The organism is Posidoniimonas polymericola (assembly GCF_007859935.1).
GTDB lineage: Bacteria > Planctomycetota > Planctomycetia > Pirellulales > Lacipirellulaceae > Posidoniimonas > Posidoniimonas polymericola.
In genome coordinates, this window is the sequence record NZ_SJPO01000007.1 from 113,437 (window position 1) to 344,122 (window position 230,686).

Genomic DNA, 230,686 nt, shown 5'->3' on the forward strand with positions numbered 1-230,686 from the left:
TCACCGTCACCGCCGGGCAGCCCTTGCTGGAGGGCGTCACGTTCTCGGTAGGCGCCGGCGAGTACGCGGTGCTGATGGGGCCTACCGGCAGCGGCAAGACCTCGCTGCTCGAGACCCTCTGCGGCCTCCGCCCGCGTGGTAGGGGACGCATCGAGATCGGCGGCCGCGACGTGAGCCGAGCGGCCGTCGCCGAGCGGCAGATCGGCTATGTGTCGCAGGCCGCCTCATTGTTCCCGACCATGACCGTGCGGGAGAACCTGAGTTTTCCCGGCATGATCCGCGGCGTGCGGGCGAAGCAACAGCGGGAGCAGGCCGACGAGCTTGCCGAGCGGCTTGCGGTCACGCACCTGCTCGGGCGGCGGGCGGCTGACCTCAGCGGCGGGGAGGCCCAGCGTGTCGCCCTTGGCCGGGCGCTCGCGTCCAAGCCGATCTTGCTGCTGCTCGACGAACCATTGTCGGCCCTCGACCACGCCGTTCACGCGGAGATGGTCACGCTGCTCAAGAGCGTGCAGCAAGCAACCGGCGTCACCACGCTGCATGTGACCCACAACCGCGTCGAGGCCCAGCAGGTCGCCGACCGCGTGTTCGCGATCGAAGGGCGCTGTATCGGCGAGTGCGCGGCGTCGCCCGCCAGCGGGAGCGAGGCCGCGCGGTGAGCCAGTTCAACCCACTGACGAAGCTGATCGCGGGCTGCCTGATCGCGATTGGCGTGTTGGTTGCCCTGCTTCCCAGCAACGGGCCCAACCGCTCGGGCGAGTCGCTGATGGTGTACTGCGCCGCCAGCCTGCGGCGCCCCTTGGAAGAAGTCGCCGCCCGTTTCGAGGGTGAAGAGGGGGTGTCGGTCCAACTGCAATTTGGCGGATCCAACACGCTGCTGAGCCAGATCGAGGCTTCTCGCCAGGGAGACCTGTTCCTCTCTGCGGACCGGCGCTACCTCGATGTGGGACGCGAGCGGGGCCTGATTGGGGAAATCATCTCAGTCGCCCAGATGCGGCCGGTGGTCGTGGTGCGTCGCGGCCGGGGCGATTCGGTCCGGACGCTCGACGATCTGCTCGAGCTGCGGCTCGCGAGCGGCAGCCCCGATCAGGCCGCCATCGGACGCGTTACCCGCGATCTGCTTAGGGCGGCGGGGCGGTGGGACGCGTTCGACCAGCGTGTCCGCACCGCCGGCGTTTACAAGCCGACCGTCAACGACGTAGCGGCCGACGTGGTGCTGGGGAGCGTCGACGCGGGGATCGTCTGGGACGCGCTCGCTGCGCAGATGCCCGAACTCGAGGCGATCTCGCTGCCCGAGTTGGCTGAGGGGAGATCCGAAATCGGAATCGGCGTGCTGACATCGAGCAAGGCCCCCGCGGCGGCGCTGCGATTCGCCCGCAACCTAATTGCAGACGACGGGGGGGCCGAGGTGTTCCGCTCCTACGGGTATCAAGCCGTTGCGACCGCCGAGGGACGCGGGACAACCGAGTCGGGGGCGCCCCCATGAGCACCGATCCAACACCAACTCGGACGCGGACGGTTGGCCGCTCCGACCGCTGGTTCTGGGGGACGGCGGGGGCGGTCTGCGGCCTGTACCTGGCGGTGCTAGGGGGACTGATCGCGGCCGACGCCGGCTACATCGCGGGCATTGGCCCGTTCGCGGAAGACAAGAAGGACGCCGCTAACCCGCTCTGGTCGGCGCTGGCGGACCCCGACATCCGTCATTCGCTGCACCTAACGCTGGTGAGCTGCAGCATCACCAGCATCTTGTCTCTGCTGACCGCGACGCCGATCGGCTACCTGCTCTCCAGGCGGCAGTTCCGCGGCAGGGCGCTGGTCGACACGCTGCTCGACGTACCGATCGTGCTGCCGCCGTTGGCGATCGGCGTCAGCCTGCTGATCCTGTTCCAGACGCTGCCTGCCTCGCTACGCGACGCCGTCGTGTACCAGACGCCGGCCGTGATTGTGGCGCAGTACGTCGTGGCGTCGGCGTTCGCGATCCGCTCGATGCGGGTGACGTTCGACCAAATCGATCCGCGTTTGGAACAAGTCGCCCAGACGCTCGGCGCGTCGCGGCTGCAGGCGTTCGGCTGGGTGGTGCTGCCCGAGGCCCGCAGCGGCATGCTCTCGGCTACGCTGCTGGCGTGGGCGCGTTCGCTGGGCGAGTTCGGCCCGCTGCTGGTGTTCGCCGGGGCGACCCGCGGCAAGACCGAGGTGCTCTCGACTACCGTGTTCCTGGAGCTGAGCATCGGCGACCTCCGCAGCGCGGTAGCGGTTTCGCTGCTGATGATCGTGATCTCGGTCGCGGCGCTGACGCTCGCCCGAGTGCTCGGCGGCCGGACCCGCGATTGACGCCCCGCCTACTCGGCGGCCAGCCACTCGGCCGCCTCGATGGCGAAGTAGGTGAGGATCCCGTCGGCCCCGGCCCGCTTGAACGCCAGCAGGCTCTCGAGCGCCGTCTGCTGGCGGTCGACCCAGCCGTTCTGCGCGGCGGCCGACAGCATCGCGTACTCGCCGCTCACCTGGTAGGCGTACGTCGGGACGCGGAACTGCTGCTTCACGCGGGCGACAATGTCGAGGTACGGCATGCCCGGCTTGACCATTACCATGTCGGCGCCCTCGGCCAGGTCGAGCGCCACCTCGTGCAACGCCTCGTCGGCGTTGGCGGGGTCCATCTGGTAGGTGCGTTTGTCGCCGCCGCCTAGCGCGCCCGCGCTGCCGACCGCGTCCCGGAACGGTCCGTAGAAGGCGCTGGCGTACTTGGCCGCATAGGACATGGTCAGCACCCGCTCGAACCCACTCTCGTCGAGCGCCAGGCGGATGCCGCCGATGCGGCCGTCCATCATGTCGCTGGGGGCGATGACGTCGCAGCCGGCCTCCGCCTGGACCACGGCCTGGCGGACGAGGGCGTCGAGCGTCGTGTCGTTGTCGACGTAGCCGTCTACCACCAGGCCGTCCTGCCCGTGGCTCGAATAGGGGTCGAGCGCCACATCGGCCACGACGCCCAGCGCTTCGCCGACCTCCTGCTTGACCGCACGGGTGCCGCGGCAGATCAGGTTTTCGGGGTTGAACGCCTCGCGGGCGTCCTCGGTCTTCTTGTCGGCGGGCGTGGCGGGGAAAATCGCGATCGCCGGGATACCGAGGCGGGCCGCGTTGGCGGCGGCCGCCGGCAGCAGGTCGACGCTGAGCCGCTCGACCCCGGGCATCGACGCCACCGGCTCACGCCGGTTCTGGCCCTCGCACACGAACACCGGCCAGATCAGGTCCGCGGCGGTCAGGCGGTGCTCGGCGACCAGCGCGCGTGACCACGCGTTGCGACGCAGGCGCCGCAGGCGGGTGCTGGGGAACGGGCCACGAGATTCGTAGGAGGGCAGCGACATGCGGCGTCATCGGGAATGCGGGGCGGGGATCAGCCTTCCATTATCTGCCCGCCGGCGCCAAAATCTACCGCTCCCTCGCCCCCGGGCCCTCCACACTCCGTTATGTCCGACGCTCCCAAGCCGCCGCCAAAGATCTCTGTCGGCCCGTTCGACTTCACTTCGGTGGGGGTGCGCATCTCTGGAAAGCCCGACATGGCTGCCTGGAAGGGGCCGCTGCAGTTCGCTTTGTGGTGCCAGCGGGCCGGGCCGTGGTGGATCGGCGACCTCCTGAACGCGGGCGAGGACGGTTTCGGCGAGACCTTCTCGCAGATGTGCGAGGGCGCAATCTCGCCCGAGATGATCAACCGGTACGCGTCGGTGGCGCGGCGGGTGCCAATCCAGAACCGCCTGGCGTCGCAGTCGTGGAGCGCCCACGCGGCGGTCGCGCGGCTCGAGGGGTCGCTGCAGCTGCGGTTCCTGAAGAAGGCCGATAAGGAGGGCTGGTCGAGCGAGGAGCTGCGGGTCAAGGTCCGCGACTACATGCGTCGCGACGCCGGTTAGAAGCTAGCGCGACCGCTACCCACGCGACGCGAGCAGCGCCACCAGGGCGATCGCCGCCACGACGGCCGCGGCCGCCGCCAGCCGCGCCGTCGAGACCGTCGGCTTCGCCGGCTTGGCGTTGGCCTTGAGCCGCTCGGTGAGGTTGGGCTCTATAATTGGTTCGTCGCGAGATGCTTCGGAGGCGACTGCCAGGGGCGCTACCTCGCGGCCTTCGATGATCGACTGCAGCGTGTCCCGCGCCTCGGTGGCGCCGGGGCGGTCGGCGGCCTCCTTCGCCAGCAGCCGGGCGACCAGCTTGTCCAACGCGGGCGGGCAGTTCGGGCAGCGGCAGCTCAGCGCTGGCGCCGGCGTGAACAGGTGGTGCTCGAACACCTCGACGACGGTCTCGCCGGTGAACGGGCAGTCGTTGGTGGTCATCATATGCAGCAGGCAGCCGATGGCGTACATGTCGACCGCGCCGGTCAGCTGGTCGTCGCCGCGGACCTGCTCGGGCGCCATGTAGCGGCACGTCCCCACGGTTTGCCCATCGAGCGTTAGGCGGTGGCGGTCGGCGTCGCGGGCCAAGCCGAAGTCGCCGATCTTCACCTGCCCGTCGGAGGTGAGGAACAGGTTGGCCGGCTTGAGGTCGCGGTGCACGACGCCGCGGTCGTGCGCGTGGGCGAGCGCGTCGCACGCCTGGGCGGCGACCTCACACGCCTCGCGCCAGGGCAGCGCGCCCCCCTCGGCCAGCACGTCGTCCAGCGATCCGCTGTCGACCAGCTCCATCGCGATGAACAGCTGGCCGTCGTGGACGCCGCACTCGCGGAACCTGACGATCCCCGGGTGGTCGAGTTTCTCGGCGACCGACGCCTCGCGGACGAATCGCTGCTGCATCGCCTGGTCGTTGGCGACCTGGTCGACCAGCAGCTTGAGCGCGACGGGCTCGTCGGTGTGCACTTGGCGGGCGCGGTAAGCAATGCCGGCTGCGCCCTGGCCGAGGGCCTCGAGGATTTCGTAGTCACCAACCTGATGTTGCGCCATGAGGGCCCCTGCAACCAATCGTGTCGAGGGCGACCTTGCCCTTCTGAATCGCCAGCATCTGGTAGCACGCGTCTGTGATTAGAGCGTGGTGTCGAACTTGGTGGAATCGGAAATCATCTCGAGCGAGATATCTTCCACGGTCTCTTTGGATTTCGACGCGCCGTCAGATTGCGGTCTGCCGTCGGGCAGCGGCGCGTCCTTGCCGCCGCCCGACTTGAGGATCGCCAGCAGCTCCTTGGCGACCGCCTTGGCGTCCGCCGGCCGGCCGGCCGGGGCCTTCGAGACCAGGCTGCTCACCAGCTTGTCGAGTTCAGGGGGGCAGTCGGCGGCGTGCTCGGCCAGGCGCGGCGGCGGGCTCGACAAATGGGCGTCGAACACTTCGGTATGCGACGCCCCGTTGAACATCGGCTCGCCAACAATCATCTGGTAGAGGATGGCGCCTAGTGCGTACAGGTCGACGCTGCCGGTCAGCGGGTCCTCGCAGCGGATCTGCTCGGGCGCCATGTAGCGGCAGGTGCCGATGGCGGCGGCCTCGAGGGTCAGGCGGTGGCGGCCCAGGTCGCGGGCCAGGCCGAAGTCGCCGATCTTGACGCGGCCGTCGTTCGACAGGAACACGTTGGCCGGCTTGAGGTCGCGGTGGATGACGCCGGCGGCGTGCGCGTGGGCCAGCCCCTCGCTGATCTGACCGGCGACCTTGACCGCGGTCCGCCACGGGAACTTGCCGTAGTTCTTCAGGGCCGACTTGAGCGAGCCGCACTCGACCAGCTCCATCACGATAAACAGCTCGTCGTCGTCGATGCCGCACTCGACGAACTTGACGATGTTGGGGTGGTGCAGCTTTTTGAGGACCACCGCCTCGCGGACAAACCGGTTCTGCGTCGAGGGCTTCTCTGCCTCCTCGGGGTGCAGCACCTTCATGGCGAACCGCTCGCCCGTTTCGGGGCGTCGGACCAGGTGCACCGCCCCCGCGGCGCCCTGTCCTAGGGTGTGCACCACCTCGTAGCCACCAATCGATTGCGTCGCCATTGTCGCCCCAGTGTGTCGGTCGGTCCGCCGGACCCGGCGCTCACTTTATACAGTCAGGGCAGGTCGCCGGCAAATTTGTGCGACGCGGCGACCCGCGCTCGCGGCGGTCAACTCAGGGAATGAATTGCGAACGATAGCTAGACAAACACGTCGGTGAACTCGAACCGCCCCCCGTCGAACAGGCCCTTGTCGCTGAGCTTCAGCGCCGGGATCACCAAGAGCGCCATGAACGACAGCGTCATGTACGGCGCCCGCAGCGGCGAGCCCCACGTCTTCACCATCGCGTCGAGCTTGCCGTAGGCGGCCCCCACGCTCTGGCAGTCGCCGGTCGCCATCAGGCCAGCCACCGGCAGCGGCTGCGACAAGGATTGGTCGTCCGACGAGCAGGCGGCGCTCAGCCCGCCGCCGTCGCGCATCACCAGGTTGATCGCCGCCGCCAGGTCTTCGTCGGAGACCCCGACCGCGATCACGTTGTGCGAGTCGTGCGCCACGCTCGAGGCGATCGCGCCCCGGGTCAGGCCAAAGTTCTTGACAAACGCCACCGCCGGGTCGGCCTCCGCGTAGCGGTTGACGACCACCATCTTCAGCACGTCCGACCCGACGTCGGACACCGCTGCGCCGTCGACCACCTTGGCGGGCGACTCGACGCAGCCGGTCACCAGCTGGCCGTCCTCGGCCGCGATGACGCGGACGGTTTCGCCCGCCGCCTCGAGGCGAAGATCGCCGGGCGTGATCTCCCGGGTCTCAAACTTGTTGGCGACTTCTACCGGCGGGCTCGGCAGGGTGGTCGCGCCGTGCTCGGCGACCAGCCGCCCATCGATCCAGGTCCGCAGCACGTTGACTTCGGTGAGCGACTCGACCTCGATGAAGTCCGCCGGGTCGCCGACACGCAGCTGACCGACCTCGAGGCTGTAGTGCTGCACCGGGGTGACGCACGCCGCCTGCAGGGCGTCGTACGCGTCGACCCCGCCGGCCACCGCGCGGGCGACCAGCTTGTTGATGTGCCCAACCAGCAGTTCGTCGGGGTGTTTGTCGTCGCTGCAGAGCATGGTCATGCCCGGTTGCTCGCCGATCAGCGTGTAGAGCGCGTCGAAGTTGCGGGCGGCGGAGCCCTCGCGGATCGAAATCTTGCAGCCGGCGGCCAGCTTGTCGAGCGCCTCGTCCTTGGTGAAGCACTCGTGGTCGGTGGTCATGCCGGCCGCCACGTAGCGGGCGGCCTCGTCGCCCCGGAGGCCGGGGGCGTGCCCGTCGACCGGCTTGCCGCGCTTCTTCGCGGCTTCGATCTTGGCCAGGCACTCGGGGTCGCCATTCAACACGCCGGGGAAGTTCATCATCTCGCTGAGGTAGACGATCCGCGGGTCGTCGAGGAGCCGCTCGACCTGCTCGACGGTGATGGCGGCGCCGGCGGTCTCGAAAGGGGTGGCCGGCACGCAGCTCGGGGCGCCAAAGTAGAACTTGAAGGGCGACTGCTGGGCGTTCGCCAGCATGTACTCGACCCCGGCGACGCCGAGCACGTTGCCGATCTCGTGCGGGTCGCTCACTGTGGCGACCGTGCCGTGCACCACCGCCGCCCGGGCGAACTCGGTGGGGACTAGCATCGAGCTCTCGACGTGAACGTGCGCGTCGACGAAGCCGGGCAGCAGGAACGTTGCAGGGGCGTCGGGCGCCGGATGGATGGCGGCGATCCGCCCGTCGCGCACTTCGACGCGGACCGGTCGGCAGGCCCGCTCTGCGATGTCGACAAGTTGGCCTGAGACTTCAAAATCTGCCATCGCTGCTATCACCTTTGCGGCGGTTGCGTATGTGGACTGGGGGACCGGGCAATATGGCGGAATTACGGGGCAGCGTCGACCCACTTGGGCGTCGCTGCTGGGAGTAAAACTTTTCCGGTTGCATCGACTTTTCTGCAAGTGCCGGCGATCCGCGGGACGATACCAATAGCCAAGCAGTGTTCCAGGGGGGCCTGGCGCAACGCGACGCGCACCTGCTGCGCAGTCCGACCGCCGTATGACCCCCCGAGGAATCACCATGCGTTTCCGAATCGCCTTAGCACTATTAGTACTCTCAACGAGCGTCCCCTCCGCGCGAGCCGAGCTCGTCTGGCAGGGCGCCGGCCAAGGCGCGGCGACCGAGGAATCCTCGGCCGCAACCCGCTCTACTGCACGCTTCCAGCGCCCTTCGGTCGCGCAGCGGGCGAAACGCGTCACCCCTCAAGAGCCGGCGCAGCTGCCGACCCGCGAGGCCGCTCCGCTGGCTAAGCAGAGCCAAGCTCAGGCGCCGACCGGCAGCCAGGGCGGCGCCGGGTACGTCTCGCAGGCGAGCCACACGAACCGCACCGCCGCACGTGTCCGACAGGCCCGTGTCATGCAGGCATCTGAGGAGAGCGTGATGGCTCCCCGGCCGAATGCCCCCAGCGTCATGTCCTCCGGCCCCGTCTACGAAACCCAAGAGGTCTACGACCCCACGATCGAGATGCACAGCGGCATGGCCTACGGGGCCGACTGTGGCTGTGGCGACCCGAGTTGTGGCTTCGCCGAGCCGGGCTGCGGCTTTGTTGAGCCCGGCTGCGGGTGTGTGGACGGCTGCTGCGAGATGCCGAGCTGTGGGTACCCCACGGACGACTGCTGCTGCGGCGAGGTCGGTTGCGGCGGCGCTTGCTGCGACGCCCCCTGCCTGGGCGGTTGCGCCGAGCGTGGCGCCATCCCGCTCTGCATCTACATCCCGCCGATCAAGGAGTTCACTGCGTTCGGTGGCGTGCACGGCTTCAAGGGCCCGCTCGACGAGTACCGCGACCACGGCAACTTCGGCTTCCACGAAGGCTTCAATATGGGCGGCAAGATGGCGTGGATCCCGTGGCCAGGCCTCGGCTACCAGGTCGGCTACCAGGCGGTGCACAGCCAGCTGCACGGCAGCTCGGAGAACCCGCTCTACGACGGCTCGCACACGCAGCACTTCCTGACCGCGGGCCTTTTCCGCCGCAGCAAGGTCGGCTTCCAGTACGGCGTCGTCTACGACATGCTGCGTGACGAGCGGATCGAGTCGACCAGCTTCCACCAGGTGCGTGGCCAGATCAGCGTGATCAACCCGAAGTGCCATGAGATCGGCTTCTCGTTCGCCGCGAGCAGCGACTCGGAGCAGCTCGACGGCACCATCGGCACGGTCACCACCACGCGGACCTACCAGCCGATCGACCAGTACCTCGGCTTCTGGAAGTACCACAGCTGCGGCGGAGGCGAGTTCAGCCTGTACGGCGGCGGTGGCGGTGGCTACGGCATCTTCGGCGGCGAGGTGTTCGCCCCGCTGAACGACAGCTGGTCGCTGCAGACCGGATTCACCTACCTGTCGCCCGGCGGCTCCTCGGCGACCGACGCCCAGGAAGAGGGCTGGAACCTCGGCATGAACCTGGTGTGGCACTACGGCTGCAGCGCGAAGCGGTTCTACAAGAGCCCCTGGCGACCAATGTTCAACGTCGCCGACAACGGCTCGTTCTTCGTCGACGACGTCGACTGATATCGCAGGCAGCACGGCGCCAAACAATCGATCTCAACAGCCCACCCCGCAAGGGGTGGGTTTTTTCGTACCCAGGTTTTGTCCCACCACTGCGATCAGCCGAGGACAAAAGTCGCCACCGCTCGAAACACGGCGGCGCCGATTCGTACCGCTATGTCAGGCCTATCGTGACACTGGCCGTGTCGAGTAATTGGACTTTTGTCCCCAATTCCGCGTAATCGATTCCTAGGGACAAAAGGCACCGCCGACCGTGGGCCTTCGCCCGTGTAAGTCGTTTCAGGTTGTGGAGTTGTGACATTCGCCTCCGGATCGACGGGGCGACTTCTGTCCGAGTGTGCGCACAGCGGGGGACAAAGCCCGTCGTGGTTGATGACTTGTGGTTTGTGGCTGACGCCGCCATCCAGCGCCACACCGCTAGCCATCCGTCACTGCCCGCCAACCCCTAATTAGAGGGCCCCCTCGGACCGCTCGCTACAACAATCCGCGGAGAATCACCGATTGGGTCGGCGTCACTCGGTGTGCTTCCAGCCGGCCGCCTCTTCGCCGTCGAGCCGCAGTGTGAGGCACTTCGCGCTGCCGCCCGCCTTAACGAATTCGCCCAGCGGGGTGGCGATCGCCGTGTAGCCGTGCGCGCGGAGGTTCTCGTGCAGCTTTGGGCAGCCGGCGTTGGTCACCACCGTCTTGCCGACGACCACCGCGTTGCACGCGAACGACCGGGCCTCGTCCTCGGCGACCGGGATCAGCGTGCCGATGTTCGCCTCCAGCACCTTCTGGCCGTACTCGTCAAACGCGCCGGGAAAGTAGATCGCCTGGTCCTCGGCCAACGGGCAGAAGCAGGTGTCGAGGTGGTAGTAGTACGGGTCGGCTAGCTCCAGCGGCAGCACCCGCACGCCGAGCACCTCTCCAATCTTCTGGTGCCCGCCGGCGTCGCTCCGCATGCGGTAGCCGGCGTAGAGTGTGTCGCCACAGAACAGCGCATCGCCGGCGCCCTCGAAGCTCAGCTCCGCGGGCGGGTCGAACACCTCAAAGCCATCGCCCTCGAGCCAGGCGCGGTCGAGCGGCGTCTCGCCCTGCCGCTGCGGGTGCTTGAACCGGGCCACGATCGCCTGCCGCCGGTAGACCATCGCCGCATTGGCGGTGAACACCAGGTCGGGCAGCCCTTTGACCGGCGTCATCACCTCGATCGATGCCCCGGCCAACTCGAGCGCCGCCCGCAGCGCGTCCCACTGCTCGCCGGCCAGCGTGTGGTCGGCCTGCCGCTCGGTGCTCATCCACGGGTTGATCTCGTACTCGATGCCGTAGAACAGCGGCGGGCACATGAGGATGCGGGCGCCCATAGGAACCGGCCTCTTGGGGTGTGTGTTGCCAAGTTTCACCGGCGCCAACAGATGGCGGATCGCACCGGCTTTGAGTGGTTCGCGGAGAATTGCATACTGAGTGGGCCTGCGGTGCTTGAGAGTTCAGTTACCGACCGCTAGGATCCGGCTACCCGCCTCTTCGCAGTTATTAGGACCGCCGGAGTGGCCGTGTTGGTTCGGAACCGGACTATTCCTACGTACCTGAGCGAGAGAGCCTAATGCAGCCTGTAGAATCTCGGATCGTCATGATTGTCGCAATCGTGGTTTGCCTGCTCGCGCCGGAGGCGAACTCCGCAACGGTGACCGATCTGGTTGGGGACAAGGACGGCTTTGGCGTTCCGGGGGCGCCGGCGACGCCGGCCGATGGCGTGCTGTGGCGTGACGACTTGGGGGGAATCTTCTTTACTGACTACCGGGACGCCGACGACTTGGCCGACGCGCCTTTCACGGACATTTGGCAGGCCCCGGGCAGCGTAAGCTACTCGCACAGCTACGCGTTAGGGGGCATGCAGGCGTTGCAAGCGACGCTCCAGCTGCAGATCGCAGGAATCGCTGATGTCGACGGTCCTTATCAGGTCTCGGTTAATTCGATTGTTATTGGTCAGATTGATGCGAACGCTGCGGCCAACGCGTTTCAAGAAGTCAAGCTGTACTCATTCAACATACCGGTTGCGTTGATCAACGGGAGTGACGCGATCGAAGTGAGCGCTTCTCAGGGCGACGGCAACATCTTCAATTTCTCTGAGTTGATAGTCCGAACCGTTCCTGAGCCTACTGCGTTGGCCTTATCTGCGTTGGTGCTGGGGAGCTACGGAGTCGCGACGCGGCGGCGAATTGAATTCCGACGGTCTGCCTAGGACTGTGCAGCCGCATCGGTCAATGAAATGGTGAGGCGTGCGCTCACTGCCCACTCGTTTTCCATACTTCCTCGACCAGCGACCGCAAGAACGGCTCGACGTCGGTCACCAGGCCGACCGTCTGGAAGCTGCCGCGGTCGCTCAGCTTAATGACGGTCGACGGGTTGATGTCGACGCACACCACTTTGACCCACGCCGGCAGCAGGTTGCCGACCGCGATCGAGTGCAGCGTGGTGGCGATCATTAGGCAGAACGTGACGTCGCGGACCGCTTCGCGCATCTGACGCTGGGCGTCGAGCACGTCAGTGATGACGTCGGGCAGGGGGCCGTCGTCGCGGATGCTGCCGGCCAGCAGGAACTCCACGTTGTTCTTCACGCAGTCGTGCATCACTCCCGAGGTGATCAGGCCCTGGTCGACGGCCGCGGCGATCGAGCCCACCCGGCGGATCCGGTTGATGGCCCGCAGGTGGTGCTCGTGGCCCGCCTCGGCGATGCGGGCGTCGTCGAGGTGCACGCCGAGGCTGGTGCCGAACATCGCCTGCTCGATGTCGTGGGTCGCCAGGGCGTTGCCGGCGAACAGCTTGTGCACGTAGCCGCCGCGGATCAGCTCCGACAGCAGCGGGCCGCTGCCGGTGTGCACAATCGCTGGCCCGCCGACGATCAGCGTCTTGCCGCCGCCGGCTTGGTTGTCACGCAGCAGCTCAGCGATCTGGCGTACCTGGCCAGCCTTCGGTTTCTCGGTCGACACGGCGCTGTTCATGAACGCGAACGCGTGCTCGCCGGCGTCGCCCCGGTCGGGCGGGAAGACCCGCACGCCGGCGTGGCCGACGATCACCTTGTCGCCAACATTGACTTCGGACATCGGCACGCACCGCGGGCGGTCGTCCTTGCCGACGACCACGCCGCAGTCCATCTCCTGGTCGGCGACCTCGACCCACTGGCCGCCGAGCCGGACCTCGGTCCGCTGGTTGGTTGACGAGTAGAACCCCTCGGGCAGCACGCCGGCCTGCCCGACCGGCTCGGTCTGGCAGTCGATGCTGTGCACCGGCACGGCGCCGTGGTCGGAAATAGCGGCCAGGATCGCCTGCAGGGCTTCATCGGTGGCCGCTCGGACCTCGATCAGCGCCCGGCTGGGGTCGGATCGCCCCTGGCCGATGGCGATTGACTTGATCTTGAACGTCCCGCCGCCGGTAGTGATCGTGTCGAGCACCTTGGGCAGAATCAGGCTGTCGATGATGTGGCCCGCGACCTCGACTTCTTCGACGTGGGTCGCTTCGGCGGCGTGGGGGCTGGAGTCGCCCATGGCAGAGGTCTCCTTTCCGAACAGATTGCGCAGATTGCCAGCTCGGCCGGGCCCGGGTCCGACTTCCTGAACGGGCCTCAAACCCCTATAATACAAAATCTTACGTCTTTTTGGCGCTCGCGGAGAGGGCGCCGTGACTGGCAGAACGCCGAAACGCAGCCAACCGAAGTACATGAGCGATCAAAACAAGAGCAACTGGGACGACCTGGCCAGCGAACTCGGCGCCCAGCCCCAGCCCGAAGTCGAGCAGCCCGCAGAGCAAAGCTCTGCTGCTAGCGCTCCTTCGCCGTCCTATGAAGAAGTGGAGTACGAGGAGCCGACCCGCCCCGCCGCGGGGTGGGACTCGCTTCTAGGTGACTTCGGCATCGACGCGCCCGCCCCAAAGGCCGCCGCTCCAACGCCGCCGCCAGCAGTTGCCGAGCCGCCGGCGCCCGTGGCGGCAGAAAAGCCCGCCAAGCCAGAGCCGGCCGCGCCGGAGCCGGTTCAAGAGATCCCGACGAACGCGTTCGCCGCAGGTCCCGAGCTACCGGCGCCCGAGCCACCGGCGCCCGCAGCCGAGGTAGTTGACGAAGTGACGGAAGAGCCCGTTGCCTCGCAGCCCGAGCAGGCAGAACCCGCCACGGATCAGGCGACCGAAGCCGCCGAGCAGTCGGAGCAGGCCGAGCCCGCCCCCAGCAAGTGGGACCTGGCGCCCAAGTCGCAGCTGTCGCTGCCAGACTGGTTCCCGTTTGCCGGCAAGCGATCCAAGGCCCCCGTGGCCCCGCCCGAACCGCCGGCGGAGAGCCCGGCCGAGGGTGTTGTCGAGCCGGCCGCCGCTCAGCGGCCCGCCGAAGAGCCCGCCCCGGCGGAAATCAAGGCAAAGTCGGAGCCCTCCCAATCAGAGCCCCCCATATCAGAGTCAGTGACCGACGCCCCGCTTGCTGACGAGAGGGCGGGCAATGACAACTCCGGTGAAGAGCAGCCCGCCGAGGGAGAGGAGGGTGGCGAGGAGCGTCCCCGCCGCCGCCGCCGACGCCGTGGACGCCGCCGTCGCTCGTCCGCGACGCCTGTCGACACCGCCACCACCGCCGAAGAAGAAGCCGCCGAGGCGGTCGATGAGAGCTTCGCCGCGCTCGGCGAGACCGAGGAAGCCGACGAGGCGGACGAGGTCGACAATCGGGCGGTCGACGATTCGGACGAGTCCGACGACGACCACGACGACGGCGCCACCCCCAAACACCGGAGTGTCCCGTCGTGGGGTGACGCGATTTCGGTGGTTGTCGACTCGAATATCGCCCATCGCTCCGAACGCAAGAAGTTCACCGTCCGCAGCAGCGGGGGCGGTCGCGGGCGCCGCGGCGGCCGGCGTCGCAAGAAGCCGACCAGCTAGTCGGCGGCGAGAAACGCTAGCCGAAACGCGGGCTTTCTCTGCGGCGGTCCCCACCGCGGGGGGGCCGCCGGCCAATCTCTGATACCCGCATCCGGCGGGCCGCGACGCCCGTTTGACCCGCGGATTCCGGCGTTCTGCCGCCGCGCCGCCGCCAACTTTGTCAGGAAGTTGGGAAGTCGGTGTTGCCCGCTGTGTAATTCCGATTGATACTTTAGGTGAGTGAGGTCGCGTCTGCCGGCATGGTTTCGCCGGCGCCGCCCACGCTCGCCAGCGACGATTCCCCACCTTCCGCTCTTTGCCAATTTCGCCCTCGGGCGTTTCTAAGAGTCGCGACGGGAGCCTCGTTTGCCCCCCCCGCGCCGGGCGGATCCTCTCTCCGCTCCCCTCTGCCGCACGCCCGCCGCTGTGCGCCCGCCGCGTTTCGATTGGGGTCGCACCGCGTGGCCACCCACTGGCGGGCGCGTTGACTGAGTGCGAATGGTTGGTGCGTTTCAAGCGAACGGATTGCATGAACGCGCGAACCAAGGGGCGGCTGTGCCGCTCTGTCTTCGCTGCGTTCTTATCGGAATACCTTGGGTCATTCGCTTCATAATCCAGGAGTTCGCGCGGCATGGACAACGGACGCAGCATTATCGAACTAGTCGCCCAGCGGCAGGACCGAGACCAGTTCCGACGCAAGAACTGGGTCGGGACCTTCGAGGAGTACCTGAACCTGGTCAGGGAGAACCCGCAGGTCACGCGCACCGCGTACCAGCGGCTGTACGACATGATCTTGTCGTACGGGGTCGAGACCATCGAGACCCGCCGCGAGAAGCACCTGCACTACAAGTTCTTCGACGACCCCGACGGCGACGGCCACGACGCGGTGTTCGGGCTCCGCCGGCCGCTCAAGGACCTGGTCAACGCGCTCAAGAGCGCCGCCAACGGCTACGGCATCGAACGCCGCGTGCTGCTGCTGCACGGCCCGGTCGGCAGCAGCAAGAGCACGATCGCGCGGCTGCTGAAGAAGGGGCTCGAGCGGTACAGCGCCACCGACGCCGGCGCGCTGTACACCCTCGGCTGGGTCGACGAGGACGAGCCGGACGACCCGGCCAAGATCCAGTGGTGCCCGATGAACGAGGAGCCGCTGCACCTGATCCCGACCCGCTTCCGGGCCGATGTCGAGGCCCAGCTCAACGCCGGCCGCGGCGAGGACGACTACCACGTCCGGGTCGACGGTTTCCTCGACCCGTACTGCCGGTTCATCTACCAGCAGCGGCTGAAGCACTACGACGGCGACTGGACCCGACTGGTGCAGGACATCCGCGTCAAGCGGGTGATCCTCAGCGAGAAGGACCGCGTCGGGATCGGCACCTTCCAGCCGAAGGACGAGAAGAACCAGGACGCCACCGAGCTGACCGGCGACATCAACTACCGCAAGATCGCCGAGTACGGCAGCGACTCCGACCCGCGGGCGTTCAACTTCGACGGCGAGTTCAACATCGCCAACCGCGGCATCATCGAGTTTGTCGAGGTGCTGAAGCTCGACGTGGCGTTCCTGTACGACCTCTTGGGCGCCAGCCAGGAGCACCGCATCAAGCCGAAGAAGTTTGCCCAGACCGACATCGACGAGGTGATCATCGGCCACACCAACGAGCCGGAGTACCGCCGCCTGCAGAGCAACGAGTTTATGGAGGCCCTCCGCGACCGCACGGTGAAGATCGACGTGCCGTACGTCACGACCCTCAACAACGAGATCCGCATCTACGAGAAGGACTACAACAACCAGACCGTCCGCGGCAAGCACATCGCCCCGCACACGATCGAGATGGCGGCCATGTGGGCCGTGCTGACGCGGCTCGAGGAGCCGAAGCACGCGGGCCTGACCAGGCTGCAGAAGATGAAGCTCTACAACGGCAAGACCCTGCCCGGGTTCACCGACGAGAACATCAACGAGCTCCGCGAGCAGGCGACCACCGAGGGGATGATCGGCATCTCGCCGCGGTACGTGCAGGACAAGCTGTCCAACGCGTTGGTGGCCCACCCCGAGTCGCACAGCATCAACCCGTTTATGGTGCTCAACGAGCTCGAGACCGGCCTCAAGCACCACAGCCTGATCAACAACGAGGAGACCAAGCAGGAGTACCGCGACCTCCTCGGTGTGGTAAAGGAGGAGTACACCAATATCGTCAAGAACGAGGTCCAACGCGCCATCGCCGCCGACGAGGACGCCCTCACCCGGCTGTGCGCCAACTACATCGACAGCGTCAAGGCGTACACGCAGCGCGAGAAGGTGAAGAACAAGTTTACCGGCGAGTACGAGGAGCCGGACGAGCGGTTGATGCGAGGCATCGAAGAGAAGATCGACATCCCCGACTCCCGCAAGGACGACTTCCGCCGCGAGATCATGAACTACATCGGCGCGTTGTCGATCGACGGCAAGAAGTTCGACTTCCGCAGCAACGAACGCCTGCACAAGGCGCTCGAGCTGAAGCTGTTCGAGGACCAGAAGGACTCGATCAAGCTGACCAGCCTGGTGTCGAACGTCGTGGACACGGACACCCAGCAAAAGATCGACATCGTCAAGGGCCGCCTGATCCGCGATTTCGGCTACGACGACGAGTCCGCCACGGATGTGCTGCAGTACGTGGCCAGCATTTTCGCTCGGGGCGATGCGAAGAAGGAGGATTAGTAAGCGACCGCCGCGTAGCGGCGCACCGTGGTCCCCTCCCCGGCAGGGGGAGGGGCTAGGGGAGGGGGTTGGCCCCACGAGCAAGCCCAACCCGAGCAGGCAGCCCAACCCGTGCGGGGTGGGATCGTTTGAACCAACCGAAGCCGTCCCACCCCTGGCGGGGTGGGCTGAGGGAATATGCCACTCGACATCGAACGTGACCAACGCCGCTTCAAGGAGATCGTCCGCGGTCGCCTGCGGAAGAATCTCCGCAAGTACGTCACGCAGGGCGAGATGATGGGCCGCAAGGGCAAGGACCTCGTGTCGATCCCGATCCCGTCGCTCGACGTGCCGCGGTTTAAGTTTGGCGACAACGGCGCCGGCGGCGTCGGCACGGGCGAGGGCGAGGAGGGCCAGCCGGTCGGCAAGGGGGGCCAGCCGCAGGGCGGGCCCGGCGAGGCCGGCAGCGACCCCGGCAGCGAGCACTTCATGGAGGTCGACGTCAGCCTCGACGAGCTGGCCGAGATCCTTGGCGACGAACTCGAGCTCCCCCGCATCCTGCCCAAGGGCGACGCCAGCCTGCAGGACGAGAAGTCCAAGTACGACAGCATCCGTTCGACCGGCCCCGAGTCGCTGCGTCACAAGAAGCGGACCTACCTCAAGGCGCTAAAGCGACAGATCTCGACCGGCGAGTACACTCCCGACGACCCGCGGGTGGTGCCGATCAAGTCGGACAAGCAGTATCGCAGCTGGAGCACCATCCAGCACCCCGAGGTCAATGCGGTGATCATCTACGTGATGGACGTCTCCGGCAGCATGACCGACGACCAGAAAGAGATCGTCCGCACCGAGGCGTTCTGGATCGACACCTGGCTCGGCAGCCAATACAAGGGGATCGAAAAGCGCTACATCATTCACGACGCCGTGGCCAAGGAGGTCGACGAGCACACCTTCTACCACACCCGGGAGTCCGGCGGCACACGGATCTCCAGCGCCTACAAGGTGTGCGCCGACCTGATCGAGAAGGACTTCCCGCCGGCCGACTGGAACATCTACGTGTTCCAGTTCTCCGACGGCGACAACTGGGGCGAGGACAACGAGAAGGCGTTCAGCGAGCTGGGCGACCGCATCCTGCCGCACGTGAACCTGTACGCTTACGGCCAGGTCGAGTCGCCCTACGGCAGCGGCGAGTTCCTCGGCCGCCTGAAGAGCCGCTTCGGCGAGAGCCACGAGGCGATCGTCACCAGCGAGATCGAGGACAAGGACGCGATCTACGAGTCGATCAAGACCTTCCTAGGTAAAGGGAAGTAATGAACCAAGCCAACCCAATGACAGCCCACCCCGCCAGGGGTGGGACCGACGGAGTGTGAACAGTAGGAAGCAGAGTGAACAGAGAGATGGGGCGACGTTTGCTAGCAAGCCTCTGCTCTCTCTGCTTCCTTCTGTTAAACAGAACTTGAACAGTCGTAACCGAAGAGAACGAGGTGCATCTTGCTCGTTCGTTTGAGAGCTCTAGGTAGTTCAGTCCCACCCCTGGCGGGGTGGGCTGCCAGGTAGTCGATCGCCAATGGCCAACAGCTAACCGCCCATAGCCAATACCCCTATGCCCATCTCAGAAATAGCCCCGCTGCCTGCCGAGCTCCAGGAGTGGCAGGAGAAGATCGAGAAGCTGGCCGCCGGTCACGGGCTCGACTTCTTCCCCACCATTTTTGAGATGGTGCCGGCCGACCGGCTCAACGAGATCGCCGCCAAGGGGGGCTTCCCGGTGCGGTACCCGCACTGGCGGTTTGGGATGGAGTACGAGAAGCTCGGCAAGGGCTACCACTACGGCCTGCAGAAGATCTACGAGCTGGTCATCAACAACGACCCCTGCTACGCCTACCTGATGGCGAGCAACGAGCTGGTCGATCAAAAACTCGTCATGGCCCACGTGTACGGGCACTGCGACTTCTTTAAATGCAACGCGTGGTTCGGCCACACCAACCGCAAGATGATGGACCAGATGGCCAACCACGGCGCGCGGATCCGCCGCTACATGGACGAGGTCGGCGTCGAGCCGGTCGAGGAGTTTATCGACGCCTGCCTGAGCATCGAGGACCTGATCGACATCCACTCGCCGTTCATCAAGCGGCGGGCCGACCGGCATGATCCGGGCGAACGCAAGGACGCGCCGCCGAAGCCGGCGCGGTTCCAGAGCAGCGAGTACCTCGACCCGTTTGTGAACCCCAAGGCCGAGCTCCGCCGCGACGACACCGAGGACACCCCGAAGCCGCACAAGATCCCGGAGCACCCCGAGCGGGACGTGATGCTGTTCCTCTTGGAACGCGCGCCGCTCAACGCCTGGCAGGCGGACGTGCTGTCGATCATCCGCGACGAGGCGTACTACTTCGCGCCGCAGGGTCAGACCAAGATCATGAACGAGGGCTGGGCCAGCTACTGGCACAGCAAGATGATGACCACGCAGATCGCCAGCGCGGCGGAGATCGTGCAGTTCGCCGACCACCACTCCGGCACGGTGGCCTCGAGCGGCGGCTCGCTGAACCCGTACAAGCTTGGCATCGAGCTGTTCCGCGACATCGAGGACCGCTGGAACCGCGGCGCCTACGGCAAGGAGTACGAGGAGTGCGACGACCACGCCGAGCGGCAGGACTGGGACCGACAGCTCGGCGGCGGCCGCGACAAGATCTTCGAGGTCCGCCGCGTGCACAACGACCTCACCTTCATCGACTCGTTCCTGACGCTCGACTTCGTGCGGGAGCACAAGCTGTTCAAGTTTGGCTACAACCCGGGCACCGAGTACTATGAAATCGAGACCCGCGCCTTCCCCCAGGTGAAGAGCCAGCTGCTGGTCAACCTGACCAACCTCGGCCGCCCGCACATCTCGGTGGTCGACGGAAACTACAAGAACCGCGGCGAGTTGTACCTCGAGCACGCGTACACGGGCGTCGAGCTGCAGATGAACTACGCCCAGGACACGCTGCAGAACCTCCACCGCTTGTGGACCCGGCCGGTGCACATCGCCACCGTGATCGACGAGGTCGAGACCATCGTGTCGTTCGACGGCAAGTCGGTCACGGTCGATCAGGGCGACGAGGTCGAGAGCGAGGAGGATGATTGAGTCGCAACCATCGACATGGGGAGGACAAGTTTAGAGGGAACACTAATGTTCGCTAGTACTACAGCGCTAGGTCGTGAGTCGAAAAACGGTGACTGGCTCGACGCGGTGGTTGGGCTAGAACCCAAATTTTGTGGAGAGTCGTCGTGCCTGTGCCCCTCTTTCGACGGACCACCAGACGAGATGTAGTCTTGGGCGGGCTGATGCCGGCTTGCGAGAGGCTCGCGATGCGTAATCCATGTCAATCCCCAGTTACGACCATTAGTGCCTATTAGAGTTCCGTCCCAACTACCTCGCTTGCATTGACTCCTTGAAGATTCTTATGCCCCTAGCCCAAACACTCGCCGGCAAGCTGAACGCCGCTCAGATCGACGGGACCGTCGTCTCGGCCGCTGAGAACGGCGACCGGCTGCTGGTGCGCGTCGACCAGGCGGGGGCGTTGGCGCTGTCGCTGTTCGAGCTGCGGCTAGAGACCGACAAGCTGACCGCCGCGCCGATGCCGCACGTCAAGCAGGTCGCCACACAGCTGACCGAGAAGATCACCTACCTGCTCGAACCAATCTGCCCGGTCGAGTCCGACGCCGAGGCGTGCGTCGTGCAGCTCCGCTCGACCAAGCCGCAGCAGGGCGTGGAGGGCGTGTGCTACTACGAACTTCTAGTGAAGACAGGCGGCGCCATCGGCCTCTGCCGGTACGAGAAGGCCAAGGGCGCCCTCCGCCGCGAGGTTGCCATGAACCTGACCAAGGAGGTGGTCACGCGGTTGGCGGCAGATTTCTTAGCAGCCGTGGACTGACCCGCTGGCTGGCATTCCCCCGGTCTAACCGCTACGACCGTGCTGCTCGGCGGCGTGAAGGCCCTATTCTCTAGCGGTGAGGGGCGGCAGGTGGTAACGGCCCCCCTGGGTTCCCGTTTGTGAGATTGAGTCACGACCTTCTCACACTCGATAGGGGACCCAAAATATGATGCGTCTGCTGCTTGCGTCCGCGGTGCTGTTCACGATTGCCCTCAGCGGCTGGACCCCACTGGTGCTGCCGGCTGCTGCGGCGGTCGACCACTCGCTGCAGGTGCTGATCTTGTGTGTTTGCGCCGGCGCTGTTTGGGCGGCGACCCAGTGAACCAGACCCTGCCCGGCGACGCCGCTCGCGCGCCGAGGGCGAGGTTTTAGTGGTCGGCACGGGACGCGTTTGCAGGTTCCGGGGCGTGCTGTCTTGTGTCGGCTGTCGTTGTGGCGGACAATCGCCCGCATGAGCACCGACGCGCCGCATGAGGAAAACTTCGAATCAGAGCTAGTCGAAGGAGACGGCCCCGCGGTCGACACCTTCGGGACCACAGTCCCGCGGCATCTAGCGGGCCTGGTCGACAACGTTGTGGCGATGATGTTGTCGGTGGTCTGCGCCAAGGCCTTGCCGAACTCGATGCCGCTCTTGCAAGGGGTGGTCGTCTTCGCTGTCTACCTTGTCTACTTTGCGTTTCTTGAGTTGGTGTTTAGCACGACGCCGGGCAAGTTAATGAACGGTCTAGTCAACCGTGACTTCAGCGGAGGTCGATGTTCCGCGCGGCAAACAATGATTCGAACGCTGTTCCGATTGCTGGAGGTGAACCCGCTCTTGTTTGGGTTTCTTCCTGCAGCCGCCAGCATCATCTGGTCGCGGAATCACCAGAGATTTGGTGACAAAGTGGCCGGGACTGTTGTCGTCTTTCGTTAGGACGGTCTTGCTGAAATGATGTGGTATCGCCCGAATTAGCTACCACCGTCTACCAGCACCGCCAGCATCCCGCGGCAGAACTCCGGCAGGTCGTCCGGCTTGCGGCTGCTGACGTGGTGGCCGTCGACGACGCAGGCGGCGTCCTCCCACTCGGCGCCGGCGTTCACCAGGTCGTCCTTGATGCCGGGCGAGCCGGTCACGCGGACCCCTTTGTACACGCCCGCGGAGATCGGGATCCAGCCGCCGTGGCAGATCGCGGCGATCAGCTTGCCGGCGGCGTCGAACTCGCGGACCAGCTCGAGCACCTTCGCCTCACGCCGCAGTTTGTCGGGCATGAACCCGCCGGGGACCAGCAGGCCGTCGAACTCGGCCGCCGTGACGTCGTGGTACGAAGTGTCGGACTGGCAGGGGTAGCCGTTCTTGCCGGCGTACGTGACGCCCGCCTCGGGGCCGGCCACGACGACCTGGGCGCCGGCCTCGATCATGCGGAGCTTGGGGTACCAGAGCTCCAGGTCTTCGTAGATGTCGCCGACGAAGGAGAGGATGCGTTTGTTTTCGAGGGGGCGGTCCATCGGGGTTCCATTCCTGCGGTTCGATAGGGGGCTTGAGAGGCGGTGCTATTCCGCGTGCGCGTGTTCGTGCTGCTCGTAGTGCTGCTGCAGCTTGTCGAGGCCGAAGTCGTTCTTCGTCGAGTGCCACACCAGGTGCGAGTGGTTCCCCTGGGCGTTGTCGTACTCGAAGACGAACGTCGGCCCGTGCACGCGGAAGTAATGGTTTTCATCGGGACCGAGCCCGCCCGCCCAGGCGAAGTAGATTTCGCTGTAGCCCGCCCGCTCGATCTCGGCGAGTTCCTGCGCTGCGAGTTCCGGCCGCAGGTTCTGTAGCACGCCGGTGACGACCTCCGTCAGCCCCGATTGCTGCGCGGGCGTCATCTGCGAGTAGGGCAGGCCCGCCGGCTTGCCTAGGTCGATGGGCGCGCCCGGCACGGTCGCGACGTCGCGCGGAGCCTCGCTGGCGATCGACGCCTGCCGCCGCTGCTCTTCAGAAAACAAACCCATCAGCGCTCGGAAACGGTCTTCCTCTCCGCCGAGGGCGCGGAGTCCCAGCCGGGGGCCAACGCGGACCTCGTGGGGGTTGGCGCCGAGGAACAGCGGCGCGGTCGAAACCACCAGCTGCCCGTCGGACGTGAGGTTCAGTGACAGGTGGTGACCCTCGACCCGCCAGCCCCACGGGCGGTCGGCGTCCGGCTCGCCGTAGACCGCGAACCAGTACTTCTCTGGGTTGCGGATGTTCTCGACGTCCTCGCGGTCGGCCTCGATCAGGCGCAGCACCCGCTCGAGCGACATGATGGTGGTCGCCTTCAGGTAGCCCTGGTCGCTCAGCACCGACCGCATCAGCTTGCGGGCTGCCCGGCGCTGCTCGAGCGTCATGTCACGCAGCGGCAGGCCGACGCGTTCCATGGGGACAAACTGCCAGTCGGTGCGCTGCGGGCCGTCGAACGCGAAAGTGGCCGCCTGTCGCTGCTCGTCGGGAAGCGTGCTCAGGAATTCGACTGCCGCGTCCCGCATCTCCTCATTTACCTGATGCTGAGCGGCTTCGTGCGCGCTGGTCCGATCAGGCGTCAGCGCTACCCAGCTGAGTGCTAAGAAGAGGAGGAGCAGGTTGCTGAGGAATTGGTGCATGGAGGACCTGGCGGGGGGCGGCGGCGAGTGCGAAGGCGAACGGCCGACCGATTATACCCGCCGTCGGGGGACGGCGCCTGCCTGCGACGAACCCGGCGGCTGGCTATCCCAGCAGCATCTGCAGGTCGTCCGACGTGAGGGTGCGGAGCAGCGAGCTGTCCGCCGAGATGATCGCCTCGGCGAGCTCACGTTTCCCCGCTTGCAGCCGGAGGATCTTTTCCTCGACCGTGTCGCGGGCGATCAGCCGGTAGGCAAACACCGGCTTCTCCTGCCCCAGCCGGTGGGCGCGGTCGATGGCCTGGGCCTCGACCGCGGGGTTCCACCACGGGTCGAGCAGGAAGACGTACTCGGCCGCGGTCAGGTTCAGGCCGCAGCCGCCCGCCTTTAGGCTGATCAGGAACGCCTGGCAAGCGTCATCGTTCTGGAACCGCTCGACGCGTCGCTGCCGGTCGCGGGTCTTGCCGTCGAGGTGCTCGTAGACGACGCCGGCCTTGTCGAGGCGGTCGCGGACGATGTCGAGCATCGTCGTGAATTGCGAGAAGATGAGCGCCTTGTGGCCCTCGCCCAGCACCTCATGGAGTTGCTCCAGCAGCAGGTTGAGCTTCGCCGAAGGCTTCGACCTGCGGCGTTTGTCGATCAGCCCCGGGTGGCACGCCGCCTGGCGGAGCCGCAGCAGGGCCTCGAGCACGTGCACCTTCGACTTGGCCAGGCCGGTCTTGGCGATCCGCTCCTCGAGTGACGCTCGGTAGTGGTTGCGCAGGTCGTTGTACTGCTTGCGTTGCGCCGGGGGGAGTTCGCAGTAGAGCTGCTGTTCTGACTTCTTAGGCAGCTGGGGGAGTACTTGTTCCTTGGTGCGACGCAGCAGGAAAGGGGCGATCCCCCGACGGATCGCCGCCAGGCGCGACTGCTGCTCCTCGTCGCGGCTGCTCTTGGTCAGCTCGCCGAGTGCGCCGCTCGTGCCGAGCAGGCCGGGGTTCAGGAACTCGAAGATCGACCAGAGCTCGCCCAGGTGGTTCTCGACCGGAGTGCCGGAGAGGGCCAAGCGGCAGCGGGCGTTGAGGACGCGGCTCGCCTTGGCGGTCTGCGACGCCGCGTTCTTGATGGCCTGGGCCTCGTCCAGGATGGCGTAGTCCCAGGGGGTCGCGGCCATGAGTTCGACGTCCTGCCGAAGCGTGCCGTAGGTGGTCAGCACGAGGTCGTAGTCGGTGAATTCGCCGACTCGCTCCGCGCGGTCGATTCCGGTGTAGTCCGCGACGGCCAGCTTCGGAGCGAAGCGTTCGGCCTCGAGTTTCCAGTTGTAGACCAGGCTCTTAGGCGCCACGACCAGCGACGGCCGCCGCTCGGCGTCGCGCGGCTGGCGGCGGCGACGGTCGGCCAGCAACGCCAGCACCTGAATCGTCTTGCCGAGCCCCATGTCGTCCGCTAGGCACCCGCCGAAACCGAACTTCTCGAGGAACCGCAGCCAGCCGAGCCCCTCGCGCTGGTAGTCCCGCAGCTCGCCCCGGAATGAGCGGGGCGCCGCGGCGGGCGTGACCCCCTGAAACGAGGCGAGGCGCTTGCGCCACGCGGCAAACTTGCGATCGATCTCAACCGAATGATCCGCTTCACGACCAGACAGCAACGAGTCGAGCAGGAGCGCCTGACCGGTCTGGAACCGCAGCGACTCGCCCTCCTGTCGTCCGCCGAGTTCCCCCAGCGGCGCGTACCGGTCGATCCACTGTTGGGGCAGCAGCCCGCGGGTGCCGTCGCCGAGCAGGATGTACCGCTCGCCGGAACGGATCGCCCGCAGCAGCTCGGGCAGGGTGGCGGTGGCGCCGCCGAAGTCGACCTCGCCCTCCAGGTCGAACCAGTCCACGCCCGACTTCACGCTTACCGAGACTCCGCCGCCGCGGCGGACGAGCGTCCCCTCGGCCTCTACCGACCAGCCCTCATCGACGAGCGTTTCAACAACCGTGGTCAGCTGGCGCGGCGACATCTGCAGATGCCCGGGGGGCGTCTGATCGAAGTAGTCGGCCTGCCTGGGGGCCAGCCCCAGCTCTAGCAGACGGTTGAAAAGTTCCGACTCGCGTTGGCCGTCCCGGGCAATCATGCGTCCGCCGTCCGGCGTCGGCCAGGCGTTGACTTCGCTGTCGGCCGAGGCCAAATTATCCTCGTACACGTACGACACGCTCGCGTACAATTTGGGATCTCGGCCGTACGACTGTCGGTCGCTTGGAGGGTGCACCACCAGCCGGCCCCGCGGCTCGCCAGTCTGGCGAGTCAGGCAGAGCGAATCGTCGCCAGTCAGCTCCGGCGGTTCGCCCGCGCGCCACAACTCTTGCAGCAGCGAGTCGCGTTCCGACTTCGGGACCACCAATTCGTCGTTGGCCCGGAGGGCTTCTAGCCACCGGTCGTCGGGGGGGCTCCGGAATGGAGCCAGCAGGTTGTCCATCAGCAGCAGGCCGGCAGAGAAACAGTAGACCGCGTCGCGCAGCGGGCGCGACTGGTCGCCGCGGACCAGCTCGCCGGTCAGGCGCCACCTGCGACCCCGGTCAAACGGCTTCGTCCGCAGGCGAAACCGCCAGGGGTCCCCGGCGTCCCACGCGATGGTCTGCGCGTCCTCCCAGTCCTGGGTTCCGGAAAGGAGCCAGGCAAACCGCCCCGTGGCGGCTAGCGCCGGCAGCACGGCGCCAAAGAGCGGGGCGGCGAGCGCCACACGGGTCGGCAATTGCGCGTTGGGAGACCGAGCCCCGTAGTTGTACTGAGAGTAGGTCAGCGCGGTCGTTACGCGGCTGCCCAGCAGCAGTCCCAAGACGTCACGGTCGTGCGGGGCGTCTAAGCCGCCGACGTTGCCGGAGTCGATCTGCAGGGGCTTGACCTTCCCCCAGCCGCCGTCGTTCAGGCGTTGGCTCTGCAGCAGCGTGATCTCCGGCGTATGGTCCTGCCGCGACACGTCCAACAGGTAAAAGACCCGGCGTTCGACGTCGGCCGTGGCGCCCAGCAGCGGGGCCTCCCGATGGGGTTCGGCTTGATTCAGCGCCTGCTGCCAACCGAAGGCGGGCGAGGGCGCCTTCCCGATGAGTGACAAGCCGCCCTGGCGGGTCGGCCTCCGGCGGTCGTCCGTTGGCCTCACCCGCTCCACTGTCCTCAGCGCCGCCCACAAGTGCTTGCAGTGGTGCCCGTCGTCAAAGTGGGGGCAGGAGCACTCCAGGTAAAGTTCGTTGGAGTCGAGGTCTTCGAGGAAGACATCGTAGATCGCTCCTCCGGACCCCTCGACTTCGAACTGGTAGCAATCGTCGCTCTGTTCGACGAGATTGACTTGGCCTGCAGCGGCGTAGGCGTCGCCGCGTTGGCGGACCGCGCTAGAGAAGAGCGGCTTGACTTCCTGCAGCACTGACATCCATTCCTCGTTGGGTGGCGCATCCCAGAACAGGCGGGAGCGGAACCATTGAACCAGTCGGCGATGACGATGGCGTCTTGGTCAAGTGGTGATGCTACGGGTTGGGCTTCACCTGTTCAATCGAGCCAGGGCATTTTCCGTGGCAATCGTCCCCTGGAGGTGGCTTTATGTGATTGGCGGAAGGAGGAAGGAGCTCCATTCCGATATCGGTCCGCAAAGGGCCGGGCGGATCCCTGTATGCGTTTCGTTTTCTCGCCGCTTCGCTGTGGAAATGGTCCGCGTGGTAGGTTCAAATTTAAGGGGGAGAAGGGGTGACCCTGTTAGGCGGGGTGTTCAGACAACACGGGCCGCTCGGCGGGCGGCTGCGCGGTAGGGGATTCGGTACGCCACACTGCGGTCGTCTTCTACTCCTGGTAGGCGGGGTGGGACAAAACCCCTCAGACGGTTTCCGGGCCGCACGCAGCCAACGTTGCTAGACAAGCATAAAGTGAATCACTGGGAGAACCGGGGCCCAAGTTTTGTCCCCCCCGATCGTTTTTTCGGACCAAACGATGGACTGACCGGGGTTGGTGAGGGGGGGGCGCTTACGCGGTTTTGCGGCCGGGTGACGCGGCGGAGAATGCCAACCGCTGCTTGGTGGGCGCTCCGCGACACGGCGGCTCACTGGTATACTGCCGGCCTGCGAACCCCTACCCACAAGCGATCGAAGCGATGCACCACGACCAAGCTGCCCCCGAGGAATCGTTAGCACCCGCCGGCGGCGGATGGCACTGCAGCCACCTGTACTACTCGTTTGATCGCCCTGCATTGGCCGTGCTCGACGGGGCAGGGCGGCGGGCCGTGGCGGACGCGGTGACCGCGGCGCTCGACCCGTCTGCGGGGCACGCTCCGCTGCGGATGCAGACCTCGATCGTCAGCGGTCACAAGGCCGACTTCGGCGTGATGCTGATGGACCCGGACCCGCTGAAAATCGATGCGGTGCATCAGGTTTTGATGTCTGGACCTGCGGGTCCGGTTTTAACGCTCGGGTACTCGTTTGTCTCGGTGACAGAGATCAGCGAGTACGTGCCGAGCGTCGAGGACTACGGCAAGCGGGTGGCCGCCGAGGGCGACGAGCCCGGCTCGCCGGCCTACGAGGCCAAGGTAAAGGCGTACGCCGGTCGGCTGGAAGGCATGAACAGGCAACGACTTACGCCCGAACTACCCCCCTACCAGTCCTGCTGCTTCTACCCGATGAATAAGAAGCGTAAGGTCGGCGAGAACTGGTTCACCCTGCCCAAGAAAGAGCGGAATCGGCTGATGGGCGAGCACGCCCGCAGCGGGATGGCCTTCGCAGGGAAGGTGAGCCAGCTGATTACGGTGGGAATTGGTTTGGATGATTGGGAGTGGGGGGTTACACTGTGGGGGAGCAACCCAGAGTACCTGAAAGACATCGTTTACCAGATGCGTTTCGATGAGGCGAGCGCCCGCTACGCGGAGTTCGGCCCCTTTCTTGTTGGGTACGTTTGCACTCCTAAGCAACTTATTGAGCACTGTCGGGTAGTCGTCTAATGCGCGTTTAATCGGCGAGATTGTGGACGCGGGGCCCTAGCGGCCTGCGTGCCTGCCGAGCTGACGACCCAGCCTGACTCTTCTCTATCCCCTCTATCCCGCCCGTAGCTCCCCGGGTTGAGGTTGCTGGTTCCCGTTTGCGGATGTTTCGCCCGATTGAGCGCGCGTTGGCCAAAGCGTCGTGTGTCGTCGGATCGATTAGAGAGATAAGCACCGCGATTCAGGAACCGAGCCAGATGAAAGCATTAACCGTAGCCGCCCTGCTTGCGACGCAGATGCTAGCGTCCGCGTCGGCGGTCGAGTACCGCACCTTTGACGGCAGCTACAACAACCTTTCGTCCGCCGCCACTTCCCAGTGGGGCGCGGCTGGTTCTGAACTGCTGCGGATGGCCCCGGCCGACTACCGCGGCGACGCGGCGTTCGGCTCGGCGGTCGACAGCCGCGGCCGGCTTTCGGGCCGTGAGATCAGCAACCTGCTGGTTTCGCAGACCACGACCGTCGGCAACATCCGCGGCATGACCAGCGGCGTCTGGCAGTGGGGGCAGTTCCTCGACCACGACATCGACTTCACGCCCGGCGGCGGGGCCGAGGTGACGGTGATGATGTCGCCCGCCGACCCGTACGGGATGACGATGATCCCGTTCAGCCGCTCCGACCATGTCCACGACGCCGCGCTCGACCGGCAGCAGATCAACCACATCACCAGCTACATCGACGCCTCGAATGTCTATGGCTCGGACGCCACGCGCGCCTCGGCGCTCCGGGAGTACTCCGGCGGCCGCTTGAAGAGCAGCGGTGGTGGTTTGCTGCTGCCCACCAACGACATGGCCGGTCTGGGCGCCCTAGACAACGACAACCAGGGACCGGAGACAACTCTGTTTGTCGCCGGCGACATCCGCGCCAACGAGCAGCTCGGCCTGACCTCGATGCACACGCTGTTCATGCGTGAGCACAACCGGCTGGCGGACACGCTGTCCGCGACCCACGCGGGAGACGCCACGTGGGACGACGAGCGGATCTACCAGACCGCCCGACGGATTGTTGGCGCCGAGATCCAGGCGATCACCTACAACGAGTTCCTGCCTGCCCTGCTGGGGTCGTACGCCCCGGCGGCCGCGGACTACGCGTACGACGCCGGCGTCAACGCGACGATCGCCAACGAGTTCTCGACCTCCTTTTTCCGCGTCGGCCACAGTATGCTGCCGAACGAGATCAAGCTGTCGAGCGATTACGGTGCGTCGGCCGGCTCGATCAGCCTTGCCGAGGCCTTCTTTACGCCCAGCAGGATCATAAACAGCCCCGACATGGTCGAGGACGTCATGATGGGCCTGATGATGCAGCAGTCGCAGGAGATCGACACCCAGATGGTGGACAGCGTGCGGAACTTCCTGTTCGCCCCGACCGGCCAGATGGGGCTCGACCTGGCGGCGCTGAATATCCAACGCGGCCGCGACCACGGCCTGCCAGACTACAACACGCTCCGCCAAGCCTACGGGCTATCGGCGGTGACCTCGTTTGCGGACATCACCTCGGACTCCAACCTGCAGTCGATCCTGGCCCAGGTCTACGGCGGGGTCGACAACATCGACCCGTGGGTCGGCGCGCTGTCGGAGGACCACCTCAGCGGCGCCAGCCTCGGCCCGCTGATGACGGTCGCGCTGATTGAGCAGTTTAGCCGTCTGCGGGACGGCGACCGGTTCTTCTTCGCCGGCGACGCGTTCCTGCAGTCGAACGAGGTTGCCGCGATGGTCGACTTCTCCAACCTGTCCATGATGGACCTGCTCGACTGGAACATGGCGATGAGCGGCATGCCCGCCAACTTCTTCATGATCCCGGAGCCGGCGTCGCTGTGGTTGGCGCTGGCTGCCCTCGCCCTGCCGGCCAGGCGCCGGGTTTTCTGATAGCCCTGCTAGCCTTAGAATCACGGACTTCGATATCCGTGACCCGCAGGCGAAACAAGGTCATCTATGCCAGGCGTCCATGAGGTCGTCCACCCGCTGATCGGTCGGCACCTGACGGTGTTGCGAAACGAAACGACCCGGCCGGCGGAATTCCGCGGCTCGGTTCGCCGCCTCGCGACGCTGCTCGCCTACGAGGCGACCAAGGACCTCGGCTCCCTGCCGACCAAGGTCAAGACGCCGGTCGCCATGGCCGAAGGCTGCGAGCTGACCGACCGCATCGGGCTGGTACCCATCCTGCGGGCGGGGCTCGGCATGGTCGACCCGGTGCTGGACCTGATCCCGTCGGCCGAGGTGTGGCACCTCGGGCTCTACCGCGACGAGGAGACCGCCCAGCCGGTCCGCTACTACGACAAGCTCCCGCCGGGCAAGCCGGTTGACACCGCGCTGGTGCTCGACCCGATGCTCGCGACCGGCGGCTCGGCCGTGGCCGCGCTGCAGACGCTTTACGAGTGGGGCGTCGGCCGGGCGAAGGTGCTGTCGCTGATCGCCTCGCAGGAGGGCGTCGACACCGTGGCCGCGGCCTTCCCGCAGGCGCAGGTGTACGTCTGCAAGGTCGACCCGGAGCTCAACGACCAGAAGTTCATTGTGCCGGGGCTTGGCGACGCCGGCGACCGCTCGTTCAACACGATCATCCACTAACCACGGGGGCGGAATGGAGCGGTACGTAAGCCTGCTGGGCCTGCTGGTGATGATCCTGCTGGCCTGGCTGATGAGTGCCCACAAGTCACGCGTGAATTGGCGCGTGGTCGTGATGGGACTCGCCCTGCAGTTTGCCTTCGCTTTGTTGATCCTCAAGGCCCCGGGCGGTCAGTACGTCTTCCAGCAGCTGGGCGAGTTCTTCAACCGCTTGCTGTCGTTTGTCGACGAGGGGTCGATGCTGATGTTTGGGGTCAACCCGAGCGAGGCCGACGAGGGGATGCCGCCCCGGGTCGTGCTGCTGCGTACGTTCGCCTTCGGCGTCCTCCCGACGATTATCTTCTTCTCATCGCTGATGTCGGTCCTGTACCACATCGGCTTGATGCAGCTGGTCGTCGGCGGACTGGCGTGGGTGATGCGTCGGACGCTGGGCACTTCCGGCGCCGAGACCCTCTCGGCGGCGGCGAACATTTTTGTCGGCCAGACCGAGGCGCCCCTCGTTATCCGACCCTACGTCGGGACCATGACGCTCTCCGAGCTCATGGTCGTGATGGTCGGCGGGTTCGCGACCATCGCCGGCGGCGTGTTCGCCATCTACGTCAAGTTTGGCATCGACGCGGGCCACCTGCTTACTGCTTCGGTAATCTCCGCCCCGGCGGCCCTGCTGATCGCCAAGGTGATGCAGCCCGAGGTCGAAGAGCCCGAGACCGCCGGGGTCGCCCCGGCGCGGATGGAGGCCGCCAGCGGCAACGTGCTCGAGGCCGCGGCCGAGGGGGCCTCCGCGGGCATGCGGCTGGCCCTCAACGTCGCGGCGATGCTGATCGCCTTCGTGGCGTTGGTCGCCATGCTCAACGCGTTGGTCGGTTGGGTAGGCGGGCTGGCGGGTTTCGAGGGCGAGGCTGCCTGGAGCATGCAGAAGGCGTTCGGCTACGCGTTCGCTCCGCTGGCGTGGCTGATGGGCATCGAGTCCAAAGACTGCCTGCCGGCGGGCGTGATGCTGGGCGAGAAGATGGTGCTGAACGAGTTCTACGCCTACCTTTCCCTCAGCGATGCTATCGGTGCTGAAAAAATAAGTGAGCGGACTGCCACGATCCTCACCTACGCCCTGTGCGGTTTCGCTAATTTCAGCTCGATTGGCATCCAGCTGGGGGGCATCGGCGGCATCGCGCCGGAGCGGAGGGGCGACTTGGCGAAGCTCGCCCTGCGCGCCATGCTGGGGGGCACCCTCGCCGCGTTCATGACGGCGTGCATCGCCGCGGCCTTGATTTGATCATCCTCTTTGTCCGGTTCACGGGCCCCTCAACCTGCTTTCAAGATCCTTATGAAGACCCTCCTCACCCGTGAAGAACTGAACCAGGGCGTCGCGCGGATGGCCGGTCAGATTCACGACCGCTACGCCGACCGGCAGTTGACCATCATTAGCGTGCTGACCGGCAGCATGGTGCTGGTCGCCGACCTGATCCGAGAGATCGACCTGCCGATGCGGCTCGGTGTGATTGAGGCCAGCAGCTACCGCGGGGCCACCACCACCCGCGGCGAGCTGACCATCAACGCCAAGCCGATGCTCGACATCACCGGCCGCGACGTGCTGCTGGTCGACGACATCTTCGACACCGGCCACACGCTGGTCAAAGTGATCGAGAAGATGCAGGAGTTCAACCCGGCCAGCGTCCGCTCGGCGGTGCTGCTCCGCAAGCACGGCCGCCAGGAGGTGCAGGCCGTGCCCGACTTCGTCGCGTTCGACATCCCCGACGAGTTTGTCGTCGGCTACGGCCTCGACTACGAAGACCTGTACCGCAACCTGCCGTACCTTGCCGCCCTCGAAGAGCACGACCTCGACCACCACAAGAAGCTGGTCGAGGTCCACAAGAGCTAGCGCTGCGGCCGCGCTCGGCGTAGCTGCTCCTCCTCGACCGTGTCCGCGCCTGCCGCCATCGGTTTCTCGCAGGTGTTGCGCGTGGCCGCCGGCTTAGCGTGCACTGATCCGCAGATTGCGCGGTTTTTGGGCCGCAAGAGATTATTTTGCTTTTCTTCATTGTCCGGCGTCACAGACCCTGCGTCGGAGACGTTACCGGATAGAGCGGGCATGAATGCCTGCCTCGGTCGTAGCCAGGCGAAGAACTACCGGCGAGACGACGATGCCGAGGACCGTGTTGACTGGATCAACGCTAGAACCAGAGGCGTTCGTGCTGCTGATTGCACGGCACGAGCGGCGCATCCGTGGCTTTATCGCCACGCTGCTCCCCTTCGACCGCGACGCGGTCGACGATCTGATTCAGACCACCTACCTCGTGGCGTGGCGGAAGCTTGCCGAGTTCCGCTACGAGAGGGAAACCCCCGACGAAGAGGCGGTCCGCTGGATCATCGCCATCGCCCGGTTCGAGACCTTCAGCCACATGCGCGCCAACAAGAAGCACCGCTACGCCGAGCTCGACGAGCAGCTGCTCGGTCAGATCGCCGATGTGCAGTCGGAAGACTGGGGCCGGTTTGACGCCCGCTGGCGGGCTTTTGGGTCGTGCGTGCAGAAGCTCGAGGGCTCGCAGCGAGAGGTCATCCGGCTCCGGTATGGGCTGGGGTTGTCGCTCGACGAGATCGGTCAGCGCTACGGCAAGCTACCCAACACCATCGCGGCGCGGCTCTCGCGGATCCGCAGGGCTTTAGAAAAGTGCATAGGAACCTCGTTGCAGAACGAGGGCTACTGTCGATGAGCGGGGCCAACCCAGACAACCCGAACGGAGGCAGTCCGAACGGTCGGACCATCGGCGACGCCGACCGGCTAGAGCAGCTGCTCGAACAGCTGGTCGTCGCGACGCTCGAGCCGCAGCAGCGGGCGGAGCTCGCCGTCCTGATCCGCAACGACCCCGAGGCCGCCCGGCAGTTTGCCCAGGCGATCCACCTCCGGGAGTGCCTGAGCGACTACGGCGCCAGTGAGAGCGCCGGTGAGAGTGCGGGGGGGGAGTCAGGGGCTGCCGCTCACCAAGCGGCGTTGACGCCAGCGACCGCCACGCTCGCTGCCCGGGCCGGTGTGGGGCGGTGCGAATCTGAGCTCCGCGACAACGACGCTGACGCGGGATTTCCGACCCGCCGCTGGGGCGGTTGGTTCCCGCTCGCCCTGGCGACCTGCCTGGCGCTAGCGGTGGGCCTTGCGGCCGGGCGGATGACGCTCGGCCCGCCAGTCGCGGAGCGTGACGACGCGGCGGCTCCAACCACGACCACCACGGTTGTGCGTCCCAATTTTGAAGTCGGCGGCGCGGGCTACGACCGGCTCGGCCGGGTGGCGGCCTTGTCGCCCGACGCGTCTTCGGACGGTTTGCTGCGGCCGCTGCAGGTCGGCGATCTGCTGCGGCGGGGCGAGGTGGTCCAGCTCACCCGAGGGGTGATGCAGGTCAGCTTTGCCGCCGGCCCGGAAGTCATCGTGCAGGGCCCGGCCGAGTTTTCCGTCGTCGACGACCTGGCGATCTACGTCCACCGCGGTCGGGTCACGGCCAAGTCGCCCGGCCGGTTCACGCTGCAGACCTCGCTGGTCGCCGCGCAGGCCGAACGCGCCGAGGTCGGCGTGGTCGCCGACGCCGAGCACGCAGTCGAGCTGTACGCGTTCGACGGCAGCGTCGCGGTCAACTCCAACCCACACCGCCAGGTCGAGCAGGAGACCCTGCGGGTGCTCAAGGCCGACCAGGGCGTCGGCGTGACCCGCAAGGGGAACTCCACGCGCCTGACCGCGGTCAACACCGAGGTCCCCACCGACATGGTGCGCGACTGGGCCGAGGTCACCACCCAGCTGCACCCCTACGAGCAACTCGTGCTGGCCGACCGGCCGCTCGCCTACTGGCCGCTCTACCGCGTGCGGCGGAACCGCCGCGTGCTCGACCTCACCCAGCACGGCTACGACGGCCAGGCCATCGGCAACTGGCCCGCCGAACTCAACGACGCCTCGTCCACACAGGTCCGCGGCGCCTACTTCGACGGCGAGTCGTACATCGAGCCCGACTCGAAGCCGCCGGTCGATCTGGAGTCCGGCTTCACCATCGAGGGCTGGGCCAAGGTGCTCGGCGGGCCGGAGTTCCAGTCGGTGTTCACGTCGCGGTGGGTGTTCGGCTCCAACACGCCGAGCCAGCAGTGCTTCGGCTTCACGCTCTACGCCGGCGACGACGACAAGTGGCAGTTCTGGAGCGGCTCCGGCGAGTACGGCGCGATGTGGCAGATGCTCAGCGGGAACAAAACGCTCGAACGTCACCGCTGGACGCACGTCGCGGCCAGCTTCCGGCCAGAGAAGACTAAAGAGGGCGAGTGGGTCGAGGGGACCGTGCAGCTGTACGTCAACGGGCAGCCCGCCGCCAGCGGAACGCACCGGATGTCGCTGCTGGACTTCGAGTGGCCCGCCCGGATCGGCGCCGCGGAGTTCGTGCCCAAGTCGCTGACCTCGTGGCTGTTCCGCGGCGAGCTGCGGGACGTTGCGCTCTACGACTACCCGTTGTCCGACGAGAGGATCCGCACGCACCAGACGCAGGGCGAGCACGCCACCTAAGGCGATCCTTTAATTGTCACGCACCCACAGCAGCCCGAGAGGGGACGCATGGAACGCAATACAACTACCCACCGCGGCCGCCAGCCCCAGCACGGGTTCACCCTCGTGGAGTTGCTGGTAGTGATCGCCATCATCGGCGTGCTGATTGCGCTCTTGCTGCCGGCGGTGCAGGCCGCCCGCGAGGCCGCCCGCCGCACCCAGTGCACCAACCAGCTCCGCCAGCTCGCCCTGGCGTTCCACAACCACCACGACACGCACAAGCACATGCCGACCGGCGGGTGGAATTTCGCCTGGCTGGGCAACCCCGACTACGGGTACGGCAAGCACCAGCCGGGCAACTGGCTGTACAACATTCTGCCTTATATAGAAGAAGCGAACCTGCACGATATAGGAGCCGGCGCCACCGGAGCCGCGCGCGACCAAGCGAGCGTGCAGCGCGTTCAGACCCCGTTCGAGGGCATGACATGCCCCAGTCGCCGGAGGGCCAACGTGTTCGCGAATGGAGCGAGCACTACCTTTGCGGAGTGTGTCAATCCGGTCCAACTCTGTAGCAAGACGGACTACGCCGCCAACGCGGGTGACATGTACAACCCGGAGCCGTACGCGTCGTCCGAGCCGGGAGAGGCTCTACCTAATGTCAGCAACGTCGACTACGACTCGTTGAAAGCCTTCAGCTGGAAGCCTGTTTGGAAGGCTGGAGACCCCACAAATCCCGACAATCTGGTCTACGTGCGTGACGCAACCGGCATTGTCTACACACGTTCGCAAGTCGCATTTCGTAGGATTACCGACGGCACGTCAAACGTCTACATGGTTGGCGAAAAATACCTATCTACCCTCCACTACGAAACCGGGATGGGTGAGGGCGACAACGAGCCAGGCTTTACCGGAGGAAACGACGATACACTCCGCACAACGGTAAAGACGGTCAAGGGGATTGGGGGCGGCGATGTCAAGCTCGCACGCGACAGCGAATCTAATGTCAAGAAGATTGACAGCACCAAGTTTGGCTCCGCCCACACCGGCGGGTTCAACATGGCGTTCTGTGACGGGTCGGTCCGGCTCGTGAACTTTGAGGTCGACCCCGATGTGCACCGCCTGCGGGGCAACCGGGCCGACGGGGTCGTGCTGGCGGACGAGTGAGCCGGGCGTCGGGCTCCTGCAAGCGGGCGTTGAGCGGCAGGCGGAAAGAGAAAGTGGGCACGCGACTGTATTCCATTTCTTCTATCACCTTTGGAGTCTAGTTCTCATGAGACAAGCCTGCGCACTGATCGCGTGCTTGTGTTTCGCCGCCGTTTCGACGGTTGCGAACGCAGGGTATTTTAAGACGATCACCATCGACAGCGACTACAGCGACTGGGACGACGTCCCCGTGGTCGACGACGACAGCGGCGACAACTCCGGCGGCCCCGACATCGGCGTCACCAAGATCGCCAACGACGGCAACTACCTGTACATCTACAACACGTTCCCCAACAACCTGTCGCTCGGCACCTTCCTGACAATCGACGTCGACCACGACACTGCCACCGGCTTCGACGTGTTCGGCCTGGGGCTGATTGGATCGGAGGCCGGCTGGCAGAACGACTTCCCGTTCACCCAGGCGACCGGCGTGTTCAATGACGGGCAGGGCATGTCCGGCGAGTTCTTTGGCAGTGGAGCGGCCCTGCTCGACAGCTTCGCCAACGCCGGGGCGCGGGAGCTCGCGATCAGCCTCGACATCCTCCGCAACGAGACCGGCACCGGCGTCTTCACGGACGACGTGGTTGATCTGTTGCTGTGGACCGACCTCGGCATCGGCGCCGACGGCATCCCCAGCGGCTTTCCCAACGACTCCGGCCTGAACGGCGACGTCTCGGCCGCGATCAGCTACCAGCTCGCCGTGCCCGAGCCCGTTTCCGCTTCGCTGGTGCTTGCCGCCAGCGTGCTCGGGGCGTTCGTGCGGCGCCGCTAACCAACGCGCCCCGGCGGCGGCCGGCCGCCGCCGCCGGGGCGTTCCTTATCTTCCCCAATCCACAATCCCAACCGTAGGCCGCAGCCCCCTGCGTCGACGTTTGCCCCGCGGAGAGCAAGACATGCTTCAACGGATCCACTACTTGATTGCCATCGCAGCCTCGGTTGCGGCGTCCCCCGCCTTGGCTTTCGTCGTCGCGCCGACCCACTACACCACCACGGTCCAGGTGCAGGGGGAAGCCGAGGGCACAGAGTTCGACGACTGGGCCGGCGTGCCGATCGCGTACGCCGATGCGGAGGACAACGGCGGCGAGTTTGAGGGGCGTCCTTTCATGGACTTTGCCAACCTGCAGGTCGCCAACGACGGCGAGTTCCTCTACCTGCACATGTCCTACCACAACACGTCGTCCGTCAACACGTTCATCGGCCTCGACCTGGACGCCGACCTGGCGACTGGTTTCGACCTGTTCGGACTAGGCCTGATCGGCTCGGATATCGGCTACCAGAACGACTTCCCGTTCCAGCAGGCCACGGGAGTCTACAACGTGGGGGTCGCACTGACCGGCGGGCCGCTGAGCAACGGCGGCGCGCTGATCTACACCTTCTGGGATCAGGACGGCATGGACAAGGAATGGGCCATCCCACTCGACCTGGGCCTTGGCTTCCCAGCCGGGGACCCGGCGTTCACGGGCGACACCATCGATATCCTGTTCTACACCGAAGAGGGCGCCGGCGACATCAACGACGAGGTGGTACGCTACACGCTGGCCGCCGCGCCGGTCGTGCAGGGCGACTTCAACGACGACGGCCTAGTAGACGCGGCGGATTACACCATCTGGCGGGACTCCAAGAACGACATTGGTCAGGACCTGCCGGCCGACGGCAACGGCGACATGGTGGTCGACACGCTAGACTACGACCTGTGGGCAGCCAACTACGGCGGGGGCGCCGCTCCTGTCAATTCGCTGAGCTCGGCACCCGAGCCGCTCTCGGCGACCCTCGCGTTGACCGCCTTGGCCGGCGCATTGGTGAGGCGGCGGCGGACTTCAGACCTCAGTAACTTTGACGAAGCGACTCAGAGGGACACCCTGTGTGGATGACGATGCGCGAACTGGCGGTTAGATTGGGCGGGACGATTGTGGCCCTAGCGTCCCTGGCGGTGCAGCACGGCGCGGCCCTGGAGATTGTCGTGCCGGCGTACTTCTACCCGTCGTCCGGCAGCGACTGGAGTGACATGAACGCCGCCGCGGCGCAGGTGCCGCTGACGGCGATCATGAACCCCGGCAGCGGACCCAGCAATGCGCAGAACGGCGATTACACGTCGGCGGTCGGCTCGCTCCGAGCGTCCGGTGGCCGGGTGATCGGCTACGTTTCGTCGTCTTACGCCAACCGACCGCTGCAGGATGTGCTAGACGACATCGACAAGTACGCCAATTGGTATGATATTGACGGGATCTTCGTGGACGAGATGACCAACAACGCCGTCCCCGCCAACCTCGACTTCTACCAGTCGGTCTACGACCACGTTAAGTCGATCGACCCTGCCTGGGAGGTCATGGGCAACCCGGGCACCGCTACTGTGGAGGATTACCTGACACGCCCGGCCGCCGACAAACTGATGGTGTTTGAGAGCTTCGGCTCGAGCTACTTGAGCCACACGCCATCGGCGTGGAACGCCGCTTACGACCCATCACGGTTCGTGAACCTGCTGCACCAGCTCGATCCCAACAACACGGCCGTGATGGAGCAGTACGTGGACGTGGCCGTCTCGCGGAATGTGGGGGGCGTCTACTTCACCGATGACGTGCTGGGCAACCCGTGGGACCGGCTCCCGGGATTCTGGAACGACATGGTTAGCAAGGTCGCGGCGGTCAACAGCTACGTGCGCGGGCCGATCCAGACGCTCAGCAACCCAGTAGCGGTTGGCGGCGTCACGATCGACGCCGGCCGCGGCGAATGGACCGCCCTAACCGCGTACGACGCTGACGCGGACCAGGCGCCGCTCCCCGGCCCGGAGCTCGACCTGCAGGCGATCACCCTCGCCAATGATGGCGATAGCCTGTACCTGCGAATGGAGATCGACGAGACGCAGAACGGCGCCGCGCCGGCGCTCGGGACCAAGCACAACGTGTACCTCGACACCGACCAGGACCGTGAGAGCGGGTTTATCGGCTCCGGCGGCTTCTTGTCGGTTGGGGCCGACTATCTGATCCAGGGAACGCGGCTCTACGCTTTCAACGGCGCCACGCAGGAGTCGTTCGCCTGGTCGTTTATCCAGGACCTGAGCAACAACCAGTCCCCGACCGCGGACCTCGAGTTGTCGCTGCCGCTGGCGGCGCTAGGCGGGCCGGGATCATTCGACTGGATCGCCAACGCCGCGAACTCGGGCGTGGAAGACTACCTGCCGAACACCGCCGCTAGCGGCGCCTTCGGCGACTTCTACCGCTACGAGGTGGGCGCCGTGCAGGTAGTCGTTGGCGACTACGACGCGAACGGCGTCGTGGACGCGGCCGACTACGAGTACTGGCGGTCGCACCTCGGCGAAACCGGCGGAGCCGCCGACGGCAATGGCGACGGCGTTGTCGACGCCGCTGACTATACTGTGTGGCGCGACGCGGTCGCCGCCCAAGCAGCCGGGGCGTCCGCCCTGGCAGTCCCTTCCCCCAGCTCGCTGCTGCTGATGGCGGTGGCCTGCACGCTGATTGTCACGCCACTTCGGCGTGCTCACTAGCCCACAGGAATCGTTTGCCCGCAATGTCTGGACCTTCCCACAACCAGCCTTCTCCTGACCGCCGCGCCTTCCTCAAGGGGACCGCGGCCGCCGCGTCGATGGCGCCGCTGCTCGCGCGCGCCGACGCCATCATCCCCAAGACGCACACCGGCGTGGACGAGACCCTCCGCATCGGCCTGATCGGCTGCGGCGGGCGGGGCTCGGGCGCCGCGATCGACGCCCTGCACGCCGACCCCAACACCAAGCTCGTCGCGATGGGCGACGCGTTCCCGGACCGCGTCGAGAACGCGTTGTCCGCGATCTCGTTCGACGAGGAGGTTGGCGACCGGGTCGACGTTGGCCCCGACCAGATCTTCACCGGGTTTGACGCGTACAAGGGGGTTATCGACAGCGGCGTCGACGTGGTGCTGCTGACCACGCCGCCGCACTTCCGTCCCCAACACTTCGAGTACGCGGTGGCGCAGGGCAAGCACTGCTTTGTCGAGAAGCCAGTGGCGACCGACGTGCCCGGCCTCAAGCAGGTGATCGAGGCCTCGAAGCAGGCCAAGGAGAAGAACCTGGCTGTGGTGTCGGGCCTGTGCTGGCGGTACGACCCCGGCGTACGGGCGACGATGGAGCAGATCCAGAACGGCGCCATCGGCGACATCGTCGCCGTCGAGTCGTCCTACAACGGCGGCACCCTGTGGCACCGTGGCGACAAGCCGGAGTGGAGCCGCATGGAGTACCAGATGCGCAACTGGCTGTACTACACTTGGCTCAGCGGCGACATCATCGGCGAGCAGGCGATCCACAGCCTCGACAAGACCGCCTGGCTGCTCGGCGACGCCAGCCCGGTCAAGGCGATGGGCATGGGCGGCCGCCAGCAACGCGTGCAGTCGAAGTACGGCAACGTGTACGACCACTTCAGCGTGTTCTACGAGTACCCCACCGGACAGAGCGTCTACTTCACTTGCCGCCAGCAGGACGGCTGCACGATGCACGTCGACGAGCTGGTGCACGGCACCAAGGGCAAGGCCCGGGTGCTCGCGCACGAGATCACCGGCGAGAACCAGTGGAAGTACGACGGCCCCAAGCCGAGCATGTACCGGGTAGAGCACGAGGAGCTGTTCCGCTCGCTGCGTGAGGGCAAGCCGATCGACAACAGCGATTACATGATCAACAGCACAATGATCGGGATCATGGGGCGCATGGCCGCCTACACCGGCAAGACCCTGAGCTGGGAGCAGGCCGTGTCGAGCACCCAGCGACTCGGGCCCGCCGAGTACGCCTGGTCGGATGTGCCGGAGCCCGCCCCCGCTGTGCCGGGGGTCACCGAATTTGTCTAGGACGCTCATCAACGCCGTCGGAATCGGGGTGCTGCTGGCGGGGGCCAACGCGGCCGCAGCCGAGCACGAGGACTACACCCAAGAGATCCCGGGGACCAAGGTCGCGTTCCCGATGGTGGCGATCGCAGGGGGCGAGTACGAGATCGGCAGCCCCGACGGCGAGCCCGGACGCCGACCCGACGAGGGGCCACGCCAGGTGGTGCGTATCGAGCCGTTCTGGATCGAGGCCCACGAAGTCACGTGGGCCGAGTACCGGCAGTTCATGGACCTCTGCAACGTGTTCGAGCGGTTTGACGACCTCGGGATCCGCCAAGTCACCGACCAGAACCGCGTCGACGCGGTGACCGCTCCGTCGAAGCTCTACGAGCCGAGTTTCACGTTCACCTCGGGCGAGGACCCCGAGCTTCCAGCGGTGTCGATGAAGCAGTTTGCCGCGAAGCAGTACACCAAGTGGCTCAGCCTGCTCACGGGCGAGTTCTACCGCCTGCCCACCGAGGCCGAATGGGAGTACGCCTGCCGGGCCGGGGCCGCCGGCGCCTACAGCTACGGCGACGACCCTAGTCAGCTCGACGACTACGCCTGGCACACCGACAACTCCGACGACGAGACCCACCTCGTTGCTCAGAAGAAGCCCAACGCTTGGGGCTTGTACGACATGCACGGCAACGCCAGCGAGTGGGTGCTCGACGCCTATCAGGAGGACGGTTACGCCAAGCTGCCTGGGACCCCGTTAGGGTTTGTGCCGGCGACCAAGACCTACCCCCGTGTGCTGCGGGGCGGCTCGGCGATGCTGGCAGCGGCCGACGCGCGTTGCGCCGCCCGCCGTGCGACCAATGACCCAGAGCTCTCGGAGTACGACCCCAACGCCCCCAACAGTCCGTGGTGGTACGCCAGCGACGAGTCGCAGGACATCGGGTTCCGCGTCGTGCGGCCGGTCAACCCGCCGCCGCGCGAGCAGTGGACCAGCTTCTGGGACGCCGACGTGCCGCGGATCCAGAAGATCGCCGACTTTCGCATCGACAAGGAAGGCCGAGGCGAACGCGGCCTGGTCGACAAGTCGCTGCCGGCGGCGATTGGGCAGCTGGGGCCCGTCGTTTCTGATCCACAAGAATAGCCCGGCGTCGGTGGGAGATCTCGTAGACCCCGTTTAGCGCACGGGTCTGTTCGTCTAGCGCAAGCCCCCGATGAGTCTGCGTTAACGCGAGGTTTACTGCTGCATACGCGAGAATTGACTCGCTTGACTGCGCAGCGCCGGACAGGCAGACTAAGGTTTCTGCCCCACCCGCACGCACCGCGAAGGGGGGGCCGACCCCGCCTCGTCCCTGCCTCGTTCGGGACCTCAAACAAGAGCACGCATGAACGATCGCGAGCCATCGCAGCAGTACCCGTTGGGCGTCTTCGCGAGTGTCGACGCCGGCCTGGGCGTCCGGTTGGACGTCGCCCAGGACCTGGGCGCCCCGACGCTGCACCTGCACGCCCCGCACCGCGGCAACCGCGGCCCCGACGTCGCGGCAGAGTTCCGTACGAAGCTCGAGCGGCGTGGCCTTCGCGTGACGGTGGTCTTTGCCGGCTTCGACGGCGAGAGCTACGCCGACATCCCCACGGTCGAGAAGACAGTCGGCCTGGCCCCGCCGGACACCCGCGCCGAACGCCTGGCCGAGCTGAAGGAGATCATCGACTTCACCGCCCAGCTCGGCGTCGAAGCCACGGGACTGCACCTTGGTTTCGTGCCGCACGACCCCGCCGACCCAGAGTTCTCGGCGATCGTCGACGCGACGCGCGATGCCTGCGACTACGCCCGCCAGCGCGGCGTCAACATCCACCTCGAGACCGGCCAGGAGCCGGCCGGCGTGCTGGCCACGTTCCTCGAGACCGTCCAGCGCGACAACCTGTACGTCAACTTCGACCCGGCCAACATGATCTTGTACGGCTGCGGCGAGCCGATCTTCGCCCTCAAAGAAATCGTCCGCTACGTCCGCAGCGTCCACTGCAAGGACGCCAAGTGGTCGGACTCTCCGGGCGAGACCTGGGGCCAAGAGACCCCGCTCGGCGAGGGGGACGTCGACTTCCCCGCGTTCCTGCGGACGCTGCAGGAGGGCGGCTACCGCGGGCCGCTGACCATCGAGCGCGAGATCCCTCAGGAGCCGGAGCGGCAGCGGGCCGAGATTGCGGCCGCCATCGCCTTCCTCAATCAGCTGCTGTCGGGATCGACGGGCAACGGCGGGGGATCGCTGTAATGCGCATCGGCGTCGCTGGCATTGGGTTCATGGGCATGGTCCATTACCTCTCGTACCAGGGGATCGAGGGCGCAGAGGTCGCGGCCATCTGCGACCCCAATCCGCGGCGGCGGGCGGGCGACTGGACCGGCATCAAGGGCAACTTCGGCCCGGCCGGCGAGCAGATGGACCTCACCGGCGTGGCGGCGTTCGAGTCGCTCGACGACCTGATCACTTGCCCCGAGGTCGACCTGGTCGACCTGTGCCTGCCACCCTCGCTGCACGCCGATGCGGCCGTGGCGGCGCTCGAGGGGGGGAAGCACGTGTTCTGCGAAAAGCCGATGGCGATGACCGCCGCGGAGTGCGACCGCATGCTGGCCGCCGCCGAGGCCAACGACCGCCGGTTGCTGATCGGCCACGTGCTGCCGTTCTTCCCGGAGTACGCCTGGGCGCTCGAGGCGATCGAGTCCGGCCGCCACGGGCGGGTAGTCGGCGGCAGCTTCCGCCGCGTGATCTCCGACCCGGCCTGGCTGCAGCACTACTGGGACGCCGCAAAGGTGGGCGGCCCGATGCTCGACCTGCACATTCACGACGCCCACTTCATCCGCAAGGCCTTCGGCATGCCAACGGGAGTCACCGCCCGCGGGTCGCTCCGCGAAGGGCTTGCCGAGCACTGGCACAGCCTGCTGGAGTTCGCGCAGCCCGGCCTGACGACTCACGTTGAGGGGGGAGTGTTGAATCAAGCCGGACGGCCCTTCCTGCACGGCTTCGAGATCCAACTCGAGCGCGCCACGCTGATGTTCGAGTTCGCGGTCACGACCACCGCCGACGGCGACCAGGCCGGGTACACCTGCCCGCCCACGATTCTCGAAGAGTCGGGCGTGGCGACGCGCATCGAGCTCGGCGACGGCGACCCAATGCACGCCTTCCGCCGCGAGCTGCAGCGCGTGGTCGAGGCTGTCGGCCAGGGCGCCGACGCCGGTCCGCTGGCGTGCGAGCTGGCGCGCGACGCCATCGTTATTTGCGACCTGCAGTCCGCCAGCCTGCGGGCGTCGCTCCAACAATAGTCACAACGTTCTTCCTGGAAACTTCCTGCGCTCAGACTCACATGACCTCGCATTCTTCTGATTCGATCGAACGCATCCCCTGCCGTGTCTTCCGCCAAGCCGTCGACGCCAGCCGCTCGGTGGCCCAGCAGATCGCCGCCATGATCCGCGGCCGCGCCGCCGAGGGCCGCTACTGCGTGCTCGGCCTGGCGACCGGCAGCAGCCCGACCGGCGTCTACGACGAGCTCGTGCGGATGCACCGCGAAGAAGGACTCAGCTTCCAGAACGTCGTGACCTTCAACCTGGACGAGTACTACCCGATGCAGCCCGCGGAGCTGCAGAGCTACGTCCGGTTCATGAACGAGCACCTGTTCGACCACGTCGACATCAAGCCCGAGAACGTGCACGTGCCCGACGGCACGCTCGCCGAGGGGGACGTCGCCGACTACTGCCGACGCTACGAGGCCCAGATCGCCGAGGCCGGCGGCATCGACCTGCAGCTGCTCGGCATCGGCCGCACGGGCCACGTCGGCTTCAACGAGCCGGGCTCGGGCAAGAACAGCCGCACCCGCATGATCACCCTCGACCGCGTCACCCGCCGCGACGCCGCCAGCGACTTCTTCGGCGAGGACAACGTGCCGCGCCGCGCGATCACGATGGGCGTCGGCACCATTCTGGACGCCCGCCAGGTGGTGCTGATGGCGTGGGGCGAGGGCAAGGCCTCGATCGTCGCCCGCGCGGTGGAAGGCGAGATCTCGACCATCGTCGCGGCGAGCTTCCTGCAGGAGCACCCGAACGCCCAGTTCGTTCTCGACCAGGCCGCGGCCGAGCAGCTGACGCGGTCGCAGGAGCCGTGGTCGGTCGGCCCGGTCGAGTGGAGCGACAAGATGATCCGCAAGGCGGTGATCTGGCTCGCCCAGAAGCTCCAGAAGCCGCTGCTGAAGCTCACCGCCGAGGACTACAACGAGGAGGGCCTGCAGGACCTGCTCGCCACGTGCGGCTCGGCCTACGACCTCAACCTCCGCGTGTTCCGCACGCTGCAGGCGACCATCACCGGCTGGCCGGGCGGCAAGCCGGAGGGACGCAAGCAGCCGGGCGACCGGACCCGCCCCGGCGACCACATCTTCCCGAAACGCGTGCTGATCTTCTCGCCGCACCCCGACGACGACGTCATCAGCATGGGCGGCACGCTGATCCGGCTGGTCGACCAGGGCCACGAGGTGCACGTCGCGTACCAGACGTCGGGCAACATCGCCGTCTTCGACGACGACGCCGAGCGGTTCACCGATTTTGTGGGGGAGTTCAACCGCCACTTCGGCATCGACGTCGACCGCACGGCCGAGCTCGAGAGCCACATCGACCGCTTCCTCAAGCACAAGCAGCCGGGCCAGGTCGACAGCGAGGAGGTCCAGTTCATCAAGGGCGTCATCCGGCGCACCGAGGCCCGCGCCGCCGTGCGGTGCTGTGGCGTCTCGGACGAGACGCTGCACTTCATGGACATGCCGTTCTACGAGACCGGCCGCGTCCGCAAGAAGCCGCTCGGCGAGGAGGACGTGCGGATCACGGTCGACCTGCTGCGGCAGGTGCAGCCGCACCAGATCTACGTCGCCGGCGACCTGTCCGACCCGCACGGCACGCACCGGGTGTGCCTGTCGGCCGTGCTCAAGGCCTGCGGCGAGGTCGCCCACGACGAGTGGTACGCCGACAGCCAGATCTGGCTGTACCGCGGCGCCTGGCAGGAGTGGGGCCCCGACCAGATCGAGATGGCCGTCCCCATCAGCCCCGAGGAGCTGCTCCGCAAGCGGGTGGCGATCTTCAAGCACGAGTCGCAGAAGGACAAGGCGCTGTTCCCGGGCTCCGACCCCCGCGAATTCTGGCAACGCGCCGAGGAGCGCAACCGCACCACCGCCAAGCTCTACGACCAACTCGGCCTGGCCGAGTACGAGGCCATCGAGGGCTTCGTCGAGTGGAAGGGCGACATGAGCCTGATCTAGAGCCGGCGGCCGGCGCGCACAACCGATCATGTGGAACCTCCTTGGTGTGGTTGAGCAGTAGCCGGTGAGATACGCCTCACCGGTGGCCCACCGAAAACCTTTACGCTTGGGTCTTGTCCGAATCGTTAAGTCCGAAACATCGACCGGAGGAGACAAAACCCCCGGCCGAGCACTCCCGCTGAATCGCGTTTAAGGCTGCAGTAGCAGCGTTTACCGCATTTGCACGGCGCTCCGCCCGCGTGGTTTTGTCCCAGCCGCGCCGCGTTTTGTCCGATTCACCTGCCTGGTAACCTCCGGCGGAGGCCGGAGCGCAGCCCCGCTCAAAAGGCTTGCCGTCACGAGCGCAGCGACGACCCGATACTGCCGGCTTCCGCCGTCAGCTGCTGGGCTCGAGAGCTGGTTCCGCGCTAAGGGACGCTCGACTACGTTCCTCTATTGGACCGCGCGAGCAGGCGATTCTCTACAACGAAATGCAAGAAGGCCCCCGATTTTAGCACGGTGGTCCCCCAGCGTATCGGGCTTCGACGCGAGCGACGACGAAGGGTGGCATGCCCTATAGAGGACGTGCCACCCTGCGATCTCACGGGTAGCACCGACAGTCGGCCGGAAACCGGGCCGCAATCGTGTTCGCAACCAACGGCCGATTGTCGGTGTCGCTCGCGACAAGAGGTCTTAAAGGGATTCGAATGCAGGGAAGCCACAGAAAACTTGTTCAGCAGCCAGCGCCAACCAGAGTCCCCTTCTCTATCAGTCGCACGCGGAGGCGACCGGGTCAACCTCCTGTGCTGCGCACACCGACAATCGGCCGAATGGGCCCGGGATTGTGGTCAAGCGTGATGCGGCCGACTGTCGGTGCTACCCGACTTAGCGCCCCGCAGCTCGCCAGATCTCCAGCAGCCCGCCGCCCGACGCCGGCTCGGCGTCTTCAACCGGCGCGTGCGCTGCTTCGGTCGCACCGTCCTCGTACGAAGCCGGCAGCAACTCCCCGTCGGTCGGCAGCGCCCCGATCGGCGCCTCGGGCGGCGTCGTCGGGGCCGAGGTAACGCAGCTCTGGCACTTCTGCCAGGCCGCCAGCGCCGTGCGGCGGACCCGCGTGGAGCGCTCGCAGGGGTTGCCGTCGTCGTCCGTGCCGCTGGCGCTGATGAACAGCGCCTTGGTGGTGGCCGGCGTGCAGCAGCAGCCCGACAGCAGGGCACGGGCCGCCTCGAGGCGGACGCACTCGTCGCGGTCGGCGCGGAGCGAGGCGATCAGCGCGGCCTCGGCCTCGGGGTAGTAGCGGCAGTCGAGTCCGGCCAGGTACGCCACGGCCTCGCGGCGGAGCTTGGCTTGGCTCTGTTCGGCCTTGATCGCGGCCGCGGCGGCGACCCCGGGCGGCGGCGGTGGCGGCGGCTTGGGCGTGGCGCCGGGCGCCATGCCGGCCGGCTTGGTCGCGTGCAGCTCGATCGCGCCGGCGAAGTGGTTGTCGTTCGGGACCGGGATCAGGCCGCCCGTCAGCTTGCTGACCGGGCGGATAGCGTTGGTCAGGAACTTGCCCGCCGCCGAGGTTTGGCACCGCAGCTTCACCCGCCGGCACGCCCAGGAGGCATTGGCCCAGAAGCCGGTCGGCGCCGCGACCGGCTCGACCGGCGGCGGCACGATCGGCCCTGCCATCGCTGAGGGCGCCAGCACCGCTAGGCAGAGCGCCGCAATCGAGACACTGGCTGCCACGCGCGTCGCCACGCTTCCCGCCCGAGCCCTGAGAGGGCCTACTTTACGGCGATCGTTCATTGGTCGACCACAGTCCGGGGGGTGAGGATGACGATTAGAGCAACTGAAGCGGTCCTGCATGAGTCTTACTTCGGCAGCCGACGGCCGCAAATCACGTCAAATCCAGCACCCAGCCCCAGCTGCCGCATGATCCCGCCCCGACGACGCCAGCACTGCTGTCGCGGCCTCGTGGTGGGCGCCGCGCTCTGGCTGACGCTGCTGGCGGCGCCGTCGGTTGCGCAAGAGGAAGTGCTGCGGCTGCCCTTGCCGCTGCCCGAACCGCCGACCTTCGAGGCGGTTCCTGTGCCGGTCGAGCCTGTTCCAACGCCCGCGGGGGTGGTCGAGCCGCTGGCGCCGGCGGCGGTCGGGCCGGTGGTGGAGTTCACCTTCTGCGAGTTCTGCGGCGACTCGTGCGGCGGGGGCGGCTGCTGCGGCGACTGCCGCGGCGCCTCGCGGTGGGGCCGGTTCGTCCGTGGCGTGTACCGTGGCATCTGCTGCCCCGACCCGTGCTACGACCCCTGCTGGCGCCCGCTCGCCGACGCCGCGTTCTTCACCGCCGCGGTGAGGCCGGTCAACCAGCAGCGGTTCCGCTGGGACCACGGGGAGGACATGCTGCACCCCGACCGGGCCGAGTACTTCTGGGCCCGAGCCAACGGCGCCGGCCCCGGGCCGTCCGCCGGCGCGGCGCCGTCGGGGTTCGGCGGGCTCGACTACGACGAGCTGCGGCACTACTCGGAGGTCGCCCACGGCTCGTTCGGCGCGTCGTTCGAATACAGCTACCGCTCGCTCGACGTCGACGGCCAGCACTTCGCCGGCTTCGGCGACATGACCATCGGCGCCAAGTCGATCCTGTTCGACACCGAGCTGGTGCAGGTCGCCTTCAAGATGGACACGCACGTGCCGCAGGGGTCGTCGCTCAAGGGGCTGGGGACCGGCCACGTGTCGCTCGAGCCCGGGCTGGTGTTCGGGCTCAACCTGTCGCAGAACTCGTTCCTGCAGGGCGAGCTGACCGAGTGGATCCCGCTCGGCGGGACCAGCGGGTACGAGGGGGCCATCTTCCGCTACAACTTGGGCTACAACCGCGTCATCGCCCGCCCGCACCCCTGCGTGCCGATCATCAGCGTCACGGAGCTGAGCGGCTGGCGGTTCCAGGACGGCGCCTTCACCGCGTTTGACGGCACGACCCGCCCCACCAGCCACGCGACCTTCCTGAACGTGTCGAGCGGGCTGCGGGTGTTCTTCTGCGACAAGGCCGACTTCGGCTTGACCTACGCTGTGGCGGGCTCGAGCCAGTCGTGGACCGAGACGCTGATCCGCACCGAGCTCCGCTTTCGGTACTAGCCCGTGGCGCCGGCAGGCGGCTTTTTCCAGTCCCAGCCGTCGAGCACATCGCCGGTTTGAAGGCCGTCGTTGGCGTCGGCGGGTTCGACCGCCTGCCGCCCCAAGAGTTCGGCCGCCAGTCGGGCGGCGAGAGTGGGGTCGATCGCCGGCCGGGCGGCGGGCGGGGCCTCGGCGGTGGGCGCAAGCTTCTGCTGCTGGGCGGCAATCTTTTGGCGGTTGGCGGCGGCCGCCGCGTCCGCCTTCTGCTGCTTGGCGGCCAGCTCGGCCTGGGCGGTCTGGTGGGCGGTCTCGAGCGTGGCCAGGCTGTGGTGCGACGCGGCGGCGACCTTCTTCAGTTCGCGGCGGAGCTCGGGGTCAAGCGGTCGCTCGACAGCCAACTGCAGCTCGGCGTGCAGTTGACGCAGCGCGTCGACAATCGGCGCGACCGTTCCGTCGGGGATGACTGGGTTCATAGCGGGCTCACTCTTGGGGCTTCGTTGCGACTCAGGCGGAGCACGCGGTGTGGGGCAGCGGGGGGCAGGCCAGGGCGTCGCAGCTCGGGCAGAACGCGGCCCGCCAGAGCCGGTCCCACGGCCCGTCCCAGCGGAGGCCCAGTTCGCGGGGCAGCTGGAACGCGCTGGAGCAGGCCGGGCAGACGTCTTTGGAGGTGGGGGCGGCCTTTGCGGGGCCGACCGCCACCAGCACGCCGCCGGCGACCTCCTCGGTGCGGTACGGCGGGGTCCAGAGGGCGAGCAGCTCGTCGTGCAGCAGCCGGTGGTTGGGGCCGAGCAGAGGGTCGTTGAGCGTGACGCTGTGGTCGTCGATGGCGGTGAGCACCGAGAAGTGTCCTTCGTCGTGCGCCGCCAGCAGGTGGTTAACGATCACCCGCCAGCCCGCCTCGTGCAGAGCGGTGAGGGCGTCGAGCGGGCGGTCGCCTACCTGCAGGCAGACCGCCGGGCGGCCGTTGGCGATGGCGTCGGCCGCCAGCAGGTGGGTCGGGACCCGCATGCCGTGGTTGCCCGGCCGCGCGACGCTGCGCCAGACGTCGGACAACCGGGGGCGGCCGCCGAGAGAACCATACACCATCATCAGGGCCGCGGCTCCGCAGGTCCGCTCGCAGCCGTCGATGCGCTGCTGGGGGCAGTAGGGGATCAGGGCGGTGCTCATGCTTGCGGGTCCCGGGGCGGGGCGTGGGTCCACGGACTGGGGTTGGTGAGGGTCTCGGCCGCCATGCGTAGCGACTGGTACAACGACTGTTCTCGCTTCGCCGCGGCGGGCGCCGCGGCTACCATCTGTACGCAATTAGCGACCAGCTTGGCCCACACGCCCGCCGGGGGCGGCACCTCGGGGCAGTCGGGCAACGACACGCTGCCGCCGGACCAGAAGGCGGCTCCCGCCAGAGCGCCGGCCGGTTTGGTGTAGCCGGCGGCGTCGGCCGCCTGCTGGGCGCCACGGCGGGTGGGCTCGTCGTGCTGCAGCACCCACTTGACCGCGGCGTCGACGGCGATGGTCTCCGGGCACTCGAGGTCGGGGCCGGCCTCGGCGGCGCGGTCCCGCAGCTTGTTCCAGACGCACAACGCGCCCCACCAGACGGCCCGCCGCGGCCCCATCCAGACGGCCGCGAACCGCACGGCGGCCTCGAGCCGCCGCTCGTCAATCAGGCGGGCGAAGTACGCGTCGGCCGTTTCGGGGTTGAGCCGCGCCGGCCACGGTCCGACCGTGGCGTACGCCGCGCAGATCGCGTCGGCCGGCTCGCCGGTCGAAGGCTCGACGCTCGGGGGTGGGGAGGGGGCGGGGTTCGCCATCGTTGTGCCTAACCAATCAGGACCGTCGGGGCGCCGACGACAATCGATCCGCCGTGCGACGTCGAGTCGCCCATCCGAGCGGCGGGCGCGCCGCCCAGCAGCACGGTGGTGCTGCCCATCGCCACCGCGTCGGGCGGGCCGACGCAGACCGCCGAGTCGCCGACTACCGAGGCCGGCATCGACGCCACCAGCACGGTCGGCGCGCCGGGGCCGACGATCGGCCCACCGACGTGCGGTATCGGCGGCACGCCCGGCGTGACCATCGGGCAGACGTGCATGTCGGTGAGCCTGGCGGCTGGCATCCCCATGTTGTCCTCTTGCGCGTGTTGCTTGCTGGATCGGGTGGCGGTTGCCAAGGAATGACTCGAAAACAATTTCCGCAGTATCTCTGAAATCCCCCTCACCTAACCTCTCCCCCCTTGGGGTCGAGCGATTGAATGAGGAAATCGTTTTCGAGTCATTCCTAGTTGATCATCGTCACGGAGCCCTTCACCGTGGTCTGGCCGGTCCCCTGCACCGAGACCATCGTCCCCTTGGCCTCGAACGAGTTGTCCGCGCTGTGCGAGATGTTCATCCCCGCGGTGGTCTGGCCCGACTCGTCCACCGCGACGCTGTTCGAGCCGCAGCTCATCTTCACGCCGCTGGTGGTCAGCTCCAGGCACGGTCCGCCGTCGCCGCCGACCGACAGCTTGATGCCGTCGGGCGTCATGACGATCTGCGAGCCCGAACCGGCGGGCCCGACCGACAGTGTCAGCGTGCCCTGGTCGCCGGTGCTGATGTCGACCTGGCCGGTGTCGGAGTCGCGGCGGACCTGCACGCTGGCCGGCCCGCACACGATGGTCGCCTGGCCGGTCGAGTTGATCGCCACGACGCCGTTGTCCTCGCCGTCGGCGCCGTGGGCGTCGAGGTGGATCAGCGACGGGTCGGTGTCCGAGTCGTCGGACGCACGGGCGCGGAACGTGATGTGCCGAGCCCCGGTCGACAGCAGGCCGTCGTAGCACTGGTAGACGTCGGCGTCGTCGCTGCCGAAGGTAATGTCGTCGGCCGACGGGGAGTCGTCCTCGTCGCTGGAGTCGGAGTCGGCCGCGGCGTCGGCGTCCTGGTCGTCGTCGCCGCCGGAGTCGTCCTGGTCGTCCTCCTCATCCTCGTCTTCGGCGTCGTCAACCGAGTTGTCTTCGGAGTCGGACTGCGACTGCTGGGCCGACGCGTCTGCCGTGCCCGCCGCGGCGAGGGTTGAGCCGGCGTCCGTGGCGTTCTGGGCGAGCGACAAGATCAGCGACGCGTAGTCCGACCCCAACGCGCCGGCGTGGTCCGAGAGGCTAGAGGCCTCGTCCTGCTTCTCGGCTCCGGCGTCGGTCTCGCCGTTGGCCTTCTCGAGCTCAATCAGCAGGTTCAGCAGCGCCCCACTGATGCCGCGTGGGCCGAGCGTGCGGACCAGGTTCTCCCAGATTACCGGGTTATTGGTCTGCGACGCGAAGCCGAGCGAAGTCAACGCGACCGAAGCCGTGACGATGCCGCTCACCAGAGCACTGCGTGGGTTGGCGTTGTCAAACGTCTTCTTGCTGCGGCGGTCGATCTCGCTGCCGTGACGGATGTTGGTCGCCGGGCCGTAGTGCAGGGCCCGGCCCTCGCCGAACAGGCCCGACCACTGCCCGGTCGGCATAAGCAGGTTCTGGAGGGCGTTGATCTTACCTTCGGGCAGCCAGCCGAGCGGGTCGATGCAGATGTCGAGCTTGCCGCCGAACACTACCTCGTTGGATGTCCCGCACGGCAGACCGCCGACGATACTGGCGGCGTTGCCGAGCGTTACGCTGATGTCCGACTCGAAGTTCTTCGCCAACCCGAGGTTGCGGTATTTCTTGGTGATTGGCGTCTTGATGCCGGTCGGGTTCGCTTCGGGAATCGGGCCGCCGCCCGCACCGGAGCCGAACAGCCGCGAGATGCCGCCAAACACCCGCACCGACGGCCCGGCGACAAACTCGTGGTGGCTTTCTTCGGTGACCGAGATCGTGTGCTTCTCGGAGTGCAGGTTGAGGTGCTCTTGCCCCAGCTTGTCGTAGAACACGATCGAGCTGGAGTCCTTGGCCGGGTTCCCGTTGACGCTGCAGGACTTGATTCCGCCGAGCACGGAGTTTGTCGGCAGCTTCATCGGCGGCATGTTCTCGCTGTTGTACAGGCTGCCCACGATCACCGGCCGGTCCGGGTCGCCGTGCTCGAACGCGACCAGCACCTCGTGGTTGTGGCGGGGCCAGAAGAACGCGCCCCAGTTGTTGCCGGCCCAGATCTGCGCAACGCGGACCCAGCAAGACCGGTCCGCCGGCTGGGCGGTTTCTGGCTTGTCCAGCTGCTCGCCGCCGTCGGCGGGCGGGTCGTCCGCGCCTGCGGGGGCCTGCTCTGCGGCCGCGTCGTCCTCGGCCGGCGCGTCGGGTCGGCGGTCCCACGGGAAGCGGACCTTCACGCGTCCGTAGCAGTCGATCAGCTGTTCCCGGCGGTCGTCCTTGGCGGCGTTGGCGGCGATGTCGGCCACCACCCGGGCGGTCTGCACGCCGTGGATCACCGGCCGCGGCGTGACCCGCGGCGCCCGGTACGCCAGCGACGACGGCTGGCAGGCGAACGTGTTCTGGTAGCTGAGCGTGTCGTCCGTCTGCGACGACGACACGCCCACCCCCAGCTTGACCGTGTGCATGACCGAGAGGATCAGGTAGTCGCCGTCGGCGCTAAAGTGGCCGTTGAGTGTGAACACGCCGCCCGCGTAGAACTGCAGCACGTCGCTGGTGCCGGAGATCTGGACCGCCTGATTCGCGATCAGCTGCGCCTGCAGGGTCGCCTCGGCGGCGGCGTCGTCAGCGATGTTCTTGAGGGGCGTCTCGGCGAGCTTCTCGGGGTCGACCTCCAGGGCCTCTTTGGCCAGGGCGTCGTAGCGGTGGGCGTAGCCGCCCGGGAAGTCGTACAGCTCGAAGGTCGCGTCGAGCGGGTTGAACTTGTGCGTCTGGTCGCCGACGGCGGTGGTGGCCGGCAGCTTGCCGTCGCCGTCGTACGACTCGTCGGCGTGCTGATAGTGCCGGTCGCCGAGCTTCACCGCGGTCGGCGTGAGCCGCTGGGTCTTGACCCACGACTTGACCGTGGAGTCGCCCTCGTTGATGTCCTTGTAGTCGACCGGGTCGAGGCCGTCGATCTTGGCGAGCTGTGTCGAGTCGTCGCACAGCACGAGGGTGTGGGCGTCGCCCTGGTGCTCGAAGTAGTAGTTGAGCCCGTACTCCTCGATCAGCCGGCTGAGGAAGGTGAAGTCAGTCTCGCGGTACTGCACGCAGTAGTTGCGGGGCTGGCGGTTGTCGGCCTGCGTGTACGACTTCTTGACCGTGAAGCCCTCGAGCAGCGTGTCGAGGATCTCGTCGACCTTCTGGGCCTGGAAGACGCGGCAGTTGGTCCGCATCGCCAGCGCGTAGGTCGACGGCTCGAGCACGGCCGAGTAGAAGCAGTAGTTGTCGTCGCGGGAGGTCTGGGAGAAGCTGGTGATCACCCCGTTCCAGCTCCTGGACGGCATGTTCGGCACCTCGGCGGTCACGGTCACCGACTGGCCGAGGAGGTCCTCGAACGCGACCTTCGAGTCCTTCAGCGACAGCAGCTCCAATTCGAATCGGAACGGGCGGGACAGGGTCTCGGCGCCGGAGAAGCGGGTCAGGATGACCGTCACCTTCTCGTGAGGGTCGTCGTCGAGCGGCGTCTTGATCCGCAGGGCGCGGGACTTCTGGTCCAGGCAGTCGTCGCCCTCCGCCTCGGCGGCGGACTCGGTCGCGGCCCCACCGCCGCCGCCGCGGAGCGGCTCGTCTTGCGTCGGTTCGGAGCTGGCAGAGTGGGCGTCGGGCATCGACTTCGCTACGGGATCGCTGCAGGTTGACTACAGAGTTGCTACACGGCAGAGCAGGCCGCGCAGCGGGGCGCGCCGGCGCGGCTTCTCGATCTCCTTCGGCCCGAGGCCCGTCTTCAGACAGGCAAATCGACCTGGCGGGTAGGGAAAACCCTCGCGGCCAGGCAGGCCGTGCGCCCTGCGCCGGCGGCGCCGGTCGTGCGTGTTTTTGGGGCCTGGGGAAGGCGTCGCTTTTTTGCCACATGCCCCTGGCAGGGTGCTACGTTTACGCGAAAGACTGCCGGCGCCGCCGGTGGTCGCGCTCCCCACGCACCTTCCCGGCGGTACCCTCGGCATGAAGCCCGACGAAGCGCAGCAGCCGCCCGAAGCGTCCCCACCGCGGGCAAGGTTTGGCCCGTCGGGACGCCCAGCGGGACGCCGTCGCAGGCTGCTGTTTGCCTGGAGTTCTGCGACCGCGGCGCTGCTGCTGGTGCTGGTGTTCGCCACGACGCTGCTCAGTCCGCCGGCGCCGGTCAGCCTGATGACGGTCGGCGCCCACTACGCCGAGAACCTCGCCACGCCGCACAACGCACGCGGGTGGAACGGCCTCGAGACGCTCTGCCGACTCGGCGCTCAGAGCGAGTCGTTCCGGCTCGCCGGCCAGAGCCTGCTGCACGCCGACGCGACGCCGCTTCCCGCCGACCGCTGTTTCGAATGGCCGGCCGCGGTCAAGAAGCTTACCGGCGACACCGCCGTGCTGGTGGTCTCGGCGCACGGCGGCGGCGACGACCAGGGCCCGTTCCTGCTCCGCTCCGAGGCGACCGCCGCCGACGAACCGACGACCCGGCTGCGGGTCGCGGACCTGCTGGCGGCCCTCCGCAAGTCGCCCGCCGAGCAGCACAAGCTGGTGGTGTTCGACGCCACCAGCCAGTTCGGCATGGCCCGCCTGGGGCTGCTGCAGAACCGCTTCGCGGCAGAGCTCGCCAAGCTGGACCCCGAGATCCAATCGATCCCGAACCTGGTGTTCGTCTGCGCGAGCAGCGACGGCGAGCGGTCGTGGCCGGCGGCGGGCGGCGGGGCGACCCTGTTCCTGCAAACCTTCATCGAGGGCCTGCGCGGCGCCGCGCCCGACCCCGACGCCAACGGCCGCCTCAGCGGCGGCGAGCTGGTCTCCTTTGTTCGGACAGGCGTCGCCGACCGCGTGGCGACGCGCAACCGCCGCGAGCAGAACGTGCTGGTGCTGCCAGCCGGCGCGGAGGGGGCGAGCCGCCTGGACGCGATGGACCTCGCCCTGGTCAACAAGCACTACCAGCCGCCGGGTCCCGCCAAGGCCGTGAGCGATGTCGCCCAATTCAGCGCCCCTTGGGACCGCCTGCGCGTGCTCGGGCAACAGCTCGAGGAGCCGGCGACCACGGCGCCGATCTCCTGGCGTCGGTACCGGCGCCTGCTGATCCGCCACGAGCAGCTGCTGGCCGCCGGGGCGCCCAAGCTGGCCGCCGACATCGCCCAGCTGATTGACGCCGCCGGGGGCGACCTGCAGGCGATCGCCAGTGACCTCCGTCAGCAGTTCGACCCCGTGCAGCTCCCCGCTGCCGCCTCTGCGGGGCCAATCAAAGCCGAACCAATCGTCGAGAAGCTGCTGGCCGCCGGCCCCGCCGCCGCCCGCGCCGCCTGGGGCAAGCAGCAGGAGGCCGTGCCGGCCGACCAGCTGCCGGGGCTGCGTCGTCGGGTGTACGACCTGTTGCTGGACCGCTTCGCCGAGTCGCCGAGCGCACGCCTCGCCGAGACCGCGGCTTACCTCAAGGCGATCGACGCGCCGGACGCGCCGCGCCCGGCCGAGGCGCACCTGGTCGTGATGCTGGAACAGGGGCTGCCGACGGGCCGCGAAGCGTCGCGTTGGGATCAGCCGCTGCGGCAGGCGGTCGCCACCCGCCGGCACGCCGAGCGGACGCTGCGGGGCATGGGCCTGGCCAAGAGCCGCGTGGCGCCGATGCTCGACAGCTGGCTGCGAACGCCCTTCGAACAGGCCGACCAGCGCCGCCGCGACGGAGAGGACCTGCTGTTCAGCGGCGACGAGTACCTGCCGCGGGCGCTCACCGCGCTCGCCGAGGCCGACGCAGCCTACCTGAGCCTCCGCCGCGACGCGGACGCCCTGGCCCACGCCATCATCGTCCGCGACCGCTCGTTCGACCTGCTCCCCTTCTACAGCGACGCCATCGGCATGCTGCTGCAGGCCTCCGAGGACGACCGAGACGACTTCCAACGGCTCGCCAAGCCGCTCGAGTCTGCCTGGACCTGCGCCCACGCGCTTTCTGAGCTGATCGAAAGCGAGCGTCCGCTGCGGCACGATCAGGCCGGGCTGCCGAAGGACCTTGCCAAGCACAGCGGCGAGCTCGAGAAGCGGCTCGCCACCCTGCGCTCCGCCATGCGGGCGTGGCAGGCCGACCTTGTAGAGCGTTCCGGCCCTTCGTTCTGGAACAACCGCGACGCGGCGTTGCTGGCGCCGGAACTCGACGACAGCCAACGCGTGCGGCTGCTGAGTGTGACGCCGCCCGCGTTCGGCGACGCCATGCGGACGGACCGGGCCGCGATGGACGCGCTGGCCGGGCTGCCCGAGTGGCGGAGGACCGAGTCGGTCCGCCGCGCGCTGCTCGCGGTCGCCGCGATCGGCAGCGAGAGGTACGAAGAGGGCGCCCATCAGCACAACCGATTTGACGAGGTCGCCAAGCAGCTCCAGGACGAGCACGCCGACCTCGGCGGCGTCCTAGCGGGCATCGAGACCGACCTCGCCAAGGTGTACAAGACTTGCCAGCTACGGCTGGTCCACGCGAGCGAGCTGGTGCGCAACGGCCTGCAGAACGACGCCGGCTTCGACCAACTAAGGCAGGCCGCGGAGATCGAGCGCGGGCTCGCGCCGGGCGTCGACGCCAAGCCGGGGCTCGGTCCGATCGAGCAGCTGCAGAAGGTGCGTCGGTTCCGGCTGCTGCTCGCCAACGCCCGCCGTGCGGTGACGGACGGCTGGAACGCCGACCCAGACGCCTCGGCGCCGTACTCGCAGCGGGTCGCGGCCGCGTACCTCGCCCGCGCGGACCGGCTGATCCCCGGCCTGAGCGACACCCAGGAACTCTGGCAGCAGTCCAAGGCCGCGGTGTCGATAGGCATTCAGAGCCCCCAGCGGATTGATCTGGTTTCGGCGCTCGGCCCGGCCACGGCCTACGAGGTGTGCGGCGACCTGAGCGGCATCGCCGCGGTCGACGTGACCGGCGGCGCCGTGGTGGTCAGCAAGGCTCCCGCCGCCGGCAAGCGGCAGGCCTACCCGGTGAACGGTCGGGCCGGCCTGGCCGCGCCGCGGTTGATCGTTGAGGCCCCGAGTCTGCTCGCCGCGGTCGACCCGGTTGCCCCCGCCGCCGAGACCCACCCCATCCAGATCCACGCCTGGCTGCGTGGCCACACCGCCACGATCGAAACGCCGGTGGTGGTGCACCGCCGGCCCGACGCGGCCGACTTCCGCCCGCCGCCGCCAAAGCAGGCGGCGCTCTCGCTGGTCGCGTCCGACGCGGTCCGTGGCAGGCTGCGGCACGGCGGAGCCGTGGCGTTTGTGCTCGACGCGTCGGGCAGCATGGCCCCGACCGGCGACCCCGCCGCGTCGAAGTACGTGCAGGCGGTCGAGGCCCTCCGCGCGATGCTCGCCGAAACCCCGGCCGGCGTCCGGGTGAGCGTGTGGGTGTTCGGCCAGGCAGTCGGCCCGCAGAAGACGGTCGACAACGCCGAATCAACCATCACCCAAGTGCTGTCGCCCGTCGAGTGGGACCCTACCAACCGGGACCTGCTCGATCGCATCGCCGCTGGGCTCGCCTACCCGCGGGTCCAACCGTGGAACGAGTCGCCGCTGGGCCGCGCGCTGCTCACCGCGGCCGGCGACTTCCGCGGGGTCAGCGGCCCGCGGGCGGTCATCGCCATCACCGACGGCTACGACAACCGCCTCGAGTCGGACGCGGCCGCCAACCCCAAGAAGCTCCCGCTGGGAGGGCTGGTCAAGCAGCAACTGGCGGGCACGGACATCGCCCTGCAGGTGATCGGCTTCCGCGTCGCACCGCAGGAGCAGGCCGACGCCCGCAAACAGTTCAAGTTCTTGGCTTCACTCTCCCCGCCGGGACGGTGGTGGGAGGCCAGCCAGCGATCCGAGCTCGACGCCGCCCTGCGGGCCGCGCTCGGCGGCGGTCGGGCAGACGCGGTGGCGAAGGTTTCGCCGCTGGGCGCCGCGGACGACCTGCTTGCCGAAGTCGAGATCCAAACGCCGAGTGACTCGCCCGCCACCACGCCGCTGTCCGCGGGCGCCTACCGGCTCGACCTCGTTGCCGCGGCGCCCGGCTCGCCCGAGTCGCGGGTTTCGGTGCGGGGCGGCGACCTGTTGGTGCTGCGGCTCACGTCCGCGGCCAAGGGGCTGACGCTCACGCCCGACACGCAGGCGGGGCTGCCGCGCCACACGATGGGCGTTCAGGAGAACGACGCCTGGCGGGTCCGGCTGCTGCAGCGGCGGCGGCTGCCGAGCCACGCGACCGCCCAGCTGATCGCGCTGGAACGCAAGCGGTCTCCCTCCGCGCCCCCCGAGCAGACCCTGCGGGTAACCCACCCCGAGCACCTGTGGATCGCCTGCGGCGACGACGCCGACGGCGCCATCGACTGGACGCCCGTCTACGGCTACCCCGTGTCGTGCTGGGAGGTGACCTGCGCGCCGGAGTCGTCGGCGTCTACCGGCCCGCTGCAGCTATGGTGGACCGTGCCGGGCCAGGAGCTGAGCTCGTTGTCGCTCCGCCGGAAAGAAGATTTTCAGCAGCCGGCCGACTTGGCAGGCCGCGCTTGGGACCTGCAAGGCCTGGCGGTCAAGATCGAGCGGGCCGCGGTCGAGTCGTGCGTGCTGCCGGACGAACAAGGCCGCCCGACGCGGCAAGACTCGCTGGTAATCGAGGTTGCCTGCCAACGCCCGTGCCTGATCAGCGTCGCCGGCGTCGACGCGGCAGGGCGTCAGCAACGCGTCTTCCACGACGCCGAGCGGTCGGTGGCGCGGTTCTGGCCCGTGTCGGCCGAGCAAACCGCCGAGACGCTGCAGGGCGTCACGATCGTGACCCTGGATGACCTCAAGCGGTTCGCCCAAGACCAGCAGCAGTCATTGACGTTCGAGCGGCTGCCTGCCGCTTCCCCGAGCGAGCCGCGGCCCCTCCCCGCGGCCGGCTGGCTCGGCGCCTCGGCGAACTAACCGGCCCGGCCCGCCCGCGTCTCCCCGAATGTAAACGCCATGACCCGCACGCCGACCGACCCTGTCCCCCGCAACCGCCGCCCGTTGTGGATCGGCGCGACCGCCGCCGCTGCGTTGCTCGGCGTCCTGGCGGCCGTGGCGAGTTGGATTGACCCGCCCCCCGAGGCGACCTTCGTCGCGGGCTGGGCCAGCCACCTCCGGACCCCGCTGGTGCCGGACATCATTGCCGGCGAGAACGACCGCGACGCGCTGGCCGCCGCCGGCTTCTTCCGCCGCCACACGTTCCACTCCGACCGCAACCTGTCGGCCGATCTGTTCCGCACCGAGCTGCAACGCGACGCCAACCACCACGGGGCCCGCGTGGTCTACGTCTCTGGCTACGCGGTGCGCGACGACCACGGCCGGGTCGCGCTGATGACCAACGAGTTCCGACCCTACACGGGCGTCGGGGCGTTGCCGCTCGAATCGTTGCTGAAGCAGACCGAAGCAGGCGACCACCCGACCCTGCTGGTGCTCGACCTGACCTGGACCGCCGTCGACGGGGCGGCGGCGCTGTTGCCGTCGGGCGTTGCGAGCGACGTCTACCGGCTGCTCGACCAGCACCGCCACCTCGGCCGCCTGACGCTGGTGAGCTGCTCGCCGCACGAGACCGCCGCCGAGATCTTCGGGACCGGACGTTCCGCGTTCGGCTACTTCTTCGAGGCCGCCCTCGCCGGACACGCCGACGGCGCCAACCGTTCTGGCGTTACCGACGGGCGGGTCTCGGCCTGTGAGGTGGGCGCCTACGTCTGCGACCGCGTGGCGGCCTGGTCGCGGCAGTGGCCCGACCAGCAGCAAACGCCCCGCTTCTTTGGCGGCGGCGACGCCGATTTCTTGCTGACAGTCAGTGGCCGTGTCGACGACGCCCTGCCGCTGCCCCAGGCGGTCGAGGAGTACCCGGCGGCGCTCAGCGCAGGCTGGGCCACCCGCGACGAGCTTGCCGACGCCGGCGCACGCCGCCTGACGCCGCGTCTGCTGGGACGGCTGGAAGACAACCTGCTCGACGCCGGCCGCCGCTGGCGTCGCGGCGCGGGGGCCGACACGATTGCCGCCAAACTTGCGGTCGCCAACCAGCCGCTGCTGGAGGGCATACGCGAAGCGCTGGCCCAAACTTCCTTGGCGCCCGGCGTTTCGCTGGCCGAGGTTGACATGGCCTCCGACGATCCGACGCTCATTGCTTGGCGAACGCTGCTGGCCGCCGCCAAGCAGGACCCGCCGCCGCCCAAACTGGACCCGCTGCTGGCGCCGTTCCGCAACGCGACCGCCGACGCTGCAACCGACACGCTGGCGGCTGCCGGCTTCGCGGCGCTGCTTGAGTGCCCCGCCGAGTTCTGCCGGCTGGCGCCGGTCGTGGCGGGAGAGATCGCCGCCCGCGGCCCCGCCGATCAGCCGCTCGAGGTCGTCGACCTGTGCCGACTGGTCGAGATCGCGGCCGCCAACCCAAACGCCGACCCCTTGACGCTGTCCGGTCTGCTAGAAGCCACGGTGCTGCGCGAGCGTGCCTGGTCGCGGGCCGAGTCCGTCGCCGCCGTGAAGCCGCTGCTGATGCAGGCAGACCAGCACAACCAGTCGGCCTGGGCAGTGATTACCTCGCCCGGCTTCGCCGCCGAAAACGACGCCGCGGCGCTCAACCGCCGGGCACGCGCGCTCTTCCACCAGGCGGCGCTGCGCCAGCGTCAGCTGTCCGCCGCGATTGCGGTCAGCGACCGACTGGCGGCCGAACTCCCGGCGACCCTCCCCCTGGTGCGGTCGAGCAAGTCGCTCGAGAACGCCTGGAACGAGTCGGTCGGCGGGGCGACCCGGCTGGCCGACCTGCTGCAACAGATCGCCGCGACCGACAAACGGGTCGCCGATGCCGAGTGGGACCAGCTCGCGACGCTGGTCACCCAACTGACACAACTCGAACGCACCCTGCTCGCCGCCGTGAGCGTCGAGTCCGTGCAGCAACTCGTCGCCGACCTCGGCGGCGGCGACGCCGAGCGGGCGCCCCACGCCGAACGCCTGCTCGACCTTCCCCTGCTGCGGGCGCCGCAGCGTGAGGCGGTGAGCCTGGCCCTGAGCAAGGCGGTCGCCGCCGACGCCGACCAGCTCCGGGAGCTTATCGCCGCGCCGAACGCCGTGTCGCGTGTGCCGCAGGCCGATCTCCCCGCGCTCGCGATCGAGTCGGTCGCCAGCCGGATCGTTAGGCGGAGCCGCGCCCTGGACGAGGCGCAACGCACCTCGTGCCTGCTTGGGCTGATGGGCATGCCCTCGGACAACCTCAGCAAGGTGATCGCCTCGTTCAACCCGCACGCCGATTCGGACGACGGCGCCGTGCTGCTCGACGCGGTCCGCCAGGCGATGGCCGCTACCGAAGGGCAGATCGATGACGACCTGCCGCTGGCGATCCGCGAGCGGGCCAGCCGCGTGCTGCCGGCCAGCCTGTTCCTCGCCCGTCTCGACGGCCGCAACGCCGGCCCGGCGCTCCGCGCGGGCCTGCAGGTCCGCGCCGCGTGGCGCGAGGCCAACGCCGAGCGTTTGAGGCTGTCCGGTGACGACCTCGGCGGGACCGAGTTCGCCACCGCCGCCGCCAAGCGGTGGGCGCCGCTGTACGATCAAGCGCCCCCGGTGCTCGCCGTCCGGCCTGCGGAGGCCGGTTCGCTCGGCGCCGCGCCGACGCTCGCCGCGCTCTGCGAACGCTCACCGTCCGATCGCTTGGAGCTTCAGATCGATCACCCCGATCACACGCCGCTGAGCGTGCAGGTGCTCCAGCCCACGGGCTGCCTGCGGGTGGACGTTCAGCAACGGGCCTCCGACGGCGGATCACGGGTCACGCTGCGGGCGACAATCAAACCCGACGCCAGCTTCGCGGACATTGCCGCCACGCGCGGCGTGCTGCTGCGGCTGGTGTGCGGCGACCGCTGCCACCACTGCCGGGTCGCCGGGCCACGGCTGGCCGACGCCAGCCCGTTCGAGTTGTACGCCGAGGCCGCCGGCGTCCGCACGCGGGTGACCGACCGATGGCGGCTGCCGCCGAGCAGCCAACCGAGCGAGACCCGGCTGATCGTCAAGAACCGCACCGGCGACCAGTTCGCGTTCACCGCCCAGGTCGACGCCGGCGCCCGCTACGCGGCGACGGCTACGGTGGCCCCGTTTAGTGAGGCGCCGCTGTCGCTCGCCCTTCCCGTGCCAGCGCCAGGCGCCGCCCCCAAGCCGGCCACGCCGCAGGAGTGCGGGGCAATCACGGTGTCGATCACCGACGCCACGACCAACAAGCAGCTCTTCCATCAAAAGACCCTGCTCGCCGTCCGGGACCCGCGTGAGTACCTCGAGGTGCTCGACGCCCGGCTCGCAACCGACGCCCGTGGCGCCCCGATCGCCACGCTGCGTGTCGAGCGGCTGGCCGGCGCGCCCGAGCCGATCGATATCGATTGGCAGCTGGCCAACCCGTCGATCAGCTCTGCAATCGTCGCCGGCGGCCGGTTGTCGGCAACGCTGACGGCCAACCAGCCGACCGCAACGCTCACCGCCTCGCTGCTGCCCGACTGGAGCGCGGCGCCCGAGGTGCTCGCGCAGCTGGCAATCAACGGCGTCCGGCGGGCGTCGCTCCGCCGCGCGCCGCGTCCGATCGGCGACCAAACGCAGCGTCTGAACCTGGTCGAGCAGCCCATCACTCTGCTGAGCGGCCCGGACATGGTCGCGTCGGGCGATGCGCTGAATTTCACCGTCGACGCCGCCCCGGTCCCGGCCGGGGCGTCGCTGCAGGTTGATATCGTTCAGCCCAGCCCGGGCGGAGACGTTTCGGGCAATGATGGACTGGTCGAGCGGAGCCGCAGCTACCCGACCGCGCGAAGAGAACAGGTGACCATCGGGGCGGCGGCGAAGAGCGGCGCACTGCTGCTGCACCCGACGATCATCCCGGTCGACGACGCGCTCGACACCACCGGTCTCATCGGCCGCCGGCTGCTGCGTGCCCGCGTGTTCGACAGCGAGGGCGCCGTGATCGCCTCGGCGGTGCAGCCGGTCGTGATCGACGGCGACGCGGCGAGTTCGATTGCCGTGAAGCCCGCCGAGGCAGGCGTCGCCGGGAAGCCGCTGGCGTTCGCGGTCGCCGCGGTCGACGACCTTTCTGGGATTCAGCAGGTGGTGCTGTACGCCGGCGCCCCAATCGACGACGCGCCGCCCAAGGGCGCCGCGCTGGTTCCGGCGGTCGAGGACCCCGCCCACCCGGGCCAGTGGGTCGCTACCGTGCCGATGCCCGCCGGCGTGCCGGTGACGCTGATCACCGCCCAGGTGACCAACGGGGTGGGGCTGACCACGAGCCGCACCATCCAGACGCCGCTGCAGGACGCCACGCTGGCCGGCCTGGGGCAGGTGGCCGGCGCGGTAACCGAGGGCGTCCGACCCCAGCCGGGGCTGCCGGTCGAGCTCCGCGACCCCGAGCAGAAGCCGATCGCGTCTGCCAAGACCGACGCCCAGGGCAAGTTCCTGTTCACCAAGGTGAAGCCGGGCAAGTACCTGGTGTGGAGCGTCAAGGAGCAGTCGCAGCGCACCGGCGCCGCCGGGGTCGAGGTGCAGCCCGGGGCGACCGCGACCGCTGAGCTGAAGCTCTCGCTGTAGCCGCGGCGCTCGATCCGCGGGTCTTTTTCCGTTCGCACGCCTCTATGATCGGCCCGACTGCGGTAAACAACGCCCTCCTGCGGTCGCGGATCGGTAGACAAGCGTGCGGTTTCTGGCCAAAATATAAACAAAGCTGAGGTCTCGTGGGCGCTCGCGGGCGATCGCTGCTCGCCGGGCCTGCTTGCTCTTTTTTGGGCCCCATGCCGTCTGGATCGCGGCGTTTTCCTGGGCCATCCGGAACCGGCGGAACCAGAGAATATGGATCAGACCAGGCGTGTTGGGTGGGGCGTGTTGTGCTGCTGTGCATTACTAGTCGGCCGCGCCGACGCGCAGCTCACGTACTCGCTGTCTTGGGGCTGGAGCGGCGACGCGCGGCAGAACGCCGCCAACGCGGCGCTCAGCGGCGCGCTGGCCCGCTACAACGCCTATGGCGACTTCACCGGCGGCAACGGCAGCCATGTCCAGGCCGCCTACAACGCCGGCGTCCCCACCGCCCAGGCGGGCTACGGCGGGTGGGGCGGCATCATCGAGTACGGCGGCACCTGGCCGAACGAACGCGTCACTATGCACGAGCTTGACCACTGGCTCGGCACCGGCACCTTCTCGGCCTCCAACGGCCGCTCGTGGGACGGCCCGCGCGCGGTGCGGATCCTCGAGCAGTTCGAGGGCGTCGGCGCCCGGGTCGGGACCGACGGCACGCACTTCTGGCCGTACGGGCTGAACTACGACACCGAGTGGAGCGAGCTCAACGCCCAACGCAACGTCGCACTGGTCTACGCGCTGCGGGCCGACTGGGGCATCGGCTCGGCCGCCAACCCGACCGCCTGGAACGCGACCAACGTCACGCTGACCGGCTCGGACGCGCCGGGGACCTCGGGCTTCCACCACGCCGACAAGTGGAGCGACAACACGTTTGCGCACCCCAACGCCGACTACGCCACCGGCGGCTTCGACCTCCGCACCCCCAACGGCACGCCGAGCTGGACCTTCGCCGGCAAGTCGCTAACCATCAACCGAGGCGGGCGGCTGCTGTACAACGGCTGGGGCGCCACCGGCCGCGTCACGATCAACGACCTGACGGTCGCCAACGCCACGGTTAGGCACGACCAGTTCAGCCAGGACATCTTCCGCCTGGCGGGCAACACCACGCTGGTCGGCGCCGCGACCTTCGAGGCAGCGCGGGGGCCTATGGTCATCGAGGCCTCGCTCCGCGGCGACGGCTCGCTCACCAAAACCGGCGCCAACGACCTCACCCTCGCCGCCGCCAACGAGTACGCCGGCGCGACGAACATCCAGAGCGGCACGCTCCGGCTCTCACGCGGCAGCCTGCTGGCGGAGTACACCTTTGACAACGTCCGGGGCGTCGGGGTGCCGAATAGCGGCTCGGCCGGCAACCCGCTGAACGGCCTGCTCGCGGGCGGGGCGACCATTGTCGACGCCGGCGGCGGGCGCGAGGGGCGGGCCGTGAGCCTGTCGGGCGGCGCCTCGGTGGACGTCCAGAGCGCGATCACCGACCTCGCCCCCGACGGCAACTGGGCCGTGTCGGCGTGGGTCAACACGACCACCGCCGGCGGCGCGATCCTCAGCAAGACCGACGGCGGCTGGGACCGCGGCAACACGGCTTTCTACCTCGGTGACGGGGCCGGCGCCGGCAGCGGCGGCCAGCCCGCCGGTGTCCGCTGGGCGGGCGGCTTCCTCCAGACCGCCCCGGGCTCCACCACGGTAACCGACGGGCAGTGGCATCAGGTCACCTACGTCAACAGCGGTGGCGAGTACACCATCTACGTCGACGGTCAGGCGCAGACGACCTCGACCGCCGACTCCGCCTTCGGCAACGCCGACGTCGGCTCGCTAGTGCAGCTCGGCCGCGCCAACAACCCGGGCGACGGCGCCCTCAACTTCAACGGCCTGATGGACTCGGTGCAGATCTTCAGCCAGTCGCTCTCGGCCCAGCAGGTCGCCGCGTTGCACGGCGGCGAACAGCTCGGCTCGCTGCCGAGCACTACGGTGGTCAACATCTCCGCGGCCGCCACGCTCGACCTCAACGGCACGACCCAGGAGATCGCCGGGCTGAACGGCGTCGGCACGTCGGCGATCACGCTCGGCAGCCGCGGCCGGCTGATCATCAACAACGCCGAAACCTCCGAGCACTGGGGCACGATCTCGGGCAACGGCGGGCTGGCCAAGTCGGGCGCGGGCGATCTGCTGCTGGCGGGCGTCGGCACGCATACCGGCGGGATCACGGTCGCCGAGGGGCGTCTGATTGTCGAAGGCGACACCGGCTTCGGCACGACCGCGATTGAGGCCGGCGCCAGCCTCGCCGGTTCCGGGAACGTCCGCGGGACGCTCGACCTGCAGAGCGGCGCGGAGCTCGAGGTCGCCCTCGCCGGCCCGTCGCACGACCCGCTCAACGTCGACGGCGCCGCGGCGCTCGACGGGCTGCTGTCGGTGTCGCTTGACGCGGGCTACCTGCCGGCGCTGGGCGAGAGCATTACCGTGCTGACCGCCGTCGGGCTGACCAACAACCTGACGCTCGGCGGCCCCGACGGCGCGCTGTTCAGCCTCGCCGAGAGCACACCGAACGCCCTGGTGCTGACCGCCGTCAGCAACCTCGCCGGCGATTACAACAACGACGGCGCCGTCGACGCCGCCGACTACGTGGTGTGGCGTGACAACGTCGGCCAGCCGGCCGGCACGCTCTTCAACGACCCCTCCGCCGCAGCGGTTGGCTCTGCCCAGTACGCCGCTTGGCAGGGCAACTACGGCGCGACAATGACGGTCGTCGGCGCGGCCGCCGTGCCGGAGCCCGCGGCGTTCGCCCTCCTCGCGAGTGTGCTGGCAACTCTTGGCCGGGTGCGTCCCATCAGCCGGCGGAATCTGGGCGGTTGAACCTCGTGAGCCGGCGTCGCGACGGAGACTAGAATTTGATGTCGAGGTGCTCGGCCGCGCCGTCGGCGATGACCGCGTCGATCCGCGCGGAGATGACCGTCAGCGCGCCGGATGAGAAGCCGACCTTGCGATCTACCTCAGACAACTGCCAATTCATTCTGCCGCCGTTGGCGGGGCCAAACACGCCCAACCACTTGGCCAGCAGGCGATCCGCGCCCGCACGCTGGCAGGTGGGCCCCCACACCCGCGCCGACGATGGGTTGGTTTCCGCGGTTGTTCGGCCCGTTCTCCACTGCGTTGTCGAAAAGAGCCATCCCGCGCGGTCCAATGAGGGGTTGGTTGTGCGTGTGCGCCTCGCCTACCAACCGCCGCTGCCGGCGGGAGCCGGCAGTTTGAGGGTCGCCATCGGGGTGAGTTTTGTCCCTAGCGATGCGATTGGCTGGGTGCGGGACAAAACACCTTGGGGGCCAAGTCGGGCGACCGCGTAAGGCGTGGGCAGGTAATTGGTTACGGCAAGAGGGCCGTTGTTGAGGTGTGGGTTTTGTCCCCTGCGATTGAATATCGGGACAAAACGCGTGCGGTGGGGCGGCGTCAAATCGACCTCGGAGAAGTCTCCCATAGGCTGCTTACGAGACGCCGCTACAAAAGCAGCAGCAGGCCGACCACCGAGCACGCGACCGCCAGACCGGCGTAACCCAGCTGGGCGAAGCGGGTTTGTTGAGCGTCGCGCTCGAGGGCCTCGGGCGTCCAGCTGGCGGGCGTGGCGGGTTCGACCAGCCGCTGCAGCACGCCGGCGCCGAACGCTTGGCTGCCGGCCAGCTGGTCGCCGGTGGCGGTGAGGTAGCAGCCCTCGAGTGGCCAGGGGGCGCCGTCGGCGCCCGCCACGGCGCCAGAGACTATCGTCGCGAGCCGTCCGCCCCGCGCGGCGAGGCACGACTCCAATTCGAACAACGCGGCGTTGTCGCGGAGGACTTCTGCGTTGTTGTCTGCTTCGACCTGCATGAGCCGCTGGCAGAGGGCCGAGGCCATCGGGCCGGTCAGCTCGCGGAGCTGCTCGACTTGGGTGGCGGCGTCCGTCGCGGCGGCGGCCGGGATCGCCACGCCGAGGCGGCGGCCCTTGCGGTCGGCGTTGAGCAGGTGCAGCAGCCGCCCGCAGCCGGGAGCGTGCTGCAGGTCGGTCACGACGGCGAGCACCGGGCAGCGGACGCCGGCCGCCTCGCCGATGACGTCGAGGTCCTGCTCCATCGCGGTGCGGGCGTCGGCCGCCGCGGCATCGGACGCGCCGGCGTCGGCGGGCGTGAGCACGGCAATGCCGTCGAGCGCCCGCAGGCCGTCGCGTTCGCGTCGGAGGAGCGACACAACATAGTCGAGCTGGGCGGCGCAGGCGGCCGCTTCGTCGGCCGAGAACAGCGGCTCAGTCGGCCATGCATCGGCGGGATAGAGATCGGTTTGTTCGGCGAGTGAGAGGAATTCCGAGTCGTCGACCAGCAGCTGCTCCGCTGCGGCGGCGGGTCGGTTAGTCGTGCCGGCGTGGGCGAGCGCCTCGACGCGGAGGGCGGCCGGGATTCTATCTTCGGCCGGCGTGGTGTGGGCAAAGGCCGCGGTCGCGTGGCGGTTTTGCATCCGCTGGTGGGCCAGCCGCTCGGCCGCGCGGCTCAGCAGCGACGGGCCGTGGCACAGCACGTAGATCGCCTGGTCGTCGGCCAGGATGCGGAGCTCGGCGTCGGCCTGCGAGGGGACCGGCCCGAGGGTGGGGGTGAGGGCGAAGGCGGAAAGCAGTTCGGCCTCGCGGCCGGCGGGCTCGCCGATCAAGAGCAGGGTAGGGCGGTCGGCCAGGTCGAGGCCGTGGCGGCGCATCGCTGCGAGGGCGCGTTGCCAGCAGCGGTCGATCTCGGGGAATGGCGACTCGGCGCCGGGCCGGGTGGCGGCCCGGTAGGCGGCGACCGCCGACCAGGCGATGGCGTAGGCAAGCAGGAACAGCAGCGGCAGCCAGAATTCGCGGAGCAGCTGAGACGGAGCGCGGACGACCTTGTCGAGCTCGAGGTAGTTGTTCAGCCGCCACAGCCCGGCGAGCACCGAACCGAGCAGGGCGAAGTGCAGGGTCCAGGTGGTCCGGCCACCGGCGACCGCGCCGCGGGCGAAGCCGACAAACGGGGCGACGGCGATCTTGCCGAGGGCGGGGGCCGCTTTGCGGATCTTCGCGAACATGGAGGCTTCCGGGCGGAACGGGCGGCAGCGGGTAGGGCGTTGGGGGATGCGGGCTAGGCGAGCAGCCGCTGCATCACGGCATACGTGGCGAGCGGGGCGAGGGCGATGGTCACCACCGCGGCGATCGCCAGCATCCGGCGGAGGCGGGCCTCGCCCCGCAGCGGAGCCCCCGCGCGGCGGCGGCGCGAGCCGGCCGCCTGGGGCGTGCGTTGGCGTGCGTGGCGGGTGACCCGCGTGCGGGTCTGGTCGAACCAGCTGTTGAGGGCGGCGGGGTCGGTGCGCATCTCGCCGCGGAAACCGAGGGCGGCGCACAAGTAGTAGGCCCCGAGGGCGTCGTCGTCGGTCTGGGCGGCGGCGAGCTTCGCCTGCCGCCAGAAGTCCCAGGCGCGGTCGTTGCCGCCGTACAGGGTGGACTCGAGCTTGCGCTCGCTCCAGCGGTCGGCCCAGTCGGAGTGGCAGATGAACAGCTCGTCGAGCCAGCAGACCAGGGCGTAGCGGGCTCCGCGGAAGGCCGGGTCGGCTCCACCGTCGGGGACCTCGAGGGCCAGGTTGGTCAGCACCGCCTGCTCCTTGGCCAGGCAGAGCTCGGCCCCGCGGCCGACAGCGGTGTGCAGCCGTAGCGCGTAGTCGATCGCGCTGTGGAGAGGCTCGTGCAGGCGCTGGTGGGTGGCGGGTCGCATGCGGGCGGCGGGCCGGTTGTAGGGGATGTGCGGGGTGTGCGGGCGGGGGAGCGACGGGACGCGCCCCGCGACCGCTTATTGCGCTGACAAAGAGTAGGCCACCGGGGGGACCACAGCAGTCGGAGACAAAGATTCGCGAAATTGGCCTCCCGACGATCGTGACGCCTACGGGTGACCTAGGTTCCTTTGACGCGACGGTTATCCTCCTACCATCGTGGCTTCATCGGAATCAGTTTTCATGCCCAGCGCCACCTGCGAAGCCCTGCTGCTGCCACTCCCCGGCGACTCGCCGACGGGCGACGAGGCGCATTTTGCGATGACGCTCTCGCCGCTGCTCAGGGAGCTGCGCCGCGAGGAACAGGCGGACCACTTCGACGACGCCACCCGGCCCAAGCAGCTCAAACGCGCCGAGTGGGCCAAGGTCGTTGAGCAGTGCGAGTCTGCTCTTACCGAACACGCCAAGGACCTCCGCACCGCCTGCCACCTGGTTGAGGCCCGCACCCGAGTCGATGGGCTGCGGGGGCTGAGCGAGGGGCTCGAGCTGGTAGCGCGGATGGTCGAAGAGTGCTGGGACCGGGTAAGCCCCGCTGTGGGGGACGACCCGATCGAGAACCGTGCGACGCCGCTGGCCAACCTGCTGGACGACGCGGTCCGCGGGCTGTGCTTCCCGAACCAAATCATCACGCTGCCGTTGATCGGCGCCGGTGAGAACGCCTGCAGCTTTGTCGACTGGACGAAGATGCGGGGCGACTCCGAACAGGGCGAGGCCTTGAGCCTCCGCCGCGCGAAGATCACCCCCGAGGTCTTCAAGCAGAACCACGACCACGCGGCGGCGGCGCTGCACTGGCTCGAGCGGCTGCGGAAGTCGCTCGACGAGCGGCTCGGCGAGGACGCCCCGGGGCTGCTGAAGCTGCGGAACGCGATCTCGGACCTGCACGGGCTGCTGGCGGACGAGCTGTCGCGTCTCGGCTTCGCGACTGAGCCGAACAGGGAGCCGGACGGCGGCCACTCGCCGGAAGAACTCAAACCGACCACCCTCGGACCCGCCGCCCGCGATCAGCTCTACACCCTGCTGGACAACACGGCCGAGCAGCTGCGGGCGATGGAGCCCCACAGCCCGATCCCCTACCTGATTAAACGCGCGGTTCGACTCGGTCGGCTGCCGTTCCCGAGTTTGATGCAGCACGTGATCCGCGAGCAGACGACGCTCGCGGAGCTGAACCGCGAGTTTGGAATTGCCGAAGCGGACGGAGTCGAAGCATCGGCCTGAGTCCGTTTCGTGCCTACCACCTAATTACCAGAGACCCTACCAAAGGAAGCAGATCGATGAGCGAAAGCCTCCAACACAAGCTAGACCGGGTGCGTCCGCCGCGTGTGCAGATCACCTACGACGTCGAGACCAACGGCGCCATGGAGCAGAAAGAGCTGCCCTTCGTGGTGGGCGTCATGTCGGAACTCGCCGGCGATCAGGAAGAGCCGCCGAAGCCGCTCAAGGAGCGGAAGTTCGTGCCGATTGACCGCGACAACTTCAACGAGGTGCTGGCCAAGGTCGGCCCGCGTCTGGCCCTGAAGGTCCCCAACCGTCTGAGCGACGAAGAGGGCACCAACCTGTCGGCCGAGCTCCGCTTCGAGGAGATCTCCGACTTCGAGCCGCAGAACGTCGCCAAGCAGGTGCCGGCGCTCAAGAGCATGCTGGACGCCCGCCACAAGCTGCGTCAGATCCTCAGCACGATGGAAGGCAACGACTCGTACGCCGACCTGCTGCAGGAGGTGCTCTCGGACGCCGAGGCCGCCAAGTCGCTGAAGGACGAACTGGGCTCGGAAGAGTCCAAGTAGGCCCGCAGCCCGCCCCCCAAACCAACACGCACACCGACCCCCTTGGGAGAACCAAATAATGGCGACCGCCGACGCAACCGTTGACGCGGCTGATGTGGAAGAACTCAGCCTGCTCGAAAAACTGCTCCAGAACTCGCGCGCCCTCGACGACACCGAGCTGGAGCACCAGCGGGACTACCTGCAGGAGTTCCTGAACCACGTGGTCGACGCCGACCAGGTGACCAGCCAGGACGCCGCCGCCGAGATCAATCATTGGATCGCCAAGATCGATGAGAAGATCTCGGAGCAGCTCAACGAGATCATGCACGACGATAAGTTCCAGAAGCTCGAGGGGAGCTGGCGCGGGCTGCACTACCTGGTGCACCAGTCCGAGACCGGCACGACCCTCAAGATCCGCGTGCTGAACGCGACCAAGCGGGAGCTGCTCAAGGACCTCGAGACCGCGGTCGAGTTCGACCAGAGCGCCCTGTTCAAGAAGGTCTACGAGGAAGAGTACGGCCAGCTCGGCGGCGCCCCCTACGGCATGCTGGTTGGCGACTACGAGTTCAGCCGGCACCCAGAGGACGTGAACCTCCTGAGCCTGATCTCGAATGTGGCTGCCGGAGCGCACGCCCCGTTCGTCACGGCCGCCTCGCCGGCGCTGCTGAACCTGACCAGCTTTACCGAGCTGCCCAACCCGCGTGACCTGGCCAAGATCTTCGAGTCGGCGGCCCACACCTCGTGGCGTTCGTTCCGCGACTCGGAGGACTCCCGCTACGTGGCGTTGTGCATGCCCCGCGTGCTCGGCCGCCTGCCCTACGGCAAGGACTTCAAGAGCGTCGAGGAGTTCGACTTCGAGGAGTTCGTCGACGGCCGCGACCACAGCAAGTACCTGTGGATGAACGCCGCCTGGGCGTACGCCACCCGCGTGACCGACGCGTTCAGCAAGTACGGCTGGTACGCCAAGGTCCGCGGCGTCGAGGGCGGCGGCAAGGTCGAGGGCCTGCCGGTGCACACCTTCAACACCGACGACGGCGACGTCGCGATGAAGTGCCCGACCGAGATCGCGATCTCGGACCGCCGCGAGTTCGAGCTCTCGACGCTCGGCTTCCTGCCGCTGCTGCACTCCAAGAACACCGATTTTGCCGTGTTCATGGGCGCCCAGTCGGCCCAGAAGCAGAAGACCTACTTCGACGACTCGGCCACGGCCAACGCGGACCTGTCGACGAAGATCAACTTCTTGCTGTGCGTCTCGCGCTTCGCCCACTACCTGAAGGTGATGGCCCGCGACAAGGTCGGCTCGATGCTCGAGGCCAACGAGTGCGAGAAGTGGCTGAACGACTGGATCGCCAACTACGTGTGCGACCCGTCCATGGCCGGCGACGTCACCAAGGCCAAGTGCCCGCTCTCGGACGCCACGGTTGAGGTCCGCGAGATCCCCGGCAAGCCCGGCTGGTACGAGGCGATCGCCTGGCTGCGGCCCCACTTCCAGCTCGAGACGCTCAGCGCCAGCATGCGGCTGGTTGCCGAGGTTCCTAAGAAGGGCTAATTCAGCTCCCGCGTTGCGTCCCGCCCCCGGCTCTTCCGGGGGCGGGGCACGGGAGCGTCAACAGGAGCGGAGGTGAACTATGGCGGAAAACAATACCGGCATGCCGGACCAACTCAAGTCCGGCATCGAGAGCCTTAGCGGAATCGATGTCAGCGACGTCCGCGTTCATCGCAATAGCGGCCGTCCGGCTCAGGTAGGCGCTGTTGCGTTCACCCAAGGCACGGACATCTTTGTCGGCCCTGGAGACGACAACTGTCGGCGCCTCGCGCACGAGCTGTGGCACGTTGTGCAGCAGCGTCAGGGCCGGATCAAGCCAACCGCTCACGTGAACGGCATTTTGGTCAACGACGATCCAGGCCTCGAGAGGGAAGCCGACATCATGGGCGCCAAGGCGCTCGCGACGTAGATACGAATCCAAACCTAAACAAAAAAAGATAGACTGGAGAAGCTACGGTGGAAAACAAGAACGACAACGGATCGATCGACTACTTCCTGAAGATCGATGGCATCGAGGGCGAGTCGAAAGACTCGAAGCACGCCAAAGAAATTCAGATCCTTGGCTTTAACTGGGGCGAGACCCAGCCGGTGAGCATCCCGTTCACCTCGGGCGGCGGTTCGGGCAAGGTCTGCATGCAGGACCTCACCTTCACCATGTACGCCTGCAAGGCGTCGCCGAAGCTGTTCCTGTCGTGCGCCAAGGGCGAGCACATCAAGGACGCCACGCTCGTCGCCCGCAAGGCCGGCGGCGATCAGGAAGAGTTCTACCAGATCAAGCTGGAAGAGGTGCTGGTGTCGTCCTACAACACCGGCGGCGGGTCTGGCAACGCGCTGCCGATGGACACCGTGACCCTCGCCTTCAACAAGATCAACTACCAGTACCGCCCGCAGAAGGACAAGGGCGCCCTCGACACGCCGGTCAAGGCGGGCTGGAACCTGGAAGAGAACAAGACCATTTAGTTTGGTCTGAGCTACGCCGGGCCGCGGCCGCCGCTAGGGCGCGCCGCGGCCCGTTTTTTGTACTGCCGGATCGGCGCGCATGAGCACTCCCTACCCAACGCTGGCGCCCTCGCTGCTCGACCGCCTGGTCGACGCCTGCTGCGGCGTTGCCGAACCACGCCCCGGTGGCGTCGGCAGCCTGGCCGACGACATCGAGGACCTGCTGAACACGTGCAGCGTCGCGGCTGGCCCTAAGCTGGCCGGCTGCCCCGAAGCGTCCGAGTCACTGCTGACCTACGGTGCGCCGCCGCCGACCTCGTTGTCGCTGGCCACCAACGCCGAACGCCTGGCAACTGCGCGTCAGCTCGAGCAAACCATCGCCCGCTTTGAGCCCCGCCTGGAGAATGTCCGCGTGCGGGCCGAGGCGCCCAACGCCGTCAGCAACGAGGGCCGGTTCGAGATCCGCGGCGCGTTGCGGGCCGAGCCTGGCCGGGCCTTCACCATGATGATCCGAGTCCGCAGCACCAGCGGCCGGACCCACGTCACGACGGAGCGGGCATGAGCGACGCGCTGTACCCCTACTACGAAGAGCAGCTGCACTACATCCGCCGCGAGGCGGAGGAGTTCGCCAAGCAGTACCCGGCCGCGGCCGGCCAGCTGCTGCTCGAGCGCAACCAGAGCCGCGACCCGCACGTCGAGCGGTTGATCGAGGCCTTCGCCCTGCTTAGTGCGAGGGTCGAGAAGAAGCTCGACGACGAGTTCCCCGAGATCACCGACGGCCTGCTGTCGACGCTCTACCCCCAGTACCTGGCCCCGATCCCGTCGATGGCGATCGCCCAGTTCGAGGCCGACCCGGCCAGCCCGCAGCCGACCGGCGTGAAGCTGGCCCGTGGCGCGGGGGTGCGGACGCAGCCGGTGGACGGATCGCCGTGCCGGTACCGGACCTGCTACCCGGTCACGCTGTGGCCGATTGACGTGGTCGACGCGGCGATCGAGTTCCCGCCGTTCGACCGCTCGCTAACGCCCCCCGCGAACACCGCGGCGGTGCTGCGGATCAGCCTGCAGACCCACGCCGATCTGATGTTTGGCGAGCTGTCGCTGGATACTTTGCGGTTCCGGCTCGAGGGCGACGACGCCCTCATGGCGAGTCTGTACGAGGCCATGCTGAACAAGGCCTCGCGCGTCGAGGTGCGGACCTGCGAGGCGGACGGACGACGGCTGCTGATGTCGGCGTCGGCGGAGCAGACGCTGCACCCGGTTGGTTTCGGCGACGACGAGTCGCTGCTGCCGACGCCGCCGCAATCGGGCAAGGCCTACCAGCTGCTCACCGAGTTGTTCGCCTTCCCGGAAAAGTTTGGGTTCATTGACATCGCCGGCCTGGCCGGGGCGCTTCCCAACGCGGGGCGGCGGATCGACCTGGTGATCTTCCTTGAGGAAGCCGACGAACGCCTAGCCCGAGAGGTCAACGCCGGCGTGTTCCGCCTCGGCTGCACGCCGATCGTGAACCTGTTCGAAAAGGTCTGCGAGCCGATCCGGCTGACGCACACCAAGCACGAGTACCCCATCCTCCCGGACGTGCACCAACGGGAGATAATCGAGGTCTACAGCGTCGACCGCGTGACCGGCGTCGCGCCCGGCGTGCAGACGCGGTTCGCACCCCTGTACGGCTTGAACCATGAGAACTCCTGGTCGGGCGAAGAAGAAGCGCGGGCGTTCTGGCACACCCGCCGCAGGCCGAGCCAGCGGCCCGACGACCACGGGACCGACCTGGCGTTGCGGCTGGTCGACCTCGATTTCAAGCCCACGATGCCCGCCGAGCAGACCGTGACCGTGCACGCAACGTGCACCAATCGGGGCCTGCCGAGGAGGATTTCCGCCAGCCCGTCGGCGCTCGAACTGCAGATGGAGACCGCCACGCCCGTGCGTTCGGCCCGCTGCCTGCGGAAGCCGACCGCACCGATCAACCCGCCGCTTGGCGCCGCGGCGTACTGGCGGTTGGTGTCGCATCTGTCGCTGAACCACCTGTCGCTGACCGACGGCCGTCTGGCTCTGCCCGCCTTCCAAGAGATCCTGCGGCTGTACGACTTCGTCGACGGCGCCACCAACCGCACCCGGGCGATCGCCAACAGCGAGATGATCGACGGCGTACTATCGCTGTCCGCTGGGCGGACCGTGTGCCGGATCGGCGACGCCGCCAACGGCGGTGTCTGCCGCGGCATCGGGGTCGAGCTAGAGCTGGACGAACAGAACTTCCGTGGCGTGGGCGCGTTCCTGTTTGGTTCCGTGCTGGAGCGGTTCTTTGCCGAGTACGCCACGATCAACTCATTCACGCGTCTGACCCTCACCACAAAGCAACGCGGCGTCGTGAAGGCCTGGTCGCCTCGCTCGGGCGGGATTGAGCTGCTATGAGTATGGCCGCCGACAAGCCGAACACGGGGCAGCCGAAGTGCTCGGTCGAGCAGCAGCTCTTTGCCGACCCCTGCGCGTTCGACTTCTTCCAGGCGGTGTCGCTGCTAGAGAAACGTCAGTCGGCCGAACGGACTCCGGGCACGCCCGCCGCTAAGTTCGCTACGCCGGCCTCAACCGCGTTCCCGGCGAGCGCTATCGAGGCACTGGAGCACGGCGAGAGCCCGGCCGAGCCGCCGCGGATGACGGTGAATTTCATGGGGCTGACAGGCCCCAGTGGCGTGCTGCCGCGGCACTACACCGAGCTGCTGGTGCAGATCGAGAGCCGGCTCCGCGATGCCACCAAGCGGACGCTGGGCGCCTGGTACGACCTGTTCAGCAACCGTTTCGTGGCCCAGTTCTTCCGCGGGTGGGCCAAGTGCCGGATCGACCGTGGCGTGGCCGATGGCCGCGCCGAGCTGGTCAAGCCCGACGCGTTCACGGGATCGCTCTACAGCCTGATCGGCCTCGGCCAGGCGCGGCTCCGCGACCGGCTGAGCGTCGCCGACGCCAACGGGACGGTCCGCGACCGCGTCCGCGATCCCGCCCTGGTGCGGCACGCCGGGCTGCTGTCCGGCCGACGCCGTCCGGCCCGGGAAGTTGCCGCGATGCTTTCGGACTACTTCCAGGCGCCAATCACGATCTTGCAGTTCCAGGGGCAGTGGCTCGAGCTGGCCGCGTGCGACCGCTCGCGGATCGGCGTGAACGGCGCCGCGAACCGGCTGGGGGTCGACTGTGTGCTGGGGCAGCGGGTCTGGGACCGCCAGAGCCGCGTCCGGGTGCGGGTGGGACCGCTCTGCGGTGAGCGGTTCAAGGAGTTCTTGCCCGCGGTCAACGACGCCGACGCCCGCCCGCGGTTTGTGTCGTTGTGTCAGATGGTGCGGCTGGCGATCGGTTCGGAACTCGACTTCGACGTGCAGCTAGTGCTCCGCGAGCAAGACGCGCCCCGCCTAGAGGCCCGCACAGAGCAGCCCGCAGCGCGGCTCGGCTGGAACAGCTGGCTCTCGGCCGGCCCGTTGGGACGCGACGGCGACGACCCTGTGTTCGAGCCCATCGAGTCATAACGCGTCGACGCCGCCCAGTAGCGGCGCCCGGCGACCCTAGAGGGCCGCCAGCTCGGCCGGCTCATTTGCTTCCACGCCGGTCGGGGCGCCGGCGGTCTCGTCCTCAACCGCGAACAGCGACATCCTGAGCGTCGCCGCCTTGCCGTCGACATCGATAACCACCGAGCCACTGTCGGCAAACTCGTCGACCAGCAGCTGCTCGCTCAGCCGGGCGGCGACCGTCATCGAACGCTCGACGTGCCGCCACTCCTCCGGCGCCGCGTCGGCCGACAGCGTGTAGAACTGCAGGCCCTTGCGGACCGGCAGCGCCCGCGGCGTGTGCACGACGCGCCGCGGCTCAAGGCCCGCCTGCCCCATCAGGAACAGCGAGTCCGCACGGTTCGCGCAGCCGAACTTGATGTTGCGACCCGTCGATAGCAACCGCTCGACCTCGTCCGCGGGGAGCGAGCTCTGAACGCCGACAAACAGCGACCGCCCCGAGTGCAGCCAGGCCGGGTCGAGGTCGGCCCGCAGCAGCATCTCCTTGCGGGTGAACAGCCGCTCTTGGTAAGCGGGCTGGGTGACCCGCTCGAGCAGCCCCTCGATCGCCGCCCGCACGGCGAGGAAGCAGCCGGCCAGGTCGTCGTGGTCGTACGCCGGCAGTGGCGTTAGCTGGCCCCTTGGTCCGAAGATCGACAACCGACCCACCACCCGGGCGAGCTCGCGGTACAGCGTCAGTGGGGCGACGCCCTGTGAAGTAGCGTCGATGCGGAGCACGGCGGTCGCGGCGTTGAGCTCGCGGAGCTGCTCGAGCATGAGCCGCTCGCCGGGGCCCGCGCTGTCGAAGCCGATCTGCCGGGCGGCGGCCTGCGAACCAATCACCTCGGCCTTCTTCTCAATCCGGTCGAGCAGCCGTCCCAGCACACCCTGGTGCAGCGGGGGCCAGGCGTCGCAGGAAAGCAGCGGCGGGATGAACTCGTGGTCGACTACTGGGCTGCCGGTCGACGATTCCGACCGCCGGACGCCGCCGATCGGCAGCACCACGAAGCCAGCGAGGTCGTCGCCGGTCACCAGCAGCCTGGCGTTGGGCCGCAGCACCTGGATCGGCTGCGGCTGGTCGCCGGAGTTCTCGTCGAGTGTCTGCCGGGTGTCGATCACGCGGCGGGCGACCAGGTCGGCGCCGTTGGCGGTGGTGTTGGGGCGGGTGTCGTTCTCTAGCGGCAGGGCGAGGTAGATGGTGACCCGCTCGTGCTTCCGCAGGGCTGCCTGGAGGTCGAGCACCGGCAGGCTGGCGTCCTCGGGGAAGGACAGCAGCTCGCCGTCCGGCATCCGCGCCCTCAGGCGGCGGACCACCAGCCGGTGGTTGGCCAGGGCGTCGGCGTCGATCTCGACGGCGCGGAGGCCCCAGTTGTAGTGCGAGTCCCACTGCGACCCCAGCTGCCGCAGCTGGGCGTTGCGTCGGTCGGCCGCCTGGAAGTGGTGCGGCGTGAGAAACATCCCCTCGTGCCAATGGACGGAGTGCTCGCACATGCTCATCTTGGGGACGCTCTGCGACGGGGAATCGGGAGGACAACCGCTACTCAGAAGCAGTTCATCGTTCCTGATCGCATGGGTCCGCCAAGCAAAGTTGAGATTGCCGGGGGCGCGGGTGGCGCCGGTTGCGCGGAGTCGTCTGGTTTGCAGGGAACGCGGGCGGGCCGGCGGCGCTAGGCGACCAGGCGCAGGACGATCGCGTCCTTCGCGCCGTTCTTCACCTCGTACATCAGCTCGTCGGCGCCGTGGATGAGCTCGTCGACCGACAGCGGCGGGGTCTCGTAGACGGCCACGCCGATGCTGAAGGTTACCGGCCAATTGTTCTCCTTCATCACACCGTCGAGGTGAGCCTGCATCCGCTCGATCACGAGCTGGGCCTGCTCCTCGCTGGTCTCGGGAAGCAGGACGGCGAACTCGTCGCCACCCATGCGGGCCGGCACGTCCATCTTGCGGACAGTGGCGCGGATGCCGGCGGCGATCGCCTTCAGAAGCCGGTCGCCTTCGAGGTGGCCGAGCGTGTCGTTGACGGTCTTGAAGTTGTCGCAGTCGATGAACGCCGCGGAAACGGTCGTCTCACGACGCACGGCGCGGGCGATCTCGTCCTCGGCCCGCTCGCGGAACGCCATCGGGTTGATCAGACCTGTCAGGCCGTCGGTGCGGGCGAGGGTGCGTTCGTTCTCATGGGCCGCCCTCAGGCGGACCAGCATGCCGAGGAACACGGCGAAGAAGCAGCCGTGCACCGACGCCAGCCAGATCTCAGCGGCCGTGACGCCGCCGCCCTCTAACGACAGGATGTCGTCGACCAGCCAGGCCGTGCAGCAGGTCGCGGCAAGCAGGGTGCCCACCATCAGGCTGCTCACCCAGGTGACCACCAGCACGGGCGGCAGGTAGCACACGATCATCGGGATCTCGTCGCCGGTGGCAAAGTCGAGCACCGCGACCAGCGAGGCGAACGCGAGCGACAGGGCAATCGAGCGGGCCGGACGTTCACGGCAGCGGTCCAACCAGTTCTCGATTGCGATGGCGGTGGAGTTCAGGTCGGTCATGGCGGCGTCTCGGACGTAGGCGTCGGGGCGAGATTGACAGGCTAAGGTTCGCAAAAACCTAGCTCTCTCGCCGCCGCTACGCTTCGGGGAGACGCACATTGATCCCAAAATAGCCAACCCCCAGCAGGCGGACCGCTGGCGTTCGCCGCAGATGTGGGCAGAATCGTCACAACCGGAATAGCCGGTGCGGTCGTGTCCTCATCGCTCGATTGCGGCGGAGCGACCGCGATCCACGACCCCGCGGACCCGCTAGCTACGCAGCACGCGGTCCATCCGCTCCGAGATGTCGGCCAGGCGCTCTTCGCCCCCGCCGGCGACCTCAGCGGTCGCCCAGCCTGAATAGCCGATCTCGCGGAGCGCCTCGCGGACGGCTGGCCAGTTGACGTCGCCGTCGCCGATCTTGCAGAACCCGTTGCTGGCGCCCCAGTCCTTCACGTCAAGCTTGACGATGCGGTGGGCGAGCGTGCGGATCCAGTCTTCGCTTGGGCCAAACTTGCGGACGTTGCCGATATCGAAATACGAGCCAACCCACGGGCTGTCGATCTCGTCGAGGTAGTCGCGGAGCTGCTCGGGCGTTTCGCAGAAGCCATTCCAGACGTTCTCGATCAGCATCCGCACGCCGAGGCGGCTCGCCAACGGCAGCGTCTTGCGGATCTCGGTGATCGAGCGTTGCCAGACGTGGTCGTGGGTCTCTTCGGGGCCGCTCACCTTGCCGGGGACCAGCAGCACCGAGTCGCCGCCGTAGGCCTTGGCGTCGCGGAGCGCCTGCTCGAGGATCGCCCGGCCGCGGTCGCGGACCGCTGCGTCGGGCGATGAGAGCCGCGTGCCCCAGTGTTCCATGTCGACCAGCCCGTGCACAGGCATGCCGGTCGCTTCGGTGGCGGCGCGGGCCTCTGCGGTGGTGGGGCCGCCGGGGCTGACAAGCTCCATGCCGTGGTAGCCGAGCCGCTTGCAGAGCTCAAACTTATCGAGCACTGAACCGTCGGTATTGATCATGCCCCATTTCACCGCCTTGTAGATTGGCGGCGTGGCCAGGTCGGCGGACGACTTGCTGATGTCGGCCAGGACGCGTGCTGAGGTCGAGAGTGTCGCGGACGCTGCCGCGGCAGTCGCCAGGAAAGCTCTGCGGTGCATGGGACGCCATTGTGGGAGTTGGGGGCGAGTTGGTCGCAATCTCGAGTTTACCGGCCGTTGCGCCGGAGTGGCAAGCTTGGCGGATCGTCGAATGCTTGTGGCGGCTTTGGCGGATGGCCTCCTATTCGGTAACGGGAGTTAGCCGCGGGACTTGACGCAGAAAATGCCAAGTTTGCGAATAAACAGCGAATTGCCGGCGGGGCTGCCTGCGGCAGCACGAAAGGAGCTCGCACTGGCGGCCGGCTACTCGGGGTAGATGACGCCCCAATCTTGTTTCATGTCGACCACGTTCCAGCCCCTGTCCGGCGCGGCGTCGAGTGCTCGGTCGAGCTGGCCGACGTGCGAGTCGCGGTCGTACGCCCACTCCCGATCGGCGTCGGTGTGGTGGACGATCATGCCGAACCGCGGCCCCTCGCCTGCGGTGGTCCACTCGAGCATCTGGAAGTCGCCGTCGGAGTTGCCGGCGGCGAAGATCGGGCGGCGGCCGATGTGGCCCTGGATGCCGACCGGCTTGCCGGCCTTGTCGTCGATGAGGTCGATCTCGGCAAGCTTTAGGATGACAGGCGTGCCGTCGCGGACCTCGTACTTCATCTTCAGGCTGCTGCCGACGACCTGCTCCGGGGGGATGCCGTAGGTCGCCTCGGCCCAGGGACGGATGAACTCGATGCCGCCCCCGGAGACGATAAAGGTCTTGAAGCCGTTGGCTCGCAGGTAGTCGAGCAGCTCCAGCATCGGCTGGAAGACCATCTCGGTGTAACGCTTGCCGGTCTGCGGGTGGGTGGCCTCGGCCATCCACGCCGAGACCTCGGCGGTGAACTCCTCGGTGGTCATGCCGGCGTGGGTCGCCGCCACTAGCTGCATCAGGCCCTTCTCGCCCGACGCGGCGACCGCCTTGAGGTCGCCCTTGAGCACCGACGCGAACGCCTCCTCGGTCTGCCACTCGGGGTGATCGCCGGCCGTCGCGCGGACGCGGTCGATAGCGAAAAAGAGCTGGAAGTAGGCGGGCTGCTCTGACCACAGGCAGCCGTCGTTGTCGAAGGTAGCGATCCGCTCGGCCGGCGGAACGTAGTCGGGGGAGCCCTCGGTGGTGACCCGCTCGACGAAGTTGACGATCGCCTGTTTCGCGGGACTATCGTTCCAGCTGGGGAGCGACTCGGCCGCCGACGAGGCAGCTGCGCAGGCGATCCACAGGGAGGCGGTGGTTAGTGAGATCTTGCTCATGGAGGTTGGCTTGCAGGGCTTAGGCGTGGGAACGCGAGGACCAGGGTGGGCTGGGGTTCTGATTGGCCAAGGCGGCTAGCCGTACTTAAGGCGCGCCGCTGGGTTTTGTCCGCTGGATTTTGTCCGAAACCTCGAGCGGAGGGGACAAAACCCCCACGACATTTCTCGCTCAGGTTCGTTTTCGACTTGTTTCACTGGGTACTTCGCGGCTGAGGGCGGCGGAGCCCGGGAGTTTTGTCCTCAGGTTAGAACCCCAAACACCCACCACGCCGCCTCCGTTAGGCGGCTTGCGGCCGGCGCCGACCGCGCAGGAGCGAGCCCCGACGGAGCTGTGGAAAACGCCGTCTCGGCGTGGTGTTGTTTCATTGGACGAGTCTTATTTGACCACACCGGGCGGCTGATTTCTACAAAGAAGCGGGCCGACAGCCGTCCCTGTTCCAACCGACTGCTCTCGATGAACTTCGTTCCCGGAGGCGTCCTTAGGCTCCCCTACGGCTACTAAACAGAAGGCAACAACGAGAACGAAGCCTCGACGCGAGTGCTTCGGACGACATCCTGGTTCATCGGTGGAACCAAAAAAAAGCCGCCGGCCCGATACGGGCCGGCGGCTGGTTGGGGCCGGTAAGTTATTTCCCGCCGACGTTCATCATCTTGATCTTCTCTTCCAGCGTCGAGAGGCTCCAGTCTCCCGGCGCCTGGCTCGGCGGGAACTCCTTGAGCGTCATCAGGAACTTGCTGGCGACCACCTGCATCGGACCGAGGACGTAGGCGCGGTCGATCATCCAGTCGTGGTAGGTGTTGGAGTTGTGCTGCGACTTCTCGAACGGGTCGCGGCGCAGGTTGAAGAGCAGCGGCATCCGCAGCTTGATAAACGGCTCACGCCAGATCTGAAGCTGGTGAGCGCGGTTCTCGAGGTAGACGGCCTTCCAGTCGCCCACCCGAATCGCGCAGATCTCTCCGGAGTCGGCCGGGTAGATGAACTCCTTGCGTGGCGACGCCTGCTGATCCTCGATGATGGTCTTGAACGTGCCGGCCTTCTGCAGGTAGTCCAGCATGTTGTAGCCGTCGATGTAGTTCTTGTACTTGCGGCCGTTGAGCTCGACTCCTGACTTCAGCTTTTCCTTGATATCGGGGGCTCCAGCGGCGGCGGCAAAGGTGGGCAGCCAGTCCTCGTGCGAGACGATGCCGTTGACCGTCGTGCCGGCCGGGAACTTGCCAGGCCAGCGGACGAACGCGGGCACGCGGTAGGCGCCTTCCCAGTTGGAGTTCTTCTCGTTGCGGAACGGCGTGGTGCCGGCGTCGGGCCAGGTGTTGTAGTGCGGACCGTTGTCCGTCGAGTACATCACGATGGTGTTGTCGGCGATGCCGAGTTCATCGATAAGAGCCAGCAGCTCGCCCACCTGCATGTCGTGCTCGACCATGCCGTCGGAGTACTCATCCGAATTGGGGCCGGCCAGGTTCTTGTGCTCCTTCTTCACGTGCGTGCGGAAGTGCATGCGGGTGGCGTTCCACCAGCAAAAGAACGGGGCGTCGTCGTCGTTCTTGCGCTTGATGAAGTCCTTGGCGGCGGCCAGCGTCTCTTCGTCGATCGTCTCCATCCGCTTCTTGGTAAGCGGGCCGGTGTCCTCGATCGTCTGGGTGCCGTCGCCGTTGGCCGTGCACTTGAGAACCCCACGCGGGCCGAATTGCTCGCGGAAGGTCTTGCCATTCGCCAGCACCATATCGCCCGGGTAGTCACGGTGCTCGGGCTCTTCCTCGGCATTCAGGTGGTAGAGGTTGCCGAGGAATTCATCGAAACCGTGCATGGTCGGCAGGTGCTCGTCGCGGTCGCCCTGGTGGTTCTTTCCGAACTGCCCGGTCGCGTACCCCTGGCTCTTGAGCACCGTAGCCATGGTGACGTCGGTTTTCTGCCAGCCTTCCGGCGCCGCCGGCATGCCGACCTTGGTCATCCCGGAGCGGATGGGGACGCTGCCCCCTATGAACGCCGCGCGGCCCGCCGTGCAGCTCTGCTGCGCATAGTAGTCGGTAAAGGCGATGCCCTCTGCCGCGACGCGGTCGATGTTCGGCGTCCTGTAGCCCATCATGCCGCGGTTGTTGTGGCTGATGTTCCAGGTGCCGATGTCGTCGCCCCAGATGACCAGGATGTTCGGTTTGTCGGCCGCCAGCGCGGCGGACGCGGCTAGGCACACTGCGAGTGTGCCTAGCAAGGTGGCAATTCGATTCATTGTGTTGCTCTCGGGAGGTGTGAACCGGGTGAATGAGGGAACGCTAGGTCGCGGTCGGACGCAATTGTGACCGGTTGGCGCGCCTAAGTAAACAATTCGCCCGACGCAATCTCGGGACAGGGGAGACCGGATCGTGGCCGCCAACTGCGGCGGTCGCAGGTTAAGACGAGCGCGTTCGGGTCCGAAGATTCCATGAAGGCGGCCGCGGGATGGGCGGCGAGAAAGCGAAGTTGGGCGGTGGCCTATTCCTAACAGAGCCCGATAAGCGGGCGGGTACCAGGCCACTGTAGAGGTTAGCTCACTTCTGCCAAGAATGCGCAAGCGTGCACGCTAAACCCCGCGGGCTGCAACGGTTGTGCCGGCAGAATCGCCTCCGGCACGGCGGCCGCCCGTTCGGTGACGATGAGTACAGAGGACCCCGCCTCCAGGAAACCGTTCAATGCGACGACCAATCGCCCTGCTGCTCAACATGGTGTTGCTCGCCTCAGCGGCGTCGGCCCAGTCGCCTGCTCCGCTGACCGGCGACTGGCTCGGCAACCGCGCCTGGCTGGCCGAGCACGGCGTGACGTTCAACCTGGACGTCGCGAATTTCTACATGGGCGTCGCGTCGGGGGGGCTCGAGCGGCACTTCCCCTACGGCGGCCATGGCGACTACGTGACGAACGTTGACTTCGGCAAGCTGTGCGGCCGGGAGGGGCTGTTCCTCAAGATCCGCGCCGAGCACCGTTTTGGTGAGAACATCAACCGCAGCACCGGCGCCTTTTTGCCAGCCGCCGTGCTGGCCGACCTGCCGGTGGCAGACAGCGAGCAGCTGCTGCTGACCAACGTGCTGTTCACGCAGGCGTTGTCGGAGCGGTTCGCGGTGTTCTTCGGCAAGCTCGACACCCTCGACGGCGACGCCAACGCGTTTGCCCATGGGCGTGGCAAGACCCAGTTCTCTAACGTTGGCTTTGTCGCCAACCCGATTGCGTTGCGGACTGTTCCCTACTCGACACTCGGCTGTGGGTTCGCCGTGCTGGGCGAGGGGGGTGAGCCGGTCTTCTCCTACATGGTGCTCAACCCAACCGACACCGCCGATACCGATGGCTTCGACGAGCTGTTCGCCGAGGGGGTCGCGATGGCGGCCGAACTGCGGCTGCCGACCAATTTCGCCGGCATGCCCGGCCACCAGTTGTTCGCCGCGACGTGGAACAGTCGCGATTATGTCTCGCTGGGTCAGGACCCCCGCGTAGTGTTCCCCAACGTGCCGATCAATGAAGTTACCGGATCCTGGTCGGCCTACTGGAACTTCGACCAGTACCTCGTGCACAGCGGCTGCGACCCGACGGTCGGCTGGGGCGTGTTCGGACGGGCGGGCGTCGCCGACGATCGCGCGAACCCGCTGGCGTGGTTCCTGAGCTTCGGCGTCGGCGGCCACAACATGATGGCCGGGCACGAGGCCGATACGTTCGGGGCCGGCTGGTTCATCTCGGGGACCAGCAACGAGGTCGGCCCGTTGCTGCAGGCCACGCTCGGCCCGCTCGGCGACGGGCAGGGCGTCGAGCTGTTCTACAACTGGCAGGCAACGCCGTGGCTCAATGTAACGCCGGACCTGCAGGTCATCGTCCCCGCTCGGGAGCAGGTCGACACGGCGCTCGCGCTCGGTGTGCGTGCGGTGGTCACGCTCTAGCCGTTTTCTTCGCTAGCACGCCTGGCGAGCAGCCCCTGGTCGCTGCGCGCCCGGTTTGGTCGCCAAGCCCACGTATCTTGGGGCCGGCGTGGCCCGGTACGTGAGTTGCTTTCCCGGGTAGCGTTGACACGCGTCGCCAGGACTTCGGTGCGGCGCATCCTCCCGACCGAAAGCGTAACTATGAGCACCCACAGCGCCACCACGACGCCGGAAAAACTCGATGAACTATACGAACTGATCGATGGCATGGAGACCGCCCTGATGACCACCCGCCGCCCCGACGGCACGATGGTCACGCGGCCGATGGCGACTCAGGACCGCGGGCCGCTAGCCGATTTGTGGTTCGTCACCAGTATTGACACGCACAAGGTTGAAGAGATCGAGGCCGACCCGCACGTCTGCCTCGGCTACTACAACGACAGCACCAAGGAGTGGGTGTCGGTCAGCGGTAAGGCGACCATCTCACAGGACCGCGACAAGATCCGCGAGCTCCACAAGCCCGATTGGGAGATGTGGTTCCCCAACGAGGGCGGCAACCGCGACGGCGGGCCGGACGACCCGCGGCTGGCGCTGATCTTCGTCGAAGCACTCTCGGTCCACTACATGAAGGCCAAGCACTCCAAGCCGGTCGCGTTGTTCGAGATCGCCAAGGGCATGATGACCGGCAGTCGCCCCGACCTGGGACGCGAAGAAGAGCTGAGTCGCGCCGAGTTGTAGCGGCGGCAGGTCGCTACTCCGGGAATCCCTTGTCAACCGCGTCGGCCTGGTAGATCGGCATGTAGCGGTAGTAAACCTCGAGTGTCATCGTGGCGAGCGAGGTCATGTACAGCCGGCCGCCGGAGTCGTTGTGCTGGCCGTCGACATACCAGCTGCCCTTGGCGTGACCGGTCGTGGCCTGCTGGCTGATCAGCTGCTCACGGAGATCGGTGTTCCACTTCCGCCAGACGGCGCCCTTGCCGCCGGTGTATTGGAAAAGCACCTGCGAGGCGTAGTAATTGTAGTAGTAGTTGTTTTCCGACGGTCCGACGGCGGCGATCTTCAGCGCACCCTCGCGGAGCGATTCGTTCTCGCGATTCCATCCGAGGTACATCCGGCACAGCAGCCCGATCGAGGATCGCGTGGGCGAGGTCGCGTTGTCCGAAGCCAGGTAGGTGTACTCCGTGCCGTTCGCCCGCGCCACCGTGTTAAGGAACTGGCTCGCCCCCGCCACGGTGACCGGTGGGACCTGCAGGTGAGCCAGGTAGGCGCTCTTTAGGGCCATCACCTGCCAGCCGACCACCGAGGTGTCGCCCAGGGGGTCGCGGGGCCGGTACCGCCAGCCGCCGTCGGCGCCCTGCGATGCGATGATGTGATCGACCGCGGCCTGCGCGAGCGAGCCCAGCACCGAGTCGCCGGTCATGCCGTACGCCTCGGAGAGCGCGATGGCCGAGATGCCGTGCGAGTAAGCGCCGGCTCCGCCCGGGTCGCGCCACGACGCGCCCTGGTCTTCGTTCTTCGCCAGCCGGGCCATCGCTTCGAGGCCGCGGTTCACCACCCGCTTGTACTTGCCGTCCTTGTGCGTCTGACCAGCGCCGAGGAACGGCAGCAGCGCCAGCCCGGTGCCCGCCCGCAACGATTCGGCGGCGCCGCGGTTTGATGGGTTGGGGCAGCGGCCCTGGCACGGCCCGGCGGTGTGCACCAGTGTCCAGCTGCCGTCGGGGTTCTGGTGCTCGGCGATCCAGCGGAGGGCGTTCTCGATAGCCTCTTCACTCTCGGCGCTGCCGCCCGCCTTGGCGATGGCCGCGAGCGACATCTTGCCGCGGCCGGTTGTGCCGACGCCAGAAAAGCCAAGGGCGTCATTCGGGATTGACGGCGCGGCCGGCGTTAGGCCGACGTCCGACAGCTCGGTGAAGGTCGGCGCCGCAGTCAGGTCTTCGAAGGTCGACAGGCTTACCTCCTCGGCCAGCTCTTCGATCTCCGGTTGCAGCTCGAACTCGACCGGCTCGCTCTCGAGCTCCGCCTGATCGAGGTTGATCTCTTCGAAGTCGTCGAGGTTCTCGTCCTCGGTGCTCGGTTCTGACAGCAGCAGGTTCTTGCTTAGCTCCGGCAGCGATGGGAGCGACCACAGGGCAAGCAGGATCACCACGACCATGTGCAGCGCCAGGCTGGTCAGCCAGCTCGGGCTGCCGTGTACGATCTCGGCCCACGCTTCGCCAACGGCCGAGCGCTCGCGCGGGTCTTGCTCCGCTTGTGCGGCGGCGGCCGGCGGCGCTACGATCGGCGGGGTTGGCTGGTTGGTGGGTGCTGACATGCAGGTGCCGCGCGGCTTGGGCCTGCCAAGCGGGCCGAGCGGAGTTGCTGTTCCAAGAGAGAGGAGGTCGGCGAAGCGGCGACGAATCCGCAGCCGACGCGCGACTTCTCCATTTAGCTTAGCCGACGGCCCTGTAATCCGCCAGAAATCGAGAGCAGCGGCAATCTGGGTGGCCTAGGAGCGAATACGCTTGTACGCTTCTGCGCGTTTGCTTTGCCCGACGGTAGCAGCGGCCCTATAATTCCTTCGACCCAAACCCAAACCCTACTGCCCGAATGACCGCACCCACGTTCGACGCAGGCCGATCGTGCCCCGCTAGGTTGCCCTCGGTGGCCGCCAGTCTGGTCCTCTGCCTAGCTGCGGTAGGCGTAATCGCGTTCGGCGCACGCCCGGTATCGGCGGCTGACGATCCGGTTGGGGCGTTGGTTCGGGTGCGGCTTCCCATCACCGGCGCCGATGACCAGACAATGCAGGGGGTGCTGAAGCGAGCGGCCGACAAGGTGGTGCGGCAGGCCGCGGACGAAGGGGCTGGTCGCCCGACGCTCATCCTCCAGTTCGACAACAGAGCCGCCGGCGAGTCGGAATTCGAACGCTGCTTGTCGCTCGCCCGGTTCTTGCTCCGCGACATGACCGGCGTTAAGACGGTCGCGTATGTCCCGCAGACGGTCACGGGGCACGCGGTGCTGGTGGCGCTGGCGTGCGAGGAGATCGCCATGGCGCCGGAGGCCGAACTCGGCGACGCGGCCGCCGGCGAGGACCCCGCCCGGCCAATCGAGCCCGGCATGGCGGCCGTCTACCAAGAGGTCGCCGCCGCCCGCCGCAACGTGCCGGCGGCGGTCGCCCAGGGGATGATCGATCGTCGGCTCGAGGTGCTGCAGGTCGAGGACGAGACCGGCGTCGACTTTATCCTGAGCAGCCAACTCGACGAGCTGAAGGAACAACGGCAGATTGTCGAGACTCAAATCCTCTCTGCCGCGGGGGCCCCGCTGCTGCTCTCCGGACGCGAAGCCCGCGAGCTCGGCTTTGCCAAGTACCTGGTCAACAGCGGCTCGCTGGCGCGGGTGCTCGGACTGCCGGAGCGGGCGGCGCAGGAGGATCAAACCACGCTAGCGGATTGGAAGCCGGCCATCATCGAGCTCGACGGTGAGCTGACCGAACGGCGGCTCAGTCAGATCAAGAAGCTGCTGGGCAGCGAGCTTGAGCAGGGCGGCGCGAATTGGATCTGCCTGCGGATTAACTCCGGCGGCGGCCGCATGGACCGCTGCGTCGAGTTGGCCGCGACCCTCGCCGAACTCAACAAGGACGACGTCCGCACGGTCGCCTACGTGCCGGTCGAGGCGTCGGGCGGCGCGGCGTTGGTGGCGCTCGCCTGCGACCAGCTGGTGATGCACCCCAGCGCAACCCTGGGCGGTGGCCTCACGATCGCCAAGCCAGAAGGCGGAGCCGACAACCGAAAGCCGCCGCCGCCCGGCGCGCCGCAACCCGGGCCGCCTCGCTTCGGTGGCCCGCCTAGAGGACCCGGTCCGGCCGAGGAGGCCCAACCAAACCAGCTGTCGCCCGACCAACTCGCCGCCGCGCTGGCCGGCGTCCGTGGGCCGCTGGCCGAGAACACGAACCATGGCTGGTCGCTGTTGGCGGCGATGATTGATCCGGGGGAGACCCTGCACGTCTACACCAGCCGCGAGACCGGCCGCCAGGCCTTGTTCAACGACGCCGAGCTCGCCGAGCAGCCCAACAGTGACCAGTGGCGGCAGGGCGAGCAGCTGTCGGGCCCCGACGCGGTGCTGACGCTCGACGCCGTCGAGGCCGAGAAGCTCGGCGTCGCGTTTGCGGTGGTCGAGGACTACGACGGGCTGAAGCAGCTGTACGGCTTCGACGCCGACCCGCCGGTCGCCAAGCCCAACTGGGCGCTCGAACTGGTCGAGGCGCTCGCCAACCCGTGGCTCGCCGGCCTGCTGCTAGTGATCGGCTTCGGCGGGGTCTACCTCGAACTCAACGCGCCCGGGCTGGGCGTCGGCGGATTTGTGGCGAGCGTCGCGTTCCTGCTGTTCTTCTGGAGCCATTTCCTGTCGGGCACGGCGGAGTGGCTCGAGGTGCTGCTGTTCGTTGTTGGGCTATTCTTCATCCTGATGGAGGCCTTCGTGCTGCCGGGTTTCGGCATCTTTGGTCTGGGCGGGATGGCGATGGTGCTGGCCTCGCTGGTGCTGGTAAGCCAGACGTTTATTATTCCCAAGACGCAGGGCCAGCTGGTCGAGCTCCGCGAGTCGGTCACGCTGGTAGTGATGTCGATGCTCGGATGCCTGGTCGCGGCTTTCGCGTTCCGCCGGTACCTGCCGCACGCGCCGGGCGTGAACCGCATGATGCTGGCGCCGGCAGACGAGGTCGAGCTGGCCGAGCTGGAGCACCGTGAGTCGTTCGCCGACTACGCGCACTTGGTGGGGCAAGCCGGGGTCGCCGCCACCAACCTAATCCCGAGCGGCAAGGCCGAGTTCGGCGGCGAGCTGCTCGACGTGATCGCCGACGGTCAGGTGATCGACCGCGGCGAGGCGATTGTTGTCACCAAAGCAAAGGGGAGCCGCGTGCTGGTCCAGAAGAAGCGTTAGGCCTGCGGCGCCGGTCGGCGCGGCTCGACTCTACTCAAGAACAGCCAACCCCGCTACGCTTAGCACCATGCCGCTCGCCGATTTCAACCTGCTCACGCCGCTCGGCCTCGCGATGATGCTGGCGATGATTGGCTGTTTGTTGATCGTTGCGGAGGTGCTGATTCCCTCGGGTGGGATCATCGGCTTCTTCGCGACCTGCAGCCTGATTGCCAGCATCTACTACGCCTACCAGGCGGCCGGCGTGACCGGCGGGCTGGGGTTTGGTTTGGGGCTGGTTGTCGTGGTGCCGCTGCTGCTGATCAGCGCGTTCAAGGTGCTGCCCCACACGCCGATGGGGCGCGCGATGCTCGGCTCGGCGCCGCGTGAAGAGGACGTGTTGGTCGACGACCCCCGGCACGCGCTGGTCGGCCGCGTCGGCGTGGCGCGGTCGAAGATGCTCCCCAGCGGCGCCGTCGAGATCGACGGCCAGATGATCGACGCCGTCAGCCAGGGCAGGGCGATCGACCCGGGCCAGTACGTTAAGGTGGTCGAGGTCCGCGGCAACCGGGTGATGGTCCGCCCCGCCGGCGAGGGCGACCGGCCCGCCAACCCCAATGCGGACGACCTGCTCGCCCGCCCGATCGAGGAGCTGGGGATCGACTCGCTCGAGGACCCGCTGGCCTAGGTGTTTCGGGTTTGCTCCCGCCCCTGGCAACCTTGAACTCGCGACCGCGAAGTCCTACAACGTAGCTGGATACCCACCCACACGGACCTCCCGAAATGCTCCTCCCGCTCGCTCAAGGCGAAACTTTCTGGCTCGTCATCACCGTTGGGGTGATGCTGTTCTTGCTGCTGGTCTTCGCCATACTGGCGCGGTTCTTCCGCTTGTGGATCCAGTCGGTCACGACCGGCGCCGGCATTGGTCTGTTCGACCTGTTCTGGATGTGGATTCGCAAGGTCAACCCGGCGGTGATCGTGCGGAGCAAGATCATGGCCGTGCAGGCCGGCATCACCGACGCCGAGGGGGTCACCTCCGGCGCCCTGCAGGCCCACTACATGGCGGGCGGCAACGTGCCGCTGGTCATCCGCTCGATGATCGCCGCCCGCAAGGCAAAGATCATCGACCTCGACTTCAAACGCGCCACGGCGATCGACCTGGCTGGCCGCAACATCCTTGAGGCCGTCCAGACGAGCGTCTACCCTCGCGTGATCGACTGCCCCGCGAAGGACAGCAAACGCGCGTCGCTCGACGCGATTGCCAAGAACGGCATCCAGCTGAAGGTGAAGGCCCGCGTGACCGTGCGGGCGAACCTCGACCAGCTGATCGGCGGCGCCACCGAGGAGACCATCATCGCCCGCGTCGGCGAGGGCATCGTCAGCGCAATCGGCTCGGCCGACACCCACAAGGACGTGCTGGAGAACCCCGACCGGATCAGCCGCGCGGTGCTCGCCAAGAAACTCGACTCGCAGACCGCGTTTGAGATTGTCTCAATCGATATCGCCGACATCGACGTCGGCGACAACATCGGCGCCCGGCTGCAGGCCGACCAGGCCGAGGCCGACACCCGCGTCGCCCGGGCCCAGGCCGAGGGCCGCCGCGCCATCGCCGTGGCGAAGGAGCAGGAGAACTTCTCGACGATCGAAGAGAGCCGCGCCAAGCTGGTCGAAGCCGAAGCCCTGGTGCCCCGCGCTATGGCCGAGGCGTTCCAGACCGGCAAGCTCGGCATCCTCGACTACTACAAGCTGCAGAACGTCCAGGCCGATACCGACATGCGCGAAGCAATTGCCAAGGCTGGCAAGCGTTAGTGTTGGTTCGTGGGCTGCTCCCCGGGCGGACGACCGGGGCTCGTGTGTGGCCAACATCCGATCCCATCCTCGACACGACCAATGCCGCACCTACTGCCGATCGCCGACGGATTGCCGCTCGCCGCCTGGGGTGACGTGATCGGCTATTTGGTCGTGATCGTGTTTGTGGTGCTCCGGTACCTGCTGAGTGAAATGGGGGGGGAGAAGAAGCCGAAGCCGGCACGCCCCCGGCCGGCGCCGCAGCCCCGCCCAGTGGGGCCGCCGCAGGACGACTTGCGGTCGGAGGTCGACGAGTTCCTGCGCCGTGCCAAAGGACTGCCACCCCGCGAGCAGGAGCCCGCCCCGCAGCGGTCCCTGGAACCGGCGGCCGAGCCGATCATCATCGAGCCAAACCGTCCCCGCCAGGGGCAGCGTTCGCGCGCCGCTGGCCGGCAAGCCATGCCGGCGGCGGGCCGCTCCGAGCCCGACCCGCACCTCGGCGGCTCGGTGCAGGAGCACGTGTCGCAGCATGTCGGGCATTTGGCCGAATCGCAACTGGCCGAGAACGCCGCCCGCCTGGGCGAGGACCTCGGCCAGACCGACGAGCGACTAGAAGCCCGGCTGAAGGCCAAGTTCGAGCACAGGTTGGGCAGGCTCAAACAGCAGGAAGAGGCGCCACTCCCGGAGGTTGACCCACTGGGAAACGTCCTCGACGCTCGGCAGCTTGCCGCCCTGCTGGCCAGCCCCGAGGGGGTCCGCAACGCCGTGGTGCTCAACGAGATCCTGAAACGGCCGATCGACCGCTGGTAGCGAATCGGGCTGACAGTGCTGCCCCGATTCGCTGGGGCGGCGATTGAGCATCACGCCGACTGTCGTCTCAGGCCGACCAGCGGGTGGCCGGTTTCTGCGTTCGCAGGACTGGCGGCAGCGGTTCGTCCGCTGCGCTATAATTGCTGGGAAACCATTGCTTAATCTTCGTCGTAGGAATCCCAGAAACCCGTATTTATTAAGCGCGGATAGTGAGGTGCTACCCCGACCCGACGAGCACCGTAACGACGGGGTTCTGTCGCCAGCAGTTTTACCCACGCGACCAGCGACTAGACAGGCCATTGGGCGCTGATTGCTGGCCGTTTTCTCCATTTCCTGCCGTCCTGACCGATATGCCCCTCTACGAATACCTATGCCGCGACTGTGAAAAAGCCGCGGAGCTGCTGATCCGTGGCGACGAGAAGCCGGTTTGCCCTGCTTGCGGCGGTCAGCAATTGATGAAGCTGCTGAGTGTTCCCGCCGCCCCGTCGACTAGCGGTGGCGGCGTGGAGCCCCGCAATCCGGGCCCCGCGGGGGGCTCCTGCGGTTCGGGTTGCGCCTGTTTTCCGGGGGGCTGATCGCCGGGCTGGCAGACTTGGCTGGCGCTGCCGTTACAACCGGCGCCGAAGCCCTTATGCCGCCTTGGTTTACGCAGAACGCTTAAATTGACACCCCGGAAACGGGCTGACTATACTGAGGTTTCCTCGCGGGACACTGGTCACCGCTAGGGCCGCGTTGGGACCGACGCGGCAGGTAACGCATGGCGGCGCACGGCACGGAACCCGGGGCGCCCAGCCCCAGGCCGCAGGGACAGAGAATCACCCGGCAGCGGCCCCAGGAACACCGGAAGCAACGATGAACTTCATTGGCAAGATCTTCGTCGTGTTCATCTTGATCATGAGCATCATTTTCATGACGCTCGCGGCCGTGGTGTACGCAACGCACCGCGACTGGGAAAAGAAGGCGAACACGGCCACGAAGCAGCTGCAGGACGCCCGCGCCGAGGCCTCCCGCCAAGAGAACGAGTACAACCGCCTGAAGAGCGAGCTCGAGGCCCAGAAGGAGGCCTCGCTGCAGCAGGTCCGCAAGCTCGAGAGCGAGCGGGACGTGCTGGCCGGCCGCACCACGAACCTGCAACGCGAGGTCGACGACCTCCGCGGCCAGTGGACCGAGGCGACCGCTGCCGTGGCGAGCACGCAGAAGAGCAACAACCTGACCACGCAAGAGAACCAGCAGCTGCGGGACGACATCCGCGTCGCCCTGAACCGGACCGACACCGCGATCAATCGCGCGCTGGCGGCCACCGACGACCTGCACCAGACGCAGCAGAAGCTGGAGAACGCCGCCGAGCAGCGTGACAGCCTGCTGAACCAGGTGTCCGACATGACCGGCGTGATGGAGGCCGAGGGCCTCGACCCGAGCGCCACACTCGACCAGGTCACCCCGCGGATCGACGGCGTCGTGACCGGCGTCGCCCGCCGCGGCTCGACCGTGCTGATCCAGGTCTCGATCGGCGAGGACGACGGCCTCCGCAAGGGCCACACCGTGGAGATCTTCCGCGGCACCCGCTACCTGGGCCGCGCCGAGATCCTGTCGACCGAACCCGACCGGGCCATCGGCCGCATTGACCCCCGTTTCCAAGAAGGCCGAATCCAGGAGAGTGACCGTGTCGCAACTCGACTCAACCTCGGCTAATTCGCCGCGGGGCGTTCTGGTCCAGAAGCCCAAGACGAACATCTACACGGTGATGCTGATCATCGCCTTCCTGTCGATGCTGTTCGGCTGCCTGTTTATGTACCTCGAGCTGGCCCGCTTCAGCGGCTAGCATGAGCCGGCAGGCTCGCCGCCGAGCCTCGCCACGGAGGCTCGCGCGACGGAGTCGCGATGCGTCACGGCCCACCGCGGCTATCGATCGGCGGTGGGCAGATACCGCGATGCGTGCGGGCATTGGCGCTAGGGAGAGCAAGCTGAACTACTTTGCCCACGCGTTGCCGCTCCTCCGCGACCCAGACCGCACCGAGTACGCGCTGGCCGGTATCGCCGTGCCCGACTGGCTGGGCGTCGCCGCGAAGCGGACCAAGTGCCGCACCCGCCACGCCGAGCCCTACCTGCAGCACGCCGACACCCGGCTGTCCGAGTTCGCCTGGGGCGTCGCCCGGCACCACGCCGACGACCAGTGGTTCCACGAGTCGGCCGCCTTCGCGCAGCTCTCGCTCGACTTCGCCCGCCGGCTCCGCGAGGCCTTCGCCGACGCCGACGGCATGCGGCCCTGGTTCCTGGGGCACATCCTGGTCGAGCTGCTGCTCGACGCGTCGCTCATCGCCCGCGAGCCGTCGCTGCTGGACGAGTACTACGAGCAGGTCGCCACGGTCGACGCAGCGTTCGTCGAGCAGACGGTCGAGCAGATGACCGGCCGCCCCGCGGGTGACCTCGCCTGGTTCATCGGCAAGTACGTCGAGATCCGGTTCCTGGCCGACTACGCCGACGACCACCGCCTGCTGCACCGGTTGAACCAGGTGATGAAACGGGTCACCCTGCCGGAGATCCCGCTCGAGTTTCTTGAACTTCTGCCCGGCATGCGGGACGCGGTCGACGCCGCTACCGACGCGCTGACCTTGAGACCTGCGTAAAGTGGGAGGCCGATCGCAGTGGCCCAGTGCCGTACGGCTTGCTTCGCCGGGCGTGATCCGCGATAGTGACATCTGTACAGCACAGCCCGGTCGCCTGGCCAGGTTGTCGTCCACGAATCCGAAGAACGGAGTCCTTCGCATGTCGCTCTTCCCCGACCTCGACGACGACAACGACGACACCACGCTCGAGGACCACCCGCTCGAGTCGGCTTCGCTGATGCGGCTAGAGCTGCACGTCCGTGACCGCGAGACGCTCGACGCCCTGGCAGAGGTGCCCGAGGGCCGCCGCCGCAGCGAGTTCGCGCTGGACGCGCTGCGGATCGGCGTCCTGGCGCTGCGGCACGCCAACAGCCGGATTGACGTCGACCTCGTGAAGAACGCCAGCGCCGAGCTGCTCGAGGGGCTGCAGAAGACGCTCTCCGAGCACGGCGACAAGACGCAGGAACGCACCGCCGTGGTGCTGAAGGAGTACTTCGACCCCTCCAGCGGCCGGCTGCCCGAGCGGCTGCAGCGGCTGGTGAGCGAGGACGGCGAGCTGGCCCGCTTTTTCGAGGTGCAGCTGCACGGCGAGGGCTCGCCGTTCGCCAAGCGGGTCGAGGCGATGGTCGGCCCACTGCTCAAGCAACTCGACCCGCAGCAGTCCGAGGGGCTGCTCGCGACGCTCCGCAGGACGGTCGATGCCGAGCTGACCAAGCAGCAAGAGCTGATGCGGCGGGAGTTCTCCCTCGACAACCACGACGGCGCCCTGTTCAAGCTGGTCCGTGAGCTGACCGGCCGCCACGGCGACCTCAGCAAGGACCTGCAGGGCAAGATCGACGAGGTGGTCAAGGAGTTCGACCTCAACCAGGAAGACTCCGCCCTCAACCGCCTGGTTGGCAACGTCGAGCGGGCGCAGCGGACCATTACCAGCGAGTTCTCGCTGGACAACGAGCAGTCGTCGCTGACCCGATTGAAGCGTGAGCTGCTCACGATCCTCGAGGCCCACGTCAAGACCAACGCCGACTTCCAGGAGGAGGTCAAGGTCACGCTCGCTCGCCTGGCCCAGAAACGCGACTCCGACGCCCGCTCGCCGGAGCACGGCAACCTGTTCGAAGAAGCGGTCGCCGAGTTCGTGATGGACTTCGGCCAGCGGAGCGGCAACCTGGCCGACCGCACCGGCGCCACCACGGGGGCGGTCCGCAACTGCAAGGTCGGCGATGTCGTAATCGAGTTGGGCCCCGAGTCGCAGGGCGCCGGCAGCCGGATTGTCGTCGAGGCGAAGGGCGACAAGCGGTACTCGGTCGCCTCGGCCCGCGAGGAGCTCGAGACCGCCCGCCGCAACCGCTCTGCCGACTTCGGCGTGTTTGTGTTCTCGCCGGCGTCTGCCCAGGCGCTGACGCGGCCGCTGATCCGCTTCCGCAACGACGTGCTGGTCGCGTGGGACCCGGAGGATCCGACCACTGACGCCTACCTGGCCGCGGCGCTCGAGATCGCCAAGGCGTGCGCCGTCGAGTTCCACCGCGGCGCCGACACCCAAGAGGCCGACTGGCCCACCATCGACAAGGCGATCAACAGCATCGAGAAGAGCGCCCAGAACCTGGACAAGATCCGCAAGCCGGCCGAGACCATCAAGTCGTCCAGCGAGACGATCCTCGACCGCGTGCGGATCGAGCAGGCGAGCTTCGAGCGGCAGCTGACGCAGCTGCGGGAGAAGCTCGCGGCGCTGCGGACCTCGGGTGAGGGGTAGTCTCGGGCTTCTAACTGAGGTTGGCCGTTGGCCAACGACACGCGGCAAGAACTTGGCCGAAGGCCATGATCAACGTAGCCTGGGGCATCGCCCTAGGCTGACTAGATCCCCAACTGCGCCAGTGCGTCGGCGATCCGCCCAATCATCGCCGAGATCTGCGGGTGCTCGACCTCGAACTCGGTGACCATGCCGTTGAGTCCCTCGCGGCCGGCGGCGGCGTCCTCGTCGGTGGTCGGCTGGTCGGGGTCGGTGACCCGCTGGATGTCGGCGGCCACCCGGGCGAACGCCTCGCGGGTCGACGCGTTGATGCTGTCGTCCTGGGCGAGTTCGGCTTGCAGCTTGTTGAGCGTGGCGACGAGTTCGTCGTGGGTCATGTAGTTGGGCCTGTGGTCAGTTGTCGGCGGGCTGCAGTCTATTGTACCGTCGGTTCTGAGAACCATGAAATACAAGGGGGCGACCTCTCACGGAGCGGCCCGTCTGCTGAGGCGGCGGCCCGTCGTATCCCCGGCTCTCCGAGGGAGGTTTTGCCGTATCGGAGAGACGGAGTTACGCTAGCCAGCCGCGACCGGCGGCGACCAGCTGATCTCCTCGAACGCCTGCTCGACGGTTCCCGCGTCGACCGAATCGGCTCCGGCGCCCGCGCCCGCCAGCAGGGCAAAGTCGGCCAGCCGGACCACGTGGCGGGGCACGCCTGTGGTGAGCTCGAACAGCCGCAGGATCGCCTCGTCGTCGAAGATGGGCGTCAGTCGGCCGGCCTCGAAGAGGGCGTTCTGCAGGTAGCCGGTCGTGTCGTCCAGGGTCCAGGGGTAGAGGTCGATCCGCAGGTCGATGGCGTGCAGCACGGCGTCGTCCAGGTAGGAGAGCCGGGCCGGGTCGGTCGCCAGGATCACGGTCCAGCGAGAGTCGGGGGCCGGGTCGATCCGCAGCAGCCGCACGAGCTGCCGCATCAGGTCGGCGCCGAGCTGCTCGACGTCGTCCACCATCAGCACGGCGTCGCGGCCCTGCCACTTGAGGTGCTGGGCCCGGTCGGACAGCCGTCGCCACAGCCGGCCCTCGTCGTCGGTCGGGTCGGGCTCGGCCTGGATGCCCTCGGCCACCTGCCACAGCAGCTCCCGCCGCGACAGCCCGAACGCGTCGACGACGCACGCCGCCGCGCCCGACTGCTGCAGCCGACGCTGCATCACCGCCAGGGCCACCGACTTGCCAGCGCCACGCTCGCCTAGCAGCACGCCGACGCGGCGACGCTCGGCGATCAGGTACTCGATCCGGGCGGTCGATTCACGCAGTGCTTCGGACGGGTAGGCCCGCTCGGCGTCGATCGTAGTGCGGAACGGAGAGTAGTCGAGGCGCCAGTGCTGGAGGTACATACTCTTCTCTGTTGACGAACAATGATTGATGATTGCGCGGCAATTGGGCCTCTGATGCGACGCCCCTGAGCACGGAAACCGGCCTCCCGCTCGTCGGGCTAGGTGCATCGTTCACGCAGGGCGCAAAAAAAGGCCGGCGCCTGCGCGCGGTCGCGGCTGTTCGTCATAATCGGCGCCAACGGCGTTGCGACTCAACGTCAAACTCCCCCTCTCTCGACCCCGGCTGCTAGCGTGAGCGACCGATTCTTTTGCGAAGAGCCTGTTACCGGCGATTCCGCCTTGCTGAGTGGGGCCGAGGCCCACCACCTGCTGCACGTCATGCGGGCCAAGGCAGGTGACGCTATCACTCTGTTCGACGGCTCTGGCGCGGAATTCGACGCCGAAGTCGCTACGGCTAGCCGCTCGTCGGTTGAGGCGCGTGTGCTAGCGCGTCGCGAGGTCGACCGGGAGCGGCCCCGGCCGCTCGTGCTGGCGGTGGCCCTGCCGAAGGGGGATCGCCAGAAGGTGCTGGTCGAGAAGCTCACGGAGCTGGGCGTCTCGCGGCTGATCCCGCTGGTCACCGAGCGGACGGTCGCCAAGCTGTCGGGCGGGGCGCTCGACAAGCTTCGTCGGGGCGTGATCGAGGCCTCCAAGCAGTGCGGTCGCAATGTGCTGATGACGATCGACGAGCCAATGTCTTTCGCCGACGCGATCGGCGCCGCCCCCGAAAACGCCAACCGGCTGGTCGCGCACCCCGGCGAAGCAGAAGCTGACGCCGGCCCCGACGCCGCGGAGTTGTGGCGTCTGGTGGGGCCCGAAGGGGGCTTCACCGACGCCGAGGTAGCGGCCGCCGAAGCCGCGGGCTGGTCGCGTGCGTCGCTCGGGCGGGCGATCCTGCGGACCGAAACGGCGGCCATCGCGCTGGCTGCCCGCGAGCCGTAAATGCTGCGTCCCGGCAATATTAGGTGGAGTTGTGTTCCGCTCTAAACAACACCGTTTCCGGCCGGGTTGGCGGGCGGATCGTGCGGCGGGAGGTTGTCGTACCAGGTGAACTTCAGGAGCCCAACGCAGACGGCGGCCATCGCGCCGCAGGCTAGCGCCCGCGGATAGGCGTGCCCGACTAGGTACATTGGCGCGAGGTACGCCGATCCAATCGCGCCAATGCCGAGCAAGACGTTGAGCGTCGCCAGCAGGACGCTCTCGGAACGGGGCGGGGCGGCGCCCGACGCAGCGCACTCGCGGCGGATCGGGCCCCAGAACCCGAAGGGGCGGATGTTCTCAAAGAACTGGATTAGCACGGCGCGGTCGGTGGGCGAGGTCGCCAGGGTGCCCCCGATGGTCCCCACCAGCGAGACCAGGCTCACCACCGCGAACGACGCGTACAGCGGCGCCAGCGCGTCGAAGAACGGGGTCGCCAGCGAGGCGGCCAGCCCGGCGAGCGTGCCGATGGCGTAGCCGTAGCCGTTGAGCCGCCACCAGTACCACCGCAGGACGTTGGGAACCATGAACGCAGCGCCGAGCGCGCCCATGATCCAGTCGTACACGGCTCGGATAGAGTCCGCGTACAGTCCTACGATCGAACCCAGCACGACCAGCCCCACCGTCGAGGCGTAACTGAGCCGCATCAGCCATCGTTCGTCGGCGTGGGGATCGATCAGCGGTTGGTAGAGGTCCTTGACCACGTAAGACGCGCCGCTGTTCACCGTCGAACTGAAGGTCGACATGAACGCCGCCAGCAGCCCCGCGATAACCACGCCCCGCACCCCAACCGGCAGGTGCTCCTGCAGCACCAGCGGCATCACCTGCTCCGGGTCTTGGATGTTCTGGAAGCCGACCATCGCCAGCACGGCGATGCCCATCGCCATCCCCCACCGCAGCACCAGGAAGCAGCTCCAGGCGGCGCCGACCTTCGACGCGTCACGCGAGTCGCGGGCGGCGAGGAAGCGTTGGAAGTCGTAGAGCTGGGCCGGGCCACCCAGGTTGAGCAGCACGCCCTTAACGAGCCACGCGACCAGCATCAGGCCGAACAGCTCGTAGACCTCGTAACCGGTGCCCTGCACGCGGCTCATCTGTTCCGCGTCGAGGCGCCAGGGCGGAGTCAGCGACGCCCAGTCGCCCGGCATCGACTGCGCGACCTGCTCGGCCGAGACGTGTGTGAATGCGATCGCCATGATCACGATGCTCGCTAGTCCGAGAATGATGGTCTGCAGAACATCGGTCACCACGACGCTGTAGAGTCCGCCTAGCAGCACGTAGGTGGTGGTGATCGCAAAGATGCCGACGGCACAGTAGGCCGGGGGAAGGTCGACGTAGATGCTGGCGAATTTGCCGATGCCCTGGAACGCGTAGCCTACAAAGCCAACCGTAGTCACCACGGCAATCAGCGCGTAGGCGGTGCGGGCGTAGAGCCCCTCCCGGCCCGGCCCGAAGCGAGTGACCATCCACTCGGCGCCTGTCATTACGCCCGATCGGCGGATCCACTTGCCCATGTACGCCATGAAGAAGGCGCCCATCAGGAAGCCCCACATCCAGTGGTTCCACATCGACTTGACGCCGAACAGCGTGATCAGGGCCACGATCCACATCGTGCCGGTGATGTCGAAGTTCGACACCGACCCCGACATGGCCAGCGCCAGCCAATGGATCTGCTTGCCGCCTAGGAAGTAGTGCTCCAGGCTCTTGGACGCCTTGCGCTGGTACCAGAAGCCGAGTCCGATCATCGCGAGGAAGTAGAGTACGACTACGGTCGTGTCGATCGCGTTCATGCAGGTCTCGGAGAAGAGGACGCCACGGCAGGCTGGAGGGGTCGAAAGCGGGTCGAGGATCGCTAGTCGGCCGGCAGCGTCCGCACGCCGCTGGCGTCGCTGACGAGGTCAACGCTGCGGCCGTGGAAGCCGACGTTGTAGAGCCGCCCGTTGAAACCACGCGGCTGCTGCGGCGCAAGCAGCTGCAGGTCTCGTCCAAGTTCCGGGGTGTAGCCGAACAACGACTCGATCACCCACTCGGCGAAGGCGCCGCCGCCGACGCACTCCCGCAGGCACCACCCGCGGGCCGCGATGCGCAGGGGGGCGTCGGGCTGGTTGCGGTCGGGCCCGTAGAACTCGTGGGCCTGGCCGTAGACGCCCTCGTTGAGCACGGTGGAGGTGCTTCGTATGAACGAGACCGCCTCATCCCAGGCGCCCAGCCGGCACATCGTGTTGGCGGTCAGCGCCGGCCAGGCGTCGAAGGCGCCCATGGGGCCGTGGTCAGGTCGGTCAGAGATCTGGGCGGCCTCGTCACGCTGCGACATAGCGCGCATCCAGTGATGGGCTAGCAATTCCCGCTCGACAAAATCGACCATCTCGCGTTTGGTTTGCGGGGGCAGGTCGTCGGTCATGAATCGGCCGACGCAGACAAAGTCGTAGCAGTGCCGGAGTTCAACCCGCTCGCCATCGCGGTGCAGAGCGTGCCAGACGCCGTCGCCCGGTTTGTAGAGGTCGTTGACCGCGGCCGCCACCTCGTCGGCCCAGCCACGCAGCTGGCTGGCTCGCTCGTGCTGGCCCGACTGTTCTCGGTAGTCGGCGACCACGCGCATCATCCACACGTTCGCCGCGTTGAACGAGGGGACGCGGTGGATGTACCGCGGAGCGCACTCCAGCAGGTTCTCGTTCTCGCCGTAGTCCGCTAGGGCGACGCTCGGGTCCCGCCGCAGCTTGCGCCATCCGATGGCAAGCTTCTCGAGGTGATCGATCACTGTGCGGTCGGCGACCTGCTCGTGCAGAAACTCTTCGTCGCCGGTGACGGCAAGGTAGCTGTTGGCTAGGCGGAACATGGTCATATCGTTCGCCGCGTACCAGCCGGGGCCCTGCTTGCCGGTGTCCATGTTGTAGACAAAGCCGCCGTGCGGGTCGGCTTCCAGGAACAGTTTGAGCTGCTCCTTCATCGCCGCCGGCTCGAGCAGGGCGAAGAGCTTCGACCACATCGAGGTGTCCCAGTAGAACACAAAGCCCCGCTCACGCTCGCCGCTGGTGATGAACACGCGGTCGCTCATCGCCAGGTTGGTGCGGTGCAGCACCAGCAGGGTCAGCACGCTGCGGTAGTAGATCTGACGGATTGCCGGGTCGTCGGTCACGAGCAGTGGGGCGTGCCCCGAGAAGTGAGTGTTGCCCGGCGTGAACGCCTGCAGCCATCGCTCGGCCCAGCGCCGCTGTACCGCGTCCCAAAAGCCCGCGAAGTCGTTGGCCCACTCACTGGCTCGCGTCGAGTCGGCAGCGGAATCTAGTGGTGAGTGAGCCATGACCAGCTCTAGGGTGCGGGCCTCGCCCGCCGCCAGCTCTACCCGCCACGCGGCGGCGGTGGTGGCGTCCGTGACTGTGAGCCGGTCGGGAGCTCGTGCGAAGCGGTGTTCGACCCGCATCCGCGGCTCCGAAGACTGGTAAACGATCGGTTGGCCTGCTCCCACGGCCGCCCCGGGCGCGGTGATCTCGACGCTCAGCTCTGTCGTCCTTTGACCGGGATTCGCCAGTCTAACGCGGTACAGGATGCCGGGCGCCTCGAATACGAGGCGGACCGTCGTTTCGATCTCGACGCCGTCTATCACTGCCCGGCGGACGGCCTGGTGAGGAAACCAGCGGCACGACTGGGCCGGCCGGGCCTTGCCGTTTATCCTCAGCTCGACCCGCGGCAGCGTGTCGTACTCGAGCCGGTGGCTCACCAGCTTTGCAGCGAACAGCCGGCCGCCCGGGTTGTAGTTCACCCCCAGCAAGGTTGGCTCGCAGGCGGCCATCTCGTGGAAGTTGTGCAGCGACGGCATGTGCACGACCTCGGCTGGGTCGAGCCACTCGGAGCCGAGTTCATCAAGCGAGGGGATCACGTCCTCGGGGGCCGGCCCAGCCAAGCAGGAGGGCGCCACCCACAGGGCGAACATGACCGCTGGCAGCAGGGGGGTGATTCTCATGGTCAGGCGCCGCGGGGCGTTGGCTAGGGGGTCTCGGGGGCGTCCCTGTCGGTTGTCGCTGATTTCAAACGTAGCTTCAGGAATCGCGGGTAGTAGTACGACTCATTGGAGAAGACCTGCAAGTCGTTTTTGGTGTTGGTGCAGTAGGTCATGGCCAGGCCATCGGTCTGCTGTTCTGGGTGGGCCTTGGCGGAGTAGACAAACGTCCCCTCGGCCCAATGCGTTTCTACCGGTGTGTGCACGACTCTAGGCGCGGACCAAGAGGAAGTCAGGGCGTCGGCGGTGCGTACGGCAATCTTCCCAAGCGGAAACCCAAGCGTCTGGACCTGCAAGAACTGTTTGAGCCTCGCAGCGTAGTGTACCGAGTATTCTTCCTGGGCTTCGGTGAAGAGGGTCGTGAGTCCGTCGTCGGAGGGCGCCGGCACAGACTGCCACTCGTGGGCGGTGGTGTTCCAGAAGCTGGGTGCGGTCAGGTCGCCCTCAAGCACGTCCTCTCGGTCCCACCGCAGCACGATGCCGCTGTGCTTAGGAGACCGATTCGTTCCGAAGGCGTAAACAAAGTGAGTGTCCTGCAGCACGCTGGCGGCCAGGTTGACGTCGCCGGTGCTGGCGAGCGGAGGCAAATCAAGGTCGCGCCATCGCCACGCCGTTGGAGGGGCCGTAGGGTTCTCGACAAGGCGGGCTTCCCATCCCTCGATGACGAACTTGGGCCACGCCTCTTGTGGGGCGGCGCGCATGAAGAACAGCAGCAGACGCCCGTCGACCATCGCGCCGTGGCCGGGCCACACCCACTTGCCTTCGGCCGCCGAGAAAAAGTCCCGCGGGGCTTCCTCTGCGGTTTGAAAGTACGGCTGAAACGTGGCCGTGGTGGGGTCGTATCCGGTCTGGATGGCGACCGAGTTGCGCAGGAAGGTCGAGCCTGCGCGTCGCGGGCTGTCGGCCGCCGCGATGAACGTGTCGCCGAACAGCCAGAGCACGCGTCCCTCGCCCAGGTCGATCGAGGCTGCCCCGTCGGCTCCCCGCCAGCGCGGGTCCCGGTGAAAGAGGGCTTCGGCTTCGGGCCAACGGACACAATCGAATGCTGTTGTCGCTGCTGGCGGGGTGGCATTGGCGATCGGCGCCCCGAAGCGCAGGGCAGCAACCAGGATTACGAAGAAGCGAACCTGACGGAGCCTATTCATTTACGGCTCCTGTCCGAGGCTGCACCACGCTGTCGATATAATCACCTACCAGCTCCGCCCATGCTTCACCGTGGGCCTTGAGGCCGCGCGGGCTGAAGTGGATGCCGCGTCCGCCGAGATCGCGGTGGTCACCCTGCAGTTGATCGGTGTCGGGGCCTTCGTGGGCGATGCCTTCCCGCCAGAGACGTTCCTGGGCCTTCCTGATGTGGTCAAAGGCGGGGTGCTCGGCGTTGTGATACGAGGCTTGGGCGACCATCCAAGGGACTTCCCAGCCAGCCTGCAGTCGGCTGCAGCAGATCGTCTCTCGGAGCCGAGAAAAGTAGACTTCGCCAGGAGTCAGGTAGTCGCTTTCACCCTGATGCCAAAGCAACGCACGAAATCCCGCCGGGCCCAAAGCTCGCATTCGAGAGACCGTTCCGTCCAGCAGATCCCCGTGGGGTCGCCACTGGGCGACCGACGTGCCGCCGAACCCGGTGCTAGCGATGCCGACCGGCAGACCGGTGCGGGCCGAGAGGGCGTCGCCGAAGGCCGGCCAACAGCTACCTCCCTGGGTGCGATCCGCGACGCCCGGGAGTGGATCGTTGGCGAGTGACCAGGCTGTTCCATCAAACGCCGCGACCAGGCCGCTCTGCTGGGTGGTGCGGTGCTCGCCGCTGTTGGTGGAATTCGACTGGCCGGCGACCACGAACACCTCGCCAACGCCAAACCGCGCCACGCTCGTAGTTGACGACTTGCCTTCGGGTCCGGAGGTGCGGAGATCCAGACGATACCAACCCCCGCTAGGTAGGTGGCGGACTTCATTGAACCGTCCCTGCGAATCGAACGTGAGTGGGCTCCAGTCAGGCAGGGGGGCCGCAGAGCCCGCGCCGCCTGCGACTCGGAACTCGCAACCAGTCGTCCCCGCAGACACTTGGCCGCTGACGAGCACCGGGCCGCTGTTGGGGGAAGTGCGTTGAAACACCTGGAATTCCTGGGGCGAAGCAATCCTCGCCCGCCCCTCGTGCGCCCGTTGGGCGGCGACGTAGAGTTCCGCTATCGCCTCGCGTTCCTTGTCGGTGACGCGGTCGATGTGCAAGCCGACGCCGCGTGATTCGCCCGCCTCAAGTTTCACCTCCACCACCTGGTGCGTCCCTTGCCACGGGCCCCAGACGCGGTCCGCGCCGACAATCTCGAGCACGGCATCGGAACGGTAGCAGCGCACTTCGTCCCACGCTGCCTCGGTAGCCTGGCGGCTCCAATCGCCGTTGGGCCCCTGCAGCGCGTCGAACTGCTCGGCGAGCACAATGAAGAAGACTAGCGGTGCTTCTGAGCGGTTGCACAACGCCAGCTCAATCCCATCGTCTGCGAAGTGGTACTCGACGCCCGCGCGGTCCGACCGGCAGGTGATTCGATTGCGTGCAGGCAGAACGGTGGACATCGCCAATGGGCCGTTCTGGTAAAAGTAGGCGCCATTCGACACCGAAACCGCTGCGTCAAGAAACTCCAAGCCGTCAATCGCTAGGCTGGTAAGACATCCATCCGAGGCGACCTGTGCCGTGTACCGATCGGCGTTCACCGACGCGGGCGTGGCATGCGGAGTGACTACGGTGTCGGCAGCAAGTCGGATACTGCACAGGCAGCCCACGACGAGCGGTAGGTGCAGAAGCAGACCTCTTGCAACCATGGACTTGGCGCCCGAGCAGGCAGTCGATGAGAAGGGAGAGAGAAGAGTCGTTGCGATCGTTCGTCACTCGCGGCGTGGCTGATAGCACCGCCGCAAAGTTGTTGCAACAAATATGACGCTAACATATTTTTCTTGACACAACAACTTGTTTTCCGTTATTGTTTTCTTCGTTGGCGAACTCGCCAGCGAGCGGCGCGTCCTCCCGCGCACCTTTTCCCAACGTCTTCTCCTCCACGACAAGGCCCCCAACCCAAATGGGGGCTGACGGCCTATCATGAGCTACCGTCGCCCGGTCGTACGCGGTTTCACACTGGTTGAATTGCTAGTGGTGATCGCAATTATCGGCGTCTTGATTGCGCTGCTGCTCCCAGCAGTTCAAGCCGCGCGTGAGAGCGCCCGCCGATCTCAGTGTCTAAACCACCTCAAGCAGATCGGACTCGGGTACGCCAATCACCACGACACGCACAGCTTCTTCCCGTCCGGCGGTTGGGCCGCGCAGTGGGTAGGCGACGCCGACCGCGGGTTTGGCAAGAAGCAGCCGGGGGGCTGGGTCTACCACATCCTGCCATTCGTCGAAGAGCAGCAGGTGTGGGATCTCCCTAGCGACGGCGATCCCAGCGGCCTCTACCAGCCGGTGCAGCTCGCCGGCGCGAAGCAGATGCAAGAAACCGCCATTAGCATCTTCAACTGCCCGAGCCGCCGGCGGGCCACGGCGTACCCCTACGTGATCGGCTCAGGCTTTTTCGCGGTCCGTAACTCCGACGAACCCGAGGCTGTCGCCCGCACCGACTACGCGGCCAACAGCGGTGACGGCGAGATGGGCGAGTGGTTCTACGACGAGGGCACCGACCAGTATCAGACGTTCTCGTTCCCCAATAACTACGCTCGGGTGGACCGCGGGATCTACGCGTTCCCTCCTCAGAAAGGCCAGTCCGGAGTCTCGTTTTTGGGGAGCGAAGTCAAGATCAGCCAAGTTATCGACGGTACGAGCAAGACTGTGGTGGCCTCGGAGAAGTTTCTGACCCCGCTCTACTACGAGACCGGCGAGGGCGGAGCCGACAACCACAGCATGTACCAGGGCTACGATCGGGACATCTATCGTTGGGCATTCAAAGACCCTCAGGGCGCGGGGGACATAGGTCCTCTGCAGGACAACACGACGGCCGACCTGTGGTTCAATTTTGGCGCCGCCCACCCCGCTGTGTTCAACGCGGCGTTTGCCGACGGGTCGGTCCGCTCGATCGCCTACAGCGTGGACGTCTTGATGTTCAGCCGGGCGTGCAGCCGGTTTGACGGCGAGGTCATGGACCTCCAATGAGCTGGAACGCCCCACGCACTTGCCATCGCTTGCACCCCCTGTTAATGCTCGCTTCGTGCTGCTCGCTCGGCTGCGGCAGTGGGAGTCCGGCCATCCCGATCCCGAAGGTAAACCCTGGCGGCGCCGCGGCAGCGGCCATGGAGATGTACGACGCCGACGCCGACGGCGCGCTCTCCACCGAGGAGATCGCGGCGTGCCCCGGGCTCGAAGCGGCGGCCGCCCTCTACGACTCAGACGGGGATGGCGTCATCACTGCCGCCGAGATCAAGACCCGGCTCGGAAAATGGCGGGACGCAAAGATCGCGATCGTCTCGCTGTCGTGCAAGGTGACCCTCGACGGCCGGCCCCTGTCCGACGCCACGGTGACGCTCACGCCAGAGGGCTACCTGGGCGACCAGATCAATACCGCGAGCGGCGTCACGGGACGGCGTGGCTCCGCAGTAGTCTCGATCCCTGCGGAGGTCATGCCCGCGGGATCCGAGGGGTTCCGCGGAGTGAACTACGGCACCTACCGGGTGGCGATCGAGCACCCGAGCGTGTCGATCCCGGAGAGGTACCAGCGAACCTCCGTGCTGGGTCTCGAGGTTGCGCCGGACTGCGGCGCGCCCTACGCGAGCTTTGAGTTGCGGTCGGAGTCGAAAGGCTGAGGAACGTCAGCAGTAAAGCAGAGATTGCGGGTGTGAGGCTCATCGTTGAATCTTTTCTACTCACCTGGAGACGCCTACATGCAAACCAACATTAACATGCCGGATGACAGCTGCGAGCGGCTCGGTCGACGGCTCGCCCGGTACGCGCTGATTGCAGGGGGCGTGGGCGCGGCGTCCGCTACCGACGCCTCGGCCGGAATAGTCGGGAACAGCGTTGTTACGCCGTTCGGCCTCAACGAGTCCGTGCAGATTGACCTCAACGGCGATGGCGAGATCGACTTCGAGATCGATCACGACCGCGCGCAGCTCAACGGCGCCGACATCGACTTCCTGCAGATCGACAAGAACGACCAGGTCGGCCTGGCGTTGCCGGGCGTCGACTTCCCAGACGCGGGACCGGTCGGCATCAACGACGACCACGGCTACCTGACCGATATCTCCGGCAACTACCCAACAGCGCTCTCCGCGGGCGACACCATCGGGCTTGGGTCGAGCGGGCTGTTCGAGTTCCAGGAGTCTTCCAGCTACGTGGGCGGCGGAACGACAATCCGCGCCAACCGTCTGATCGACGAGGACGCCGGGCAGCTCGATGCCGATGCGGGCACGCTCACCACCCTGCCGGGCGGCGCAGCCGGGTGGACCGGTCTCAATGGCGACGTTGGCTACGTCGGGCTGGCAATCGACTTCAACGGGGGTTCTGACGCCCTTAGCTACGGCTGGGTGGGTGTGCGGATCACCAACGAGGCCGACGCCACGGGCGAGGTCGTTGGGTTCGCCTACAACGACGTCCCCGGCGAGCCGATACTGGCTGGCCAGGTCCCCGAGCCTAGCTCGCTGCTGATCGCAGGGGCGGCGGCTCTGGCATTGTTCGGGCGCCGCACGCTCGGCAGGACCCGCGGCCGGCGAGTCTAGTTTCGAATCTGCAGTTGGCGGTTGCGGGGTCGGCACGGCCCCGCGACCGCCAGCCGCTGCGCTTGAGTAAACGGCACCAACACCGACCCCATCAGGCAGGGCAACTATGGCGCTCTCTTCACGCAACACCGACGCGGGAAACAATCCGCTCGGCCGCAGGCTCGCGACCTACCTTTCAACCGTCGGGGCGGTGGGCCTTGCCGCCGGTCAGCGGGCAGACGGCGTGGTCATCGCCGACCTCACCGATCGGCCCTTCGGAATCAACGAGTCCGTTGACATCGATTTCGACGGTGACGGCAATGTCGAGTTCCAGTTGGATCACGACCGCGTCGAGCTAAACGGCGTTACGCTCGACTACCTGCAACTCGACAAGAACGACGTCAACGGCGCGCTGAGCGCCAATCCAGTCGCGTCCGAGCTGTCCCCCATCGACGCGTTCGCCACCTTCCCGGGAACCCCGCCCGACTACAGCGGGGACGACCTCTGGAACGCCGCCGACTACACCGTCTGGCGAGACAACCAGGGCCAGACCGGCGTGCCGGGTGACGGCAACCTCGATGGGCAGATCAACCAGGCCGACTATGACGTTTTCGTCAACAGCTACGGCAAGGCGCCCGCCGGCGGCAGCAAGGACCACGGCTACGTCAGCGACCAGCTGCTCTGCGGCCCGTTTGGCGGTGGGGGGTGCTACCCTTCGGCGCTCGAGGCGGGCTCCAGCATCGGCCCGGAGCTGGGCTACGAGTTCCAGGAGTCGGACAACGCATTTGGCAATGGCACCGTGCTGCGTACGAACCGACTCATTGATGAAGACATGGGGCAGATCGACGCGTCGTTCGGTTCCAACCCAGAGACGATCTTCGACACGCCACAGTTCGCCGGGCTCGGCGGAGCCGAACGCTTCCTGGGCGTGCGGATCGACCTGAGCGACGCGATTTACCCGGACAACCCGTTTCCCTCCATCAACGGACCCGACGACGTCGACGACCCAGCGAACTACGTCTACGGCTGGATCGGCGTGCAGATCACCAACGAAGCCGACGCGACTGGGCTCGTTACCGGGTTTGCCTACGAGTCCGAGCCCGGGGTTGCGATCCAGGCAGGCGATGTCGGGGGCGGATTAGCCGTCGCGGCGCCGGAGCCGACTTCCATGCTGTTGGCCGCTCTCTGCCTGGTTGGCGTGGTTGGCATTCTGCTACGCAGAACCCGCCGAGCCATGCAGCCGTAGGCGGATTGCCGACCGATCCGCAGAAGACCTTGGGTAGCCGCCCTGCTTATGTGTGCAAACTCGACAAGCATGAACAGCCAGCCAACTCGTCGCGAGCGTGACGTGCGGCACCTCTTTGCGCTCGGATACCGCGATCCAGAGCAGGAGCGGAAGCAGGCGGTCGAGCAGCGCGAACGCCGGCGGACGGCTATGGCGGAGATTGAGCGGCGCGCCGCATCGGGCGAGATTACTCAGGCGAAGGAGGCCGCCGCCGCGCTCTTGCTGCAATCGCCGGACGACCTCGAGCTCAACTTGAGGGTAGCGAAGCTCTTTTACGCTCTAGGGGAGATGCGCCTTGCCTTGCCTTGCCTGGACACGCTAATGCACAGCGGGGTCGAGACTCCAAACGTGGTCCACCTGCGTGGCGCAGTCCTGCTTGGAATGCGGCAGCTGCCGATGGCTGCCGAGCAGCTGGAATACGCGAGGCATCTCGAGCCGTCGCGCCCCGAGCTGCACGCTCAGCTTGGCTGGGCGTACCTGCGGGTGGGGGCCGCCCAGCAGGCCGAGGAAGCCTTCAGACGCGAACTCGCCACAAATCCCCGCAGCTACTCCGCGCTGCACGGGATGGCAGCCGCGCTGTGCCGGCGGTCGGCATTCGAGCAGTCCGCGGAGCACGCCCTCGACGCGATCGAGCAGAGGCCGGGCGATTGGCGCACTCACTACCGTTTGGGGGTTGCGCTGGTCCAACTCGGTCGAACCGACGACGCAGCCGGGGCGTTTCAAGCCGCAGTGAGGTTGGACCAGCGTTGCCTGGCGCCCCTGCGATGGCTAGCGGAATGCCTCGCAGAAGGCTCCCGCGGGCGGCAGGCCTGCCAGGACGAAACGCGGCGGCGCCTGGCGACTCGGCGGGCTCAGAGGATCCCCGGCGGCGGCGATCAGCGGGCCGACGGCCCGGCACGCTCGGCTCGACCCCATCAGCAGTGAGCGATACGATCATCAACAGAACCGAAAACCCCGATCGAGTGCGCGGGATCGCTGCAAGCGGGCGTCGCCGCGTGGTGTTGGAGAGGCGTAACAACCGCAGTCGTGACGACCGCCTGCGCGGCGGCGAAGAAGGTCAGAAGGTAGTGGACAAGCGAAAGCCATTGCACCGCGTCGTGTTCGACGAAATCGCCGACGCGATCTCCCGCGGCGACTACGCGCCCGGTGACCGGCTGCCAACCGAGGCGGGTTTGTCGAAGCAGTTTGCGGCGTCGCGGACCACGGTGGCCCGGGCCCTGAGGGACCTGGGGCATTCGGGGATGGTGGTCCGCAAGCAGGGGTCGGGCACGTTTGTCGCCGGCGGCGATGACGGCGCAACGACCATCCGAGCCTCGTCGATCGCGTACTGCCCATTGTTTGTCGGCTCGCTCTCGGAACTGCCCTACGTGGAAGGTGAGATTCACCACCACCTGGCCGATCTGGCCGCGGCGGACAACGTTCAGCTGGTGTTGCAGTGTCTCACGAGTCGGCTGCCCGATCGACGGGAGGCGATGCTGCGGACCGCCGAAGAGCTCGCTTCGCGGCCGGTCCGAGGGGTGCTGTACTACGCCGCGGAAATGCCGGTGGACGAGGCGGCCGTGAACCAGGAGGTGGTGGATCTGCTGCGGGCCGCCGGCAAGGCGGTGGTGCTGGTCGACCGAGATATCGTCGCCTACCCAGACCGCAGCGACCTCATCCGGGTTGGTTTCGACAACCGACGCGCGGCGGCTATCGCGACTCGGCACCTGATCGAACGCGGCTGCCGCCGGATCGCGTTTGTTGGCATCCCTGAACGCTCGACCGCTGTGCACGAGCGGTTGCTGGGCTACCGCGAGGGTCTTGGCTCTAACGGCCTCTCGATCGACGAGGACCTGGCGTTCTTCCCAGACCAGGTGGACGCGGGTTTTTGCCGCGGGTTGATCAATTCGCACAAGGTAGACGGCGTCTTGTGCAAGAGCGATCGGATGGCGGCCTCTGTGGCGCGGGGCCTCAGCGAGGCGGGCGTCCTCGTGGGCGACTCAGTGTTGCTGGCCGGTTTCGATGACGACCCGGTCGCCGCTCTGCTGCCGGTGCCGCTGACAACGACTCGGTTACCCGCGGATCAGCTCGCGGCGGCCGCGTACGACGCGCTGCTGAAGCTGCTCGCCGGTGGCGACGCGTTCCCAAAGCAGGTGCTGATCGACACCCAGCTGGTTGTCCGCGAGTCGACCGCTGGTTCGTCCGATGGATTCAATAGGACTGGGCGGAGCCAATGAACAGCGCGGAATCTGATCCCGCCCTGACGATCATCGGCGTCGACGGCGGCGGCACCCAGACCCGGGTGGCCGTCTGCGGGAGCGCCGGCGCGTTCTACGGAGTCGGCTCCGCAGGCCCGGGCAACTACCACAACGTTGGGGCTGCCGTGGTGCGCGACAACATCGCCCACGCCCTGGGCGAGGCCTGGCGCAACGCCGGCGTGGCGCCCAGGCGGGCCGACTCCGCGTTCCTTGGTCTGGGGAGCGTTGTGACCGACCAAGATCGGGCGTGCATCCACCGGATCGCGAACGAACTGCGCATGGCGCCCGCCGACAAGATTCAAGTCGACCACGACCTCCGTGCCGCCGCCGCTGGTGCGTTCTCTGGCGGGGAGGGCATCGTCCTCGTGGCCGGAACTGGTTCGGCGGCGTTCGGCGTAAGCCGAGCCGGAGAGACGTGGCGATCGGGGGGATGGGGCCCGACCATTGATGACGCGGGGAGCGCGTACTGGCTTGGATTGCAGGCGGTCAGACACGCGGTGATGGCTGACGACGGCAGGGGCCGCCGGACGTCTCTCGCGGAGGCCGTCAAGAAGCATTTCGACGTTGCCGATCTGAACGAACTCATGTTTCTGCTGGACGCCCACTCGACCGGCCGCCGGATGATAGCGGCGCTGGCCCAGCGGGTGGTTCGTCACGCCGCCGACGGGGACGCCGTCGCCCGCGACCTGATCGCGTCGGCCGCCCGCGATTTGGCTCTGTGTGTGAGGGCGGTGCGGTCGAACCTCGACTTTAGCGAAAAAAACCTCCGAATCGCTGTGGTGGGTGGCCTGGTCAAAGCAGGGCCAGTATTCATGGAGCCGCTTCGCGAGGCGCTGCTTGCGCAATCGCCGGGGACTCAGATCGTCGAGCCCGATATGCCGCCGGTCGATGGCGCGCTGCTGCTGGCCGCCGGGATGGTTCATCCAGCGGCCGGCGCCAAGGCGCGCGGTTGGTTCCGCGCGGACGCGGGGCACTCCGGACCAGCGGCGCCGCCGTCGGCGCCGACCCTGAATCAGCCCCAAGCCGCAACCGAATAGGGCCGCATGTCCGAGGCAACCGAGCGACGCTTTCGTCACACCGAACAGCGGCTGATGCGCAGCGAGGCAACCGGGGCGCCAAGCAATGGGTACCACCTCTACCCGACGCACCCCGTCCCCGAGGGGTCGATATCCGTCGGCCACCGCCGCATCGCGGAGTTGTTGCAGGGCCAGACCGTGGCGACGTTTGACGGCTATGTCGGCGTGTTGTGGGACGAGTTCCGTGCGCGACTGGACGCCGAGCTGGCGGCGATGGGCATCCAGGCCGAGTGGCACGACGCCAGCGATTGGCTGCGGGGGACAGACGAGATCGACCAACTCGTCGAACCGTTTCTGGGGGGCGACGATCCGCTGTTTGGGACGCGTTTCAGTGGGACGCTCGCCAACTTCTTCGCTGAACTCCCTGGCGAGCCCACCGTAAACGCGGGGGCCGCCTGCTTGGCGATTGCGTACGGCTGTGGCGCGGCGCTAGCCGAGTGGTCGGGGCCGTTGTTCTACCTCGACCTCCCCAAGAACGAGTTGCAGTTTCGATCCCGCGCCGGGGTGGTGCGAAACCTGGGCGCTACTTCGGCGGCGCCGCCGAAGCCTCAGTACAAACGGTTCTACTTCGTCGACTGGCCGGCGCTCAACCGGCACAAACGCGATCTGGCGCCCCGTCTGACCTGGCTCGTCGATGAGCAGGATCCCGATGCGCCAGCTGTCATCGCGGCTGAGACCTTCCGCGACGCGCTCCGGGAACAGGCGACCTCGGTCTTCCGTGTGCGGCCGTGGTTCGAGCCGGGGCCGTGGGGAGGGCAGTGGCTCCGAGAGCTGGCGCCCGAGTTGCCCGGCGAGCCCCCCAACTACGCGTGGTCGTTCGAACTGATCGTGCCGGAGAACGGTCTAGTAATCTGCGACGGGGCGAGTCGGCTGGAGTTTTCGTTCGACTGGCTGATGCACGCCCATCACCGAGAAGTGCTCGGCCGCTGCGCAGACAGGTTTGGGTTCGAGTTCCCGATCCGGTTCGATTACCTCGACACGATGGACGGCGGCAATCTGTCGGTGCAGTGCCACCCCCGCCCCGACTACATCCGCAAGCAGTTCGGGGAACTCTTCACGCAGGACGAGTGCTACTACCTGATGGACTGCAGGCCGGGGGCGAAGGTCTTCCTGGGCTTCCAACCCGACATCGACCCCGACGCCTTCCGAAAGGAGCTTGAGCACAGCCGGGAGACCGGCGCCGAGGTCGACGTCGAACGGCACGTCCGTCCTCACCCGGCGGAGAAGCACGGCTTGTACCTGATCCCGAGCGGGACGGTGCACTGTTCGGGAGCCGACTGTGTAGTGCTCGAAATCAGCGCGACGCCCTACATCTTTACCTTCAAAATGTACGACTGGCTGCGACTCGACCTCGAGGGCAAGCCACGCCCACTCAATATCGAGCGAGCGTACGCGAACCTGGACTTCGGACGCCGCGGCCAGCGTGCCGACACGGAGCTGATCAGTCAGCACGCTGAAATAGATCGCGGCGATGGCTGGCGGATAGTGCACTTGCCCACCCACGCAGAGCATTTCTACGATGTGCACCGGGTCGAGTTTTCTGAGGCGGTCGAAGTGGGCGCGGACGGTTCGCCCCACGTGCTCATGCTGGTCGAGGGGGAGGCTGTCGAGGTCGAGGCGGGCGGGCGGAGCGTGCGGTACGCCTACGGCGAGACGTTTGTCGTTCCGGCTGCCGCGGGATCTTACCGCCTGGTCAACGTCGGCGATGGCGAAGCGCGGGTGATCAAGGCGTTTGTTAAGCACGGGGCGTGATTGCCCTGCCACAAGGGCGACCCACGCGAGCACGGTAATGCATGTGAACTTCGATCTAGCACGCTCGGGGTTCTCGATCGAGTCGTGCGACGCCTCGGATCGCGCCATTAGAATGCTGCTCCCTCCGCTCGGACGCGGGGCAACCTGCCTGGCCGCGGTGGAGGGCGAGCACGGGCTGGTAGTTGGCGCCGCCGGCCTGACCGCCGAATTCCGCGGTCAGGACCCTGTCGGTCCCGGGGTAGCGATCCACGTGATCTCTCCTTGTCGACGCCGCGGCGTCGGATCGGCCTTGCTTGTCGCCCTTGAGGGGCTTGCCCAATCGCGTGGCGGCCGAGCACTCTACGCTTCGCAGCGTGTAGACGCGGACAGTGGCGACGCAGAGGACTGGCGGCGGTTAGGCTTTTCTCCCTGTGCGAGGGTCGAGACGCACTCGCTTCCGCTGCAGCAATTTGAGCCGCGGCTCGGGCCGTTGCTGGAACGTATGGTGAGCCGCGGCCGCGTTCCCGAAGACGCCAGAATCGTTCCGCTACACGTAGCGGATGCCGACCAGGTCGTGGGGCTTCACGTCCGCTGCCTGGGTGGGGAGAGCGAGGTCCTTGCGGCGCGGGTCCGCGGCGAGGCGCCGGACGCGTTCCACCCCAGGTACTCTCGGGTGCTGCTGCTTGGCGGGCGGGTGGTGGGTTGCATCCTCGCCCATCGGGTCTCGAGGGACGTTGCGGCCGTGGACGCTAATTGCGTGGCGGAAGAGGTGCGGGGGGGGTGGGCGAATATCTGGCTGAAGCTCGAAGCCACCCGCGGCGCCCAGTCGCTTGGCGTCAAGAGGTTCGAGTTCACGACTTTCGATCAGTACGCCGACACCCGCAGTTTTACGGCCCGCATGGGCGGGGTCACCACACGCACGATGCTCCTGATGCGAAAGATGATCCAAGGCTAAGTCGCTCGCAACAGGCGCCGCGTTCTAAACGGTTGGCATCCACTTCTCAAGACGCTCGCCTCGCTCCGAGTGGAACTGGTAGACCTGCCACGACATCGACGAAGACGGTTGAACGGACACGCGGCATTTGGGTTTGCCGCCCCGTTTGGGGCGACTTCACCCGCAGGGGGCGCCGCCGTGGCTGTCTCGCGTCGAGCCGCGGCTAGGAAGAGGCGTGTGATTTAGAGGGGCGGCCGCGGGACTTTGAGCTCGAGTGCGCCTCGCCGTGAGACCTCAACCTCCAGCGGGCTGGTTTCCGACGCGAGGTACTCTGGCGGAACGAGCGGCCTGCCGTCGGGGCCACGGCCAATTTTCAGGTAGACCCGCTGCTTGCCGACGATTAGCCCGTCCTGGTACTTGTGGGTCGTGGCGGCGGAAAATGCGCCTTTGGAATCCACAATCGCGGTCCCTACCCTGGGGAACTGCACGCCGTCTGGCGATTCGACTTGCGGGACGAACTTCAGCTCGTAGTTGCTCGCGGGGATTACGCTGCCGTCCTCGTAGCGGACACTTCCCGTCACGGGCACGAGATCGAACGGGCCCCCGCCGCACCCTAGCGTAGACCCCAGTAGGGACAAGAGGGTGAAAAGCATGGGCCTAAGCGCGGCCGGTCTAGCGGGGGGCATTGGCTCGTTAACCGATGGGGGCGCGCTCGAACTAGAAGTTGGAGACCGGCAGAGAGTCGCGGCCCACGTTCATCCGCTGCCAGATCAGGAACTTGTCTTCGCTGGTCTGGTCGACGCGGACGCTGCCCCCCAGGGGGAAATCGCCCGCCTCGACGAAGTCGGAGACGAAGTGCACGCTGGCGTCCGCCATCGCCGCGACCGCCCCACCGGGGTGGCTGCTCCGGACCACGGACTGGCCGCTCGCATCGACCCCGAGGTCGGCGCCCATGCACTGGGCGAGCATGCCGTCGATGCCGACCTGGCTCTCGATTTTCTTCACCTCGTAGACGTCGTCGTTGAATCCGCCGCAGTCGTTCGGTGGGAACGCCATGTGCCGGCAGTGGAAGCTGGAGCCGCACATGCCCATCGCCCAGACGCCGCGTCGGTCGTTTTCTGATATGCCCGCCCGCATCTCGGCGATCAGGATAGTCTTTGATGCGCCGTCGGTGATCTTGCTGAGGCTCAGGGCCTGGTTGGTTTGGCCGTCGCTGAAGCCGCTGATGCCGATCTGGTACTGCATGTCCGCCTTGCCGGGGCTGGGCGACTTGATGTCTCGCCAGTACTGGCTGGGCCAGTACTGCATGCCGTTGAGGCCGTAGTTGGTGCGGGCCCAGTTGCCGTTGCTCCCCTCAAAGTGCGAACGGTTTTCTGGGTCGCTGGGGCACAGCATGATAGGGATATCCGTTCCCCGGGCGACAAAGTTGCGATCGCCGTTGGGGTCGTCGCTGACGCGGCTGGTCGCGCTGATGTCGAACAAGTCGAAGAGCTGCTGCTCCTCGATGTAGGGGAGGATCCGGATCGCCCAGTTGTGGAAGAGCGACTTGTCCTTCAGCGGGTTCCAGTTTTTGTCGTTGGGAAAATCCGCCGCCGCCGGGAACCGCCCGATCGTGTCGTGGTAGTTGTGCAGCGCCAACGCCAGGTTCTTGACGTTGCTTACGCAGGCCGATCGCCGGGCCGCCTCGCGCGCCGACTGGACCGCCGGCAGCAGCAGAGAAACAAGCACCCCGATGATGGCGATCACCACCAAGAGTTCGACGAGCGTGAAGGCAAGACGTGGTTGTTGGCGTTTGAGTCGCATGATTCCGTTCAGTCCCTGATCGTGTGCATGGAGGCCCGACGGGGTCAGGCGGACGGGTGGCGGAGGCGCATCGCCAGCGACCCAGCCAGCAAGAGGCACAGGGCGAGTGATCCTGGCTCCGGCGCGGCCTCGGCCGACGATGACGGCCCGCCGGCCGCAAAGTTAGCGACCCACGTGGCGTACTGAGCCTGCCCGATCGCAACGCTGTTCGGGTCGTTAGGGAGAGTCCCCGCCGAGGCGCCGACGTTATCGCGCCAAATGGTGTAGTCGGCCGCGTCAACGACCCCGTCGTCGTTGTAGTCGCCGGCCAGCCCGGCAAACTCAGGAGCCAGCAGCCGCACGTTGTCGATTGAGATATCAACCGCGTCGTCCGAGTTGGTGCCCAGCGCCAGCCGGAAGAAGCCCCCGGGCTGAAGTCCACCCGCCGCGGGAAGACTGACCCCACTCGCAATAAAGGACGACAGCGGGAACTCCAGCGTCACGGTCTGTCCGGCAAGATCGGTCGGGTCGCCCGCGTTCTGGGTCGCCTGGTAGAAGGCGCCCGTGAAGTCGGAGAGGTTCAGCGTGATCGATTCGTAGGTCGGCGAGGCGGGGAAGGGGTCGTCGCCAAACGTGACGTCCAGCGCTAAGATCTCGGCCTTGTTCACCTCCGTAATCAGCTGATCGACCAGCGGCTGCAGGGCCGGGTCGCCGGTCTCGACGCTGGCGTCGATCGCAAACTGGCTTCCCCACGCGAAGCCGGCCTGGGGCGAGCCGACGCCCAGCGCGTTGGCGCCGTCGGTCGCGCCGCTGCTGGTAATCGTGCGGGTGTGTTGGTACGGCGCGTTGCTGAAGCCGTCCTGCCAGCCCTCGAATCTCTCGTCGACGCCGGGCGTGGAGGGGTTGTCGGGGGTCTCCCAAGAGAACAGTGTGGTCTCGACGTACTGCGGGACCTCGGTGAAGCGGAAATTGTCCAAGTAGTAGGTGACACCCACATTGGTGTCGGCGTTGAAATGGTTGCTATTGGTTGTGACCCCCAGCTGGTAGTACGAAGAGTCCGGCGTCAGCGACAGTTGCGAGGCCGGCATGGTGAGGTGGTAGCTGCCCGCGACCCCAGGAGACGCGTTGACGATGTTGTTGACTTCCTCAAACCCAACCGCCGCGTCGCTGTTGGAGAAGACGCTGAAGAGGAAGTAGGTGCCGACATCGCTGACTTGTGTCCAGCTGGACTCAGTGAACGTGATGTCGAAGTCGAGCGTGTACAGCGAAGGGTCCGCCGAGACCTGATTGAAGATGTCGTACACCGGGCCCGTGCTAAGGCTCACCCGCGCGCCGCGGCCGAAGTCGTAGCTCGTCTCGACGCCCATCGCCATGGCGCCCTCGGTGGCGCCGGTGGTCGTCTGAAAGTGGTTGATGTAAGGGCCGGCGGAGGTGGGGCCCACCCAACCATCCAGTCCCGACTCAAACGAGAACAGCAGCTGTGCACTGGCGCTGCCGGCGACGCCAAAGGCGGCGGTCAGCGCTAGGAGGCCAAGCATGCGACGGGAGCAAGCAACGGGCGCCATGATTGTCATTGAAGAGACTCCGCCTCGTATGGTGTAAGAAAACGCCACTTGATTCGATTCAATCGGCGGCCGCCGGTGCAGGCTGATTGCCAGCCCACGCCACGTCTGCATGGATGTCGAAAGGCCGCCGGTTGCCGATTAGATAAGGACAAGGAAAGCAACTGCGTCCGGTAGAGCCCAACCAGCTCGGTTAACCGTGGCGCAGCAGCTTTTACTCAGCTCTGTTTGCGATGGTAAAGTACTTGAGCACGGGAGTCAAGTATTTTCGGAGCCGACAAATATCAGCGGGCGGGAGGCGCTGAGGAATCCCTGAGAATCAGGTCGGCGTCGATGCGAGCCTGCTCTGAGGGCCCTCCATCGCTTCGGCCTTCCAGGCGGTCAAGCACCAGCGACGCGGCTTTGACGCCGATCTCGTCGGGGCGTTGGCGCACGGTTGTGAGCGGGGGAACCAGGTGGGACGAGAAGTCCAAGTCGGCAAACCCGACGACCGAAAGGTCCTGCGGGATGCTGAGTCCCAGGGTCACTGCGGCGTCGTAGACATGCATGGCCTCGTGGTCGCTCACGGCGAACACCGCCGTCGGGCGGAACGGGTCGGTCAGCAGCTTCGTCGCGACCTCCAGTCCGTCCGTTCCGGTGCGATTGAGCCGCCAGCTCTTCACCTCGGCGTCGGAGGCAACCTGCACGGCGCGCTCGAACTCCTGCCGCCGCTCCCAGGCCCAGGTCTGAGATTTCGTCTCTCGGCTAGATATACAGGCGATCCTGCGGTGTCCAAGGTCGAGCAGGTGCTTGGCCACCATCTTTGCGGCCTGGGTTTCGTTGGTGGTGACGGTGTCGCCGAAGGGCGGGTCGCTGCGGTAGTCGATCACGACTACCGGCAGGTTCCGCTCCGCGAGGTCAACCAGATGGTCCTGGTAGGCGACGCCGAACGCCGGCCACATGATCAGCGCGTCGACGCGGCGGTCGAGCAGGCGGTTGATCTGCCGGGCGCCTTCTTTCTCGTCGACTTCAAAATGGGGCATCCGACCAAGGTCGCCCTGCCAAACCGTGATGGGGAGGTAGTCGGCCTCGGCCAGGCGGCGGTGGATCCCTGAGAGGACATTGACCCAGAACGAATCGTACGGCGGGATCATCACCCCGATCGTCTTGGTGCGACCTGTCTGGATGCCCGAGACAAGGAGGTTGCGGCGCCAACCGAGTGCCTTGGCGGCGTCGATGACGCGCTGGCAGGTATCGGCGCCAAACCTCGCCTGATCCCCGCGGAGGATCTTCGAGGCCGCGCTTACCGAGACGTTCGCCGCTTCGGCGACATCTTTCAATCGTGGGACGCCTTTCTGGTTCATAGCTTCAGGTTACACGAGGTCGATCGCGGATGCAGCAGGAAAGCGAGGAGCCCGAAATGGCTAGGTCAACTACTTGAGCACGCGGCGGTCCGCGGCTACGATAGTCGGGAGGCGGCCAACTCTCGATGGAATTGTCAGCGAGTCGGGCAGGCCTACCACTACTGAGCCCCGGACGCGTTGAGGACCCCGACTATGACCCCTGCCGATACCGCCGATCGCCAAGCCGCCGAACGGACGGGAGGGGCAGCCGCTCAGAGCGGCGCCGATCAGCGATCGTTCCCCTGGCAAGATCGTCCCGCGGCGGTCCAGGATGCCGTGTGGCGAGACTCGCGGAACCCGATTATCGCCCGGCGTCCGATGCCTGGAATCCAGGGGATCTACAACAGCGCGGTGGCGCCGTTCGGCGACGCCTACGTGGGGGTTTTCCGCACGGAGGACTACAACCGCTTTCCCCACCTGCGAGTGGGTTGGAGCCGAGACGCAATCGAGTGGAAATTTGAATCCGACCCGATCCTGTTCGCCAACCAGGACCACGACCCGGCCGACTACGCGTACGATCCGCGTGTGGTTCAGATCGACGGGGTTTACTACATCACCTGGTGCGGCGGGCACAATGGGCCGACCATCAGCATCGCCCGCACCGAGGATTTCCGGACTTTCGAGCGGATGGACAACGCATTCCTGCCGTTCAACCGCAACGGGGTATTGTTCCCTCGCAAGTTGGGCGGCAAGTACCTGATGCTGAGCCGGCCGAGCGACGACGGCCACACCCCGTTCGGTGACATCTACCTCAGCGAGAGCCCCGACATGGTCCACTGGGGCAAGCACCGCCTGGTGATGCGTCGGGGCGGCGGCGAGCACGGCCAGTGGTGGCAGCGGACCAAGATCGGCGCCGGCCCGATCCCGATCGAGACCGCCGACGGCTGGCTGATGATCTACCACGGCGTGATCGACACCTGCAATGGGTTCGTCTACAGCATGGGGGCGGCAGTCCTGTGCAAGGACGATCCGGCCCGCGTGCTGTACCGCACGAACCGCCACTTGTTGACTCCCGACGAAGACTACGAGGTATTCGGCCACGTCCCGAACGTGGTGTTCCCCTGTGCGGCGCTGCACGATGAAGCGACCGGCCGGCTTGCGATCTACTACGGTGCGGCCGATACTTGCACGTGCGTCGTCTACAGCACCGTGGATCGCATTGTTGAGTTCACGAAGGCGAACTCGACCGTCTTCTGAAGGGCCGCTGGCTGCTGATGGGCTGTAGGCGGACCCGCTCGGCGTACGACCTCTTATCCCTGCAATCGCCCGCCTGCTGACGGCCGGCGTTCCTACGGCGCTGGTCTGATGGATAGATACCACACTGTCGACCTCGTCATCTTGGCGGTCTACCTCGCGGTCACGATCGGCATCGGCGTTTGGTGCGCCCGCTTCGCCTCCCGCAGCATGGGTGCGTATTTCCTCGGCGGGAACCGCATCCCGTGGTACATGCTCGGGCTGTCGAACGCGTCGGGCATGTTCGATATCAGCGGCACGATGTGGATGGTCTACCTGCTCTTCGTCTACGGGCTGAAGAGCGCGTGGATACCGTGGCTGTGGCCGGTGTTTAATCAGGTCTTCATGATGGTGTACCTGTCGGTTTGGCTGCGGCGTTCGGGGGTGATGACCGGCGCCGAGTGGATCCGCTTCCGCTTTGGCGACGGTCGGGGGTCGCAGCTGGCGCACCTGATTGTCGTCTTGTTTGCGCTGATCAACGTGGTCGGGTTTCTCGCCTACGGGTTCATTGGCATCGGCAAGTTTGCCGCGACCTTCGTCCCCTACCAGCTCGCCGCCGACCCGACGACCAATGTGAACCTCTACGGCCTGCTCATCACCGGCGTCACGACGCTCTACGTCGTGAAGGGCGGGATGATGAGCGTGGTGTTCACCGAGGTGCTGCAGTTCTTCGTGATGACCGTCGCGTGTGTGTGGGTCGGGCTGCTCGCGATGACGATGGTGTCGCCGGAGATGCTCTCCGACCGCGTCCCCGCCGGCTGGGGCCGGTTGTGGTTCGGCTGGCGGTTGGACCTCGACTGGGCCGGCGTCATGGACGCCGCGAACTCCAAGATCGAGTCCGACGGCTGGCAGATATTCTCCGCTTTTGTGATGATGATGCTGGCCAAGGGGTGGCTGCAGAGCATGGCCGGGCCAGCCCCCAACTACGACATGCAGCGGGTGCTCTCTTCCCGATCGCCCCGGGAGGCGGCCCTGATGAGCGGACTGGTGAGTCTGGTGCTGCTGATCCCCCGCTACATGCTGATCACCGGTTTGACCGTGCTCGCGCTCGCGTTCTTCTCCGACCAGCTGAACGCCATGGGCGAGCAGGTGGACTTCGAGCTGATCCTGCCGATCGCCATGCGAGAGTTCGTGCCGGTGGGGCTGTTCGGTCTGCTGATCGCGGCGCTGCTGGCCGCCTTCATGTCGACCTACGCGGCGACTGTCAACGCGGCGCCCGCCTACGTCGTGAACGACATTTACAAGCGGTACTTCAACGCGGACGCTTCCGAGAAGACCTACGTGCGGATGAGCTACGCGGTTTCCGTAGCGGTGGTGGTGGTGGGCACGGCGTTGGGGTTCGCGGTCGACTCGCTCAACTCGGTCGTGCAGTGGATCGTGGCGGCGCTCTACGGCGGCTACACCGCCGCCAACGTGCTGAAGTGGCACTGGTGGCGTTTCAACGGCTACGGCTACTTCTACGGAATGCTGGCCGGGATTGTTGCGGCTGGGGTCGTGCCGGCGAGCCTCCCGGCGGTCTCTCCGATCTACACATTCCCGATCATCTTCGCGGCCTCGCTGGTGGGGTGTGTCGCCGGCAGCCTGCTGACGCCCGCCGACGAGCCAGCCGTCATCGATGCGTTTTATCTGCGGGTCCGGCCGTGGGGGGCGTGGGGGCCGGTGCGGGAGCGTCTGGCCGCGAGCGGCGTCGAGGTTGAGCCCAACCGCCACTTCCGCCGCGACATGAGCAACGTCGCGGTGGGGATCGTCTGGCAGACTAGTCTCACGGTGGTGGGGATCTACCTCGTCCTGCGAGACTATTCTGCGCTCGCGGTGGCGCTGCTGGTTGTCGCGGCCTGCACTCTCTACTTAAAGTTCTACTGGTACGACAAACTCGAGGAGTACCCGCCCGAGCCCGCGTCTGTCGGGGCGGCGACGCCGAGCTAGCTAGGAGTCGAGGGGAATGCGCATTAAGGTCCAGCGAGAATTGTTGCTGGCGCTCTCGGCTTGCTTGCTCGCCCTAGGCGATTCGAGGGCGGTCGCGTTCGAGCACTTTGTCACCCGCCAGCAGCACCGGCTCTACGACGGCGACTCGCCGTACCGGTTTGTATCCTGGAACGTCCCCAACCTGCATTGCGTTGAAGACTCTCTCAACTTCCTGGGCGGCTCGCCCTGGCGGTGGCCCGATGAGTTCGAGGTCCGCGACGCGCTGCGGTCGGTCTCGCAGATGGGTGGCCGGGCGGCTCGAAGCTACGTGATCAGCGTCCGCCGTGACCAGGGCGACATGGGCGATCACGTGCACGTGCTGGGCCCCGGCAGGTTCAACGAGCAGGCGTTCCAGGCGCTCGACCTGGTCATCAAAGTGGCCGAGGAGGAGGGTGTCCGGCTCATCATCCCACTTGTCGACAACTGGCACTGGTGGGGGGGCGTTAAGCAGTACGAGGCGTTCCGCGGTCGTCCCGAGGGCGCCTTCTGGAGCGACCCGCAGCTGGTTGAGGACTTCAAGCAGACCGTGCGGCATGTCGTCCAGCGACGCAACACGTTGACCGGCGAACGGTACAGCGACTCCCAGGCGATCCTTGCCTGGGAAACCGGCAACGAACTAGACGCGACCGCCGAGTGGACGCGTAAAGTCGCGGCCTACATCAAGCAGCTCGACCCCAACCACCTGGTCATCGACGGGTGCTCGCTGCACGGCCCGCCGCTGCAGTCGATCGACGACCCCGGCATCGACATCGTCACGACCCACCACTACCCCAACGTCGGCAACAACAACGCCGCCAGTGTGGTGGAGGCGGCGCATCAGGTCGCCGGCCGCAAGGCGTACTTGGTAGGCGAGTTCGGTTTTCTGCCGGTCGACGAAGCGCGGCGGGTCCTCGACGCTGTGATCGAGAGTGAAGCGGTCGGGGCGCTCTACTGGAGCCTGAGGTTCCACCGCCGCGAGGGCGGCTTCTACTGGCACGACGAACCATCGGGGCAGGGCGTCTTCAAGGCGTTCCACTGGCCCGGCTTCACTTCCGGCGACGGCTACCGCGAGCGTGAAGTGTTCCAGATGGTGCGCGGCGCCGCCTACCGGATCCGGGGGGAGCAGCCGCCCACGCTGCCAGTCCCAGTTCCCCCCAAGCTACTCCCCTGCCCGCGGCCGCTCACGCTATCCTGGCAGGGGTCGGCTGGGGCGAGCGGCTACGACGTCTACCGCGGTCTGTCGGCTGCGGGCCCCTGGGAGCGGATCGCTGAGCGGGTGAGCGACGCACGCTACCCCTACCAACCGCTGCTTGCAGACGAGGAAGCGGAAGTCGGGACGCAGGCCTATTACCGGGTAGTCGCCCGCAACGCGGCTGGCGACTCCACCCCGTCAAACGTGCTGGGGCCGATCGAGGTCGCGTCGCGGCTGCTGGTGGACGAGTTCAGCGAGCCCCGACCCGAGCGTGCTCTGCAGGGTGCCCACGAACAGACGAGCGCCAGGGCACGGCAGGCCCTGGAGGATTTCCACCGGCTCTTGCTGCAACCTGGCGCCAGCGTCACCTACCACGTCGCCGGCAATATCGCGAACGTAATGGTGTGGGCGTTCTCTAGTGCCCCCAATGACGAATTGACGGTCGAACTGTCGGCCGACGGCGTGCATTTCACCGCGGCAGAGGTCGCGTTGAAACAGGCAGACCGTGGAGCTAGTGATTACGCCTACCTTGTTCCCCAGCTGGTCGAAGCGGCAGTCTCCGCGCCGGGGTGGAAGTATGTGAGGGTTTCTGTCGCAGCGGGGGGCTCGGAAACCGAGCTGTCGCGTGTCGAAGTGCGCTATCTGCCCGAATAGGGGCCGGGGACGCCATCGATTCTACGCCCTGCTGGGGGCTGCAAGCGGGGTCCTCTTGAACGCCCTCCTTACCAAGCGGGGCATTGGCTGCGAGAATCGGTGGAAATGACTCTTGGCGCCTAACGATTGGTCGGAATCGGTCAAAGCCTCGGCCCATCAAGTAAACCTCCTGAGGGAAGATTGCACGGTATTAGCAGAGTTTCATCAGTTCCCTGGCCGAACAAGGACCGGGAGTAAGTCGGACCTGCTAACTCCTGCAGGCGTAGCGCCCGATTGATTCTGTAACCTTAATGATTCGTAACCGCTGGCGCGGCAATCGGTTCTCACATGTCAAACTCTGCCTACGTCCTCGCCTACGAGCCCCGCAGCGGCAAGTCGCTCGTGGTCCTTGGCATGATGGAGATCCTTTCCCGGCGTGTCGAGCGACTCGCCTACTTCCGGCCTCTCGTCAGTGGCGACCCCGCGGACAACGCCCACATCCAGCTGGTGCGGGACCGCTACCGTATCAAGGCCACCCCCGAGCAGATGGTCGGGATGCGGCTGGACCGCGCCCAGCAGCTCATTGCCGACGGGCAGAAGGATATCCTGTTTGGCGAACTGCTGAACCGCTACCACGCCCTAGCCCGCGACGCAGAATTTATCCTCTGCGAGGGGACCGACTACTCGGGGCTCGGCGCTTCGTTTGAGTTCGAGTTCAACGCCGGCCTGGCCATCCATTTGCGGTGCCCGATCGTCCTGGTCGGCTCGGCGGCGGGCCGGTCCGTGGCGGAAACCATGCGGACTCTGCGGACCGCCCGCGCTTCGCTCGAGCAGCTCGGCGACACAGTCGCAGCGACCTTCGTGAACCGCGCCTCGGCGGCGCAGGCAGAAGAGATCCGGGCGGAGCTCGACCTCCATCCGGAAACCGACGGGCCCTCCTGGGTGCTGCCCGAGACGCCCGCCCTTGCGCGGCCCACGGTCGCCCAGGTTGCCGCAGCCGTTGGCGCCGAGTGGCTGCACGACCCGGGCGACGCGGCCCAACGCGATATCGCGACTTACCGCGTCGCCGCGATGCAGCTTCCCAACGCGCTGTCGCGGACGGCGGAGGGATCACTCATCATCACCCCCGGCGACCGGGCGGACATCCTGGTCGGAGCGATCGCCTCGGTCATCAGCGAGGGCTTCGCGACGCCCGCGGCGGTGCTCCTGACCGGCGGGCTGGAGCCGCCGCCAGCGGTTATGCGGCTGCTCGACGGAATGCGGCGGTGGCTGCCGCCGATCCTCCTGGTCGAGGGGGACACCTTCACCGCCGCGATGGGGGTCGAGGGAACGCAGGCGGTGCTGACCGCGGACAACACCCCGAAGATTGCCGCGGCGCTGGGAGCGTTTGAGAGCAGCGTCGATATCGAGGCCCTGCTGAAGCGCGTCGCGGTCGCGCGATCGGAACGCGTCACGCCGCTGATGTTCGAGAACGACCTCATCGAGAAGGCGCGTCGCGACCGCAAGACGATCGTGCTCCCCGAGGGGTCCGACGACCGCGTGCTCCGCGCCGCGGCCGTGCTGGCTCGCCGCGAGGTCGCCTCGCTGGTCTTGCTCGGCAAGCCAGAAGAGATCGCAACCCGCGCCGCGACGCTGGGCGTCGACCTGCTGACGACCAAGATCATCGATCCCGTCTCGTCTCCGGACCGCCAGCACTACGCCGAGGTGTTCTACGAAGCGAGGAAGCACAAGGGGGTCACGCTGCAGGATGCGCTCGACCAGGTCGAAGACGTCAACTGTTTTGGGACAATCATGGTCCACCTCGGCGACGCCGACGGCATGGTTTCCGGCGCCGCCCACACCACCGCCCAGACGATTCGGCCAGCGCTGCAGATCATTCGCACCGCCAAGGGGGTGTCGGTGGTGTCGAGCGTGTTCCTGATGTGCCTGCCCGACCGGGTGCTGGTCTACGGTGACTGCGCGGTGAACCCCGACCCGACGCCCGCCGAGCTCGCCGACATCGCTATCGGATCCGCCGCAACCGCGGCCCAGTTTGGGGTGCCGCCGCGGGTGGCGATGCTCTCCTACTCCACCGGCGACTCCGGCAGCGGTGCCGCGGTCGAGAAGGTCCGGGAGGCGACGCGGATCGCCCGCGAGCGGGCGCCCAACCTGTCGATCGAGGGTCCCATGCAGTACGACGCCGCGATCGACCCGAGCGTAGCGGCCTCGAAGCTGCCCGGCAGCAGCGTCGCCGGCAAAGCCACGGTCTTTATCTTCCCGGACCTCGATTCGGGCAACAACACCTACAAGGCCGTGCAGCGGTCGGCCAGCGCTGTCGCCATCGGCCCGGTGCTGCAGGGACTCCGCAAACCGGTGAACGATCTGAGCCGCGGGTGCACGGTAGCCGACATCGTGAACACCGTTGCGATCACCGCGATTCAGGCCCAGGCGGGGGCGGGGGCGGCAGAATGAGGGTCCTCGTCATCAACTGCGGAAGCTCATCCATCAAGCACCGCAGTTACGACATGCCAGCCGAGCAGCAGGTTGGCGGCGGCGCGGTGGAGGGTATCGGTACAGCCGACGGGCCCGCGAGCCACGACGCCGGGATCGAGGCGGTCTGCTCGCAATCGGACACCGCGCCAGACATCATCGCCCACCGTGTGGTCCACGGCGGCGACCGGTTCAGCGGGGCCGCCCTCGTTACCCCCGACGCGCTGGCGGCGATCGCCGAACTAGAGCCGCTCGCACCGCTGCACAACCCCGCCAACCTGCTCGGCGTCCGCATCACGACCCAGCGGTTCCCCAACGTCCCGCAGGTCGTGGTTTTCGACACCGCCTTCCACCAGACCATCCCCCAGTACGCTTCGCAGTACGCGATCCCCCGCGACCTGGCGGAGCGGTACGGGATCAAGAAGTACGGCTTCCATGGGACTTCGCACCGCTGGGCATCCGAGAGGGCGGCCGCGATGCTCTCCAGGCCGGTAGGCGAGCTCAAGGCCGTGGTGCTCCACCTCGGCGCCGGGGCAAGCGCGTGCGCGGTAAACGGCGGCAAGTCGGTCGACACCTCGATGGGCTTCACGCCGCTGGCGGGTCTCATCATGGCGACCCGCGCCGGCGACATCGACCCCGGGGTGCTCACCTTCCTCGCCCGCGAGGGCGGGCTGACTCCCGACCAGATCGATGCTTTGCTCAATCGCGAGAGCGGGCTCAAGGGACTCGCCGGCGACCCCGACCTGAGGAATGTGATCGCGCGGGCCGAAGACGGTGACGCCGTCGCCCAACTGGCGTTGGACGCCTACGTCTACCGCATTGCGCGCACGGTAGGCGGCTACCTGGTCGCGCTCGACGGCCTCGACGCCCTGGTTTTCACCGGCGGCGTCGGCGAACGCAGCGCGGTGGTGCGAGCGGCGGTCTGCGAGCGGTTGGCGATCTTGGGCGTCACGCTGGACGCGCAAAAGAACGCGGTTGGCCTAACCGAGAACGACAGCCGCATCGAAGCCGTCGGCAGCCGGGTCGCGGTCTGCATCGTGGCGGCGAACGAAGAGCTGCAGATCGCCCGCGAGGCGGCCGCCTGCATCGGCGGGTAGATTGTCACGCGTGATGCCAACGACTCCTGGCGCAGTCTGACTCCCTCAGGCCGACCGACGATTGGTCGTCCGCGCGAGCCCGGCCGCGACGCAGGCCAATACAAGCGTTGCCGCGGTCGACGGTTCCGGCGTCGATGTGGCGGCGCCGATCGGCGAGTCGTATGTGGCGGCCCAGATGTCATAGTCGGCGGTGTTGATCACATTGTCGCCGTTGGCGTCGGCCCGCAGGTCCTCGGTCGAGTCGAGCGTGTCCCGCCAGATCGTGTAGTCGGCGGCGTCGACCAGGCCGTCAGAATTAAAATCGCCGTTGGCTGTCAGCGGGGTCGACCGGATATACGCGAAGCTCCCCCCGGCGCCGCTCCCTTGCCCCCACTCGGTGAACTGGAGGTCGAAGTAGATGTCGTCGGAAACCAGGTGAACGACAAAGTCGACGCCAACCGAGTTGGGCGGCCCACCGATGGACGAGCTAAGCCCAACCGTATTCAGCCAGGTATCGAACGAGAGCGAGCCAAGGTCCGTGGTGGTGCCGACCGCCCACTGCGTGCCCGCAGGACTGTCATCGCCCTGGAAAATCTCGGACACGGCGTTGTACAGGCCGCGGGTATTGGTCCGCGTGATCCAGATGTCGTCGGTCAGGCGATCCTGGTTTTCGGGGAGCGACGAGTCGGCGAAAGGAGCCTTGGAAAAAGTGGTCGACGGGCCGTTCCAGACGACCGCCTTAGCGGATCCGCAGGCCAGGTTGGCCGCTAGCGTCGCGATGATCGCAAGCGTCTTGAGTTTCTTCATTGGTTGTTATCCGTCGCTCTTCGCAAGCTCAAACTCGAACAACGCCACCCCCTGCCGAGGCACGATTGTCGAGAGTTCAGCCCGCTTGCCTTCTGTGTTCCTAAGCTCGGTTCCGGGCAGGGCCTCTAGTCGCGACGCGGCCTGCAGCCGCCGATACTGCTCGCTGTTTGGGGCTCCAGGCGACCCCATCGCTTGCCACGCCGCGTAGCTGTTGGCGTGATCCTCATCGACTCGCCAGGCGTTGGCGACGCGCTGCACGCTGTCGGATGGCAGGCTCACGGTGACGCTCGCGTCGGCGCCGGGAAGGTCGTCGTCGTGGTAGTGCCACACGAGCACCCACAGCCGTTCCCCTTGAACGCTTGCGAGGCAACCCACATCGGGCCGGTCCCGCACACCTTTCTCGATTATCTCATCAAGCGGCGTCTGGTGCGAGCTTTCGCTGGCGACCCGTTCGCCCCCCATCCGCGAAAACAGGCGAAACACGTTCAGCACTGGCAACGCCACGCCGTTCGAGGCGAGTTGCCGGAAGCCCGCGAAGTACGGCTGGTCCTCGAACTCGAACGCCCAGGTGAGGGCGCCTTCGAGCCGCACGCCGCGCTTGTCCGCCAGCTGGTGCAGCCTGGCGAAGCTTGCTGCCGTGTAGCTCGAGTAGACCGTGCCGTTGCGGTAGCTGAACTGTCGCCCCTGGCACGCCGCACACCCCTCCGGATCGCACTCGCCAATTATAATCGGAGTTTCGCGGAGTTCAGGGAATGAGGCGACAATCTTGAAACCGCGGTCAACGGTCGCCAGCTGCTGGGCGATCCCCATGCGGATGTGGTCGTCCTCCCACCGGGGCGCCCCTTTGGCGTGGAATGCGATGAAATCGAGCGGGGTCCCCTCCCCGCCGGTGGCGGCATTCTTCCCCCGCAGGCAGTGTTCGAGGAACGCCCGGGTAAACTCGCCGCCGTCGCCGGCCGAGTGCGGACCGCCGACCCGGGCCTCCGGCAGCGCCCTCCGCACGCCGGCGATGGTGTGGTCGTGAAGCCGGAGGAACTCCTCCCGCGTCCCACCCCAGTAACCGCCGGGGTGCATGTTGGCCTCGTTCCAGGTCTCCCAATACCAGGAGGCCGCCTCCTGGGCGCCGTACCTCTCGGCGCAGTGCTTCGCCATCTCGTAGACAAGGTTTTCCCACTCGGCGAAGTCCTTGGGCGGCTGGCGCCAGCCGGTCATGATATCGCTGTAGGGGAGACCCGGCCGCCACTCGTGGCGGTACGGGGTCGGCTGGCGTGACAGGACCTCCGGCATGAAACCAACCTCGACGTAAGGCTTCACTCCGCCCGCGATCAGCGTGTCAAAGATCCGATCGACGACTTCCCAGTCGTAGACCGGCCGGCCATCGTTGTCGTAGGTGTAGGCGTTCGAGCTGCCCCACTTCAGGGCGGGCGTCTTGTCGCCGCTGGTGAGCAGGTTGTGCGGGCGGAAGAAGACCGAACCTGGCCGCAAGGCGCCCAGCTCGCCGGTAAGCTTCTCGCCGTCCTTCATGTAGACGTAGTTGGGCTCGTCGGCGCCGAAGAACCGCCAAATCGGCCGCAGCGGCCCGATGGTCTCCGCGGGGTCGATCGAAACCTGCACGTCGAACGGTTCGGCCGCCGACAGCGGGGCGAGCGGCGTCAGCAGCAACGCCGCAGCTAGCGTCATACTCAGGTTATTCATGATGCTCTCCGTCAATGAATTGGGGATGCCGCGAACGCCGCCGGTACAAGCAGAGCAGCGCCGGGCGAGAGCACGCCATACGGGTTGACCATGATGGTGTCGGCGATGGTCAGCAACGGGTTATTGTAGTCGACCTGCCCGGTGTTGCGGTCGTCGACAACGATCCGCCCCTCAGACAAGGCGATGGGGTCGCCGTCCGACGAGACGCCTCCGAGCTCCGCAACGAAGATCTTGTCCCCGATCCCGAGGACCGGCGTGGCGCCGAGCGCCAAGCCGACGAGCAGGCCGCAAGAGAGCAGGGGTGTTCTCATCGTGTGCAATCTATTTGGAGCAGGACGCGGCGCGGGCTACGGCTGAGGTCAGGGCTCGGGAGGATTCGGACCGCTGGACGATGCCGCGGGCTGCGGGGGACGCCGCCGCGGTCGGCGAGGAGTGGTGTCATTGGCGACTAGCTGGACGTTGGTCGCTTGCGGCCAGTTGTCGTCCGACCAGGCGAACTCGGCGAGCCCCAGCTTCGAGCGTCCCCGGTCGTCGCGGTCGTAGTAGTGGAATCCGAAACGCCGCTGCTCGCCGTCCTGAACCATCGCGACATGGCCCGGCCCGATCCGCCGGCCGAGCGTCTCGAGCACCAGCGTCCCGCCACCCTCCAGCAGCGGCGTGCCGTCGCGGTCGAGGTAGGGGCCGGTCACCGCTTCGCTGCGGCCTACCAGGATGCGGTAGGTGCTCTCCACGCCGCGGCAGCAAAGGCCGTGGTTCACAAACAGAAAATAAACACCGTCACGCTTAATTAGTGTCGGCGCTTCGATCATTTCTGCCCAAGCGAGGCGTGTCTTGTCTGCCCCCTTGAGTGACAGCCCGGTCGCCGGGTCGAGTTCCACCAGGTACAGGCCCTGCCAGTACGATCCAAACGCCATCCAGTGGCGTCCGTCGTCGTCGACGAGGACCGACGGGTCGATGGCGTTGTAGGGCGCGTCGGGGTTAGAAGTCACCACCGCGCCGCGGTCGACCCAGCTATAGTCTTTGGATTCCGGATCGAGCGAGCGTGTCGCCACGAGGCCGATGCCGGAGTTCTGCTTGCCAAACTGCGAAGCAGAGTAGTACAGCCGGTATTCGTCGCCGACCCGCACGATGTCGGGCGCCCAGTAGTGGCCCCGGAAGCCCGGGACCAACTCGGGGATCCACGCCGGGCGGCTCTCCTGGGCAAAAACGCCCGGCCCGGAGGTCCAGTTCTCAAGATCGGGCGAGGTGAGCGACTGCACCCCCCAGCCGGTCGAGAACAGCCGCCAGTGACCACCCTCGCGGACAATCGACGAAGGGTCGTGCACGCGTACGTGCCCCGAGAGCACCGCTTCGTCGGCTGCCGCTGCGGCGCAGCACGCGAGCACGCAACACCCGGGGGCCCAATGCATTACTGGGCTCCCTTGGTCGTCGTCCTCAAAATCGTAAAGGAGTGTGGTGGCAGGTCGATTGTCGAGTCGGCGCCCGAGAGGCGCTGCCGCGACGCTTGGGGCGAAACCTGTTGGGGCGCGTCGATTGAGTTTTCGTCTTCCGGATCGCCCGAGAGCCGGATCACCTGGGCCTCGCGGGGGCCGCCGGCGAGGCCGTTGAGCTGCAGCCGCACCGTGGTTGGTTCATCGGTGGGATTCACGAGTTTGACAATCGCCTTGCCGCCATCATCGGCAGTCGAAGCCCCAGCGAACACGCGGTCAATCTGTGGCCTCGGGATTTCGACGTCGTGCACGACCTCCCCGTCGAGTGAGCAGATTACCCGTTCGCCCTGCACCACGACCTTGACGTCGTACCAGCGGCCGGTCTCGATCGTGCCCTCGGCGTCAACGACCTGCCGCGGGGTGGTCGAGTGGGCCGCTTGCTGATCGATCAGCCCGTGCCGCTTGTTGTTCCAGCCGCCGATATTCCACTCGATCCGCGAGCCGCCGTCCCCGTAACGGAGGAAGATGGCGAAACCTTCGCGCCCCGAAACCTTGCGTGCCTGGCAGGTGAAGGTCGCGTCGCCGCTGACCGGTTCGCCCACCAGGACCCGTGTCGCGCTGTCGAGCGAGGTCTGCCTAACCACGCCCTCATCGGTCTCCCAGTCGCCCAGGTGCACGGTTTGATTCTCGGCGTCCACGCTCAGCTTGCGGAACTCGACGCACGAGCGGTGCGAGCCGAGGCCGAACCGACCACCGACCGGCGGCGCCGGGCGTGGGTCGGTGATCTTGACCGGCGCGGTGATATCGCCGCGGTGCTTGCTGAACAGCTGCTGCACGTAGTAGCTGGGCGTCGCGTAGCTCTTCAGATTGTCGAACCAGATCAGGTTCGGCCGCCACTGCCAGCCGTCCTCGTGGGCCATCAGCGGCGCGTACGCGCTCATGGTCACGACGTCCGAGTTCCGCTCGATCCCGGTCAAGAAGGCGGCCTCGGCGATCGCGCACCGCAGGTTGTTGCGGTTGCGGGGCGAAACAATCTGCACCGACTGCGCGGCGTACTCGCCCATAAACGCCTGCGGGCCGTTGCGGTCGTAGTTGTCGTACCGGTGGGCCTCCCGGAGGAACCAATCCGGGCAGGCGTAGCAGTGCTCGTCAACAATCGGGACCTGCTGCTTGCGGAGCAGCGGCCAGGCGTAGTCGAACAGGTCGCCCGAGGGGAACGGGCCCGAGGTCGAAATCAACTCGATCTCTGGATGCCGCTCCTGCAGCACCCGCGCAAACTCTTCGTACCGCTCGAAGTACTCGGGCCCCCACTGCTCGTTGCCGACGCCCAGCAGCTTCATGCCGAACGGCTCGGGGTGTCCCATCGCCGCCCGCTTAGCGCCCCAGGTGGTCTCGGCCGACCCGTTGGCGAACTCGATCAGGTCGAGCGCGTCCTGGATGTACGGGGCTAGCTCGTTGAGTGGGACGAGCTCCGAGGTGTTGAACTGGCACGCCATGCCGCAGTTCAGGATCGGAAGCGGCTCGGAGCCAAGGTCCTCGGCCAGCTGGAAGTACTCGAAGAAGCCGAGGTTGAACGACTGGTAGTAGTCCGGCGCAGGGCGGTGGGCGAATTCGGTGTTCCAGCGGTTGACAATCAGCCGCCGCTCTTCACGCGGGCCGATGGTAGTCTTCCACTGGTAGCGGTACTTGAGCTCACTGCCCTCGACGATGCAGCCCCCCGGGAACCGGAAGAACGCCGGCTTGAGGTCGGCCAGCAGCTGCACCAGATCGCGACGCAGGCCGCCGGGGCGGCCCTTCCAGGTGTCCGCTGGGCAGAGCGAGATCAGGTCGAGATCGGCCAGCTTGCCCGCGACCAGTCGCAATTCGAGTCGGGCCTTGTTGGCGGTCGTGTCGGCACGCAGCGTCGCCTCGTGGCGGCGCCAGGCAGAACCCTCGACGGTAAAGGTCTCGCCGGCCAGCTCTTGGCCCTGCTCGTCAACGACACGCACCCGCAGTCTGGCGGCGCTGCCGGCGGTCGAGCGGCCCTGGAACGAGAGCCGGTAGTCGCCGCCACCGCGGATGCCCATCCCGCGGAAGCCCTCGTTGAAGACCCCGCCGTCCGACGCGCCGTCGCCGCCCTCTAAGCGGAGGTAGCGGGGGTTGGCCGAAGACATGGCCGCCTCGCTGGCAAGCTCGATCTCGACGCCCTGGCCGAGCCTGCTCCAGCCGAGCAGCGGTTTGGGCGCTTCGAGCGAGCCGTTCTTGACCAGCTCGGCACACAGGCCGCCATCGGCGCCGAAGTTGATGTCCTCGAAGAACGCGCCGATCAACCGCGGGCTGACCTTGTGCCCCGGGGTCGACAGGTCAACCTCGACCTCCACCGGCTCGACGGCGTCACCAACGCCCGCCAACAGGCAGATGATCGCCAGGCTGCAGGCCGATGACCGCACAGCTAGGGAAGCGGCTCGGTAGTTCATCGTGTCGCAGCCCTACCGGCCGCCTCCGCAAGTTGCAAATCGGGCGACGGGCCTACTGATCGGTGGTGACGACTTCACCGCCGCGGGCCGAGGTCATCGCGTTCCAGGCAATGATATCGATGCCGTCGGTGATGAGGGTAACCGACCCGTCGCATCGCGAAGCAACCACACCGCCAGGGTGCCGACTGCGGGCCGCGATGTGCTGCTGCTTGGTGCCACCTGGGTTGTCTACCGTTGCAGACGCGGGAACCCCCGTCACGCCGCCGCGCCCGCCGCCTTGCGGGAAGCTAGCAGGAGCGCTCGGCTTGCCCGACAGCGGATTGACTGGCAGATTGGCGTCTTGCCAAACGCCACTCACGCCGCCGAACCACTCTCCCTGCCGCGCTAGGGCGTCCGGGTTTTGCGAATTTGGAGCATTCACCCCGGTAAACGTCTGTCCGCCAAGCGCGGATTGTGCGTCTGAGTAGGGGCCGCCCCACGCATTGCCGTTCTCGGGGAGGACAACGACCTCGGCCATCATCATGGTGTTGGAAGTGCCGTCGAGGATCTTGCTGATCTTGCCGACCTTCTCAGGAATGAACGGGCCGCCGCCGGCGGTGACAACGGGGAACCCAGCATTCTTGTATGCCGTGCAGGCGTCGCAGCCCGCGTTAGTTGTGAGAATATCGTGTTGGCCATAGACGGTGTTGCCAGCATTGACCACGTAGTTGGATCGAACCCGGGCCCACGTCTGGCTGTTCCACTCGTTGCGCTGCAGGCCGATATCCGACGGGCACGCAAACATGCTGATGAACGCGGTCCGCACAGGGTAATTGCTGGCGTGGCTCAGCGAGGCGTCTGGGTTGCCGACGTCGGCAAGCTGCGATTGCTCGATGTAGGGCATCACGGGGATGTACCAGCCGTGGTCGTCGTACCAGCCGGTTGCGGTGGGAGGGCCAAGCCCCGCAGCGTAGAGAGATTGCAGCTTAGCTCCACTCCAGGCCTTGGCCATCGGGGGCAGGCCCCCTCGGGCTGACTCGTAGTTGAGCATCGCCAGTGACAACTGCCGCAGCTGGTTCATGCACTGCGACCGCCGGGCCGCTTCGCGGGCCGCCTGCACCGCCGGCAGCAGCAGCGCGATCAAGACGCCAATGATCGCGATTACGACCAGCAGCTCGACGAGGGTGAAACCCGTTTTCTTGTGATTGACTCGCATCCACATGCTCCTTCGCGAGTGGGCAGAACTAGCAGGCGTGGGCTCGAGAGTCGAGTCGCCCGGGTGTCTTCCCTGTGCTATCTAGTAGGGGGCTAAAGGTCGAAGTCCTGTTGTCCGCCGCCGGCGGGGATCTCCGTTTCGATTCCCGCCGCCTTGCCCGGCGGCACAATGCTTCTCTTCTCTTGGTACTCTTGTCCGGTGCGCTCGCTGACGCGGGCCGGACCGACGGGACGCTCGATGTTGAACACGACCTTGTTGGGCCCGACCGGCACCTCGGTAACTTGGTACTTACCCCCGTTGATGGGAGCCGACACGGCGTCGGCGAGGGCTTTTCCCTCGGGGATGAACCCGATGGTGGCCTCCGCGTCGGCAGGGATCGGCTTGCCGCCGATCGTCACGGTACCCGAGAGGCTCGTGGTGGCTCCTTGGCCGCAGCCCATCGCCAGCACGACAAGCAGTAGAGCGACGCCGCGGTCTGCCCCAATTCCGCGGCGCCGCCTAACTGCTGGATGTTTCCGAAAGCTAGGAATCATCATCTCTCTCTTTGACAGTGCGATTAACGAATCAGCCAAGACGGCGCCGGCGGGCGGCAACCAGGCAACCGAACGCGGCGACCGACAGCAACGCGGTCGGCTCGGGGACCGCACCAGCCGCACCGCCCACGTTGAGCGTGGCGCCGTAGTTGGCGGCCCAAGTGTCGTAGTCGGCCTGAGTGTAGGTCCCGGGGTTGTCCCGCCAAACGGTGTAGTCGGCCGCGTCGACCGTGCCGTCCATGTTGAAGTCACCCGGCAGGTCGTCGACGAACGCGCCGATCGTCACGGTGGCCAGCGTCAGGGCGCCGCCCGCAGGCGCGTAGCGGAATTCAATGTCGCCCATCGCCCCAAGCAACGCGGGGTTCACCGGCACGCCCAGCGAAACGCTGTTGTAGGGCGCGATGGTGGTGTCACCCGAAAGGAACTGCTCCACAAGGCGGCTGGCCGACAGGGCGACGGTTGCCTCGTCCCACGACTCACCCGTTCCCGGGCCGATCGAGTCGAGGCCCTGGTCGCTCAGCGAGTCCCAGCCGGTCGTGCCGTTGAAGTCGGCGGTCAGCAGCGAGCCGTTGGCGCTGTCGACCCGGTAGTAGTCGATCGAGATGTCCGCGGTGCTGGTGTTCTTCAGGCGCGCCTCTCCGGTGACCGGGTCGATCTGCAGCTCGAGCGGGGTCGAGATGTCGGTCTCGAACAGCACATCGGTGGTTACAAGCACGTTGTCCATGATGCCGTCGACGTGGTCGACAAAGCCGCCGTTGTACCAGCCGCGTCCGAATGTCCAGTTAAGGGCCGACGACATGAAGTCGTTTGCGGAGCCCTCGCCCTGGTAGGTGTGGAAGCCAACCTGCTCGCCATCCACGAACAGGCCGAGTGTGGTCCCGTCGCTCACGGCGGCGACGTTGTACCAAGTGTCTGTCTGGACACCGCCCGCAGGGGCGCCGTCGACAATCGCCCGCTCGCCACCGGAGGTAACTAGGTTCACCCGGAACCGGTCGTCGATGCCATTCTTGACCAGGTAGAAGTCCGACTCGGGGGACCCCACCGACGAGCCATCACGGCCAATCATCGTCCGCCAGCCGGCAATATCGCGCAGCAGAATATCTGTCGAGATTGTCCAGGTAGGCGAGGTCCAGTCGTGCAGGGCGCCCTCGGTGGCGTAGCCGTCCGAGGTGGTGTTCGGGTCGCCGGCGCCAACCTCCAGATTCATCGCCAGGCCGCTGCCCGACGGGGTCTGGCTGGTCCAGCTCGGGCCGAACTGCTCGTTGAAGCCCCGCATCAAAATTGCGTTGACGGTGTCGGTCGAACCGCCCGAGCCGTCGGCTTCGCCGAGCGGAGTAAATTCGGCGCCGTCGGTTCCGTCTTCAAAGTTCCACAGGGCGACGTTCTGGCCGTGGACACTCGGCGCGAGGCCGAGCAGCAGGGCGACCGCAGCCGCCCATCGCAGCTTGGCCGCGGTGCTGGAGCTGGGGGAGTGCTTCGTCATTTATTCGTCTCCACGAGAAGAGTTGGTGCAAGCTTCGTTAAGCAGGAGTAGTTTATCGCTGGAAAGACTCTCGCCATCGGGCGGCTAGCGACGCCGACAGGCGGCGAGCGGCAGGCTCAGCAGGATGAGGACCGCCGCGGCCGGCTCAGGAACAACAGCCAGTGGGATCAGGTCGCCGGCGCCGAGGGCGACGTCACTGAACCGGACGTTGTCCATGATGCCGTCGACATGGTCGACAAAGCCGCCGTTGTACCAGCCTCGGCCGAAGGTCCAGTTGAGGGCCGAGTTCGGGATCGCGTTGTCCGCAACGGTTTGAGCAGTGATGTCGAGGGTCGAAACTACCTGGTAGCCCTCGCCCTCGTTGATCAGGAGGGAGAGGGTTTGCCCGTCGCTCGTAGCCGCGACGCCGTACCATGTATCGGGCTGCACGCCGCCGGCCGGTTGGCCATCGAGGATCCAACGCTGCCCACCCACGGTGTCGTAGTTCAGGCGGAACTGGTTGTCGATGCCGTTCTTCACCAGGTAGAAGTCCGATTCCGGCTCGCTCTGGGTGGAGCCGTCGCGACCCACCATGGTCCGCCAGCCGTTGACATCCCGGAGCATGACTTGAGTCTCAATGGTCCACTGCTCGGGCGACCAGCCGTGCAGGGCGCCTTCGGTAACGTAGCCGTCCGAGGTGGTGTTTGGCGCCACGCCGATCACGAGGTCCATCGCCAGGCCAGTCAGGTCCGAAGTGGCGGACGTGAAATTGGGTCCGAACTCTTCGTTGTAGCCACGCATCAGGATGCCGTTGGCCGTGTCGACCGAACCGCCGCTGCCGTTCGCGTCACCGACCGGGGTGAACTCCTGGCCGGCAGTGCCGTCCTCAAAGTCCCAGTAGGCGACCGTGGCCGCGTTGGCGACGCTGCACACTGCAAGCGTGGCGGTTAAGGCAAACATCAAACGTTGCGGGGCGTTCACGAGGCTTACTCCAGGAAATGGTGTTGTATCGAATGAATGCAGAATCAATTGATCAAACCGCTGTGCCGACTAGCTGCGGCGACGGCACGCCGTCAGCCCGAAGGCCGACAGGCCCACCAGCAGCGCGGTCGACGGCTCGGGCACGGCGCCGAGGGCCGCGAAAGCCGCCGCGCCGTTGGCGGCGATGAAGTCGTTCTTGAACAGGCGGAAGTCGCTGAAGTCGTTGTCGAGGTCACCGTCGATGTCGCCGAAGGGGAAGGTCTCGACCGCGGTGGTCCCCGCCAGAGTCTGGAGGTGGTTGGCCATCAGCGTGGCGTAGTCGTCGGCGTCGATGTCGCCGTCGACATCGAGGTCGCTGCGGCTGAAGCCGGCCCCGCCGTTGCCGGTGAAGGTCACGGGCAGTTCGAAGGTCGCCTCAGAAATCCCGTCGAACGTGGTCACGCTGACGGTGAGGTCTTCGAAGGGCGACTTGGTCCACAGGGCGCCCAGGCTGACGTCGGCGCCAACGCCGAATCCGTCGTCCGGGCCGCCGCCGCCGATCGGGTCGGTCTCGCTAATCTCGGTCGAGTTGATCGTGGCGCCGAGCTGCCAGACGTCGTCGGCGTCGATCGAGCCGCCGCTGTCGGCGTCCCCGTTGTCTGCGACGCTGGCCCAGTTGGCGGTGTCAATCGCGCCGGCGGCCGACGAGATCGAGTACGCGACTATGTTCTGGATCGCCAGCTCGTTCGTGAAGGTTCCGACGCCCGTGTCGCGGTCCACAACGAACTGCAGGGGCTCACCACAGCCGGCGATACAGCCGCTCTGGAAGCGGGTCTCGACGTCGGTGGCGGAAAGGGCGTTGTCGTGGACGGTGAATTCGAAGATCGAGCCCTCGAAGAACGGGTCCGGGTAGAGCGCCCGGCCGAGGTAGGCAAGGTCGGTGCTGACGTTCGCCAGCGAGGCGTCGGGCACATCGGAAAGCGGGGCGGTGCCGATCTGGATGCCGTCGACGTAGTAGGCGAGGTCGGTCGCATCGACCGTCATCACGACGTGGTGCAGCTGGCCGTCGTTTAGGTCGCGGGCGCCGTCGGTGACGCCAACTTCGCCGTCGAACGTGCCGAACGAGATGGCTCCGCGGCTGCCCTGGTCGCCGGGGCCGCGGGTCGGCTGCAGCATCAGGTAGTCGTAGCCGAGGTTGGCGGACTCTCCGTTCAGGCCTTCGCTCGTGCGGCCGAAGCCGGCCAGGAAGGTGAATTGATTGGTGTTGCCGTTTTGGACAAACCAAGACTCGAGGCTGATGGCGGAGTAGGTGTTCACCGCGATGTCGGGACCCGGCAACGCGCCGTAACCGGAGACGCCGTCGAGCACCAGACGGCTGTCGGCGACGTTGACTGTGGCGCCGTCAAGCGCCGAGCCGTTGGCCGTGCCAACGCTATCGACGATGGTCAAACCATCGCCGCTATTGAAAAGGTACTGATGGGTGATGACCGCCTGCGATTCCGAGGCGACGCCGGCAAACGCCAGCAAAGTGGACAGGGCAGGTCCGACCAGAGATGTGCGACAGCGCGCGAAAGCAAACATTCGTAGCTCCCTGAGGCGAATTCTTCGGGTGGCCCGTCAGGCGAGTTGACAACCCGACAGGCGGTTAGAGAAGAGAGGTGCAAAAGCTCATAAGGATTTAGAAAAGCAGCAACTGCAGTTTATGCACGCTTGGGTAGTCACGCAAGCCTTTGAAGCCCGTTTTGCAGTATTCGTCCCCGCTTGCGGACGAATGCACTACGGGTGTTTGTCCAACTGCCGCGTTACGCCGCCCGGCCTGCGGCATTGCGTCCATTGAGTGCGTCGCAATGCACTGTAGGGCTCTTTTGCGGTTTAATGCGGGAATCGAGGCAGCCCGGCCCCGATCTCTACAAGCGGTGTTTAATGCCGCTGCAAATCGAATGAGGCAAGACGAGGCGCCGATCGATCACGCTCGTTGGTGGTGGACCTGTTGAGGTCTTTAGGTGCGCAAGGATCCGCGTAGCAGCCCTGTGTATCAGTTTGAGTAGGACGACCAGGAATGGCCAGGGAAATTTAGAATTAGCGCAAGTCCGCACTCCTGCGATCGCCCGGGAGCTAGATCAGGCGCGTTTACGTTATACTTAAGGTGGCTTTTCTCTTGCTGCCGCAGCAGTCGCAGCGTCTGCTCTCATTCCCGGAGTTTTGCGTCAATGCAACGCTTATTGTGCTGCCTGCTCGTGGTTTTTGGGGGCGTGGCGTCTTGTGTGGCTGTCCCCGTTGAGGCACGCGCAACACAGTTCTTTGAGCTTCGCAACGTGCGGCTCCTGAATGGACCGTTTTTGCATTCGGTCAGGCTCAACCGCAATCACCTATTGAGCTACGACCCGGACCGTCTGCTCGCCCCGTTCCTGGCGGAAGCGGGTTTGGACCCCAAGGCAGACCGCTATCCGAGTTGGGAGTCGACTGGGTTGGGGGGGCAGACCGCCGGCCATTACCTTAGCGCCCTGGCGAACACCGCGTCATCGCTGGACGACGCCGAATGTCGACAGCGACTCGAGTACATGGTTAGTGAGCTGGGCAGGTGCCAACAGGCCAACGGCGACGGCTACGTCGGTGGGGTGCCGGACAGCGACCGCCTGTGGGAGCAAATCCACGCGGGCAAGATCGCCGCCGAGGGGTTCAGCCTCAATGGTTCGTGGGTTCCGATCTACAACCTGCACAAGACCTTTGCCGGCCTGCGCGACGCGTACTTGGTGGGCGAAGTGGACCAGGCGAAGCAGGTGCTGCTGGACTTGGCGGACTGGTTCGACCGTGAGTTCAGCGACCTGACCGACGCCCAGATCCAAGACCTCTTGCGGTGTGAGCACGGCGGCATCAACGAGGTCCTAGCAGACGTTGCGGCGATCTCGGGCGAGGATCGTTACCTGCGGCTCGCGGAACGCTTCAGCCACCGTTTCATCTTCGACCCGCTGGCCAACGGCGAAGACCGTCTCGATGGGTTGCACGCCAATACGCAGGTGCCGAAGGTGATCGGGTTTCAGCGGATCGCCGCGATCGGCGGCGGCGAGCAGTACCACCGAGCCGCCCAGACCTTTTGGGACGCGGTCGTGAGCGACCGGTCGATTGCGATCGGGGGCAACAGTGTGGCGGAGCACTTCCCGTCCGCGCGGCAGGCGTCCGACTTTGTGACGCGCCGCGAGGGCCCCGAGACCTGCAACACCTACAACATGCTGCGGCTCACCGAGCAGCTATTCCAGCAGTCGCCGGAGGGGCGGTACGCCGATTTCTACGAGCGGGCGTTGTACAACCACATCCTGTCGTCGCAGCATCCCGAGCACGGCGGCTACGTTTACTTCACTCCGGCGCGGCCGGGGCACTACCGGGTCTACTCCAAGCCGGGAGAGTGCTTCTGGTGCTGCGTCGGCAGCGGCATGGAGAACCACAGCCGCCACGGTACATTCGTCTACGCCCACAGCGATCTGGAGCTGTTCGTCAACCTGTTTGTCGCTTCGAGGGTTGAGTGGGCCGAGAAAGAGGTGGTGCTAACGCAGCGGACCGATTTCCCACAGGCTGATCGCACCGAGTTGGAGCTATCGCTCGAACGGCCGACGCCCTTTGCTCTGAAGATCCGGAAGCCTGGCTGGGTAGAGCAGGGGGGCTTCGAGGTCCTGGTGAACGGCGAGTCCGCCGAGATCGCTGGCGATGGCGCGTCGTATGTGACGCTGGATCGTGAGTGGCGGGACGGGGATATTGTGAGCGTGGCGTTGCCGATGACGGTCACGGTAGAGCCGTTGCCCTACCTGCCCGAGTACGTCGCCTTCCGAGAGGGGCCGATTGTGCTGGCGGCCGAGCTGAGCCGCGACGAGCTCGACGGCCTCATAGCCGGGGATGGGCGGATGGATCACATCGCCAGCGGCGAGCTGATGCCCGCCGATCAGGTCCCCGTTGTGGTGGCCGAGGAGGGCGAACTCGCGGCGCTTGTCGAGCCGGTCCCCGACGCGCCGAACGCCTTCACCCTGGCCGCCGCGGTCCGACCCAACAGCTTCGACCGACTGCAGCTTGTGCCGTTCTTTCAGGTCCACGACGCCAGGTACATGCTCTACTGGCAGCGGACGACGCCGGCCAAGTACCAGAGCCTCTTAAACGCCCGACGCGAGGCGGAGCGTCTGGAAGCGGCTCTCGACCAGGCCACGCTCGATCGCGTCACCCCCGGGCAGCAGCAGCCTGAGGTGGAGCACCAGTTCCGTGGCGAAGCGAACTCGACAGGCGTCTGGCGAGACCGCAGCTTCCGCCACGCAGACGGCTGGTTCAGTTACGTGCTCGAGACCCACGGCCAAACCGACGCCCGTTTGCGGGTCGCCTATTTTGGCTCCGACCGCCGGGATTTCGAAATCCTCGTCAACGACCAGGTGATTGCCTCGGTTGCGCTCGACGCGCCTAGCCCCGACGAGTTCGTCGACGTGGACTACCCGATCCCCGCCCGGCTGCTCGAAGGCGCCACCGAGATCACCGTAAAGTTCCAGGCCAAACCGGGGTCGATGGCGGGCGGGATCTACGACGTGCGTTTGATGAAGGCGGTTGATTAGGATGGAGGCTGCAGAACGCTATCGTCTGTGGCTCTGCACCGCGCGGCCAGTGGTTCACGCGGCGCCAGCGCCCGGTCGCAACGGCTATGACGAACACGCAGGCGAGCCCTCTCAGGACGCTCGTGCCGGAGGGGCCGCTGACGGCTTGGCAGCAAAGGGATTATTGAGCGTTGGCTGCGGTTTTAGCGGTTCCGCACTGGCAAGAATGGGCGTAATAATCGCGTTTACCGCAGAAGCAGGCTACGCTTCTGGTGTCACTTTGCAAGCACTCGCCCTCTAGTTTCAATCTGATGTCACTACCACCCCAAGTCGCCCTGCTGATCGAGACCGCACGCGGTTACGGGCGTGACGTCGCGACCGGGATCGCCCGCTACGCGGCGCTGCATGGTCCTTGGAGTTTTCATCTGACGCCAGGCGACTTCACGCAGGCCGCGCCGCTGTGGGAGTACTGGCGGGGCCACGGCATCTTCGCGAGACTTGCCAGCGGCGAGATCTCCAAGCAGCTGCTAGACGCCGACCTCCCGACGGTCGCGCTCGACATGGAGGACAGCCAGCTCGAGAAGAGCAATCCGCTCTCGAAGTTCAGCAACCTGAGCGTCGACAGCCGCCAGGCGGCGACCCTCGCCGCGGAGCACCTGATCGAGCGGGACTTCGAACATTTTGCGTTCGTCGGGGCGTCGGGCGTGGTCTGGTCAGACCGCCGCGAGGCGGCCTTTGTCAAGCGGATCCGCGGCGAGGGCTACGAGACCCACGTGTACGACCCGCAGCACGTCGCGGCGATCGGCAGGTGGGAGCGGGAGATGCCGCGGCTGGCGGAGTGGATCGGATCGCTACCGAAGCCAATCGGCATCATGGCCTGCAACGACGAGCACGGCCTGCACGTCCTGGACGCCTGCCGTCGGTCGGGCGCGTCGGTGCCAGAAGAAGTCGCCGTGGTGGGAGTCGACAACGACAGCCTGCTATGCGGACTCTGCAGCCCGAGCCTCTCGAGTGTGGTGCTCAATGGCGTCGAGGGCGGCTACCAGGCGGCGGCCCACCTGGACAAGATGATGAAGAAGGGGCGGAACCAGCCGCGCCGGATCAACGTCAGCGCGCTGCGGGTCGAGACTCGCCAGTCGACCGACTTGGTGAGTGTCGGCAACAAGCATGTCGCGCTCGCGATGGCGCACATCCAGCGGTCACGAGGGTCGCGGATCAATGCCGATCTGGTTGCCGAGCATTGCGGTATGAGTCGACGCGAGCTCGACAAGCTGTTCCGTGACAGCACCGGCAAGTCGATCGCGGTCGAGATCCAGAACATGCGGCTCGACCACGCCCGGCGGCTCCTCGAAGAGACCGACCACCCCGTGCCGGTTATCGCGGACGTCGCCGGATACAGCTCCGCAAGCTACATGGTGCAGGTCTTCCGGCGGGAGCTGCAGACGACCCCCAACCGCTACCGCTCGAAGGTACGGTCGTTGAGCATGGCGTCGATCAAAGAGCACTAACGAAGCGCTGCTCATAACTGGATTGCCCGCCGCGTCCTGCGGCCTCGTCTTGCGCCAATCTTAACGGCCGCGGCCTTTTGACCGTGACGAACTGCGGGCGCGTCGAGGGTCGCTACCCTCGCTGCAGTTGTGCGGGTTTGGCTCGTTCTTCTACCTCCGGTGTGCTAGACCGCACGGTCGTGCGGCGGCCCCGCCGGGGATTCTGAGTGCTCGGCGCCCCCCAGCATGGGGCGACCCGCGGGGGCTTCTCAGCAGAAACCGTTTTCGGCGTTCGCGGTACGCAATTCGCCCATGCGTGGGAGTTCATGCAACCTCGGATGTCCCGCGGCCCTCTCCGGACGAGATCTATCGATGAGCGGTGGTAAATTTATCACGGTCGACGGCAACGAAGCCGCAGTGCGGATTGCCCACAAGCTTAGCGAAGTGATCGCGATCTACCCGATTACGCCCGCGTCCCCGATGGGGGAGCTGTCCGACGCGTGGAGCGAGCAGGGGCAGCAGAACCTGTTTGGCGTCGTGCCCCAAGTCATCGAGATGCAGAGCGAGGCCGGCGCTGCCGGAGCCGTGCACGGTGCCCTCCAGGCCGGGGCCCTGACCACGACCTTCACCGCGTCGCAGGGGCTGCTGCTGATGCTGCCCAACATGTACAAGATCGCCGGCGAGCTGACCCCGGCGGTGATCCACGTCACCGCACGCGCCGTGGCGACGCACGCCCTCTCGATCTTCGGCGACCACAGCGACGTGATGGCGGCCCGCATGACAGGGTGGGCCATGTTGGCGTCGGCGAGCGTCCAGGAGGCGCACGACCTCTCGCTCATTGCTCACCTGGCCACGCTCCGGACTCGCGTGCCATTCCTGCACTTCTTCGACGGCTTCCGCACCTCGCACGAGGTCAACAAGATCGAGCAGATCCCCGACGAGGTGGTCGCCGCGCTCGTCGACCAGGACCTGATCCACGAACACCGCCGGCGCTGCATGGACCCGGACCGGCCGGTGCTCCGCGGCACCGCCCAGAACCCCGACGTCTTCTTCCAGGCCCGCGAGGCCGTGAATCCGTTCTACGACGCCACGCCGGGCGTCGTGCAGGAGGTGATGGACCAGTTCGCCCAGGCTACCGGCCGCGGCTACCGGCTGTTCGACTACGTCGGCGCGGCGGACGCGGACCGCGTGGTCGTGATCATGGGGTCTGGCGCGGGCGCCGTTGAGGAGACAATCAATGAGCTCAACAAGCGGGGCGAGCGCGTCGGACTCCTGAAGGTCCGGCTGTTTCGGCCGTTCTGCGCCGAGGCTCTGCTGTCGGCACTGCCGCCCACTACCGTGAAGTTGGCCGTGCTCGACCGGACCAAGGAGCCCGGTTCTGCCGCCGAGCCGCTGTTCCAGGACGTGCTAACCGCTGTCGCGGAGCATTGGACGGAGGTCCATAACGGCAAGCCGACACCCAAGATCGCTGGCGGGCGGTACGGCTTGGGTTCCAAAGAATTCACACCCGCGATGGTGGCGGCCATTTTCGCAGGGATGGCCGATGAATCACTGAAACGCCGCTTCACGGTCGGCATCCACGACGACGTAGGCGGGACCAGCGTGCGTTGGGACAGCGAGTTCTGCACCGAAGCGGACGACGTGACCCGCGCCGTCTTTTACGGCCTGGGGAGCGACGGCACCGTTGGCGCGAGCAAGAACTCGGCGAAGATCATCGGCGAGAATACAGACCTCTACGCCCAGGGCTACTTCGTCTACGACTCTAAGAAGGCCGGCTCGGTCACGGTCTCGCACCTGCGGTTCAGCCCCCGCCCGATCCAGTCGACCTATCTGATCGAGCGGGCCAACTTCGTGGCGTGCCACCAATTCGACTTTCTGCAGAAGATGAACGTGCTGCAGTCGGCTCAACCGGGCGCCGTGTTCCTGCTGAACGCGCCCTACTCCGCCGAAGAGGTCTGGGACCACCTGCCCCCGGAGACGCAGCACGAGATTTTCGCCAAAGAGATCCGGCTGTTCGTCGTAGACGCCTACCGGGTCGCCAGCGAGGCCGGCATGGGCAACCGCATCAACACCGTGATGCAGACCTGCTTCTTCGCCATCTCCGGCGTGCTGCCGCGCGAGCAGGCCATTGAGGAGATCAAGCACGCTATCCGCAAGACCTACGGCAAGCGTGGCGCCACGGTCCTCGAGCAGAACTTCCAGGCGGTCGACTCCGCGATCGCCGCGCTGCACGAGGTCGCGACCCCCGTCCACGCGCAAGAGGACGCAGGCCCTGCCTGGGAGCCGGCCGGCGGCGCCGACGGCTTTGTCGAACGCGTCACTAGGGCGCTAATCGCCGGGCGGGGCGACCTGCTGCCCGTAAGCGCCATGCCTGTCGACGGCACATTCCCGACCGCGACCGCCAAGCTGGAGAAACGCAGCATTGCGCACGAGATCCCGATCTGGGACCCCGAGATCTGCATCCAGTGCGGCCTGTGCACGCTCGTCTGCCCGCACGCGGCGATTCGGATGAAGCCGTTCAGTGGCGACTCGGTCGCCGACGCCCCCAACGGGTTCGTGAGCTGCGGCTGGAAAGGGAAGGACTTGCCGGGCAGCCTGATGTCGATCCAGGTAGCGCCGGACGACTGCACCGGCTGCGGCGTGTGCGTGGACGTCTGCCCCGCGAAGAGCAAGCAGGTCGCCAAGCACAAGGCGATCAACATGGAGCCGAAGGAGGCCTGCCTGCAACGCGAGCGACTGAACTGGGACTACTTTGTTGAGATACCCGAGTTCGACCGGTCGAAGCTGACGCACGAGTCGGTGAAGGGGTCGCAGGTGCTGCTGCCGCTGTTCGAGTTCTCCGGCGCCTGCGCCGGCTGCGGCGAGACCCCGTACCTCAAGCTGATGAGCCAGCTGTTCGGCGACCGGCTCTTGATCGGCAACGCCACGGGGTGCTCGTCGATCTACGGCGGCAACCTGCCGACGACGCCGTGGTCGACCGACGCCGCGGGGCGGGGCCCGGCCTGGAACAACTCGCTGTTCGAGGACAACGCCGAGTTCGGCCTCGGCCTCCGGCTGGCGGTGGACGCCAAGCAGGAGTGCTCGGCGACCCTGGTCAGGCGGCTGGCGGGCGAAATCGGCGAGACCCTCGCCACTGAGTTGCTGCAGTCGCCGCAAGAAAACGAAGAGCAGATCGCCGCCCAACGCGAACGCGTGGCGGCGTTGCAGCGGAAGCTGTCGGGCCTCGATTCGCCCGACGCCCGGACGCTGGCCGCGGTGGCCGAGGTGCTGGTGCGGCGCAGCGTGTGGTGCGTCGGCGGGGATGGCTGGGCGTACGACATTGGGTTCGGCGGCCTCGATCACGTGCTCACCTCAGGACGCGACGTCAACATCCTGGTGCTCGATACGGGCGTCTACTCGAACACCGGCGGCCAGGCCTCCAAGAGCACGCCGCGCGCGGCGGTCGCCAAGTTCGCCACCGGCGGCAAGCCGACCCGCCGCAAGGACCTCGGCATGCTGGCGGTCTCCTACGGCAGCGTCTACGTGGCGCAGGTCGCGATGGGTGCCAACCCGGCCCAGACTATCCGGGCGTTTGCCGCAGCGGAGAGCTTCCGCGGGCCATCGCTGATCTTGGCGTACAGCCACTGCATCGCCCACGGCATCAACATGACGACCGCGACCTCCCAGCAGAAGGACGTCGTGGCGACCGGCTTCTGGCCGCTGTACCGCTACGACCCCCGCGAGGCCCACCTCGAGAGCCGGCCGCTGCGGCTCGACAGCCGCAAGCCAAGCAAGCCGTTCAAGGAGCTGGCGATGCAGCAGGCGCGGTTCGCGATGCTCGCCCGGTCGAACCCCGAGGCCGCCGAGCGGCTGTTCGCCCAGGCCCAGGAAGACATCAACGACCAGTGGCACTACTACGAGCAGATGGCCGGCGTCGAACGCGAGATCGCTCCCGCCGGCGTGAGCGAGTAGTGATTCCGTGCAACCCGCAGCAACCTCGGCGTAGCGAGTCAACCATGTCTATCGACCTGACGACCAAGTACCTGGGCCTTGAGCTCAAGAACCCGCTCGTGGCGTCGGCCAGCCCGCTGACCGGTTCGGTCGAGAGCCTGCTGCGTCTGCAAGAGGCGGGCGTCAGCGCGGTGGTGCTGCCGTCGCTCTTCGAGGAGCAGATCGAGCACAACCAGAACCAGGTCCACCAGCTCTACAACTACCAGGCAGACTCGTTCGCCGAGGCGCTGAGTTACTTTCCCGAGCTAGGCCTCGACGATTCCGACCCGGCCAAGCACATCGGCAGGGTCGCCGAGGCCAAGCAGCAGCTTGAGATCCCGGTCATCGCGAGCCTCAACGGCCACACCGACGGCGGCTGGGCGCGCTACTCGAAGTGGATGGAGGACAACGGCGCCGACGCGCTCGAACTCAATATCTACTTTGTCCCGACCGACTGCGAGATGTCCGGCGAGGACGTCGCCCGCAGGTACGAGGACCTCGTGGGTTCGGTCCGGAACGCGGTGAGCATCCCGCTGGCAGTGAAGATCGGCTCGCAGTTCACCAGCATCCCTAGCATGGTCCGCCGGCTGATGCTGGCCGGCGCCGACGGCGTGGTGCTGTTCAACCGGTTCCTCGAGCCGGACCTCGACCTCACCACGCTCAAGTACCAGCCCGACCTGGTGCTCAGCGCCGAGCACGAAATGAGGCTGCCGCTGCGGTGGATCGCGATCCTCCGCGATCAGCTGACACTCTCACTGGCGGCGACCAGTGGGGTCCACCACGCCCACGACTTGGCGAAGCTAATCCTGGCCGGCGCCGACGTGGCGATGGTCGCCACCACGCTGCTCAGGCGGGGCGTGGGGTACGCCACTGTGATGCTCGACGAGCTCCGCACGCTGTTCGAGGAGTACGAATTCGAGTCGGTCTCGCAGGTGAAGGGGAGCATGAGCATGGCCAACTGCCCCGACCCTAGCACGCTTGGCCGGGCCAACTACATGCAGGCCCTGATCGACTACACCGCGGACTTCAACCGGGCGTAGCACGGCGGCCTTCGACCACCGCTACTCGGCCGTTGGCCAGTCGCCGGTCGTCAGGTACTCGTGGATCGAGGCGGCCGCCGTGCGGCCGGCGCCCATCGCCAGGATGACGGTCGCGGCGCCGCTGACGATGTCGCCCCCGGCGAACACGCCGCGCTTGGACGTCCGCAGGTTGTCGTCGTCGGCCTGGATGTAACCCCACTTGTTGGTGTTGATCTCCGGCGTGCTCGACTGGACCAGCGGGTTGGCCCCCGTGCCGACCGCCACGATCGCGACGCTCGCCGGCACGACCTTCTCGGAGCCGGCAATCGGGATCGGGCGGGCGCGGCCCGACCCGTCGGGCTCGCCCAGCTCCATCTGCTGGACCTCGACGCCGGTCAGCAGCCCCTGGTCGTTGCCGAGGAACTGCAGCGGGTTGTGCATCGTCAGGAAAGTCACTCCCTCGTCCCGCGCGTGGTGCTGCTCCTCCTTGCGGGCGGGCATCTCGGCCTCGCCGCGGCGGTAGATGATCGAGGCGCTCTTGGCTCCCAGCCTCAGCGCGCTGCGGACGGCGTCCATCGCGGTGTTGCCGCCGCCGATCACGACCACGTCCGCGTCCCGGCAGGTGTAGACCGGCGAGTCGTAGTGCTCGGGGTCGTACGCTTTCATCAGGTTAACTCGGGTCAGGAACTCGTTGGCGGAGTAGACGCCGCCGAGGTGCTCGCCGGGCAGGTTGAGGAACTTCGGCAGGCCGGCCCCGGTGGCGATGAACACCGCGTCGTAGCCCTCGTCGTTCATCAGCTGGTCGATCGTGACCGACTTGCCGACCACGACGTTGGTCTCGAAATTGACGCCCATCTTCCGCATGTTCTCGATCTCGTTCCGCACGATCTCCTTCGGCAGGCGGAACTCGGGGATGCCGTAGACGAGCACGCCGCCGAGCTCGTGCAGGGCCTCCATCACGGTGACCTCGTGCCCCTTGAGCGTGAGGTCACCGGCGCAGCTCAACCCGGCGGGGCCGCTGCCGACGACCGCCACTTTCTTGCCGGTGGGGCTGGCGGGTTCCGGGAGGCCGATCTCACCGGTCGCGCGCTCGTAGTCGGCGACGAAACGCTCGATGTGCCCGATCGCGAGCGGCGCGAACCGCTTGCCGAGGATGCAGGCGCCCTCGCACTGGTTCTCTTGCGGGCAGACCCGCCCGGTCACCGCGGGCAGCACGTTGTCTTCGCGGAGCTTGGCCGCCGCCCGCAGGTAGTCGCCATCGCGGACCAGGTCGACCACCTCACGCACCTGGACGCCGACCGGGCAGCCGTGGCTGCACTTGGGGTCGGCGCAGGTCAGGCACCGCTGGGCCTCTTTCTCGGCAACGGCCGCGTCGAGGCCGAGGTTAACCTCGGCAAAGTTGCGGGCCCGCTCGAGCGCCGGCTGCTCGGGCATCGCCTGCCGGGGGATCTTGGTCCGCTGTTTGGGGGGTAGTTTATCGGCCATGGGGTCGCGCTGTTGCTGGGGTCCGGCGACGGTTCAGAGAGGCCGGCGGAGGGGTTCTTGATCGCTCTGAGGTGCGGTAAGCGGCCCGGTGACCGGCGGGGCATGCCGGCACGCAACGCCTACGGGTGGTGCTGTGGTCCTACCTTGGGGTGCGCCATCTCGAGTTGGCACAGGCCCGCCCGCTCCTGGTCGCGGTACATGCGGTTGCGTTGGACGAGGGTCTCGAAGTCGACCAGGTGGGCGTCGAACTCCGGGCCGTCGACGCAGGCGAACTTGGTCTCGCCGCCGACCAGCACCCGGCAGCCGCCGCACATGCCTGTCCCGTCGACCATGATGGGGTTGAGGCTCACCACGGTCGGGATGCCGGCCGGTCGCGTGACCTCGGCCACGGCCTTCATCATCGGCACCGGGCCGATCGCCAGCACGTGGTTGATTTCCCGTTTGTCGTCGAGCAGCTGCTGGAGCTTGGTCGTGACGAAGCCCTGTTCGCCGCCGCTGCCGTCGTCGGTCATGACGAAGAGCTCGTCGCTGGTGGCGCGTACTTCTTCTTCGAGGATCACGAGCTGGCGGTTGCGTGCGCCGAGGATGCTGATGACGTGGTTGCCGGCCTGCTTCATCGCGACCGCCGTGGGGTAGGCGATGGCGGTTCCCACCCCGCCGCCGATAACGACCGAGGTTCCGAAATCCTCGACCTCAGACGCCGCGCCAAGCGGGCCCACCACGTCGAGCAACGCGTCGCCCTCGTCGAGCTGGTTGATCATCTTGGTCGTCTTGCCGACGCCCTGCACGACAATCGTGACCGAACCGGTCTCGGGGTCGGAGTCGGCGATCGTCAGCGGGATGCGTTCCCCCTGATCGTGCACGCGGACAATGACGAACTGGCCCGGCTGTCGCATCTTCGCGACCCGCGGAGCTTCGAGCCGCAGAAGCTTTACATCCGGCGCCAGAAATCTCGCTTCGAGGATTCTGTACATCGATGGTTTGAATTGTTTACGCGGCCACTGGCAATTGGCGATGGCAGCGCGGCTAACGGCAGAAAAGTTCCCTAAATTGTAATCGTCTGCGGGCCGGCTGCGGAGGAGCCGAACACGGCGTTTTCCGAAAACCGCTGCCTCGTTGATCGTTCCTCGCGGGGCGATTCAATACGCCCTCGGTCCGGTTGACCAGCTTACGCAGGGCGCCCAACGAGTCTTGTTGGGTTTCGCGGCGCAGGCTATCCTTGGGGTAGGGATTGGCGCTGTCATTCCCGATAAAAATTGATGCTTGATTCAGGCGTTCTGAACCGCTGTTTTTAAGTTGTCCTACCCTAGCGATACGATGATCATGTCCGCTCAAGTTACGGCAGATTCCCTGAAGAACCTGAAAGTATTCTCTGCCGTTCCCAAAGACGAGCTGCAGCAGGTTGCAGAGCTCTGTGAAGAAGTTCAGATCCCTGCTGGCTCTGTTCTCTTCCGCCAGAATGAAGAGGCGTCTGACGTCTACGTGATTGTGGACGGCGAAGTCTCCTTGGTGGTTTGCGACGCCATCTCTGCCTGCCGGCAGATCGGCGTCGCCCGTGCCGGCGAGTTGGTCGGCTGGTCGAGTGTGCTCGAGCGGCGCCTCCTGACCGACATGGCCTGCGCGAACACAGCAGTCACCGCACTGAAGATCGACGGCAGCGCACTGCTCGACTACTGCCAATCGCACACCAAGTTCGGTTTCGAACTGATGCGGATGACGGCGCTCACGATCGCCGAACGCCTGAGTGGCACCCGCAACCAGCTGATGGAAGTTCACGGGACGCACCTGCCCGAGGTGCGGCTTGAGTCCGACTGACGTTGTTTCCCCGCCGCTCTGCGGTGGGGTAGCCGGCAGGCGATGAACTCGCCAGAGGGGCCCGGAGTTCCTCGGCTGCTCTCGGCGGGACGAGTCATTCTTGGTCGCCGCCGACCGTGCTGCTCGACGCTGCTTTCCGCCCCGGCCACCGCCGGGGCGGACCGGTGTCGAATGATTCTCTGCCGCGCCTCTCTCTCAGTTCGGCTGCCGCCTGCGCAGGATTTATTTCTGCGGCCGGTTCGCTCTGCTGGCCGCGACGCCCAGAGCGGATTGAGTTCCCTCTCAGCCGGAGCTCTTGCAGCGGTTTCCTGCGAGAAACTGTCACAGCCGATGCGGGCGTGGCTACGAAAGAAACGCCTCGGAGCCCGGCCTCCATTCTTGTGGCAGACCGGGCTCGCTTAGTGCTGGTTCGTATCACCTCTTGGGTCGGATCGCGAAGACAACTTTCCCGGCAGATTCCTGTAGAGAAGAGCTGTACAGCGCGTTCGAATAGGAGGACGCGGCGGCCTGCTCTGCCGATGCTTGCGACGCAGGAGACGGCGGGCTTGCGTTGGGCGCAGTTCCAAGGGCGACTATTGTCCCGAGTAGCGCACCAACGGGACAAAAGTCAGCGGAAATGATTAGAGAGTCGATGTGGTAACTGCTGGAATGAAAAGACTTTGCGGCGATCGAGGGGCGACATCAGAGGGTACTTTTGTCCCTATGATTGCGTTTCCGGAATTCAGGGACAAAAGTCACCGCTCAGGGCGGCGAGACCTTCCGACTCGGAGCATCACTGCCGTGAGTGTCACTGCGCGGCGCCGCTCAAGATCTTCACCGGGCCGATCAGTCCGGAAGGCTCGAGCGGCGAGTCGGCGTCGAAGCGGGTGATGTTGGTCTTGGTGTAGGTTTGGGGGGCGTCGGGCTGGGCGTCGCCAATCAGGCGGTTGGGCCACAGATTGACGACCTCCACCACCAGCTCGTTGGCGCCGCTGCGGAGTGCGTCGCGGGTGCTAACGCGGAACGGCGGCGTCCAAGCGACGCCCAGCTCCTGACCGTTGAGCGTGACGCGGGCGGAGCACTCGACCCGCCCCAGGTCGATCCAGTGCGGACGCCTGGCGTCGACCGCGGGGCACTCGAAGGTCTGCCGGTAGACGGCCGCCCCGCTGTAGTAGCGGATGCCGGGATCGTCCGCGCGGGACCAGTCGGACAACTGGTCGAAGGCGGCCTCTGTAGGGCCGCCCCACCGTGGGTCGAACCGGACCTGCCAGGGGCCCGCCAGGGTGGCCTCGGTGGTGGTCGGTTGGGGGCGTGTCTTTTTTGGAGAGGTAATGGCGGTGTCGCGGGGGAACACAACGAATGCGGAACCGTACGGGGCGAGCTCCACCACCGCTCGGGTGCGGCCTTCGACCTGCTCGGCCGCGAGCGCACGGATGTCGCCAGTCACCGGATCCCAGATCTCGGGCCGGTCGGAGGTCGCCCTAAAGCGGCACCTCGGCGCGCAAGGCTCCGGCGAGCGGTTCGTGACGAAGTAGACATCGGCGTTGTCGGTTCGACGATGGATGTAGTCGAGCTCGCCGGCCTGTTTGGGGGAGTCTACCGCGAAGTCGGCGGCGATCGCCAGCCCGGCGAGGGCATCGCGGGCGGGGCGGTCGGCGATGTGACCAGCGTCCCACAAGGCGTTGGCCAACTCGGTGAAGGGCTCGTCGTCGCCGAGCCCGTAGGGGTGCGACGGCCGCGGGCCAACCACGGTGGCGCCCTGCCGAGCGAGCTCGGCGACCGCCTGCAGCGTGGCGAGTGCGTAGTGGCCGCTCGGCGGCAAAGCCAGCACCTCGTAGCGGGCGCCGCCGTCCAGCACGACGCGGCCGTTCTCCACGCGGGCGTGGCTGCGGAGGACCTCGGCGTTGACGACGTCGTAGTCGTAGTCGGGCAGGACGTGGGCCGGGTCTTCTGCCTTCAGGCGGACAAAGCTCGGGATGTTCTCGCCGTAGAAGTAGAGCACGTCGGCGGCGGGCTGACCCTGCTGGAGCATGAACTGGCAGCGATTGAGGTAGCCCAGAAAGCCGTCGGCCTGGCGCCACCAGGTGACATTCGGGTTGAGGTGCGTGCCGGCGAAGTAGGCGATGCCCGGCAGGCCTTCCTCTTGGGGAGAGCAGGGAAACGTGTGCCACATCACCATGTTGAGACCCTCGCACGCGACGCGGTCGAAATCCGGCTTGAGGTCGGCGGGGGTTTTCTGCCACTGCGGGCCAATGGTGGTGAAGGCCTCGGCCATCACCAGCCGCCGCCCGTAGATGTGGGCGGCCGACGCGGGTTGCTTGACGAACAGCCGCTCGTAGTCGTGCACGCGGTGCGTCTGGGAACTAGCCCAGAACTCGCCCATGGGGATGTCGCTCTTGCCGAGGTTGAGCAGGGCGTCGACCGGGGCGGCGTGCGGCCCGCCCGATTCCGGGTGGATCCCGACGCCGCGGTGGTGGGCGTAGTCGGCGAACGCCTGGTAGTTGTTGGCGGCGATGAGGTCGGCGAGGGTGCGGCGAAAGTCGTTGAGGAAGCGGTTGGAGGTCTGCCGGTCGTCGACAACGTAGCCGGCGATTGTCGGCAGGTAGGGCGTCAGGTCGTAGCCGCGGCGGGCGGCGAACGACCGCGGCAGGGCGGCGGTCCAGTTGACCGGGCCGAGCTCCCAGCTGTCGGTGTGGAGGAACCGGAGCGAGCGGCCCACCAGTGGGCCGGCCGCCTCGAGGATCGGGGAGAGGACGTCGTCGCAGTAGTGGTGGAACGCTTCGGCGTCGAGGTAGTCGATCGCCAACCCCTTCCAGCCGTCGCTAGAGGTCGAGACCCTCGCGCCGGACGGGGTGTAGCCGAAGCGGAGCACCAGCCACTTCCCCGGGGGCGCCCGCCAGGTTAGCCGGTCGCCGTCCAGTCGATCGGTGATATCGAGGATAGCGTCGTGGGAGATCGTCGCCTCGTTGGCGTCCCCGTGTCCGAACTCGAGCAGGTGCGAGGCGTCGACCGCGGTGAAGTGCCCCGGGTAGCGGTGGTAGGCCTTCTGCTCGAAGTTGTCGATCTTGGCGAGCGGCGAGTTGTCCTCGGGCAGCGGGACCGCCAGCAGTCGGACGTCGCGGTAGAAGCCAAGGCGGCTCTGCGGCTGCTTGATATCGGTGCGGATGAATTGGCCGCCGTCGATCGTGGACTCGGTCCACACGATCGACTTGGCGGACTGTTCGGGAGTGACGGTCGGGCCGCCAAGGTTCCAGCCGCTTTGGATATTGAAACCGAGTTCCAGGCCGAGCCGGTCTGCCTCATGCAACGCATGAACAAACAATTCGACCCACTCTGGCGAGGCAAAGTCGGGGCCGTGCTTCGGCTTAATGTTCTGGCCGCTGCTCGCGTGAGCCGCGTCGACAACGTTGGCGCCGCCCATGCCTTTCGCACGCATTGCTTCGAGGTCGCGGGTGATTGCCTGCTTCGTAACGTTGCCATTGATCCACCACCACCAGCAGCGGGTCCGGGACATCATCGGCGGCTTCGACCAGCCATCCTCCAGCGGCACGACAGGCTCGAGCGACGCCTGAAGCTCGGGTCGGAATGGCTCGGCGCCGGTGGATTCCGACACAGATAAAGGGGCCATCAGCGTGGCCAGGGTCGCTGCCAAACAGACGAACCACGGAGCGAGAGTGAGTCGAATGCTGGGGAAAGTCATTAATCCTAGATCGCCTGAATTGGCGGAAAAGAGCCTTGAGAGACGTTGTCGGGAGCGCCGCCCAAGGGATGCCCTGTACGCCCCGACCCGTTCTATTGTAGCAGCAAGCCGATCGGGGTGGCATTGCGGGCGGGCGACGGCAGCGGGGACGCTACGCGTCTGGGGCGGGCCACACGTCGTGCGGCGCCCGTGCGGCCTGCAAGCGTTGAACCATCTTAGGTATTGCCGCAACGACTTCGGACTCGGGGGTGAGGTGGCTCCAGGACAGTCGGACCGCGCCATCCAGTTCGGCGCCGGTGACGCCCATCGACGCGAGCACGTGGCTGGCGGTCGCGCAAATAGTTGTGCAGGCCGCCCCGTCGGAAACCGCGGCGACGCCGGCCAAGGCTTCAAGGGCCTGATCCGAATCAAGCCCCGGCAGCGACATATTGAGGGCGTTGGGCAACGCAAATTCGGCGTCGCCGTGCAACGCGGCGCCGAGGTCCGTGAAAGCCCGCACGAAGTGCTTCTTCAGGCGGACGCAGTGCTGATGGCGCGAATTGCGCTCGTCGGCCGCGAGCTCGGCCGCGAGCCCAAAGCCGGCGATCAGCGCCACCGGCAAAGAGCCAGAGCGGAGGCCGAACTCCTGGCCGCCGCCGTGGATGATGGGCTCGAGCGGCGGCAGGATGCCGGCCCGCCGCCGGGCGATCAAACAACCAACGCCTTGGGGACCGTGGATCTTGTGGGCGCTAACGCTGATCAGGTCGATTCGGTCGTGAGTGAGCGGGACCAAGTCTTTGCCGTACCCCTGCGCGGCGTCGACGTGCAGGAACGCGGCGCTGTCGCCCAATGCGGCGGCGATGGCGTCGACCGGCTGGGCGATGCCGGTCTCGTTGTTGACCTGCATGACCGACACCAGCAGCGTGTCGGGCCGCACGGCGGCGAGCACGGCGTCGGCCGCTACCCGGCCGGAAGGCTCGGCCGGCACAAGGGTCACCTCGAAGCCGCGTTCTTGGAGTACTGCGAGCGGTTCGAGCACCGCTTTGTGCTCGATCTCGGTCGACACGAGGTGGCGGCGGCCGGTCCGCTCGCCGTGGGCAGCGAGCCCGAGGAGGGCGAGGTTGTTGCTCTCGGTGGCGCCGCTGGTCAAAACGACCTCGTGCCGTCGGGCGTGCACCACGCGGGCGATCTGGTCGCGCGCTGCATTGACCGCGTCCTTCCCGCGTTGGCCGAACTCGTGCGTGCTTCCTGCGTTCCCGAAACTAGGGTCGAGGTGGCGGAGGATCACCTCCCGCACCCGCGGGTCGAGCGGCGTTGTGGCGTGGCTGTCGAGGTACAGGCTCATGCGGTGGCGCCCGTACTTACGGCGGACGGCTGGTCAACCGTCGCCAGCAGAAGGGTCGCCCGTCCGAGGGCAGCCACCGTGTAGACAACCGGGTACATCCGCTCGTGGTACCACAGCTTGGCGAAGTAGAATCCGATCGGCGTCGGGGGGAACTCGGTTCCGCCGGAAGTCCGCTCGATCAGCCACTGCGCACCGGAGCGGACGGCGGCGAGGTGGGCGTCGGTCGGATTGGTGGATGCGGCGTAGGCGGCCAGGGCCTCGACGGCGAGAGCGGTTTCCTCAATGCTGGAGGGCACGCCTCCAACCCCGCCCCAGCCACTGTCGGCGTTCTGAGCGGCGACCAGCCAATCGGCAGCTCGCGCGGCGCTGGCGGCCCCGAGCGGCTCGTCCGCCGCGAGGAGGTCGGCAAGAGCGAGGAGGACGCGGCTCGTGCCGTAGGTAAGATTAGTTTCGTCGACCGCAGTTGCGTGCTGGTTGCCAAACCAGAGCGGCGGCCAGGAGCCGTCGTCCTGCTGCTGGCGGGCGAGGTAGGCGAGGGCGCGGTGCTGGGCCCGGCGGAGTGGCTGTCGGAGTTCGGCCGGCAGTCGATCACGCCACACGCGCCAGGCCCTAAGGGCGTGGGCGGTGATGTCGCAGCTGCTGCGGTCGAAGGGGAGGGCGCCCCAGCCGCGGCAGAAAGTCGGCAGGCCGCCGTCGCTGTTTTGGAGGCTGAGCAGCCACCGCACGCCGGCCGCTGCGGGGCCAACGTCGGCGACTCCCAGCGTGTCGAGGGCGAGCAGCGCGCCGGGCGTGTCGTCGGCGTCGGGAACGCCGCCGGGCAGATCGGTCCAGGCCCATCCGCCGGGGTCGGCCTGCGTGTACGGGTGGACCAAGCGGTGCTGCTGGGCGAGGAGCCAGTCGCGGATTGGCGCCGCGTCATCCTCCGGCAGCGGTTGGTCGCCCGAGGCGACGGCTTTGAAAGAGAGGGCGTTGGTAGCGAGCGTCGTGACCCAGGTGGCGAGATTGGTGTCGATCGGCCAGCTGCCATCCGGTCTCGCGGAGCGGATGAGGAAGGCGATGGCCTCGCCGACGACGGGGTGCGTGGCCTCGCCCGCGCCGAGCAGGCCGAGCGTGACGAAACTCGTGAGCGGCGTCGCTTCGAGGAAGCCGCCGTCAGCGGGCTGTATCGAACGGAGCACCGACAAAGCCCGGCGGCGGGCAGCCGACCGGATCGCAAGCATCAACGGGTTCCGCGTCGGGCGGTTGGTGTGCCTGACCAGACCAATGGCGATCAGCGCCGGCAACGCGTAGCTCACCACGCGGAGCCGCAATCGGGCGTACCAGGAGGGAGGGCAGACGGACATCTCGAACGGCAGCTGCGGCACGAGCCGCCACGACTCGCGGGACCTGCCCAGCGGGTCCTCGCCCAGCCTGCCGTGCAGGGCGAGGGTCGTCAGGATGGGGACCGAGAACGTGTGGTCCTTGCCGTACCGGCGGCGAACAGCGGCGGCGAGCTCGCTGGGCTCGATGCTGCCGGCGGCCTGTGTAAGCCAGGCGATCGCCGCCTGCTCGGCCGACCCGCAGGCCGGTTCGTTGGTCACGGCCGCCCAGCAGAGGGCGGTGGTGCTGATGTTGCTGAAGCTGAGCGTGGTGTCGCCCCAGCCGCCGTCGGCGTTCTGGTTGTCGACCAGCCACCGCAGCCCGGCGTCCACAAGACGGCGGACTTCCGCCGCCCGGCGTTCGTCCGCGGTCGCGGCGTCGATGAGGTAACGGCGCAACGCGCACACCGCCGTGGCTGTAGACAGAGCGCTGCTGGAGAGTTCGCCCTCCCAGTGCCCCTGCTCGCCGCGGAGCGAGAGCAGGGTCTCGCGTGCGGCGGCTAGAGCGTCGCGGCAATGCTGCAGATCGTCGGTGTCGGTGTTGAGCGTCACAGGCTCAGGTGTCCCAAGGCCAACAGGCCGTAGTAGGTGTACTCGCAGTCGAGGTCGTCGTCTTCCCAGTGGCCATGAAACCCCCCGCGTGCGGTCCACAGCGTGTCGATGAAGTCGAGGCTCGCTTCCTTCAGCGGGCCGAGGTCGCTGTGCATGCCGGCCAGGGCGTGCAACGCGGTCGCGGTCGACAACAGATCAGGATACAACGCCCCGCGGGCGGCGTAAAAACCTCCGTCGGGGTGAAGCTGTCGCAGCAGCCACAGCTCAAGCTCTGGGTCCGACGCAACCCCGCCCAGCCGTCGGTTGATCACCGCCGCCGCGGCCGACGACGGCGTTAGGCCGACCTGCGTGCCGGGCTCGTTCGAGTACCCTCCGTCTGATGTCCGCAGGGCGGCCACGCACCTGACCACGCGTTCTGGCTCGGGGGGGAGTCGGCCCAGGTCTTCATAGGCGCCCAGCGCCATGAAGCAGCCGTAGATGTCCCCCTGCTGGGATTCGAGGTCGATGTGGTACCCGCCGTCCGGCGTGCGCCCTTGCTCGATGCGGCCCAGCAGCGAGTCGACCAGCGGTCCGTCGACGCCGCCCGGGCGGATAGCGGACCAGCACCGGGCCAGGCACGCGACATGGACGCTGTCGAGACCCTCGCCATCGCCGAAGCCGCGGAGGTACTCCTCAACCGGCTCGGTGGGAAGGTCTACGCTCAGCGCGGCGAGGCCCTGCAGCCCAAACGCCGTGTAGTACAGGTCGCTCTTCCCCTCACGGTCGTTGAAGCCGCCGTCGTCGTTCTGTTGGCCGCGGAGGTAGCCCTCGACCAGTGCCGCCGCGTCACCGAGCAGGCAGGGCGCCAGCCTCGCGACCTGCAGCATTTCGAGCCTCAAACTCACTGCACCAGTCCTTCACTTCCACGGTAAAGATCTTGCTGACAACCCGGCGCAGCAGGCCCTTGAGGCTAGCGTTGTGCAGCTCGCCCAGGCACTGGATGGCCTCCTCCTTGTACGACTCCTGGAGCACCCGACAGCGTGAGCCGACCTCGTACTCGTCGATCAGCTGGTGGAGCTTGACGATTTCGTCGGTCGAGCACTCACGCCGCCACGCCTTCTCGACCAGCGCCCGCTCGTCCGGCTTCGCCTTGGTGCGGTCGTGGAGCACGGCGAGCGGCAGCGTCGGACGCATCGCTTGCAGGTCGTTGGGCTGGGAGTCGTCGGTCAGGTCGTCGATGTCGTCGCGGATCTGGTAGGCGATGCCAAGGGCCTGGCTGTAGCGGGCGATCACCGCCATGGCTTCCGGGCCCTCGCCCGCCAGCGAGGCGCCCAGCCGCAGCGCGACCTCGAACGCCGGCGAGGTTTTCTGCCGGAAGATGTCGAGCACCTCGAGTGAGCTCAGCGGCCGCGGGTTGCGGGTCCAGTTGAGCTCGGCGCCCTGCCCAAGGCACAGCGACCGGTGCCCGGCCGCGGCGTCGCGAGTCATGGTGAGGAGCCGTTGGGCGTCGATGTCCTGGTCGCAGTCGGCGATCAGCCGGTACCCGTCGCCGATCAGGAGGTCACCCAGGTTGAGGGCGACCGGCACGCCGTAGTCGATGTGGAGCGTCGCCTCGCCGTAGCGGTAGTCGTCGTCGTCCTCGATATCGTCGTGCGCGAGCGACGCCTTGTGGAAGCACTCGACCGCTACCGCCGCCCGCTTCACCGACAGCGGAACTTCGGCCTCGGGGTCTTCCTGGGCCGCCTTCCAGACGCAGGCGGTCAGGAACGGCCGCCAACGCTTGCCTTCCTTCGCCAGCCAGCCGCGGGCCTGCTGCTCGGTTTCGCTGGCGGCGGGGCCCATTATCTCGGCGAGCGAGTCGGCTTCGAACCAGGTCTGCACCTCGGCACGCAGCGCGTCGAGGTTCAGGCGGTGCGTGCGGTCGGCGCTGCTGAGGTGGATTACTTCCCAGATCCAGTCGACGTCGACCGTGACGTCCTTGCAGTCGTCCTGCAGGAGTGGTACTGCGATGCCGGGGATGGCGGCGGCCTCCATGTACGGGAACGCCTTCTCGAGCACCGACAGGCAGCTCACGCCGACGATGGCGTCGATCTGGCCGGTCTCGATGATGGACATCACCAGGGCCGAGCCCTCTGCGACCAGCACCGCGTAGCCGAGCTTCTCGGCTTCCTCCTGCAGGTCCTGGATCGTGCAGAGACCGCACTGCTTGCAGAGCAGACCGAATTCGTCGAACGGGGCGGGGCACAGGTCTTCAATCCGCAGGCACTTGGGGAGCAGCAGCAGCCGGCGGTTGTAGGGAACGGTCGCCAGCTGGTCCCGCCACACCTCGCTGTTGAGCAGGATACCCGCGTAGTCGACATACTTGGCGTCGAGGCCGTGCTGTTCCGCGAAACGCTCCGACACAGAACGGAGGTTTGTCATGCTCAGCGGTGGCGTCAACCCTTCGCTGCGTACGAACTCGCGAAGCTGATTGCGGAGGACTTCCCGCTCCTGACGGGTCTGCGGGATGCTGTCCTGTGGCTGCCGCTCGCGTTGCACGGGAACGGCTCGCGGCAGGGTGACAACGGGCAACTGCATAGAAGTCTCGAGATGGAATTCGTTCTAGGAGTTGGGGCGGAGCGGTGTGCGGCGGACGACGCCGGCGAGCCCCTTCGGCGAGCCAAGGTCGGCGAGCGGCGTCCCCTCGGGGGCACGCTAGGTGTAGGCTCCGAAACCAAAGTACCAGTACTTCTTAGCGAATCGGTAGAGCCACTGCTTCTCTGGCACGGTGTGCTCTGGGTTGTGCTGGCTGACGCGGGGTTCCAGCAGGTCGAGCTCGGCTAAAGCCGTGCCGCGCTGGGTGGTGTCGCCGGCGCTGTGCCGGTTGACCAGGTCGCGCACCAGGTCGGGGCGTTCCAGGACCACGCACCCGCGGGTCGCCTCGGCGGAGGTCCGGCGGAAGTCGTCCAGGAACTCCGACTTCGTCATGATATCGTATACATCCGGCCCGTCGTGAATGGTTTCCTTCGCAAATTGTATAATTGGGCACGGTTCGATCGCGCCCGAAGGACCGATGTGGTGGCTGATGCCGGTCGCCATCGGGCAGAGCGCCTCGCCGCGGTCGTCCCAGTAAGGCTCGACTATGCCGATCGCGGCTTTGGTCCGCATTTCGACGATGAACTTCCGGAGGTTCAGCAGCTGTTCGGGCGTGAGGGCCAGCTCGGGCGTGGGGCTCGGTCCGACCACCCTGTACGCATGGAACCAGACGTAGTGGACGCCGAGCTCGATCAGCCGGTTGAGCCACTCCTTGCTGACCAGATCGTAGTTGGTCTGGCAGATGCTGCTCGCAACGCCGACGATCAGCCGGTTGCGGACACAGTTTTTAACACCCTCCATGGTCTTGTTCAGCACGTCGCGTCCGCCACGGCGCTCGTCGCTAACGACCTCCGAGCCCTCGATCGAGATCAGCGGCGTGGCGTTGCCGAGTTTGCGGAGCTTCTTGGCGACCTCGTCGGTGATCAGCTGCCCGTTGGTGAAGATCTGGAAGTAGCAGTCGGGGTGGCGCTCGAGCAGCTTCAGCAATCCCGGGTGCATGAACGGCTCGCCGCCGAGCAGCCCGAAGTAGCTGTTGCCCCGCTTCTTGGCGTCGGTGACCAGCTTATCGAGGTCTTCGAGCGAGATCATCTGCCGCGGCGATGCGACATCTACCCAGCAGCCCTGGCACCGCAGCTGGCAGCTGTTGATGATCGAGATGAACAAGAACGGCGGGAAGTGCTCTCCCTGCTTGAGCCGCTTCTTGAACTTCTGAACCGACCGCATCCCCTTGTAGCCAAAGTTGTAGGCAAACTTCCACAACGCCCGCTTGTCGGTCGTGAGGAGCATTCGTGCAGCGATTCTAGCAACCATCGTCGGCGTGTTCTGGGGGCGGGGGTGAGGGCGGTGAGGACTAGTTCGCCGGGTTGTTGGCCGCGTTTTTAGCTAGGGCTTCTTTGGCGCGCTGGGCCGCCTGCCTGGCCTTCAGTTGGATCTCGTCGGCGCTGGGCAGGCTGGAGAGCACCTCGGCGGGGATCTCGAGGTCGCCCATGCCGTCCTTGAGTTTCTTCAGGCAACGCTGCCGTTCCTTCAGCGCCCGGTCGTCGTCGCGTTCTTTTGAGAACCGCGACTTGGCCTTCTCGCTGCGGTCCCGGAGCATCGCGTAGATGTCGCCTCCCAGCAGCGACGAGATGTCGACCTTCATCGCCTCGCGGCGGAGGTCGTCGTCGCTGATCGCGTCGCCGTTGATTGGGCCGGCCTTGTACTTCGGAAACAAGATCGCCACTTCCGGGCAGACCCGCGAGCAGGCGGGGCAGTCGGTTTTGCAGTTGGTTTGGTTCTGGACCTGGATCTTTCCCTCGCCCGAGACGCCGTACACGTCAAACAAGCAGAAGCTCAGACACTGCATGCAGTTGGTGCAGCGGTCGAAGTCGATCACCGGGAACCACGGCTTCCACCCGTCGGCGGCGCCGGCGCCCGTATCGTCGCACAGGCCCTCGACGATCTCGACAACCGCCCCGGGCGCGAGGCCCGTGATGTCGCGGAGGTGCAGCCGAACCTCCGCGTCGTGGCTGTCGATCGTGGGGGGCGTTCCTCCGAAGCGGCCGAGCACGACTAGTTCGCGGTGGCCCTGATCCTCGAGCCGTCCGCCGGGCCGGACGGCGCCTACAGAGTAGCCGCGGTCGAGCAATGCCCGCATCGTTGCGTAACGTTCCTGCGGTTCCACGGGCTGGCTGCCATTCCCCTCGTAGAGGATCACCCGCTGCACACTTTGACTGGTTGAGACCATGCTAGGCGCCGTCCCCCGTAGGCGGTTTCTCGGACGAGCCCTCGGCATCGATCTGCGGGACTGGGGCGCCCTCGATCAGGCAGGCCGCGGCCTGGTCCGCCGAGAGCGTCCGCATGTTCACTACTTCGGCCTGCCCTTCGGGCAGCGGGTGGCCGGCGGCGGAGAAGAGCCACTTGACCGCCCGCGGGTAGCAGGCCGCAATGCGGAGACCAGGCTGCTTGGCGAAACGCTCTAGCGCAGGGTCCTGCTTGGCGGACATCTCACACAGGTCGGCGACCGAGTCGAACGCGACATCCGAGCACGCCAGACGCTCGAGCACGCCGTCCTTGACGTCCGCGGGCACGACCTTGGCGTACGCGCACCTGCAGTAGAGGATTGGTTGGGGGGGACTCATCGTGACTCACTCTCAGCTGAGGCGCGCCGTGTGGTGGGGCTGCTAGGCGTAACGGTGCGTGGGCGTTGGCGGCGACGGTCGGAAGGCTTCGCAGTGAAGGATATCGAACGCGGCGTTCGCGGTGCGCGCCGCCGCGGCGATCTGCTCCCGGGTAATCGCCTCGAGTGCGGCGGGGTCGCCTTCAGCTCGCAGGTTGACGAGCAGCTCTCCTTCCTCGAGCGGCGCAGCAAGGTCGTGAGAACGTTCTGCCTGTCCGCCGTTGAGCACCAGGTTGGCGACCGCCAGGTCATTCCCCTGGTTGGGCGCTAGGGTGGCCTTCAGGTGGGCGACCTCGATGCCGTCGGCGGCGAGCCGGGCGCCGATCGCCGCGATCAGGCTAGAAAGCAGTTGGTTGCCGTCGAACGAATCGCCCCGCAGCGTGGCCGATAGGTTCAGCCAGCCGAGCAACGCTTCGCCTTCTGCGTAGGTTTCATAGTCGACCTTCATTGCGTCGCGGGCACGGGGGGCGTCCGCGGCGATTGCCGCCATCCATTGATCGATTCCGTCGCCCGAGCGTGCCGAAGCACGTACGACCTCGGCGGCGGGGTAGGCGGCCTGGAGGGCTGCGTGCAACTCTTCGAGCTGGCTCGCCTCGAGGAGGTCAACCTTGTTGATGACAATGACGTCTGCCTCTTCGAGCTGCTTGTTGTAGATGTAGTTGACCTTGGGCGAGAACGTCTTGCCGGGACGCAGGCCAAGGAGTCGGCTGGCGCGGATGGGGTCGACCAGCACGCTGAGCGGCGCCACCGAGTAGTCGTCGCCATAGAGTTGTTTGAGTGGGTAGCTCACGGTCGCCTGCAGGTCGGTGCAGCTGCCGACCGGTTCGGCCAGGAACGCGTCGGGCCTTGCTTCCGTGGCTAGCTTCTGGGCCGCCTCGACGAGTGACTGGAAGCGGCAGCAGAAGCATCCGCCACTGATCTCCTCGGTCGGCAGGCCGCCGGAGCCAAACATCGTCGTGTCGACCAGGCCGACGCTCTGGTCGTTTGAGATAAGGCCGACACGGAGCCCCTGGGCGATGAGCCGCTGAGCAACCTCAAGGATGGCGGTTGTCTTGCCCGCTCCGAGGAAGCCGCCAACCATGATATACCGAGCTCTTAGCATGACTTGTCTGGTTGGTTCTGCTGCTCGGCGAGCATCCGGGTGATGGTCGCGTCAAGTATCTCAACGTAGCCGGCGGCGTCCACCCCGTCGACAGGCGGTTCGCCCTCGTACTCGTAGAGCCACCCGCCGTCGTAGGGGTCCTTGTCGACCAGTTGTGGCGCGGCCGCCAGGTTCGGGTTGCCCCTCAGGAAGACTCCCTTTGAAACACAGTAGATGTCCGACAACGCTTTGAAACCCTCGATCCAGCCGATTGGATCTCCCGCCTCGACGGCGTCACTCGGGGAGACGCTAAAGTCGTGCTCTACAAAGTCCCCCAGCATCCGCATCGCGAATTTCGTAAGTCCAACGCGGAACCGCCCACCTTCCTGTCTGGCGAGCCAATAGTGTGACGGCGAGTACAGGTGCGACGTTGGCAGCCGAGTCGAGAAGCGGGTCTGTCGGTAGTAGAGGGTCTCCGCAGGGTCGAAGGGCATCTGGTTGGCGACCGAGGAACGAGTAAGAAACTGAACACCATGCGTTCGATTAGGGGCCGTCAAAACGCTCAGCTTTCCAAGCCTTCAGCCCCTTCTGGCAGGTCGCAACTATGCAACTGCCCTGCTTTTCCGCGGTCGCGACCACGAAATAACGGACATTCAGAGCCAGAATCGCATGATACCAGAAAGCAGCGGTAGAATTCAAAAGCCCGGCCCTGCTGTTCACGGGCTTCTGGGCCTGGGAGACTGCACGCGGTCCGACGCACCAGACGGTCCTCGCTGGTCGAGAAGCCGGCCAGGCCTGCCGACTCCTGCCTTCTGGTTGTGAAAACCGTTTCCAGCAGGACACTTAGGGCGACGCATGGGGGGTAGCGACGGCTGCGGCTGCCTCGGCGGACCGCACCAGTCGCCCTGCGTGCAGAGGCGCCCCTTGTTAATAGTCGAGGTCACCGCAGGCCGCCTAGAGTCAATCGACGCCTGCCTGGGAAAGTTGCAGCCCAGGGCGCCCCGCGGCAGATCCACGCCGGCGCCCCCGATCTTACTAGCTAGGCCATGCGACTGATGGAGCCCGCCGGCGCGTGAGTGCCCCCGTCACCAAGCCCGCGGCGAGCAGGATCACCGCACCCGGCTCAGGCGCAGCCGCCGCTCCCGCGCTGGCCAGCGACGGGAGTGTGATAGTCACGAACTGGTCGCCCGGGATGTCGGCGAGCGAGCCGAGGGGCGGGCCGCCGGCGTTGATGAGCACCTGGTCGAGGTTGGCGTCCTGGAGCCCGGCGCCGGAAAACTGATTCGACATGTAGTCGAATGAGCCGTTGCCAATAAACGCCATCAGCTTGATCTGCCCAGCGGGATTGCCGAGCTCGCTCAGCGGGATGCTGAACTCCAGACCGGTGGTGACGTCCGCCGGGTTGTCGGCCCCATCGGTCGCCCAAGGGAGGCTGCCGCTGCCCGCAACGCCTTGGGTGTTGCTGTTGTCGAACGCCATGCGGAGGTCGGCCGTGTTGAGGTAACCACGATGGTTGCTGCCGTTGTTGACTTCGTCGGCCGCCGCGTCGAGGGCGAACTCAAGCTCCTCGGCGACGCAGCCGTCGCCCTCGTTGTTGGTGCAGCCGCCGTCGCCCATGGCGTAGTTCTTGTCGATCAAATCGCCCTGATTGAGACCCGGGAACGATTCGGCAGACAGCAGCTTCTCAGAGATCTGCTCGGAGCCGTTCTGCGGCGCGTACGCGGTGCCGGAGAGGCCGGTGCTCTTGCCGTAGTTGTTCGCCCAATTGTCGTAGTCGATCTGATCCACAACGCCGTCGTTATTGCCGTCGGCCGCGGAGTCCCCCTCGTCGTTGAGCGAGTCGCGCCACACCGTGTAGTCGGCCGCGTCGATCTGGCCGTTCTGGTTGTAGTCGAACGGAGTGCGGAGCGGGTTCGGCAGCCCACGGTGCGCGAGCTGGTAGCCCAGGCCCTGGACCGCGCCGGCGGACCCCTGGGTGAGGTCCGCCATGTGCGCGTTGACCGCCCAGAACGTGAGCTGCGGCTCGTCGGGGTCGACTGCGCCGCCGCCTGAATCGCGGGCGTTGACGTTCTCAAACCCGTTGCTGAAGACCAGGTAGCGGTCGGCGGTGAAGCCGGCGTCGAAGGTCAGCCCGTCTAGCCGCTGCAGGGCGCCGTCGCCGGGATCGACGCTCGGGTCGGTCTGGCCGCAGCAGAAGGCGTCCATCCCGGTCGGGAGCGAGGCGCCGTTAATCGTGTTCACGCCGCCCGCGGTCGAGTCGATGAAGACGTTGAGCTTATTGTAGTTGGGCTCCAGATTGCCGGCGATCAGCACATACAGTCGGTCGCCCGAGACGGTCGCGAAGACCTGGTCGATCTCCGAACCGCCGCCGCCGTTCACCGGGTCTCCGTTTTGGGCGTCTCCGTAGCCGGTCTTGGTGTTCTGTACCGAGAGCGCGGGGCCGTAGAAGGCCTCGTCGCCGATGAGCGAGCCGTCCATGCTCGGCTGGGCCGAGGCCAGCGACGCGGCGGACAGCAGGATGGCTAGCGAGAAGAGTCGGTTCATCGAAGAGTTCTCCATGAAGTGGATGCTAAATGATTTTCAAGCCGAAGCGGCCGGTTGTCTTAGGACGCGGAACGGCGCCGGTGCTTGCAAGCAAGACGGCCGTGATTGGCAGGACCGACGGCTCCGGCGTGGCCGTGATCGCGTTCCAACGCTCGGGGCGCTCAGAGCCGAAGTTGGAAACCCAGACCTGCAGGTCTTGTTCGTCGACGTCGCCGTCGAAGTCGCCATCGGCCAACCGATCGCCGCGAGAAACGCTAGACCGCCAAACCGTGTAGTCCGCCGCGTCGACAGCCCCGTCGAGGTTGTAGTCGCCCGGGACCGCGCCCAGCAGTTGGGTGACGAACACGCGCGAGTCGGCGGGGCCGGTGGCGCCGTCGACGTTCAAGTCGAAGTCCCAGACGCCCGAACCAAAGTTGGCGATCAGGGCGAGTAGGTCGTCGGTGTCGGCGTCGCCGTCCTGGTCGAGGTCAGCGCGTCGCAGCAGCATGGCGTCGTACTCGGCGAGCACCGCGGCCGACGCGTCGCCGGCCGCTAACGCGGCGCCAAGCGGAATGAGGTCACGGGCGTCGATGAGGCCATCGCCGGTGGCGTCGAGCGTCGCCCGGAATACCGCGTTCTGCGACCGCAATACGGGTTCGAAGCCGCCAAATCCCACGAGGTCGGACACCGTGTACAGGCCGTCGGCGTTGGCGTCGCCAATACCAAGGCCGATTTGAGTCTCTGGGGCATACCCGCTGAGCCGTTGCAGGTTGTGCGTGCCGGTTGGTTCGATCGTCAGAACGGTGATCACGTGATTGCCGTTGGTCACGCCCGACACTCCAAAGGCGAAGCGGTCGTGGTCGAAGTCGCCCGCGAGGCCCTCGCCCGCAGCGGCCCGGTCCAGGTACGCCTGGTCGTCCAAAGCGGCGGGGAAGTCGACGAACACGTGCACGCGTTCGGCGGTCCCGTCTACCGACTCGACGATGATGTCACGGTTGTTGGGGTTCGACGGGTCGACCGCGTAGGGATCGAACGACTCGACCCGCGACTCGGGAGCCAGCCGGTCGACGTAAACGACCTGGCGGAAGTCGGTGAATACCGCGGGGCCGCCGTCGCCGCCGGTCGCCGCGTCGCGGTGTCGGTAGACGCGGCCTTCAAGGTAGTGCCGCCCTTCGGCGAGCTGTGTGGCGTCAATGGTCTGAACGAAGAGGCCGTTGCCCGTTCCGATATTGGCGCCGCCCTGCCAGACGTAGCCGGGGGAGTGGGTCTCGGTGAAGTCCTCGAAGCCGTAGGCGACGCTCCCCGCCGCAACGTGATCGACCGCGCCCGAGCTATTTGCGTCAAGCCCGCCATCAATCTTGAACTGGGCCCGGTCGCCATCGGCATGGGCGTCGCGGATCCCGCCCGGCAGCGTAGCGGCGGTGGTCTCGACGCGGAGCTGAAAGGCGTCGTCGCGGATGACGGTAATATCCGTTAGCCGCGAGACGCCGTTGTAGTAATCGTCAGAGGGGCCGCCGGGACCCCCCTGGCCTAAAATGGGCGCCGAGCCCGGCAGACGCTCCGCCAACGCCTGCCCGTTGGTGTTGGCGAGCCGCATCTCGCCCTGCGGCGCGGCGACCCCGTAAATCAGGTATCCGTGGTCGTGCCGCGCACCGTCGGAGCCCCTGTTGCGGGGCGCACGCACGTCGACCGTGCCGTCGGACTTGACGATCAAGACCTCCGGCAGCTCGCCCAGTTGATCGATCGAGGGATCGGCGGCGTTGCCCGTCAGCTCGACCAGTGGCGTCCCGGGGGTGAAAGCGGTCTGCACGGTGCGGGCGTCGTAGCCGATGTCGCCGCGGTTGTTGAGCACCACCAATGCCGACTTCTCACGTTCGTAGATGAGCAGCTCTTTCTCGTCCGCCACGGGGGTGCGGTCGAGGTAGTTCCCGCGGCCGTGGGTGTTGCGGAGGTTGACTAGCGTCGTGACCGCGTCGCCGTAGACGCCGCCGAGCGCGTCTGGGCGCCCGTCCTGCGGGAACGGACGGTCCTCGCCGAACTCCTTCGCGTTGAGGTAAACCAGCGCCTGACCGGGACGCATCAGCAGGTACGCATGGGCGAGGTCGTTCAACTCGGCCGGGCCGTCGTCGTGGCTCTGGGCAAAGGCCACGCCCTGGGTGCCGTTGTTGGCCAGGCCGTCGTCGACGATGTCGACGCTGCGGTTCTTGATGTTCCGCCAGTCGTTGAGTAGACCATTTTCCTGCAGGTTGTCCCGCAGTGCGAAGAAAAGATTGAAGTCCAATGCGTCGCGGTTGCCGCCGAGCTGCGTGGGGTTGTTGTCGGCGATGTCCTTGCGGATAAAGCTGGCGACGAACTGGTCGGTGTCGCCCCCGGTCTCGATGAACGAGTAGACGTGGTCCGGCGAGCCGTCCAGCAGCGGCTCCTGTTTCGCCAGGTAGGCGCCCTGGTCCAGGTAGTTGAGCACCCACCTCGGGAAGTGCCGGGCGGCGTCAAACCTAAAGCCATCGACGCCGACTTCTTGGATCATCCAGCGGAGGTTGCGGACGAGCAGGCCGGTCGCGTTCTCGGCGTAGGCGTCGCCGCTGAGCGGCGTCTCGGTGTTGAAGTCGTACAGCGTGACGTTGGCCCCCAGCGCAGGGTCCCACACGGTCGTGCCGCCCAGGCCGTGGTCGGGGTAGAAGCGGGCGTTGTTCGGATCGGGGGTATTGGTTGGACCGCGGCTGAAGATGCCGCTCTGGCCCGGGGGGATGTTTAGCGCGTCGCCGGCGTTCACGGGGTTGCGGATGAACTGCAGGTTTTTTTCCTGGGCGATATCGATCAATCCGGCGAGCCGCTCGTACTCTTGACCGCTCCAGCCCAGCGGGTGGTAGTCACCGTCTGGGTCGCCGACGCCGTTGGGGTCGTCGGTCGGGGCGAGCGTGCTGAGGAATCCTGGGTAGCCGCCCGACTCATTCCAGTAGACGTCGTCGGCGGGATCGGATGTCCCTTGACTGTCGAACGTCCGGGAGTCGCTGAAGCCGTTGTGGTTGGCGATGAAGTCGGTGTTAACGCGGAGGCCCGCCGTGTGGGCCTGCCGCACGAGTTGCTTGAGCCCGTTCTCGGTGCCGTAGAGGGTTTCGTTGCGGGGACTGCCGAGGTCGAAGCGGTCGAAGACGTCGTAGCCCACCGACAGGTTGCCCGAGTCGGCCCTGGCCGGTGGCGGCAGCCAGAGCCTGCCGTAACCCGCGACAAAGACATCCGCCATGCGGTCATCGATCGTGTCCCAGCGAGCCTCGAATACCTGCAGGATCGCCGGCTGGGAGGCGTCTTCCGCGAGGGCCGGCAGCGCGCAGAACACCGCCGCCAGACAGCCAACGAGGGGCGCCCAAGAACGGGGATTGCAGAATGTTGGGACCCGATAGTGCATTCGCAGGGGTAAATTCGTGGTGAAGTATCAGCAGCGTCGGCAGCGCGGCGCGCTCAACCACCGGGCTGGGCGGTCGTGAGGTCGAGATCAATCTGGTTGTGGCCCGGCTCGATTGTGTAGGCGAGCCCCGAGGTCTTGCGGTCGCGGTAGTGGTTGGGGGTGAGCTGCTTGCCGGGGGGCGGCGGGCCGCCGGCGTCGTTCGCGGCCAGCTCGCGCTGCTCACGGGCAACGACAGTCACTTGGTACTCGCCCGGGGCAAGCCCCGCCTCTCTGCCGGTGCGGAGCTCGTACTGGCCGGTGGGCTCGATCCGGGCGTACGCGGTCGGGCCATCGGCGACCGGGAAGAACGAGATCGTGCCGCTCTTCAGCGGCTCGCCGTCTAGCGACACGCTGCCAGAAACCGTGGCGTCGTAAGAGCCGCAGCCAACCTGCGTAAGCGCGGCGAGAGCGCAGAGGCACAGGGCAAAGAGTTGGTTGATGCGGCTCATGTTGCGTCCTCCTCTGACACGGTTTCCTCAGGCAAAGTTTCGTCACGGTCGGGCTGGTCTCCCGGAGTATCGGCCGCGGAAGAAGGCGGGTCGGAGCCATCGTCGGCTGACACGGCGTCTGGCGCGGCGTCCAGTTCGAGTGGCAGCAGCTGCCGGCCGCTGCTCACGGTTACACGCAGCGGTGTCGACTCGCGGTCCGCGTAGATCGGTGCGCTCCAGCGGTCGCCCGGGCGGGGCGGGCCGCTCTCGCTGTCTTCGTTGGGCCGCGCGTCCCGCAGCACCACGACCGTCACGACGTACTCGCCCGGCGGGATCGTCGAGGCGTCCGGGTTGTCGCGGTTCCCCTGGCCGACCTTCACGACGTAGCTGCCGTCGCGGTGTATCCGACCGCTTGCCGTCGCGCCGCCGCCCACCGGGTACAACGTCACTACGCCCGACGACGCCAGTTCGCCGCCGACCAGCACCGTGCCCGAGACCGACGCCTCGGGCGATCCATTGCACCCCGACGCCAGCAGCAGGCAGGCGAGGCCAAACACAGAGATTGCTGTACGCACTGCCATGACACTCGGGGAGCTAGGGGAGTGAAACCGCTTCTTCGCCGTTGCGGGTGGCCAGTCCGCGGTAGACACGGGTCTCGATGCTGTCGGTGACAAAGTGAACCGAGCCGTCGGCCATGGCGAAGTTGGCTCCCCCGGGGTGCAGGCTCTTGAACCCGCGGTACCGGTACCACTCGGTGTCGAAGATTGATGAGGTCTCGCCGGGCTGAGTCGGCGAGACGTCAAAGTCAAGCACGTTCAGGGGGATGCCGCAGGTCGCCCAGTCGCCGTCCGAGAAGTACGCCGCGGAGTGGTTGTCCTGCGCGGGCACGGCCTCGCCGACAATGAACGTCTTGCTAGCGCCGTCGGTCACTTTCGCCAACCGCACCGGGCGGAAGTAGCTCACCCGCCAGATAAGCCCGTTGCAGTCGACCGTGTTGTGGCAGTCGTACGAGCCGATGTCGGTCGGCTCCGGTGGGTTGCTGATCGATCCGAAGTCAGATTCGGAGCCCAGCGTCCCCTCGTTATAGCTGCCCGAGACGTCCAAGATCGAGTCGCCGATACAGCCCTTGTAGTTAGTCGTCGCGACCGGTACACCCTTGAAGTACCACTGCACGAGCGACGGGCGCGGGGTGATCCCGTCCGAAGGGCAGGTGATCAACGGCAGTTGCTGTTGGATCTGCTCACGGATGCGGGGGTTGAACATCCCGCGGCCAAACAGCGTGCTCGGGCTGTAGTTGCCGGTGTAGCCTTCGCTCATCGCGTCGTTGAGCGGCTGCTGCTCGATGTAGGGCAGCACGGCCGGTATCCAGCCTCGGCCGCTGTAGCCCGGTCCTCCGTTGCTGGTGCTGAGCGACCCACCGGGCGGACCAACCGGCCGGCGGTAGAGGTCGCGCTCGTCCTCGGGACGGCTCGAGATGCTGGTCGGCAGGCGCCCGAACGTGTCGTGGTAGTTGAGGCACGCTAGCGTCAGGTTCTTGAGGTTGTTTGTGCAGCTCATGCGCCGTGCCGATTCTCGCGCCGACTGCACGGCCGGCAGCAGCAGAGCGATCAGCACGCCGATGATGGCGATGACGACCAGTAGTTCAACCAGCGTGAACCCCCTGGGATCGTTGCGAGATCTCATCCTGTTTCCTCTCGACGCGTGAAGAGTTTGGCGTGACCGCGTGATCGATCTACGTGTGGCGCCGGCCCGACGCGGCCCCAGCAGGGGGCGCGCCGAGCGTCTGGCGTCCAATCTTCGGTTAGCTGCGCCGGCAACGCGCCAGCGGGAGAGCAAACGCCATGACAGCGAGAGTCAGGGCGCACGGCTCGGGCACGACGCGGACCGAGAAGTACTGGTCGCCGGCGAACTGATTGAAGTCGATGCCGGACAGCGACCCGGTGAAGGTTCCGCCGCCATCGCCGCCCAGGTTGCCGGTTCCCCCCGCCAGGCCACCGAGGACCTGGTTGGAGTGGTAGTTGTTGTCGCCGTTCCCGTACGCGGCGTGAATCAGGATCTCGCTCCCCGGGGCGGGGTTGCCGAGGTCGGCCAGCGCGATCGAAAACTCTAGACCAGTCGTCACCGCGGCGGCGGCTACCGGGTCCGCGGCGGCCGTGCCTCCCAGCACTCCAGCCGCGTTGCTGTTGTTGAAGGCAAACTGCAAGTCCTGGGTCAGGGCGCTGCCAACGGCGTTCAGGGAGATGTCACCTGGGGTGACGACGCCCGATTGAACCGGCGTGCCCGCCCCGACCGCCGCCGCCGCCCCATTTCCGTTGACCGTTGCGGAGGTCCCGCCTGCCCGGTCGATGAAATCGACCTCGAATGCGCCGCCGCCCCAGCGGCCGAACAGGTGGTAGTCGGCCTCGAAGCCCGCGTCAAAGGTCAGTCCGCCAAAGTTCTGCGAGACATTCCCAGAGTCGTAGGCCGGCGTGCCGGAGAGCGTGTTCTCGCCGCCCGCCTTCGAGTCGATGAAAACACTCACCTTATTGAAGTTGGGCTCGATATTGCCGGTCAGCGTCACGTACAGACGACCGCCCTGAACCGTGGCGTAGCCCGCGTCGAGCTCGCCGCCCCCGGAGTTGCCACCGGCCGAATCGCCGAAGTTTGTTTCAACGGACTGGACCGCGAGCGGTCCGCCGTAGCCCCCGTCGACCGTTCCGTCGACGGTGATCGCCGCCGAGGCCGGCGATGCAAGTAACGCGCCGGCGGCGAGTAACCTAAGCTTCTTCATGAGCACATCTCCCTTTCAAGTCGTAAACCTGGGTGTGAAGCAACAGACGTGTTCGCGCCCGAAGGGACGCCCCCTGCCTTCTCTTCGTTCGACTCTCGTGGACCGTCGGCGGTGACGCCGGGTGGTCAGCCAGTTCGTGATGAGGTGTTTATTGGTGCGCCAGCAGCGCGGCAAAAGTAGCCGCCATTCTCGGTCCGTCTGTGGGCGAACGCAGGCGGGCCATTGCACGTGACGAGGCGTGGTCCGGCAGGTCGCGTCGACCGGTGGCAGCGTGGAAGACCGTTGCGATCCGCAGCTCGTCGACCTCGTGCAGCTTCGACTGATCGAAGTTTCCGAAGCAGACGCGATCGAACGCAAAGTTGCCCAGCAGCATCCCCGCCGGTTGGCAGACCGACTCGTCGACAAGCGATTGTGGGTTGCGGTACACGGTCGCTGTGTCGCTGTTGTCTTGTCCAAAGTCGATCCGGACCACGATCAGGTTGACGCGGTCCGACTCGGCGCCGAGCTTCAGATAGTTGTCGCGGCCGTAGCCGTTATAGTTGGAGGTGACCCCGTAGCCCGAGCCCTCGGCCCCGTTGCCGATGCAGAGCACGCGGTTGGGGTTGCCGTCGCCGCGGTGCAGCTCAACGCCGTAGAACCCGTCGTCGACCGCCGAGACCCGCTGCAGAAAGCTCAGGTAGAGCGTCTTGCCCGCCGAGCCGACGAGTCGCTGCCCGTCTTGGATCTCCACAAGGCCGGCCGTGTCGAACACGCCGCCGACCGAAGCGGCGAGGGTCCGCCTCACCCGGTTCTGCTGGTCGACCTGGGCCGCCTTGTTGCCGTGCGGGACCAGGGCAGGGTAGTTCAAGCTGCCGCGGCCGACGCGGTTGGTAGGGTCGTCGCCCGGCGCGTCGGCGGTCTCGAGGTCGAACCACGGACCGGCCCAGCCGAAGCCACCGTTCTGCTGCGCAAGCTGGCCGGGCCCGTAGTCGAAGCCCTCGTAGGCGTAGAGCCCGTTCCGCGGGCCCGGTGTCGAGTCGAGCGACCGCACAAACCGGTCCTCGTCCGCTTCGAACACCGCAACCGCGGGGTCGTGCCCCGCCACCCGCACGGCCTGGTGGGCGGTCAGCGTCACCTCCTGCGCGGGCTCTCCCCGATCGTCGATCATCTTCGCCACTACGCTGCCACCGAACACGTGCAGCTCGCCGCCGCCGCTGCGTCCCACCACGACGCCGAAGTCGGCGCCGCCGTGGTCGAATTGCATGCGCCTTGTAGCGAGTGCAAACGGCGCGGAGTCCGCCGGTGCGTGGACCGTTAGCCTCCCGCCCCGCAGCACCGATGGAGAATCGCCCCGGACCAGCAGGTCGCCTGGGCCCTCCAGCAGCAGTTTGGCTCCGCCGGTTGTAGTAATCTCCGCGACGCCAGTGAGCAGTTCGACTCGGTCTCCGTCGGCCAGCTTGGCGCCGTATCCAAGTGCGTTGTCTCGCCAGCGGCAGTTCTGAGTGGCGGTGATCGTGGCGATAGGCTGCTGTGTTTGAGGCGTAATCAGCGCGACCGGCTCGTTTCGCGTCCAGCCGCCGGGCAGCCGCCAGCCCGACAGCAATGCCACCCCGACAAGCGAAGCCGCCAGAGCCGCCCACGCGGCGCGGCTAAGCGACCGGGGGCCAACGCCTGTCGCGGCGCGTGTCCCGGCCGCCACAATCGCGTGCTCCTCCGCGGGGGTGAGCGACTGATTCTGTGCATTGCGGACACGCAGTTCCGCCTCGACGGTCATCCAATCGAGATAGGCGTGCCTGGCGGAGCGGTCTGTCAGCATCAACTCTTTAAGACGCTCCAGCTCCCGCTCGTCCAGCCGCTGGTCACAGCACCCGTCGAGGAGCCCACGCAGCTCTGCAGAGGGGAACGACGCTTCCGGGGGATGGGTGCTCATGCCGCGCCCCCGGTGGTCAGCCGCCGGTCGATGCAGTCGTGCAGCGACCGGCGTATCCTGGCGAGCGCCTTGTAGACGGTGTTTTCCGGGCGGTTCAGCTTGGCGGCAACGTCGCGGTAGCGGGTTTGGGTGTCGCTGTAGCAGGCGGCGATTAGGTCGCGGTCCGAAGAGCGGAGCTTCTGCAGGCACCCGTCAAGGGCGGCACGACGGTCTTCCATAAGAGAGGACCGCTCAATCGCCTCGGCCGCTAGTAAGTTGACCAGTTCCAAAGACAAGAACCGCCTGTCGCGTATCTGCTTCCGCCGGAACGTCAGCACCTGATGGTGGGCAACAACGGCCGCCCACTTGACGAAGTTGGTGCTGAGGTCAAACCGCTCGTACTCCTTCCAGATCACGACACAGGTCTCTTGAAAAACTTCTTCGGCGTCCGCGGCGTTGCCAAGCAGACTGATCAGGTAGGCGTAGAGCCAGCGGTCGTGTGTGGCGAAAATCCTCGCAAATCTAGCGCGGCGTTCCTCTTCGCTCTGCGGTGAGGTTGCCTGCTCTCCGATGTCGTGTGCGTCGACGCGGTCGCGAGGTGCTTCCACTGGTCCGCCCGGTAATCTGGATGAGGTTTTAGATAAGGTGTTCGATTCGCGTGCCTCTACGGCCCTGCCGAAAAGGGGGGCTCGCGGGAGAAGACGCTCACCTATGGTTAGGCGTCCGTTCCACCAGATTGGTATCGAAAAATTTTAGGATCGCCAAGGATGCAGAGGGCCGCAACGCGGCCGACGCAATCTGATCGGGGGTGGGGTTCCTCGTAAGTGGCTGCATGGATTAGTGTTTATGACTTGCCGAGGTCCGTGGCCGTGTCCGCTGATCGGCCCATGGATTCCCCTGCTGGCAGCCGAAGAACGATCCGCCGAGGCGCGCAGGAGTCCGGGGCACGGACCGCGAACGTGTCGCCTCAAAGTGGTGGCGCCGCTTCCCTCTAGTTCCCCAGCAGCCACGTTGCCAGCAGCGTGACGACGACGACCCCAGCGAGGTTGAGCACAAACCCCTCTCTCGCCATCTCACGCATGCTGAGCTTGCCGGCGCCAAACACGATGGCATTGGGGGGCGTCGCGACCGGCATCATGAACGCGAAGCTGGCGCTGATCGCGGCGGGAGCCATTAGGAGGCGGGGTTCGATTCCCGCGGCAGTAGCGGCCGCCGCTAGGATGGGCATCAGCAGGGCGGTAGTGGCGGTGTTGCTAGTGACCTCGGTCAGGAACGTCACGGTGAAGCAGACCGCGCCGATCAGGAGGATAGTGGGGAGCTCAGCGAGCCCCGACACGACGCCGCCAAGAGCGTCGCTGACCCCCGACTCGCTGAAACTTTTTGCGATCGCAATCCCTCCGCCGTACAGAATCAAGATTCCCCACGGAATCTTGGCCGCCGTGGGCCAGTCGAGCAGTCTCGCCCCCTTACCGTTCGGCGCTATAAACAGGGCGATCACCGCCAGCAGTGCAATGCTCGCATCGTTGGCCGAGGGCAGCCCCGCGAGACTGCTCCAACCCCCGAACGGTTCCTTCCTTGTCACCCACAACAACGCCGCGACAGAGAAGATGACAAGGGTCCGCACCTCTTCGGCTCGCCATCTCCCCGCCTGCGGCAACGCTATCTGGTCGTCGCGTGCAACGCTGCGGGTGAGCCAGAAGGCCGCGAGGGGCAGCATTACCGCCATGATAGGCAGCGCCCACCCCATCCACTGCAGGAACGTCGGCTCAACCCCAGTGGTCTGCGCGTAGACCTCCATGAAAAGCAGGTTGGGCGGGGTGCCGATCGGCGTGCCGATGCCGCCGATGCTTGCGGCGTACGTAATGCCGAGGAGCAGCGCCCGGGCAAGATTCCGGTCCTTTGATTGCTGCAGCACCGCCATCGCAATCGGCAGCATCATAAGGGCCGTGGCCGTGTTGGAGATCCACATGCTCAAGAACGCGGCGGCCGCCATGAATCCAAACACGAGCTGGCGGCCGCCCCCGCCGAACAAGTTTACCATCCCGATAGCAATCCTGCGGTGAGCGCCGCTCTTCTCCATCGCCGCGGACAGCATGAAGCCGCCGAGCATCAGTAGCACCAGTGGGCTGCCGTAGGCCTCGCCGACATCCTTGGCGGAGAGCACCCCGACCAGGGGGAAAATCGCTAGCGGCAACAGCGAGGTGACCGGGATCGGGATCGGCTCTGCTACCCACCAAACCGCGCACAGCGTAGTCACGCCCGCCGTCCAGCCTGCGGGGGCTGACCCAAAGCTGCTCGCAACCCACGCGCCAACTGCGATGGCCATCAGGGGACCGCCGATCAGCACCCAATTCACACGCGGACCGCCGCTAGCAGATGGCGGCTCTTGTGGGTGGGAACCACCACTCGGGCGTGCGCTATCCAATGGCTTAGGCTTCAATCGGGGCGAAAAGAAATTCAAATCGCCGAAGAACGATTCAGCTGGGATCGTCGCCCGCTGACACCTGCCCTGTTCAATGCAGGCAGGCCGCGAGGAATCCGGCGCCCCCATTCTAGCGTGTCGGAGCCGGTTCGTGTGGCGCCCAATACGATTCATAGCCAGTGGGCCCTGGCTCGCGGCGCCGCACGCGGGCGAACATCAGTCTGCAGGGCCTGCGTAGCGGTCCGCTAGAGAGGATCGACCAGCGATTGTGCCCCAGAATCCTGGGCGCTTACCGTGCTAATTAGCGTACAGAAGGTCGGTCCGCAGGACGGGTCGCTTGGGTTTCGGGCCTGCTGTGAGCGGCTATTGCTCGCGTCGTTGCGTCGCGAGAGCCAAACGGATCGTATCCGACGCTTTGCCAGCAAGGAGCTTGTATGCCGGTGGCGTCCAGTGAAAACTGTCGCCACGGGCGAGGGTGAGCTTGTTGGCGAGCAGCCCGTAATAGTCGACGACTTCGACGTTCATTTCCTGCATCACCTCGGCCGCCATGCGGTTGTGTTCGACAATCACCGGGTTGATCTCGGGGTGAAGTTGGCTCGGCATTCCCTCGACGGTCACCGGCGTGCTGCTGGCCCAGATGAGATGCGCCTCAGGGAGCTTGTCTCTCAGCACCTGGACGTAGGCCTGCGTGAGTGGTTTGAACCGCCTCTTGGGGATTCGTCCCTCCTGGTAGCCGTGCAGGCCGACATTGAAGAGCACCACATCGTAGGGTCCGCCGAATTCGATCACTTCGGTTAGCGTCTCGTTAAGCTTAGGCGATTGGTAGTGAGGATTCACCCAACTGTCCACGTACGCCTTGCCAGCAAGACTTCCGACCGCGTAGCTGCGGTATCCGTTAAGGATCGAGTCGCCGATCAGCAGCACCCGCGGGCGTGTCGGGTCTTCGACTTCTGATTGGTCAAGGCCCCAGGATTTTCCGTCGGGATGCAGCGCGGGGTCCGACTCCCCGGTGTTCGTGTCTGCCGGCGCCGCGCCCGCGATCACCGGACCAGTAGAGAACAGAGCGGTGAGAAACAACGCCGTCGGAGTTCGAGAGCGGGTCATAGCCGTTACCGATCTAGTAGGAGCGTTTTATTCGTTGTGGTTCAAGTTCAACTTGACGACGCGGGCTAATCGACTTCTTCATTGGTAGCATTAAGAAATTCCGCGTCGGGAACAGGGACTCGCTAGCAGTAGGGTAGTGTTGGAACGCGTGCGAGAGTGGGTTCCACGGTCACTCCTGCCGTTAACTGACGGATCGATTGATGAAGAGCAAGGCGATCGCGTTTTCGACTCTAGACTTGCGGGCTGATGGCGGTCGGTAGTGGCTGTCAGTGCTTTGTTGCTGCCTCTGCAGTTCCGCCGTGCGGTGCGATTCGTCAGCCCGGAGCCTCGTGTGTTTGCACGCGTAGACTTGAAAAGTGCAGCGGCCTCGCGGCGGGCTATCGAGGATCTCCGCCGCTGTCAGGAGTTTGCACTGCTGAGACTTCTAGCACGATCGGATTAGGCCAGCGGTGGTCGTTGTAGAGTCGTTGCGCGCGCACAATTGAGACCGAGAGGCCCTCGGGAGTCTGCTCGAAGCGGGACTGGGCGTCGACGTCGGGCATGTACTCAACGACTTGATCTGACTGCCCGAGAACGCGGACCGTGGTCTCAGCGGTCGCCTGCACGGACCGTAGCAAGAACTCCCGGCGTTCTCCCCGCGGCCAGTCACTCTGTTTGGTGAGAAACGCGAAGACGGTGCCGCCGTCTTTCGACTTGGTGAACCAAACGTCGCCCTCGCGGGTGGTCGCCCAGGGCCTCGTGTTGTAGATCGCCTGGTTGTTGACCGCCATCCACAACGCAATCTCACGAAGCCGGGACTCCTGTTCGATCGGGAGTTGGCCGTCGGGCTTCGGCCCCAGGTTGAGCAGTAGGGCTCCCCCCTTCGCTCGCGTTTCGATCAGCATCTCGATGACCCGCGTGCCCGACTTGTAGTCTTCGTGCGTCGGCTTGTACTGCCACTGCGTGCCCATGGTGAAGCAGGACTCCCACGGGCCTTCCGGGGCGTCGCCGGGGATAAACTGTTCGGGCGTCGGGATGGCCCCGCGTGTAATCAGGCAATCCGGCTGCAGCTGCCAGGCGACGCGTTTCACGGGCTCTGCGCCTTCGCCGTCGATGAAGAGCACGTCGATTGGCCCGTAGTTTGTGAACAGTTCGCGGGTCTGATCCTCAAGGAGTTTTACAAAGGGGGGATGTGTGTCTGGATCGAAGGGCAGGTTCTTTCGGCGAGCCTCGAATCCATTCTCGTGCATCCAGTGGAAGTCTTCTGGTGAATAGTAGATGCCGACGCCCAGCCCCTGACGACGGATGGCGTCAACGTAGTCGCGCACCAGGTCGCGGTGGCACGGGGTGTTCATGATGTTGTAGGGTGTGGTTTTTGTGTCCCACATGCAGAAGCCATTGTGGTGCTTCGTCGTAAACACCACATACTTTGCACCCGCCAGCTTGGCGAGTTCCGCCAGCTCGTCTGGCGCCCAACGGCGGGCTGTGAACGACTTCGGCAACTCATTGTAGTACCAGTCGGTGTACTCCGCCGATGCGCCGACGAGGCTGTGGCTAATAACGCTCCCGACTTGGCTGTCCACGCTCCAGTGCACGAAGAGCCCGAACCCGGCGTCTTGCAGCCACTCCAGTCGTTCTGGCTGGTTATCTCTATTGCTCTCGGGTTGGGCGACCGCAGCGCACGCCGCTGCATAAATGCAAACGCCTAATACGGCTTCTGGGCACATCGTGATCCTCATTACTGCGGGAAAGGCCTCCGAGCAATCTAAACATCGAAGGCCGGTTGGCAGGGGCTGGTTGGCAGGCGGGTGCCCCACTGCAAGTTTGGTGATGCGTAAACGCCCGACGATTCAATGCAAACGGCGGGTTCACGACGCTCCGCTGGCACTGGACCGGTAATACTGCGATCCCTGGCCGCGATCTCGAGACGAGATTCTTCTACTGACTCAAGCGGGCGGCTTGGTTAGGTGGGATTGGATCGATTTCGAGTCGCGCTCCCGAGAAGACGGTGTGGTCATGAAGCGTCTTTCCGAGGTCGGTGGACACCAGCGTCAGGAACCTTGCCTCCGCGGGGATCGGGGCGTCGAAGCGAACGTAGTGACCGTCGTAGCGAAGCCCCGGCATGCCCGCCCGGCCGCTGCTGGCATCGACGCTGAACACCTCACCGCGTTTTACGACCGGAACCTCCACTCCATTGAGGTAGGCAGACAGCACCGTGTGCTCGGTGCTCACCACGACAACAAGGTTCGCAAGCGCGTCCTTCCTGCTGTTGTACGCCGGAGCTTCGCGATCGTTTATGCCCGCCCGATCGCTGACAAATCGCATCGCCCGGCCTCTCAGCGAACCGGCCCTGCGGACTTCATCGAGGTCGAACGTCAGCAACTCGTTCGAAGAGATTCCGATGCCTTCTTCGATCTTCTCTGTAGCGCCCTCGACAGTCAGCTCATAGACGCGGACGATTGGCTGATCCTCGCCTGTCGTGCGGATCGGCACCGACAGCAATGATCGGTAGGTGTCGTTCCCTGGCAGCCCGAGCACCGCGGCGCCCCCGCCGCCGACGCTCACGAAGTTGAACCACACACCGTCTTCTGCTAACCGTACGTCGACATCCAGCCCGCCATCGATCACCGCAGCGACCCCCAGGTCGGTCGTCTCCGCCGCGGCCTGATACTGATCGGTGACCATAGCCTCCGCGAGCGAGGTTGTCGTGCCATCGTCGAACAGGTTGCCCAGGTAGAGCTTGTCGCCGGTGTAACGTCCGGGACGCTGGCCCGGGATGTCTCGTGGGAACTGCTCCTCGGTCGCCAGCGAAATCCGGTCGACAAGCCCAAAATCTCCTAGGAGAGCGGCCTCGCCATCCTCCAACTCGACCGGTTCTCCTTCCAGCCCGCGGTACTGGACAACGGCCGAGCCGAAGGTTGCTCCAGAGAAGACGTGCACCGCTGCGGCGCGGCCTTCCGCCGATCCCGCATCCGAGATGCCCACGTAGCCAGGTCCAACCTGCAGGCGTCCCGAGTTGATCTCGAGATGGAGCGGGGAGGCGCCGGATGGCACGACTACCGAACACGTGCCCGCGAAGAGTTTGCCACCGTGTTCCGACCGCACCTCGTAGACGGCAGGTCCCTGGAGCATGAGCGACACGCCACTCTTGTAGGCCAGCCTCAGCCAGCCTTCGCTGATGCGGATCTGGTCGCCCCCCCGGAGGCCCCGTGTTGGCGGGGTTTCGGGCGCCTCAGAGGTTTGCCAGACAAGGTTGTGGGTGGCGTCGATCTTCGCGACCACATCGTTCTCGACTTCCCACTTCCAGGGGAGAGGGAAGAATCGTGGACCGTTCTGCTGGTAGCCAAGCGTCGCGGCAATAAGTCCAACGCTACCCCCAAGGCCAATCCCTAGGGCGAGCATGGCGGCGGCGGAGCGTGGGATAAAACGGCGGAGGGAGCTAGTCCTGCTGCGGCGTCGCGGCAGCGGCAAGACCTCCGCGTCGGGGAGCTCGGACTGGACTTCCTTGCAGAAACTGGCCGCCTGCTTCCTGGCCACCAGATCGGCGCCCAGCAAGGACAGCTCGCAATAGAGTCGCTGGGCGTCCTGATTGGACTTCAGCGCGTCCTCGAGTTCCGTGACCTCGACGTCCGTCAACGGGGCGTCAAAGCTGCGGTGGATTAGCGCACGCAAGCTGGCGGGAACCGAAGGGTAGTGGCTGGGGCCATTCACGCTAGGACTCGGCGGAAAGGGACTTCTGCATGCATCGCAATAGGTTCTCGCGGATGCGTCGCAAAGAATTACAGACACTCGACTGCGAGCGTCCCAGAAGCTCAGCGATCTGCAACGAACCTAGTCCGTGCGCGTAGCGGCACTCTACTAGGTTGTTATCGCCGTCGGGCAGTTTATTCAGGCAGTTTGTGAGTGCGTTGCTGCGGTCTAGGCTGGAATCGCTTGTTAGTTCGCAGATCGTGTGCCCGAGTTGCTCCATCAACTCCTGATCGAAGTAGACGCGACTCCGGCGACGGTACCGCTTGAAGTTCAAGGTCTCGTGGCGAGCGATCGTCGCGGTCCAACGGAAAAAATTGGTTTGAGTGGCCGCGGCAGTCTCGCAGCCGTCGCCGACATCAGTGTCGAAATCGCCAAATTTCAGCCAAGCGGTAACCGCGGTTTGCTGAAGGATATCCTGCGCGTCGGCGGAGTTGCGAACGAGCCCGAGCACGTACCCGAACAAGCGGAGCTGGTTCGCACCGAAGAGCTCGGCAAAGAGTTCTTCTTTCGCAGACATCGATCCATCCTCTCGCGAAGAGTATTTCGGATTCTGATTGGCGACCTCCCGTGTTCCGCCTGGAAGCACGCTGGCGTCGTAGGGTTAAGGTCCGCCCGCCCCGGCTTTTCACCGGAAATTCTTTTCACACCGGCTGAATGCGTTAAGCCGCATTGAGGCGAGCAGGCGGTTGCGGGCGGAAACGCCGGGGCCGACTGCTGATTTGAACGTTGCCGCGACCGCCGCCCTGCCGCAAGTTATTTATCGCGTGCGAGTTGGAGCCGACACAGGAAAAAAATGTCGCGATGACAGTGAAAATAGCGCACGGTCGGACCTAAGTACCCAGACGAATGTCTGTAAACTCCTCTTGGTACTAGCTTTTCGCTGTTTTTCTTTTCGCCACCTCGCGTCGTGAGAGGACGCCTGGGCCCGGGTGCCTACGCTCGAGTATTTGATTTGGCTCAGGGGCCGCAAGCTCATCACTCGACTGCACTGCTTCTCACATTACATCTTGGAGGGTTTTGATGAAGGCTGCCTTCTTTGCACCGGCGTTCCTAGCCGTGCTGCTCATTGCCGCCACTAGCGCCGAAGCGGTGCTGATTGGTCATTGGAAATTAGACGAGACGTCGGGCACCACAGCGGTTGACAGCGTCAATGGGAACAATGGCGCGTACGTAGCGACCGACGATATTGCGCCCGGCTGGCAGCCGGGATTAATCGGCGGTGCGACCGGCCTAAACGACGAGGACAACAGCCTCCAGGAATACTTTACGATTGCTTCGATTCCCCAGATGGTGGGCAGTTCGGAGCTGAGTATCTCGATCTGGTTCAACCAGAATGATGGCCCCAACCAGAACGACGGCAACAACGGCCTGATCCGGACAAGAAATCTCAGGCTGGATCAAACAGGCGCCAGCAATCGCACCGCGGGAATGAACACCGAGAGCGGCCACATCGATGCGCGGATCAGCAGCGGTAACGGCCAGGTCGACGGCGGGAGCTTCACGAGTGACCCCGGATGGCATCATGCGCTGATGACCTGGGACGGGACCGACGACTCAGGAGGCGCGGGCACGGGCCTGACCAAGCTCTACTTCGATGGTGAGCTAGTCAACTCGGTCAGCCACACTGGCGTGGACGGGATGATAACGGAGAGCGGTGAGTGGTGGCTTGGCGGTGTGGATTGCTGCGGAACGACACGAGGTTGGACTGGAGCTCTCGACGACTTGGCAATGTGGGACGAAGTCGTCTCGCCAGAGCTGGCACGCGACCTCTACTTCGACGGGCTGGTCGGGCTGGACGCGGCCACTGTGTACGAAGAGTTTTCTGTCGTAAAGACCTCCGGTGACGTTACCGGCGACGGGCTAGTTAACGGCGCAGACTTTGCTGTGATCGACGCGAACTTTGGGCAGTCCAAAGTCTTCCGTATCGAGGGCGACCTCGTAAACAACAACTTCGTCGACTTAGCCGACTACATGCAGTGGAAGCTCGCCCCTAAAGACGCCGAGGCGCTGGGGTTCAGCACTCAGGCTCCCGAGCCTGGCGCCGCGATGCTTCTGCTCGCAGCCGGCCTATTGGTGGCCGGTCGCGTGCGGCATGAATGAATCATTCGAAGGCCGCGCCTCCTCTGTAACGACTCATCGAAACAAGGCTCATCGAAACAAGGTTCGTCGAAATGATTTACTCCAAGTATTCCCGGAATAATGCTGGCGTCGCCGCGGTGGCGCTCGCTATCGGGCTGTTGTCCGCACCGTCGGCCTGGGCGTTCAACCCGCCCGTCGCCCACTATACTTTTGACCAGGGCGTGGACGACTACAGCGTGGTCACCGCCATCGACAGCGCCAACGCGAACGACGGGGTTTGGCAGAACGTTGGCTTCGATGGCTTGGCGTACACGGGCGGCGTCATCGGCGGGGCAGTCAGCCTGCGCGGCGCAACGGATGACTACTTCTTGATTCCTTCGATTCCTCAAATCGACGGCATCGAGCCGACGCCATTCACCGCGCCGCAGCTTGGGGTCGGCATTACGGTGTCGGCCTGGATGTACGTCGATGACGACGCCCCGTCGGGCTACAAGGGCATCTTCAAAAGCCGCGACGTCACGAGCGAGAATATCAGCGGCGTCGCGACCGGCCGCGACTGGGGTCTCGCGTGGGAGGGCGGCGACCATATCGACACCCGTGTTCACAGCTCCGGCGTTGATTCAAACGATGGAAGCATCACGCGGAACCAGTGGCACCATGTCGCGCTGGTTTGGGGCAACGTCGACGCCGAGGCGCCCGCCATCCCGCCGGCGAGCGTGATTTACGTGGACGGCGTCAAGCAAGCCAATGTGGTCGAGAACACCGAGGTCTTCAACCTTGTCACCAGCGGTGCTTGGCTGATCGGTGAGGACAGCTGCTGCGGCGGGCGGGAATTCCCCGGGCTGCTAGACGACCTCGCCATGTTCGGCGAAGCGCTCTCCGACGCCGACATCGCCACACTCTACAGCAACGGCCTAAGCGGCATCGACGCCGCAGGCAACGCGACCGGGATTATTCTTCCGGGCGATGTCAATCAAGACGAAAGCGTGACGATCGCCGACTTTAATATCATCCGGGACAACATGGGGTTGGCGGCTACTGCCCGTAGTCAGGGCGACTTGAACGGCAACAAACGAGTTGACCTGAACGACTTCCGTGTCTGGCTCGACGCGGCGCCGGCGGCCGCGGCGGCCGAGGCGTTGGCGACCTTCTCTCTCCCGATTCCGGAGCCTTCTTCGTTGCTGCTGGTGCTAGCCACGGGGCCGCTTTCTGCGTCCCGTCGGAGAGCAAGGTAACCGTCGCCGCGTGATTCACTTATCCGCGCTCTTCCCGAAAGAATCTTCTTCCTAGGTGATACACGAAATGAATGTCAGAACATCACTTCCGATGCTGTTAGCGGCGGGGATGCTGTGTGCCGCTACCGGGCACTCGCAGGATCTGGTGCTCCGAGTCAACCGCGCGACTGGCGCGCTGCAACTAACGGGCGCCAGCAGCACCGTGGTTAGCCTTGCGGGTTACACGGTCGATTCGAAGTATGGGACGCTTGACTTAGGGAATCCCTTCCCCGGCATCCGCGGCGTCGACGCCGACTGGAAGCTCGCCGGCGTCCCAGATGCTAGTGCGATCTCTGAGTACAACTTCAACCCCAGCCCCGGGGCGTTCAATGCGGTTGATAGCGGCGTCACCTACGACCTGGGCAACCTCTACGACCCTGCCGGTGCGTTTCTCAACGAGGGCTTTGCCTTCGACGTCGAGGTGGACGACCTCGTACTGACTTACGCCGACCTCAACTTCACTTCGCCTTCGATTGGCGTAGTCGAGTATTTTGGCGACGGTGACACCAACAATATCGGCATCACGGTCAACCTGGCTACTGGCACGGCTTTTATTGAAAACGAGTCGCCGTTTGATCAAGTGCTTGTAGGCTACAACATCGTCGCGGGCTCCGCGGGCATCCTGAACACAAACGCCGGCTCCTTCAACGGCCTGCGGGACGAGGCGGGGGGGAGCGCATTCCAGCCCCCGAGTACGCTGACCGGGGACGCGCTCAGCGAGCTCGATCCTACTGTCGACCAGAACGCCGCGGGGATCTCCATTACCGCCGGGCAGTCCTACGACCTCGGAATGATCGGGGACTCCGGCGGCAATCTGCAGGACTTGGCGGCAAACCTAAGCTTTTCGTTCCTGTTCGCCGGCGCAGGTGAGCAGGAACGCTCGGGGTTCGTGAAATACCTCGGCGTGCTGGCTAGCGGCCCGGGCGACTTCAACGCCGATGGCGTGGTTGACGCCGCGGACTACACCCTTTGGCGGGACAACGACGGCGCCGCCGACGAGTCCGCGATCAACGGCAACGGCGATGGCGGCGGGATCACCAACGCCGACTACGATCTCTGGAAGAGCAACTATGGGACTGATTACGGGGCCGGAACGGTTGGGACCACGAGCACGACGCCTGAGCCAGCGGCGGCCGGACTCATGGCGTTCGCGGTGAGTGCGGTTGCTGGCTGTATGCGGAGTCGGGCGTTTGGAGTGAAGTAGGAGTGTGGGGGCCGCTAGCGGTGGGCAGTCGCAGCGGCCGTCCTCCGCCGCACGCCGACAGCTCTTGAGCGTGCGGTGGCCGGTCGAGACAAGCGTTCACAGACATTGAAGCCGTTCTTTGGGAGATAAGTCCATGTCGAAGCGAGTCGTAGCCCACGCGCGTAGCGGCGCTCGAGGCCTGGCGGGGTTCACACTGGTTGAGCTGCTAGTAGTCATCGCGATTATCGGTGTGCTAATCGCATTGCTTCTTCCCGCCGTGCAGGCGGCGCGTGAGGCGGCGAGAAGGTCGCAGTGTTCGAATAACCTCAAACAGATCGGACTGGGGATCTTGAACTACGAGACCACCTTTACAAGGCTCCCCCCAGGGTCTGAGGTCAAGGTCCCCGAATACTGCTCTGGCTCCCAGTGCCGTGGGATCCCGATGTCGATCTTGATCATGCCCTACATGGAAGACGGCATCCTGCCAGACATCTTGCAGGAGCGGATCAACGCCCGCGGTGGGAACGGCGGCGCCTGGGGTCTGATCGCTTCGGACACCGGCAACACGGTTGGCAACACCCGTATCCCGACTTACGTCTGCCCAAGCACAGAGGCCTGGGCGGGGATCCTCCCGAGGCTCGACTACGCGCCCGTGATCGGCGGACCGGGGGACACGAGCATCGGCTACCACCCCCGCGACCCCAACAAACAGCCAATCGCCAATGCCTCGAGCACCGGGCGCGGATTCGTGTGGTCGAACGGTCCGTTCAATATGGGCGTCGTTGTTCCGCTCAAAAAGGTGCTCGACGGCACCACCAAAACGTTCGCCGTAGGGGAGTGCATCAGCGCGACCCGCTACGGAGCCGGTCCTGGCTACGGAAGCAACGAAGGGGGACCGGGGGCTTGGTGGTATGGTGGGTCCTGTGCGTTGGACTTCTCGAAAGACTACTCGGGGCACCACTACCGTCACCTGCGTAGCACGCTGCATCCGATAAACTCGCACATAACCAACCCGCAAACCGAAGCGATTCAACAGAATGACGCTTGCTTCAGCAGTGACCACCCAGGCGGGGCGCAGTTTGTGTTCATCGACGGACACGTAGGGTTCTTGCAAGAGGCCATCGACAAGGACACCTACAACGTGCTCGCGACGCACGCGGGCGGCGAGTTAATCGATCCACAGGAGATGTAGACTCTGATCATCCAGAGTGGGCCCTGAATGCTATCGCAGGAAAGCAAAGCAACGCTGTGAACGAAACGAAGAATTTAATTGCCGCAAAGATGCCCAAAGCGTGGCCAGAGGGCTCAGGCGGACGGCGGCTGCGTTGGATGGGCCCGGCAGCCATCGTGCTGACGCTGCTTGGCTGTGGCCAAGGTCCCGGCACCGCACCCGTGTCTGGCGTCGTCCAGTTCGACGGCGTTCCTGTGACGCAGGGCACGGTCTCCTTCTACCCGGTTGCTGGGGGGCGGCCCGCCACTGGGAAACTCGGGCCTGGTGGTGCGTTCGAACTCTCTACATTTGGCAACGGCGATGGCGCCCTGCTCGGCGGGCACAAGGTGACCATCAGCGCAATGGAGCTGATCAACGCGCCGCCTCCACCTAAATCGTTGTCGGAAGAAATCTCACAGTCTGCCCCGCCGCCGAAAGCCGGCCCCAAGGCCCGATGGATCGTGCCAGAAAAGTACTCGGCGCAGGCCACATCAGGGCTCACCGCGACGGTGGTTGGCGGCACGAATCTGATTGAATTCGACCTACCCTAGGTCGGACGCGCCCGAGCGGAGGGGGTCCTCGGCGATTGTCGCGATCCGCCCCAAGCTGCGCCGTCACCCCGGCAGAAGTATATCGACCACTCAACTCGCGAAGGTAGAGATGTCCATGTTGTCAACTGTTGAACTCAATCGCCATTGCGGTATGCGGCTGCTGTGGGGCGTCCTGGCTGCGTTGCTGATCGCCGGCTCGAAGGCGCCCGTGGTGTACGCGGCGTCGTCCATCGAATCTCCCAATGGACGCGTCAGCCTTGAGGTCGGGCTGCAGCAGCACGCGGACGATTCTGTGGTTGAGTACAGTATGTCCTTCCGCGGCGAAACCGTTGTGGGCAAGTCGTCGATTGCTTTTCGGCTAAACGACGGAACGGTCGTCGGACGCAGCCTGGAACAAGCATCGGCGCCGAAGCATGCATCTCACGACAGCAGCTGGCGACCAATCTACGGAGAACGCAGCACCGTACGGGATCACTATAACCAAGTCACGCTCGATCTTCGGGACAGCGGTACCGGCTACCAAATGCAGCTTGTTTTTCGTTGCTACGACGCGGGCGTCGCATTCAAGACTTCGCTCCGGGCTCCGGGCGAACAGGCCCCGATTGAACTTGCCGAAGAGTGGAGCGAGTTCCGGATCTCGGAGGAGGCCACGGTGTGGTGCACTCCGCGGGCGCAGAGCCGCCACGAGGCGATTGCACTCGGCAGTATCGAAGGTGAAGTCGAGCGTCCCCTAACTATCGAGGTGGGCGGCAGTCTGTACGCGGCGATCACCGAAGCGAGGTTGGTGGACTACGCCGCGATGATGCTGAAACGCCCCGCTTCGGGCGGGCCGGGGCTCGTGACGGCGCTGGCCGGCGGCGTTGTGGCGGACGGCGATCTGGAAACGCCGTGGCGGGTCGTTATGGTGGGCGAGAGCCCCGGTCGACTGCTCGAGAGCAACGACATCGTTCTGAACCTAAGCGAGCCATGCCAGATCAAGGACCCAGCGTGGATCCGTCCGGGGAAGGTAATCCGCGAGATCACGCTCACCACCAAGGGGGGGCTCGCATGCGTGGACTTCGCCGTGAAGCACAACCTCCAGTACATCGAATTCGACGCCGGCTGGTACGGGCACGAGTACAGCGACGATTCCGACGCAACCACGGTTACCGTCGACCCGAACCGTTCTACCGGGCCGCTCGATCTGCACCGCGTGATCAAGTACGGTGCGGACCGCAATATCGGTGTGATCGTCTACGTGAATCGCCGGGCGCTCGAGACGCAGCTTGACGAGCTCCTCCCCTTGTACAAGCAGTGGGGGCTCGCCGGCGTCAAGTACGGGTTTGTCAACACCGGTTCTCAAGAATGGACGCGATGGTTGCACGAGGCGGTGCGTAAGGCGGCCGACCACGAGCTAATGGTGGACATCCACGACCTGTACCGGCCTACTGGCTACTCTCGGACTTACCCGAACTTGATGACTCAGGAGGGCGTGCGTGGGGACGAGGCAGCGCCTGAAAGCGAGCAGGCGATCATGTCGCTATTCACTCGAAACCTAGCGGGCGCTGCGGACCACACCATCTGCTACTTCGCGCCCCGCGTGAAAGAGCGCTGGACGCACGGCCACCAGCTCGCCAAAGCGGTGTGCACCTACTCCCCATGGCAGTTCATGTTCTGGTACGACACGCCGCTTTCGCCTAGCCCTCCCGGTAAGCACAATCACTCAATCGAGGAGACCCCCGAACTGGAGTTCTTCGCCAAGACTCCCACCGTCTGGGACGAGACCCGAGTGATCACTGCGGAAGTCGGCGAGTACGCGGTTCTGGCGCGTCGCAACGGAGCCGACTGGTTCGTCGGGGCGTTGAACAACGGGCAGGAACGAGTGCTTGATGTGCCGCTCGACTTCCTCAACCCCGGAGAGGTTTTTAGCGCACGGATCTATTCGGACGACCCGGACGCTAAGACGTCAACCAACGTGCGGATCGACAGCCGGAATGTGGCGGCCGCGGACCGGTTGCGCATGCGTCTGCAGCCCAACGGTGGTCAGGCTGTATGGATAACGCCGGACAAGCTGGCGCAGCGTGGGGCCAGGGAAGATCGCTAGCCCATTCTGGTGCTGTCGCAATAGTTGAAGGCGCCCAGCATGATCCCTTCTCTTTCGACTGCGCGTAGTAGAACACGTGCTTCGAGAGGCTTGTCGGTTCGGTGTGGCGCGAGCGTTTAAGCAACTTGGCTTTCCTGTGCGAAGATTTCCCGAGTTGCGTTCTCGAGGATTCATCGCCTACCACAATAAGCGCCGTACGCGTCAAAAACTTAATGGTGTCGGGCCCCTCGCGTCCGCTCTTCGGCGCCTCAATAGCCTACGGTAGGCTTGCCCAGCTTCGGCATCGCCGCCGCGGCGATTTGCGTCAGCCTTGCGCTTCGCTTCGTGTTGTTTGTTCGCGAAATGACCGGGGGGTTTGATTCATCTCGGCCTTGAACAGCCGTGAGAAGTGGCTCGCGTCGTAGAAGCCGGTGCGGACTGCAATCGACTCTAAGGTTAGTGACGTCTCTCGGAGCATCAGGCACGCGGCGTTGATGCGTACATGAGTGACGTACTTCGCGGGGGTCTGGCGGAACAGCTGTTTGAACACACGCTTAAACTGACTGACCGACAAGTGCGAGAGTTCAGCAAGGTTTTCCAGAGTGATCTTTTCTTCATAGTGATTCGTGATGTGCGTGATCGCCTCGTTGAGCCGTTCGTAGGGTGCAAGCATGGCTCCCGCTTTCGCGAGGTCGTACATCATGCCCGCGACTCCCACGGTTCTGCCGCGTGAGTCCAGCAGCGGGATCTTTGTCTCAACGTACCAGCGCAACACCCCCGAGGCGTTGGGAACCGCACAAACGTGGTCGGTGAGCGGATTGCCGCTTTCGATTATGGCGGCGTCCGCGCTCCGGTACCTGTCTGCGACTTGGGGAAGGAACAAGTCGTGATCGGTTCTTCCAATCACGAGCCGCTCGTCGCACAGGCCGAGCGCCTCGAGCAGTGCTGCGTTGATGTGGACGAAACGTCCCTGCAGGTCCTTGGCGAAAAAGTAGGTCGCGGGCAAATGGTCGAGAAGTTCAAGCAATTGCAGAGGACTTCCGACGCTTTCGAAGAAGCTGTGGCGGGTGGCGTCAGCGGTTGCGTGCTCTGCCGGCATGAGCTGATTATACCAGAAGTCAGCTCCATTTTACCTTGCCAAAACACCACCGCCGGCAGGATACTCGACCCATCGGCGGTGACTTTTCGAGTCGCGATAGCGAACGGGTCGAGCTTCGGAGCGACTAGTTTTCCACTGAACGCTGTGGACGCGTTGATTGTTGTAGCGGCTGAGAATTCACTAAACAGTCGGACTCCAGCCGGCCACCGGTTGATCTTGAATGTTGGGGCGATGGTCCCCCTGTATCTGGTTGATCGTGCGGACGGCTGATACTACGTCCGACGGCGTTGCGAGGTACTCGAAGCAGAGTTGGCAAACCACCGCTCCGTATGGCGGTAGTCGATGTGTGCGGCCCTGCTCCTTCTCAAATGAATGCGGGTTGGGGTAGTTGGTTCCCGGTTCAAGCCCTACGACGTAGCCATCCGATGCTGCTCGGGGGTTCTTCCAGAATGTGAAACACGGCATCGAGCCCGCGTCGTAGCCGAGGCTCACACCGCTTTGGGCAGCCTCGTCCTGCAAGACAACTCTGGATTGCGAATGCTGATCGGTTAACAGACGTAGGTAATAGGCTTGTTCCGTCAGCATCGAGCCAGCTGGCCCAATCTGATCCCAGGTTTCCATTGTTTGGCCTGAAAATGCATCTCGAGGCGCCGCCGTATCGAGGGGCGCCACTATGCGAGTGCCGCTTTGCAGTAGCGGTAGTCCTATGTTGAGATGGTAGAGGAGTTGGGCGTTAGTGGAACTTTCCGAGAGGTTCTCGATCGAATCGCAGAGCGTAAATCCTTTTTGACCGCGTCGAGTCGTGAGTTTGGTTGTAAGGCGGAGTTTGGCGAAATGAAACCTAGTCTCTTCCACGATCCCGGTTACGGTGATCGATTCCGCTGTTGGGTCGGCTTCGATTTCGAGGTGGCGCGCCGGCAGATTGGCGATGCGACCATGCAGCGGGTAACGCAGCACTCCCTCTTCGGAGAACTCCGGCGCCCCGTTGGTTTGCAGGCCGCACCGCACCAGGAGCTCGTCAAACCCGTCCAGCCACGCGAGGCCGCTCGGCTCGGCAAGGTTAACGTAGTTCGGATGGACCGGACCTCGCACTGGAGATTGCCAGCCGATACGCGTCCCGTCATAGGTCATGTCCCAAATCCCCATCCCGCGGGTAGGGAGGATTTTGATCGCGAGATTGCCGTTCTTTACGGTAAGCAGATCGACGCCGTCCGACAGCCCTCCCGACAGCCGTTCAAACTGGAAGGAGAAGTCGGGAAGCTCCGGAACTTCAACTTCGGCATAGCCTGATTGACGCTGTGATTGGTAGAGGTCCCACTTGCGGTTTGACATCGTCGTCCTGATTGTAATGAAGGCAAGAAACGCGGTCTCAATGCGAACAGGGCGTTCGCGTCAGGTGGCCCGTCCCGAATCTATCCACTTTTCGAGTCCATCTCTTTCCCAAGATCTGCCAGCACGAAGCGCACAGGTCGCCTACCAACTTAGCTCTTCATGACTCAATTCGCATCCTCCGAAAGTGTACATGCGGCTCTTGATCGGGCGCTCGACGCCGGTGAAGGGCTGCTGCGTCTTACTCCGACCTGGGTGCCACGGAGCTTCCTGCATCCGGGCAGGCGGATTCGGCTGCACCCGGATGACTACTACTCCTACGGCGGAGAGCGTGGTGGCATCGACGAACGTTGGTTCGCCAGCACCACCGACGCAGCAAACGAAGGACGCGTCTGGCACGAGGGACAAAGTCTTGTGCTGTTTGAGGGGGAACGATTCCTGCTGAAGGACGCGGTCCAAGAGGCGGGCGCCCGGGTGATCGGGCAGCCGATGTGGGAGCGGCACCAACGCTGGCCCGTGTACTCGAAATTCTTTGACAACATGGGTCCCATACCGCACCACATGCATCAGCGGTTTGAAGACGCCAAGCTGGTTGGCCAGGAAGGAAAGCCAGAGAGCTACTACTTCCCCCCCCAGTACAACAACTGTGACAACAACTTCCCGTACACCTTCATGGGGCTGGAGCCGGGCACAACCAAGGACCAACTCCGCCGTTGCTTGGAAAACTGGGCCAAAGGCGACAACGGCATCCTTGATTTGTCGAAAGCATATCGCCTCAAACGTGGCTCGGGCTGGCTCATTCCGCCGGGCGTCCTGCACGCTCCAGGTTCACTGTGCACCTACGAACCGCAGTGGGGTAGCGACGTCTTCGGGATGTATCAGAGTCTCGTAGAAGGGAGAGTCGTGCCGTGGTCGTTGCTGGTTAAAGACATGCCAGCCGACAAGCACAGCGACCTCGATTTCATAATTGGACAGTTGGACTGGGAAAGAAACGTAGACCCCGAATTCAAAGACAACAATTACCTGGAGCCCATCACCGCGGAATCGGGGGAAGGCTGGCGTGACGATTGGATTGTCTATGGCGAGGTCGACGGTGCTCAGTTGTTTAGCGCTAGGCGTCTCACGCTGCAGCCCGGCGCCAGATGCGTGCTCAAGGATCCCGGGGCGAGTGGATGGATAACCGTGCAGGGGAAGGGCCGTATTGGTCGCCTCCCACTACAGACTCCCACCATGATTTGCTTCGGAGCAGACACGGAAGACGAGGTCTTTATTACCCATGAGGCGGCGACCCGGGGTGTCGAAGTCGAGAACACTGGCAGCGAGCCGCTAGAGAGTCTCCGTTACTTCGGTCCCGACACGTTTGCAGAGGTGCCTAAGGTCGGCGGGCGCAGGAAATAGGGTCGTCAAACTCGACCGCGAGCGGATCCATTTGAATAACCACCGTCAGGAACTCATGAGCAATTGCGCGCCAAAACTGCACAACGCAATGTGGCCCGGCGTGGTCGGCAAGGGCGACGACGCCGGGCAGGAACCAGCGATACGGCTGGGACGTATGCTTGACCTAACGTGCGCCGCCGAGGCTGGCGGGCAGAAGTTCGACGGCGTTGACCTCTTCCTCTACTCTCCCCACATCGACCCAAGTTCGGGAGACTACGAACTTCGATTGCTCGCCGAGTCGATCCAGCGGCGCGGCCTCGAGATCGGCTCGCTAGTGGCGCCGGTCTGGCCCGGCACGATGGGCGATTCCGCCATGGGCGACGCGGAGGCTCGTGCGAAGTTCCTCTCTGCTGTTGAGTCCGCGTGCCGCGTTGCCCGTTTGTTTGACGACTGCGGCGCGCGGAAATCGGGCGTCATCCGCATCGACTCGGCCGAGTTCGGAGTCAACAAGTGGAAGAGCGATCCCCTGAGCGGCACCAAGCTGATTGCCGAGACTTTTCGTGAGGCCGCGAGAATCGCAGCGGACGCGGGCCAACGCCTGGCGGCGGAGGGGGAGATCTGCTGGGCGGGCATGCACAGCTGGCGAGACATGCTCGACCTCCTCGAGGAAGTCGACATGCCACAAACGCTCGGGTTCCAGGCGGACCTCGCCCACACCTACCTCTACCTATTGGGGTACAACGCTCCTGAGCACGCCATGCTCGGGGCCGACTACTGCGAAGAAGAGTTTTATTTGGCCTACCAACTGATGGTGGACAGACTCCGCCCTTGGACGATCGATCTGCACATCGCTCAAAACGACGGTGAGGTGTTCGGAGCGGGGTCCCATGACAGAACAGGCAAGCACTGCCTGCCGTCCGACCCCAACGGCAAGCTCGACATTGTGCGTTGTGCTTCGTACTGGCTTGAAGGGGCCGCATCGCGCGGCGTGCAGCACATCTGCTGGGATGGCTGCATGTTTCCCAACAGCGTCCTGGATTCTCCAGACACTTGGAATTCGGTGCTGGAAGTGATGATCAAAGTGCGAGACTTACATGGCTGGAACTAGTCGAATGAAAGAGCCGTTGCGGATTGGCCTGATCGGCTGTGGGTTTATGGGCCGGGCCCACTCGAACGCCTACAATCGGGTGTCGAACTTCTTCGACACCGCGTTGGCGCCGAAGCTCAAGGCGGTTTGCTCGCGAGACCCCGGTCGCACGCAGAAGTTCGCGGACACCTGGGGCTACGATTCTACCGAGACGGACTGGCGGAGCCTTGTCGATCGTGACGACATCGACGCCATCGACATCTGCGTCCCCAATAGTCTGCACGGCGAGATCACCAGGGCCGCCGCGGCCGCCGGCAAAATGGTGCTCTGCGAAAAGCCGCTGGCAATGACCGTTGCCGAAGGCGAGTTGATGTGCCGCGCGGTTGAGGAGGCAGGCGTGGCCAACATGGTCTGGTACAACTACCGCCGTGTCCCCGCCGTGACGCTTGCCAAACAGCTCATCGAGGAGGGCAAGCTCGGACGCGTTTTTCACTACCGCGCCAACTTCCTGCAGGACTGGACAATCGCCGAAGACCTGCCGCAGGGCGGCCAAGCGTTGTGGCGCCTGGACGTCGCGGAAGCCGGCTCTGGCGTCACCGGAGACCTCCTTGCTCATTGCGTCGACACGGCCCTCTGGCTCAACGGCGCCATCCAGGACGTTTCGGCTATGAGCGAGACTTTCGTGAAGCAGCGTGTGCACCAACTCACGGGCGAGGTCACTCCTGTTGGCATTGACGACGCCTGCGCCTTCCTGTGTCGCTTCGACAACGGATCGCTCGGCGTCTTCGAGTCCACACGCTACGCGCGTGGACACAAGGCACAGTACACGCTCGAAGTGAATGGCGAGCACGCATCACTCCGGTGGGACCTCCACGACCTCCACCGACTCGAGTACTTCAGCCACGCGGACGAGGGGCGACTGCGTGGCTGGCGGTCAATTCACGTCACCGACCACGACGGCAGCCAGCCTTACATGGACAAGTGGTGGGTGCCGGGCTTGCAGATTGGTTACGAACACACCTTTGTTCACCAGCTGGCCGACTTCCTAGAGGGGCTCTCGACCGGTGTTTCCACCGTGCCCACGTTCCGGGACGCACTGGCGACTCAGAAGGTATGCGACGCTGTGCTACGCAGCGCCCGGGATCGAGCGTGGGCGTTCGTCGGAGAATGACGAAACCCCGGCACGGATCACTGTGAGAGAAAGCGTTGTTTCAAAACGATTGGAATGAAGTAGTGAATGCCAATTCTCGTAGTTACTTCGTGGCGACATTCGTCGCCGCGCTTCTCGCGTCGTCACCCAGCGGCGCCGGGGCTGCCGAGGAGGGGTTTGAGCCCATCTTCGATGGATCAACCCTCAAGAGCTGGGACGGCAACCCCAAGCTGTGGCGGGTCGCGGACGGCGTGATCGTCGGTGAAACCAGCGACGAGAGTCCGTTGGAAAGCAATGAGTTCCTTATCTGGAGCGGTGAGGCTGATGACTTCGTTCTCCGCCTGGAGTTCCGCATCGCCGATCGTGGCGTTGGCAACTCTGGCGTGCAGTACCGGTCCAAGCGGTTAGAAGACGCGGGGCGTTGGGTGGTCGGAGGTTATCAGGCCGACATCGAAAGAACCAACAAGTACATGGGCATCCTCTACGAAGAGCAGGGCCGTGGCATACTCGCGCTGCGTGGCGAAGAAGTGCTCTTGGGCGGCTCCGCTAATGGCGTTCAACGACAGGTTGTCGGTTCAGTGGGGAATGCAGAAGAGATCGTCAATGACGTCCGAGCCGGCGAGTGGCAAGAGCTAGAGATTGTCGCCCAGGGCAATCGGCTTGAGCACAAGATAAATGGACGCACAACGGTGTTGGTTGTGGATAAAGACGAATCGAACGCCGCCAACTCTGGTATTCTCGCGCTGCAGCTGCACCGTGGCGATGAGATGATGATTGAGTTTAAGAATATCCGCCTCAAGAAAATTGCCGAGGGGAAGGAAGCGTCGGAATGACAGAAAGCACCCACACGGCCCTCGCAAGCGAGGGAGAAATGACCACGACGCCCAGCCGCCGAGGCTTCTTGAAGACCGCCGCCAGAGCGGCCGCTGTCATCGGCGCCCCATTGATAGTGCCGGCATCTGCGCTCGGGCGGAACGGACAGACCCCACCAAGCGAGCGTATCACAGTCGGTGGCCTTGGCATCGGCCCTCGCGGGCGAACCGACCTGGCGTGCTTCCTTTCCGAACGGGACGCGCAGTTTATCGCCGTGTGCGACGCACAGAAAAGCCGCCGTGAGATTGTCAAGCGTACGGTCGATGGACACTACCAGAACACCGACTGTGAGTCCCTGCGTCACCCTGACGAACTGCTTCACCGCGATGACATCGACGCCGTGCTAATCGCCACCGGCGACCGTTGGCACACGATGGCTTCAATATTGGCTGCGCGCGCGGGCAAAGATATCTACTGCGAGAAGCCCTGCTCGATGACGATCGAGGAAAGCTTGGCGCTGGCCGACACTATTCAACGTTATGGCAGGATCTATCAAGCGGGGACGCAACGACGGACCATCCCGAACTTCAAATTCGCGGTAGATTTGGTGCACACCGGCAAACTCGGTCGGCTGCACACGATGCACGCCCACACACTCAGCCCTGCGGCAACTCGCGAATGGTTGCCGGAGGCGCCGCTACCTGGGAAGGAAGAGGTCGACTGGGACCTGTGGCTTGGACCGGCGCCCTGGCGTCCGTACAACCCAACGTACGTGGCGGGCGGCTGGCGGGATCACTACGACCTCCACAGCGGCGGATTCCTGGAGTGGGGAGCCCACACAGTGGATTTGTGCCAGTGGGCTAACCAATCCGAAGACACCGCCCCCGTCTACTACGAGCCGTGGGGCACCAGCGTCACTGCAACCTACGCGAACGGCGTGAAGCTCCAAATGCGTGACCGCGACACGGGGTGGCTCGGTCTCGGCACGTGCCCCGTTCGCTTCGAGGGAGACGAGGGCTGGATCGAAACAGGCGACAGCGGAAAGTTCGCAGTCTACCCCGAGTCGCTGCGGTCGGAGCTGGCGGTGCCCGAGATGGCCGGCACCGACCCGAGGCATCACGTAAGGCAGTTCCTCGATAGCGTCCGCACGCGGCAAGCTTGTTCCGCGAATGAGAAGGTGGCCTCCCAGTCCCACATCGCGTCGCACGCGGCGACGATTGCGTGGCGGATCGGTGAGGATCTCAGGTTCGACCCCGTTAAGAATGAATTCTCGGGACACGAGATCGCGAATCGATACCTCTCCCGTGCAGTCCGCGAGCCGTGGCGTATCTAGGCACTATTGGCAAATTGAATCGAAAGTTAACTAACGCCGTCGGTAGACCGGCGATAAAGAGAGGCCCACCATGGTTCGAAGATTGGTCCCCGCAGCGGTTCTGGCTTGGTTGCTGACTGGCTCCGCGGCCCTGCTGATGGCCGCCGATCGGCCAACACCCGAAGAGCTTGTCAGGATCTTACAGTCTGATGACGCGTCCCCCCACGACAGGGCGCTTGCCTGCGAGCAGCTAGGCGTATCGGGGTCTGACGAGGCGGTTCCAACGCTTGCCGCGCTGCTAGACGACCCAGGGTTCTCGCATTATGCGCGGTACGCACTTCAAATCATGCCGGGTTCCGCCTCGGGTGAGGCTCTGCGCTCGGCGCTAAACCGGCTGGATGGCGACCTGCTCGTGGGCGTTATCAACTCGGTTGGCGCCAGACACGACCAACGTGCTGTCGAAAGGCTCGAAGAGCTGGCGGCAGCAGGCGACCCCGACGCAGCGGTCGCGGCAGCCTCCGCTTTGGCGAGCATTGACGCCAGCCGCTTCGAAATGTTTCTTGCGAGCACCACTCCGGCCTCTCGCGGCCACTTGGACGACGCGGTTCTCGCGTGTGCAGAGCGGCTCGCAGAGCAGGGCCAAACGAGTTTAGCGGCAGCGATGCTAAGAACCCTCGAGGAGAGCAATCCGACGGATGCAGTACGAGCTGCCGCCATTCTCGGCATTGTGCGGCACAGTCAGTCGAGCGACCGGGCTAACCTGGTGAAGAACCTGCTTGCAAGCGATGACGATTGGGAATTCACCGTCGGACTTCAGGCCGCTGTACAGGGCGAAGCTCCGGGCGGCGCAACACTGCTGGCAGCCGCAATCAGACCGGAGAGCCCAAGTCGCCACGTGCGGATTATCCGCGCTCTCCGTGTCCTTGGTGACCACGCCACGGTCGGGGTCGCTCGCGAGGCCGCCGGGAGCGACCTACTAGCAGTGCGTGCCGAGGGAATTAAAGCCGTCGGCGCCCTCGGCGACGCATCGGACGCCCCACTGCTGATGCGTCTTGCCCTGGCAGAAGATGATGCGAGCGAAGCGGCTCGGCATTCACTGGTCGAGATTAAAGATCATGGGTTGGACGAGGCGCTCGTAGCGATGCTAAAAGAGTCCGATGCCAACTCCCGCGCCCTGGCAGCAGAGCTGATCGGTCGCAGACGCGTCACCGCTGGCGCGGGAGCCCTGATCGACGCTGCACGCCTTGCGGACGAGCCCGCCGTTCGTGTCGCGGCGCTGGAAGCGGCTGGACGCCTAGCGGTGGGAGAGACGTTGCCAGCGCTGCTGGATCTAGCCGCGAATTCACGCTCAGTAGCAGAACGCACGCTTGCCGAGCAGGCGAGTTTGGCCGCCGCATCCCGCCTCACTGACCGTGAACAGGCAGCGGGTCTAATTGCCGATCGCCTCCTCAAGGCGCCTTACGATCAGGCAAGTGTCTTGCTCAACGTGCTGGCGACTATCGGCGGAACGCGCTCGCTCGAGATCGTGGCGGCAACGGCGCAGAAGCCAGATCGTGATCTGCAAGACCAGGCGACTCGAGTGTTGGGAGCATGGCGAACGCCCGACGCAGCGCCGGTTCTTCAGGGACTTGCCAGCTCCAACCATCCGTTCTCGGTCCGGGCGTTGCGGGGTTACCTGCGTATCGCGCGGCAGTTGGAAGCTTCGGAGAGCGAACGGTTGAGGATGTGCCGTGAGGCCTTGGGGATAGCAAGTCGCGACGAGGAGAAGCTGCTTGCATTGCGAATACTGGAGCGGATCCCTTCCGTCGAAGGGCTGGAGATCGCGTCCGGCGAGTTGACTGGTGACCGTCTGGGCAAGCAGGCTAGCGAATCGGTCGTCCAGATAGCCGAGGCAGTAGCGCCTTCTCATTCTGCCGCCGCGGCTACCGCTGCAAAGCTCGTTCTCAAAACAGGCGGGAGCGACGACGTGATATCCCGCGCTAAGAGGCTCACAACAGAGTAGTCTCCGAGGTCGCGGCTGAAATTCTATTCTATTCGTTGACGCTCGATTGTTTTTAGGATTTTGAGAAATGCTGAGCCGTTCACTAGTTGCGATCGCCGCTTGCCTCGCTTGTTCAGGCCAGGCACGCGGCGTTGATTCATCCGAACGGCCAGCACGCCCCAATTGGGATATCAAGCTACTTGCCGTCGATGCCAACGAGGGGATCGACCTTGCCGATATCAATAAGGACGGACTGCTGGATGTCGTGGCGGGGCGCAACTGGTACGCCGCGCCCTCCTTTGCCCCGCGTCCGCTGCGCGCAATCGACGACTGGAATGGCTACGCGCAGTCCAATGGCGACTTCGCGTACGACGTCGACCGGGATGGTTGGACGGATGTTATCGCAGGTGGTTTCACAATCCCCGAGGTCAATTGGTATCGGAATCCGGGGCCGGAGGGACTGCAACGTGGGATGCTCTGGGAGAGGAAACGGCTGATTGAGTCGCAAGGGACCAGCAACGAGGGCCAGCTTCTATGCGACCTTGATGGAGACCATGTGCCCGAGTGGATCTCAAACTCGTGGCTTCCCGAAGCTCCGATGTATGTGTGGAGGTTACCAAAGGACGCAGAAGGCGCCGCCGGTGCTGGTGACTTCGCGATGCAGCGAGTTCTCATCGGCAAGAAAGGAAATGGGCACGGCTTGGGAGTAGGCGACATCAACGGCGATGGGCTGCTAGACATCCTCTGCGGGACCGGGTGGTACGAGTGTCCAGGAGAGGCCGAGCGGTACCGGCAGGAGTGGACGTTCCACCGCGATTGGGCGCCCACCGACTTCAGCTTGCCAGTGATTGTTCGCGACTTAGACCGCGATGGCCGCAGTGACATAATCTGGGGCACTGCCCATGGATTTGGCGTGCAGTGGTGGCGGCAGCTCACTCCGGGGACCGACGGAAAGACGGTCTGGCAGACGAATCTCATTGACGACAGCTTCTCGCAATCGCACGCCCTTGCCCTTGCCGACCTCGATGGTGATGGAAGCGACGACCTCATCACCGGGAAACGGGTGCTCGCCCACAACGGCAGTGACCCTGGCTCCTCGATGACGCCTACGATCCAGTACTATTCGTGGGATCACGCTGAAGGAACTTTTCGTAAGTCGTTCATCAATGTCGGCATCGTGGGCGTCGGCTTACAGATTAGAACAGCCGACCTCGACAGCGACGGCAGAATCGATATCGCCGTCGCTGGCAAAGGCGGCACGTTTCTCCTGTTCAACCGTGAGTAGTTGGCGAGTTCGCCGGATATCGCCGCGTCGACTGTTGCATCCGCCACGGATTCGAGCCGGTCGGCTCCGCAGGCGGAGCGTTGACCGATGTCGACACATTGTCACAAGCCTGCTCGCAGCGCTCGACGTCGCCACCGGCAAGGTCATCGGCCAATGCCTGCGGCGTCATCGCAGCGATGATTTTGCGAAGTTCCTCTGCCACTTCGACAAGACGATTGAGAAAGGGCCGGGCGAAGAAATTCACTTGATCATGGACAACTTCGCGACCCACAAAACGGCTGCGGTCAAGCGGTGGATCACGGGTCATCCTGAGTATCACGTCCATTTCACCCCCGACGCCTCCGGTTGGCTGAAATAGGTCGAGCGATTCTTCGCCGAGATCACCGCCAAACGCATCCGACGCGGAGTCTTCCGCAGCGTGATCTCACTCGAAGAGGCGATCCAACACTAGCTCGAAGAGCACAACCCAATCCCCTAGTCATTCATCTGGACCGCCGACGTCAACAGCATTTTACAAAGAGTCGACGTGGTTTGTAGGCGAATCGGCGGCTTGGAACGCAAGCACGCATTCGTTGCTACTTGCCTTGCGAACCGATATGCTCAGGCTCGATGTTCAAGTAGGTCGAATGAAAGCCGTCGTAGAAGTCGAAGAATGGCTTGAGTTTAGCGCCGCCGTTCTGGAAGTGGAGCTTGGATCGATCACCCGAGAGTGATTCCCCTAGGTTGTCGACGTTGAGTGTGACCGATCTCCATGTGTTTCTCGCGCCGGATTCTTCCGCGGCCAGAAGCACGGGGCCGAAGAACAGGCTCGCGATATTGGGCTGATCCATGAGTGGCAGGAGGTGGAAGCTCATTGGGAGGTTTAGCTCAATCGCGTCGCCGTCGGTCCATTGCCGCTGTAGTTTGACATAGGTTCCAGGTGTGACCTCAATGTCTTGCTCTTCGTTATTGATTCGAACGGCAAAGCGGTCGTTCGCCCAGGCGGGCACACGGACGTAGATAGCAAAATCGCCACCGCCCTGGACTGTCAGCGTCGACCTGTCGGCAAACGGGAAGTTAGTGGACTGCGTGACTCCGACGCCGCGGGTCTGCCAGTCGAGCATGGACGAGACAAATAGGTTCACATACAGGGCGTCGTTCTGGGCGTTGGTGAAGTAGATGGAGTCTTGGAGCTTGGTCCCGCTTTCGATTGCGGTGCCATTGCAGCAGGTGAACCCGTTCATCCTAGCGTTGCCGAACGACTTCCTGGCGCCGGGGTTCAGCGGGACGTGATAGGTGTTGCCTGGGTTGTCATCGTCCACCGACGCGAGGATGTGGTTGTAGATTGCCCGCTCGTAGTAGTCCATGTAGCGAGCATTCTGATCAAACATGAAGAGCTGCCGGGCAAGCTTTAGCAGGTTGTAGGTCGCGCACGTTTCGTTCTGCCCGCCGTCGGATAGACCGTTGCGGAAGAGGGTGTCTGGCGCGGTCGTGAAGCACTCGGCGTTGTTGGGATTGCGGGCGCCGGCGACGCCGCCGATCGAGTACATGTAGCTCCGCTCACAGATGTCCCAGAAGTTGATGGCCACATCGTAGTAGGGGAATTCGCGGGCGGCGCGGTACGTTTCGAGGGCCCCAAGAATCTGGGGGATGTGCTGGTTGGCGTGGCGTCCCCGGATGGTGTCGACGTTCTTCGCCAGCCCGTGTTGGTGCTCGGCGTCACCAAAGAAGAACCGCGTGTTGTCGAAGAGCTTCGCTGTGTCGAGAAAGCGCTCATCCTCGGTGACGCGATACAGACGGGCCATGACTTCGTTCATGCCGCCGTACTCGCCAGCAATGTAGCTGTTCCACATACGGATCCGCGTTTTCTGGGGTAGCCTTTTCAGGCGTTGGTGCACCCATAGTCCCATCTGGCTGGCGACTTCGAGCGACTTTTCGTTGCCGCCGACCTCGTAGCAGTCGAGCAGGCCGGCCAGGATCTTGTGGAGGGTGTAGTAGGGCGCCCAAACCTGGTGGTTCCCGCCGCCGTACGTGGCGCCCTGCTCAAGCATGATGAATTGGTCGGGTGGGTAGCCGCTAATGAAGCCTTCGCCCCAGTTCCAGTAGTCGTTGCGGATACCGTTCTTGCTGAGGTCCGAGTCGAAGCCGCTCTTGCCCAGGCTTGGCGGCACCGTGGCGGGGTCGGCGTTGGACGGCCCGCCGTTGGATGCGGGCTCGCCAGACATTCCCGAGAGTTGATGGAGCACGCCGATTGTGTAATTCATCTTCTTCGCGAACTCGGCGTGGAGTTCGAGGTCGTAGGACGTGCTTGCGTACGCCTGCGCAAGTGCGGTGAGATAGTGGCCGGTAGCGTGCCCCCGCAGCCGAGTGGTCTGACTGTCCCACACGCCGAGCGGCCTGACGCCCGCTGGCTGCGTTTGTCCGAAGGCGTCGCGGAAGACGAACAGGAAGCGATCGGGATCTGTTTTCGCCAATCCGGACAGGAACGCGTCACGACGCCGCATGAAGAGGGTGGGCTCGCCATTCTTGTCTGGCGTCAGCACGACCTGCCCCAACGGGAAGGGACGCAGTGTGTGTGCTGGCCCGGTTGGATTGCGAGGCGCCTCGACGACGCGCACGGTTGCTTCTGGTGTAAACTCGGTCCCCGGAACCTTGCCTATCACTTTGTAACTGCCGGGGCTGGCGACCTCGCTGTTGTCCTGCGGAGCAGGCCAGATCACGCGGACGCTCGGCCCTGCGCTGCCGTTGTGGTAAACGCCGGCAATGTCGCGAGGTAGTCGAGGAAGCGTGCCGACGAGAGTCGTAACCTCGATGTTGTCCACTCCAGACAACCCTGTATGCAAGAGCCTTGGGCGGTCTTTTCGGTAGCCACGGTGACTATTCGGTCCACCTTCCTCGGCGCCCGTGAGCTCGTCGTCCGAAAGGGCATTGTGGTGGATTACGGCAACCTGTCGATCGGTCAGGGCGCTGCGGTACAGGCGGACATCGTACAGCTTCCCCCCGAGTCGCGGACCGTCTTCCACCAGCGAATTGCCTAGGTATAAATGGGCGGCGTCGGATTCCTTATTACCCAGCAACGACGCTAACGGAGTGTCGAAGTTATTCTGGCTGCCGACCCGCGCCCCGTCTGAGTAGAGGCTGATTGTTTTGCTGGCGGAGTCAACGACGACTGCGAGGTGCGCCCACTTGCGTGGTCGCACACGAAAGCTGGCAGGGCCACGCCGCGTCTTGCCTCCGCCCGAGGAAATGCGGACGCTGCACCCACCCTCGCGTTCGGCCCCCATTGGAACTAAACCTACCTGGTGCGCGGCGTCATTCCCGAGGTCGAAGAACCACTGCTCGGGAGTCTCTTCGCGGATCTTAACCCATCCGCAGATGCTGAAGCTTGTTGCGTCGCCGAACGTGGCTGCCGGGATGCGAATGAAGGCCCCTTCTGGTCCGCCAGGGAGTGAAAGCACCGTGCCGAAGGTGTCGTCGTCGACAAACTCGTGGCCGCCGCCTTCGGCGGTTGCCATCACGCCGTTGCGGGACCAGTCCTGCAGGCTACCATCCAGAACATAGCGGGCAACCAGAGCGGTTTCCCCGATCCCATCCAAGAATTGATCGCCGTCTTGGGCTTGTGTCTCATTCTGGGGCATTGCGGTTGCGACTGTAAACGCGAGTGAGCAGACGGCGGCGCGGCTGAGAATTGACATGATGGCGAGTGTTCGGTGCTTTAACGCGGTGAGAAATTGGCAAGATCAATCTTTGAGTTTTCGCAGCGAGAGTTATTGACAGAAGCGTTACCCGCACGAGGCGGGGGTTCATGGAGCCCAATTATCAACACGAGCGGGACGATTCGCTAGCGAGCAATAGGCATTCTACGCCTGGTCGAAAGGCACATTTGCTATTCAGCCGATGTGCAGATGACCTTGGCGACAACGTAGCCGGCTGCTTGGCCGGCAACCTTTCCTTTAACGGTAAACGAACCCGGTTGAGCGTAGGCCGTTAAAGGAACGCTTCGCCAATTGACAGCAGCTTGAATGGTTTCGCCGTCTTCGAACGCTAGTGAGACGGCCGCCGGTAGGTCCGGAGCCGTGCCGACCGTGGTGGTGGCTTGGACGCTTGGCAGTTCGACCGCTGGTAGTGCGGAGACCTCCCACTCCGAGACTGACACCGAGTGGTAGTACTCACCTTCCTTTTGCCCTTCGAAGGTCGCCCGCAGCGCGTCCGTGGTCAGGGGAGCGAAGCTGAAAGTGAGCCACCGGTCCGGCGCGGTTGGATAGTCCAGCCCTTTCAATTCCTGCCAGCTTCCGTTGCGTTCCCGGTACTCCAGCTTCCAGGAGGCGGGTGGGCGAATCCAATTAGGGTCCTGATGGAACTGGATTCCGACGCCGGAGATCCTGACGGGAGAGGGCCATTCGTACTGCACCCAATCCGATGAGTTGGACGACTCATTGCCGCGGTAGTTCCCCCACTGATCTGGCGGGAGCCGCACAACGGGCGGCCGGCCATCGTTGATCGCTCCAAGGCTCATTGGTGGTTGCTCTGTGTAAGAGGCAGAAACCGTCGCGTTTCGCGCGAGGTTACTCGTTAGCCGCATGGCCGGCGGGTCCGCAAAAGTCTGCGCTACTGGCTCAATTCGATCGCCGTCCCATTGTACTTCGTCGATGGCGACCGACCGTCGAAAGTGCCCGCCGGTGTCCGCGTCGCGGGTGTGGTAGGTGATCCACCAGCGACCACGGTGCTCAATGATAGATGGGTGCACGGTGGTGGCCGACGTGCCGCTGAGGATGATCCCTTGGTAGTCCCACGGGCCCGTAGGTTTAGACGCCGTCGCATAGGCAATGGCCGCTTGATAATTCGACGGAGTCCACTTGCTGCCGCCACGCTTCCAGTCGTAGGCGAGGTAGTAAGTTCCGCTGCGTTTGAAGACCCAGGGCGCTTCGAAAAATGCTTGCAGCCCCCGCATCGTGGTGATCTTCCCCTTCTTAGCGGTCATTGTCGCGTCAAGTTCCACGACCCGCGCAACCCCCCATGATCCCCAGTACAGGAAGACCTTCCCGTCTTCATCGGTAAGCACGTGGGGGTCGATGATTTCCGGGCCCCTTCGCGCATCGCCAAACACGTCGCGCCACGCTACAAGGGGCGTGCCGATCGGATCTTTCCACGGCCCAACCGGACCGTCCGCAACCGCCACGCCGATCGCCATCCGATTGGGCACGTCGGCGACCTTCGTTTCTACCGGCACGTACCAGTAGTACTTACCGTCCGGACCACGGGTGGCGTGCCCGGCGTAGGCGTTGTTGCCTGTGGCCCAACTGAACACTGCTTTGGGGTCGAGGTTGCTCTTGTAGAGTTCCCAGTCGCCAGTTGTGGGGTCGTCGGTGACGAACACACCGTAGTCGTGCATGACAAACCCGCCGACTTCTGGGGGCGGCTCATCATGGCCGGCGTAGATGTAGAGTTTCCCATCAACGGAGAGTGGCGCTGCGTCGGCCGAGAAGTAGCTGCCGTCCCCCAGGATGGGGTTGCCGTCGCTGTGGAAGGAAGTCCTCGGCTGCGGATTGGCGGCCTGCAGCGGGCCGCAATTCAGCAGGACTAGCAGTATTGGCAGTCGCTTCATGTGTCGCACCTTGCCAGTAAGGGGAAATGCGCCGCAAGAACGGTGGCGCCAAAAGGCTCTCACGTTCCGGCGAGGCGCCTGCTCGTATGTTTCCACACGCCGCGTTTTTCATTCCGCAGGCCGCTCGATTCTTTTCCTTGGGAATTGGCGGCGGTTGCAACAGCGAGTCTCTATGCGAACATCGGTTGTCAGCCCGCCGCCGCAGCCAGCTAGAACTTAAGTGGTGAAGTGAACCCGCCAATCTCAGCCGCTTTTCAACCGAAAGTGACCGTGGCAACGCAAACTACTCGAATCGCGTTTCTTGTCTCAATTCGAAGCTCTCAGTTGAATCGACAATGCCGCTGGTGGAGGTAGGTAGACCTCTCGCTACTTCGACCCCCTAGTTTCCGAGTGGTCTTCGCCGAAACGGTTTCTTGGAACCCAGCGGGTATTGTAGATCGCCTGCCAGTCGTTCTCTGGGTCCTGGTCCGGGGCGTCGCTGCCTGGGAACGGCGACACGTTGCGGTCGGGGAGTGAGTTGGGGTTCTCTTCCTTAATCCAGCCGTGATTGAAGAGCAGCAGGGTCCGTTGCTTGCCATCCGCGATTGCTGGCAGGTGAGAGGCGTCAAACTCGAGGGTAACGCCGTCACCAGAGTTGAGGATGGCGATCTGATCATCAACTGCGGTCAGCAGCGGGCTCACTTGACCGTAGCGAGTGCACCATCCCTCCAGTGACGTGAACCAGTGCGGCCGATTGCTTATGCGTGTGAGGTCCGGGACCTGAGGCCGATCGAGTGAGGGTTGCGGCAACGCCGCGAAGCCGTGCCAGTGTAGTTCGGCGTTCTTGACGGGTATAGCGCGGGCCGCGGCCGAGTCGGAGGAGACCGAATCAGCCAGCGCGATCTGGTCCCACCTGACCTCGAAGGACGTTGATAGTCGGAATCGCGTCGCGTTGGCAGGCAGCTTGCCCCGCAAATCACACACGATGCTCTTCGTGTTCCCCGTGGGGAATCCGATTGCGGAGTCGACAATATGGTACTCGCCCCCGTCGGCCGCGGCCTCCAGGATCGGCCAGAGGGGCGCCAGGTCGCTGCGCTGCGACGCGGCGATATTGGTGGACGAGTCTCCGAAGCGGAACCAGCCCGTCAGCACCAGACTTAGGTCTCGGTCCGTCGGGAGATCGCCAAAACTGAACTCAATTGCGTGGGGACGCGTGTACCCAACCGCCGGGTACTGCAGGAGTGAACCCGGGCTCGAGTAGACGCCATCAATCTTGGCGAGGATCGCGGTGCAGTCGACGCCGGTCGAGTCGACGGCACTCTGCACCGGCGTCAGAATCCGCACCAAGGCGAACCGCTCGCCTGTCGACGGGCTGGTCGTGGCTCTGTCGTAAGAAACCACCTTGCTCCCTGTTGGGTGATCGACGGCTAACAAATGCGCTGCGTCCAAGTAGACCGCTTCGCGCAGTTCGGAGGTGATCCGCAGCTTTACTCTCTGTTGGCTGTCGGCGAACTGTTGGATGGCGCCCAGCACATAGAGCTCGTCTGGATCCGGTGGCATCGGGACGCCCCTGGCGACCGACACATTCAGTGGGGCGGCGCCGAGCAGGTCCGTGACGAATTGCCAGGAGTTGTCCACCCAGGCGTACAAGAAGGGACAGCTGCTGGTGCGGACGAACTCAATAATTGTAATCCGGAGCGGCTCACCCGAGAGCGGCTTGCCAATCTCGTTGCGGGCAACGCCGTTGGGCCACAGCGTCTGAATAGCGTCGGCTTTGTCGATCGAATCAACTCCGATCTCGATTGGCAGCTCAGCTTGCGTCCAGCGGGAGGCGACGAATCGTTCCCGCTTGACCTGCACACGGACCCCGATTGAACTCGGGTGACCGGCGTAAGAACGTATCACCAGCTTGAGCTGCCGATTGGCAGTCGGGGTGGCGTTTTTGAGAACCGACGCGTCGCCGTCGCCGAACAGGGCTACGAGGTCGGTTTTGCCGTCGTTAGCGAAGTCGAGTGCCTGCAAACCTCGGTCACGGCAGACTTTCGGCAACGGGATGCGGGACGGCTGCGCGTCAAAGCGGCCTCCCAGGTTGCGCCACACGCAGACGGTGGGTTCACCTTCGACATTGCCGGCCGACGCCAGGTCCAGGCGCCCGTCGTTGTCGGCGTCGATGATCGCCGCCGCGTTGATGTTGGTTTGCAAGATCTCCAGCGTTTGAACGACCTCACCGCTAGCGTCGGCGATCACCACCTTATTCGGCGCGAAGAAGACGAGCTCGGGCAGGCCGTCGTTGTCGAGGTCGTCGGCGACTAGGACGTGCGCGTCCGGCCAGGTGGGGGCGGTTTCCGGTTCAGCGGCGAAGCCGCCCCCGTACGCGTTGCGGTATAGCCGGGGGCGATCACCGCCCACGACAATCAGGTCGGCTCCCAGGTTCACGCCGTCAAGGTCGACCGCTATGAAATCGTCGCACGGACCTACGTCCTTCAGCCCGAACTCCGATGTGGCGTTGACAAAAGTCTTGTCGCCGTTGTTCCGCCACACAGTGAGGCCTTCGGGGCCCCCGACACACAGGTCGATGTCGCCGTCGTGGTCGAGATCGGTCCATTTCGCCACGGTTCCCGTCGCATCCTTCAGCTTTGATTCGGTTGTCAGGTCGGTAAAGCCTAGGTCGGGCGTGTACCTGAAGAGACGTCCGCCGGCAGGCGTCACCAGCGCGATTTCGCTGAAGTCACCGACTTCGGGCTGAAGCTTGTTCCGAACTGGTGAGTCGACGATAGCGTTACCCACTGTCAGCGTTGCTGAATCCGGCTGCTCATCGAAGAGACGGTCGGTGTGCGCCAGTTCTTGGTAGCCCGAGTCGGCGCCCCACTCAAACGCAACGAGCTCTGACTCCGCGGTAAGTCCCGCGTACTGATAGACGCCGTCATCGCTCATCGACACCACGGCGAGCGCCAGTAACTCGGGAACGCCGGCTGGAGCAGATGCCTCCCATTTGAGGTCCACCGGCGCGCCACGTACCGCAGACGATTCAAGCTGAAGCATCGGCTCTGGCTTCGTGTATCGGCAGACCTCGAGGGCGAGGGCGTCCGCGGCGCCCTTCAGCTTTCGGATACGTTGGTAGTCACGCATGTAGCGGCGGAAATCGTCTGTCTTGCCCGCCTTTCGCGAGAACGCGGCAAGTTGGTACTGGGCGCCGCCGTGAATTGGGTCCAGGTCGGCAGTCTTCTCCAACTCGCCTACGGCCTCGTCCGTTTTGCCAGTTGCTGCGAGCGACAATGCGTACTGAAAGTGGAGCGTCGGCTCCTTGGGCGCGAGCTTCACTGCCTCGCGGAAATACTCAACCGCCTGTTCCGGCTGCGAGAGGCGATTGGCCGCGAGCCCACGGAGGTACACGATTCCGGCCGGGGGATTCGCTTCGCCCGCAGGCAGGGCAGTCAGTTGCTGATCTGCATCGGCGGGTTTGCCGCCAAGCAGGTAGGCCCTGGCGAGGTTTCGAAGAGCGGGCCCAGAGTCCGGGCGGAGCCGGACGGCCCGTTCGAGCGTTTCGATCGCGGCTCCGAATTCTGTGTTCTCGAGCTGGGCCATCGCGGTGTTGGCCAGCAATTCGAACGACGCCTCCTCGCGATCCACAGTAATTGCAGTGTTGACCGCCTCGACGCGTGCCTGTTGAGACTTTCCGTCTGGCCAGAAAACCGTCAGGCTTTCTACCTTAGTGTGGTAGCCAAGCCCGAAGAACGCCGACGACTCCGATTGCGCCAGGTAGCTGCGGGTTGGCATGAGGGTGCGTCTTTGCGTGACGCCGCCGGCAACGAGCTCAATTTTCGCTCCGATGCCATGAGGGTTGCCCGCCTGGCCGTGTAAGTTGACCCGCAACCAGTTTCCGCCGAGTCTCTGGTCGTTCCGCAGCACCAGGGGCGGGCCTTCCACCTGCGTGATGACCAAGTCCAAGTCGCCGTCGGCGTCGAAGTCGGCCGATGCCGTCGCCCGCCCCACAATTGGGATCGCGAGATCGCCAATTTCTTCGGGCGCGATCGGCGTAAGGACCGGCCCCGTTCTCGCGCCGGTGTTCCAAAGCAGTTGCGACTGCTGCTTGTAAGTCTGATCGGGCTGAACCTCGCTGATGGTTTCTTCAAGGTGCCCGTTAGCGTGCAGCATGTCGACCCTACCGTCGAGGTCGAAGTCCTCAAACTGCAGCCCGAAGGTAAGGCTGTTAAGGGTTGGCCAGCCGATGCCGGCTCCCACAGTCTCGTCGACGAAAAAGCAATCGGAGCCATCTTTCGCCGTGGTGAAGAGCTCGGTCATTTCGCCGGCGAAATTCGACACCGCAACGGAGAGTCGATTGTCGTTGTAGAGCCAGGCCGCATCGACGCCCATTCCGCTGGTCGAGACCCCCGCGGCGTTGAGGGCGAAGCCGCGTGCCTCGCCTACCTCCTGGAACTTTCCGTGCTGGTTGTGAAAGAGGAAATGGCGAACGGTGTCGTTCGCTACGAAAATGTCGAGCCAGCCATCGTTGTCAAAGTCGACGAAGGTGACCGCCAACGCCTTGCCAAGAGGGGTGCCAGATTCGGCGTTCGAGACGTGTATTCTTGCCTCTGCTGAAACGTCGGTGAATCTCCCGGCGTCATTCCGGTAGAGGAAACTGTGAGTGCCGTCGAAGTTTCCCGGGTGGGCGTAGGAGAGCCCTGTCCCTGGCACCCGCACCGTAGCGGCCTGATCACGCGTCCTGTCCCAAGCCACGTAGCTGCAGACGAACAGATCGAGGTCGCCGTCGTTGTCGTAGTCGAAGAACCCGGCACTGGTGGTCCACACATCGGCGTCCCCCAGGCCGCTGGCGGCGCCGCCAACCTCGGCGAAGACGCCGCCGTTGTTGCGATACAAATGGTCTGGTCCAACCGCGGTTACGTAGAGGTCGTCGTCGCCGTCGCCGTCGTAGTCGCCGATGGCGACTCCCTGGCCGTAGAAGTCTGCCACTAGGTTGGCAGCGTCGGTCACGTCGGTGAAGGCGCCATTGTTGTTCTGGTATAACTGCATGGCGCCGCTACCCGGTTGAGACTCAGTCGTTTCGTCCCACGGCCACGCTTTGCCGCTAATCAGTAGCAGATCTGGGTCGCCGTCGTTGTCGTAGTCGATCCAGCCACACCCGGAGCCACCGGACTCTGGCAGCATCTTCTCCCCGGTGGCGCCCCCCCTGTGAATAAAATCGACGCCACTCGACACCGAGACGTTGGTGAATGGAATGCTGGGGGTTGCGTCCGGAGCCGCGGACGGTTCCTCTTCCCGGTCGGGCGGATCGTTCTCAAACGGCCCGTTCTCTACTTGGGAGGCCTGCGGGCGGGAGCGAATGGTTGTTGCTAGCACCACTGCGGCCACAGCCGCGGCCCCTACTACAATGGCTAGCCATTTTGTCGACTTTGAGTTTGGCCTGCTCATTGTGCACCGCTCCCGCTCGTCAGTTGTTGGCGCGTTCCTTCAACTAGGCGTTGCTGCACGTCCTGCAGATCTTGCGACCAGGGACTTGCCTGCTCAATTCGACCGCAAACGCTGATGACGTGCTCGTCAGCAAAACGCCGACCAACGACCTGCATGCCTACTGGGAGGCCGCCCGCTGATAGCCCAGCAGGGATCGACGCAGCCGGATGGCCCGTGAAGTTGAAGGGGTGGGTCAGGCACCACCCAATCAATCGCTCCACGGGTCTTCCCGCGACCGTCGCGGGACCGAGAGTGGCCCCGTCATTGCCGTTCGGCTCCGGCAACGCGCCCACCGTTGGGGTAAGCAGGACATCGTAGTTGGTGAAGACCGATCGAAGCGACTGCCAGACAAGCGTCCGCTGCCTATCGTCGCGAGAGGCCTGCAATGCGGTTTCGGAACGCGCGGATGCGACCATAGCGTGGATCTGTTCCGGGATATCATCTGGACGCTCCCTGAGCAGATCTACCCCAGATGCCTCCATCGCGTCAAACATCCCAAGGTAGAGTCGGCCTACCTGTCGAACCCAAAGATCGGCCAGCTCTGCTTGGTCGAGCGGAAGTCGGAAGTCGACGGCTTCCACATTCAAGCCTGATTGAGAGAGTTTCCACACAGTTCGTGCGACGCAGTCGCGGACCTCCGGCTCGACGGCAAACACGCCCATGTCAGGGCTGAAAGCGATCTTAAGCTTGGACGGATCGGACTGCACCGCGCTCGGCAGGTCCATGCCATCGATCGGCAAGCTGAACGGGTCCCCGGGGTGGGGTCCCGACATCACCTGGGCCATAAGTGCGGCGTCTCTTACGGTGGCGGCGAGCGGACCCGCGTGGACAAACGGCGAGGTAGTCCCAAACGCGTTTGGGCCGCCGGTATTGGGAACCCGGCCGTAGGTCGCCTTGAAGCCGACGACCCCGCACCACGCGGCTGGGATCCGAATTGAGCCTCCTGCGTCCGATCCCTGCGCAAGCGGGACCATGCCCGCGGCGACGGCGGCGGCGCTGCCGCCAGACGATCCCCCCGCATTCCGGGCGAGATCAAATGGCGTCGACGTCGGACCGTACAGCAGGTTATCGGTAATCCCTTTGTGACCAAACTCAGGCGTGTTCGTCTTGCCGACGATGATCGCGCCCGCGTCTTCTAGTCGCTGTATGTGGGCGGAGGTTTCACTGGCGACGAACGCCGCCATCGCCCGGCACCCGAATGTGTTGCCGACGCCCGCTTTAAAATCGAACAAGTCTTTGGCGAGCAATGGGATTCCATGAAGCGGCCCGCGCCAATGGTTGGTATGCGCATGGCGGTCGAGTTCAACCGCGTTTTCGAGCGCTTGTTCGAACAGCGGCAGCACCACGGCGTTGACCACCGGGTCAAGAAGCTCGATTCGAGCGATCGCCTCTCGAGTTGCTTCGAGGGCAGACACACTGCGGGAACGCAATCGTCGAGCTAGCTCAGTAGCATCCATGAGAAACAGTCTACTCCGTCGTTAGGCGGTGGTTCCCGCCTCGATCTGCGGTTAAGCCGATGATGATGCTGGCAGTTAATGTAATCAAGGGCGGCAGACATCGGGGGAGATAACGGCGCAGCGCGGCGTCTCAGAACACCCCGATCAACGGCTCCGGGAAATAATTGACGTTGTGCACAAGATTAGTTATTCTGTCCAGCGTCAATTGGAAGAATTGGTCAGATATCCGGCCAGTGTGTCCTTCGCCGAATACCCGTTTGGAATAGAGCAGCGTTACGCCGCGGGCCCGCCAGCCATGGCCTTTCACGGTCAATTCGGCTGTTGTGGGGGGCTATTCATCGGCGTAGTCTCTGAGTCGTGAGCTGCTGGGAGCATACATGTTCAGAGGCGAGAGACTTGCGAACCGGCGGGCCGCTGGGAGGTCCGGCTGGTTTGAACCATTGGAACCACGAGTGTTGCTGGCTGGGGACCCGGTGGCCGAGTGGCGGTTTGACTCCACCGCCGGCACGGTCCTCGTCGACTCTGCCGGGACCGCCGACGGCGTTGTGACTGGCTCGTCTGTCTACAATCCAACTGCAAGCGGTCTCGTAAACGTGATGCCGGTGTGGACCGCCTCCAATCCGACCCAATGGGGCGGCGGTACGCAGAATGGCGCCTTGCGTCTGTTCAGCGACACTGACGGGGCCATCGTTGACGCCAGCGACGCCCCGCCCTTCACCTCAGTCAGCTTTTGGTTCAAGGCGGATACGACCAACCCTACTCGTTACAACTCTACTAACGCGAACGGTGGCAGCACGAGCGGCACGCCGGTCGCCATGCCGCTCTTCGAATCGGGCTCCAGCACCAGCGGCGTCAGCATCTACCTCTATAACGACCGGCTCTACGTCGGCGCGTGGAACTCCAGCATCCCTGGCTGGTCCAGCGGTTCGTGGCTTTATACCGCACAGCACGCGGTCGTGGCCGGGCGTTGGCACCACGTTGTGCTATCAATCGACCCCAGTAGTTCGCCGCAGGCAGGAGGCATGGTGGGATACCTGGACGCCGCCGCGTTCGGCGCAGCCAGCGGCGCCACGGTTGCGGGCAACGCTTCTCTAGCGTTTGGCCGAGCCGACGGGTCCACGCGGTTCTTGCTGGGAACGGGCGGAAGCTCGGTGCCTGGCAACAGTTCCCCCAGCAGCGGCAACCATCGCGGGTTTGCTGGGTACTTGGACGAAGCCCGCCTTTACGACGAGCCGCTCTCCGCGGCAGAAGTACTAGAGATTTACGAAGCTACCGGCCCCGCCGAGGCAGAGGAAGCGTGGTTGATCCGCGACTCGGGCCGGGCCGCTGTGATCGGCCGCTTTCGATTTTCCGGCCAGCTCGCCAGCGAGCACTTTGTCTTCAAATGGGGCCCGGACCTGCCCAGTGCGATGCAGCCGGTCACGACTTACATCCAGCAGAACCTCAACCGTCTGGAGATGGCCTGGGACATCATCGTCGACCAGGCCGGTATGGCGGCGCCGTCGGCTCGCGATGGCGTTAACTACAAGATAAACGCGTACATTCTAGACACCGGGTTGTGGTGGGTGGACGCCAACGGCGGGACGTTCTCCGGCGCGTACGCGGGTCCGGACCCGACCGGGTTTTCCGCGCTGTATGTCTCGCCTTGGGCCCTGGCCCAGCACCAGAGCCCGAGGAGCATCTACGTAGAACCCTGGGGCCAGGTGGCCAACACGACCACCACGCCGCACGAGTTTACCCACGTGCTTCAGAGCGAGTCTGGCGGATTTGGGGCGAGCGACTACTCCGGACCTTTCTACGAGGCCCACGCCAATTTCGGCGCGTCGCTGGTAGACGCCTACGACACAGGCAACTATCGGGCAGAAATCACCGCTCGGAGCTCAATCAACGGCCGTTACGGCGAACGGCGGCACCGCTACTCCATGGCGACCGATTTCCGTTACCAGGCTCACCCATTCCTTAACTACCTGACCGAGCTCACTGGCTTCGGCGACTCGTTCGTGACGTCCGGCCTGTGGTCAGACCCCGACGCCCAGGGGGCCGGTAAAGACCCGTGGCAGGTGCTACGGAACAACTTTGCTTCCGACGAAGAGTTTGCGAGGATTTACGCCGAGTATGTCGCCAGCAGCGTCACCTACAAGACCTTGTACGGCGGGGCCTTGTTGTCGGGGCTGCCGGCGATTCCAACTCACGACACCGAGCAGCGACTGTTCCGCACCTACCTCGAGCCCGTGGCCTCGAGCCCAGGGTGGTTCCAAGTCCCCGAGCAGGACGCCCCAGAGCAGTACGGTTCCAACATCATCAGGCTCAGCCCGGTTGACCGGGTAGCCGGCCAGGCGCACGTGGTAGAAGTTGATTTAGACGGGTACGTTCTGCCCGGTCAGTCGAGCGGGGTGTACGCCACGCTGGTGGCGATTAGGGGAACGGGGTCATCGGTTGAGGAACGCTACAGCAATTCCTGGCAGGGCGGCAAGATGGTCTTCACGCTGCAGCCCGACGAGACCGACCTGTACCTCGCTGTGACGGCGATCCCGTCGGTTCACAAGAACTACATCTGGTCACACCCGTTCCACCCGGCCGGGAACATTGGTTACGGGCTTGATCGGTTCCCCTACCGCGTTTCATTCGACGGCGTGGCGCCCGCTCGGTCGGAGGATGCCGGGGAACGCCCGGCGCCGAGCGGCAACGCGGTTCGGCATATCAACCCGGACGGTTCAGTCGGGGGGTGGAAGACCGTAGCGGTTGCTTCGACGGTGTATCTGGGACCGAACGTCTGGGTAACCGGCGGCCTGCTCCGCGAGAACGCCCGAATCGAGGACTATGCGACCATCACCGGCGGGTTGATTGCAGGCGACGCGCTCGTCTACGGCCACGCCACGGTGACCTCGGGCAGCGTACGCGAGAACGCGAGCATAGGCGATTACGCGACGATCTCCGGAGGCGCGGTTTCTGGAGACGCGCAAGTCACGGGCGACGCGCTGGTCCTGGGCGGGCAGATTCGCGGCCAGGCGTTGGTGACCGACTACGCCACCATCCTCGGCGGCAACACCGTGGTTGCCGGCCAGACGGTTGTGAAAGGGTATGGCGTCGTCGACAACGCCGACATGCAGGGTAACGCCCTGGTCATGTCATCGGGGTTGGCGGCGGGCACAGGGTTGGTGACCGACCGAGGGGTCCAGTTCAATGGGGAGCCTTCAGCCCAGGAGGCGCCCCTTGTGAACACACAGTACAACAACCTGTTTGCACGCTACACATTCGACACGCAGGACGACAACGTCGTTTGGGACGCCTTCAACACCACCTACGGCTGGATGAGCAGCACGCCAGCAAGCTGGTCGGCGCCGTCGGGAGTAAGCGGTTTGTCGGGCGTACTCGGATTCGGCGGCGACGATCAGTATGTCGAGCTGTCGACGGAGCTGGTTTCGCTCAACGATCAGACGATCCAACTCTGGGCGCGTTGGGACGGCTCGGGCGATGTCGATCAGAAGCTGTTCGAATTCGCACGGAACGCAGGCAATTACCTGTACCTCCAGCCGACTTCGGCCCAGGGGGGCGTAAAGCTTGAGATCGCGGTGGACGGCGTGGTAAGGACGCTATACGCCGTCGAGCCGCTGACGCCCGGCGAGTGGCAGCACGTCGCGGTTACTTTCGAGGACGACAAGGCAACCCTGTGGGTAAACGGTGCGGCGGTGGCTGCCAAGACCTCGGTCACCATGGACCCGCACCAGGTCCGCGCAACCTCGGCCTTGCTCGGTCGGGGGTTGGCAGCGGGGAGTGGCTTCAGGGGCGAAGTCGACAATGTCTTGGTCTATTCCGATGCGAGGACCGGCGCTGAGCTTCTCACCGATGTCCGACAGGTCTTAGGGGGCTCCTACACGCCTGGCGTTGCGGCGGAAATCGACCACGACCCGGGCGACTACAACCGAGACGGTCGCGTTGACGCGGCTGACTACTCCCAGTGGCGCGATCAGGGGGGCGCCGTGGTCGATCACCGCGGCGCTGGGGCCGACGGCGACTACAGCGGAGTCGTCGACGCGGGCGACTACGCCGTGTGGCGGTCGCACTTCGGCGTGACGACACCGGAGGGGCAAGGTGTGATGCCGGAAACGGACAACGAGTTGCTGGTCGCTCACTACAAGTTTGATGGAGACGCTTCGGACAGCGTCCAGCAGAACGACGCGGCGACCTCAGGTGGACCCGGCTACACTAGTGGGGTGGATGGCCTGGCTATCGACCTTGACGGCGTAAACGACGTTGTGACGCTGCCGTCGGACATCGCCGACCACGACGATATCACGGTGGCCACGTGGGTCTACTGGGACGGGGGCGGCGTCTGGCAACGCATCTTCGACTTCGGGAATGGTACGAACGAGTACATGTTCCTGACGCCGGCAGCCGGCGGCGGGACATCGATGAGGTTCGCGATCACGGTCGGGAGCAATGGGGCCGAGCAGGTGTTGGAGGCGCCCGCCATCGCGCCCGGAGTTTGGACGCACGTTGCGGTCACGCTGGAGGGCGATCTTGGCATGCTCTATGTCAACGGCGCCGTCGCCGACGCCGACACTGTTACCCTGAACCCCAGTAGCTTCGCACCAGCCTTCAACTACATCGGAGAGAGTCAGTGGCCGGACCCCTTGTTTAACGGACGCATTGATGACTTTCGAATCTACAACTACGCCCTGTCAGGCGGTGAAGTTGGGGCCTTGGCCGCGGCTGCCCCCGCAGCCGCCCAGACCGCTGACGGCCAGCAGAATTCACTGCTTGCCCTATTAGCCGGACCGACGATCGATTTGGCCTACGAGGTAGTGGATGCGGCATTCGAGTCTCCGGTCCCACCGGTTGACCCACCCGGAGGCGAGTACTTGGCGTCGCTTACTATTGAGATCCAGCGGCGGCGGCAGCTACTGATCCTGGCAGGCCGCCCCGCGTCCCAACACGATGCGTACTTTGAAGAATCACTTGAGCCGGACGAAGGCTCGACTCTAGAGAATCCTGTTTTGGGCAGCGTCTTTCAACGCTGATCAGATTCAACAAGCCCGCGTAGGGAAAGACAGATGAAAACGGCAAGATTTCAGATCGCTCTTGGCGTGGCAGTTGCGCTGCTTGTGGTGATGCCTTCCCCTGCGGCGAAGGCCCAGGTGCAGTCCGTTTCAGACGCGCCCAACCTGGCCTTGGTCGCCGAGCCGAGCGCCTCGTACACGTCGGGCGACACCAAGGTCACAGCCCTGAACGACGGCGCCCTGCCCGGCAGGTCCGCCGATCTGCGTCACGGCAGCTACGGAAACTGGAACCGCACCGGCACCCAGTGGGTTCAGTACGAATGGCCCAAGGCGATCTCCACCGACAAGATCGCGGTCTACTGGTGGGCCGACGGGCAAGGAGTTCACCCGCCAAAGGCGAGCCGCCTGCTCTACTGGGACGGCGGCGAGTTTGCCCCCGTGCCCGGCGCCCAGCGCGTTGGCGTTGAGAAAGACCGTTTCAATAGGGTGGGCTTTGACCCGATTGAGACCACCAAGCTCCGCCTCGAGATCGACTCGGACGACGCCGGCAACTCGACGGGCGTGCTGGAGTGGCGTGTGCTGGACAGCGGCGACTCGCCACAATTCCCGCCGATGGTTCAGGGGGACGTCGACCGCATCGTGATGCTGGGCGGCAAGACCTACCTGTCCGCCAAAGTAAAGACCCTAGGTCATGACGTTCCGAAGGTGCACTGGACAAAGGTGTCCGGCCCAGGTGAAGTGGATTTTGCCGATCCGGACGCGGCCGAAACCACCGCGACCTTCTCGGAGGTTGGGGAGTATGTGCTGAAGCTGGTCGCGGGCGAGGGAGAGCTGACGGATTCGGCCGAGGTGAACGTCGGGGTTGAGAACCCGCCGCCTTCTACTCCGTTGGGAGTGGTCTATACCAAGCGTTACAAGATCGACAGCCCTCTTTGGAATGCGCGTGCGAAGGCGATCATCTGCGACTGGATCCCGCATTGCGTTGAGCGAATCGACCGCCCGGATCTCCCCGAAGGCGGCATCAACAACTTTGAGGAGGCAGCCAAGAAGCTCGCCGGCCAGCCGGCAGAGCGGCACCAGGGGTACGTTTTCGCCAACGCCTGGGTGCACCAGACGGTGGAGTCGATCTGCATCGCGTTGATGGTCGATCCGCAAGGCGACGAAGAGCTCGCCGCCACGCAGGAAGAGCTTAAGGCGACGCTCGAGGACTGGATCCCCAAGATCCTCGCGGCCCAGGAGCCCGATGGTTACCTGCAGACCGCTTTCACTCTCAACGACCAGATGAACCGCTGGACACCCGAGAACCGCACGGGGCACGAGGGGTACACCGCCGGCTACTTCATTGAATCGGCTATCAACCACTACACGCTGACCAACGGCACAGACCGCAGACTCTACGACGCCGCCAAGAAGTTGGCCGACTGCTGGGTCGCAAACGTCGGTCCCGAGGAAGGAAAGCAGCCGTGGTACGACGAACACCAGCAGATGGAACAGGGCCTCGTGCGTTTTGGCCGCTTTGTGAATGACATGGAGGGTGATGGCGCCGGCGACGACTACATCGCGCTCGCCAAGTTCCTGCTCGACTGCCGTGGCGGCGGCGAGCACGGCGCTGAGTACGACCAGAGCCACGTTCCCGTGCAGCAGCAGTACGAGGCGGTCGGCCACGCCGTCCGCGCTGTCTATTCCTACTCCGGCATGGCGGACGTCGCCACCGAGACCGGCGACCTCGAGTACCGCTCGGCCGTGATGTCGCTCTGGGACAACATCGTCAACAAGAAGTACTACGTCACCGGCGGCCTCGGCAGCGGCGAGACCTCCGAGGGCTTCGGTCCCAACTACTCGCTCCGCAACAACTCGTACTGCGAGTCCTGCTCCAGCTGTGGGCAGATCTTCTTCCAGTACAAGATGAACCTTTCTTACCACGACGCCAAGTACGTCGACCTCTACGAGGAAACCTTCTACAACGCTCTGCTCGGCTCGCTCGACCTGGCGGCCGAGAACTTCTACTACACCAACGCGCTCTCCTCCGGCTCGCCACGCTACCCCTGGCACGCCTGCCCGTGCTGCGTCGGCAACATCCCCCGCACCCTGCTGATGCTCCCGACTTGGACCTACGTCAAGGACGACGAGGGCGTCTACGTGAACCTGTTCATCGGCAGCACGATCCTGGTGGAAAACGTCGGCGGCATGGACGTCGAAATGGTCCAGGAGACCGACTACCCCTGGAGCGGCGACGTCAAAATCACCGTGAACCCCGCGGAGGAGCGGGAGTTCGCGGTCCGCGTGCGTTCGCCCCAGCGGAGCGTCAGCACGCTGTACTCCAGCACCCCCGAGGCCGACGGCATCGCGTCGGTTGCCGTGAACGGCGAGCCGGTCGACGCCGAGGTCGAAGGGGGCTACCTGGTGATCCGCCGCGAGTGGAAGAAGGGTGACACGATCGCCCTCGAGTTGCCAATGACCCCGCAGCGGGTCAAGTGCGTCGACCTGGTCGAGGCCAACCGCGGCCGCGTCGCGCTCCGCTACGGACCGCTGGTCTACAACATCGAGGCCGTCGACGGCAACGACCTCGACGGCGTCCTCCCGCCCGAGGCCGAGCTCACCACCGAGTGGCGCCCTGACCTGTTGGGCGGCGTGCTCGTGATCAAGGGCGAGTTCGCCGACGGCTCGCCGCTCGTGGCGATTCCCAACTACGCCCGTAACAACCGCTACCCGGAGGGGGTCCGCGGCCGCCGCGGGCCGAGCTCGATCGTCTGGATCCGCGACCGTTAGCCGGCCGTGGCGGGCGTTGCTAGCTCATGAGGCAACCTCCTGGGGTCTGGCTGTCAGTCCGGGTTCAGTCCGAATTATCGAGCGGAGGGGACAAAACCCCCGCGGGTCTCCTCTCCGGTAGTTGGCTTAACGTTTGTATCGCAGGGGATTCTGGGCCCCGGCGGGAATCGGCCCGTCGGGTTTTGTCCGCCGTTTTGTCCGCCGCCGTCGGGCGTCGTTCGCAGGCTTTGCTGCGGGAGGGGGCTCCGAACCCGATCTTGCTCGCAAGGGCAGAATCGGCCTCGGAGAGGCCTGCCACAGGTCGCCAGTAGGGGCGCCAGGAAGGTATTCTCTGCCACGCAATCGGGCGGACAATACCCAAGCCCTAACGGCCCCATCCGCCAACCGACCGCGCAGCAGCCCTCGCCGGATGGCGCTCTCGTGAGCGCCGCCGTGCAGAGAAAACGCAGGTCGGTACTACGCTCTATTGGATCACAGCCACTGGCCCATTGCCACAAGAATCCGGGCCACGACAGCCCGCCGAGCAGGGCGGTCTCTTAAGAGCAAACATACTTGCGACCCTAAAACCGCTCGAGCGAGTACGGCGCCGGGTCGATGTGCGGCGTCGTGCCGGTTGCCAGTTCGCTGACCAGCTTGCCGGTGCCGGTCATGGTCGACATGCCAATCATGCCGTGGCCGGCGGCGACGATCACGTTCCGCAGCTTGGGCGCCGGACCGATGCAGGGGATCTCGTCGTAGGTCATGGGGCGCCAGCCGAACCACTCTTCCTGGACGGGGCCGATGGGCGCTTCGACGAAGTGCTCGGCGGCGGCCCGCTTGAAGAGCTCGATCCGCCGCTGGTTGATGCTGCGGTCGTAGCCGACGAACTCCATCGTCGAGCCGATCCGCAGGCCCGACGCCCACGGGGTCACGGCCACGTGCGACTCCTCGAGGATCATCGGCGTCACCGGCCCGTTGTCTTGGCGGGGCATCGTGATCGAGTAGCCCTTGCCCGGCTGGATCGGGAGCTTGCAGCCGAGCTGCGCGGCGAAGTGCGGCGCCTCGGCGCCGATGGTCAGCACGAAGGTCTTGGCCTGCATCGCGCCTGCCGAGGTGTCGAGGCTCGTCGCTTCGCCCTGGGCGCCGTGGAACCGCTCGACCCGGACGCCCTCGACTAGCTCGACGCCCAGGTCGGTCAGCAGTCCGCGCATCGCAGAGATCAGCCGGTCGGGCCGCAGGTGGGCGTCGGTTGGGCAGTGCCAGCCGCCGGCCAGCTCGGGCTTGAGGGCCGGTTCGAGCTCGGTGAGCCGCTCGCCTTCGTAGGCGTCGAAGCGGACGCCGAATTCCCGCTTCGCGATCTCGACGCTGTGGCCGTACTCGTCGAACTCCTTGACCGACTTGAACACGAACAGCAGGCCGCGGTCGTCCCACTCGACGTCGATCGGCTCGCTGGCGAGCAGCTCGCGATAGAGCGTCATCGACGAGGCGAGCAGCGCGTTGCGGGCGACGGCCGCCTGCATCATCGGCCCGGTGCGGCAGCGGCCGGCGAACTTGGCGAGCCAGGACCAGAGGCCGGGGTCGAGCCGCGGCTTGATGTACAGCGCCGCGTCCGGGTTGAACGCTGAGCCGATTGTCTTGGCGACCGCCCCGGGCGCCGTGAGCGGCATCGCGTGGCTGGGGCAGATGTAGCCGCAGTTGCCGTGCGAGCAGGCGGCGCCGATCTGGTCGGCCTCAACAACGCGGACCTTCAGCCCCTGCTTGGCCAGGTAGTAGGCGGAGCCGCAGCCGATGGCTCCGCCGCCAACAACGATCGCGTCGAGCGTGTCAGGCATGATCGTTTGGCCCGGCGGGGAGGATGCCGTGCCGGAAGGGGTCTTCGGGATGGAACAGCAGACGCGTGTCGCCGTTGACGTACGCCGTGCCGGTGATGGTGGGGATCACCCCGCCATCGACGCTCCGGTACTGCCCGCGGAACACGCCCCCGACGATCGATTCTTGCCGCCACGTGTCGCCCTCCGCCAGGGCGCCGTCGGCCGCCAGGCAGGCGAGCTTGGCGCTGGTGCCGGTGCCGCACGGCGAGCGGTCGTACTGCTCGCCCGGGCAGAGCACAA

At 65.7% G+C, this 230,686-nt stretch carries 165 protein-coding genes (2 of these 165 running past the window's edge); 88 read left to right on the top strand and 77 right to left on the bottom strand.

The window, feature by feature from the left end; translation table 11 throughout:
* The 3 genes in view from Pla123a_RS15090 to Pla123a_RS15100 are tightly spaced (each overlapping or abutting the next) and all read left to right on the top strand, a layout consistent with a single transcriptional unit that may run on beyond the window.
* Positions 1 to 656, top strand: the 3' portion of a protein-coding gene (locus Pla123a_RS15090) for an ABC transporter ATP-binding protein (protein ID WP_146588404.1). 19 nt of this gene lie to the left of the window's left edge; 656 of the gene's 675 nt are visible here — the last part of the coding sequence; its start codon lies beyond the left edge, outside the window; its stop codon occupies positions 654 to 656.
* Entirely contained in the window at positions 653 to 1,483 is an 831-nt protein-coding gene (gene modA / locus Pla123a_RS15095; RefSeq protein WP_146588406.1) for a molybdate ABC transporter substrate-binding protein, read from the top strand. The genes Pla123a_RS15090 and modA overlap by 4 nt, the downstream gene beginning before the upstream one ends.
* Complete coding sequence (locus Pla123a_RS15100; RefSeq protein WP_146588409.1) at positions 1,480 to 2,328, top strand: ABC transporter permease; 849 nt, start codon at positions 1,480 to 1,482, stop codon at positions 2,326 to 2,328. The genes modA and Pla123a_RS15100 overlap by 4 nt, the downstream gene beginning before the upstream one ends.
* 8 nt (positions 2,329 to 2,336) lie before the next feature.
* Here Pla123a_RS15100 and hemB read toward each other — a convergent pair whose 3' ends face one another.
* Complete coding sequence (gene hemB, locus Pla123a_RS15105; RefSeq protein WP_146588411.1) at positions 2,337 to 3,356, bottom strand: porphobilinogen synthase; 1,020 nt, start codon at positions 3,354 to 3,356, stop codon at positions 2,337 to 2,339.
* Positions 3,357 to 3,458: 102 nt separating this feature from the next.
* On the opposite strand from hemB, the gene Pla123a_RS15110 reads away from it, so the two are divergent.
* Positions 3,459 to 3,896: a hypothetical protein gene (locus tag Pla123a_RS15110; protein ID WP_146588413.1), complete on the top strand. Its 438-nt coding sequence runs from the start codon at positions 3,459 to 3,461 to the stop codon at positions 3,894 to 3,896.
* 15 nt (positions 3,897 to 3,911) lie between these two features.
* Here Pla123a_RS15110 and Pla123a_RS15115 read toward each other — a convergent pair whose 3' ends face one another.
* The 3 genes from Pla123a_RS15115 to ade all read right to left on the bottom strand — a co-directional run bounded on the left by Pla123a_RS15115 (position 3,912) and on the right by ade (position 7,714).
* Positions 3,912 to 4,916, bottom strand: coding sequence for a serine/threonine-protein kinase (locus Pla123a_RS15115; RefSeq protein ID WP_146588415.1), 1,005 nt, complete (start codon positions 4,914 to 4,916; stop codon positions 3,912 to 3,914).
* A 78-nt stretch (positions 4,917 to 4,994) separates the two neighbouring features.
* Complete coding sequence (locus tag Pla123a_RS15120) at positions 4,995 to 5,942, bottom strand: serine/threonine protein kinase (RefSeq protein WP_146588417.1); 948 nt, start codon at positions 5,940 to 5,942, stop codon at positions 4,995 to 4,997.
* A 137-nt stretch (positions 5,943 to 6,079) separates the two neighbouring features.
* A complete protein-coding gene (gene ade / locus Pla123a_RS15125) occupies positions 6,080 to 7,714 on the bottom strand; it encodes an adenine deaminase (RefSeq protein WP_146588419.1) in 1,635 nt (544 codons plus the stop codon).
* A gap of 256 nt (positions 7,715 to 7,970) precedes the next feature.
* Between ade and Pla123a_RS15130 the strand changes: the two genes are divergently transcribed.
* On the top strand, positions 7,971 to 9,452 hold the full coding sequence (locus tag Pla123a_RS15130) for a DUF6666 family protein (RefSeq protein WP_146588420.1): 1,482 nt from the start codon (positions 7,971 to 7,973) through the stop codon (positions 9,450 to 9,452).
* 509 nt (positions 9,453 to 9,961) lie between these two features.
* On the opposite strand, the gene Pla123a_RS15135 is transcribed toward Pla123a_RS15130, so the two are convergent.
* Positions 9,962 to 10,789 carry a dimethylarginine dimethylaminohydrolase family protein gene (locus tag Pla123a_RS15135; protein WP_146588422.1) on the bottom strand — a complete coding sequence of 276 codons (828 nt, stop codon included), beginning with the start codon at positions 10,787 to 10,789 and terminating at the stop codon, positions 9,962 to 9,964.
* Between the two features lie 281 nt (positions 10,790 to 11,070).
* On the opposite strand from Pla123a_RS15135, the gene Pla123a_RS15140 reads away from it, so the two are divergent.
* Positions 11,071 to 11,667 carry a hypothetical protein gene (locus tag Pla123a_RS15140; protein ID WP_197527993.1) on the top strand — a complete coding sequence of 199 codons (597 nt, stop codon included), beginning with the start codon at positions 11,071 to 11,073 and terminating at the stop codon, positions 11,665 to 11,667.
* Between the two features lie 43 nt (positions 11,668 to 11,710).
* Here the strand turns inward: Pla123a_RS15140 and Pla123a_RS15145 are convergent, their stop codons facing one another.
* Complete coding sequence (locus Pla123a_RS15145) at positions 11,711 to 12,970, bottom strand: ornithine cyclodeaminase (RefSeq protein WP_146588426.1); 1,260 nt, start codon at positions 12,968 to 12,970, stop codon at positions 11,711 to 11,713.
* Positions 12,971 to 13,142: 172 nt separating this feature from the next.
* Here Pla123a_RS15145 and Pla123a_RS15150 point away from each other — a divergent pair, with 172 nt between their 5' ends.
* The 7 genes from Pla123a_RS15150 to Pla123a_RS15175 all read left to right on the top strand — a co-directional run bounded on the left by Pla123a_RS15150 (position 13,143) and on the right by Pla123a_RS15175 (position 21,810).
* On the top strand, positions 13,143 to 14,339 hold the full coding sequence (locus Pla123a_RS15150) for a hypothetical protein (protein ID WP_146588428.1): 1,197 nt from the start codon (positions 13,143 to 13,145) through the stop codon (positions 14,337 to 14,339).
* A 610-nt stretch (positions 14,340 to 14,949) separates the two neighbouring features.
* Entirely contained in the window at positions 14,950 to 17,010 is a 2,061-nt protein-coding gene (locus Pla123a_RS15155) for a PrkA family serine protein kinase (RefSeq protein WP_146588430.1), read from the top strand.
* Positions 17,011 to 17,187: 177 nt separating this feature from the next.
* Entirely contained in the window at positions 17,188 to 18,300 is a 1,113-nt protein-coding gene (locus Pla123a_RS15160; protein ID WP_146588432.1) for a DUF444 family protein, read from the top strand.
* A 292-nt stretch (positions 18,301 to 18,592) separates the two neighbouring features.
* Positions 18,593 to 20,107: a SpoVR family protein gene (locus Pla123a_RS15165; protein ID WP_146588434.1), complete on the top strand. Its 1,515-nt coding sequence runs from the start codon at positions 18,593 to 18,595 to the stop codon at positions 20,105 to 20,107.
* A gap of 319 nt (positions 20,108 to 20,426) precedes the next feature.
* The gene (locus Pla123a_RS15170; RefSeq protein ID WP_146588436.1) at positions 20,427 to 20,897 is read left to right on the top strand and encodes a hypothetical protein; all 471 of its coding nucleotides are present in this window, start codon (positions 20,427 to 20,429) and stop codon (positions 20,895 to 20,897) included.
* 169 nt (positions 20,898 to 21,066) lie between these two features.
* Positions 21,067 to 21,219 (top strand): hypothetical protein, encoded by a 153-nt coding sequence (locus Pla123a_RS24675; RefSeq protein WP_197527994.1) that lies wholly within the window; start codon positions 21,067 to 21,069, stop codon positions 21,217 to 21,219.
* A gap of 129 nt (positions 21,220 to 21,348) precedes the next feature.
* On the top strand, positions 21,349 to 21,810 hold the full coding sequence (locus Pla123a_RS15175; protein ID WP_146588438.1) for an RDD family protein: 462 nt from the start codon (positions 21,349 to 21,351) through the stop codon (positions 21,808 to 21,810).
* 35 nt (positions 21,811 to 21,845) lie between these two features.
* Here the strand turns inward: Pla123a_RS15175 and Pla123a_RS15180 are convergent, their stop codons facing one another.
* From Pla123a_RS15180 to Pla123a_RS15190, 3 genes are all read right to left on the bottom strand, one after another.
* The gene (locus tag Pla123a_RS15180) at positions 21,846 to 22,382 is read right to left on the bottom strand and encodes a type 1 glutamine amidotransferase domain-containing protein (protein WP_146588440.1); all 537 of its coding nucleotides are present in this window, start codon (positions 22,380 to 22,382) and stop codon (positions 21,846 to 21,848) included.
* Between the two features lie 45 nt (positions 22,383 to 22,427).
* A complete protein-coding gene (locus Pla123a_RS15185) occupies positions 22,428 to 23,492 on the bottom strand; it encodes a DUF3500 domain-containing protein (RefSeq protein ID WP_146588442.1) in 1,065 nt (354 codons plus the stop codon).
* 103 nt (positions 23,493 to 23,595) lie between these two features.
* Complete coding sequence (locus Pla123a_RS15190; RefSeq protein WP_146588444.1) at positions 23,596 to 26,871, bottom strand: DEAD/DEAH box helicase; 3,276 nt, start codon at positions 26,869 to 26,871, stop codon at positions 23,596 to 23,598.
* Positions 26,872 to 27,582: 711 nt separating this feature from the next.
* Here Pla123a_RS15190 and hemQ point away from each other — a divergent pair.
* From hemQ to nagB, 16 genes are all read left to right on the top strand, one after another.
* A complete protein-coding gene (gene hemQ / locus Pla123a_RS15195; RefSeq protein WP_146588445.1) occupies positions 27,583 to 28,422 on the top strand; it encodes a hydrogen peroxide-dependent heme synthase in 840 nt (279 codons plus the stop codon).
* A gap of 236 nt (positions 28,423 to 28,658) precedes the next feature.
* Positions 28,659 to 30,323, top strand: a complete 1,665-nt coding sequence (locus tag Pla123a_RS15200; protein ID WP_197527995.1) for a peroxidase family protein — start codon at positions 28,659 to 28,661, stop codon at positions 30,321 to 30,323.
* Between the two features lie 66 nt (positions 30,324 to 30,389).
* Positions 30,390 to 31,022 (top strand): uracil phosphoribosyltransferase, encoded by a 633-nt coding sequence (gene upp / locus Pla123a_RS15205; RefSeq protein ID WP_146588449.1) that lies wholly within the window; start codon positions 30,390 to 30,392, stop codon positions 31,020 to 31,022.
* A gap of 13 nt (positions 31,023 to 31,035) precedes the next feature.
* On the top strand, positions 31,036 to 32,289 hold the full coding sequence (locus Pla123a_RS15210) for a NupC/NupG family nucleoside CNT transporter (RefSeq protein ID WP_146588451.1): 1,254 nt from the start codon (positions 31,036 to 31,038) through the stop codon (positions 32,287 to 32,289).
* A 51-nt stretch (positions 32,290 to 32,340) separates the two neighbouring features.
* Positions 32,341 to 32,895, top strand: coding sequence for a hypoxanthine phosphoribosyltransferase (hpt, locus tag Pla123a_RS15215; RefSeq protein WP_146588453.1), 555 nt, complete (start codon positions 32,341 to 32,343; stop codon positions 32,893 to 32,895).
* A 262-nt stretch (positions 32,896 to 33,157) separates the two neighbouring features.
* A complete protein-coding gene (locus Pla123a_RS15220; RefSeq protein WP_197527997.1) occupies positions 33,158 to 33,727 on the top strand; it encodes a sigma-70 family RNA polymerase sigma factor in 570 nt (189 codons plus the stop codon).
* Positions 33,724 to 35,544: a LamG domain-containing protein gene (locus tag Pla123a_RS15225; protein WP_146588456.1), complete on the top strand. Its 1,821-nt coding sequence runs from the start codon at positions 33,724 to 33,726 to the stop codon at positions 35,542 to 35,544. Before Pla123a_RS15220 ends, Pla123a_RS15225 begins: the two co-directional genes overlap by 4 nt.
* A gap of 48 nt (positions 35,545 to 35,592) precedes the next feature.
* Positions 35,593 to 36,687: a DUF1559 domain-containing protein gene (locus Pla123a_RS15230; protein ID WP_146588458.1), complete on the top strand. Its 1,095-nt coding sequence runs from the start codon at positions 35,593 to 35,595 to the stop codon at positions 36,685 to 36,687.
* A gap of 106 nt (positions 36,688 to 36,793) precedes the next feature.
* The gene (locus tag Pla123a_RS15235) at positions 36,794 to 37,498 is read left to right on the top strand and encodes a hypothetical protein (RefSeq protein WP_146588460.1); all 705 of its coding nucleotides are present in this window, start codon (positions 36,794 to 36,796) and stop codon (positions 37,496 to 37,498) included.
* A 121-nt stretch (positions 37,499 to 37,619) separates the two neighbouring features.
* On the top strand, positions 37,620 to 38,597 hold the full coding sequence (locus tag Pla123a_RS15240) for a hypothetical protein (RefSeq protein ID WP_146588462.1): 978 nt from the start codon (positions 37,620 to 37,622) through the stop codon (positions 38,595 to 38,597).
* Entirely contained in the window at positions 38,594 to 40,228 is a 1,635-nt protein-coding gene (locus tag Pla123a_RS15245) for a spherulation-specific family 4 protein (protein WP_146588464.1), read from the top strand. Before Pla123a_RS15240 ends, Pla123a_RS15245 begins: the two co-directional genes overlap by 4 nt.
* 23 nt (positions 40,229 to 40,251) lie before the next feature.
* Positions 40,252 to 41,553: a Gfo/Idh/MocA family protein gene (locus Pla123a_RS15250; RefSeq protein ID WP_146588466.1), complete on the top strand. Its 1,302-nt coding sequence runs from the start codon at positions 40,252 to 40,254 to the stop codon at positions 41,551 to 41,553.
* Positions 41,546 to 42,667 (top strand): formylglycine-generating enzyme family protein, encoded by a 1,122-nt coding sequence (locus Pla123a_RS15255; RefSeq protein WP_197527998.1) that lies wholly within the window; start codon positions 41,546 to 41,548, stop codon positions 42,665 to 42,667. Before Pla123a_RS15250 ends, Pla123a_RS15255 begins: the two co-directional genes overlap by 8 nt.
* A 241-nt stretch (positions 42,668 to 42,908) precedes the next feature.
* Positions 42,909 to 43,790, top strand: a complete 882-nt coding sequence (locus Pla123a_RS15260) for a sugar phosphate isomerase/epimerase family protein (protein WP_146588470.1) — start codon at positions 42,909 to 42,911, stop codon at positions 43,788 to 43,790.
* A complete protein-coding gene (locus tag Pla123a_RS15265) occupies positions 43,790 to 44,836 on the top strand; it encodes a Gfo/Idh/MocA family protein (RefSeq protein WP_146588472.1) in 1,047 nt (348 codons plus the stop codon). Before Pla123a_RS15260 ends, Pla123a_RS15265 begins: the two co-directional genes overlap by 1 nt.
* 14 nt (positions 44,837 to 44,850) lie before the next feature.
* Positions 44,851 to 46,809 (top strand): glucosamine-6-phosphate deaminase, encoded by a 1,959-nt coding sequence (gene nagB, locus Pla123a_RS15270; protein WP_391542600.1) that lies wholly within the window; start codon positions 44,851 to 44,853, stop codon positions 46,807 to 46,809.
* Positions 46,810 to 47,673: 864 nt separating this feature from the next.
* On the opposite strand, the gene Pla123a_RS15275 is transcribed toward nagB, so the two are convergent.
* On the bottom strand, positions 47,674 to 48,516 hold the full coding sequence (locus Pla123a_RS15275; protein WP_146588475.1) for a hypothetical protein: 843 nt from the start codon (positions 48,514 to 48,516) through the stop codon (positions 47,674 to 47,676).
* A 186-nt stretch (positions 48,517 to 48,702) separates the two neighbouring features.
* Between Pla123a_RS15275 and Pla123a_RS15280 the strand changes: the two genes are divergently transcribed.
* Entirely contained in the window at positions 48,703 to 49,896 is a 1,194-nt protein-coding gene (locus tag Pla123a_RS15280) for a hypothetical protein (RefSeq protein WP_146588478.1), read from the top strand.
* On the opposite strand, the gene Pla123a_RS15285 is transcribed toward Pla123a_RS15280, so the two are convergent.
* From Pla123a_RS15285 to Pla123a_RS15305, 5 genes are all read right to left on the bottom strand, one after another.
* Positions 49,893 to 50,348 carry a hypothetical protein gene (locus tag Pla123a_RS15285; RefSeq protein WP_146588480.1) on the bottom strand — a complete coding sequence of 152 codons (456 nt, stop codon included), beginning with the start codon at positions 50,346 to 50,348 and terminating at the stop codon, positions 49,893 to 49,895. The genes Pla123a_RS15280 and Pla123a_RS15285 overlap by 4 nt on opposite strands.
* 31 nt (positions 50,349 to 50,379) lie before the next feature.
* Complete coding sequence (locus tag Pla123a_RS15290) at positions 50,380 to 51,042, bottom strand: papain-like cysteine protease family protein (RefSeq protein WP_146588482.1); 663 nt, start codon at positions 51,040 to 51,042, stop codon at positions 50,380 to 50,382.
* Positions 51,039 to 51,680 carry a DUF6931 family protein gene (locus Pla123a_RS15295; RefSeq protein ID WP_146588484.1) on the bottom strand — a complete coding sequence of 214 codons (642 nt, stop codon included), beginning with the start codon at positions 51,678 to 51,680 and terminating at the stop codon, positions 51,039 to 51,041. Before Pla123a_RS15295 ends, Pla123a_RS15290 begins: the two co-directional genes overlap by 4 nt.
* Positions 51,681 to 51,688: 8 nt before the next feature.
* Positions 51,689 to 51,982 carry a PAAR domain-containing protein gene (locus Pla123a_RS15300; RefSeq protein ID WP_231956489.1) on the bottom strand — a complete coding sequence of 98 codons (294 nt, stop codon included), beginning with the start codon at positions 51,980 to 51,982 and terminating at the stop codon, positions 51,689 to 51,691.
* 161 nt (positions 51,983 to 52,143) lie between these two features.
* A complete protein-coding gene (locus Pla123a_RS15305; protein ID WP_146588488.1) occupies positions 52,144 to 55,548 on the bottom strand; it encodes a type VI secretion system Vgr family protein in 3,405 nt (1,134 codons plus the stop codon).
* 334 nt (positions 55,549 to 55,882) lie between these two features.
* On the opposite strand from Pla123a_RS15305, the gene Pla123a_RS24685 reads away from it, so the two are divergent.
* The 3 genes from Pla123a_RS24685 (at position 55,883) to Pla123a_RS15320 (ending at position 68,311) form a co-directional block, all read left to right on the top strand.
* Positions 55,883 to 60,784, top strand: a complete 4,902-nt coding sequence (locus tag Pla123a_RS24685; protein WP_197527999.1) for a vWA domain-containing protein — start codon at positions 55,883 to 55,885, stop codon at positions 60,782 to 60,784.
* Positions 60,785 to 60,823: 39 nt separating this feature from the next.
* Complete coding sequence (locus Pla123a_RS15315) at positions 60,824 to 65,422, top strand: carboxypeptidase-like regulatory domain-containing protein (RefSeq protein ID WP_146588490.1); 4,599 nt, start codon at positions 60,824 to 60,826, stop codon at positions 65,420 to 65,422.
* Positions 65,423 to 65,680: 258 nt separating this feature from the next.
* Positions 65,681 to 68,311 (top strand): LamG domain-containing protein, encoded by a 2,631-nt coding sequence (locus Pla123a_RS15320; RefSeq protein ID WP_146588492.1) that lies wholly within the window; start codon positions 65,681 to 65,683, stop codon positions 68,309 to 68,311.
* Between the two features lie 28 nt (positions 68,312 to 68,339).
* On the opposite strand, the gene Pla123a_RS25180 is transcribed toward Pla123a_RS15320, so the two are convergent.
* The 3 genes from Pla123a_RS25180 to Pla123a_RS15330 form a co-directional block, all read right to left on the bottom strand.
* Positions 68,340 to 68,468 (bottom strand): hypothetical protein, encoded by a 129-nt coding sequence (locus Pla123a_RS25180; protein WP_261342756.1) that lies wholly within the window; start codon positions 68,466 to 68,468, stop codon positions 68,340 to 68,342.
* A gap of 482 nt (positions 68,469 to 68,950) precedes the next feature.
* The gene (locus Pla123a_RS15325; protein ID WP_146588494.1) at positions 68,951 to 70,519 is read right to left on the bottom strand and encodes a type VI secretion protein IcmF/TssM N-terminal domain-containing protein; all 1,569 of its coding nucleotides are present in this window, start codon (positions 70,517 to 70,519) and stop codon (positions 68,951 to 68,953) included.
* A 53-nt stretch (positions 70,520 to 70,572) separates the two neighbouring features.
* A complete protein-coding gene (locus tag Pla123a_RS15330; RefSeq protein WP_146588496.1) occupies positions 70,573 to 71,199 on the bottom strand; it encodes a DotU family type IV/VI secretion system protein in 627 nt (208 codons plus the stop codon).
* 238 nt (positions 71,200 to 71,437) lie between these two features.
* Here Pla123a_RS15330 and tssA point away from each other — a divergent pair, with 238 nt between their 5' ends.
* From tssA to tssG, 8 genes are all read left to right on the top strand, one after another.
* The gene (gene tssA, locus Pla123a_RS15335; RefSeq protein WP_146588498.1) at positions 71,438 to 72,469 is read left to right on the top strand and encodes a type VI secretion system protein TssA; all 1,032 of its coding nucleotides are present in this window, start codon (positions 71,438 to 71,440) and stop codon (positions 72,467 to 72,469) included.
* Positions 72,470 to 72,525: 56 nt separating this feature from the next.
* Positions 72,526 to 73,035 carry a type VI secretion system contractile sheath small subunit gene (tssB, locus tag Pla123a_RS15340; protein ID WP_146588500.1) on the top strand — a complete coding sequence of 170 codons (510 nt, stop codon included), beginning with the start codon at positions 72,526 to 72,528 and terminating at the stop codon, positions 73,033 to 73,035.
* A 58-nt stretch (positions 73,036 to 73,093) separates the two neighbouring features.
* Complete coding sequence (tssC, locus tag Pla123a_RS15345) at positions 73,094 to 74,563, top strand: type VI secretion system contractile sheath large subunit (RefSeq protein ID WP_146588502.1); 1,470 nt, start codon at positions 73,094 to 73,096, stop codon at positions 74,561 to 74,563.
* Positions 74,564 to 74,642: 79 nt separating this feature from the next.
* On the top strand, positions 74,643 to 74,969 hold the full coding sequence (locus tag Pla123a_RS15350) for an eCIS core domain-containing protein (protein ID WP_146588504.1): 327 nt from the start codon (positions 74,643 to 74,645) through the stop codon (positions 74,967 to 74,969).
* A 47-nt stretch (positions 74,970 to 75,016) separates the two neighbouring features.
* The gene (locus Pla123a_RS15355; protein WP_197528000.1) at positions 75,017 to 75,520 is read left to right on the top strand and encodes an Hcp family type VI secretion system effector; all 504 of its coding nucleotides are present in this window, start codon (positions 75,017 to 75,019) and stop codon (positions 75,518 to 75,520) included.
* 79 nt (positions 75,521 to 75,599) lie between these two features.
* Positions 75,600 to 76,061 carry a type VI secretion system baseplate subunit TssE gene (tssE, locus tag Pla123a_RS15360; protein ID WP_146588506.1) on the top strand — a complete coding sequence of 154 codons (462 nt, stop codon included), beginning with the start codon at positions 75,600 to 75,602 and terminating at the stop codon, positions 76,059 to 76,061.
* Positions 76,058 to 77,908, top strand: a complete 1,851-nt coding sequence (tssF, locus tag Pla123a_RS15365) for a type VI secretion system baseplate subunit TssF (protein ID WP_146588507.1) — start codon at positions 76,058 to 76,060, stop codon at positions 77,906 to 77,908. Before tssE ends, tssF begins: the two co-directional genes overlap by 4 nt.
* Positions 77,905 to 79,008 carry a type VI secretion system baseplate subunit TssG gene (gene tssG / locus Pla123a_RS15370; RefSeq protein ID WP_146588509.1) on the top strand — a complete coding sequence of 368 codons (1,104 nt, stop codon included), beginning with the start codon at positions 77,905 to 77,907 and terminating at the stop codon, positions 79,006 to 79,008. Before tssF ends, tssG begins: the two co-directional genes overlap by 4 nt.
* A gap of 36 nt (positions 79,009 to 79,044) precedes the next feature.
* Here the strand turns inward: tssG and tssK are convergent, their stop codons facing one another.
* The 5 genes from tssK to Pla123a_RS15395 all read right to left on the bottom strand — a co-directional run bounded on the left by tssK (position 79,045) and on the right by Pla123a_RS15395 (position 86,146).
* The gene (gene tssK, locus Pla123a_RS15375; protein WP_231956491.1) at positions 79,045 to 80,517 is read right to left on the bottom strand and encodes a type VI secretion system baseplate subunit TssK; all 1,473 of its coding nucleotides are present in this window, start codon (positions 80,515 to 80,517) and stop codon (positions 79,045 to 79,047) included.
* Between the two features lie 176 nt (positions 80,518 to 80,693).
* Positions 80,694 to 81,566: a GGDEF domain-containing protein gene (locus Pla123a_RS15380; protein WP_197528001.1), complete on the bottom strand. Its 873-nt coding sequence runs from the start codon at positions 81,564 to 81,566 to the stop codon at positions 80,694 to 80,696.
* A 249-nt stretch (positions 81,567 to 81,815) separates the two neighbouring features.
* A complete protein-coding gene (locus Pla123a_RS15385; protein WP_146588515.1) occupies positions 81,816 to 82,700 on the bottom strand; it encodes a sugar phosphate isomerase/epimerase family protein in 885 nt (294 codons plus the stop codon).
* Positions 82,701 to 82,943: 243 nt separating this feature from the next.
* Positions 82,944 to 83,921, bottom strand: coding sequence for an HAD family hydrolase (locus tag Pla123a_RS15390; RefSeq protein ID WP_146588517.1), 978 nt, complete (start codon positions 83,919 to 83,921; stop codon positions 82,944 to 82,946).
* Positions 83,922 to 84,547: 626 nt separating this feature from the next.
* Complete coding sequence (locus Pla123a_RS15395) at positions 84,548 to 86,146, bottom strand: arylsulfatase (protein ID WP_146588519.1); 1,599 nt, start codon at positions 86,144 to 86,146, stop codon at positions 84,548 to 84,550.
* 439 nt (positions 86,147 to 86,585) lie between these two features.
* On the opposite strand from Pla123a_RS15395, the gene Pla123a_RS15400 reads away from it, so the two are divergent.
* Positions 86,586 to 87,815 carry a carbohydrate porin gene (locus tag Pla123a_RS15400; RefSeq protein WP_146588521.1) on the top strand — a complete coding sequence of 410 codons (1,230 nt, stop codon included), beginning with the start codon at positions 86,586 to 86,588 and terminating at the stop codon, positions 87,813 to 87,815.
* Positions 87,816 to 87,995: 180 nt separating this feature from the next.
* Positions 87,996 to 88,532 (top strand): pyridoxamine 5'-phosphate oxidase family protein, encoded by a 537-nt coding sequence (locus Pla123a_RS15405; RefSeq protein ID WP_146588523.1) that lies wholly within the window; start codon positions 87,996 to 87,998, stop codon positions 88,530 to 88,532.
* 13 nt (positions 88,533 to 88,545) lie between these two features.
* Here Pla123a_RS15405 and Pla123a_RS15410 read toward each other — a convergent pair whose 3' ends face one another.
* Positions 88,546 to 90,105 carry a terpene cyclase/mutase family protein gene (locus Pla123a_RS15410; RefSeq protein ID WP_146588525.1) on the bottom strand — a complete coding sequence of 520 codons (1,560 nt, stop codon included), beginning with the start codon at positions 90,103 to 90,105 and terminating at the stop codon, positions 88,546 to 88,548.
* Positions 90,106 to 90,434: 329 nt separating this feature from the next.
* Between Pla123a_RS15410 and Pla123a_RS15415 the strand changes: the two genes are divergently transcribed.
* From Pla123a_RS15415 to Pla123a_RS15450, 9 genes are all read left to right on the top strand, one after another.
* Entirely contained in the window at positions 90,435 to 92,708 is a 2,274-nt protein-coding gene (locus Pla123a_RS15415) for an NfeD family protein (protein WP_146588526.1), read from the top strand.
* Between the two features lie 67 nt (positions 92,709 to 92,775).
* Complete coding sequence (locus Pla123a_RS15420; RefSeq protein WP_146588528.1) at positions 92,776 to 93,372, top strand: NfeD family protein; 597 nt, start codon at positions 92,776 to 92,778, stop codon at positions 93,370 to 93,372.
* Between the two features lie 95 nt (positions 93,373 to 93,467).
* Positions 93,468 to 94,493 (top strand): flotillin-like protein FloA, encoded by a 1,026-nt coding sequence (floA, locus tag Pla123a_RS15425; RefSeq protein WP_146588531.1) that lies wholly within the window; start codon positions 93,468 to 93,470, stop codon positions 94,491 to 94,493.
* 81 nt (positions 94,494 to 94,574) lie between these two features.
* Positions 94,575 to 95,282, top strand: coding sequence for a hypothetical protein (locus Pla123a_RS15430; protein ID WP_146588533.1), 708 nt, complete (start codon positions 94,575 to 94,577; stop codon positions 95,280 to 95,282).
* Positions 95,283 to 95,632: 350 nt separating this feature from the next.
* Positions 95,633 to 95,857 (top strand): FmdB family zinc ribbon protein, encoded by a 225-nt coding sequence (locus Pla123a_RS25315; RefSeq protein WP_146588535.1) that lies wholly within the window; start codon positions 95,633 to 95,635, stop codon positions 95,855 to 95,857.
* A 277-nt stretch (positions 95,858 to 96,134) separates the two neighbouring features.
* Entirely contained in the window at positions 96,135 to 96,974 is an 840-nt protein-coding gene (locus Pla123a_RS15440; protein ID WP_146588537.1) for a hypothetical protein, read from the top strand.
* Complete coding sequence (locus tag Pla123a_RS24690; RefSeq protein ID WP_197528002.1) at positions 96,946 to 97,104, top strand: hypothetical protein; 159 nt, start codon at positions 96,946 to 96,948, stop codon at positions 97,102 to 97,104. The genes Pla123a_RS15440 and Pla123a_RS24690 overlap by 29 nt, the downstream gene beginning before the upstream one ends.
* Before the next feature lie 109 nt (positions 97,105 to 97,213).
* Positions 97,214 to 97,909, top strand: a complete 696-nt coding sequence (locus Pla123a_RS15445) for a hypothetical protein (protein ID WP_146588539.1) — start codon at positions 97,214 to 97,216, stop codon at positions 97,907 to 97,909.
* Positions 97,910 to 98,048: 139 nt separating this feature from the next.
* On the top strand, positions 98,049 to 99,635 hold the full coding sequence (locus Pla123a_RS15450; RefSeq protein ID WP_146588541.1) for a hypothetical protein: 1,587 nt from the start codon (positions 98,049 to 98,051) through the stop codon (positions 99,633 to 99,635).
* A gap of 101 nt (positions 99,636 to 99,736) precedes the next feature.
* Here the strand turns inward: Pla123a_RS15450 and Pla123a_RS15455 are convergent, their stop codons facing one another.
* A complete protein-coding gene (locus Pla123a_RS15455) occupies positions 99,737 to 100,009 on the bottom strand; it encodes a DUF4404 family protein (RefSeq protein WP_197528003.1) in 273 nt (90 codons plus the stop codon).
* A 177-nt stretch (positions 100,010 to 100,186) separates the two neighbouring features.
* The gene (locus tag Pla123a_RS15460; protein WP_197528004.1) at positions 100,187 to 101,002 is read right to left on the bottom strand and encodes an ExeA family protein; all 816 of its coding nucleotides are present in this window, start codon (positions 101,000 to 101,002) and stop codon (positions 100,187 to 100,189) included.
* Between the two features lie 231 nt (positions 101,003 to 101,233).
* Between Pla123a_RS15460 and Pla123a_RS15465 the strand changes: the two genes are divergently transcribed.
* Positions 101,234 to 101,923, top strand: coding sequence for an RsmE family RNA methyltransferase (locus Pla123a_RS15465; RefSeq protein WP_197528005.1), 690 nt, complete (start codon positions 101,234 to 101,236; stop codon positions 101,921 to 101,923).
* 41 nt (positions 101,924 to 101,964) lie between these two features.
* Here the strand turns inward: Pla123a_RS15465 and Pla123a_RS15470 are convergent, their stop codons facing one another.
* From Pla123a_RS15470 to Pla123a_RS15485, 4 genes are all read right to left on the bottom strand, one after another.
* Positions 101,965 to 103,746, bottom strand: a complete 1,782-nt coding sequence (locus Pla123a_RS15470; RefSeq protein WP_146588549.1) for a sodium:solute symporter family transporter — start codon at positions 103,744 to 103,746, stop codon at positions 101,965 to 101,967.
* 62 nt (positions 103,747 to 103,808) lie between these two features.
* Positions 103,809 to 105,917 (bottom strand): hypothetical protein, encoded by a 2,109-nt coding sequence (locus tag Pla123a_RS15475; protein WP_146588551.1) that lies wholly within the window; start codon positions 105,915 to 105,917, stop codon positions 103,809 to 103,811.
* Positions 105,918 to 105,940: 23 nt separating this feature from the next.
* Positions 105,941 to 107,098, bottom strand: coding sequence for a DUF4185 domain-containing protein (locus tag Pla123a_RS15480; protein WP_146588552.1), 1,158 nt, complete (start codon positions 107,096 to 107,098; stop codon positions 105,941 to 105,943).
* Positions 107,091 to 108,515: a sialate O-acetylesterase gene (locus tag Pla123a_RS15485; protein ID WP_197528006.1), complete on the bottom strand. Its 1,425-nt coding sequence runs from the start codon at positions 108,513 to 108,515 to the stop codon at positions 107,091 to 107,093. The genes Pla123a_RS15480 and Pla123a_RS15485 overlap by 8 nt, the downstream gene beginning before the upstream one ends.
* Before the next feature lie 520 nt (positions 108,516 to 109,035).
* Between Pla123a_RS15485 and Pla123a_RS15490 the strand changes: the two genes are divergently transcribed.
* The 9 genes from Pla123a_RS15490 to Pla123a_RS15530 all read left to right on the top strand — a co-directional run bounded on the left by Pla123a_RS15490 (position 109,036) and on the right by Pla123a_RS15530 (position 118,901).
* Positions 109,036 to 110,079, top strand: a complete 1,044-nt coding sequence (locus tag Pla123a_RS15490; RefSeq protein WP_146588740.1) for a DUF1559 domain-containing protein — start codon at positions 109,036 to 109,038, stop codon at positions 110,077 to 110,079.
* Between the two features lie 44 nt (positions 110,080 to 110,123).
* Positions 110,124 to 110,726 carry a hypothetical protein gene (locus tag Pla123a_RS15495; RefSeq protein WP_146588556.1) on the top strand — a complete coding sequence of 201 codons (603 nt, stop codon included), beginning with the start codon at positions 110,124 to 110,126 and terminating at the stop codon, positions 110,724 to 110,726.
* Between the two features lie 78 nt (positions 110,727 to 110,804).
* Positions 110,805 to 111,638, top strand: coding sequence for a PEP-CTERM sorting domain-containing protein (locus Pla123a_RS15500; protein ID WP_146588558.1), 834 nt, complete (start codon positions 110,805 to 110,807; stop codon positions 111,636 to 111,638).
* 106 nt (positions 111,639 to 111,744) lie between these two features.
* Entirely contained in the window at positions 111,745 to 112,863 is a 1,119-nt protein-coding gene (locus Pla123a_RS15505; RefSeq protein WP_146588560.1) for a PEP-CTERM sorting domain-containing protein, read from the top strand.
* Positions 112,864 to 112,932: 69 nt separating this feature from the next.
* On the top strand, positions 112,933 to 113,826 hold the full coding sequence (locus tag Pla123a_RS15510) for a tetratricopeptide repeat protein (RefSeq protein WP_197528007.1): 894 nt from the start codon (positions 112,933 to 112,935) through the stop codon (positions 113,824 to 113,826).
* Positions 113,827 to 113,969: 143 nt separating this feature from the next.
* Complete coding sequence (locus tag Pla123a_RS15515) at positions 113,970 to 115,118, top strand: GntR family transcriptional regulator (RefSeq protein ID WP_197528008.1); 1,149 nt, start codon at positions 113,970 to 113,972, stop codon at positions 115,116 to 115,118.
* On the top strand, positions 115,115 to 116,176 hold the full coding sequence (locus Pla123a_RS15520) for an N-acetylglucosamine kinase (protein ID WP_146588565.1): 1,062 nt from the start codon (positions 115,115 to 115,117) through the stop codon (positions 116,174 to 116,176). Before Pla123a_RS15515 ends, Pla123a_RS15520 begins: the two co-directional genes overlap by 4 nt.
* Positions 116,177 to 116,182: 6 nt before the next feature.
* Positions 116,183 to 117,967, top strand: a complete 1,785-nt coding sequence (locus Pla123a_RS15525; RefSeq protein ID WP_197528009.1) for a class I mannose-6-phosphate isomerase — start codon at positions 116,183 to 116,185, stop codon at positions 117,965 to 117,967.
* Positions 117,968 to 118,004: 37 nt separating this feature from the next.
* A complete protein-coding gene (locus Pla123a_RS15530) occupies positions 118,005 to 118,901 on the top strand; it encodes a GNAT family N-acetyltransferase (RefSeq protein ID WP_146588567.1) in 897 nt (298 codons plus the stop codon).
* A gap of 221 nt (positions 118,902 to 119,122) precedes the next feature.
* On the opposite strand, the gene Pla123a_RS15535 is transcribed toward Pla123a_RS15530, so the two are convergent.
* From Pla123a_RS15535 to Pla123a_RS15550, 4 genes are all read right to left on the bottom strand, one after another.
* Positions 119,123 to 119,461 (bottom strand): hypothetical protein, encoded by a 339-nt coding sequence (locus Pla123a_RS15535; protein ID WP_146588569.1) that lies wholly within the window; start codon positions 119,459 to 119,461, stop codon positions 119,123 to 119,125.
* Positions 119,462 to 119,597: 136 nt separating this feature from the next.
* Positions 119,598 to 120,683 (bottom strand): DUF1559 domain-containing protein, encoded by a 1,086-nt coding sequence (locus tag Pla123a_RS15540; RefSeq protein WP_146588571.1) that lies wholly within the window; start codon positions 120,681 to 120,683, stop codon positions 119,598 to 119,600.
* Between the two features lie 44 nt (positions 120,684 to 120,727).
* Positions 120,728 to 122,200: a hypothetical protein gene (locus tag Pla123a_RS15545; RefSeq protein WP_146588573.1), complete on the bottom strand. Its 1,473-nt coding sequence runs from the start codon at positions 122,198 to 122,200 to the stop codon at positions 120,728 to 120,730.
* A 308-nt stretch (positions 122,201 to 122,508) separates the two neighbouring features.
* On the bottom strand, positions 122,509 to 123,567 hold the full coding sequence (locus tag Pla123a_RS15550; RefSeq protein WP_146588575.1) for a LacI family DNA-binding transcriptional regulator: 1,059 nt from the start codon (positions 123,565 to 123,567) through the stop codon (positions 122,509 to 122,511).
* 192 nt (positions 123,568 to 123,759) lie between these two features.
* Between Pla123a_RS15550 and Pla123a_RS15555 the strand changes: the two genes are divergently transcribed.
* The 5 genes from Pla123a_RS15555 (at position 123,760) to Pla123a_RS15575 (ending at position 132,174) form a co-directional block, all read left to right on the top strand.
* Complete coding sequence (locus Pla123a_RS15555) at positions 123,760 to 124,803, top strand: glycoside hydrolase family 130 protein (protein ID WP_146588577.1); 1,044 nt, start codon at positions 123,760 to 123,762, stop codon at positions 124,801 to 124,803.
* A 108-nt stretch (positions 124,804 to 124,911) separates the two neighbouring features.
* Positions 124,912 to 126,765: a sodium:solute symporter family protein gene (locus Pla123a_RS15560; RefSeq protein ID WP_146588579.1), complete on the top strand. Its 1,854-nt coding sequence runs from the start codon at positions 124,912 to 124,914 to the stop codon at positions 126,763 to 126,765.
* A 16-nt stretch (positions 126,766 to 126,781) separates the two neighbouring features.
* On the top strand, positions 126,782 to 128,629 hold the full coding sequence (locus Pla123a_RS15565) for a cellulase family glycosylhydrolase (protein ID WP_146588581.1): 1,848 nt from the start codon (positions 126,782 to 126,784) through the stop codon (positions 128,627 to 128,629).
* 327 nt (positions 128,630 to 128,956) lie between these two features.
* A complete protein-coding gene (gene pta, locus Pla123a_RS15570; protein WP_146588583.1) occupies positions 128,957 to 131,059 on the top strand; it encodes a phosphate acetyltransferase in 2,103 nt (700 codons plus the stop codon).
* The gene (locus tag Pla123a_RS15575) at positions 131,056 to 132,174 is read left to right on the top strand and encodes an acetate/propionate family kinase (RefSeq protein WP_146588585.1); all 1,119 of its coding nucleotides are present in this window, start codon (positions 131,056 to 131,058) and stop codon (positions 132,172 to 132,174) included. Before pta ends, Pla123a_RS15575 begins: the two co-directional genes overlap by 4 nt.
* A gap of 45 nt (positions 132,175 to 132,219) precedes the next feature.
* Here the strand turns inward: Pla123a_RS15575 and Pla123a_RS15580 are convergent, their stop codons facing one another.
* The 10 genes from Pla123a_RS15580 to Pla123a_RS15625 all read right to left on the bottom strand — a co-directional run bounded on the left by Pla123a_RS15580 (position 132,220) and on the right by Pla123a_RS15625 (position 144,272).
* Positions 132,220 to 132,960 (bottom strand): hypothetical protein, encoded by a 741-nt coding sequence (locus tag Pla123a_RS15580; protein WP_146588587.1) that lies wholly within the window; start codon positions 132,958 to 132,960, stop codon positions 132,220 to 132,222.
* Positions 132,961 to 132,966: 6 nt separating this feature from the next.
* Complete coding sequence (locus tag Pla123a_RS15585) at positions 132,967 to 134,655, bottom strand: GH39 family glycosyl hydrolase (RefSeq protein ID WP_146588589.1); 1,689 nt, start codon at positions 134,653 to 134,655, stop codon at positions 132,967 to 132,969.
* Positions 134,656 to 134,666: 11 nt separating this feature from the next.
* The gene (locus Pla123a_RS15590; RefSeq protein ID WP_146588591.1) at positions 134,667 to 134,966 is read right to left on the bottom strand and encodes a hypothetical protein; all 300 of its coding nucleotides are present in this window, start codon (positions 134,964 to 134,966) and stop codon (positions 134,667 to 134,669) included.
* A 48-nt stretch (positions 134,967 to 135,014) separates the two neighbouring features.
* Complete coding sequence (locus tag Pla123a_RS15595; RefSeq protein ID WP_146588593.1) at positions 135,015 to 136,064, bottom strand: arabinan endo-1,5-alpha-L-arabinosidase; 1,050 nt, start codon at positions 136,062 to 136,064, stop codon at positions 135,015 to 135,017.
* Entirely contained in the window at positions 136,064 to 138,541 is a 2,478-nt protein-coding gene (locus Pla123a_RS15600; RefSeq protein WP_146588595.1) for an alpha-L-arabinofuranosidase C-terminal domain-containing protein, read from the bottom strand. The genes Pla123a_RS15595 and Pla123a_RS15600 overlap by 1 nt, the downstream gene beginning before the upstream one ends.
* 52 nt (positions 138,542 to 138,593) lie before the next feature.
* Positions 138,594 to 139,736, bottom strand: a complete 1,143-nt coding sequence (locus Pla123a_RS15605) for a DUF1559 domain-containing protein (RefSeq protein ID WP_197528010.1) — start codon at positions 139,734 to 139,736, stop codon at positions 138,594 to 138,596.
* Between the two features lie 92 nt (positions 139,737 to 139,828).
* Complete coding sequence (locus Pla123a_RS15610) at positions 139,829 to 140,269, bottom strand: hypothetical protein (RefSeq protein WP_146588598.1); 441 nt, start codon at positions 140,267 to 140,269, stop codon at positions 139,829 to 139,831.
* A 31-nt stretch (positions 140,270 to 140,300) separates the two neighbouring features.
* Positions 140,301 to 141,752 carry a LamG domain-containing protein gene (locus Pla123a_RS15615; RefSeq protein ID WP_146588600.1) on the bottom strand — a complete coding sequence of 484 codons (1,452 nt, stop codon included), beginning with the start codon at positions 141,750 to 141,752 and terminating at the stop codon, positions 140,301 to 140,303.
* Between the two features lie 84 nt (positions 141,753 to 141,836).
* Positions 141,837 to 142,691 carry a LamG domain-containing protein gene (locus tag Pla123a_RS15620; protein WP_146588602.1) on the bottom strand — a complete coding sequence of 285 codons (855 nt, stop codon included), beginning with the start codon at positions 142,689 to 142,691 and terminating at the stop codon, positions 141,837 to 141,839.
* 90 nt (positions 142,692 to 142,781) lie between these two features.
* On the bottom strand, positions 142,782 to 144,272 hold the full coding sequence (locus Pla123a_RS15625) for a LamG-like jellyroll fold domain-containing protein (RefSeq protein WP_146588745.1): 1,491 nt from the start codon (positions 144,270 to 144,272) through the stop codon (positions 142,782 to 142,784).
* A 629-nt stretch (positions 144,273 to 144,901) separates the two neighbouring features.
* Between Pla123a_RS15625 and Pla123a_RS15630 the strand changes: the two genes are divergently transcribed.
* The 4 genes from Pla123a_RS15630 to Pla123a_RS15645 all read left to right on the top strand — a co-directional run bounded on the left by Pla123a_RS15630 (position 144,902) and on the right by Pla123a_RS15645 (position 153,752).
* Positions 144,902 to 147,277 carry a glycoside hydrolase family 127 protein gene (locus Pla123a_RS15630; RefSeq protein ID WP_146588603.1) on the top strand — a complete coding sequence of 792 codons (2,376 nt, stop codon included), beginning with the start codon at positions 144,902 to 144,904 and terminating at the stop codon, positions 147,275 to 147,277.
* 290 nt (positions 147,278 to 147,567) lie between these two features.
* Positions 147,568 to 148,764, top strand: coding sequence for an AraC family transcriptional regulator (locus tag Pla123a_RS15635; protein ID WP_146588606.1), 1,197 nt, complete (start codon positions 147,568 to 147,570; stop codon positions 148,762 to 148,764).
* A gap of 351 nt (positions 148,765 to 149,115) precedes the next feature.
* Positions 149,116 to 152,694 carry a pyruvate:ferredoxin (flavodoxin) oxidoreductase gene (gene nifJ / locus Pla123a_RS15640; RefSeq protein WP_146588608.1) on the top strand — a complete coding sequence of 1,193 codons (3,579 nt, stop codon included), beginning with the start codon at positions 149,116 to 149,118 and terminating at the stop codon, positions 152,692 to 152,694.
* A gap of 44 nt (positions 152,695 to 152,738) precedes the next feature.
* Positions 152,739 to 153,752, top strand: a complete 1,014-nt coding sequence (locus tag Pla123a_RS15645; RefSeq protein ID WP_146588609.1) for a dihydroorotate dehydrogenase-like protein — start codon at positions 152,739 to 152,741, stop codon at positions 153,750 to 153,752.
* A 21-nt stretch (positions 153,753 to 153,773) separates the two neighbouring features.
* On the opposite strand, the gene gltA is transcribed toward Pla123a_RS15645, so the two are convergent.
* Positions 153,774 to 155,216, bottom strand: coding sequence for an NADPH-dependent glutamate synthase (gene gltA, locus Pla123a_RS15650; RefSeq protein WP_146588611.1), 1,443 nt, complete (start codon positions 155,214 to 155,216; stop codon positions 153,774 to 153,776).
* Between the two features lie 119 nt (positions 155,217 to 155,335).
* Complete coding sequence (locus Pla123a_RS15655; protein ID WP_146588613.1) at positions 155,336 to 156,190, bottom strand: sulfide/dihydroorotate dehydrogenase-like FAD/NAD-binding protein; 855 nt, start codon at positions 156,188 to 156,190, stop codon at positions 155,336 to 155,338.
* A 349-nt stretch (positions 156,191 to 156,539) separates the two neighbouring features.
* On the opposite strand from Pla123a_RS15655, the gene Pla123a_RS15660 reads away from it, so the two are divergent.
* A complete protein-coding gene (locus Pla123a_RS15660; RefSeq protein ID WP_197528012.1) occupies positions 156,540 to 157,031 on the top strand; it encodes a Crp/Fnr family transcriptional regulator in 492 nt (163 codons plus the stop codon).
* Between the two features lie 787 nt (positions 157,032 to 157,818).
* Here Pla123a_RS15660 and Pla123a_RS15665 read toward each other — a convergent pair.
* The 23 genes from Pla123a_RS15665 to Pla123a_RS15775 all read right to left on the bottom strand — a co-directional run bounded on the left by Pla123a_RS15665 (position 157,819) and on the right by Pla123a_RS15775 (position 189,063).
* Positions 157,819 to 160,638, bottom strand: coding sequence for a glycosyl hydrolase (locus tag Pla123a_RS15665; RefSeq protein ID WP_197528013.1), 2,820 nt, complete (start codon positions 160,636 to 160,638; stop codon positions 157,819 to 157,821).
* 223 nt (positions 160,639 to 160,861) lie between these two features.
* Positions 160,862 to 162,034, bottom strand: a complete 1,173-nt coding sequence (locus Pla123a_RS15670) for a cysteine desulfurase family protein (protein WP_146588620.1) — start codon at positions 162,032 to 162,034, stop codon at positions 160,862 to 160,864.
* Complete coding sequence (locus Pla123a_RS15675) at positions 162,031 to 163,944, bottom strand: prenyltransferase/squalene oxidase repeat-containing protein (protein ID WP_231956494.1); 1,914 nt, start codon at positions 163,942 to 163,944, stop codon at positions 162,031 to 162,033. The genes Pla123a_RS15670 and Pla123a_RS15675 overlap by 4 nt, the downstream gene beginning before the upstream one ends.
* Positions 163,941 to 164,810, bottom strand: a complete 870-nt coding sequence (locus Pla123a_RS15680; RefSeq protein ID WP_197528014.1) for a prenyltransferase/squalene oxidase repeat-containing protein — start codon at positions 164,808 to 164,810, stop codon at positions 163,941 to 163,943. Before Pla123a_RS15680 ends, Pla123a_RS15675 begins: the two co-directional genes overlap by 4 nt.
* On the bottom strand, positions 164,770 to 166,500 hold the full coding sequence (locus Pla123a_RS15685; protein ID WP_146588624.1) for a polyprenyl synthetase family protein: 1,731 nt from the start codon (positions 166,498 to 166,500) through the stop codon (positions 164,770 to 164,772). Before Pla123a_RS15685 ends, Pla123a_RS15680 begins: the two co-directional genes overlap by 41 nt.
* A gap of 117 nt (positions 166,501 to 166,617) precedes the next feature.
* On the bottom strand, positions 166,618 to 167,784 hold the full coding sequence (locus Pla123a_RS15690) for a radical SAM protein (RefSeq protein ID WP_197528015.1): 1,167 nt from the start codon (positions 167,782 to 167,784) through the stop codon (positions 166,618 to 166,620).
* Positions 167,785 to 167,848: 64 nt separating this feature from the next.
* Positions 167,849 to 168,724 carry a 4Fe-4S dicluster domain-containing protein gene (locus Pla123a_RS15695; protein ID WP_146588629.1) on the bottom strand — a complete coding sequence of 292 codons (876 nt, stop codon included), beginning with the start codon at positions 168,722 to 168,724 and terminating at the stop codon, positions 167,849 to 167,851.
* Position 168,725: 1 nt separating this feature from the next.
* Positions 168,726 to 169,118: a hypothetical protein gene (locus tag Pla123a_RS15700; RefSeq protein WP_197528016.1), complete on the bottom strand. Its 393-nt coding sequence runs from the start codon at positions 169,116 to 169,118 to the stop codon at positions 168,726 to 168,728.
* Between the two features lie 42 nt (positions 169,119 to 169,160).
* Positions 169,161 to 170,258: a GTP-binding protein gene (locus Pla123a_RS15705; protein WP_197528017.1), complete on the bottom strand. Its 1,098-nt coding sequence runs from the start codon at positions 170,256 to 170,258 to the stop codon at positions 169,161 to 169,163.
* Complete coding sequence (locus Pla123a_RS15710; RefSeq protein WP_146588631.1) at positions 170,252 to 170,731, bottom strand: glycine cleavage system protein H; 480 nt, start codon at positions 170,729 to 170,731, stop codon at positions 170,252 to 170,254. The genes Pla123a_RS15705 and Pla123a_RS15710 overlap by 7 nt, the downstream gene beginning before the upstream one ends.
* A gap of 541 nt (positions 170,732 to 171,272) precedes the next feature.
* A complete protein-coding gene (locus Pla123a_RS15715) occupies positions 171,273 to 172,781 on the bottom strand; it encodes a PEP-CTERM sorting domain-containing protein (RefSeq protein WP_197528018.1) in 1,509 nt (502 codons plus the stop codon).
* 25 nt (positions 172,782 to 172,806) lie between these two features.
* Positions 172,807 to 176,097: an alpha-amylase family glycosyl hydrolase gene (locus Pla123a_RS15720; protein WP_231956496.1), complete on the bottom strand. Its 3,291-nt coding sequence runs from the start codon at positions 176,095 to 176,097 to the stop codon at positions 172,807 to 172,809.
* A gap of 122 nt (positions 176,098 to 176,219) precedes the next feature.
* A complete protein-coding gene (locus Pla123a_RS15725; RefSeq protein ID WP_146588638.1) occupies positions 176,220 to 176,654 on the bottom strand; it encodes a carboxypeptidase-like regulatory domain-containing protein in 435 nt (144 codons plus the stop codon).
* Entirely contained in the window at positions 176,651 to 177,214 is a 564-nt protein-coding gene (locus tag Pla123a_RS15730) for a hypothetical protein (protein ID WP_231956498.1), read from the bottom strand. Before Pla123a_RS15730 ends, Pla123a_RS15725 begins: the two co-directional genes overlap by 4 nt.
* Before the next feature lie 13 nt (positions 177,215 to 177,227).
* Positions 177,228 to 178,316: a DUF1559 domain-containing protein gene (locus Pla123a_RS15735; RefSeq protein ID WP_146588642.1), complete on the bottom strand. Its 1,089-nt coding sequence runs from the start codon at positions 178,314 to 178,316 to the stop codon at positions 177,228 to 177,230.
* 118 nt (positions 178,317 to 178,434) lie between these two features.
* A complete protein-coding gene (locus Pla123a_RS15740) occupies positions 178,435 to 179,403 on the bottom strand; it encodes a hypothetical protein (RefSeq protein ID WP_146588644.1) in 969 nt (322 codons plus the stop codon).
* 148 nt (positions 179,404 to 179,551) lie between these two features.
* Positions 179,552 to 181,312 (bottom strand): hypothetical protein, encoded by a 1,761-nt coding sequence (locus Pla123a_RS15745; protein WP_146588646.1) that lies wholly within the window; start codon positions 181,310 to 181,312, stop codon positions 179,552 to 179,554.
* Entirely contained in the window at positions 181,309 to 181,899 is a 591-nt protein-coding gene (locus Pla123a_RS15750) for a sigma-70 family RNA polymerase sigma factor (RefSeq protein WP_197528019.1), read from the bottom strand. Before Pla123a_RS15750 ends, Pla123a_RS15745 begins: the two co-directional genes overlap by 4 nt.
* A 383-nt stretch (positions 181,900 to 182,282) precedes the next feature.
* Positions 182,283 to 183,548, bottom strand: a complete 1,266-nt coding sequence (locus tag Pla123a_RS15755; protein ID WP_197528020.1) for an SLC13 family permease — start codon at positions 183,546 to 183,548, stop codon at positions 182,283 to 182,285.
* Between the two features lie 528 nt (positions 183,549 to 184,076).
* Positions 184,077 to 184,817, bottom strand: a complete 741-nt coding sequence (locus Pla123a_RS15760; RefSeq protein WP_146588651.1) for an SGNH/GDSL hydrolase family protein — start codon at positions 184,815 to 184,817, stop codon at positions 184,077 to 184,079.
* Positions 184,818 to 185,194: 377 nt separating this feature from the next.
* Positions 185,195 to 186,535 carry an alpha-L-fucosidase gene (locus tag Pla123a_RS15765; protein WP_146588653.1) on the bottom strand — a complete coding sequence of 447 codons (1,341 nt, stop codon included), beginning with the start codon at positions 186,533 to 186,535 and terminating at the stop codon, positions 185,195 to 185,197.
* A 199-nt stretch (positions 186,536 to 186,734) separates the two neighbouring features.
* On the bottom strand, positions 186,735 to 188,468 hold the full coding sequence (locus Pla123a_RS15770; RefSeq protein WP_146588655.1) for a hypothetical protein: 1,734 nt from the start codon (positions 188,466 to 188,468) through the stop codon (positions 186,735 to 186,737).
* A gap of 40 nt (positions 188,469 to 188,508) precedes the next feature.
* A complete protein-coding gene (locus Pla123a_RS15775; RefSeq protein WP_146588657.1) occupies positions 188,509 to 189,063 on the bottom strand; it encodes a sigma-70 family RNA polymerase sigma factor in 555 nt (184 codons plus the stop codon).
* 503 nt (positions 189,064 to 189,566) lie between these two features.
* On the opposite strand from Pla123a_RS15775, the gene Pla123a_RS15780 reads away from it, so the two are divergent.
* The 6 genes from Pla123a_RS15780 (at position 189,567) to Pla123a_RS15805 (ending at position 196,926) form a co-directional block, all read left to right on the top strand.
* On the top strand, positions 189,567 to 190,646 hold the full coding sequence (locus Pla123a_RS15780; RefSeq protein WP_146588659.1) for a LamG domain-containing protein: 1,080 nt from the start codon (positions 189,567 to 189,569) through the stop codon (positions 190,644 to 190,646).
* A 71-nt stretch (positions 190,647 to 190,717) separates the two neighbouring features.
* Positions 190,718 to 191,860 (top strand): LamG-like jellyroll fold domain-containing protein, encoded by a 1,143-nt coding sequence (locus Pla123a_RS15785; RefSeq protein WP_146588661.1) that lies wholly within the window; start codon positions 190,718 to 190,720, stop codon positions 191,858 to 191,860.
* Positions 191,861 to 191,927: 67 nt separating this feature from the next.
* Entirely contained in the window at positions 191,928 to 193,103 is a 1,176-nt protein-coding gene (locus Pla123a_RS15790; protein ID WP_146588663.1) for a hypothetical protein, read from the top strand.
* A gap of 133 nt (positions 193,104 to 193,236) precedes the next feature.
* Entirely contained in the window at positions 193,237 to 194,274 is a 1,038-nt protein-coding gene (locus tag Pla123a_RS15795) for a DUF1559 domain-containing protein (protein WP_146588752.1), read from the top strand.
* Positions 194,275 to 194,330: 56 nt separating this feature from the next.
* Entirely contained in the window at positions 194,331 to 194,843 is a 513-nt protein-coding gene (locus Pla123a_RS15800) for a hypothetical protein (RefSeq protein ID WP_231956500.1), read from the top strand.
* A 115-nt stretch (positions 194,844 to 194,958) separates the two neighbouring features.
* Positions 194,959 to 196,926: a glycoside hydrolase family 97 protein gene (locus Pla123a_RS15805; protein ID WP_197528023.1), complete on the top strand. Its 1,968-nt coding sequence runs from the start codon at positions 194,959 to 194,961 to the stop codon at positions 196,924 to 196,926.
* Between the two features lie 304 nt (positions 196,927 to 197,230).
* Here the strand turns inward: Pla123a_RS15805 and Pla123a_RS15810 are convergent, their stop codons facing one another.
* Positions 197,231 to 198,004 (bottom strand): AraC family transcriptional regulator, encoded by a 774-nt coding sequence (locus Pla123a_RS15810; protein WP_146588665.1) that lies wholly within the window; start codon positions 198,002 to 198,004, stop codon positions 197,231 to 197,233.
* A gap of 180 nt (positions 198,005 to 198,184) precedes the next feature.
* Positions 198,185 to 199,336: an aldose 1-epimerase family protein gene (locus Pla123a_RS15815; protein ID WP_146588667.1), complete on the bottom strand. Its 1,152-nt coding sequence runs from the start codon at positions 199,334 to 199,336 to the stop codon at positions 198,185 to 198,187.
* Between the two features lie 159 nt (positions 199,337 to 199,495).
* Between Pla123a_RS15815 and Pla123a_RS15820 the strand changes: the two genes are divergently transcribed.
* From Pla123a_RS15820 to Pla123a_RS25320, 8 genes are all read left to right on the top strand, one after another.
* On the top strand, positions 199,496 to 200,731 hold the full coding sequence (locus tag Pla123a_RS15820; RefSeq protein ID WP_146588669.1) for a hypothetical protein: 1,236 nt from the start codon (positions 199,496 to 199,498) through the stop codon (positions 200,729 to 200,731).
* A gap of 154 nt (positions 200,732 to 200,885) precedes the next feature.
* A complete protein-coding gene (locus Pla123a_RS15825; RefSeq protein WP_231956502.1) occupies positions 200,886 to 201,818 on the top strand; it encodes a TIM barrel protein in 933 nt (310 codons plus the stop codon).
* A 4-nt stretch (positions 201,819 to 201,822) separates the two neighbouring features.
* Positions 201,823 to 202,968, top strand: a complete 1,146-nt coding sequence (locus Pla123a_RS15830) for a Gfo/Idh/MocA family protein (protein WP_146588673.1) — start codon at positions 201,823 to 201,825, stop codon at positions 202,966 to 202,968.
* A gap of 62 nt (positions 202,969 to 203,030) precedes the next feature.
* Positions 203,031 to 203,780, top strand: coding sequence for a 3-keto-disaccharide hydrolase (locus tag Pla123a_RS15835; protein ID WP_197528024.1), 750 nt, complete (start codon positions 203,031 to 203,033; stop codon positions 203,778 to 203,780).
* Complete coding sequence (locus tag Pla123a_RS15840) at positions 203,777 to 205,093, top strand: Gfo/Idh/MocA family protein (protein ID WP_231956504.1); 1,317 nt, start codon at positions 203,777 to 203,779, stop codon at positions 205,091 to 205,093. The genes Pla123a_RS15835 and Pla123a_RS15840 overlap by 4 nt, the downstream gene beginning before the upstream one ends.
* A gap of 325 nt (positions 205,094 to 205,418) precedes the next feature.
* Complete coding sequence (locus Pla123a_RS15845) at positions 205,419 to 207,074, top strand: hypothetical protein (RefSeq protein ID WP_146588677.1); 1,656 nt, start codon at positions 205,419 to 205,421, stop codon at positions 207,072 to 207,074.
* Positions 207,075 to 207,141: 67 nt separating this feature from the next.
* Positions 207,142 to 208,338 carry an FG-GAP repeat domain-containing protein gene (locus Pla123a_RS15850; protein ID WP_146588680.1) on the top strand — a complete coding sequence of 399 codons (1,197 nt, stop codon included), beginning with the start codon at positions 207,142 to 207,144 and terminating at the stop codon, positions 208,336 to 208,338.
* Complete coding sequence (locus Pla123a_RS25320) at positions 208,220 to 208,696, top strand: transposase (RefSeq protein ID WP_146588682.1); 477 nt, start codon at positions 208,220 to 208,222, stop codon at positions 208,694 to 208,696. The genes Pla123a_RS15850 and Pla123a_RS25320 overlap by 119 nt, the downstream gene beginning before the upstream one ends.
* Before the next feature lie 217 nt (positions 208,697 to 208,913).
* Here the strand turns inward: Pla123a_RS25320 and Pla123a_RS15860 are convergent, their stop codons facing one another.
* The 4 genes from Pla123a_RS15860 to Pla123a_RS15875 form a co-directional block, all read right to left on the bottom strand.
* Positions 208,914 to 211,955 (bottom strand): beta-L-arabinofuranosidase domain-containing protein, encoded by a 3,042-nt coding sequence (locus tag Pla123a_RS15860; protein ID WP_146588684.1) that lies wholly within the window; start codon positions 211,953 to 211,955, stop codon positions 208,914 to 208,916.
* A gap of 248 nt (positions 211,956 to 212,203) precedes the next feature.
* Positions 212,204 to 213,922, bottom strand: a complete 1,719-nt coding sequence (locus tag Pla123a_RS15865; protein WP_146588686.1) for a family 43 glycosylhydrolase — start codon at positions 213,920 to 213,922, stop codon at positions 212,204 to 212,206.
* Between the two features lie 366 nt (positions 213,923 to 214,288).
* Complete coding sequence (locus Pla123a_RS15870; RefSeq protein ID WP_146588688.1) at positions 214,289 to 219,331, bottom strand: VCBS repeat-containing protein; 5,043 nt, start codon at positions 219,329 to 219,331, stop codon at positions 214,289 to 214,291.
* Entirely contained in the window at positions 219,328 to 220,785 is a 1,458-nt protein-coding gene (locus Pla123a_RS15875) for an amidase (protein ID WP_197528028.1), read from the bottom strand. Before Pla123a_RS15875 ends, Pla123a_RS15870 begins: the two co-directional genes overlap by 4 nt.
* 419 nt (positions 220,786 to 221,204) lie before the next feature.
* Between Pla123a_RS15875 and Pla123a_RS15880 the strand changes: the two genes are divergently transcribed.
* A complete protein-coding gene (locus Pla123a_RS15880; RefSeq protein ID WP_146588692.1) occupies positions 221,205 to 225,848 on the top strand; it encodes a LamG-like jellyroll fold domain-containing protein in 4,644 nt (1,547 codons plus the stop codon).
* A gap of 33 nt (positions 225,849 to 225,881) precedes the next feature.
* Complete coding sequence (locus Pla123a_RS15885; RefSeq protein WP_197528030.1) at positions 225,882 to 228,596, top strand: beta-L-arabinofuranosidase domain-containing protein; 2,715 nt, start codon at positions 225,882 to 225,884, stop codon at positions 228,594 to 228,596.
* 560 nt (positions 228,597 to 229,156) lie between these two features.
* Here the strand turns inward: Pla123a_RS15885 and Pla123a_RS15890 are convergent.
* Positions 229,157 to 230,407 (bottom strand): NAD(P)/FAD-dependent oxidoreductase, encoded by a 1,251-nt coding sequence (locus Pla123a_RS15890; protein WP_146588694.1) that lies wholly within the window; start codon positions 230,405 to 230,407, stop codon positions 229,157 to 229,159.
* A protein-coding gene (locus tag Pla123a_RS15895) for a proline racemase family protein (RefSeq protein WP_146588696.1) crosses the window boundary here: on the bottom strand, positions 230,400 to 230,686 show its end. The gene runs 694 nt beyond the window's last position; 287 of the gene's 981 nt are visible here — the last part of the coding sequence; its start codon lies beyond the right edge, outside the window — the gene reads right to left on this strand; the stop codon is at positions 230,400 to 230,402. Before Pla123a_RS15895 ends, Pla123a_RS15890 begins: the two co-directional genes overlap by 8 nt.

Excerpts from the sequence above, each read along its gene's own strand:
- Pla123a_RS15185 (WP_146588442.1), bottom strand. The coding sequence starts at position 23,492 with ATGCACCAATTCCTCAGCAACCTGCTCCTCCTCTTCTTAGCACTCAGC.
- Pla123a_RS15680 (WP_197528014.1), bottom strand. The coding sequence starts at position 164,810 with ATGCTGCAGGTCGCGAGGCTGGCGCCCTGCCTGCTCGGTGACGCGGCG.
- Pla123a_RS24685 (WP_197527999.1), top strand. The coding sequence starts at position 55,883 with ATGAAGCCCGACGAAGCGCAGCAGCCGCCCGAAGCGTCCCCACCGCGG.
- Pla123a_RS15620 (WP_146588602.1), bottom strand. The coding sequence starts at position 142,691 with ATGTTTGCCTTAACCGCCACGCTTGCAGTGTGCAGCGTCGCCAACGCG.
- Pla123a_RS25320 (WP_146588682.1), top strand. The coding sequence starts at position 208,220 with ATGTCGGCATCGTGGGCGTCGGCTTACAGATTAGAACAGCCGACCTCG.
- hemQ (WP_146588445.1), top strand. The coding sequence starts at position 27,583 with ATGCACCACGACCAAGCTGCCCCCGAGGAATCGTTAGCACCCGCCGGC.
- Pla123a_RS15245 (WP_146588464.1), top strand. The coding sequence starts at position 38,594 with ATGACGATGCGCGAACTGGCGGTTAGATTGGGCGGGACGATTGTGGCC.
- Pla123a_RS15615 (WP_146588600.1), bottom strand. The coding sequence starts at position 141,752 with ATGACGAAGCACTCCCCCAGCTCCAGCACCGCGGCCAAGCTGCGATGG.
- Pla123a_RS15225 (WP_146588456.1), top strand. The coding sequence starts at position 33,724 with ATGAGCGGGGCCAACCCAGACAACCCGAACGGAGGCAGTCCGAACGGT.
- Pla123a_RS15870 (WP_146588688.1), bottom strand. The coding sequence starts at position 219,331 with ATGAGCAGGCCAAACTCAAAGTCGACAAAATGGCTAGCCATTGTAGTA.
- Pla123a_RS25180 (WP_261342756.1), bottom strand. The coding sequence starts at position 68,468 with ATGAATTGGCAGTTGTCTGAGGTAGATCGCAAGGTCGGCTTCTCATCC.
- Pla123a_RS15175 (WP_146588438.1), top strand. The coding sequence starts at position 21,349 with ATGAGCACCGACGCGCCGCATGAGGAAAACTTCGAATCAGAGCTAGTC.
- Pla123a_RS15575 (WP_146588585.1), top strand. The coding sequence starts at position 131,056 with ATGAGGGTCCTCGTCATCAACTGCGGAAGCTCATCCATCAAGCACCGC.
- Pla123a_RS15710 (WP_146588631.1), bottom strand. The coding sequence starts at position 170,731 with ATGCCCTTCGACCCTGCGGAGACCCTCTACTACCGACAGACCCGCTTC.
- Pla123a_RS15300 (WP_231956489.1), bottom strand. The coding sequence starts at position 51,982 with ATGCCAGCCGCCAGGCTCACCGACATGCACGTCTGCCCGATGGTCACG.
- Pla123a_RS15735 (WP_146588642.1), bottom strand. The coding sequence starts at position 178,316 with ATGAGATCTCGCAACGATCCCAGGGGGTTCACGCTGGTTGAACTACTG.
- Pla123a_RS15530 (WP_146588567.1), top strand. The coding sequence starts at position 118,005 with ATGCATGTGAACTTCGATCTAGCACGCTCGGGGTTCTCGATCGAGTCG.
- Pla123a_RS15250 (WP_146588466.1), top strand. The coding sequence starts at position 40,252 with ATGTCTGGACCTTCCCACAACCAGCCTTCTCCTGACCGCCGCGCCTTC.
- Pla123a_RS15485 (WP_197528006.1), bottom strand. The coding sequence starts at position 108,515 with ATGTCCACCGTTCTGCCTGCACGCAATCGAATCACCTGCCGGTCGGAC.
- ade (WP_146588419.1), bottom strand. The coding sequence starts at position 7,714 with ATGGCAGATTTTGAAGTCTCAGGCCAACTTGTCGACATCGCAGAGCGG.
- Pla123a_RS15825 (WP_231956502.1), top strand. The coding sequence starts at position 200,886 with ATGCTTGACCTAACGTGCGCCGCCGAGGCTGGCGGGCAGAAGTTCGAC.
- Pla123a_RS15150 (WP_146588428.1), top strand. The coding sequence starts at position 13,143 with ATGAGCGATCAAAACAAGAGCAACTGGGACGACCTGGCCAGCGAACTC.
- Pla123a_RS15305 (WP_146588488.1), bottom strand. The coding sequence starts at position 55,548 with ATGCCCGACGCCCACTCTGCCAGCTCCGAACCGACGCAAGACGAGCCG.
- Pla123a_RS15850 (WP_146588680.1), top strand. The coding sequence starts at position 207,142 with ATGCTGAGCCGTTCACTAGTTGCGATCGCCGCTTGCCTCGCTTGTTCA.
- Pla123a_RS15460 (WP_197528004.1), bottom strand. The coding sequence starts at position 101,002 with ATGTACCTCCAGCACTGGCGCCTCGACTACTCTCCGTTCCGCACTACG.
- Pla123a_RS15880 (WP_146588692.1), top strand. The coding sequence starts at position 221,205 with ATGTTCAGAGGCGAGAGACTTGCGAACCGGCGGGCCGCTGGGAGGTCC.
- Pla123a_RS15845 (WP_146588677.1), top strand. The coding sequence starts at position 205,419 with ATGCCGGGTTCCGCCTCGGGTGAGGCTCTGCGCTCGGCGCTAAACCGG.
- Pla123a_RS15865 (WP_146588686.1), bottom strand. The coding sequence starts at position 213,922 with ATGAAGCGACTGCCAATACTGCTAGTCCTGCTGAATTGCGGCCCGCTG.
- tssB (WP_146588500.1), top strand. The coding sequence starts at position 72,526 with ATGAGCGAAAGCCTCCAACACAAGCTAGACCGGGTGCGTCCGCCGCGT.
- tssF (WP_146588507.1), top strand. The coding sequence starts at position 76,058 with ATGAGCGACGCGCTGTACCCCTACTACGAAGAGCAGCTGCACTACATC.
- Pla123a_RS15350 (WP_146588504.1), top strand. The coding sequence starts at position 74,643 with ATGGCGGAAAACAATACCGGCATGCCGGACCAACTCAAGTCCGGCATC.
- Pla123a_RS15560 (WP_146588579.1), top strand. The coding sequence starts at position 124,912 with ATGGATAGATACCACACTGTCGACCTCGTCATCTTGGCGGTCTACCTC.
- Pla123a_RS15110 (WP_146588413.1), top strand. The coding sequence starts at position 3,459 with ATGTCCGACGCTCCCAAGCCGCCGCCAAAGATCTCTGTCGGCCCGTTC.
- Pla123a_RS15820 (WP_146588669.1), top strand. The coding sequence starts at position 199,496 with ATGACTCAATTCGCATCCTCCGAAAGTGTACATGCGGCTCTTGATCGG.
- Pla123a_RS15385 (WP_146588515.1), bottom strand. The coding sequence starts at position 82,700 with ATGCACCGCAGAGCTTTCCTGGCGACTGCCGCGGCAGCGTCCGCGACA.
- Pla123a_RS15410 (WP_146588525.1), bottom strand. The coding sequence starts at position 90,105 with ATGTCAGCACCCACCAACCAGCCAACCCCGCCGATCGTAGCGCCGCCG.
- Pla123a_RS15165 (WP_146588434.1), top strand. The coding sequence starts at position 18,593 with ATGCCCATCTCAGAAATAGCCCCGCTGCCTGCCGAGCTCCAGGAGTGG.
- Pla123a_RS15610 (WP_146588598.1), bottom strand. The coding sequence starts at position 140,269 with ATGATTCCTAGCTTTCGGAAACATCCAGCAGTTAGGCGGCGCCGCGGA.
- Pla123a_RS15180 (WP_146588440.1), bottom strand. The coding sequence starts at position 22,382 with ATGGACCGCCCCCTCGAAAACAAACGCATCCTCTCCTTCGTCGGCGAC.
- Pla123a_RS15730 (WP_231956498.1), bottom strand. The coding sequence starts at position 177,214 with ATGGCAGTGCGTACAGCAATCTCTGTGTTTGGCCTCGCCTGCCTGCTG.
- tssE (WP_146588506.1), top strand. The coding sequence starts at position 75,600 with ATGAGCACTCCCTACCCAACGCTGGCGCCCTCGCTGCTCGACCGCCTG.
- Pla123a_RS15450 (WP_146588541.1), top strand. The coding sequence starts at position 98,049 with ATGTCGCTCTTCCCCGACCTCGACGACGACAACGACGACACCACGCTC.
- Pla123a_RS15565 (WP_146588581.1), top strand. The coding sequence starts at position 126,782 with ATGCGCATTAAGGTCCAGCGAGAATTGTTGCTGGCGCTCTCGGCTTGC.
- Pla123a_RS15655 (WP_146588613.1), bottom strand. The coding sequence starts at position 156,190 with ATGTACAGAATCCTCGAAGCGAGATTTCTGGCGCCGGATGTAAAGCTT.
- Pla123a_RS15220 (WP_197527997.1), top strand. The coding sequence starts at position 33,158 with ATGCCGAGGACCGTGTTGACTGGATCAACGCTAGAACCAGAGGCGTTC.
- Pla123a_RS15400 (WP_146588521.1), top strand. The coding sequence starts at position 86,586 with ATGCGACGACCAATCGCCCTGCTGCTCAACATGGTGTTGCTCGCCTCA.
- tssK (WP_231956491.1), bottom strand. The coding sequence starts at position 80,517 with ATGTGCGAGCACTCCGTCCATTGGCACGAGGGGATGTTTCTCACGCCG.
- Pla123a_RS15860 (WP_146588684.1), bottom strand. The coding sequence starts at position 211,955 with ATGCCCCAGAATGAGACACAAGCCCAAGACGGCGATCAATTCTTGGAT.
- Pla123a_RS15155 (WP_146588430.1), top strand. The coding sequence starts at position 14,950 with ATGGACAACGGACGCAGCATTATCGAACTAGTCGCCCAGCGGCAGGAC.
- hemB (WP_146588411.1), bottom strand. The coding sequence starts at position 3,356 with ATGTCGCTGCCCTCCTACGAATCTCGTGGCCCGTTCCCCAGCACCCGC.
- Pla123a_RS15660 (WP_197528012.1), top strand. The coding sequence starts at position 156,540 with ATGTCCGCTCAAGTTACGGCAGATTCCCTGAAGAACCTGAAAGTATTC.
- Pla123a_RS15795 (WP_146588752.1), top strand. The coding sequence starts at position 193,237 with ATGTCGAAGCGAGTCGTAGCCCACGCGCGTAGCGGCGCTCGAGGCCTG.
- Pla123a_RS15405 (WP_146588523.1), top strand. The coding sequence starts at position 87,996 with ATGAGCACCCACAGCGCCACCACGACGCCGGAAAAACTCGATGAACTA.
- Pla123a_RS15505 (WP_146588560.1), top strand. The coding sequence starts at position 111,745 with ATGGCGCTCTCTTCACGCAACACCGACGCGGGAAACAATCCGCTCGGC.
- Pla123a_RS15420 (WP_146588528.1), top strand. The coding sequence starts at position 92,776 with ATGCCGCTCGCCGATTTCAACCTGCTCACGCCGCTCGGCCTCGCGATG.
- Pla123a_RS15320 (WP_146588492.1), top strand. The coding sequence starts at position 65,681 with ATGGATCAGACCAGGCGTGTTGGGTGGGGCGTGTTGTGCTGCTGTGCA.
- Pla123a_RS15705 (WP_197528017.1), bottom strand. The coding sequence starts at position 170,258 with ATGCTAAGAGCTCGGTATATCATGGTTGGCGGCTTCCTCGGAGCGGGC.
- Pla123a_RS15600 (WP_146588595.1), bottom strand. The coding sequence starts at position 138,541 with ATGAACTACCGAGCCGCTTCCCTAGCTGTGCGGTCATCGGCCTGCAGC.
- Pla123a_RS15295 (WP_146588484.1), bottom strand. The coding sequence starts at position 51,680 with ATGGCGAACCCCGCCCCCTCCCCACCCCCGAGCGTCGAGCCTTCGACC.
- hpt (WP_146588453.1), top strand. The coding sequence starts at position 32,341 with ATGAAGACCCTCCTCACCCGTGAAGAACTGAACCAGGGCGTCGCGCGG.
- Pla123a_RS15115 (WP_146588415.1), bottom strand. The coding sequence starts at position 4,916 with ATGGCGCAACATCAGGTTGGTGACTACGAAATCCTCGAGGCCCTCGGC.
- Pla123a_RS15265 (WP_146588472.1), top strand. The coding sequence starts at position 43,790 with ATGCGCATCGGCGTCGCTGGCATTGGGTTCATGGGCATGGTCCATTAC.
- Pla123a_RS15390 (WP_146588517.1), bottom strand. The coding sequence starts at position 83,921 with ATGAGCAAGATCTCACTAACCACCGCCTCCCTGTGGATCGCCTGCGCA.
- Pla123a_RS15805 (WP_197528023.1), top strand. The coding sequence starts at position 194,959 with ATGTTGTCAACTGTTGAACTCAATCGCCATTGCGGTATGCGGCTGCTG.
- Pla123a_RS15190 (WP_146588444.1), bottom strand. The coding sequence starts at position 26,871 with ATGTCAGTGCTGCAGGAAGTCAAGCCGCTCTTCTCTAGCGCGGTCCGC.
- Pla123a_RS15495 (WP_146588556.1), top strand. The coding sequence starts at position 110,124 with ATGCTCGCTTCGTGCTGCTCGCTCGGCTGCGGCAGTGGGAGTCCGGCC.
- Pla123a_RS15430 (WP_146588533.1), top strand. The coding sequence starts at position 94,575 with ATGCCGCACCTACTGCCGATCGCCGACGGATTGCCGCTCGCCGCCTGG.
- upp (WP_146588449.1), top strand. The coding sequence starts at position 30,390 with ATGCCAGGCGTCCATGAGGTCGTCCACCCGCTGATCGGTCGGCACCTG.
- Pla123a_RS15315 (WP_146588490.1), top strand. The coding sequence starts at position 60,824 with ATGACCCGCACGCCGACCGACCCTGTCCCCCGCAACCGCCGCCCGTTG.
- tssA (WP_146588498.1), top strand. The coding sequence starts at position 71,438 with ATGCCCAGCGCCACCTGCGAAGCCCTGCTGCTGCCACTCCCCGGCGAC.
- Pla123a_RS25315 (WP_146588535.1), top strand. The coding sequence starts at position 95,633 with ATGCCCCTCTACGAATACCTATGCCGCGACTGTGAAAAAGCCGCGGAG.
- Pla123a_RS15395 (WP_146588519.1), bottom strand. The coding sequence starts at position 86,146 with ATGAATCGAATTGCCACCTTGCTAGGCACACTCGCAGTGTGCCTAGCC.
- Pla123a_RS15595 (WP_146588593.1), bottom strand. The coding sequence starts at position 136,064 with ATGCATTGGGCCCCCGGGTGTTGCGTGCTCGCGTGCTGCGCCGCAGCG.
- Pla123a_RS15830 (WP_146588673.1), top strand. The coding sequence starts at position 201,823 with ATGAAAGAGCCGTTGCGGATTGGCCTGATCGGCTGTGGGTTTATGGGC.
- Pla123a_RS15160 (WP_146588432.1), top strand. The coding sequence starts at position 17,188 with ATGCCACTCGACATCGAACGTGACCAACGCCGCTTCAAGGAGATCGTC.
- Pla123a_RS15630 (WP_146588603.1), top strand. The coding sequence starts at position 144,902 with ATGCAACGCTTATTGTGCTGCCTGCTCGTGGTTTTTGGGGGCGTGGCG.
- Pla123a_RS15580 (WP_146588587.1), bottom strand. The coding sequence starts at position 132,960 with ATGAAGAAACTCAAGACGCTTGCGATCATCGCGACGCTAGCGGCCAAC.
- Pla123a_RS15490 (WP_146588740.1), top strand. The coding sequence starts at position 109,036 with ATGAGCTACCGTCGCCCGGTCGTACGCGGTTTCACACTGGTTGAATTG.
- Pla123a_RS15230 (WP_146588458.1), top strand. The coding sequence starts at position 35,593 with ATGGAACGCAATACAACTACCCACCGCGGCCGCCAGCCCCAGCACGGG.
- Pla123a_RS15540 (WP_146588571.1), bottom strand. The coding sequence starts at position 120,683 with ATGCGACTCAAACGCCAACAACCACGTCTTGCCTTCACGCTCGTCGAA.
- Pla123a_RS15380 (WP_197528001.1), bottom strand. The coding sequence starts at position 81,566 with ATGACCGACCTGAACTCCACCGCCATCGCAATCGAGAACTGGTTGGAC.
- Pla123a_RS15790 (WP_146588663.1), top strand. The coding sequence starts at position 191,928 with ATGAATGTCAGAACATCACTTCCGATGCTGTTAGCGGCGGGGATGCTG.
- Pla123a_RS15700 (WP_197528016.1), bottom strand. The coding sequence starts at position 169,118 with ATGAGTCCCCCCCAACCAATCCTCTACTGCAGGTGCGCGTACGCCAAG.
- Pla123a_RS15555 (WP_146588577.1), top strand. The coding sequence starts at position 123,760 with ATGACCCCTGCCGATACCGCCGATCGCCAAGCCGCCGAACGGACGGGA.
- Pla123a_RS15665 (WP_197528013.1), bottom strand. The coding sequence starts at position 160,638 with ATGGCCCCTTTATCTGTGTCGGAATCCACCGGCGCCGAGCCATTCCGA.
- Pla123a_RS15645 (WP_146588609.1), top strand. The coding sequence starts at position 152,739 with ATGTCTATCGACCTGACGACCAAGTACCTGGGCCTTGAGCTCAAGAAC.
- Pla123a_RS15685 (WP_146588624.1), bottom strand. The coding sequence starts at position 166,500 with ATGCAGTTGCCCGTTGTCACCCTGCCGCGAGCCGTTCCCGTGCAACGC.
- Pla123a_RS15470 (WP_146588549.1), bottom strand. The coding sequence starts at position 103,746 with ATGAACGCGATCGACACGACCGTAGTCGTACTCTACTTCCTCGCGATG.
- Pla123a_RS15745 (WP_146588646.1), bottom strand. The coding sequence starts at position 181,312 with ATGAGCACCCATCCCCCGGAAGCGTCGTTCCCCTCTGCAGAGCTGCGT.
- Pla123a_RS15550 (WP_146588575.1), bottom strand. The coding sequence starts at position 123,567 with ATGAACCAGAAAGGCGTCCCACGATTGAAAGATGTCGCCGAAGCGGCG.
- Pla123a_RS15740 (WP_146588644.1), bottom strand. The coding sequence starts at position 179,403 with ATGAAGAAGCTTAGGTTACTCGCCGCCGGCGCGTTACTTGCATCGCCG.
- Pla123a_RS15695 (WP_146588629.1), bottom strand. The coding sequence starts at position 168,724 with ATGGTCTCAACCAGTCAAAGTGTGCAGCGGGTGATCCTCTACGAGGGG.
- Pla123a_RS15120 (WP_146588417.1), bottom strand. The coding sequence starts at position 5,942 with ATGGCGACGCAATCGATTGGTGGCTACGAGGTGGTGCACACCCTAGGA.
- Pla123a_RS15210 (WP_146588451.1), top strand. The coding sequence starts at position 31,036 with ATGGAGCGGTACGTAAGCCTGCTGGGCCTGCTGGTGATGATCCTGCTG.
- Pla123a_RS15260 (WP_146588470.1), top strand. The coding sequence starts at position 42,909 with ATGAACGATCGCGAGCCATCGCAGCAGTACCCGTTGGGCGTCTTCGCG.
- Pla123a_RS15475 (WP_146588551.1), bottom strand. The coding sequence starts at position 105,917 with ATGAGAATCACCCCCCTGCTGCCAGCGGTCATGTTCGCCCTGTGGGTG.
- Pla123a_RS15445 (WP_146588539.1), top strand. The coding sequence starts at position 97,214 with ATGCGTGCGGGCATTGGCGCTAGGGAGAGCAAGCTGAACTACTTTGCC.
- Pla123a_RS15765 (WP_146588653.1), bottom strand. The coding sequence starts at position 186,535 with ATGAGGATCACGATGTGCCCAGAAGCCGTATTAGGCGTTTGCATTTAT.
- Pla123a_RS15145 (WP_146588426.1), bottom strand. The coding sequence starts at position 12,970 with ATGGGCGACTCCAGCCCCCACGCCGCCGAAGCGACCCACGTCGAAGAA.
- Pla123a_RS15500 (WP_146588558.1), top strand. The coding sequence starts at position 110,805 with ATGCAAACCAACATTAACATGCCGGATGACAGCTGCGAGCGGCTCGGT.
- pta (WP_146588583.1), top strand. The coding sequence starts at position 128,957 with ATGTCAAACTCTGCCTACGTCCTCGCCTACGAGCCCCGCAGCGGCAAG.
- Pla123a_RS15130 (WP_146588420.1), top strand. The coding sequence starts at position 7,971 with ATGCGTTTCCGAATCGCCTTAGCACTATTAGTACTCTCAACGAGCGTC.
- Pla123a_RS15135 (WP_146588422.1), bottom strand. The coding sequence starts at position 10,789 with ATGGGCGCCCGCATCCTCATGTGCCCGCCGCTGTTCTACGGCATCGAG.
- Pla123a_RS15605 (WP_197528010.1), bottom strand. The coding sequence starts at position 139,736 with ATGCGAGTCAATCACAAGAAAACGGGTTTCACCCTCGTCGAGCTGCTG.
- Pla123a_RS15670 (WP_146588620.1), bottom strand. The coding sequence starts at position 162,034 with ATGAGCCTGTACCTCGACAGCCACGCCACAACGCCGCTCGACCCGCGG.
- Pla123a_RS15725 (WP_146588638.1), bottom strand. The coding sequence starts at position 176,654 with ATGAGCCGCATCAACCAACTCTTTGCCCTGTGCCTCTGCGCTCTCGCC.
- Pla123a_RS15780 (WP_146588659.1), top strand. The coding sequence starts at position 189,567 with ATGAAGGCTGCCTTCTTTGCACCGGCGTTCCTAGCCGTGCTGCTCATT.
- Pla123a_RS15520 (WP_146588565.1), top strand. The coding sequence starts at position 115,115 with ATGAACAGCGCGGAATCTGATCCCGCCCTGACGATCATCGGCGTCGAC.
- Pla123a_RS15330 (WP_146588496.1), bottom strand. The coding sequence starts at position 71,199 with ATGCGACCCGCCACCCACCAGCGCCTGCACGAGCCTCTCCACAGCGCG.
- Pla123a_RS15440 (WP_146588537.1), top strand. The coding sequence starts at position 96,135 with ATGAACTTCATTGGCAAGATCTTCGTCGTGTTCATCTTGATCATGAGC.
- Pla123a_RS15625 (WP_146588745.1), bottom strand. The coding sequence starts at position 144,272 with ATGTTTGCTTTCGCGCGCTGTCGCACATCTCTGGTCGGACCTGCCCTG.
- Pla123a_RS15585 (WP_146588589.1), bottom strand. The coding sequence starts at position 134,655 with ATGAATAACCTGAGTATGACGCTAGCTGCGGCGTTGCTGCTGACGCCG.
- Pla123a_RS24675 (WP_197527994.1), top strand. The coding sequence starts at position 21,067 with ATGCGTCTGCTGCTTGCGTCCGCGGTGCTGTTCACGATTGCCCTCAGC.
- nifJ (WP_146588608.1), top strand. The coding sequence starts at position 149,116 with ATGAGCGGTGGTAAATTTATCACGGTCGACGGCAACGAAGCCGCAGTG.
- Pla123a_RS15235 (WP_146588460.1), top strand. The coding sequence starts at position 36,794 with ATGAGACAAGCCTGCGCACTGATCGCGTGCTTGTGTTTCGCCGCCGTT.
- Pla123a_RS15200 (WP_197527995.1), top strand. The coding sequence starts at position 28,659 with ATGAAAGCATTAACCGTAGCCGCCCTGCTTGCGACGCAGATGCTAGCG.
- Pla123a_RS15775 (WP_146588657.1), bottom strand. The coding sequence starts at position 189,063 with ATGTCTGCGAAAGAAGAACTCTTTGCCGAGCTCTTCGGTGCGAACCAG.
- Pla123a_RS15885 (WP_197528030.1), top strand. The coding sequence starts at position 225,882 with ATGAAAACGGCAAGATTTCAGATCGCTCTTGGCGTGGCAGTTGCGCTG.
- tssG (WP_146588509.1), top strand. The coding sequence starts at position 77,905 with ATGAGTATGGCCGCCGACAAGCCGAACACGGGGCAGCCGAAGTGCTCG.
- Pla123a_RS15480 (WP_146588552.1), bottom strand. The coding sequence starts at position 107,098 with ATGAATAGGCTCCGTCAGGTTCGCTTCTTCGTAATCCTGGTTGCTGCC.
- Pla123a_RS15280 (WP_146588478.1), top strand. The coding sequence starts at position 48,703 with ATGATCCCGCCCCGACGACGCCAGCACTGCTGTCGCGGCCTCGTGGTG.
- floA (WP_146588531.1), top strand. The coding sequence starts at position 93,468 with ATGCTCCTCCCGCTCGCTCAAGGCGAAACTTTCTGGCTCGTCATCACC.
- Pla123a_RS15290 (WP_146588482.1), bottom strand. The coding sequence starts at position 51,042 with ATGAGCACCGCCCTGATCCCCTACTGCCCCCAGCAGCGCATCGACGGC.
- Pla123a_RS15240 (WP_146588462.1), top strand. The coding sequence starts at position 37,620 with ATGCTTCAACGGATCCACTACTTGATTGCCATCGCAGCCTCGGTTGCG.
- Pla123a_RS15690 (WP_197528015.1), bottom strand. The coding sequence starts at position 167,784 with ATGCTCCTCACGACCGACAAGCGGGCGTTGTGGAAGTTTGCCTACAAC.
- Pla123a_RS15815 (WP_146588667.1), bottom strand. The coding sequence starts at position 199,336 with ATGTCAAACCGCAAGTGGGACCTCTACCAATCACAGCGTCAATCAGGC.
- Pla123a_RS15840 (WP_231956504.1), top strand. The coding sequence starts at position 203,777 with ATGACAGAAAGCACCCACACGGCCCTCGCAAGCGAGGGAGAAATGACC.
- Pla123a_RS15455 (WP_197528003.1), bottom strand. The coding sequence starts at position 100,009 with ATGACCCACGACGAACTCGTCGCCACGCTCAACAAGCTGCAAGCCGAA.
- Pla123a_RS15100 (WP_146588409.1), top strand. The coding sequence starts at position 1,480 with ATGAGCACCGATCCAACACCAACTCGGACGCGGACGGTTGGCCGCTCC.
- gltA (WP_146588611.1), bottom strand. The coding sequence starts at position 155,216 with ATGGCCGATAAACTACCCCCCAAACAGCGGACCAAGATCCCCCGGCAG.
- Pla123a_RS15590 (WP_146588591.1), bottom strand. The coding sequence starts at position 134,966 with ATGAGAACACCCCTGCTCTCTTGCGGCCTGCTCGTCGGCTTGGCGCTC.
- Pla123a_RS15810 (WP_146588665.1), bottom strand. The coding sequence starts at position 198,004 with ATGCCGGCAGAGCACGCAACCGCTGACGCCACCCGCCACAGCTTCTTC.
- Pla123a_RS15890 (WP_146588694.1), bottom strand. The coding sequence starts at position 230,407 with ATGCCTGACACGCTCGACGCGATCGTTGTTGGCGGCGGAGCCATCGGC.
- Pla123a_RS15170 (WP_146588436.1), top strand. The coding sequence starts at position 20,427 with ATGCCCCTAGCCCAAACACTCGCCGGCAAGCTGAACGCCGCTCAGATC.
- Pla123a_RS15525 (WP_197528009.1), top strand. The coding sequence starts at position 116,183 with ATGTCCGAGGCAACCGAGCGACGCTTTCGTCACACCGAACAGCGGCTG.
- Pla123a_RS15285 (WP_146588480.1), bottom strand. The coding sequence starts at position 50,348 with ATGAACCCAGTCATCCCCGACGGAACGGTCGCGCCGATTGTCGACGCG.
- Pla123a_RS15325 (WP_146588494.1), bottom strand. The coding sequence starts at position 70,519 with ATGTTCGCGAAGATCCGCAAAGCGGCCCCCGCCCTCGGCAAGATCGCC.
- Pla123a_RS15715 (WP_197528018.1), bottom strand. The coding sequence starts at position 172,781 with ATGAACCGACTCTTCTCGCTAGCCATCCTGCTGTCCGCCGCGTCGCTG.
- Pla123a_RS15635 (WP_146588606.1), top strand. The coding sequence starts at position 147,568 with ATGTCACTACCACCCCAAGTCGCCCTGCTGATCGAGACCGCACGCGGT.
- Pla123a_RS15510 (WP_197528007.1), top strand. The coding sequence starts at position 112,933 with ATGAACAGCCAGCCAACTCGTCGCGAGCGTGACGTGCGGCACCTCTTT.
- tssC (WP_146588502.1), top strand. The coding sequence starts at position 73,094 with ATGGCGACCGCCGACGCAACCGTTGACGCGGCTGATGTGGAAGAACTC.
- Pla123a_RS15760 (WP_146588651.1), bottom strand. The coding sequence starts at position 184,817 with ATGACCCGCTCTCGAACTCCGACGGCGTTGTTTCTCACCGCTCTGTTC.
- Pla123a_RS15785 (WP_146588661.1), top strand. The coding sequence starts at position 190,718 with ATGATTTACTCCAAGTATTCCCGGAATAATGCTGGCGTCGCCGCGGTG.
- Pla123a_RS15545 (WP_146588573.1), bottom strand. The coding sequence starts at position 122,200 with ATGCTTGGCCTCCTAGCGCTGACCGCCGCCTTTGGCGTCGCCGGCAGC.